The sequence below is a fragment of the Pseudomonas sp. B21-032 genome (assembly GCF_024748965.1).
Classification (GTDB): Bacteria; Pseudomonadota; Gammaproteobacteria; order Pseudomonadales; family Pseudomonadaceae; genus Aquipseudomonas.
The window spans coordinates 1593551-1824236 of record NZ_CP087180.1 but is presented as its reverse complement, the minus strand read 5'-3'; the positions used below and the strand labels follow the sequence as shown (position 1 = coordinate 1824236).

The following is a 230686-nucleotide window of genomic DNA, read 5'->3' as shown; positions in this document are numbered from 1 at the left end:
CCATCTGGCCCCAGGATTTCATCCTGCTCTCGGGCCTGCTGATCGTCGCCGCCTTCGGCCTGTTCTTCATCACCGTTTACGCCGGCCGCGTCTGGTGCGGCTACACCTGCCCGCAAAGCGTGTGGACCTGGATCTTCATGTGGTGCGAGAAAGTCACCGAAGGTGACCGCAACCAGCGCATGAAGCTCGACAAGGCGCCAATGAGCGGCAACAAATTCCTGCGCAAGCTGGCCAAGCACAGCCTGTGGCTGAGCATCGGCTTTGTCACCGGCATGACTTTCGTCGGCTACTTCTCGCCGATCCGCGAGCTGGTGATTGAGTTCTTTACCGGCCAGGCCGACGGCTGGGCCTATTTCTGGGTCGGCTTCTTCACCCTGGCCACCTACGGCAACGCCGGCTGGCTGCGCGAGCAAGTGTGCGTGTACATGTGCCCGTATGCACGCTTCCAGAGCGTGATGTTCGACAAAGACACCCTGATCGTTTCCTACGACCCGCGCCGCGGCGAAACCCGTGGCCCGCGTAAAAAAGACCTGGACTACAAGGCCAAGGGCCTGGGCGACTGCATCGACTGCACCATGTGTGTACAGGTGTGCCCGACCGGCATCGACATCCGTGACGGCCTGCAGATCGAGTGCATCGGCTGCGCCGCCTGCATCGACGCCTGCGACACCATCATGGACAAGATGAACTACCCCAAAGGCCTGATCAGCTACACCACCGAGCACAACCTGTCGGGGCAGAAGACCCACATGGTGCGCCCGCGCCTGATCGGTTATGCCGTGGTGCTGTTGACCATGATCGGCCTGCTCACTACCGCGTTCGTCATGCGTCCGCTGGTCGGTTTCGACGTCAGCAAGGACCGCGTGCTGTACCGCGAGAACGCCCAGGGGCGGATCGAGAACGTCTACAGCCTGAAGGTCATGAACAAGGACCAGCGCGACCACGTCTACGTGCTCGAAGCCGGCGGCCTGCCTGACCTCAAGCTTGAGGGCGCACGGGAAATCCGCGTCGCGGCCGGCGATATCGTCAGCCTGCCGGTACAACTGTCGATGGCGCCGGAGCAACTGCCGTCGACCACCAACGAAGTCATCTTCACCCTCAAGGACGCTGACGACAGCGCCACCCAGGTTGAAGCCAAGAGCCGCTTCATCGGCCCGCAAATTCGATAAGAGACTGAGCCCATGCCTTCTGCAACTGCCGCAAGCCCCTGGTACAAGCACCTCTGGCCGTGGATCATCATCGGTGTATTGGCCACCTCGGTGACCCTCAGCCTGACCATGGTGACCATCGCGGTGAACAACCCGGACAACCTGGTCAACGACAACTACTACGAGGCCGGCAAAGGCATCAACCGCTCGCTGGACCGCGAGCTGCTGGCCCAGACCCTCAACCTCAAGGCCAGCGTGCACCTGGACGCGCTGACCGGTGAAGTCGACCTGCGCCTGACCGGCAACAGCCAGCCGCAAACCCTGGAGCTGAACCTCATTTCGCCGACCCAGCCGGAGAAGGACCGCAAGATCATGCTGACCCGCAGCGACAGCGAAGCCGGCCGCTACCTCGGCCAGCTTGGCGACAAGGTCGAGGGCCGGCGTTTCGTCGAGCTGCTGGGCAGCCAGGACGCGCATGTCTGGCGCCTGTTCGAGGAAGAAGAAGTCGCTCACGACAAGACCCTGGTACTCGGTGACGAGGCGCTGCAAGGGGCTGAACACCTCGAGAAATGAGTCGTTGCTGATCGCGGGTCAAGCCCGCTCCCACAGGTGCAATGAATCCCTGTGGGAGCGGGCTTGACCCGCGATCAGCCCAACACCACACCTTGCGACTGACACCATGACCAGCCCCACGCCCTGCTACCACTGCGCCCTGCCCGTGCCCGCCGGCAGCCACTTCACCGCCGTGGTGCTTGGCCAGCCGCGGGCGTTTTGCTGTCCGGGCTGCCAGGCGGTGGCCGAAGCCATCGTCGCCGGCAACCTGGAAAGCTATTACCAGCACCGCAGTGAAGCCAGCGCCAACCCCGATGCCCTGCCCCAGCAACTGGTCGACGAACTGGCCCTGTACGACCGCGCCGATGTGCAAAAGCCCTTCGTGCGCCACAGCGGCGAGCTGGCCGAAACCACCCTGCTGATCGAAGGCATCAGTTGCGCCGCTTGCGGCTGGCTGATCGAAAAGCACCTGCGCAACCTGCCGGCGGTGGCCGAGGCGCGTTTGAACCTGTCCAACCACCGCCTGCAGGTGAGCTGGGCCGACAGTGCGTTGCCGCTGTCCAAGCTGCTCGCCGAACTGCGCCACATCGGCTACGCCGCCCACCCCTACCAGGCCGACCGCGCCGCCGAACAACTGGCCAGCGAGAACCGCACCGCCCTGCGCCAACTGGGCGTGGCCGGGCTGCTGTGGTTCCAGGCGATGATGGCAACCATGGCCACCTGGCCGGAGTTCAACATCGACCTGAGCCCGGAGCTGCACACCATCCTGCGCTGGGTGGCGATGTTCCTTACCACGCCGATCGTGTTCTACAGCTGCGCACCGTTCTTTCGCGGCGCCGCCCGTGACCTGCGTACCCGCCACCTGACCATGGACGTCTCGGTATCACTGGCCATCGGCCTGGCCTACGGTGCCGGGATCTGGACCGCAATCACCGGCAGCGGCGAGCTGTACTTCGACGCCGTGGGCATGTTCGCCCTGTTCCTGCTCGCCGGACGCTACCTTGAGCGCCGCGCCCGCGAGCGCACTGCCGCCGCCACCGCGCAACTGGTCAACCTGCTGCCGGCCTCGTGCCTGCGCCTGGGCGCGGCCGGGCAGAGCGAGCGGATCCTGCTCAGCGAGCTGCGTCTGAAAGACTGCGTGTTGATCCAGCCAGGCCACGTGATCCCCGCCGACGGGCGCATCGTCAGTGGCCAGTCGAGCATCGACGAGTCGCTGCTTACCGGCGAGTACCTGCCGCAACCACGCAGCGCTGGCGACGCAGTCACCGCCGGCACCCTCAACGTCGAGAGCGCGCTGACCGTCGAGGTCCAGGCTCTGGGCCAGGACACTCGCCTGTCGGCAATCGTGCGCCTGCTGGAGCGGGCACAGTCGGAAAAACCGCGCCTGGCGGAAATCGCCGACCGCGCCTCGCAGTGGTTCTTGTTGTTTACCCTGATCGCCTCGGCCGCCATCGGCCTGCTGTGGTTGCAGATCGACCCGTCGCGGGCGTTCTGGATCGTCCTGGCCATGCTGGTCGCTACCTGCCCCTGCGCCCTGTCGCTGGCCACCCCGACCGCGCTGACCGCCGCCACCGGCACCCTGCACAAGCTCGGCCTGCTGCTGACCCGCGGCCACGTGCTGGAAGGCCTGAACCAGATCGACACGGTAATCTTCGACAAGACCGGCACCCTCACCGAAGGCCGCCTGACCTTGCGCGCAATCCGCCCCTTGCGCGACACCGACGCCGATCGTTGCCTGATGCTCGCCGCCGCCCTCGAAAACCGCTCCGAGCACCCCATCGCCCGCGCCTTTGGTCGCGCCAGCCAGGCTGCCGACGAAGTTCAGGCAATGCCCGGGCTGGGTCTTGAAGGCAAGGTAGGCGAGCACGTGCTGCGCATCGGCGAAGCCGGCTTTGTCTGCGCCCTCAGCGGCGCCCCCACACCGGCGATGCCAGACGAAGCCGGGCAATGGCTGTTGCTCGGTGACCAGCAAGGCCCGCTGGCCTGGTTCGTCCTCGACGACCGCCTGCGCAGCGATGCCGCCGACCTGCTGGCAGCCTGCCGCGCCCGTGGCTGGCAGACCCTGCTGCTGTCTGGCGACAGCTCGCCGATGGTCCACAGCGTGGCCGCCGAACTGCAGATCGACCAGGCCATTGGCAGCCTGCGCCCGGACGACAAGCTGGAGCAACTCAAGGCCCTGCAGCAGCAAGGGCGCAAGGTGTTGATGCTCGGCGACGGGGTCAACGATGTGCCAATCCTGGCGGCGGCCGACATCAGCATCGCCATGGGCTCGGCCACCGACCTGGCCAAGACCAGCGCCGACGCGGTGCTGCTGTCCAACCGCCTGGACGCCCTGGTCCAGGCCTTCAGCCTGGCCCGGCGCACCCGGCGGATCATTATCGAGAACCTGCTGTGGGCCTCGGCGTATAATGGCGTCATGCTGCCGTTTGCCGCACTGGGCTGGATCACGCCAATCTGGGCGGCGGTCGGCATGTCGGTCAGTTCGCTGATCGTGGTCCTCAATGCCCTGCGCCTGACCCGCGTCAGCGGCCTGCCGGCCAGCCATGCGCCAGCCACTGCCACGCATCCCGCGACGGCCTGACCAGGAGCCCCCATGCCCGCGCTTTACATCATGATCCCGGCGGCCCTGCTGATCGTCGCCATCGCCATCTACATCTTCTTCTGGGCGGTGGACAGCGGCCAGTACGACGACCTCGACGGCCCGGCCCACAGCATCCTCTTCGACGACCAGGACCCGCAGCACCAGGCGGCCATGGACGAGGCCGACGGCAAGAAACCCGACGACGGTACCCCGCCCCGTGACTGAACTTCTGCCCCTGCTCAGCTCGGCGTTGATTCTCGGCCTGCTCGGTGGTGGCCATTGCCTGGGCATGTGCGGCGGCCTCATGGGCGCGCTGACCCTGGCCATTCCCAAGGAGCAACGCAGCCGCCGCTTTCGCCTGTTGCTGGCCTACAACCTGGGGCGCATCCTCAGTTATGCCCTGGCCGGCCTGCTGCTCGGCCTGGCCGGCTGGGCGGTGGCCAACAGCCCGGTGGCGACCGCCATGCGCGTACTGGCGGCGCTGCTGCTGATCAGCATGGGCCTGTACCTGGCCGGCTGGTGGAGCGGCCTGACCCGTATCGAGGGCCTGGGCCGGGGCCTGTGGCGGCATATACAGCCGCTGGCCAACCGCCTGCTGCCGGTCTCCAGCCTGCCGCGCGCCCTGCTGCTGGGCGCCCTGTGGGGCTGGCTGCCGTGCGGGCTGGTGTACAGCACCCTGCTCTGGGCCGCGAGCCAGGGCAATGCCGCCGACAGCGCGCTGTTGATGCTGGCCTTCGGCCTGGGCACCTGGCCGGTACTGCTGGCCACCGGCCTTGCCGCCGAACGCACCAGCGCCCTGCTGCGCCAGCGGGGCGTGCGTATCGCCGGCGGCGTGCTGGTGATGCTGTTCGGCCTGTGGACCCTGCCAGGGCCACACCAGCACTGGCTGATGGGCCACTGAAGCGGCGTTGATACAAATCAACACGGGTTTGCCCGGCACTCCCTAGACTCCGGACACCGCTGCTCTTTCTGGGGACTGCCCGCATGCTCGACGTTCTTCGTTGGGACTCCGACCTGATTCGCCGCTACGACCTGGCCGGCCCACGCTACACCTCCTACCCGACCGCGGTGCAACTGCACAGCGAAGTCGGCTCCTTCGACCTGCTGCACGCCCTGCGTGACAGCCGTCGTGCCGTTCGCCCACTGTCGATCTATGTGCACGTGCCGTTCTGCGCCAACATCTGCTACTACTGCGCCTGCAACAAGGTCATCACCAAGGACCGTGGCCGCGCCGCGCCCTACCTGCAGCGCCTGGAGCAGGAAATCCAGCTGATCGCCTGCCACCTGGACCCCAAGCAGACCGTCGAGCAGTTGCACTTTGGCGGCGGCACCCCGACCTTCCTCAGCCACGTCGAGCTGCGCCAGCTGATGGCCCACTTGCGCCAGCATTTCAACCTGCTGGATGACGACTCCGGCGACTACGGCATTGAAATCGACCCGCGCGAGGCCGACTGGTCGACCATGGGCCTGCTCCGTGAGCTCGGCTTCAACCGCGTCAGCCTCGGCGTGCAGGACCTCGACCCGGTTGTGCAGCGGGCGATCAACCGCCTGCAGAGCCTGGAGCAGACCCGGGCAATCATCGAAGCGGCGCGCACCCTGCAATTTCGCTCGATCAACCTCGACCTGATCTACGGCCTGCCCAAGCAGACCCCGGAAGGTTTTGCCCGCACCGTCGAGGAAGTGATCAAGCTGCAGCCCGATCGCCTCTCGGTGTTCAACTATGCGCACCTGCCGGAACGCTTCATGCCCCAGCGGCGCATCGACAGCAACGAGTTGCCGGCCCCGGCGGCAAAACTGGAAATGCTCCACAACACCATCGAGCAACTGACCGCCGCTGGCTACGTGTACATCGGCATGGACCACTTCGCCCTGCCCGATGACGAGCTGGCGATTGCCCAGGAAGAGTCGACCCTGCAGCGCAACTTCCAGGGCTACACCACCCACGGGCATTGCGACCTGATTGGCCTGGGGGTCTCGGCCATCAGCCAGATCGGCGACCTCTATTGCCAGAACAGCAGCGACCTCAACACCTACCAGGACACCTTGTCCACCGCTCAACTGGCGACCAGCCGCGGCTTGATCTGCAGCGAGGATGACCGCCTGCGCCGGGCGGTGATCCAGCAATTGATCTGCCATTTCGAACTGGACTTCGCAACCATCGAGCGGGATTTCACCATTGACTTTCGCGGCTATTTCAACGACCAGTGGCCCGCCCTGCAGGCCATGCACAAGGATGGCCTGATCGAACTAGGCAACGACAGCATCAAGGTGCTGCCCGCCGGACGACTGCTGGTGCGCTCGGTGTGCATGGTCTTCGATGCCTACCTGGACCTGCACAACCGCCAACGTTTCTCCCGGGTTATCTGAGGTTTTTTGTCGCAGTCTTGTCCCGTCTGGCCTCGGCACAATCGTCCAAGCTGGCCGAAACACCCTAGCCTGGGTTACCCTTACGGCTTATGTGTGCTTTCCCACAAGGATTGAAGAAATGTCCGAGCCAGTTAAACTGCGCCCCCATAACCAGGCCCATTGCAAGGATTGCAGCCTGGCGCCTCTGTGCCTGCCCTTGTCATTGAACTTGGAAGACATGGATGCACTGGATGAAATCGTCAAACGCGGGCGTCCGCTGAAAAAAGGCGAGTTTCTGTTCCGCCAGGGCGACAATTTTGGCTCGGTCTATGCGGTGCGCTCCGGCGCCCTGAAAACCTTCAGCCTGAGCGACAGCGGCGAAGAGCAGATCACCGGCTTCCACCTGCCCAGCGAATTGGTCGGCCTGTCCGGCATGGACACCGAGGCCTACCCGGTGTCGGCCCAGGCCCAGGAAACCACCTCGGTGTGCGAGATTCCCTTCGAGCGCCTGGATGAGCTGTCGGTGCAACTGCCACAGCTGCGTCGCCAGCTGATGCGGGTGATGAGCCGGGAAATCCGCGATGACCAGCAAATGATGCTGCTGCTGTCGAAAAAGACCGCTGACGAGCGCATCGCCACCTTCCTGGTCAACCTCTCGGCACGCTTCCGTGCCCGTGGTTACTCGGCCAACCAGTTCCGCCTGAGCATGTCACGCAACGAAATCGGCAACTACCTGGGCCTGGCGGTCGAGACCGTCTCACGGGTGTTCACGCGTTTTCAGCAGAACGGCCTGATCCAGGCTGAAGGCAAGGAAATCCATATCCTTGACCCGATTCAGCTGTGCGCACTGGCCGGTGGCTCGCTGGAAAGCTGACCCTGCGGATAACAGGTATACTGGCGGGCATTCGTTTCTCAGGATACCCGCCCCATGCCCAGCGCCACTTTCGACCTCAAAGCCCTGATCCGCCCAGTACCGGACTTCCCCAAGCCGGGCGTGATCTTTCGCGACATCACCCCGCTGTTCCAGTCGCCGCGGGGCCTGCGCCATGTCGCCGATGCCTTTATCGAACGCTATGTTGAAACCGAGTTCAGCCATATCGGCGCGATGGATGCGCGCGGCTTTCTGATCGGCTCGATCATCGCCCACCAGTTGAACAAACCCCTGATCCTGTTTCGCAAGCAAGGCAAGCTGCCGGCCGACGTGCTCGCCGAGGGCTACCAGACCGAGTACGGCGAAGCCTTCCTCGAAGTGCACGCCGACAGCCTCTGCGAAGGCGACTCGGTACTGATTTTTGATGACCTGATCGCCACCGGTGGCACCCTGCTGGCCGCCACCAAGCTGGTACGGCGCATGGGTGCGCAGGTGTTCGAGGCAGCGGCGATCATCGACCTGCCAGAGCTGGGCGGCTCCCAGCGCCTGAACGACGTGGGTGTGCCGACCTTCTGCCTGACCGAGTTCTCGCTGAGCGAGTATTGACAGCATCGCGGGGCAAGCTCGCTCCCACAGGCTAAGGTTCTGTGGGAGCGGGCTTGCCCCGCGATTAAAGACCCTGGGTTACAGCGAAATCGGTTTGCGCCCGGCGAACGAATGCGCCAGCGTGCCGCCGTCGACCAGCTCCAGCTCACCGCCCAATGGCACACCGTGGGCGATACGGGAAGCGACCAGACCTTTGTCGGCCAGCAACTGGGCGATGTAATGGGCGGTCGCTTCACCTTCCACCGTCGGGTTGGTGGCCAGGATTACCTCGGTGAAACTGCCCTGCTCCTCTATCCGCGCCATCAGTTGCGGAATGCCGATGGCTTCCGGGCCCAGGCCATCAAGCGGCGACAAATGCCCTTTGAGCACGAAGTAGCGGCCACGGTAGCCGGTCTGCTCGACGGCATAGACATCCATCGGTCCTTCTACCACGCACAGCAGCGTGTCGTCCCGGCGCGTGTCGGAACACTGCGGGCACAGCTCCTGCTCGGTCAGGGTCCGGCACTGGCGGCAATGCCCCACCCCTTCCATGGCCTGGTTCAAGGCCTGGGCCAGCCGGGTACCGCCACTGCGATCGCGCTCAAGTAGCTGCAAGGCCATGCGCTGGGCGGTTTTCTGTCCGACGCCAGGCAAGATGCGCAACGCGTCGATCAGCTGTCGGATAAGTGGACTGAAACTCATGGGAAAAGGCCTTGATGCAAGTGAAGGCGGTTTATACCTGCCCGACTGGGCAACGTCAAATCTTACAGACATTAAGACTAGCCGCGTAAGAAGCTAATGTTTCTTTCACGCTAACAGTAATATTGCCTACATCACATAAAGCATACCACCCCCTTTCTAACACTTCCTGCCTCACTCCTTTCTATAAACACCCAATCTTACAATACCCGGCTAAGTTCCCTCCGCCATCACCACCCTTCTTCCTACATCCAGCCGAACAAATAATCCGCATAATTTCCTGGCGCTCAAAAGCAAGTAAATATGTCTATGCAACACCTCATTTTACTTATCAACGCGCAATCTTAATTAATCCAGTTGGAAAAAAAATGAACAAACGCATTTTCGCTCTTGCCCTGTCCTTACCTCTGTTGGCTGGCGTCACCCTCAATGCCCAGGCAACTGATGGCCTGATCGATTTCACCGGCAGCATCTCGGGCACCACTTGCACCATCAACGGCGGCCCTGGCGGCCAGAACTTCACTGTTGCCATGAGCCCGGCGCATACCACCGAATTCACTACTGTCGGCAGTATCGCCCAACCTCGCCCCTTCGAGATCTCCCTGACCAACTGTGTCGCTGGCACCAGCGGCCAAGTGGACATCGAGTTCCTGGGCGGCGCCAATGTGCAGAACGGCCGACTGAACATGGATGCCGGTCCTACCAGCGCAACTGGCGTGCAGTACCAACTGCTCAACCAGGCGGGCATTCCGATCATTATCGGCGGGGTAAGCGGTGGCCAAAACACTGTCCCCGTAGAACTGGTAGATGGCGCTGCGACCCTGCGCTACACCAGCCAGTACTACGCTTCCGCCGCAGCGGTCACCCCGGGTGCCGCCAACTCCCGCGTTCAGTACGTGATCAATCTGCCGTAATGAACCAGCAGGCGCGCCTTGCGCGTCTGCTACCCCCAATCAGGTCGGATATCGCTTTCATGACTCGCTTTTCTTCCTTCCTGCTGGCTGCCCTCGCGCTACTGGCGGCCAGCGCACCCGCGCATGCCAGCGTTGTAATTACCGGCACCCGCATCATCTTTGCGGCACAAGAGCGCGAGGCTACCGTCAACCTCCTCAACAATGGCAAAGACCCCAGCCTGGTTCAGGTCTGGGTAGACGATGGCGATTCCCGAGCAGCACCCGAGACTCTACAGGTCCCCTTTACCGTAACGCCGGCGCTGGCCCGCATCGAACCTGCTCAAGGGCAGAGTATTCGCCTGTTGCACACCGGCAGCCCGATGGCCAGTGATCGAGAGTCAATCTTCTGGTTCAACATGTTAGAAGTCCCCCCAAAAGCCAAAGACAGCAACGTCCTGCAACTGGCCTTTCGTACCCGCATCAAGCTGCTGTACCGCCCACAAGGCCTGCCAGGCAAGCCCGAGGACGCACCCGCCCTGGTAACCTGGCACCGAGCGCCTGGCCAGGACGGCAAGCCGCACACGCTGGTTGGCCGCAACCCAACGGCCTACTTTGTCAATCTCGGGGGAATAAAAGTCGAATTCAACGGCCAGTCGACGTCCTTGGGCACCGGCTATATTGCACCTTATTCGCTCGCACACTTCAGCCCTTCGGCACCTATTAATCCAAGCGCAACCATCAACTTTACCAGCATTAATGATTATGGCGCAGGCCATAACAATAGCGCGCCCCTAAGTGCAGTGACGGCTACTACACCCAGCCCATAGCCTTACTCCTTATCTGACACTCCGGGCGGTCTCGAAGTTTTCGTGCGTGCCCAGGTTTACTATTGGCACTTCTGAAAATGACGATAATGTTATTGCACTTTCGCTCGCATCGAAAAAGCTCAGCTTCGTTAGTAAGCCGATTACCCGTTGGCCTGGCCAGTCTGTTGCTTTGGCAAGTACCGGCCATGGCCGACACACCTTCGTCCGCACTTGTCGAGTTTGAACCGGCGTTTTTGGGCAACGGTAGTACCTCCCCCGTGGACCTCTCGCGCTATCAGCGACGCAACATAACAAGCCCCGGAACCTACAGCGTGGATGTGCTGGTCAACGATAACTGGCACGGGCGCATGAACCTCAGCTTCAAGGCCTGGCCCGGTAAAGAAGAAGCCCTGGCCTGTTTCGACAACGCTTTGCTGGAGCGTCTGGGCCTGGATATCAGCAAGTTCAGCCCGCAGGCGCAACAGCAGCTGCTTGCCGTCGATACCTGCATCCCCCTGGACGGCGCACTTGACGATGCCAGCAGCCGTCTGGATTTTGCCAGCCAACGCCTGTACCTGTCGGTACCGCAAATCGCGGTCAAGCGCAGTGCGCGTGAAACAGTCGACCCGGCGCAATGGGATGAGGGCATAACGGCGGGTTTTCTCAATTACAACCTCAACAACTACAGCACACGGCACCGTAACCAGGATAATTCGCGCCAGACCTACCTGGGCCTGGGCGCCGGGCTCAACATCGGGCCATGGCGCCTGCGTCATGACGGTTCACTGAACTGGAGCGACCAGGGCCAGCAGCGCTATCAGAGCATTGCCAGCTATGCCCAGCGCGATATCACGCCCTGGCGCTCGCAACTGACCCTGGGCGAAAGCTACACCTCGGGCGAGCTGTTCGACTCATTGAGTTTCACCGGCATACGCCTAGCCAGCGACAATCGTATGCTCCCCGCCTCGCAGCGCGGCTATGCCCCGGTAGTCCGCGGGATTGCCAGCAGTAATGCCCGGGTAGTGGTCCGCCAACGCGGTGTGACCCTGCATGAAACCACTGTGGCGCCAGGCGCCTTCGAAATCGATGATTTGTACGCAACCGGCTACGGTGGCGATCTGGAGGTCACGGTAACCGAGGCCGACGGCCGCGAACATAGCTTCTCCGTGCCGTACGCTGCTGTTCCGTTATCCGTGCGCGCCGGTGCCAGCCGCTTCAGCGCAACCCTGGGCACCCTGCGCAATCAGGCACTGGACAGTGACCCGGTATTTGTCGAAGGTACCTGGCAATATGGCCTGAACAACCTGGTCAGCACCTACAGCGGCATGACCCTGGCATCAGGGTATGGCTCGGCCTTGTTCGGTGGCAGCCTGAACACTGAGCTCGGTGCGTTCGGCGCCGACCTCACCCAGGCCCGCACCCATCTGCCCGGGCTCGGCAGCCAGCAAGGCCAGAGCCTGCGCCTGAGCTATGCCAAGACCCTGAGTGAAACCGACACACAAATCGCTCTGGCGACCTATCGCTACTCGACCCGCGGCTTTTATGGCCTGGAAGACGCCCAGTTGAGCCGCCAGTTCCTGCGCGATGCAGGCGATCAGCGCCACCAGCGTCATCGCAACCGCACGACCCTGTCGCTGGCGCAACCGCTGGCCGAGCACTATGGACAGTTGCACCTGAGTGCTTCGGCATCAAGCTATTGGGACCATGCCGGCAGCGACGTCAACTATTCGATCGGCTACAGCAATCACTACAAGACCCTGGGCTATACCCTCAGCAGCACCAGGGAACGTGACCGCTTCGGGCGCGCCGACAACACCTATTACCTGAGCTTGTCCCTGCCCCTGGGCGGCGAACGCGCGCGTAGCCTCAGCAGCAGTTTTTCCAGGGACGGCAGAGGCAACAGCCGGGCCCAGGCCACGCTCACCGGCGCCCTCAGCGCCGATCAGCAGGTCAACTATGGCATCACCGCCAGCCAGGATCGCTCTGATGGCCTGAACAACCATACGCTGAGCAGCAACGTACTGTACCGCGGCTCTGCCGCCGAACTCAGTGCATCGATCAGTCAGGGCCGGCATACCTCACAAGCCTCGCTCGGCCTGCGCGGCGCCATTGTCGCCCACGCCGATGGCATGACCTTGTCACAACCCTTGAGTGAGACCTTCGGGTTGATTCAGGCCAAAGATGCCGATGGCGCTCGGGTGATTTCGGCGTCCGCGCTGAAAGTCGACAGCAGCGGCTACGCGGTCGTCCCGAACCTTACGCCTTACCAACGCAATACGGTTGCCATTGACCCCAAGGGCTTGTCGACCGATGTCGAGCTGCAATCGAGCAGCCAGCAGACCGTGCCGCGCGCCGGCGCCATTGCGTTGCTGGTGTTCCAGACCCGCTCCGGACGTTCGGCCGTCATCCATGCCCGCCAGGCCGATGGCCAGCCGCTGCCGTTTGGCGCCGCAGTACTGGATAGCCAAGGTAACGAGCTGGGCGCGGTGGGCCAGGGTAGCCAATTGTTTGCCCGCGGCCTGCAGGATGCAGGTGAGTTGATCGTGCGCTGGGACAGCGGCCTGGCAGGCAACTGCCGAATTACCTATGCCCTGCCCGCCGCCACGAAAAAAGCCGCGAACGCTGCACCACAGAACATTCACTCCGTTTGCCTCGCCCCCCCAGCCCACCCTTGACCCGCCGAGACCTGCCCATGTTTTGTTCTCTACCCGCGCGCCTCGCCGGCGCTACAGGATTGTTGCTGCTGGCCCACTGCGCAATCAGCACCGCCAGCTGCCAGCATATCGGCGCAGGCCCGTCCCAGGCTTACATCACCGTAGACTCGAGATTGACGGTGTCTGCCGCAGACCCGGTCGGCACGGTGATTTATGACAGCAACACCCGGTTCGCGACACGCATGGCCTACCGTTGCTCAGCCGCCCATGAGCAGCGCGCCGGCTTTACCCAGGGCTTCACTCACATCGGTGAGGGCATTCATCAAACCAACCTGGAGGGTATCGGTATCAGGATCACCGGTTCCGAAGCCGGCGCCAGTCGTTTTTACCGCTGGCCGGTTCCTACTACCAGACATCCTGCCGGCACTACCGACGTCACCCCCTGGTACAGACTGCAGTTGATCAAGACCGGACCGGTAACCAGTGGGGTGCTGTTTTTCCCTCAGACAATCATTAGCCACAGCTTTGAGCCGCATCATATCCCGGCCAATACCGCCAGGCTGACGATGGTGCAAACCCGAGTAGAGGTTGTGTCGGCCGATCCCACCTGCGCCGTCGACCCCGGTTCGAAAACCATCCCCGTTAACCTGCGGGATCATCCAGCAGGGTTCTTCGACGCTGTTGGCAAGGTTACCGCACCCCAGCCACTTGAAATCCGCCTCAACTGTGCCGGCGGCAGTAGCGGCAGCCGCCTCAACGTCAGCTATACCGTCAGCGACGCCAGCAACCCGGGCAACCAGACCTCCATCATCAGCCTGGCCAGTCACGCTACTGCACGTGGCATCGGCATTCGCTTGTTGCGTAGCGACAACACCCCGATCGTGCTGGGCACCCGGCAACCGGGCGGTACGGTCGGAGCAGGCCCGGTAACGCATCGCATCCCCCTGCTCGCGCAGTATGTGCAGACCGCATCCCGGGTAACTCCAGGCTCCGCGCCAGGCCGGGCGACATTTCTGATGAGTTATGACTGAGCAGAAAAAAGCCAGGCAATAGCCTGGCTTTTATTTACGCTGCGACCGCCTCAGAACGGCATCTTGAAGCCTGGCGGCAACTGCATGCCGGCGGTCATGCCGCCCATTTTTTCCTGGCTGTTGGCTTCGACCTTGCGCACCGCGTCGTTGACGGCGGCGGCGATCAGGTCTTCGAGCACTTCCTTGTCTTCCTGCATCAGGCTGTCGTCCAGGCTGATGCGCTTGACGTCGTGACGACCGGTCATCACCACGCTGACCAGACCGGCACCGGATTGGCCAGTCACTTCGGCGTTGGCCAGTTCTTCCTGCATCTTGGCCATTTTTTCCTGCATCTGCTGGGCCTGCTTCATCAGGCCGGCCATGCCACCTTTCATCATGGGGTTCACCTCAACTATTAGCTTACGGGGTGCGGCGAGGGCCGGGCCCGGGCCGCTGCTGTTTTTCCGTTACTCGCCCTGGGCAACCGGGGCGTCGACAGGTTCAATCGTATCGTGGCGGACCATGGCGCCGAACTGCTGGATCATCTGCTGGATCAGCGGATCATCCTCGATCGAGGCCTCGGCCAGGCCCTGGCGCTCGGCGCGTTTGCGGGCTGCGGCCTGGGCGGGGGTTTCCTGCTCCGGGCGAATCAGCTCGATGGTCAATTTGAGCGTACGGCCCAGGTGCTGGTTCAACGCATCGTTCAGGCGCCGCTGTTGCGTGCTGTTAAACAGGGCGCTGTGGGCCGGGTCCAGGTGCAGCAGCCAGTCGTCGCCTTCGGTGCTGATCAGCGTACAGTTGGCGGCGATATTGCCGGTCATCCCGGAAATCGGCAACTGCGGGAACAATTCCAGCCATTTCAGCGCCAGCCCCGTGGCCGGTTGCGCGGCCGGCAAGGGCTCGGCCGGTGGCGCGTCGACTTCGTGGGCATGCTCGATGGCCAGCTCGTCCAGATAACTGTAGCTGGCCGGGTCCATTTCCGGCTCGTAATAATCTTCGTCCAGCGGCGGTTCGTCGTCGCGGTCCATGCCGGCCGGGCTGTAGCCGATACCGTCGTCGGGCGTCGGCATATCCACTGCAGTTGCCTGCTGAACCGGCGCCGGCGGCGCTTCAACGACAAGCGGTTCAGGCTCGACCTCGACCTCGACGGCGACAGGGTCGTTCCAGGGCAGATCGACCACCGGCTCAGGCGCAGAGACCCCGACAGGGGTGGGCTCTGGCTCTGCAACGGGTTCCGGTTCCGGTTCAGCAACCACAGGCACCGGTGCAACCGCCATGGCTGGCGGAGCCTGGGGGGCTACTGCCACCGTGCTTGCAGAATCAGCTGTGGCCTGGCTGATCCCCACCGGCTTTAGCACCGGTTTCGGTGCATCGTCGCTGTCGGCGGGGCGGAACGCCAGCATGCGCAGCAGGACCATTTCAAAGCCGCCACGCGGATCTGGTGCCAATGGCAGGTCGCGACGGCCGATCAGGCCCATCTGGTAATAAAACTGCACATCTTCGGCCGGCAATGCCTGGGCCAAAGCCAGCACCCGGTCACGATCGCCCTGGCCGTTGTCAACTGCCTCAGGCAGCGCCTGGGCAATGGCCACGCGGTGCAGCACATTGAGCATTTCGGCGAGCACGCCGTTCCAGTCCGGCCCCTGCTCGGCCAAATGGCGAACGGCTTCGAGCAAGGCCCGGGCGTCACCTTCGAGCAACGCCTGCAGCACGCCATACACCTGGCCATGATCCAGAGTGCCGAGCATCGCCCGCACATCTGCGGCCAACACCTTGCCTTCACCGAAGGCGATGGCCTGGTCGGTCAGGCTCATGGCGTCGCGCATCGAGCCGTCCGCGGCGCGGCCGAGCAGCCACAGGGCGTCGTCTTCGAAGGGGACGTTTTCGGCCCCGAGCACATGGCTCAGGTGCTCGACGACCCGTTCGGGGGTCATGTTCTTCAGCGAGAACTGCAGGCAGCGCGAGAGGATGGTCGCCGGCAGTTTTTGCGGGTCGGTGGTGGCGAGGATGAACTTGACGTAGGGCGGCGGCTCTTCCAGCGTCTTCAGCAAGGCGTTGAACGAGTGGCTGGAGAGCATGTGCACTTCGTCGATCAGGTAGACCTTGAAGCGCCCGCGGCTCGGTGCGTACTGCACGTTGTCGAGCAGCTCGCGGGTGTCTTCGACCTTGGTGCGACTGGCGGCGTCGATTTCGATCAGGTCGACAAAGCGCCCCTCGTCGATCTCCCGGCACACCGAGCAGGTACCGCAAGGCGTCGAGGTGATGCCGGTTTCGCAGTTAAGGCACTTGGCGATGATCCGCGCAATGGTGGTCTTGCCCACACCGCGGGTACCGGTGAACAGGTAGGCATGGTGCAGGCGCTGGTTGTCCAGCGCGTTGATCAAGGCCTTGAGCACATGGGTCTGGCCGACCATTTCGCGGAACGAGCGCGGACGCCATTTACGTGCAAGAACCTGATAACTCATCGAAAACCGTCGCGACTGCAAGCTGAAGACCGCTAATCGTAGCGGAGCGGGGGCAAAATTGCACCCTGCCGATCTCGGCTAAGCTGTCAGACGAGCCGGCATCAGGGAGGATGCAGCATGTGGCGAATCGTGGGGGCACTGCTGCTGATCAGTTCTGCCAGCTTCGCGCAGCAACCGGTGCTGCGCTTTTCGGTGCCCGAGAGCTGGACCATGGCGCAAGAGCAGCCCCTGGCCTGCCTGGTGCGTAACGATCCGGCCTTGCCGGTACAAGGCATCCTGCAGGCCTTGCTGCGATTGAAAGCGTCCGGGGAGATTGAACGAATGATCGAGCGCTATACACACATCCGTGGACACCCGCCCCAATCAAGCTCCCCGCCGCCCTCATGACCGGTCAGCCACCGGGGGCAGCCGGTATGCCCAGCGCTTCACGGGTCAACCGCAGCAACAGCGCGGCCTCATCCATCGCCTGTTGCAACTGCCGGCCGCGTTCAAGCTGCAAACGTTCGGCCTCGGGCAGGCCGGCCTCGCGTAACCGTTGCGCAGCGCTGAGCTGATTAAAGCGCACATCCAGTTCAAGCCACGCCGAGGCATGCCGCTGATGCAGGTACTCGACCCAGTTCGGTTGCCTGGTCATGAAGCGCGGCAAGCGCGCCTGTACCTGCGCCCCTTGCACATGGGCCAGCGCCGCGTCGAGCTGCGCGGTTGAAAGGGCAAGATCGGTGAGGATCAGATCCCGGGCATCGCCCGGCAACGCAAGCCGCCCGTACAGCTCTTGTTGGTAAAGCAACTGCAACTCGTCTCTGCGCGCAAACAGTTCGGGCTCCAGCAGCACCTGATCGATCACAAAGCGCCGCAACTCCTCACGATTGAAGGAGGCCCGGGCGAAATCCAGCAGTTGTCGCGGCCCGTGCTCCTGCAAGGCATCCAGCAAGGCGCGATGCCCTTGAACCCTGCTTTCCAGATTCTCAAACGCCAGCAACGGATGACCTATGCTCTGTTGCGGATCACCGGCAAAGCGCAACAGGTCTTCGGCCATCGGCCCTTCGACGGCGTAATGCAAGATCCCCGCGACCCGTGTGCGCATCGACTCTGACTGCTCCTGCGCTTCGACGGTCTGGGCCAAGCGCTCCAGGACTGTCATCAAATTGCCGGCCTGGGGCTCGTTGCGCAGTCGCTGCCAATACTCGACAAGCTGGCGGTTGGCAGACGCCGGTCCGGTCCAGAACTGTTGCGCGGCATCTCCAGCCGCAACCCGCACTGGCGTCGGCGGCGCCTGCAAACGGCGCAGTCGACGATACTGCTCGTCGGACAATGCATTGCCTTCCAGCTCGATCATGCGCAAAAAACTGCGTGGTTCTTCAAGGAAGTGTTCGGGCAACTGGCTGATCTGGTTGTCGCTCAGGTCGACCCACTCCAGCCTTGAGCGATCGTGCAGGCTTTCCGGCACGCGGGTGATCTCGGTATTGTTCAAGGTCAGGATACGTAGCTGGGGCAGCCTGCTCACATCGGGCGGGATGCCCAGAGGGTTGCCTTCCAGGTGGAGGCTGTCCAGATTCAAAAGATCACCTATTCGCGCGGCATCGCGGGCATCAAGCACAATCCGGTTGTTGCTCAGGCGCAGGTTCTGCAGGCTCAGGCGATTTTCGATTGCTGGCGGAATCAGGGCCAGCTCATTACCGGAAAGATCCAGATAACGAAGACGGCCAAAGTGGGCGAGAAACTCCGCCGGCACGGTCGCCAGGTTCATGCCTGCCATATCCAGCTCCAGCACATGATGCAGGTCCACCGCCTGCAACCCGGGCAATTCGCCAACCATCAGGCCTCCCAGATCCAGGCGATAACCCAGGGTACGCCCCAGCGGCGTGCGTATGCCCGGCGACTGGTGACGCCAGGCCTGGACCAGGCGCTCGCTGAATTGCTGGCGACCGAGCGCCTGCTCACTGTCCACTGACGCACCTTGCCAGCGCCGCAGCCCGGATTGCAGCCCTTGCAACTCTTCGCGACGGCGCTGCAACAGCGCGCGAGCCTCGGCGGGTCGAGCACGATAGGGCTCAAGGTAAGCGGCGATCTCTTGCGCTGAATAGTCAGGGTAAAGCTCAAGGATTTCTTCTTCAATGGAACGGGGTGACACCGGGAGCCGTGCCCCGCCCCCACTCAGGGCATAGCCCAGGCGACCATCGGCAAAACGCTGAAGCGGCGTCCACCACCGCTCATGTACGCCCCCCAATACGCGTCCAACCATGGCCCGCTGTGCACCGGCCTGTACGCCAAGCTGACGGCGCAAGGCCGGCAGATCTTCTACAACGTCCAGCCCGGCCAGTTCCCACGCCAGCTCAAGCAGGTCGCGAGGCGCAGCTTCAGGCCGTTGACCGTCGATGTACAGGTCGCCTCGGCGGATCAGGGTCGGGCCTTGCACCGCAGGACCTACCCCTTCGATACCGAGTTCCAGCGCCGCAGGCCAGCGCGGGTCCTGCATCAGCATATGCAGCAGCAGCCGGTCACAATCAGTGTTGGCCATTTGCGGCCAGAAAAACCCCTCCAGCGCATGCGCCAGCCGTGTTTCACCCAAGGCTTGCCGCGCCTGCCTGGCCAGCCGCAGGGGCACACGACGGCCATCAGCCATGCGCAAGCGCTCAGCGCTGGTGGCACTGGCTTCGATTTCCTCGACCATGGCCGGCCCCAGACCAGGGAAATCACGCGCTACCAGGGACGATACAGGTGGCCGCTCGGCGGCCAGGCAGTGCTCGGAAAATCGCCGCCAGTTCGCCTTGAGCCACTCCTGAACCTGCCCTTGCGGCACTGGCTCATCCGCCGAAGAAGGCATCAGTTGCAACGCGCGCATCAGCAAACTTTCATCGGCTACGGCTGCAGGGTTTTGCAACTGCTGGCTAAAACGCTGCAGGCGCCGCTGCAGCCGCGCCCGCTCGCAGGCGTCCACAAGAGCCCCGCTGGGTGGACGCCGATGCAGATGCAACTGCCGCAACTGTGCTTCATCGGCACCACTGACGGCGAGTACCGAAGTTACCTCCTCATCGCCGAGATCTTCAACACTGGGGCCCAGGCGACGAAACAGGTACTGACTGCCTTGCCAGCGGTGTGGACTGTCAAAGCGGCTGCGCCAGGCGCCCTTGCCATTGTGTTCCAGCACCGGCGCCCAAGCGCCACTGCGCACGGGATGGCAAATGCGCCAGCTCCCCGTCTCGGCGTCTTGCTCGACGCGATAGAAACTGTCCTCGATGCGCACAACCTGTTGTTCACCGATCTGGTAAATACCTTGCTCGGACGCCGTCCCGGCAATCGTCGAGTCCAGGTCAAGGGCATAGGGCTTCAGGTCAGGCAAGCAAAGACGTAGCGCGCCATTATCCTTTCTCACCAGGGCCAGCGCCTTGAACAGTGCCGAGTTGCGCACCAGCGTTGCCGCCGTGCCGACAACGACTGCCCCGGCCGCCAGCCCGGCCACTTCGCCAACAACATGGGTAAGGCAATTGAACGCCTCATGACGATCACCTTCGGCCCAATCATCCAGCCCGGTAAACACCTCTTTCATCAATTGACTGGCCACCACCCCGAACAGCACCTCACCTAAACCTGGTACCACAAAGGCCGCCAGACCCAGCACATCCAGGCCAATTTCCAACGCCTTGTCCAGCGCGGCCTGGCGTTCGCTGGCATCCAGCGTTGCGGTAGGCACCGCGATGAAACGGGCATCATCCTGAAGCTGCTCCAGGCACTGATTGAACAAGTCCTCGAACAGCGGCTCCGGCCGCAGGATGGCATCCAGCGCCAAGGACGGACTGGACAGCGCCACTCGCTGGCCATTGCGCTGTTCAAACAGCCGGTTTTGCAGCTGCGTATGAAGCGCCGGCCATTGACGACGCAATGCCAAACGCATAAAGAACTGCCGGTAGCTGTCCCGGGACAGCTTGCCGGCCAGGTCCTGCTCGAACTCATCCCAACCGGCGTACTCCTTGAGGGGTGAAAACGGGTCCTGGGGGATGTGCACCAGCAAGCGGACCCAGGACCGCTGAATCGCGGCCAGATGCCCCAGCGGCTGAAAACTGAACTCGAAGACACTGACCCCACGCAGTTCGATCCCCGCCAGCTTCAGCCGTTTGAGCCGTAGCGGCACGCCCTGCTCCTGGATCCCGGTCTTGAGTTCACTGATTTCGAGCACTTGCTTGTACATTGCCGCGCTGATTGCCCCGCGCATCAGCGCCACATGAGCATCGACCTGCAAGGCGTAACGGTCACACTCGCGGAACAGCTCACGGGTCGACTGGGGAATGCCGACAACGCCATCGGGATCGAACACCGAGTCAATGTGTTTTTGATACTGCCCACCCAGATCCAGTTCGCGGCAGAACCTGACGAAACCCAGAACACTGACGCCCTGCACTCGCCTACCGGCATGCCGAAAGGATGACATCCTGACCAGGGCGCTATCACTCTGCTGCTCAGCGGCAGTGAAATTGTGCAAGGCCGCTTGCAGCAATCCCTGCTCGGTGTAATTTCGTTGCCAGAGCCATTTAAGACCGGGGGCTTGCCAGCCACCCATGAGCCGATTGACGCGAATCAAACGATCACCAGTAGGTTTGAGTCTTGAACCAAAGCGTCGACGCAACGCCTCGTCGAATCGCGCCTGGGCAAACACCTGAACCGACTGCAGTGGCGCCAGCAAGCGGGCCCGCGCCGCCCGACTGGCCTCGCAGGCACGCATGCTGACACTCAGCTTTGCCAACAGTGCTGGCGGAGCAGAACGCAACCAGGCAGGTAGCTGCTGGCGAAGGAATTCGAGATTGAGACTGGCGGCGGAAAAATCCGCAGGTGATGTGGCCGCTGATGGTACTTGCTCGGGGGCTGACATGAAGATTCTCCCTGTAGGTCCAAAACCACAGACACTACGGGGCTGTCGAGCAGCCACGGCACTACAGGGTTATCGCACACACGCGCGAAAACCGGCAACGTAGGTTGTTGGGCCAGCGTTTTGGAAAAATCTTCGAGAAGAGGTGATGCAGAGCGCCAACAGGCAAGATGGGTGGCGACCCCACCAGCCACACCCCGGCACACAATGTTCCCGCTGTGGCTGCTTCCTTCCGGATCTGACCGGGTGGCATACAAGCATGCTCGGCAATCAATGCGGGCCTTATGGGGTAAGGGTTTCAGGTTGATGAGGTTGCAAAGTTTCTACCCGTGAAGGCACTCAGTACGGGCGCTCAAAAGCTGGGGTGCGACCAGAATTGTTCCACTCAATTGGTCCACTTTGTTGGTCCACTCTGGTGCTCTCTCATGGCTTACATCGTCCGCCGCCAGTCCGTTTACTACCTCAACCTGCGACTTCCGAAGCACCTCTTCCCGAACCGTCAAACCCTGCGTGTATGTCTGCATCTACGGGAGCGTCAGGCTGCACTATTCCTCGCCAGCTCACTGGCCCAGCAGGTGCATCAGCATCTGAACGAACACCCGCTGGCAGAGCCTCAGGTGCTCCGTGCGTTATGTTTGCAATGGCGGGACGCTGCACCTCTGCCAACCATCAAAGCTGCTCCACGGAAGACGCCAGTGGCTACTGTGAAGCCGAGTAACGACGGCCCTACCCTCGCCACATTGTCCAAGCTCTATATAGAAGAAGGAAAACGTGGTGGTACATGGCGGGTAGGAAGCACTAGTGAAGTCGAGCGTGCCCTCTCCGATCTGTTCGAGTTGATGGGGGACATGCCAGCGACAGTCTTCGAGGTGCAGAAAGCGCGTCTGCTGAAGGAGCGGCTTAGCCGCTGCCCTCAGTACTTCGGCTTACGACCAGAGTTCAAGGGTAAGACCCTGAAGCAGGTGATTGAATCAAGCAGCACGTACAAGACAATTACTGCCGTCACTGTGAACAATCGCCTACGCAAGCTTTCTGCCTTCCTGAATTGGTGCAAGGCGAACGGGTACATCACTGACAACCCACTAGCAGGCATGAAAGTCATGACGGGGTCGGCCAAGGAGGCACGACTGTCGTTTGATCGCCACGACCTGAGCATTCTTCTCGATCTGGATGCACTCAAGGTACAAGCCCGGAAGCACCCGTGGCGGTATTGGTTGCCACTTCTTGGGCGAACCACCGGGGCACGGCTGGAAGAACTCTGCCAATTGCATGTAGACGACTTCATCGAACAACAGGGCATCCAGTGCATCCGCATTGATGACGGCAGCGAAGGCCAGAACCTCAAGAACACCAGCAGTCGCCGTGTACTTCCACTGCACCCTGTCCTGATCGAGCTTGGCCTACTACAGCAGGTTGAATCAGTCCGAGCGACTGGAGTAGATCGTCTGTTCCCTGAACTTGAGCCAGTAAGGGGAAAGCTGGGGCATGCTCCCTCCAAGTGGTTTGGCAGATACAAGACGAAATGCGGCATCTCCGATACCCGCAAAACCTTCCACAGCTTCCGTCATACTTTCATCGATGACCTACGTGATGCTGGCGTCCAAGACTCGCTAATCAAACGGATGGTGGGACATGAAGACAGCTCCGTCACCTTCGGCATCTACGGAAGCAGAACCCCAATTAGAGCAATGGCGGAGGCATTGAGGCATATAAATTAACCTTGGAAAACCTATCAAAAACCTAGGTTAAACCTTGACTCCCACACGACCTTTTCCTGACATTCGCTCTGCAACGCTCAATGTTTACGGGACGGATATGCTGTCTGGACTAAGCAAAAGGCGTTTCCCACCATGAAAAACAGTTTCTGAAAAAATTAGCCACGTCAACCACCGATCTTGACCGGCTGTCGCTAAATGCGTATAATCCGCCGCCTACCCAGTAGGTAGACAGACAGCTTAGAAGCCTCCACCGCGACCACCGACATGGTGCCTTGCAAGGGGGCTTTTTAACGCCTGCGATTTACCAAACCAAATCGGCACAACCCGAGAGGAACTGCCCATGCAATGAACTTGAATAGGAGAACGTACAATGGCATACGAGTGCCCAGCATTTACGGCATCACCCTTCCTTAACGTCGATGGACTGCTGATCAGCCCAACAACCGGCGAAATCTTTGGCTACGATGACAAGCCTTCTGTCTTCAGCGAACGCCCTGACTACCGGCCAGAACTCAGCAAGTGCCGGAGTGCTGACGATCTGAACGCGGTCCTGTCACACGTAGACCGACGCAAGCTGCCACCGCATACGCTGCACTCCCTGATTGATGCTCAGGACCAAACCCATGGTGTATGGCGGCGAACAGGCGTGGACAGTCGTATCACTGTCCCAATGATGAACATCCTGAGCAAACTGCACGAACTGGTTCTTTATCGGAACATGATCATCATGACTCAAGCCGATCTGGCGAAGGCATTGGGTACGACAGCCTCAAACCTGATGAAGAAGCTGAGCACGTTGATCAGTAGCAACATGGTCAGAGTCAGCACTTCAAGAACCGGTGGTATCCGCACAGGCGAGATCAAGCTGACAGTCAATCCACGACTGATCTTCCGAGGTGATGATGCCAAGCGGGATGTGTACATCGAACATTGGTATCGTGACTGGACAACTCTCCACCCTCAATCAGCATCGAGCATGAATAGAAGAGGATGGGATGAGAACACCAATGTCACAGCAGCGATTGCCGCTTGACCCGAAATGCTAGTTGGAGACCTTGCGTATTTTCACATCACTTTTTCAAAAAAACTACGCAAGAAATGCTCTGTAGGCCACGAAAATCAAGGGACTGTGAAAAGTCCTTATACATATAAAAATTCTAACAATCGGTACACAAGGAAGATTTTCTCAGACCGTCAGGTTTGAAGCGTACACACGGTAGAGCTAGGGAGTTGTCAATCAACAACAACTCCAACAAAAGTAAGCTGACGCTTACGGTACAGGTTACAGCCCAATTCAGATTTTACTCAAACCTGCCGGTTTACAAGGGGCAACAATTAACAATTGCCCCAAGATTCAAAGCTACGCTTTTCTCTGGTTGTGCACAGGAACAGCGTAAGCTGTAGATAGTACGGAATAGTAGGTTTTTTTTGGGGGGGGTTGTTGTTCACCCCCTCTACACCGTCAGGTGTCCACGATCCTGACCTACGGTCATGCACAGTGCAATCAGCTGAAAGCTTGCCGCTTTCGGTGCAAACGCCAGCGGAGCTGATCAAGGAGTTTGCTAGACGCTCCGCTGAAGGTGCGCAACCTCTACCGTAGGTAGAAGTACAGAAACACCACCACCAACAAAACAAAAATCACCCTTCCTTGAAGCACGTCAGCATTCAGCTTGTCTGTCTTCATCTGCTGGTGCGTGGCAGCATCGCTCAAGCCCTGAGACTTGTAGTGCATGATCTGGTCGATTTCCCTATCGATCTTCTTGTTTTGACCATCGTTGCTTCGCATTGTGATGCCCCACACGATCAACCAAAGCCCTCCCGTCAGGACGGTCAGGATTAGGTGCAGGATGTGGTTTGTCTTCTTCTTACGGTTGGTCAGTACGAACAGTTTTTCGTTCACGGTCATCTCCATATTTTGCTCGGCAAGATCAGGGCCAAGATGGAATTTATCCGAAATTCAGATATCTGAAAACCGGATATAGGTTTGATAGCTACCCTCACCTAGCTACCGACCATGACCAAAACGATCTATCGACCTGAACACACAGCCCTCTTGAGCTTGCTCAGGAAGCACAGAAAAGCAGCTGGCTTGACCCAAGTGGATTGCTCAAAGGCTCTGAACCGCCCTCAGTCATTCATGAGTGATGTGGAGAACGGGACACGCCGACTGGACATCGTTCAGCTACGAGACTTATGTAAAGTGCTTGGAATCAGCCTTCCAGAGCTTGTACAAGAGCTTGAGAACGCAATCACGACAAGCCATTGAGATCAGGACAACTCATTATGGACGACCGCACCTCAATCACTGCTGACACACTGGAATTGCTTGCACTCAATCAGCAAGCCCTACGTGCAGGCCTTGAAGAGCTGTCGCTTTGGATAAAGCAGCGAGGTTCAACGAACGTGCATGACAACGTACTGAGCATCCTGCACACCCTCGACACCAATGCCGAAGCCATCGCATCAGGAATTGAATCGCTCCGATCTTGAGCCATCCTCACTATCAAAGAAGTAGACCTATCTGGTAGTCCGGTAGCTGCTCACCAAACACTATCGAATATCTATTGCAGACAGTCATATGATTAAATTATCATTTATCTATCTATATTAATGATAAAGGATAGCCAGCCATGAATGCCCACCTTTACCTCCGTGCATCAACCAAAGACCAAGACGCCAATCGTGCAAGAGTCGCCCTAGAGTTGTTCGCTAGAGAGAAGGGATTGAACATCGTTGGTGTATACGCCGAGAACATCAGTGGCACCAAGCTCAACCGTCCTGAGCTGCTCGCTTTGCTCGACACTGCCGAGAGTGGAGACGTGCTATTGGTCGAGTCTGTAGACCGCCTGAGTCGCCTCTCACAAGCTGACTGGGATACTCTTAAGACCACCATCAAGGCCAAGGGGTTGCGTCTGGTTGTAGCTGACCTGCCTACCAGTCACATGCAGGTTGAGGCGAAAGGAATCACTGGTCAAATCATGGATGTGATCAACAACATGCTGATTGACCTGATGGCAACAATGGCACGACTGGATCAAGAGAAACGCGTGGAACGCATTAAGCAGGGGCTGGAAAACAAGAAGGCTGCTGAACCAGATTGGAAGCCAACAGGCAAGGGTAAGAACGCTGCCAAATGGGCAGCAGTTCAATCGCTGATGCGGAAACATCCGACGATGTCTGCTGATCAGATTGCGAAACTGGCTGACTGCGGTATCGCCACTGTGTACAGAATCAAGCGAGAAACGAAAGCGGTCTGACGCTTGCCTGTCACCGCTGTAACATCAGACTCTATGGGGCTACGTAGCCTCAACTTATTTATGGTTCCGCTTGACGATTTCAAGTTGACCCAGCTAGCGTCCTGCTGAGTAGCACTGCGACCCCAACCATTATTTTTTCCAAAACTGAAAGAGCCCTGCCATAGATTGGCATAGTCCATTAATCGAGGCGCTGGGAACTCACCTCGAAATCGCATAATTCTGAGTTACCACCAAGCCTGACCACAAAGCAAGCTCGCACCGCCCCTCCTCCCACTATTACATGCAAGCGGGGGAATCTCCCAGTGCAAACGGACGGAGGGAACTAAAAGACCACTCGTAGTACAAGATAACCCCGCAGCCACTTTAAAACCATAGATGTCATCTGGAAGAACAGAATCTCGTCTATTACTTAAAGATCGCGACCAAAACCCACAGCCCAATGATCCAAACCCACCAAGGTACTCCACTCGACTTTGGCAGTTTAGTCGGGACACTGCCTTGTGGCATTGATTGCCCCACGGAAACATTCGGCGGTTTTGTAGCCGATAGCGACGCAGTGCTCTGAGGCGAGCTTTGTTTCCCCTGCGAGTTTTGAATTTTTTGCAAAATAGCTGCATTCGCCGTCTGAGGCGGGTAATTGCCTGACGCCAAAGGACCGGGAGGAATGACAGTCGACACAAGTGGCTCACGCCCCCGAAGACGTTCAATCACTTCCTGATTTTTACTGAGAGCAGAAACATTTTTGACTGGAGCCTTCGCCGCTAGCCTAAACATTGCCTCAGCTGAAGTAATTTGTTTAATTTGATTTTGACTAGAAATATCTATAGCAATGTGGTTATAGCGATATTTTTTACTCGCATATACAGGCTCGACCAACCCTACAACACTAACCCAATTTCCCACTAAGGATGAGGTCGGGGCGTTCTTCATCTTCGCCAGCGCAGATGGCCAGATACTTAACTTGACTATGCTGCCTTGCCATGGACCGAAGTTTACAAACACATAAGAACGCCCACCTTTCTTCGTAGCTCCATGCTTGACCTCAACCACCTTCCCTACAAGCTCAACCATATTTCCAATATTTTTAACAAAGGCACTGTAATCAGTTGCATTAAGAACAGGATACTGAGAAAAATACGCAGCTGGCGTAACAGGCCGGGTTTTAATTGTAAACTGCTGTTGAGAAATCCCCTTCCTTACCAAAAAATCTGCAAGGCTAGGAACTTGATCAAAACCACCTAAACAAACAGCAGCGAATGCTTTCGCATCGTCCGAATTTACTGGACTGGAAATCAATCTTTGAAAAACTTTAGAAGAAGCCGGATCAGAAAAATCGGAAGCCCTAAAAACAAAAGAATCCCAATCAGACTGACTTTCATCCCATAAGTCGGGCTCCCTTTCCAAGGCTTTCAGAGCAACAACTAAACTTATGAATGAAAAGCGATCAAGGGACGAATTAAAATGAACACCCGTACGACTGGGATGCTGAAAATTTCTATGACCAATTTCAGCTGCACCTAATTGCTTAATTTCAGGAACAAACATTCCGTCATAATCAATTAACTGAACAACCTTACCACCCTGACTAACCATCAGGTTGCCCGGCTGCAAGTCACCATGTGCAATTGCCTGCAACTCCAAATAAGCAGCAAGCTTAATTAGACTTTCACGGAGATCGGACAAAACCTTGCCATTACGAAAGTTATCCGAAACAAACTCACCTAATGTATCTCCAGCAGCCCATGCCATTTTGACAACCGGAAATTTACCACCCTGAACCTGTACTCCCTGCGACTGAAACTCGAAAGGGACGAAGTAGTTCGACGATAAATTTTTCAGCTTGGTACTGACCGCCTTATAGCGAGATTCCAAATCAGGAGACTGCTTATGAAAGCATCGAACAGCATACTTCCCAGCTCCCACTGTAACAGTGTAGGTTAGGGCAAAACCGCCACACATAACCTTTGGAAGGCCGAGACCACTTGTCGAAATGCTCCCATTCTTCAACTCTCCATCCAGCAAGGTAACTCGGGGATGCTGAAGTGCTTCTTGATACTGCTCGAGACTAGGATAAGCCATGTCTACACCTTAGAATCTCAAACGGATCAAAGTGGTGTCATCGAGCTTCATAGTCTTATTTTCTCGAGACTCTTCTACAAATTCAGCGAATTCAAACTCCGAATCTATAGACAGCAGCAGACGCCACTCTTCACGCCCTTCACTAATTGCTTTGTAGCACCAATGACCAATGGCATCCGTCATCAGAAGTATAGTAGTGTTGGAACTTACAACCGAAACCATAACATGTTTAGTATTGAAGAGCGGATCATTGATAAAATCATTATAATCATTTCGCGTACTTAACAACTCCGGACGATCTTCAAACTGCTCAGGAATAGTCAACGGGAAACACTTGGATACCTCCCCACCCTCACAAACAACTACGACAGAATCTCCGATTGCAACAACCTCGACTTCAGAGCGTTCATTGTTATACTCACACGAGAGCAAAGTAGCAAAACTACCTCGCTCAAAAGCCAAAGCCTTTGACCAAGACAACTTTGACGGATCATAAATATTGGCGTACGCTTCCACAGCCTGATAAATGGACGCTGGAGAAACACCCAAACCAGCACATGACATACCGCAAAGTATCGCTGCCCAAGATTTACTATCAAACGACTCAGAAGCACCATCACTAAGGCTAGCCACCTTTCCATTGATACTAAAAAGGTAGCTATCCTCATTCAGATGTTCAGCGTCGCTATCTTTTGCCACAGACGCAGCGAAATCTACGAACATTAAACTCACCGAAGTTGTGAGGCACGAGTCCCAATATCGAAAAACTCAACAATTTCGGCAGCATCCGCGTTAAACACAAACCCACGAGATTCGGAATTTACAGAATACCCTTTCTCTTGCGCAAATTTAACTAGATGCTCTGGAAGGTTACTCGACATACTGAATAGAAGCTTGGCATAGGCGTCTGGCAATCCGCTTTCGGAAGCAGGGAACTTAACAGGGGTTGAGTCATTAGCACTAACATGAATATTTAAAAGAAGTACTTGCCCATCATTAGTCCCTATTTGCCTAAGCATAGTAGCAAGCTCTTCAGGATCACCATCTGTTGACTCACCATCCGTGACATGTAAAACAGTTGGCGGATAGCTATTCGGATGCTGATCGCACCACGCCACCAAAGCTTCAGCAGCACTGGTTAACGCTGCACGCATTGGAGTGCCACCGTTACTCACCGGCTGAAACCATACTGGGAACTTAACGGTCTGCTCTACCAACCCACCAGCTCCATCTGGAACCTTCTTAGTACGATCCTCAATTAGCAGAGGGTTGGCCTCAATTGCTGAGATAGGATGAAGAACTTGGCTGCCCAAAGCCCCAGAAAAACCATTCGAGACACCAGTATGTCCATAACCAAGGACGCCTATGTCAAAATAATCACGCACACCTTCTGATTTAGTGCAGCGAGTGACGAGGTTCATCAACGTCCGGTTCAGGACATCAGCGACAAACTGAGCCTTCGTTCTCTCTCCTGCCATCCTGTCCCCCATGGAACCGGATTGATCCACAAGAAACAAAAAAGCTGTAGGGTCACTACGTTGAATCGAGGCGGTGTATGTCATCTTTTTCCTTCCTTGACATTCAGACTAGCGCCAGCTGCAGGCCGAAACCACAGCACAATGCCACTATCTTGAGACATTCAGTGACAGGGCACAAGTCGCAGAGAGGATCGCATTCCTCAGCCGGATGAAATCATAATGTGAGTAGCCGTAGCAGTCAGGCCAACGCTGGCTCCCATTGCAATCAGACACAGAGCTTGGAGCGAGGGAACTCGACAGGTAAAATCAAAGCACAGTGCACCACTCAGGTGTACCTAAACGCTGTCACACTTCGAGATTTTTGAGCGAGAAATCCTTGTAGAATCAAGGACTTAAAGATAGGTGGCGACCCCACCTGCCACAAACCAACACCACTCCACCAGTTCGCCGCCCTCGCCCAACAGGGACGAGAGTTCATCGCCACCCGCACAAAGGAGGCCTTAGCCTCTCTCCAGAGGCGTGTAGAAGCTGGTGATGCTGTTGCTCAGCAGAAGGTGGTGAATCGTGCAGAAGCACAAGCCAAGGGCCGTCAGTGGCAGATATCACCACAGCCAACAGCGTTCGTATGAGCAACATCAACAGCTACCAAGATGGTATCCGCCCCCATTTCGAATCCTGCCTGTACAACAAGGTGAATACGTTCCAATCGGTCGCTGACTGCCTGAACAAGAAGGGGCTTCGCACACCGCGTGGTCGTGAGTTCAACGCTACAGCAGTCCGCCGTCTGATGCTTTCTCTTGACGTATCGTTCTAAACAATATTCATATATAGCCAAGAGTTATTTATATTTTGCTCAGCTTTCCAGTTGGTTCGATCCTGCTGTGCTTAGCGGTCCGTATAGAATTCTGGCCAAACGCCGCATATTATTTTCTGGCTGAATAATTCAAAAATACTTAAAAGTGAAACTTTGTTTCGGGAAGAAATCGAGTTTATGACTAAAATGCTCCCGCCCTTCCCGCAGAAACTCTGGGCTCTAGCACTGTCACTACGACCCAGCCCTCTTCAAGTGAGTTTACTAAGAGAATGCAGCGTATCGGCCAAACACAAAATCGGCATCTTCCTTGTCACAAGGGGCGGATGCATTGTTACAAAAGGAGTTGGTAGTGTATCTGGCACGCCTGCTCCTAACCCGTCGCAAATAGTAGCAGCCCCCCACCAAGCAGGCAGCCGTGTCCTGCATGCAACAACAACCGGTTGAGTCAGAGAAGGTCGCCAACTAGGGGTTATTTACCGCTTATGACTTTGCCAAGGCACATAATACCTACCCAGCAGACCAGACCTTCAAAGCCCGGGATTTAAGGTCATGGACATTGTGGAGAATATTAATACCAACATTCGAGGCAAGCCATAAATCACAATGAAAGTTCGTACCAGTACGACTCAGGGGCCACAGTATGCAATCACTGAAAAAATGGACTGTGCAATACATTCCACAACCCCACTCGTTATTGATAATCTCTTCTGGCCGGCTACTTCTTATTTACATCATCATCGCCACCACCTATAACCACTTGTGATATAACCTCGTGCGCACTCTCATTTGATAAAAGCGATTCAATTTTCTCCTTCAAAGCTTCACGACTTCTCAGAGAGGACAACCCTCCTTTACTCATACCGAAGCGAGCAGCGGCGATACCCTCCATCACTCCTCTAGTAGTTTTTGGAGAACCGATCCGCTCTCTAATCTCTTTCAAACTCATCTGAGCAAAATTATCGCGATCTACGTCAGAGGTTTGCTTCCTCTTAGAACCGTAACCACCTAAAACATGAGAAACCTCAACCAATGTCTTAGCGCGTAGATGCGAGATAACTTTCTTGTAGTCAGCCACAACAGACGGATCGGCACCGACAAACTCGATGTATCTTAAGTTCTTTTCCAGAACATCAAGTACATCCTTATACCTACCCATCAAGCCACTATCATCAATTTTCTTACTCATTTAAACAAACCTCGCGACAACCTCTTTGCACGCAGCCCTAAGCATAGGAATAGCCCGATTAATATTGTCTGTTCGGTACGCATTCCAGACCGGCCACCCTTGATCCAAAGCTTCTGGAACACCAGTCAAGTTTGTTACCACTTGATTGATGATATCACTCCCCCATTTCCTGCGAAGCGCATTCAATTGCTCCGTATGTATGTTAGTGAGCCCTGAGGCCGCATTCCCTGCTGGCTTGGCCATAAACGGTACAATAGCGGCCATCTTTGTAGTTGGTCGGTAGGCTTTAGGTATTTCAGATGGTGAAATCCCAGCATTTGTACGCAAAAAATCTAGCTTCTGATCGATCTTCACCGTCACCAGATTACGAAAATGAGTCACGCCTCGACTCGACATGGCATCAGGAATAACAGGAATGACGAAGTAATCACTAGCCGCCAGAGCATTTTGACTAACGAGCTTCGTCGCAGGTGGACAGTCAAAGAATATGTAATCATAATTTACATCCGCCCCCACGGAGTCAAGCCACTCAGCAAGCAAGGTTCTCTTATGCCACTCCGAAATTATTGGCGACCCCATTGTGGTAGATGCCATCTCGATTTCGGTGTCATCCAATTCAAATTGCGCAGGCACCAAATCTAATGAAGGATAAAAATCATAAGCAGGGCGTCTAGTGTGAAGAATATTTTTGTGAATAATCTCCGTCCCCGGCATCGCCACCCGCCGATTACAGAACGATTCAAATATTGAGTTACTAGTTGAACGCCCCGTGACAGCCGCCTGCCAAAGTTCCCCGCCCATCATCACAATTGAAAGACTAGATTGGTGATCAACATCAACAACTAGCACCCGCGATGTTTGAGCAAGGTGCGCAGCCAAATGAAATGTTAGCGTAGACTTACCGACGCCACCCTTAAAGTTTATAACCGCAATTTTCTTTGCCATCCGTTGCTCCAAAATTCAATTTAAACCGACTTAAAAACTCACAATAACGCCATTAATTCCACGCAGAGACAAAACAGAAATATCCCGCTACCACATACTACCCAAAACCACGGCGAAAACGATATGACTTTCTATTTAGAATAGAAAAATATCGCTGCAGGGAGGTGTCACTGAGATAAGGGGAGCACAAACCACCCCCAGTCAGGCACAGGGAACCCAAGAAGGCTGTGGTAGCGACAAAAAAGGCGACGAGATAAGATCGTGCGGGTGGTGCACCACTCAGGTGTACCTAAACGCTGTCACACTTCGAGATTTTTGAGCGAGAAATCCTTGTAGAATCAAGGACTTAAAGATAGGTGGCGACCCCACCAGCCACACCCCGGCACACAATGTTCCCGCTGTGGCTGCTTCCTTCCGGATCTGACCAGGTTCACGGGTAATCGTTGCGGGGGGACCGATGGGGTCACCATTACGCATGCTCATCTGGCGACGAGCCGCGCCATTGTACCGGCATCAACTCAAGATACAACCACTAAATTTAAAAAAACCATCACCACTCAATGACTTGGCATTGCTTCACGGGAGCGCAGCACCCGCTTGGTCGGCTATCGGTGACGTTGGCTGGGTGACCCGCAGGTGGATAAAGTGCAGCTTGGCAACCACCGCTTTGCCCAGCACGAACGGATAGAGATCCACCTGGCCCATGCTGCGCGACAGCTCATTGAGCATTGCTGACAGCTCGACCCAGGCATTGATAAAGGCGAGAAACTCCTTTGCCCCGGGGTCGTCCGGGCGATAGAGGTCCTCACGCGTGAACGGCGGGAAGTCCAGTTCCAGGCTGCTGGCATTCATGCCCAGTGCCAGCGCGGTGTCGAGCGCATCGGTCATGTGCAGGTAGTGTGCCCAGGTTTCAGCCCAGTCTTCCCAGGGGTGCATGGTCGCATAGGCACTGACGTGAGCAGCCGCCCAATCACTTGGCGCCCCTTGCTGATAGTGACGTTCCAGCGCCTCGCTGTAGCTTTCGCGCTCGTCACCGAACAGGTCACGAAAGCCGTCGAGCCAATGGCTGTCGGCAATCAGGCGATCCCAATAGTAGTGACCGACTTCATGACGCAGGTGGCCCAGCAGGGTGCGATAGGGTTCGTGCAGTTGCACGCGCACCCGCTCGCGCCAGTCATCATCGGCCTCGCGCACGTCGAGAGTAATCAGGCCATTGGCATGGCCGGTGATGGGCGCGTTGCCCTCAAGATCGACGCCGATGAAATCAAAGGCCAGGCCCGGGCCGTCCTGCGTGCTTTTCGGCTCCACCGGCAAGCCCAGGTGCAACAGCTGCGCGGTCAGCCGGCGCTTGGCGGTTTCCAGCTTGCGCCAGCGCGGGTGGTTTTCAGCAATGCCAAGGTCGGGGATGGTGCGGTTCAGGCGACAGGCCAGGCACAGGTTGTCGGGCTCATGCTCGGCCAGCAGCCAGTTGCAGGCCGCCGGGGTGTCAAGGTTGGCACAGCGACGCAGCGGCCCGGCTTCAGGCTCGCCATCGAGCAGCCAGAGCCCCTCTGCAGGGCCGGGCGACAGGCTGGCGACACGGTTACTGAGCGGCCAGTAGCCCAGTGCCGACTGGCAGGCCAGGCACTGGCTGTTGCGAAAGAACACCGACTGCCCACACCGGCATTGCCAGACCCGATCCGGACGTTGTTGCTGGCTGACGAAGGGCGCCGCGATCCTGGCGCCCAGCTGTTCGAAAAAACGGTACATGGCGATCCCTCCTGGCTGCCTGCCAAGACTAGACCATGGCGAACGCCACCAGTGCCGCCTTTAGACCTCGATACCCTGCCCGGCCAGGAAGCTGACAAAAGCATCTTCATCCAGCACCTTCAGGCCCAGCTCATTGGCCTTGGCCAGCTTCGAGCCGGCGCCGGGGCCGGCGACCACGCAGTGGGTCTTGGCCGAGACCGAGCCCGCAACCTTGGCCCCCAGGCTTTCCAGCTTGTCCTTGGCCACGTCGCGGCTCATGCGCTCCAGCGAACCGGTCAGCACCCAGGTCTGGCCGGCCAGAGGCAAGCCTTCGGCGACTTTCTTCTCGCTCGACCAGTGCATGCCGAAGTCGCGCAGTTGCGCTTCGATAGCCAGGGCCAGGGCGGCATTCTCAGGCACCTGGAAGAACGCGCGCACCGCTTCGGCCGGCTTGGCCGCCAGGGCCTGGCGCAGGTCGATGCCATCGGCGGCGATGATCTTCTCCAGGCTGTCGAGCTTGGCCACCAGCTTCTCGGCACCGGTGGGCCCGACCGAGGGAATATCCAGTTTGGCAATCAGCCCGGCCAAGGTGGTACTCGCAGCGAATTCGGCGCCCAGCTCGCCTTCATCCTGCAATTGCAGGCCGCGCTCAAGCAACTGGGCGATCACTGTGCGGTTGTGTTGGTCTTCGAAAAAGCTGTGGATCTCGTGGGCGACTTCCAGGCCGATATCCGGCAGGTAGGTCAGCACTTGCGGCAACGCCGCCATCACCCGCTGCAACGAACCCAGCGAGCGCGCCAGGACCTTGGCGGTCTCCTCGCCCACGTCCGGGATGCCCAGTGCATAGATGAAACGCGCCAGGCCCGGCTGCTTGCTCGCCTCGATCGCCGCCAGCAAGTTCTTGCTCGACAGTTCGGCAAAGCCCTCGAGGTCGACAATCTGCTCGAACGTCAGCTGGTAGAGGTCGGCTGGCGAACGGATCAGGCCTTCATCCACCAGTTGCTCGACACTCTTCTCGCCCAGGCCTTCGATGTCCATGGCCCGCCGCGATACATAGTGGATGATCGCCTGTTTGAGCTGCGCAGCGCAGGCCAGGCGGCCGACGCAACGGTACACGGCGCCCTCGCTGACGGTCTCTTTGCCCTTGCTGCGTTTGACCAGCTGGGTGCGCTCGACTTGCGAGCCGCACACCGGGCACGCGGTAGGAATGTGCACCGGACGGGCGTCTTCAGGGCGACGCTCGGTGACCACCTGCATGACCTGCGGGATCACATCGCCGGCGCGGCGGATGATCACCGTGTCGCCGATCATCAACCCCAGGCGCGCCACTTCGTCCATGTTGTGCAAGGTGGCATTGGACACCGTCACACCCGCCACCTTGACCGGCTTGAGCCGGGCCACGGGGGTTACCGCGCCAGTACGGCCGACCTGGAACTCGACATCCAGCACTTCGGTCAGCTCTTCCATGGCCGGGAACTTGTGGGCAATCGCCCAGCGTGGTTCACGGGCACGGAAGCCTAGCTCGCGCTGGGAAGCCAGGCTGTTGACCTTGAACACCACGCCGTCGATCTCGTAAGGCAGCTCGTTGCGCCGGGCGCCGATATCGCGGTAGTACTCCAGACACTCGGCAACGCCAGCGGCATGGCGCAGCTCGCGACTGATCGGCATGCCCCAGGCCTTTAGCTGCTCCAGGGTGCCGATATGGGTGTCGGCAATCGGCGCCGAGACCTGGCCGACGCCGTAGCAGCAGAACTCCAGCGGGCGGCTGGCGGTGATTTTCGAATCCAGCTGGCGCAGGCTGCCGGCGGCAGCGTTGCGCGGGTTGGCGAAGGTCTTGCCGCCGGCGTCGATCTGCGCCTGGTTCAAGCGCTCGAAACCGGCCTTGGACATGAACACCTCGCCGCGCACTTCCAGCACCGTCGGCCAGCCCTCACCCTGCAGCTTGAGCGGAATGTTGCGCACGGTGCGCACGTTAACGCTGATGTCTTCGCCGGTGGTGCCATCGCCACGGGTGGCGCCCTGCACCAGTTGCCCGTCGCGGTACAGCAGGCTGACCGCCAGGCCGTCGAGCTTGGGTTCGCAGCTGTAGTCGACGGCGGCGCCATCACCCAGCAGGTCACCGGCCGGCAGGTCCAGGCCCTCGACCACGCGGCGGTCGAATTCGCGCAGGTCGGTTTCTTCAAAGGCGTTGCCCAGGCTGAGCATCGGCACTTCGTGACGCACCTGGCTGAACGCCGAAAGCGCCGAGCCACCGACACGCTGAGTCGGCGAGTCAGCGGTCACCAGCTCCGGGTGTTCGGCTTCCAGGGCCTTGAGTTCATTGAACAGGCGATCGTATTCGGCGTCTGGCACGCTCGGCTCATCGAGCACATAGTAGCGATAGTTGTGCTGGTCGAGCTCGGCGCGCAGTTCAAGGATTCGGGATTCGGCGGTCATGGTGTGTCGTCTCTTGCAAAGCAAAAGAGCAGCCTTGGCTGCTCTTGCGTGTTTCTTATCGCGGGGCAAGCCCGCTCCTACTAGCGCTTCTGGGTCAGCGCGCGGCGCTCGAACTCGACAATGCGCTGGCGGTAGTGCTCGATGGTCTGCGCGGTCATCACGCTGCGCTGGTCATCCTTGAGCTCGCCATTGAGTTCGTGGGCCAGCTTGCGCGCTGCCGCCACCATCACGTCGAAGGCCTGCTTGGGGTGACGCGGGCCTGGCAGGCCGAGGAAGAAGCTCACCGCGCGAGTGCTGAAGTGATCGATGTCGTCGAGGTCGAACACACCGGGCTTGACCGCGTTGGCCATCGAGAAGAGCACTTCGCCATTGCCGGCCATGCTTTCGTGACGGTGGAAGATATCCATTTCACCAAAGCGCAGGCCGCTTTCAAGAATGTTCTGCAGCAATGCCGGGCCCTTGAAGCCGCCTTCATCGCGGGAAATCACGCTGATCACCAGTACTTCTTCAACCGGCGGCAGGTCTTTGTCCGGCGCGGAACCGTAGCCGCTGGTTTTCGGGCTTTCATCCGGGAAGTCGTCGTCGGCATTGCCAAACAGGTCCGGCTCACGCGGTTCGGCGGCCAGGTTCAGGTCGCCCTGCTGAGGCTCGCTGCCGCGCTTGTTGCGCTTGCTCTTGCCGACCTTGGGTTCACGCTCACGCTCACGCCCGGCACTCATCGACGGCAGATCGTGCTCGTCCAGCGCTGGCTCTTTGTGGTTGTCGAGCACGCGCGGCTCACCGATCACTTCAGGGGAGCTGTCATCGTCCGGCAGGTTGGAAAAGCTGCGGTCCAGACGGAATTTCAACTTGCCCTTGCCGCCGCGCATGCGGCGCCAGCCGTCAAAAAGAATACCGGCAATGACAATAATGCCGATGACGATCAGCCACTCGCGCAGACCGATTTCCATGTAATCCCGTGCCTCTGTAAAAAATGCTGAAAAATAAAGGGTTTAAACCCCTTTAAAACGTGGCGCCAACTCTATGTTCTGACAGGCGTTTTACCCACGCAAAAAAATAAGTGACATTAAGCTAGCACGACCAAAGATAACTTTACACCGTCTGTCGCAACTGACAGGGCCATTTACCGCAGGTTCACGCGTTATTGCTTCAAATCAGGCGTCGACCATGGCCATCGCCTCCTCCACATCCACCGCCACCAGCCGTGAACACCCCGGTTCATGCATGGTCACGCCCATCAGTTGATCAGCCATCTCCATGGCAATCTTGTTGTGGGTGATGTAGATGAACTGCACCGTCTGGCTCATCTCTTTCACCAGCCGGGCGTAACGCCCGACGTTGGCATCGTCCAGTGGCGCATCGACTTCATCGAGCATGCAGAACGGTGCCGGGTTCAACTTGAAAATGGCAAATACCAGGGCCAGGGCGGTCAGCGCTTTCTCACCGCCCGAGAGCAGGTGGATGGTGCTGTTCTTCTTGCCCGGTGGCCGCGCCATGATCGTCACCCCTGTATCGAGTAGATCTTCGCCCGTCAGTTCCAGGTAAGCGCTGCCGCCACCGAAAACTTTTGGGAAAAGTGCCTGTAATCCGGCATTTATCTGATCAAAGGTATCTTTGAAGCGGTTGCGGGTTTCCTTGTCGATCTTGCGAATGACGTTCTCGAGGGTGTCCAGGGCTTCGACCAGATCGGCGTCCTGGGCATCCAGGTAGCGCTTGCGTTCGGACTGCTGCTGGTACTCGTCGATGGCCGCCAGGTTGATCGCACCCAGGCGCTGGATACGCGCATCGATGCGTTCGAGCTCCTGTTCGGCTTCCTGCTCGCTGGCCTGCTCGCCCAGGGTCGCCAACACCCCGTCGAGGTCGTAACCGTCGGCGAGCAGTTGCTCCTGCAAGGTCTTGCGCCGCACGCTCAGCCCTTGCCACTCCAGGCGGTGCTGCTCGAGCTGGCCACGCAACAGTTGCGATTGCTGTTCGGCCTGGGTGCGGCGCTTTTCGGCATCACGCAGCTCGCGGTCGGCTTCGTCCATGTGCAGGCGCGCCTGACGCATCTCGTCGTCGACGCTCATGCGTTTTTCCAGCAGCTCTTCAAGCTTGAGGCGCAGCTCTTCGAGCGGTGCCTCGCCCTCCTCCAGGTTCAGGGTCAGCTGTTCGCGTTTTTCGCTCAGGCGCTCGGACTGCAGCTCCAGCCGCTCCAGGGCCTGGCGGGTGGAATCGTGCTGGGCGCGCAGCGACCCCAGGCGCACGGCCAGCTGGTGGCCGTGGTCCTTGTGCTGGCGGGCTTCCTGGCGCACCCGGTCGAGGCGCTCGCGCAGGCTGTCGCGTTGGGCCAGCAACAGTTCGCGCTGTTCGGTGTCCTGGGCCATCAGGTCGAGGGCTTCCTGCAGCTGCAGGCGCGACTCACCGAGGTTTTCGTGCTCGATGCTGCGTTGTTCAAGCAGCTCGGCAAGCTCTTCTTCCAGGCGCCGGCGGCGCAGGCTCAACTGCTCGGCGCGGGCCTTGCCGGCCGAGAGCCTGGCGTTGAGTTCGCTTTGCTGGCGCGCTTGGTCCTGGGCGCTGCGACGCAACTGCTCGCGGCGCTCTTCCAGTTCTTGCTGCTGCTCGCGCAGTTCCTGCAATCTGGTTTCCAGTAGCTCCAGCGCCGCTTCATGCTCTTGCAGCTCTTGGCCCAGGCGCTCCAGTTCCTGGCCACGGGCGAGTACGCCACCCTGGGCGTCGCTGGCGCGGCTGACACGCAAAAAGTGCCGGCCAACCCAGTAGCCGTCACGGCTGATCAGGCTTTGCCCGTCTGCCAGCTGAGCGCGCAAGGCCAGGGCCTGATCGAGGCTCTCCACCGGTTTGACCTGGCCGAGCCAGGGCGCCAGATCGATGCGCCCCTCGACCTTGTCGAGCAGGCTGCCGGGAATACGCACGCCTTCGCCACGGCTGGCGAGCAGGCGCAATTCGCCCTGATCGAAGGCACTGAGGTCCAGGCCATTGAAGTCTTCGACCACTACCGCCTGCAGGTCGGCGCCGAGCACGGTTTCCACCGCCAGCTCCCAACCCGGCTCGACGCGCAGGCCTTCAGCCAGGCGCGGACGCTGCTCCAGGCCCTGCTCGCGCAGCCATTGCGCGGTGCCGGTGCCGGGGTCGAGCGCCGCCTGCTGCAAGGCTTCGAGCGAAGCCAGGCGGCCGCCCAGGCGCTGCAATTCGCCCTGGGCTTGCTGCTGGGCCTGCACCGCCTGCTGCAGTTGTTCGCGCAGGGTTTCTAGCTGCTCGACGACCTGCAGCTCTTCGAGCTGTAGTTCTTCGAGCAGCAATTCACTGCTGGCCACCTGCTCGCCCAGTTCGAGAATCGCGGCGTCTTCCGGATCGGCGCTGAGCTGGTCGCGCTCTTCGCCAAGCTTGCGCTGGCGCTCGGCCAAGCGCTCGAGACTGGTTTCCAGCTGCTGGATGCGCGCCTGCTGCACTTCGGCCTGGCGCCGCGGTTCGGCCGAGCGGGTGTTGAAGCTGTCCCACTGCTCCTGCCAGCCGTGCATGGTGGTTTCGGCGTCTTCCAGGGTGGCGGCGGCCTCTTCGGCGGCGGCCAGGGTCAGCTCCTGCTCGGGTTCGAGCATCTGCAGCTCTTCGCCCAGGGTGGCGAGCAGGGTGCGGTCGTGGCCCAGGTGCGACTCGGTTTCAAGGCGCGCGCGCTCGGCTTCCTTGAAGTCGTCCTGCAACTGGCGCAAGCGCTGCTGGCCGTGCTGGATGCTCTGCTCGACCCGGGCGATATCGCCGCCAACCGAATAGAAACGCCCCTGCACCAGGTTGAAGCGCTCAGACAGCTCGTGATGGCCATCACGCAGGCGCTCGATGCTGGCATCGGCATTGCGCTGCTCGGCCACCAGCGCTTCGAAGGCCACTTCCTGATCGCCAATCACCGCTTCGCGCTGGCCGACCTGATCGTTCAGGGCCTGCCAGCGCAGGGCTGCCAGTTGCGCCTTGAGCTGGCGTTCCTCGGCCTTGTATTCCTTGTACTTTTCGGCCGCCTGGGCTTGGCGATGCAGACGTTCGAGCTGGCGCTCGAGCTCTTCGCGCAGGTCGGTCAGGCGTTCGAGGTTCTCGTGGGTACGGCGGATGCGGTTCTCGGTCTCGCGCCGGCGCTCCTTGTACTTGGAGATGCCCGCCGCTTCTTCGATGAAATTGCGCAGGTCCTCGGGCTTGGCTTCGATCAGCTTGGAGATCATCCCCTGCTCGATGATCGAATAGCTGCGCGGGCCCAGGCCGGTGCCGAGGAAGATATCGGTAATGTCCCGGCGCCGGCATTTGGCGCCATTGAGGTAGTAGGTGTTCTGCCCGTCGCGGGTCACCTTGCGGCGAATGGAGATTTCCGCATACGCCGCGTACTCACCGACCAGGGTACTGTCGGAGTTGTCGAAGACCAGTTCGATGCTGGCCTGGCTCACTGGCTTGCGGCTGGTCGAGCCATTGAAGATGACGTCGGTCATCGACTCGCCACGCAGGTTTTTCGCCGAGCTTTCGCCCATCACCCAGCGCACCGCGTCGATGATGTTGGACTTGCCGCAGCCATTGGGCCCGACCACCGCCGCCATGTTGCTGGGGAAGTTGACCGTGGTCGGGTCGACGAACGACTTGAACCCGGCCAGGCGAATGCACTTTAAGCGCATGCTCAGGCAGTCGCCAGCGCCGCCAGCACCAGCTCGCAGCTGCGCTGGCAGTACTCGGCCAATACCGTGCGGATACGCACCTGGTCTCGGGCCACCACGGCTTCGAGCAGGTTGGCGAACAACACCAGGAAGTCGTTCATGTTGGCCTTGCGCTGGTCCAGCGCCAGGTAATAGGTACGACTCATGGCCGGCTGCAGGTTCTCGACGGTTTCCTGCAGGTACGGATTGTTGGCAAACGGATAGGCGGCGCGCATCACCGCGAAGCTTTCATCGACGAAGGCGCGGATGTCCTGGCGCTCGAACGCGCCGGTCAGGCGCTGCTGGATCTTGAGGAACGGATGCAAATCGCCATCGTTGCGCCAGTTAAGGGCCACGGCGTTGCCGAGCAGGTTGTACAGCTCGCCCATCAGCGTGCACAGGCTGCGCACATTGTGCTCATTGAGCTCGGTCACATGGGCGCCACGGCGCGGCAGGATGGTCACCAGGTGGCGGCGTTCGAGGATCAACAGCGCCTCGCGCACCGAGCCACGGCTGACATTCAATGCCTGGGTGACCTTCTGCTCCTGGATCCGCTCGGCGGGCTTGAGCTCGCCGCGGATGATCCGCTCGGCCAGATAATGGGCAATTTGCTCGGAGAGGCTGTCCGGCGCCTTGAACGTCATGGTTTTCCTTCAAAATCATTGAACTGTGCACAAGCGCCGAATTGTAGCGCACTTGCCCCCGCGCCGCGCAGTGGCCATGCAGCAGAAGTTGGCACGATTGGCGCAAAAGATTCGGATCACGCAGGGCCAACTATGCTCATAACAGAGCACCTGTGAAAGGGCGGAAGCGCCACGAGAAATTTCCTGACCCAAAGGTCAGAAAATTGTTGACCTGAAAATCAAGTCTGCTTACAGTCCGCTCAACAACAATAAGTCGCTTGTGAGGCCTTCCCGTGATCCAGTTTCTACTTAACCAGGAGCTGCGCAGTGAGCATGCCCTGGACCCCAACCTGACCGTGCTCGAGTACCTTCGCGAACACCTGGGCAAGTCCGGTACCAAGGAAGGCTGCGCCAGCGGCGATTGTGGCGCCTGCACCGTGGTGGTCGGCGAGCTGGCCGAGGGCGAGGACGGCGGCGAGCACATTCGCTACCGCAGCCTCAACTCGTGCCTGACTTTTGTCTCCTCGCTGCACGGCAAACAGCTGATCAGCGTCGAAGGGCTCAAGCACCAGGGCAAGCTGCACAGCGTGCAACAGGCCATGGCCGATTGCCACGGCTCGCAATGCGGCTTCTGTACTCCGGGCTTTGTCATGTCGTTGTTCGCCCTGCAAAAGAACAGCGACGCACCCGATCTGCACAAGGCCCAGGAAGCCCTGGCCGGCAACCTCTGCCGCTGCACCGGCTACCGGCCGATCCTCGCCGCCGCCGAGCAATCGTGCTGCCAGGCCCAGCCGGATCAGTTCGACAGCGGCCAAGCGCAGACCATCGCCCGCCTCAAAGCCATCGCCCCAAGCGAAACCGGCGAGCTCAACAGCGGCGACAAGCGCTGCCTGGTGCCGCTGACCGTGGCCGACCTGGCCGAGCTGTACGGTTCGCACCCCGAAGCCCGCTTGCTGGCCGGCGGCACCGACCTGGCGCTGGAAGTTACGCAGTTCCACAAGACCCTGCCGGTGATGATCTATGTCGGCAACGTCGCCGAACTCAAGCGCATCGACACTCAAGCCGAACACCTGGAAATCGGCGCGGCCACGCCATTGACCGACTGCTACGACGCCCTGAGCCGCGAATACCCGGATTTTGGCGAACTGCTGCACCGCTTCGCCTCGCTGCAGATCCGCAACCAGGGCACCCTGGGCGGCAACATCGGCAACGCCTCGCCGATCGGCGACTCGCCACCCCTGCTGATTGCCCTGGATGCGCAGATCGTCCTGCGCAAAGGTGACAACACCCGCACCCTGGCCCTGGAAGACTACTTCATCGACTACCGCATCACTGCGCGCCAGGAAAGCGAGTTCATCGAGAAGATCATCGTGCCACGGGCCCGCGCCGACTGGGCGTTCCGCGCCTACAAGGTGTCCAAGCGCCTGGACGATGACATCTCGGCAGTCTGCGCGGCATTCAACCTGCGTATCGAGAACGGTGTTGTCGGCGCAGCGCGCATCGCCTTCGGCGGCATGGCGGCGATTCCCAAGCGCGCCCGCGCCTGCGAAGCGGCGCTGGTCGGCAAGGCCTGGAACCAGGCCAGCGTCGAGCGCGCCTGCCAGGCCCTGGCCGAAGACTTCACGCCGCTCTCGGATTTCCGGGCGAGCAAGGAATACCGCCTGCTCAGCGCGCAGAACCTGCTGCGCAAGTACTTCATCGAACTGCAAACGCCGCACATCGAAACTCGGGTGACCGCTTATGTCTAACCATCACGTCGCCAAAAGCCAGGCCGAAATGGCAGAACTGTTCAGCCAGGACCTGACCACCGGGGTCGGCCGCAGCCTCAAGCACGACAGTGCCGACAAACATGTGTCGGGCGAAGCGGTGTATATCGATGACCGTCTGGAATTTCCCAACCAGTTGCATGTGTATGCGCGCCTGTCCGACCGCGCCCACGCCCGGGTGCTGAGCATCGACACCAGCCCCTGCTACGCCTTCGAGGGCGTGCGCATCGCCATCACCCATGAAGATGTGCCGGGTCTCAAGGACATCGGCCCGCTGCTGCCCGGCGACCCGCTGCTGGCGATCGACACCGTCGAATTCGTCGGCCAGCCAGTGGTTGCCGTCGCTGCCCGTGACCTGGATACCGCGCGCCGCGCGGCGATGGCCGCGATCATCGAGTACGAAGACCTGGAGCCGGTGCTGGACGTGGTCGAGGCGCTGCGCAAGAAGCACTTCGTGCTCGACAGCCACACCCACCAACGCGGCGATTCGGTCAGCGCCCTGGCCAGCGCCCCGCACCGCCTGCAGGGCAGCCTGCACATCGGCGGCCAGGAGCACTTTTACCTGGAAACCCAAATCTCCTCGGTAATGCCTACCGAAGACGGCGGGATGATCGTCTACTGCTCGACCCAGAACCCCACCGAAGTGCAGAAGCTGGTGGCCGAAGTGCTCGACGTGCCGATGAACAACATCGTCGTCGACATGCGCCGCATGGGCGGCGGTTTCGGCGGCAAGGAAACCCAGGCGGCAAGCCCCGCCTGCCTGTGCGCGGTCATCGCCCACCTCACCGGCCAGCCGACCAAGATGCGCCTGCCGCGGGTCGAGGACATGCTGATGACCGGCAAACGCCACCCGTTCTATATCGAGTACGACGTCGGCTTCGATGACAACGGCCGCCTGCATGGCATCAATTTCGACCTGGCCGGCAACTGCGGTTGCTCGCCGGACCTCTCGGCCTCTATCGTCGACCGTGCGATGTTCCACGCCGACAACGCCTATTACCTCGGCGATGCCACCATCCACGGCCACCGCTGCAAGACCAACACCGCCTCCAACACTGCCTACCGTGGCTTCGGCGGCCCGCAAGGCATGGTCGCCATCGAGGAGGTGATGGACCATATCGCCCGCCACCTGGCCCTCGACCCGCTGGCGGTGCGCAAGGCCAACTACTACGGCAAGACCGAGCGCAACGTCACCCACTACTACCAGACCGTCGAGCACAACATGCTCGAAGAGATCACTGCCGAGCTCGAAGCCAGCAGTGACTACGCCGAGCGCCGCGAATCGATCCGCCGCTTCAACGCCAACAGCCCGATCCTGAAAAAAGGCCTGGCGCTGACCCCGGTAAAATTCGGCATCTCGTTCACCGCCAGCTTCCTCAACCAGGCCGGCGCCCTGGTGCATATTTACACCGATGGCAGCATTCACCTGAACCACGGTGGCACCGAGATGGGCCAGGGCCTGAACACCAAGGTCGCGCAGGTGGTAGCCGAAGTGTTCCAGGTGGACTTCCAGCGTATCCAGATCACCGCGACCAACACCGACAAGGTGCCCAACACCTCGCCGACCGCAGCTTCCAGCGGCGCCGACCTGAACGGCAAGGCAGCGCAGAATGCCGCCGAGATCCTCAAGCAGCGCCTGACCGAATTTGCCGCACGCCAGTACAAGGTCAGTGAAGAGGACGTCGAGTTCCGTAACGGCCATGTGCGCGTGCGCGATGAAATCCTCAGTTTCGAAGCGCTGGTACAACAGGCCTATTTCGCCCAGGTGTCGCTGTCGAGCACCGGTTTCTACAAGACCCCGAAGATCTATTACGACCGCAGCCAGGCCCGCGGCCGGCCGTTCTACTACTTCGCCTTCGGCGCAGCCTGCGCCGAGGTGATCGTCGACACCCTGACCGGCGAGTACAAGATGCTGCGCACCGACATCCTGCACGACGTCGGCGCCTCGCTGAACCCGGCCATCGACATCGGCCAGGTCGAGGGTGGTTTCATCCAGGGCATGGGCTGGCTGACCACCGAAGAGCTGGTGTGGAACGCCAAGGGCAAGCTGATGACCAACGGCCCGGCCAGCTACAAGATCCCGGCGGTAGCGGATATGCCGGTGGATTTGCGGGTGAAACTGGTGGAAAACCGCAAAAACCCGGAAGACACGGTGTTCCATTCCAAGGCCGTGGGCGAGCCGCCGTTCATGCTCGGCATTGCCGCCTGGTGCGCGATCAAGGACGCCGTGGCCAGCCTTGGCGATTACCGCGTGCATCCGCTGATCGATGCGCCAGCGACACCGGAGCGGGTGCTCTGGGGCTGCGAGCAGATGCGCAAGGCGCTGGCGGCGCAGCAGCCTGCTGCCGAGGTTGAGACAGTCGCTCCGTAGGGCGCCAATCGCGGGTCAAGCCCGCTCCCACAGTGGACTACTGTGGGAGCGGGCTTGACCCGCGATGAGGCCAGAACAGGCACCACATAGGTAACTGAACATGCACACCTGGATCAACGCCCTGTCCGACCTGCAGTCCCGCGGCGAGCCCTGCGTACTGGTGACCATCATCGAAGAGCGCGGCTCGACGCCGCGCAACGCCGGCTCGAAGATGGTCGTCAGCGCCGAGCAGTTGTTTGACACCATCGGCGGTGGCCACCTGGAATACAAGTCCATGCATATCGCCCGGCAAATGCTCGCCGAGCGCCGCGAAGCGCCGCACCTGGAGCGCTTCAGCCTCGGCGCCAGCCTCGGCCAGTGCTGCGGCGGTGCCACCGTGCTGCTGTTTGAGCCGATGGGCCAGGTTCAGGCGCAGATTGCCGTCTTCGGCGCAGGCCATGTCGGCCGCGCTCTGGTACCCTTGCTCGCCGCCCTGCCCTGCAAGGTGCGCTGGATCGATTCGCGCGAGCAGGAATTCCCCGAGAGCATTCCCGCCGGGGTCAGCAAGATCGTCAGTGAAGAGCCGGTGGATGAAGTCGATGAGCTGCCCGCTGGCAGCTACTGCATCGTCATGACCCATAACCATCAACTGGATCTGGAACTGACCGCGGCGATCCTCAAGCGCAATGATTTCACCTGGTTCGGCCTGATCGGCTCGAAGACCAAACGCGTCAAGTTCGAGCATCGCCTGCGCGAGCGCGGCTTTGCCGAGGAGCGCCTGCAGCGCATGCGTTGCCCGATGGGCATCGCCGAGGTCAAGGGCAAGCTGCCGATCGAGATCGCCGTGTCGATTGCCGCAGAAATCATTGCCACCTACAACGCAAGCTTTGGCCAGCACAACAACGCTGCCAATGCCGGCCCCATTGCCCAATTGCTGCCGCCCTCACGGCGCAGCCAAGCCATATGACGAGAGCCCTATGAGCGCAACCCGCAAAGCCTACCGTGCCGCCATCCTGCACAGCATCGCCGACCCTGCTGAAGTAGGCGTCGAAGCCTCCTATCAGTATTTCGAAGACGGCCTGCTGGTGATCGACAACGGCAAGATCAGCGCTGTCGGCCATGCCCGCGACCTGCTGCCGAGCCTGGCCGCCGACATCGAGGTCGAGCACCATCAGGACGCCTTGATCACCCCGGGCTTTATCGACACCCATATCCATTTCCCGCAGACCGGCATGATCGGTTCCTACGGCGAGCAGCTACTGGACTGGCTCAACACCTACACCTTCCCCTGCGAAAAGCAGTTCGCCGACAAGGCGCATGCCGACAAAGTCGCGAAAATCTTCGTCGAGGAACTGCTGCGCAACGGCACCACCACCGCCCTGGTGTTCGGCAGCGTGCACCCGGAATCGGTTAATGCCTTCTTCGAAGAAGCCGAGCGCCTGGACCTGCGGATGATCGCCGGCAAGGTGATGATGGACCGCAACGCCCCGGACTACCTGACCGACACCGCCGAATCCGGTTATGTAGAAAGCAAGGCGCTGATCGAGCGCTGGCATGGCAAGGGCCGCCTGCACTACGCAGTGACCCCGCGTTTTGCGCCGACCAGCACCCCGGAGCAACTGGCCCTGGCCGGCCAGCTGCTGGGCGAATACCCCGACCTGTACATGCACACCCACCTGAGCGAGAACCTCAAGGAGATCGACTGGGTCAAGGCGCTGTTCCCGGAGCGCAAGGGCTACCTCGACGTCTACGATCACTACAAGCTGCTCGGCCAGCGCTCGGTGTTCGCCCACGGCGTACACCTGTGCGACGACGAATGTCAGCGCCTGGCCGAAACCGGCTCGGCCGTGGCCTTCTGCCCGACTTCCAACCTGTTCCTCGGCAGCGGCCTGTTCAACCTGCCGCAGGCCGAGAAGTTCAAGGTCAAGGTCGGCCTGGGCACCGACGTCGGCGCCGGCACCAGCTTCTCGCTGCTCAATACCCTGAACGAAGCCTACAAGGTCATGCAGTTGCAGGGCGCGCGCCTGAGCCCGTTCAAGTCACTGTACCTGGCAACCCTGGGCGGCGCCCGGGCGCTGAGCCTGGATGACCGTATCGGCAGCCTGCAGCCGGGCAACGATGCCGACTTCGTGGTCCTCGACTACAAGGCCACGGCGTTGATGGACTACCGCATCCAGCAGTCGAACAGCATCGACGAGACGCTGTTCGTGCTGATGACCCTGGGCGATGACCGCACCGTCAAGCAGACCTTCGCTGCCGGGCGCTGCGTGCATCAGCGCTAAGGCTCGCGGAACAGCCCCTTGTACAGCGCGCCGCCGATCACCGCCCCGATCAGCGGCGCCACCCAGAACAGCCACAGCTGCTGCAACGCCCAGCCACCGACGAAAATCGCCGGGCCCGTGCTGCGCGCCGGGTTCACCGAGGTATTGGTGACCGGTATCGAGATCAGGTGGATCAAGGTCAGCGCAAGGCCGATGGCAATCGGTGCAAAGCCTGCCGGGGCACGGCTGTCGGTGGCGCCCATGATGATCAGGATGAACATCGCGGTCATCACCACTTCACTGGCAAAGCCTGCCGCCAATGAGTAGCCGCCGGGGAATGCTCGGCATAGCCGTTGGACGCCAGCCCCGCCGACAACTCGAAACCGGCCTTGCCGCTGGCAATGAAGTAGATCACCGCCGCACCGAGAATTGCCCCGATCACCTGGGCGATGACGTAGGGCAGCAGGTCTTTGAGTGGAAACCGCCCACCCACCACCAGCCCGACCGACACTGCGGGGTTGAGGTGGCATCCGGAAATATGGCCAATGGCGAAAGCCATGGTCAGCACGGTCAGGCCGAAGGCCATGGCCACTCCGACCAGGCCGATACCAATGGGGAACGAGGCGGCGATCACCGCACTGCCGCAGCCACCCACCACCAGCCAGAACGTACCGATCAGTTCAGCACCCATGCGTTTGCTCAGGGGCATCGACATATACCAGTCCTCAAGTAGTTGAAGTTCTACGCAAAGCGCGCAAGCCCAACTGCTTGATGAAGGTTTGCGGTGGATCAGGTGAGAATCTAGCAGAGGCTGGATAACCTGCCAGTGGCCTGAAACGCATCGCGGGGCAAGCCCCGCGATTTGATGTTACTGGCCTTCAACCCTTGAGCGGTGCAACCCCACCCCGCTTCTTGGTTTGCAGCAGGTGCGAGAACACCGCGTGCAGGTCATCCGAAGCGCTGTCTTCGTCGAGGTTGAGCTTGCTGTCGATGTGGTCCATGTGGTGCATCATCAGGCTCACCGCCTGGTTGACGTCACGGGCCTCGATGGCGTCGATCAGCTGCATGTGCTCGTCGTAGGAGCAGTGCGAGCGGTTGCCGCTTTCGTACTGGGCGATGATCAGCGAGGTTTGCGACACCAGGCTGCGCTGGAAGCTGATCAACGGGGCGTTGCCCGCCGCTTCCGCCAGTTTCAGGTGGAACTCGCCAGACAGGCGAATGCCGGCACCGCGATCGCCACGGGAGAAGCTGTCGCGCTCTTCGCGGACCATCTGGCGCAGTTCGTTGAGTTGCTCGGCGGTGGCGTGCTCAACCGCAAGCTCGGTGATCGCGCGCTCTACCATGCGCCGCGAGAAGAACACCTGGCGGGCCTCTTCGACCGTCGGGCTGGCCACTACCGCGCCGCGGTTGGGCCGCAGCAGCACCACGCTTTCGTGGGCCAGGCGCGACAGCGCGCGACGGATGATGGTGCGGCTGACGCCGAAGATCTCGCCCAGGGCTTCCTCGCTCAACTTGGTACCCGGCGCCAGACGCTGCTCGAGGATGGCCTCGAAAATGTGCGCGTAGACGATATCGTCCTGGGTTCCGCTACGACCGGCCTTGCCGGTACGCACTGGTTTCTTGAGAGGTTGCAGCTGTTCGTTCATGGGCACTCGAGCACGGAGATCCGCCAGTCGGACCCTGACTGTAATACCAGCCAGAGGGGCGATGGCAAGTCCTGGTAAGAAAATTAAACGATTAAGGTATTGGCACATTGTACACAGCCGCAGGGATTTCTGCAGGTGCCGATGGCCTTTATAGCTACGCCTGCAAATTATCTGGCCACAACAACGAAAACATTATTTGCATTCCTTGTATACAAACGCATAATCCATCCGTGCAACTTCCTGACCCAGAAGTCAACAAACGGTCCGGTGGCCTGCCATCCCATCCGCCTCACAGAGCCCCCCAGTGCGTGCGCAGGACTGGTTCTGGAAAACAAGAAAAGACTTGAGGAGTACACGCTGTGGAAAGCCGCAAATCCGACGCCCCTACGCTGGATCTTGCCCCACCGCTCGAAACGAGCTGGCTGGAGCGGATTTTCAAACTCAAGCTACATGGCACCACCGTCAAAACCGAGATGATCGCCGGGTTGACCACCTTCATCACCATGGCCTACATCATTTTCGTCAACCCCAACATCATGGCCGATGCCGGCATCGATCACGGTGCGGCGTTTGTCGCCACCTGCATCGCTGCCGCCCTCGGCTGCCTGTTGATGGGCCTGTACGCCAACTGGCCGGTCGGCCTGGCACCGGGCATGGGCCTGAACGCCTTCTTTACCTACACCGTGGTCGGGACCATGGGCTACACCTGGGAAGCCGCGCTGGGCGCGGTGTTTGTCTCAGGGGTGCTGTTCATGCTGCTGACTTTGTCGCGGGTGCGCGAATGGCTGCTCAACAGCATTCCGGTCAGCCTGCGCCATGCCATGGGTGCCGGCGTCGGATTGTTCCTCGGACTGATCGGTCTTAAAACCGCAGGGATTGTCGTCGACAGCCCGGCGACCCTGATCAAGCTCGGCTCGCTGCAGGAGCCCGGCCCGCTGCTGGCAGCCATCTGCTTTCTGATGATCGCGGTGCTCAGCTACCACCGGGTGTTCGGCGCGATCCTGATCAGCATCATCAGCGTCACCCTCGCCGGCTGGGGCCTGGGCCTGGTCGAGTACGGCGGCTTGTTCTCGCTGCCGCCGAGCCTGGCACCGACCTGGATGGCCATGGATGTTGCCGGGGTGTTCAACGTCAGCATGATCGCGGTGGTGTTTGCCTTCCTCTTCGTGCACATGTTCGACACCGCCGGCACCCTGATGGGCGTGGCCCAGCGGGCCGGCCTGGTAAATGCCGACGGGCGCATCGAGAACCTGTCACGGGCGCTTAAAGCAGACAGCGCCTCGAGCGTGTTCGGCGCGGTGGTTGGTGTACCGCCGGTGACCAGCTATGTAGAGAGCGCGGCAGGTGTCGCCGCCGGCGGCCGTACCGGGCTGACCGCGGTGGTAGTCGGCCTGTTCTTTATCGCCGCCATGTTCTTCGCCCCGCTGGCCGGGATGATTCCTGCCTACGCCACGGCTGGCGCGCTGATCTATGTGGCGATGCTGATGATGGGCAGCATGGCCCACATCAACTGGGATGAAGCCACTGACAGCATCCCGGCGATCGTCACCGCGATCATGATGCCGCTGACCTTCTCGGTCGCCGACGGCATCGCCCTGGGCTTTATCACCTATGTGGTGCTCAAGGCCGGGACCGGACGCTACAAGGAGATCTCGGCCAGCCTGTGGGTGCTGACGGCGATCTTCATTGCCAAGTTCGTGTTCCTGTAAACAAGATTGCGAGACAAGGGCCTCACCTTCGGGTGGGGCTTTTTGTTGTGTGTGAGGGACCTATCGCGGGTCAAGCCCGCTCCTACACCCGCGATGAGGCCGCAGAAAAATCACAGGTAAAAAAAAGCCCGCAGTGTGAGCGGGCAAGGGACCTACGAAGATTCTTCTAGCGACCAACTAGCTTCCACGATAGGTCGAGTAACTGTAAGGCGAGATCAACAGCGGCACGTGGTAGTGATCCTGTTCGGCGCTGATGCCGAAACGCAGTACCACCACGTCAAGAAAAGCAGGCTCGGGCAGTTGTACGCCGCGGGCACGGTAGTAGTCGCCGGCGCTGAACTGCAGCTGGTAAACGCCGCTGCGGTAATCATCGCCTTGCAGCAGCGGTGCGTCGCAACGGCCATCGCTGTTGGTCAGGGTAGTGTTCACCAGTTCCAGCTGCTGGCCTTCGACCCGGTAGAGCTCGACCTTGATCGAGCTGCCAGGGCAGCCATGAGCGGCATCCAGTACATGCGTGGTCAAACGTCCCATTGCTTGCTCGCCTCTGTTCTATCTGTGGGCAAAAAATACCCGCACGCCAGCGTCAGGAAGCCCGACAACGTGCGGCTGTCGGATTATTAAGACATTTTTCTATGAAATTGTACACAATAATTCGGTATTCTTTCCTGGCACGCCGCTCATCTCCTGTAAATAGGCCATCAGTCGCAAAACCACGCCAATAGCCGACGCTTCCGTCATTAGCTGACCGATCAGGCAGGTTTCTTGCAGGGCTCCTTATAGAGGTGGGAGTGGCCAAAAAGGCAAAGAAAAGCGAAAAAACAGGCTTACAAATCGCAAACAAAGTTGTATACAATCATTCCATCGTCGTGGCCGATACCCTACCCGGGTGCCCACGCCCTCCGTATTCACGTACAAGAAGGAAGACTGCAGTGAGCGCTGATTACCCTCGCGACCTGATCGGTTACGGCAACACCCCACCTCATCCGCGCTGGCCGGGGAATGCCCGCATTGCTTTGTCTTTCGTGCTCAACTACGAAGAAGGTGGCGAACGCAACATCCTTCACGGTGACAAAGAGTCCGAAGCCTTCCTCTCGGAAATGGTCGCCGCCCAGCCGCTGCAGGGCGCGCGCAACATGAGCATGGAATCGCTGTACGAGTACGGCAGCCGTGCCGGCGTCTGGCGCCTGCTCAAGCTGTTCAAGGACACCGGCGTACCGCTGACCGTCTTCGCCGTGGCCATGGCCGCCCAGCGTCATCCGGAGGTGATCCGCGCTATGGTCGAAGCCGGTCACGAGATCTGCAGCCACGGCTACCGCTGGATCGACTACCAGAACATGGACGAGGCCCAGGAACGCGAGCACATGCTCGAAGCCATCCGCATCCTCACCGAACTCACCGGTGAACGGCCGCTGGGCTGGTACACCGGCCGTACCGGGCCGAACACCCGGCGCCTGGTGATGGAGGAAGGCGGCTTCCTCTACGACAGCGACACCTACGACGACGACCTGCCTTACTGGGAACGCAACAACCCCACCGACAAGCCGCACCTGGTGATCCCCTACACCCTGGACACCAATGACATGCGCTTCACCCAGGTACAGGGTTTCAATTGCGGCGAGCAGTTCTTCCAGTACCTCAAGGACGCCTTCGATGTGCTCTACGAAGAAGGCGCCGAGGCGCCGAAAATGCTCTCGATCGGCCTACACTGCCGCCTGATCGGTCGCCCGGCGCGCCTGGCTGCGCTCAAGCGCTTCGTCGAGTACGCCAAGAGCCATGACCAGGTCTGGTTCGCCCGGCGCGTGGACATCGCCCGTCACTGGCATGCCACCCACCCTTTCCAAGCCGAGAACGCCTAATGACCGCATTCAAGACCCTGAAGCCTTCGACCCTGGATCGCACAGCGTTTGTCGAAGCCTTCGCCGACATCTACGAACACTCGCCATGGGTTGCCGAAAAGGCCTACGACCTCGGCCAGTTGCACGAAGCCGACCAGATCGAAGCCCTGCACCAGCGCATGAGCGACATCCTCCTGAGCGCCGACCACGCCGCCCAGCTGGCGCTGATCAATGCTCACCCGGACCTCGCCGGCAAGGCCGCGATCCAGGGCGAACTGACCGAATCGAGCACCAATGAACAGGCCGGCGCCGGTATCCACCAGTGCACCGCCGAAGAGTTCGAACGCTTCACCGTGCTCAACGATGCCTACAAAGAAAAGTTCAAGTTCCCGTTCATCATGGCGGTCAAAGGCAGTAACCGGCACCAGATCCTCGCCGCCTTTGAAAAGCGCATCCACAACTCGGTCGAGGCCGAGTTCAAGGAAGCGCTGGCGCAGATCAACCTGATTGCCCTGTTCCGCCTGCTGCAGCTTTAAGGGCGTCGACCGCCGGGCTGGCCCGAGTGCGCGACGCGAGCGTACCCAGGGCCTGACCGGCGCCACAACGGCACCCTCCACAACACAGAATAAAGAGAATCCGCATGCGCACTTTAGTGATTGAGCCCCTGAGCAAAGAAGCCTTCGCCCCTTTCGGTGACGTGATCGAAACCGACGGCAGCGACCACTTCATGATCAACAACGGCTCGACCATGCGCTTCCATCGTCTGGCCACGGTCGAAACCGCACAACCCGACGACAAGGCGATCATCAGCATCTTCCGCGCCGATGCGCAGGACATGCCCCTGACCGTACGCATGCTGGAGCGCCATCCGCAGGGCAGCCAGGCTTTCATTCCGCTGCTCGGCAACCCCTTTCTGATCGTGGTCGCGCCCGTTGGCGATGCACCTGTATCAGGCCTGGTCCGTGCCTTCATCAGTAATGGAAGGCAGGGCATCAATTACCATCGCGGCGTCTGGCACCACCCGGTGCTGACGATCGAAAAGCGGGATGACTTCCTGGTGGTTGATCGCAGTGGCACTGGCAACAACTGCGATGAGCATTTTTTCAATGAGGATGAGCAATTGATCCTCGCCCCCCACCAATAAGAGAAGACCTGAGCGCCCGGCTACAGGGTGCCAGGGTAGAGGTAAAGACTGTGGAAGCACATCTGTTGGAATGGCTGAACCTGAGCGTGCGTTGGGTTCACATGATCACTGGCGTGGCATGGATTGGCGCGTCGTTCTACTTTGTCTGGCTGGAAAACAACCTCAACCGGGCCAACCCGCGCGACGGTCTGTCCGGCGATCTCTGGGCGATTCACGGTGGCGGGATCTACCACCTGGAGAAGTACAAGCTGGCTCCGCCAAAAATGCCGGAGAACCTGCACTGGTTCAAATGGGAAGCCTACTTCACCTGGATGTCGGGTATCGCCCTGCTGTGCCTGGTGTTCTACTGGAACCCGACCCTCTACCTGCTGGCCCCTGGCAGCACCCTGAGCGGTGGTGAAGGGATTGCCATCGGTGTCGGTTCGCTGATCGCCGGCTGGTTCATCTACGACTTCCTCTGCGACTCGCCACTGGGCAAGCGCCCTGGCCTGCTCGGCCTGGTCCTGTTCGTGCTGGTCATTGCCGCCTGCTACGGCTTCAGCCAGGTGTTCAGCGGCCGCGGCGCGTACCTGCACACCGGCGCGATCATCGGCACCATCATGGTCGGCAACGTGTTCCGCATCATCATGCCGGCCCAGCGTCAGCTGGTGGCCGCCATCGAAGCCAACCAGACCCCCGACCCGCTGCTGCCAGCCAAGGGCCTGCTGCGTTCGCGACACAACAACTACTTCACCCTGCCGGTGCTGTTCATCATGATCAGCAACCACTTCCCGAGCACCTATGGCAGCCAGTACAACTGGTTGATCCTGGGCGGTATCGCGGTGGCTGCGGTGTTGGTGCGTCACTACTTCAACACCCGTCATGACAGCAACAAGTACGCCTGGACCCTGCCGGTCGGCGCCCTGGCGATGATCTGCCTGGCTTACGTTACCGGCCCTGCGCCGATGCCGACTGCGCCACAGCAGGCCGCCGCCAAGGTTGAGTACCAGCCGCTGCCGGAAACCGCCCTGGGTGGCAAGACCGCTGCCGAGAAAGCCGCCGAACAAGCTGCCGCCCCTGCCCAGCCAGCCGCCCCTGCTGCTGCCCCGGCCGAGGCCACCGCCAAGCTCGACGATGCCGGTTTCGACAAGATCCACAGCGTCATCCAGGAACGCTGCGCGGTGTGCCATTCGGCCAAGCCGACCAGCCCGCTGTTCAGCGCCGCCCCTGCCGGGGTGATGCTCGATACCCCGCAGCAGATCCAGCAACAGGCCGCGCGCATCCAGGCGCAAGCGGTAGCCACGCAGATCATGCCCCTGGGCAACATCACGCAGATGACCCAGCAGGAACGTGAACTGATTGGCGCCTGGGTCGCCAAGGGAGCACCGACCAACTAAGGCAGCCGCAAGCTGCCAGCTGTAAGCGGCAAGCAAAAAAAAGCTGCAAGCCAAGCGCGACCTCCTGCTTCTTCTTGAAGCTTGGCGCTTGAAGCTTGCAGCTCCAAGAATAAAAACAAAACCGAGGTGTTGCATGTCCGAGTCACGCAAGGCGTACATCCCTGTTGCGCCCCCACGACAGCCACTGCCCCTGTTCCAACTGTTCCTGGTGGGTCTGCAGCATGTGTTGCTGATGTACGGAGGCGCGATTGCCGTGCCGCTGATCATCGGTCAAGCCGCCGGACTTTCTCGTGAAGAAGTCGCTTTCCTGATCAATGCCGACCTGCTGGTCGCTGGTGTCGCCACCATCGTCCAGTCGTTCGGCATTGGTGCTGTCGGCATCCGCATGCCGGTGATGATGGGCGCAAGCTTTGCCGCGGTCGGCAGCATGGTGGCCATGGCCGGCATGCCCGGCGTCGGCCTGCAGGGGATTTTCGGCGCGACCATCGCCGCCGGCTTCTTCGGCATGATCATCGCGCCGTTCATGTCCAAGGTGGTGCGCTTCTTCCCGCCCCTGGTGACCGGCACGGTCATCACCTCGATCGGCCTGTCGCTGTTCCCGGTTGCCGTCAACTGGGCCGGCGGCGGCGCCGATGCCGCACCCTTCGGCTCCCCCGTGTACCTGATCGTCGCCGGCCTGGTGCTGGCCACCATCCTGCTGATCAACCGCTTCATGCGTGGCTTCTGGGTCAATGTCTCGGTGCTGATCGGCATGGGCCTGGGCTACATCATTGCCGGCTCCATCGGCATGGTCGACCTCACCGGCCTGAGCGAAGCGCCCTGGGTCCAGGTCGTCACCCCGCTGCACTTCGGCATGCCGACCTTCAGCCTGGCGCCGATCCTGTCGATGTGCCTGGTGGTGGTGATCATCTTTGTCGAGTCCACCGGCATGTTCCTCGCCCTGGGCAAGGTCACCGACCGTGAAGTCACCCCGGGCATGCTGCGCCGCGGCCTGATGTGCGATGCCGGCGCATCGTTCGTGGCCGGCTTTTTCAACACCTTCACCCACTCCTCGTTCGCCCAGAACATCGGCCTGGTGCAGATGACCGGCGTGCGTTGCCGCTACGTTACGGTAGTTGCCGGAGGTTTTCTGATCCTGCTCAGCCTGCTGCCAAAAGCGGCGTTCCTGATTGCCTCGATTCCGCCAGCAGTACTCGGCGGCGCCTCGATTGCCATGTTCGGCATGGTCGCCGCTACCGGCATCAAGATCCTCCAGGAAGCCGACATCGCCGACCGTCGTAACCAGTTGCTGGTGGCCGTCAGCGTCGGCATGGGCCTGATCCCGGTGGTGCGCCCCGAATTCTTTGCACAGATGCCGCAGTGGATGGAACCGATCACCCATAGCGGCATTGCCATGGCCACCGTCAGCGCGTTGATCCTCAACCTGCTGTTCAACATCCTCGGTGGCGCCGAGCGCGCCGCCCACAACGATACCGCCCACCAGCACTGAGCCTTTGGGCGGCGCTTGCCGCCCGGCGTCACCCGAGCAACATGCAAGGCCGTCGACCCGTGGGAGCGGGTCGGCCGGGGCGCTTCGCGCCAAAAAACCGAAAACCAACAATAACAAAGCCGGGAATCACAACATGAAAGGCATCACCACTTCCCTCCTGCTGGGTAGCAGTCTGCTGGCCACCTTGCCAGCCGCCGCAGGGGACTTGCTGCTCTGGCACACCAACAGCCTCACCTACCTCTACGGCAAGGACTTCCAGGTCAACCCGGCGATCCAGCAGACGCTGACCTTCGAACACGCCAACAAGTGGAAGTACGGCGACACTTTCCTGTTCATCGACAAGATCTTCTACAACGGCGGTACCGACCGCAACAAAGGCAGCAACACCTACTACGGTGAGTTCAGCCCGCGGCTGTCGCTAGGCAAGATCTTCGATCGCAAATTCGAGTTCGGTCCGATCAAGGACGTACTGATCGCCATGACCTACGAGTCGGGCGAAGGCGACAACGAGGCCTACCTGATCGGCCCCGGCTTTGACCTGGCGATTCCCGGCTTCAACTACTTCACCCTCAACATCATGCAGCGCAACACCGAAGGCAGCCGCCCAGGTGATCGTGTCTGGCAGATTACCCCAACCTTTTCCTACACCATCCCCGTGGGCAAGTCCGACGTGCTGATCGATGGCTACATGGACTGGGTGGTGGACAACGATCAAACCCGGCGCGGCACCTACCACGCCAACCTGCAGTTCAACCCGCAGGTCAAATACGACCTGGGCAAGGCCCTGAACCTGGGCGCCAAGCAGTTGTACGTAGGTATCGAATACAGCTACTGGAAAGACAAATACGGTATCGAGAACAGTGGGAAGCTCGACACCAACCAGAGCGTTACCAGCGCCCTGGTTAAGGTTCACTTCTAAAAGCTGACCAAACGCACAGTTTTTGCCACACCTGCTCCAGGACGGAGCACTTGAGGACCGGCGCGCAAGCCAGTAATCTGCGCGCCCCCTCGCTCAGGGCAGGACGGATCCTGTCTGCGTTTGCTGACCGCTCAGTCAATGAATTCGGGCGGTTGGCAAGCGTCACGCCATCCAGCAATACCCTTTTCATCTGTTCAGTCTGACGTCGAGCAGGATTGTTGAGCCAGCCCCAAAAAGTTGGCCCAGCTCTTGCCAAACAGCTGTGGCCAATCGAAAAAAACTGACTCAGAAGACAAGTAATTACCCAAAAGGTGCCACACCAGAGCACCGACACAGAATCAATCAAGGGAGCAACTACGCGATGCGTATTACCAACAGCCTGATCCTCGCCAGCGGCCTGCTGGCGGCCAGCACCGGCGCCAGCGCCGGTGACCTGCTGCAATGGCAGAACAACAGCCTGACCTACCTGTGGGGCAAGAACTTCGCCGTCAACCCGTCGATCCAGCAGACCGTGACCTTCGAGCACGCCGATGCCTGGAAGTACGGCGACAACTTCATCTTCGTCGACAAGATCTTCTACAAAGGCGACAAGGACTTCAACAACGGCCCCAACACCTACTACGGCGAGATCAGCCCGCGCCTGTCGTTCGGCAAGATCTTCGACCAGAAGCTGGCCTTCGGCCCGGTCAAGGACGTGCTGCTGGCCATGACCTACGAGTTTGGCGAAGGTGACACCGAGTCCTACCTGATCGGCCCGGGTTTCGACCTGGACATCCCGGGCTTTGATTACTTCCAGCTGAACTTCTACCAGCGCCACACCGAAGGCAGCCGCGCCGGTGACAACGTCTGGCAGATCACCCCGGTATGGTCCTACACCATTCCCGTGGGCAAGTCCGACATCCTCATCGATGGTTTCATGGACTGGGTCGTCGACAACGATGCCACCAGCCGCCGTGGTACCTACCACGCCAACCTGCACTTCAACCCGCAGGTCAAATACGACCTGGGCAAGGCGCTGAACTGGGGCGAGAAGCAGTTGTATGTCGGTTTCGAATACGACTACTGGAAGAACAAATACGGCATTAAGGACAGCGATGCCTTTGATACCGATCAGAACACGGCCAGCTTCCTGGTCAAAGCGCACTTCTGATCTGCACGAATACAAAGTTGCGCCTTACATGGGCGCAACTTTTATAAGCAAGTCAAACTTCGGAAATCTCTTACATCAACTAAGGCGCTTTCCTACAAGCGAATTCAACCGATACTCGCGCGCCGCAGATTCAGACGCAGATACAAACCAGCAGCCGCAAGCCCCGGTGCAATAACCCCAAAAACCAACAGACTGAATAACACCGCCCGGTGATCGATCAGGCGCAGTACATCTGCCAACAGGATTCCCAGGCAGACCAGCACGCCCAGCCCAGCCACGCCCAGGCAACTGCCCGGCACAGTAGCAAAGCGACGCCTGCGCGCGCAAAGCAAAACCATGACGCACAGGCTGGTCCAGGCCAATGCAGTGGCCATGTACAAGCCCAGGTGAAAGACATCGTAGGTCAATGTTCTGAAGGGCATTCATGGGCTCCTTATTTAGTTATCAGGGGCGATTATCATTAGCGCCTCGTGCGCATCCTTGCGGCATGAAAGAACCATCACTATAAACCACAGACAAACTTCTTCACTGCATTTATTTGACAATTTTTTCTCATTTCAAGCGTTAGTTTGCCGCCCCACTTCCCCTGCAATAACAAGGCAAACGCCATGCACGCTACACGCTCAGCGCCGGTGCGCTATCTACTGCTATTAACGTCGTTGTGGTTGGTTATTTTCTTACTGACAAGAAGCGCCCTGTACTTCACTCACCTGAGTGAAGCCGGGGGGCATTTTTTCTCGATCTTTACCACCGGCCTGGTCTATGACCTGGGCTTTCTGATTTATGCCGCCCTGCCCCTGGCCGTCTACCTGCTGCTGTGCCCGGCGCCGCTATGGCGGTTGCGGGCGCATCGCGGGTTGCTGCGAGTGGTGATGTTCGCCAGCGTATTCATCATGTTGTTCGTCGCCGTTGCCGAATGGCTGTTCTGGGACGAGTTCGGCGTGCGCTTCAACTTTATCGCCGTGGACTACCTGGTGTACTCCGATGAGGTACTGAACAACATCCTCGAGTCCTACCCCATCGGCCTGATTCTCAGCGTACTGGCACTGGTCGCGCTGGTAGTGACCCTGGCAATTGCCAAACCGTTGCGCCAGGCCCTGGATGCGCCTTTGCCCAGTTGGCGTAAACGCCTTGCCAGCCTTGCTGGCCTGGCACTGCTGGTTGGCTGTTGCGCGCTGTTGATCAACCAGGACATGCCTCGCGGCCAGGGTGGCAATGCTTACGCCCGCGAACTGGCAAGCAACGGGCCGTACCAGTTCTTTGCCGCGTTTCGCAACAACGAACTGGACTATTCACAGTTCTACGGCAGCCTCAGCGAAAGCGAATCCACCCAGTTGATCCGCGCCGAACTGCAAGAATCCAATGCACGCTTCGTCGATCAGGAACCCATGGGCATTCGCCGGGAAATTACTGCCTCGGGCAGCCCGCGCACGCCGAATATCGTCCTGGTTACCATCGAGAGCCTGAGCGCCAAGTACCTGGGCAGCAACGGCGATACCCGCAACCTTACCCCCAACCTCGACGCACTGCGCAAGCAGAGCCTGTACTTCAACAACTTCTATGCCACCGGCACGCGCACCGACCGCGGTCTGGAGGCGATCACCCTGTCGATGCCGCCAACGCCCGGGCGTTCGATCGTCAAGCGCATCGGCCGTGAAAGCGGCTTCGCCAGCCTTGGCCAGCAACTGGCCGAAGTCGGCTATGACAGCGTGTTCGTCTACGGCGGGCGCGGCTATTTCGACAACATGAACGCGTTTTTCAGCGGCAACGGCTACCGGGTCGTCGACCAGAGCAGCGTTGCCGAAGCCGACATCAGCTTCAAGAATGCCTGGGGCATGTCCGATGAAGACCTGTACACCCAAGCGCTAAAACTGGCGGACGCCGACCACGACAACCAGGTGCCGTTCTTCCTGCAACTGATGACCACCTCCAACCATCGTCCCTACACCTACCCCGATGGCCGTATCGATATTCCATCAGGCAATGGCCGTGACGGCGCGGTGAAGTACACCGACCATGCCATCGGGCGCTTTTTGCAACAGGCCCGCAGCAAACCCTGGTTCGACAACACCCTGTTCATCTTTGTCGCCGATCACACGGCCGGGAGTGCCGGCAAGGAGGACCTGCCGGTCAGCAACTATCAGATCCCGCTGTTCATCTACGCCCCGAAGCTGATCGAAGCGCGCGAGGAGTCAAAACTGGCCAGCCAGATCGACCTCGCACCGACCCTGCTGGGCCTGTTGAACATGAGCTACACCTCGACCTTCTTCGGTCGCGACCTGATGCTCGATGACCGCCTGCCACCGCGGGTGCTGATCGGCAACTACCAGCACCTGGGCCTGTTCAATGGCCAGGACCTGGCCATCCTCAGCCCGCGTGACGGCTTGCGCCGCCACAACCAGGCGCTGGGTGAAAGCCAGGAAGTGAACAGCAGCACCAGTGACCCGTTGATCCAGCGCGCAATCGCCTACTACCAGGTCGCCAGCTACGGTTTCACCCACCACCTGCTCGACTGGCTGCCCGCAGCCAACGAGCGCACAGCACTGAAGAACTGATCAAACCTCGCGGCATCAGGCTCTGGCAGCACGCCAGAGCTTGCCGATGACCGTCACCACCGCCAGTACCGCGGCGCCGGCAACGATACCGACGCCGGCGTTGAGCAAGGCGCCGGTCAAGGCGCCGCCGCGGCCTGCGCTGAAGGCTTCAATGGCATGGTGCAGCGGCGCCACGCCGTGCACCAGAATCCCGCCACCGACCAGAAACATCGCCGCCGTGCCGATCACCGACAGGCTTTTCATCATGTACGGCGCCGCGCGCAGGATGCCGTTGCCGATCGCCTTGGCGGCGCTGGAAGCCTTCTGGGTCAGCCACAGGCCCAGGTCATCGAGCTTGACGATGCCGGCCACCAGGCCATAAACACCGATGGTCATGACAATGGCGATGCCCGAGAGCACGATGATCTGCTGGGTCAGCGGCGCATGGGCGACCGCGCCCAGGGTGATGGCGATGATCTCGGCCGAAAGGATGAAGTCGGTGCGCACCGCGCCCTTGATCTTGCCTTGCTCGAAGGCCACCAGGTCGACTGCTGGGTCCGCCACCGCCTCGGTCAGCGCCGCATGCTCGGCCTGGTCTTGCTCCTTGCTGTGGAGGAACTTGTGCGCGAGCTTTTCGAACCCTTCAAAGCACAGGAACGCGCCGCCGACCATCAGCAGCGGCGTCACCGCCCAGGGGATGAAGGCGCTGATCAACAGCGCCGCCGGCACCAGGATCAGTTTGTTGAGGAACGAGCCCTTGGCCACCGCCCAGACCACCGGGATTTCCCGCTCGGCGCGCACGCCGGTAACCTGCTGGGCATTGAGCGCCAGGTCGTCGCCCAGCACCCCTGCGGTCTTTTTTGCCGCGACCTTGGTCATTACCGAGACATCGTCGAGTACCGTGGCGATATCGTCGATCAATACCAGAAGACTGCTTCCTGCCATGTTTGCCTGATTCCAGCGGGTTGAGAAGGCCACAGTCTAGCTCAAAGTCGCCACCTTGAGCCGCTTGCGAACCCGGTGCTACCATGCGCAACCGCCCTCCCAGGCCCGGGTGCCGCCAGCGGCCAGACACGAGGAACAGCGTCAACCATGAGCAGCATTCGCGAGCGCAACAAAGAACTGATCCTGCGCGCGGCCAGTGAAGAGTTTGCCGACAAGGGCTTCGCTGCCACCAAGACCAGCGACATCGCGGCCAAGGCCGGCCTGCCCAAGCCCAACGTCTATTACTACTTCAAGTCCAAGGAAAACCTCTACCGCGAGGTCCTGGAAAGCATCATCGAACCGATCATGCAGGCGTCGACACCGTTCAATGCCGACGGCGATCCCAAAGAAGTGCTGAGCGCCTACATCCGCTCCAAGGTGCGCATCTCCCGCGACCTGCCGTTCGCCTCCAAGGTGTTCGCCAGCGAGATCATGCACGGCGCGCCGCACCTGAGCCCGAGCCAGGTCGAGCAGCTCAACGACCAGGCCCGGCACAACATCGAGTGCATCCAGGCGTGGATCGACCGCGGCCAGATCGCCCCGCTCGACCCGCACCACCTGATGTTCAGCATCTGGGCCGCGACCCAGACCTACGCCGACTTCGACTGGCAGATCTCGGTGGTCACCGGCAAGGCCAAGCTCGATGACAGCGATTATGAAGCGGCGGCGCAGACCATTATTCGCTTGGTGCTCAAGGGCTGTGAGCCGGACGCTTGATCGGTAGTGCATCCATCGCGGGTCAAGTCGAGTCGTCGCACCGCCGCTCCCACAGGGTCAGGTGATTGTGGGAGCGGCGGTGCGACGACTCGACTTGACCCGCGATACATTTTAAGCCGCTACACCGGCATCCGCCGTCAACCCCGCCTCTTCGATCGCACTGATCGCGCACTGCTCGTCGATATCCGACGTATCGCCACTGATACCGATCGCTCCCAGCACCACGCCCTGCTGATTACGAATCAGCACCCCGCCCGGCGCCGGCACCACCGGGCTTTGACCCAGGCCATTGAGCGCGGCGAAGAACGCCGGGCGCTGTTGCGCGTCCAGCGCCAGCAGGCGCGAGCCCTTGCCCAGGGCAATGGCGCCCCAGGCCTTGCCCATCGCCACTTGCGGGCGCAGCAGGCTGGCGCCGTCTTCACGCTGCAGGGCCAGCAGGTGACCGCCGCTGTCCAGCACCGCCACGGTCAGCGGCGCGGAGGAGATCTTGCGCCCGGCCACCAGCGCAGCGTTCACCAGGCTGACAGCGACTTTCAGGGTCAAAGCGTTCATGGAAAGGTCCTCTTGTTGTTAGAAGCCCGAGGGCAGGTGTAAAAATCAATAGAACAAATAGAACACAATGGCGAATGTTTTTGTATACAATAATTTCGACGCGATGAACCAATTCTGACGAAACGCCATTTTTAAAGGCTTCCCGACGAAAGCGCCGATCGCCGATGAAAATGGATTGACCAGAGTCGCCTGGCGTGAATACACTCTGATGAAAAGCCATTTGTATACAATTACAAAATCAAAGAGGCACAAAACCATGAGCAAAATGAGAGCAATTGATGCAGCCGTTCTGGTGATGCGCCGCGAAGGTGTGGAAACCGCGTTTGGCATTCCGGGTGCAGCCATCAACCCCCTGTACTCGGCCCTGAAGAAAGTCGGCGGTATCGATCACGTCCTCGCTCGTCACGTTGAAGGCGCCTCGCACATGGCCGAGGGTTACACCCGCACCAAGGCCGGCAACATCGGCGTGTGCATCGGCACCTCCGGCCCTGCCGGCACCGACATGGTCACCGGCCTGTACAGTGCCTCGGCCGACTCCATCCCGATCCTGTGCATCACCGGCCAAGCGCCGCGTGCCCGCATGCACAAGGAAGATTTCCAGGCCGTCGACATCACCAGCATCGTCAAGCCGGTGACCAAGTGGGCGACCACCGTTCTGGAACCCGGCCAGGTGCCGTATGCGTTCCAGAAAGCCTTCTATGAAATGCGCTCCGGCCGCCCAGGCCCGGTGCTGATCGACCTGCCGTTCGACGTGCAGATGGCCGAGATCGAATTCGACATCGATGCCTACCAGCCGCTGCCGGTGCAAAAGCCTGCGGCCAACCGTGTCCAGGTCGAGAAAGCCCTGGCCATGCTCGACACTGCCGAGCGTCCATTGCTGGTTGCCGGTGGCGGCATCATCAACGCCGATGCCTGCGACAAGCTGGTGGAATTCGCCGAGCTGACCGGTATCCCGGTGATCCCGACCCTGATGGGCTGGGGCATCATCCCTGACGATCACCCGCTGATGGTCGGCATGGTCGGCCTGCAGACCTCGCACCGCTACGGCAACGCCACTATGCTCAAGTCCGACGTGGTGCTGGGTATCGGCAACCGTTGGGCCAACCGTCACACCGGTTCCGTTGACGTCTACACCGAAGGCCGCCGCTTCATTCACGTCGACATCGAGCCGACCCAGATTGGCCGCGTGTTCACCCCGGACCTGGGTATCGTTTCCGACGCTGGCGCCGCCCTGGACGTGTTCCTGGAAGTGGCCCGCGAGTGGAAAGCCGCCGGCAAGCTCAAGGACCGCAGCGCCTGGCTCGAAGACTGCCAGCAGCGCAAGTCGAGCCTGCAGCGCAAGACCCACTTCGACAACGTGCCGGTCAAGCCGCAGCGCGTTTACCAGGAAATGAACCAGGTGTTCGGCAAGGACACTTGCTACGTCAGCACCATCGGTCTGTCGCAGATCGCCGGCGCACAGTTCCTCCACGTCTACAAGCCGCGCCACTGGATCAACTGCGGCCAGGCCGGCCCGCTGGGCTGGACCATTCCTGCGGCGCTGGGCGTGGTCAAGGCCGACCCGACTCGCAAGGTCGTGGCACTGTCGGGCGACTATGACTTCCAGTTCATGATCGAAGAGCTGGCAGTGGGCGCGCAGTTCAACCTGCCCTACGTCCACGTGCTGGTGAACAACTCCTACCTGGGCCTGATCCGCCAGGCCCAGCGCGGCTTCGAGATGGATTACTGTGTGCAGCTGGCGTTCGAGAACGTCAACGCGCCGGAACTCAACGGTTATGGCGTCGATCACGTCGCCGTGGTCGAAGGCCTGGGCTGCAAGGCCCTGCGCGTGACCGAGCCTGGCGAGATCGCCCCGGCCCTGCTCAAGGCGCAAAAGCTGGCTGAAGAGTTCCGGGTACCGGTGGTGGTCGAGGTTATCCTCGAGCGCGTGACCAACATTTCCATGGGCACCGAAATCAACGCGGTCAACGAATTCGAAGACCTGGCCCTGGTCGGCAACGACGCGCCAACCGCGATTTCCCTGCTCGACTGATCGCTGCGAAGGCCCTGCTGCCGGGTGCACAGGGCCCCTTTTTGCAAGGAGACAACCATGCCACGTTTCGCCGCCAACCTGTCCATGCTGTTCACCGAGCAGGACTTCCTCGCCCGTTTCAAGGCTGCTGCCGACGCCGGCTTCAGCGGTGTCGAGTACCTGTTCCCGTACGACTTCAGCTCGGCTGAAATCAAGCAGCAGCTCGATGCCCACGGCCTGACCCAGGTGCTGTTCAACCTGCCGGCCGGCGACTGGGCCAAGGGTGATCGCGGCATCGCCTGCGACCCGGCCCGTGTCGAGGAATTCCGCGCCGGTGTCGATCTTGCCATTGCCTACGCCCAGGTACTGGGCAACACCCAGGTCAACTGCCTGGCCGGCATCCGTCCACAAGGCCCGGACTGCGCCACGGTGCGCAAGACCTTCGTCGACAACCTCAAGTTTGCCGCCGACAAGCTGCAGGCCGCCGGGATCAAGCTGGTCATGGAAATGATCAACACCCGCGACATCCCGGGCTTCTACCTGAACACCACCAAACAGGCGCTGGAGATCCAGGCCGAGGTGGCGAGCAGCAACCTGTACCTGCAATACGACATCTACCACATGCAGATCATGGAGGGCGATCTTGCCCGTACCGTGCAGAGCAACCTGGCCAAGATCAACCACATCCAGCTGGCCGACAACCCCGGCCGCAACGAGCCGGGTACTGGCGAGATCAACTATCGCTTCCTCTTCGAACACCTGGACCGCATCGGCTACCAGGGCTGGGTGGGCTGTGAATACAAGCCGCTGACCACTACCGAAGCGGGCCTTGGCTGGCTGAAGACCCATAACGCGATTTAAGGATTCCCTGTAGGAGCGGGCTTGCCCCGCGATAGCGGCGGTACGGCCACTATCGAATCGCGGGGCAAGCCCGCTCCTACAGTGCCCTGCATCCAACAATTACAAGAGGCATTTCTCATGGCTAAAATCGGATTTATCGGCACCGGCATCATGGGCCGCCCAATGGCGCAGAACCTGCAAAAAGCCGGTCACAGCCTGTTCCTCTCGACCCACCACGACGCCGCGCCTGCCGACCTGGTCGCCGCCGGCGCCGTAGCCCTGGCCAACCCGAAAGAAGTGGCCCAGGAAGCTGAATTCATCATCGTCATGGTCCCCGATACCCCGCAGGTTGAAGCGGTGCTGTTCGGCGACAACGGCGTGGCCCAGGGCGTCGGCCCGAACAAGGTGGTGATCGACATGAGCTCGATCTCGCCAACCGCCACCAAAGCCTTCGCCGAGAAGATCAAGGCCACCGGCGCCACCTACCTCGACGCGCCGGTGTCCGGCGGTGAAGTCGGTGCCAAGGCCGCGACCCTGAGCATTATGGTCGGCGGCTGCCCGAACGCCTTCGAACGCGCCCTGCCGCTGTTCCAGGTCATGGGCAAGAACATCACCCGCGTCGGCGGCAGCGGCGACGGCCAGACTGCCAAGGTCGCCAACCAGATCATCGTCGCCCTGAACATCCAGGCGGTGGCCGAAGCGCTGCTGTTCGCCGCCAAGAACGGCGCCGATCCTGCCAAGGTGCGTGAAGCACTGATGGGCGGCTTCGCTTCGTCGAAAATCCTCGAAGTGCACGGCGAGCGCATGATCAAGGGCACCTTCGACCCGGGCTTCCGTATCAGCCTGCACCAGAAAGACCTGAACCTGGCCCTGCAAGGCGCCAAGGAACTGAACATCAACCTGCCCAACACCGCCAACGCCCAGCAAGTGTTCAGCACCTGCGCGGCCATCGGCGGCGCCAACTGGGACCACTCGGCGCTGATCAAGGGTCTGGAACACATGGCCAACTTCTCGATCCGCGGTGAAGAGTAAGAGGCCAGTTGCAAGCTTCAAGCTGCAAGTAAAAGCAGGCCGCGCGTCGATCCGCTTTCTCTTGCGGCTTGGAGCTTGAAGCTTGCCGCTTTCAGCGCCCCTGGGTCGGCCTGCACGGAGGCGGGCCCAGGGGCGTTTTTGATTCTGAAAAACAATAAGATTGGAGCCTGCCATGTCGGTCGATCCGCAACACTTTCTGCGCGAGCTGTTCGCCACGGCCATCGATGCCGCGCATCCCCGCCAGGTCCTTGAAGCCCACCTGCCCAGCGACCGCAGCGGTCGCGTCATCGTCATCGGCGCCGGCAAGGCTGCCGCGGCCATGGCTGAAGTCGTCGAGCGCGCCTGGAAGGGCCCGGTTTCCGGCCTGGTGGTTACCCGCTACGGCCATGGCGCCAGCTGCTCGAAAATCGAAGTGGTCGAAGCCGCCCACCCGGTCCCGGATGCCGCCGGCCTGGCCGTGGCCAAGCGGGTACTGGAAATGGTCAGCAACCTCACGGCTGACGACCGGGTGATTTTCCTGCTCTCCGGCGGTGGCTCGGCGCTGCTGGCGCTGCCTGCCGAAGGCCTGACCCTGGCCGACAAGCAACAGATCAACAAGGCCTTGCTCAAATCCGGCGCCACCATCGGCGAGATGAACTGCGTGCGCAAGCACCTCTCGGCGATCAAGGGCGGGCGCCTGGCCAAGGCCTGCTGGCCGGCCACCGTCTATACCTATGCGATTTCCGATGTACCCGGGGATCTGGCCACGGTCATCGCCTCCGGCCCCACCGTGGCCGACCCGAGCACCTCGGCCGAAGCCCTGGCGATCCTCAAGCGCTACAACATCGAAGCGCCTGCTGCGGTCACCGCCTGGCTCAACAACCCGGCCTCCGAGACCGTCAAGGCTGACGACCCGGCCCTGGCCCGCAGCCACTTCCAGCTGATCGCCCGGCCCCAGCAGTCGCTGGAAGCGGCTGCGGTCAAAGCCCGCCAGGCCGGTTTCAGCCCGCTGATTCTTGGCGACCTCGAAGGCGAATCGCGCGAGGTGGCCAAGGTCCATGCCGGCATCGCCCGGCAGATCGTCCAGCACGGCCAGCCGCTGTCGCCACCCTGCGTGATCCTCTCCGGTGGCGAAACCACCGTGACCGTGCGCGGCAATGGCCGTGGCGGGCGCAACGCCGAGTTTTTGCTGAGCCTGACCGAAAGCCTCAAGGGCCTGCGCGGGGTCTATGCCCTGGCCGGTGACACCGATGGCATCGACGGCTCCGAAGACAACGCCGGCGCACTGATGACCCCGGACAGCTACGCCCGCGCCGCGGCCCTGGGCCTGTCGGCCAGTGACGAGCTGGACAACAACAATGGCTACGGCTACTTCGCCGCGCTCGATGACTTGATCGTTACCGAGCCGACGCGGACCAACGTCAACGATTTTCGCGCCATCCTGATTCTCGAGAGTGCCTGACATGACGCCTGATAAAAAAGTCAAAATCCTTGCCACCCTCGGTCCTGCGATCAAGGGCATCGATGACATCCGCCAACTGGTCGAGGCCGGGGTGAACATCTTTCGCCTGAACTTCAGCCACGGCGAGCACGAAGACCACGCCCTGCGCTACCAGTGGATCCGCGAGGTGGAGAGCCAGCTCAACTACCCGCTGGGCATCCTCATGGACCTGCAGGGGCCTAAACTGCGCGTCGGCCGTTTTGCCGAGGGCAAGGTCCAGCTGCAACGCGGCCAGGCCCTGCGCCTGGACCTGGACAGCACCCCCGGCACACTCGAGCGGGTCAACCTGCCACACCCGGAAATCATCGCTGCGCTGGAGCCGGGCATGGACCTGCTGCTCGACGACGGCAAGCTGCGCCTGCGGGTGACCGCCAAGCACAGCGACGCGATCGAGACCGAAGTGCTCAACGGCGGCGAGCTGTCCGACCGCAAGGGCGTCAACGTGCCGCAAGCGGTACTCGACCTCAGCCCGCTGACCGCCAAGGACCGCCGCGACCTGAGCTTCGGCCTGGAGCTGGGCGTGGACTGGGTGGCACTGTCGTTCGTGCAGCGCCCGGAAGACATCGTCGAAGCGCGCCAGCTGATCGGTGACCGTGCCTACCTGATGGCCAAGATCGAGAAGCCCTCGGCGGTGACCCAACTGCGCGCCATTGCCGAGCTCAGCGACGCGATCATGGTTGCCCGTGGCGACCTGGGCGTGGAAGTGCCGGCCGAAAGCGTGCCGCAGATCCAGAAGAGCATCATCAACACCTGCCGCGAACTGGGTAAACCGGTGGTGGTGGCCACGCAGATGCTCGAATCGATGCGCTTCTCCCCGGCCCCGACCCGCGCCGAAGTCACCGACGTCGCCAACGCCGTGGCCGAAGGCGCCGATGCGGTGATGCTCTCGGCCGAGACCGCTTCGGGCGACTACCCGCTGGAAGCGGTACAGATGATGAGCAAGATCATCCGCCAGGTGGAGAACGGCCCGGACTACCAGGCGCAACTCGACGTCGGCCGGCCGAAAGCCGAGGCCACCGTGTCGGATGCCATCAGCTGCGCGATCCGCCGCATCAGCGGCATCCTGCCGGTGGCGGTGCTGGTCAACTACAGCGAATCGGGGGCTTCGACCCTGCGCGCTGCGCGCGAGCGGCCACGGGCGCCGATCCTCAACCTGACGCCCAACCTGTCCACCGCCCGGCGCCTGAGCGTGGCCTGGGGTGTGCATTCGGTGGTCAACGATCGCCTGCGCCAGGTCGACGAGATCTGCTCCACCGCCCTGGAGATCGCCCAGGCCCAGGGCATGGCCAGCCGCGGCGACACGCTGTTGATCACTGCCGGTGTGCCTTTTGGCAAGCCGGGGTCGACTAACACGCTGCGGATCGAGACCTTGATCTGAGGTAGACCGCTCCCACAGGTTTGTGGGAGCGGGCTTGACCCGCGATGAATGCAACACAAACCCCAGGTGGGACAACCCGGCCCAAAGAGGCTCCCCACTCCACATCAACCCAGACTGCCCCCATGTACACCAAGAATTTCGTCAACCCGTGCCCCGACTGGGCCACTGCCTTGCTCAACGGCTTCAGCCAGGTGCTGCTGCAGCGCAATCCGCTGTGTGGCCTGTGCTGCCTGCTGGCTATCACCCTGACCGCGCCCGACCTGGTCGGCGGCGCGCTGCTCGGGGCCCTCGCCGGGCTACTGACTGCCCAGCGCCGTGGCTACAACCGCACTGACCGCCAGGCCGGCCTGTACAGCTACAACGGCGTGCTGATTGGCCTGCTGATCAGCTATGCCCTGCCCTGGTCGGCGATTCTGCCGCCACTGATCATCGCCGCTGGCGGCCTGAGCAGCATGCTCGTGCACCAGTGGCTCAAGCGCGGCCTCAAGCCACTGCTGCCTGCCTATACCGCGCCGTTCGTGTTGCTCGGCTGGGCCGCCCTGGCCATGGCCGAACCCGCCAGCGCCACCAGCACCAGTGTCGAGGCCAACCCGCTGTTCGCCCTGGCCCGCGGCCTTGGGCAGATCTTCTTGCTCGACCAGCCGCTGGCCGGCGTGCTGATCGCCCTCGGCCTGCTGATCTCCAATCGCTACGCCGCCGTCTGGGCCCTGCTCGGCTCGGCCATCGGCGGCAGCGTGGCGTTGCTCGGTGGCGAGGCCACGGCGGCCTACAACGGCCTGTTCGGTTTCAATGCCGCCCTCGCCGCCCTGGCCTTCAGCCAGGAACGCCAGCGGCCCTGGCTGCCGCTGCTGGCCATCGTCCTGGCAATTGCCCTGCAACCAGCGGTGAGCCTGCTGCCGGTCGCCGGCCTGACCGCGCCGTTCATTCTCGCCTGCTGGCTGCTGCACGCCGGTGGCCGCCTGCTGCGCCTGCCGGCATCCCACAGCCGGCGTCGCTTGCACAGCTGAGGTGCAGCCCCTAGGCTCTGCCCATCTGCCTTTGGAACGAGCCTATGGACACCCCTTCGAGCTGGCGCGAGCGGCTCTACGTCATCGTCTTTCAAACCGACACCACGGCTGGCCGGCGCTTCGACAAGATCCTCCTGCTGATCATTCTCGCCAGCCTGGTAACGGTGATCCTCGACAGCATCGACGAGGTGCACCAGGGTTATGCCGGGTTGCTGGCGGCCGTCGAGTGGGGCTTTACCGCGATCTTTCTGGTCGAGTACCTGGTCCGCTTGTATTGCTCGCCCAAGCCCTTGCGCTACGCCTTCAGTTTTTACGGCCTGGTCGACCTGCTGGCGATCGTCCCGGGGATCATCGCCCTGTACTACAGCGACGCCCAATACCTGCTGATCATCCGCGTCGTACGTATGCTGCGGATCTTTCGCGTGCTCAAGCTCAGCCCCTACCTCAAGCAGGCCCATTACCTGCTCGCGGCGCTGCGCGGCAGCAAGCAGAAGATCATCGTGTTCCTGCTCAGCGTCTCGACCCTGGTCACCGTGTTCGGCACCCTGATGTATGTGGTCGAAGGTCCCGAGCATGGCTTTACCAGCATCCCCAAGGGCATCTACTGGGCGATCGTCACCCTGACCACGGTCGGCTTTGGCGACATCGTGCCCAAGACCCCGCTGGGCCAGGTGTTGTCGTCGATGGTGATGATCACCGGTTACTCGATCATCGCCGTGCCCACCGGGATTTTCACCGCCGAGCTTGCCAACGCCATGCGCGGCGAACAGCTACAGCACGACTGCCCGGTGTGCCGGAAAAACAGCCACGAGCACGGCGCGGCGTTCTGCTCGCGCTGCGGCAATGCGCTGTTTAAAAAAATGGAATAAGCAAAGCACTTTTTAATCTTTTAGCGCCTAAAGCCCAACCGTTATAGTCGCTGGCATAATGCCTTTAACGCTAACTCGAACAAGGAATGCGCAGTGAAAAAACTCTTCAGTGCCTCGCTTCTGGCCGCAAGCCTCGCCTTCGGCTCCGTGGCCCAGGCTGCTCCGGCGCCGCTGCTAAACGTCTCGTACGACGTGATGCGCGACTTCTACAAGGATTACAACGCCGCGTTCCAGAAGCACTGGGAAGCCGAGCACAAAGAGAAGATCACCGTGCAGATGTCGTTCGGTGGCTCGAGCAAGCAGGCCCGTTCGGTAATCGACGGCCTGCCGGCTGACGTCATCACCATGAACATGGCCACCGACATCAATGCCCTGGCCGACAACGGCAAGCTGGTGCCGGACAACTGGGTCACGCGCCTGCCGAACAACAGCGCGCCGTTCACCTCGGCCACTGTGTTCATCGTGCGCAAGGGCAACCCCAAGGCCCTGAAAGACTGGCCCGACCTGCTCAAAGACGGCGTCCAGGTCATTGTGCCAAACCCGAAAACCTCCGGTAACGGCCGCTACACCTACCTCTCGGCCTGGGGCTATGTGCTGAAGAACGGCGGTGACGAGAACAAGGCCAAGGACTTTGTCGGCAAGCTGTTCAAGCAGGCGCCGGTGCTCGATACCGGTGGCCGCGCCGCCACCACCACCTTCATGACCAACCAGATCGGCGACGTGCTGGTGACCTTCGAGAACGAAGCCGAAATGATCGCCCGCGAGTTCGGTCGTGACCAGTTCGAAGTCATCTACCCAAGCGTCTCCGCCGAAGCCGAGCCACCGGTGAGTGTGGTCGACAAGGTGGTCGAGAAGAAAGGCAGCCGCGCCACCGCCGAGGCATACCTGAAATACCTGTGGTCGCCTGAGGCCCAGGAAATCGCCGCCAACAACTACCTGCGTCCGCGTGATCCAGCGGTGCTGGCCAAGTACACGGACCGCTTCCCGAAAGTCGACTTCCTCTCGGTCGAGAAGACCTTCGGTGACTGGCGCACCGTGCAGAAAACCCACTTCAACGATGGCGGGGTTTTCGACCAGATCTACACCGGGCAGTAATGGCCTCATCGCGGGTCAGTCGAGGTGACGCCTCGACTTGACCCGCGATTGCTTCACCCCCTATCGAACTTACCCTCCCATTTGCTGATCAGTTCATTGACTACCCTTTCCGTCATCCACGGCTCAAGGAGTGCCCAGTGACCCGATCTTTACTCACCTTGCTGTTCAGTTGCCTGTTGAGCAGCCAGCTGTTCGCCGCCGAACCTTCGCCCGCCGCACCAACACCGGAACCCGAACCCGTGGTCCAGGGCGGCCTGCTCGGTGCCATTGCCGATGGCCTGGACGATGTCAGCCAGGAACTGGATATCGACAGCCACCTGTTCGACAGCTGGCGCCTGCGCGCCGACCGCGCCGTCAATGAAGTCGATCAACTGGTCAACCGCCACGCCGGTCGCGATGGCCTCGACCTGCTCGGCGATTTCGCCCTGCTGAGCATCACCTGGCTGGTCGCCTTCGCGGTGCTCACCAACCTCGGCCGCCTGCTGGCCCATCGCAGCAGCAACAGCCGCCCGCTGCGCCAACGCCCGCGCCTGCAGAAACTGCTCGGCTACCTGCTGCCCTATACCCTGCCGGCCCTGTCCAGCCTGCCGACCACGCTGTACGTCAGCCACTATCTGGAGCCGTCGGTAGGCCGCGCCCTGGGCCTGAGCCTGGCCTATGCCACCAGCAGCGGTATCTTCTCGACCTCGATCATCCTGTGCCTGATCACCCTGTTCGACACCGGCCACAAGCGCGCGGCGGTGCGCATCATTCGCCAGCTGGCGCCTCGGCCGCTGTTCATGATCGGCTTTCTGGCGGCCTGGAGCGATGCCCTGACCAGCCCGCAGATCGCCCGGCAACTGGGCGGCAACATCACCAGCAGCGTGGCGGTAATCACCGGCCTGCTGGCGACCCTGGCGTTCGCCGTCCTGGTGATTCGCCTGCGCCGCCCGGTGGCGCACCTGATCCGCAACCGCGCGCTCAAGGAGCGCTTGCAGCACCGCGCCGTGCAGGAAACCCTGCGGATCTTTTCCTGGCTCTGGTACCTGCCGATCCTGATGATGATCCTGGTCTCGGCCATCACCCTGATCGGCGCCGGCGAAGAGAGCCAGAAGGCCCTGCAAAACGCTTTGCTGACCACCATTTTGCTGATCGCCACGCTGTTTCTCAGCACCACCTTGCAGCACCTGTTCAAGGCCCACGACATCGAACCCGGGCAACGCCTGCGTCCGTACAAGGAACTGCTGCGCAACCTTGCCCACGCGCTGCTGCGCATCGCCATGGCAGTGGCCTTCATCGAGCTGCTGGGGCGCATCTGGGGCTTTTCGGTGCTCGATTTTGCCCTGCGCAACAGCCTGGGCCGGGCGATCAGTGATTCACTGAGCAGCATCGGCCTGATCCTGCTGGTCACCTGGCTGCTGTGGGTGGTGATCGACACGGCGATCCAGGAAGCCCTCAAGCCCACGGTGGGGCGACGCTCGTCGCGCCAGCCGAGCACCCGGGTGCGGACCATCCTGCCGATGCTGCGCAATGCCATCAAGATCATCCTGGTGGTGATCTGCACCATCACCACCATGGCCAACCTGGGCATCAACGTCGCGCCCTTGCTGGCCGGCGCCGGGGTGGTCGGCCTGGCGATCGGTTTCGGCTCCCAGCAACTGGTGCAGGACGTGATCACCGGGCTGTTCATCCTCATCGAAGACACCATCGCCATCGGCGACTGGGTGGTGCTCGATTCCGGGCATGCCGGCACGGTCGAGAGCCTGACCATCCGCACCTTGCGCCTGCGTGATGGCAAGGGCTTCGTGCACTCGGTACCGTTCGGCCAGATCAAGGCGGTCACCAACCAGTCACGGCAATTCGCCTATGCGTTCTTCTCGGTTCAGTTCAGCTACCAGACCGACGTCGACAGCGCGCTGAAACTGATCCGCGAAGTCGGCCAGTCGATCAGCGAAGACCCGCTGCTGCGCCACAGCCTGCAAGGGCCGCTGCAGGTGTTCGGGGTCGACAGCATGAACCTCAACGGCATCACTTTGACCGCGCAGTTTCGCACCAGCTCCGGCGGGCAATATGCGGTCAATCGCGCCTTCAACGAACGGCTGAAAAAGCGCGTCGACCAGACCGACGACGTGAGCTTTGCGCAATACAATCCGCCACCGCAAAAAGTCGCTGAAGAACCGGCCTGATTGCTTTAACCCCGGCGGCCATCGGTGCTAAAGTCGCGGCCATGAACCGCGCCCCCGCCGACCGCCCGCTGATTGCCTGGACCTTGTACTTCTGTGTCCTGTTCAATCTGTTCGCCTGCGGTATCGGTCACGGGCAGATGATGGGCCTGCAACTCAACGGTATCGGCGGCGCCTATTGCTCGGCCATGGGCAGCGCCGGGCCGACGCTGAAAAGCGATTTCGGCGATCAGACGGTGGCCGGCTGGGACAGCATGCAGACCTGCCCGGTGTGCGCTGCCGCCGTGGTCTGCCTGGGCCTGGTGCTGGTCATCGGCTGGCTGCTGGCGGTTACCCGGGTACGTCGCTATCACCGTGAACTGCGCAGCAAAGCGCCGCCGCGATATTGCTGGCCGGCCGCCAACCCCCGCGCCTCCCCGCTTCTGGCTTGAACCTCCTGGCAGCCGCTTGGGCTGCCCGAAACCGGCCGTTTTTTGCTGTGCCTGCCTGACAGGTGCAGGCGGCCGCTGGCTCAATTTCCAGAGTGTGATTCATGCCCTACTCCTATCGCCTTTACGGTTGCGCGGCGCTGCTGTGCGCGTTGCCCTTCCACGCTGTGGCCGAGGCGCCGCTGACCCTGCCCGACCTGCGTATCAACAGCCGCGCCGACGCCGAAGACGGCGTGCTGCTCGACACCCCGTCGCAAACCGCTTCGCGCCTTGGCCTCACCCCGCGGGAAACCCCGGCTTCGGTGAGCATCGTCAACCGCCAGCAGATCGAGCAACGCGGCGCGCAGACCACCCAGGACGCGCTTAACGGCGTGCCCGGCATGACCGCCGCCTCACCACCGGGTTCGGCAGGCTCGGTGGCTTACCGGGGGTTTTCCGGGGGGCAGATCACCCAGCTGTTCAACGGCATCAGCGTGCAGTACGACTCGGTTGCCGCGCGCCCGGTCGACAGCTGGATCTATGACCGCGTCGAAGCCGTCGGCGGGCCGTCGAGCTTCCTGTTTGGCGCTGGCGCCGTCGGCGGCTCGATCAACTACATCAGCAAACTGGCCAGCCGCGACGAGAACTTCAACGAAGGCAGAATCAAGTACGGCTCCTACGACAGCAGCGAGACCTCGTTCGGCTTCAACCATGCGCTCAACGACGGCGATGGCATCCGCAACTACGCACGCCTGGATTTCAGCCACAGCAAGAGCAACGGCTATGTCGATCGCGAAGAGCGCGATGCCTGGACCGTGGCGTTCTCGCTGCTCACCGACATCAACGACCAGCTGTCCCACACCCTGGCCGTGGAGTACCAGAACGAAACGGTCGACAGCCCTTACTGGGGCAGCCCGGTGCTCAACCCGCTGGGCGGCGAAATGAAGGTCGACGAGAGCCGCCGCTTCGAAAACTACAACGTCGAGGACGGCCGCTACGAGCAGCGCGTGCGCTGGCTGCGCTCGATCACCGAGTACCGCTTCAACGACAACACCTCGCTGCGCAACACCCTCTACCACTACAACACCGAGCGTGATTTTCGTAACCTCGAAACCTACGCCTACAACGCCGACAACAGCCGGGTCAACCGCTCCAACGCGCTGCTGCAGCGCCATGACCAGGAGCTCAACGGCAACCGCTTCGAACTGCTGCACGAGGGTCAGCTGTTCGGCCTCAACAGCCAGTGGTCGGCGGGTCTGGACTACAGCCACAACGTGCAGATGACCTACCCGCGCTCGATCACCGGCATTTTCGACAACGTCGATCCGGACAACTTCGAACCTGGGCATTTCTATGACCTGAACGGCATGGTCCCGGGCTTTCAGAAGAACCGCGAGAACACCGTCGACACCTGGGCGGCGTTCGTCGAGAACCGCCTGCAACTGACCGAGCGCCTGTCGCTGCTCACCGGTTTGCGCTATGACCATATCGACCTCGATGTGCACAACTACCGCACGGTCGATGCCAACAACCCGCTGGACTTCCAGCGCAGCTACGAGCCCACCACCGGGCGCATCGGCCTGGTCTACGAGCTGACCCCGGCGGCCAACGTCTATGTGCAGTACAGCACCGCCGCCGACCCGCCCTCGGGCATGCTCAGCACAGCCAGTTTTGCCACCGTACGCGACTTCGACCTGAGCACCGGCAAGCAGCTGGAAGTGGGCAGCAAGTTCAGCTTCCTCGATGGCCGCGGCGCCGCCACCGTTGCCGCCTACCAGATCGAGCGCAAGAACCTCGCCACCGCCGATGCCGCCAACCCCAGCGTCACCCAGCCGGTGGGCAAGCAGACCTCGCGCGGGGTAGAAGTGGCCGCCTCGCTGCACGTCACACCGAAGCTGTTGGCCGAGGGCAACTTTGCCTACGTCGACGCCCAGTACGACGAGTTCAACGAGAACGTCGGCGGTCGCTCGATCTCGCGCAAGGGCAATACCCCGACCAACATCCCCGAGCGGGTCGCCAACCTGTGGCTGACCTACGACATCGACCCGAGCTGGCAAATCGGTGCCGACAGCCGCTACGTGTCTTCGGTGTATGCCGACGCGGCCAACACCCGCTACGCGCCGGCCTACACGATCTTCGGTGCCTTCGTCGGTTTCAAGGTCGATGACGACACGCGCATCACGGCCCGGGTGCGCAACCTGACCGACGAGGTGTATGCCCGCTGGACCTCCTCGAGCATGCTCTACCTCGGTGCCCCGCGCACCCTGGAGCTGGCCGTGCAGACGCGCTTCTAGGACGCCGCCGATGAAACGTTACCTGTACCTGTGGCACCGCTGGCTGGGCATCGGCTTATGCCTGTTCATGGCCCTGTGGTTCTTCTCGGGGATGGTCATGCTGTATGTCGGCTACCCCAAGCTGACCCCGCGCGAGCACTACGCTCACCTGCCGCAGTTGCGCGTTCAGGATTGCTGCGTCGACCTCGGCACTGCCCTGCGCAGTGCCGATGCCGAGCGCACCCCGGCCAGCATCCGCCTGAGCACGATAGCCGGCACGCCGCGCTACCTGTTCAGCTACCCGGGCCGGGCCAGCGTGGCGGTGGATGCCCGCACGGGCCAGCGCCTGCAGGCGATCGATCGCGAACAGGCCCTGGCCAGTGCGCATCAATACGATCCGCAGGCAACAGCCCGTTATGCCGGGGTGGTGACCGAAGACCTGTGGAGCCACTCGCGCGCCCTCGACGCCGAGCGCCCGCTGCAGCGGGTGCAGCTCGATGATGGCGAACGCACCCTGCTGTACATCTCCGGCCATACCGGCGAAGTGGTGCGCGATGCCAGCGCCCTGGAGCGCGGCTGGAACCTGGTCGGCGCCTGGCTGCACTGGCTGTATCCATTACGCGGCATTGGCGTCGACGGCCTGTGGAGCAACCTGGTGATCAGCCTGTCGCTGGCCGGTACGCTGATGGCGTTGCTTGGCGCGGTGATCGGGATCCTGCGCTGGCGCCTGCGCAAGCCCTACCGCAGTGGCTCGCGTTCGCCCTACCGGGGCTTTGCCCGCTGGCACCATATTGGCGGCTTGCTGTTTGGCGTGCTGGCGATTACCTGGATTTTCAGTGGCTTGATGTCGATGAACCCGTGGCGGCTGTTCAGCAGCTCAATGCCGTTGAGTGTTGCGGCCTATCAAGGCGGGCCGTTGACCGCGGCGGCTTTTCCGCTGTCGGCCTCTGAGGCGCTGGCGCGGTTCGACCAGCAAGGTTTCAAGGCCCGTGAGCTGGAATGGCGCTTGATTGCAGGTGCGGGGTACCTGGTCGGTCATGATGGCGCCGGGCGCACGCGGGTGCTGTCGATGGCCGACGGCCAGGTGCTCGAACGCCTGCCGCGGGAGGTGCTGGAGCGCGCGGCACAAGCGATCCTGCCCCAGGGCCCGATGCACAGCGAGCAAATTGAAGCCTACGACTTCTACTACTACGCCCGGGCCGAGCAAAGCATGCTCGGCCACCTGGAAAAGCGCTTGCCAGTGTTGCGCGTACGCTTTGCAGACCCGCAACAGACCTGGCTGCACCTGGACCTGTACACCGGCGAAGTGCTGGGTGTACTGGACCAGCCACGGCGCGTGTCGCGCTGGTTGTTCTCGTTGCTACACAGCTGGGACTGGCTACCGCTGTTGCAACGGCGGCCATTGTGGGATGCCTGGATGATCGCCTTCAGCCTGGGCGGGCTGGTGCTCAGTGTCAGCGGTGTGGTGCTGGGCTGGCGGCGCTTAGCCAAGTAGGAGCGGGCTTGCCCCGCGATAGCATTCTGTCCGCCACATCGCATCGCGGGGCAAGCCCGCTCCTACTCAAGGGCCCTGAACACCAGCGCCTTCAAGCCACCCGCCGGATCGCTGTCGGGAAACTCCGGCGGGTTGGCCAGGCGTTCGACAAAGCTCAGCTCCGGTGCTTGCTCAGCCATGCCTTCGATGAGAAAGTCCGGGCCAACGGCCGGGTCGTTGACGCAGGCCAGCACCGTGCCGCCGGCGTTCAACAACTCCGGCAGGCGCCGCAGGATCTTGCGGTAGTCCTGGGTCAGTACAAAGCTGCCCTTCTGGAAGCTTGGCGGGTCGATGATGATCAAGTCATAGGGCCCGGACTTGCGCACCTTGCCCCACGACTTGAACAGCTCATGGCCAAGAAAACTCACCTTGCCCAGGTCATGGCCGTTGAGCCGATGGTTATCGCGCCCGCGGCTCAATGCCGAGCGCGCCATGTCCAGGTTAACCACCTGCTCGGCGCCACCGGCAATCGCCGCCAGCGAAAAACCGCAGGTGTAGGCGAACAGGTTGAGCACGCGCTTGCCCGCCGCCTGCTCACGCACCCAGCGCCGACCATAGCGCATGTCGAGGAACAGACCGGTGTTCTGCTTGAGGCCCAGGTCCAGCTGATAGCGCAAGCCGTCCTCATCGATCAACCAGTGCTCACTGGGGGTACCCAGCAGCCACTGCCCGGGGCTGTCCGGCAGGTAGCGGTGCTGAATCAGAATGGCCTGGCCGCGCCAGCCTGCCGCCTGGGCAAGCGTCAGGAGCATCTGCTCCAGGGCCGGCAACTGGCCCTCGGGCGGCTGGCGAAACAGCGACACCAGCAACACCCCCTGCAGCCAGTCCACGGTGATCTGCTCAAGCCCCGGCCAGCAGCGCCCGCGGCCATGGAACAGGCGCCGGGTTTCGCTCGGCGCCGGGTCGAGGGCGGCGAGCAGGTGCTGCTGGAGGGTGTCGATCACAGAGGTCATGGGCAGATTCAATCGGGTAAAGCCGGCTATTCTACCCTGCCAGATCAGGTTCGACCCGCGCCTTCATAAACAGGCACAAGCATCTACACTAGCATTCCACCCCTGTGCTGGAGAACGATCATGAGCGACACTCCGTCCATAGTCCTGGTCCATGGTTTCTGGGGCGGCGCCGCCCACTGGAGCCGGGTCATCCTCGAACTGTCACGCCTGGGCCACCGCAACCTGCATGCGGTGGAGATGCCCTTGACCTCGCTTGCCGATGACGCTGAACGCACGCGCAAAATGGTCGCCTCGATACCCGGCAAGGTGCTGCTGGTCGGCCACTCCTACGGCGGTGCGGTGATTACCCAGATGGGCAACCAGGCCAATGTCGCCGGCCTTGTGTACATCGCCGCCTTCGCACCCGACAGCGGCGAAAGCCCCGGCGCCATCACCGCCAAGAACCCGCCACAAGCGGCAGCCAACCTGCAACCGGATGGCGATGGCTACCTGTGGATCAAACCCGACAAACTGCACGAGAGCTTTTGCCAGGACCTGAGCAAGGATGAAGGGCTGGTGATGAGCGTGACCCAGAAGGCGCCACTGGCCAGCACCTTCGGTGACACCATCGGTGAGCCCGCGTGGAAGCACAAACCCAGCTGGTACCAGCTCTCGACCCAGGACCGGATGATCCACCCGGACAACCAGAAACTCATGGCAGAACGCCTGCAGCCCAAGGAGCTGCTGCCCCTGGAGGCCAGCCATGCCTCGCTGGTGTCCAGGGCCGCCGAAGTGGCCGCCCTGATCGATCGCGCAGCCGTCAGTCTGGCTTGACCGCCGGGGCCTTGAGCGCGGGCTTGAACCACCAGCCTTGCTGCATGCCGGCCGCGGCCAGCAGGATCGCGGCCACACCCAGCCATTGCAGCGGCGCCAGGCGATGGCCAAAGGCGAACCAGTCGACGAAAATCGCTGCGATCGGGTAGATGAACGACAGCGCCCCGGTCAAGGCGGTCGGCAGCTTCTGGATCGCGCCGTACAGCAGCACATACATCACCCCGGTGTGGACGATGCCCAGGGTCACCAGGCTGGCCAGCGCACCGACGTCGCCCGGCAGGCCACTGGTATTGGCCCAGGGCGCCAGCAGGAGGATGCCGGTGCACACCTGGATCAGTGCGATCAGGTGCGGCGGCGTGCCGCTCAGGCGCTTGATGATCAGCGCCGCCACGGCGTACAGAAACGCCGCGCCCAGGGCCAGGGCGATGCCCAGCAGGTAGTCGTTGCCAGTGCCATCCTGGCTGCCATGGGCACTGACGATCGCCAGCATGCCGGCAAAGGAGACCGCTAGCCAGAACAGCTTGGGCGCGGTGATTTTCTCACCGAGAAACAGCGCCGCCAGGCCCACCAGCATGAACGGCTGGACGTTGTATACCGCAGTGCCGATTGCAATCGAGGCGCGTGAGTAGGAGGCAAACAGCAGCACCCAGTTGCCGACGATGGCCACGCCGCTGAGTACCGCCAGGGCGAAGGTGGCCAGGGTCAGGATACCGGGCTTGAGAAAGCCCATGGCCAGGCAGATCAGCAGCAAGGTGCCAGCACCGAACACACAGCGCCAGAACACCACATCCAGTACCGGTTGCCCGGACACCAGCACGAACCAGCCAATGGTCCCGGATATCAACATCGCGGCGACCATCTCGAACGACCCACGGCGGATTGAACTGTCCATCACTCACCTCCTTGACGATGGGCAAATTATGGCAAGGGCAGCGGCGACCGTTCCAGTGGATAAAACAGGCTAGACTGACCTTGTACCTTTACTATCAAGGCAGTTTTCGCATTTTGCCTAACGAGGCCTGTATGACCGACGATATCGACCAACTGTTGATCAAGGCACTGATGGAAGACTCGCGGCGCTCGCTCAAGGCCCTGGCGCAGCTCAGCGGGCTGTCAGCACCGAGCGTCAGCGAACGCCTGCGCCGCCTTGAAGAGCGTGGCGTGCTCAAGGGCTACACGGTAGAGATCGACCCGCGCTGCTTCGGCTACCAGCTACAGGCCATCGTCCGCGTGCGGCCGCTGCCCGGGCAACTGCAGGAAGTGGAGCGGCAGATCATGGCCATCCCCGAGTTCACCGAGTGCGACAAGGTCACCGGCGATGACTGCTTTATCGCGCGCCTGCACGTGCGCTCGATGGAAGAGCTCGATACCGTGCTGGACAAGCTCAACAGCCACGCCGAGACCAACACCGCGATCGTCAAGAAGACCCCGGTGAAACGGCGCTTGCCGCCGATGGCCTGATAACAGCGCAGAAACTACTGCACCGGCTCGCTCGACGGCCTGGCAATCAGGCCCTTCAGTTCACTGGTCATCGCAAACTCCAGATTCAGGCCATTGGGCGGGATCGGCTGCTGGAACCAGCGGTTGTAGATCGACTCGATGCGCCCGCTGCGATAGACATCCGCCAACGCTTCATTGACCAGCGCCAGCAAGCCCTCATCGCCCTTGCGCACCATGCAGCTGTAGATCTCCTTCGATTGCGCCTCGCCCACCACCACCCAGTCGTGCGGATTGCGCGCCTTGGCCCGCTCGCCGTACAGCAGCGCATCATCCATGTAGAACGCCGCCGCGCGCCCGGACTGCAGCATCATGAACGCCTCGCCGTGGTCCTTGGCACTGATCACCGAAGCCCCCAACTGGTGCTCCAGGTTGTAGTTCTTCAGGTACTTCTCGTTGGTGGTGCCGGCGGTGCTGACCACATTCTTGCCCTTGAGGTCATCCAGGCCCTGAATGCCGCTGTCTTTTTTGGTCAGCAACTGGCCTTTGACGAAAATAAAGCCATAGGAGAAATCCACCTGCTTCTGCCGCTCGGCGGTGACCCCGGTGGTGCCGCACTCCAGATCGACCGTGCCGTTCTGCACCAGCGGGATGCGCGTCTGCGAAGTCACCAGGTTGTAGCGCACCTTGAGCGGCGGCACCGCCAGCTTGGCCTGCAGGTGCTTGACGATCTCAGCCGCAAGATCGACCGAATAGCCCATGGGCTTGCCGCTGTGGTCGCCCACATAAGAAAAAGGAATGGACGAGTCGCGATAGCCGAGGGTGATGCTGCCGGATTCGGCGATCTTCTTCAGGCTGCCGCTGAGCGTCGGCGTTTGCGCCAGCAGCGGCTGGGCAAAACACAATGACAGGGCAAGCAGAGCAGGACGGTGCAAACGGGGAATCGACATCGGGACACTCCTTGCGGTTGTTGTTCTTGTTCGGTTCAGGCCGCCCGTGGGGTCAGGCCGTGCAGGTCGATTGACGGCGCGCGACCCGCGATCAGTTCGGCCAACAGCTGGCCACTGGCGCAGGCCAGGGTGAAGCCCAGAGCGCCGTGGCCAAGATTGAGCCACAGGTTGCGATACGCCGTGGCCCCGAGCAACGGTACGCCGCTGGGGGTGGCCGGGCGCATGCCGGCCCATTCGCGGGCCTGGGCGTAGTCGGCGGCATCGGGCAAGGTCGCCCCGGCCAACTGGCGCATGCTCGCCAGCCGTGCCGGATCGAGCGATTCATCAAAGCCGACGATGTCGACCATGGCGGCGACGCGCAGTTGGTCTTCGAGGCGGGCATAGACGATTTTGCGGTCGTAGTCGGTGATGCTTACCTGCGGCGCCCGCTGCCCGGCCTTGATCGGTGCGGTCAGGCTGTAGCCTTTTAGCGGATAGATCGGCAACTGCAGCCCCGGCAGGCCGAGGCTGGCGCTGCGGTGCCCGGCGCACAGCACCAGGCGCTCCACCGGCACGACCTGCTCGCCCAGCTCCAGCGCCTGCACTACCCCACCACTGTGGCGGATGCGCGTCACTGCCTGCCCGAGCATCAGGCGGCATTGCCCCGACGCCTGCAGGCGCTCGACCAGCGCCAGGCAGAAACGATGACAATCGGCGACCTCTTCATCCGCGGTGAACACCCCGCCAATGAACGGCGCATCGGCCAGGGCCGGTTCCAGCGCGCGGATCTCCTGCGCCTCCAGCACCTGCTGGCCCTGCGGGTCGAGCAGGTGCTGGCGGGCATGGGCAAAGGTTGCGCGATTACGAAAGGTCACCAGCTTGCCATTGCGCCGCCAGGCAAAGCCGTCCAGGCCATCGTCCTCGCGCCATTGCTTGAGCGTACCCTGGCTGTGCAAGGCCAGGCGTAGCAGGTGTGCGGCATTGGTGCGATTGACCGAACTGCGACACGCCGCCATGAACGCGCCCATCCAGCGCCACTGCGCCAGGTCCAGGCGCGGGCGTAACTTGAGCGGTGACTCGCTGCGCAGCAGCCAGCCCAGCGCCTGCAACGGCACCCCGGCATCGGCCAGCGGCGCGACATAGCGATAGGACAACTGCCCGCCATTGGCAAAGCTGGTGCCGCCCGCCAGGCCCTCGCGTGCCTCGACCAGATCGACGGCAAAGCCTTCGCGCACCAGCGCGTAGGCCGTTGCCAGACCAATCACGCCGCCGCCGATCACCGTTACCCGCTGTGCCATGTGCTTTCATCCGCCAATTTGAAGGCCTTCAGACTAGGCCCGGTGACAGCCTGACGATAATGAATAAAAATGGGCAGACCATAAACAAAGGTTATGGGCTACCCCATGCGCTTGCGTCATATCGAAGTGTTCCAGGCCATCCGCCAGACCGGCTCCATCAGCGGCGCCGCGCAGTTGCTGCACGTCACCCAGCCGGCGGTGTCGAAAATACTCCAGCACGCCGAAGCGCAGCTGGGTTTCCCGCTGTTCCTGCGGGTGCGCGGCAAGTTGCAGATCACCCCCGAGGCCCTGGCCCTGGAACGCGAAGTCGACAAGGTCAGCGACAGCATTGAAGGGGTGCGGCGCCTGGCCGCCAGCCTGCGCCGGCAACCGGGCATGAGCCTGCGCATCGGGGCGACGCCGGCGCTGGCCCTGGCGCTGTTTGCGCCGGTGATCCGCCAATGGGCCGAGCGCCACCCGCAGTCCGAATGCGAACTGTCGAGCCTGCACAGCCGCGAGCTGGTGCAGCAGTTGCTGATGCGCGAAATCGATGTCGCCCTGACCTTGCGCCACCCCGAACACCCCGGCCTGAATGTCCAGCCCCTGGCCCACGGCAAGCTGGTGGCACTGGCCCCCAAAGGCTACTGGAGCGCAGACAGCCAGGGCTTGGCGCTGGCAGTTGAAGAACTGGCCGATGCGCCCTTGATCGGCCTGAGCAGCAGCGACCCGCTGGCCGCCCAGGTCGGCCAGTACCTGAAGAACCTTGAGCCGGCGCCGCGCACCAGCATCCGGGTGCAGACCTACTCCCTGGCCCGGGCCATGGTCGAATCCGGAGCCGGGCTGGCCTTGATCGATCCGTTCACCGCCCAAGGCTCGGCGCAAACGCTGGTGCGGCCGTTGGATCCGGCCTTGCCGATTACCCTGTACGCCCTGACCCGCGCCAACGAAAGCCAGCCGCACACGCTCGACGACCTCTTGCAACTGTTCAGCGAACGGGCCGAAGAACAGATCGCCCACGTCAGCCGCGCGTCTCGCCTTGAAAAGCGCTGACAAGCAGCCCATCCTTGCGCCCTCACCTTTGCAAGGATCGCAGCATGGTTCGACTTTTCATTGCGTTTGCCGCGCTGTTCGCCAGTGCCACCGTCCTGGCCGTGCCGCCCGTGCACGTCTATCGCGGCACCCAGGGCGACACCGCCATTGAAGTCGCCCTGACCTACGACGCCCAGCACAAGACCCTCGAGGGTTACTGGCTTGATGAACAGCGCCAGTGGCTGATCCCGCTTGAGCGCACGCCCCATGACTATCGCTTGCCGCTGTTGATCAACATCTTCAACAACCCGGAGCTGCCGTCCGCTGCGCTGCTGATTCAGCCGTTTGCCTTCAGCCACGACCGCGAGCTGACCGGCACCCGGGTTGATCTGCGCAACCGCGAACGACAGGCGCTGGCGCTCAAGCGCGTGACCCGCTTCAGCGACCGTCAGGATTCGTCCTGGCAGGGCGAACTGCTGCAACTGCCGCTGGACGGCCGCCGGCTATTTCGCGTGCATGCACACAAGGCCGCCGGCGAGTATGTCGGCACCATCGATCGCATCACTGTCCTCGATCGCACCAGCGGCCAGCCGGTGCAGGTCATCGATAACCTGGCGCTGTTTTTCCAGGGCACTGCGAGCCTGAGTTTTGCCGACTTCAACGCTGACGGTGTGACCGATTTCAAGGCCATCCCGGTCGGGCAATTGGCCAGCGGCGGTGCTGCAGGGCAAAACCCGCAGTACTACGTGTATCAAGCCGACAGCAATCGCTATGAGCTCAAGACCGAGCAACACGCCAGGGAGCGCAACCAATGAACACCTTGGGCAAATGCCTGCTGGGCGCCGGGTTGCTCGGCCTGAGCCTGGGCGCCCAGGCTTACCAGTCCGTTTACCAGGGCACCCTGGGCAAGCAGGCGATCACCCTGGTGATCGAGAAAACCAATGACTACAAGCACGGTTTCTACTTTTACGACCGCTACCGCACGCCGATCCGCCTCAAGCGCTCGGTCAACGCCGGCCGCCAGTTGTTCATGGACGAACTGGACAGCGCCGGTCTGCCCACCGCTCGGCTGAAGTTCTACAACCCCGATGACAACGCCGCCACCAAGCCGATACTCGGCACCTGGACGGCCTACGCCAATGCCCGGCAACTTCCCCTGGAGTTGCGCCTGGTAGCGGACTTCGGTCATCAACAGGTCTGGCCTGCCGGCACTGCGTCACTGCCCCAGGCGGCCTCTACCGAGCGTTTCTATTTCCAGATTCCGCTGGCCGATGACCACGACCGGGTGAAGACCATCGAGGTCATCGACAAGGCCAGCGGCAAGCGCGTGCAAACCCTCGAGGTAGGCCTGCCCGGTTGCTACAGCCAGGGTATCGACAGCGTCAAGGTGCGTCTTGAAGGCGGCAGTACCCAGGTGCTGCTGGAAGCCAACAGCTATTGCCTGGGCAAGGTGTTTGAATGGCGCGAGGCCAAGGGGCAGTTCGAAGCGCTGAACTGAGCATCAGCTCGGGCAGCTGTGCTCGCCGTTGTTCAGGCCCTGCTTGTAGTTGCGGCTGAGCAGGCTGGCCTTGCCGTCGTGCCAGGTCAGGGTCAGTACGTACATCGAGTCGAAATCCTCACCGTCCCAGTCGTCGGTGATCACCCGTTTTTCACCGAGGGCCTTGCCGGCCACGGTGTTGATCAGTTCCGGCAGGTAGCCGTGGGACCAGGCGGTATAGACGGTGGCGTTGCGGTACTTGTCCTGCAGCAGTTCGTCGGCCAGATCGCCGGTATCGTTGGCGCCGAAGTCGATGTTCACCGGCAGGCCGAGCTTGATGGCACTGGGGCTGATGGTCATCAGCGGGCGGATATAGCTGTAGGCGTCGTCGTTGCTGCCCTCTTCGACGTGCCGGGACGGGTTGGCCGCGAACACATAGTCGGCCTTGCCGAACTTCTCCGGCAGCAAGGTGGCCAGGTCCAGGGCACGGTTCAGGCCCTGGCAGTTGAGCTGCCCCAGGCCCTCGCCGGGCTTTTCGGCATGACGCAGGAACACCAGGGTCTGCACACCGTCCACAGGTGCTGCGCGGCTTTCCAGCGCCTCGACGGCCAGCAGGCCGACACCGGCAAGCAGGGCAAGGGACAACGCAGCGTGACGGTGACGCTTGAACAGGGAGGGCAACTTCATAGGGCTCTTCACAGCAAAAAGGGTTGAGGCTGACCCGCCTGTGCCACCCCGCGGCCGAAGCCGCGGGGGGATCCCTGTCTGATGCTCCATCCGTGGAATCGGGCATGCTTCAGAGTGCAAGAATGCCATTTGGTTCGATCCCTGAGCGCTCGGCCCTGAGCCAGAGCTACTGTAGCGCCTTGATGTTGCTGAATTAAGACCGACGGCACTCAATCGTCGCGGGTAAGGACTTCGAGCAGCTCGATCTCGAAAGTCAGGTCGGAGTTGGGCGGGATCTTGCCCATGCTGCGCTCGCCATAGCCCAGGTGCGCCGGCACCAACAGTTTGCGCTTGCCGCCGACCTGCATGCCCATCAGGCCCTGGTCCCAGCCCTTGATCACCCGGCCGGTGCCGATCACGCACTGGAACGGCTTGCCACGGCTGTGGGAGGAATCGAACTCCGTGCCGTCGGCGAGCCAGCCGGTGTACTGGGTGGTGATCAGCGCGCCCTTGACCACGGCCTTGCCGTCGCCTGGCTGGATATCGATGATTTGCAGTTCGCTGCTCATGCTTGACCTCGTTGAAGCGGGATATGCCTTTGGTGGCCAGCGTTTTCGCAGGGTTGGCGAGGTTTTGCAAGGCCAGCGATCAAGCCTGGGCAGTCACCACCACCCTGCCCGGCTCGTGCTGGCGCATCGACCAGCAGACGCCGCCGATCACCAGGACAATCGCCAGGCCCTCCAGCAGGCTCGGGCCGCTCTGACGCCAGATGAAGGCGTAGAGCAAAGCGAACAGGGTCTCGAAGACGATCAACTGGCCGCTCAACGTCACTGGCATGCGCTTGGACGCGGCATTCCACAGCAGCGCCGCCAGCCACGAGCCGAACACCGCGCAACCCAGGCTGTACAGCCAGAACAGCGTCCAGCGCTCAGGCGCCGCCTCGACCTGCAACTGCGCCGGCTGCCACAGCGCCAGCAGCGCCACCAGCACCAGGCTCAACACGCCGGTCATCACCCCGTTGAGCACCGACCATTGATGGCTGTCGAAATGCCCGCACTGCTTGAGGTAACGGCTGTTGTGCACCGCGTACCAGGTCCAGCAGGCCAGCGCGCCGAGGGCATAAAGCACCCCGGCCAGTTTGTCGGCCACCGCTCCCGGCTCGAGGGCAAAGGTCTGCAGGTTGATACAGAGCATGCCGGCCAGGATCAGGCCCAGCGGCAGCAACAACTGGCGCAGCGCCACCCCGCCGCTGTCGTGACGGCCATACAGGGTGATGGTCAGCGGCAGTACGCCGACAATCAACGACGCCGGCGCTACACCCAAGCGCTGGATCGCCGCCACCAGGCAGATGAAGTACAGCAGGTTGCCGATCAGCGCCAGGCGCCCGATCATCCACAGGTCGCCCAGGGTCAGGCGTGCGAGGGCCTTGCGCATGGGAATCGCCAGCACCAGGGTCACCAGGCCGAACAGCACGAAACGCGCGCAGCTGAGCAGCACCGGGCTGAACTCCGGCAACAGCTGCGGCACCATCAATACCAGCCCCCACATCGCACCGGCTACCCCGGCATACGCCACACCCCGTTTCACGTGCCTGCTCCTGTTCAAAGAAGAGCGCAGGCTAACGCCTGGACAGCGCCCGGACAAAAGATCATTCGGCATGCAGGCATTCCCTGCAGGAATACCTTTCACGCTGAAAGCATCGACCTTATGATTCAGACATTCCCCAGACCGGACCGTCACATGAGCCGCTTCAGCCGTCACCTGCCGCCCCTGGACACCCTGATCGCGTTCGAGGCAGTGGTGCGTACCGGCAGCTTTACCCGCGCGGCCAGCGAGCTGTACCTGACCCAGAGCGCGGTGAGCAAACAGATCAAGCTGCTGGAAGAACACCTCGGCGCGCTGCTGTTCGAGCGCCGCGCCCGGGGCATCGCGCTGACGGCGGCCGGCGACGGCTTCAATGCCATCGTCGAGCCCATGCTGGAAAGCCTGCTGGCCAATGTGCTGCGTCTTAAAAGCGGCCACGGCAGCCGCAACGTCAGCGTCATCTGCACCCATGCGGTGGCCCAGTACTGGTTGTTTCCGCGCCTGCTGCGCTTCAACGAACAGCACCCGGAACTGACGGTGAACATTCATGCCAGCAACGAAATCAGCGAAAGCGATATTGGCAATTACGACTTCGGCATTCTCTATGGCCATGGCCACTGGAGCTCGCTCAAGGCCAGCAAGTTGTTCGATGAGGCCATCTACCCGATTGCCAGCGTCAAACGTGCCCTGCCCGCTGTGCAGTCACTGAGTGAGTTGCAAGCCTTGCCGTTGATCCAGCTGGATGCCTCGGCCTGGAACTGCCTGGACTGGCAGGACTGGTTCGGCCATCAGGGCTTGCGTTACCAGGCGCCGGCCAATGCGGTGACCTTCAACCAGGTCAACCTGGTGTTCGATGCGGTGATGCAGGGGATGGGCGTGGGCCTTGGCTGGGAGTTCATGGCCCGCGAGCGGATCGACAACGGCCTGATCCGCCAGGTCTCGGAGTTTGTCGTGCACACCGGGCAAGCCGACTACCTGGTGCACGACAAACAGGCCCCGCGCTCGCCGGCGGCGCAGGTGTTCGAGGACTGGTTGCTGGCGCTTAGCTGAACATGGCTTCGACTTCGGCTGCGGTCATCGTCGGCGTGCCTCGGGCCAGGCAGTAGTACTCAGGTTTCTTGTCGATATACACCTGTAGGTCGAACACCCAGTCGGTGTCACCCTCAAGTACACCCACCGACACCGCGTCGAAATTGCCGGATTTCAGCCGGTACAACAGGTGCGTGCCACAGGCGCCGCAGAACCCCCGCTGGGCCCAGTCGGAGGAGTCATGGAACACCGGCTGGCCGCGGGTGAACTTCACCGGCTGCGCGCAGTGCACCGACAAAAACGGCCCGCCGCCCCACTGCCGGCACATGCCGCAATGGCAGGCGTTGACGCTGGCTTTCTCAAGGCTGACGCTGAGTTTGACGGCGCCGCACAGGCAGCTACCGTGTTTTTCCAGGGACATGATCAAGGCTCCTTGCTGGGAGAAGAGCCGGCAAGTCTAGCAGCTGTCAGGCCGTGACCGGGGTCAGCACCGGCTCGCCGGCAAAAAACGCCTGCAGGTTGCGTAGCACCAGTTGCACGGTGTCGCGCGCCGCTTCCGGCGACTGGCCGGCGACGTGCGGGGTCAGCACTACCGTGGGCAAGGTTTTCAAGGAGTCAGGCACTGCCGGTTCGTCATCGAACACATCCAGCCCGGCACCGGCGATCACGCCGTTTTCCAAGGCATCGACCAGGTCCGCCGTGCTGACGACGCTGGCCCGGGCGATGTTGACCAGAAAGCCCTCTGCCCCCAGCGCTTCAAGCACCGGCTTGTCGATCAACTGGCGAGTAGCGGCGCCGCCCGGGGTGGCGACAATCAGAAAGTCCGATTCCCGGGCCAAGGCCAGGGGGCTGTCGCAATAGTGATAAGCGACGTCGCTACGCGGCGTGCGGTTGTGGTAATTCACCGGCATGTCGAAGCCCTGCGCCGCCCGCTTGGCGATCGCCAGGCCGACCGCGCCGAGGCCGAGAATGCCCAGGCGCTTGCCGCTGACCGACGGGCTGATCACCCGGTTCCACTCGCCACGGCGGGTCGAGGCATCGGCGCGGGGAATATCGCGCACCACCGCCAGCAGCAAGGCCATGGCATGGTCGGCGACCGCCGCGGCATTGGCGCCAGCACCGTTGGTCACGGTAATACCCCGGGCAGCAGCGGCCGCAAGGTCGACCTGCTCGTAACCGGCACCGATCACGCAGATGATTTTCAAGGCGGGCAACGCGGCCATTTCATCGGCGTACAGGCCCAGCGGACCACGAGTCAGCACTGCATCTATCTGGCTGCCATGGCGGGCAATGGCCTCGGCGCGCAAGGCCGGGGTCTGCGCGCGGATCAGGCGAAAGCCGTTGTTTTCCAACAGGGGAAGGTAATCGTCGACCGTTTCTACCAGCACCAGTACCGTCTGTGTCATGCCTTGCTCCCGGGCTATTGGCGAGGGGGCATTATGCGCAGCTCCGGTTACTGGGCGAAAGCCCGGCCCAGACCGCCTGGCACGCCACTGCTGTCGGTTTCCTGCCAGGGGCCGTTGAGGTTGGTCGACCAGCTCCAGCCGTTGTTCCAGCGGTAGTAGGTGCGCTGGCGGTAGAAGGTGTTGGTCTTGCCGTCGAGCACATACACGCCCAGGCGCGGGTCCCAGTGGCTGGCGCCACCGGGCGGAGGCGCAAAGCTCGGTGAGGTACGCTGCACTGGCTTGGGCACCGGGGTCACGGCCGGCTTGCTTGGCACCGCGCCCGGCTTGGGCGCAGGCTTGCTGCCTGGGCCTGGTGGCAGGGTTTCGATTGGCGGCGCGGTGGGTTCGGAGGGCTGGTGAACGGTACATGCACTCAAGCCCACAACCAGGGAAAGAAGGGTCAGGCGTGCGATGCTGTTCATAGTCGGTCTCTTACTGGTCCGGGCTGTCGATGGTCAGGTGCTGCGCAGCGGTCGTGCTGCTGGCCAGCGGAGCACCCTTGCCAACCCATTCGCCCTGGGTCGGCTGGCCAGCGCGAGAGATGCGCGCAACCAGTTGGACTTCAGGGAAGCTCGACAGTTTCATGTTCGGCATCATCGCGTCGCTGTCGCTCAGCTCGACCTCGATCGGCAACTGCGCCACGGTTACCCGCTTGGCCGCCAGCGGCATCGGCGGGCCGGAACTTGCACGGGCAAAGATGAATACAGTGTCATCGGCCTTGACCTTGTCCTTGAGCGCCGCCGCAAGCTCGACCCGAACCTTCAGGCGTGCCGTGCCCTGCTCGGCAACTGCCGGTGCGGCCTTGCCCTCGCCGGCCTTGAGCTTGTCGCTGGCGCGCTCGATACCGCCCTGCAGCGCTGCCCGCGAGGCGTCGCCCTCGGGCAGTTGCGCCAGCAGGCGGTTCCAGTAATCGATGGCTTGCTGGTAGTGCTCAGCCTCGAATGCAGCGATGCCCAGCAGGCCAAGGCTGGTGACTTCGTTGGGGTCGGCCTTGAGCGCTTCGTCGGTGAGGGCCTGCAATTGCCCGCTCCATTGTTTGTTGTTGGCAAAGTACAGCGCCTGCGCCCACTGCCCGAGCAGCTCCGGCTGGCGCCCGGCAACCGCGGCGGCACGCTCGAAGACCTTGGCGGCGTCGGCCGGACGTTCCTGGGCCATGTAGGCACGGCCAAGGAAGTACAAGCCTTCGGCCGAATCCGGCTGGGCCTTGACGGCCAGCTCCAGGCGGCGGGTCATTTCTTCCATGGACTGCGGCGCCTTGGCGAACTGCTGGGTCAGCTCGACCTGCTCGCTGGCACCAAAGTGCAGGTACAGGCCCAGGCCCATCAGCGGCACCAGCACCGCCGCCAGCAGCGGCAAGGGTTTGCCCAGGCGGCCCAGGCGCTGCGGTTCAGCGCCCTCGGTGTCGGCCAGCAGCTCGCGCGCGGCCTCGTCGCGGCCCTTGCCGAACTGCTCGGCATCGAGCACCCCGGCGGCCTGCTGGCTTGCCAGTTCGGCGACGCGCTCCTGATACAGGGCGACGTTGAGGGCGGTACGGTCTTCTTCCTGTTGCGCACGACGGCCGCGCAACACCGGGATCAGCAAAAAGCTCAGGGCCACCAGCAACAGCAGGCCTGCAGCAAGCCAGAAATCAGTCATGGGTCTGTTCTTTGTCCAGCAATTTGGCGAGGCGCTCACGCTCCTCGGACGAAAGGTCGGCGTTGCCTGCTGCCGCCTGGCCACGGCGCTTGCGCACGATCAGCGCGAGCACGGTGAAGCCGCCCAGCAGCAACACGCCAGGGCCAAACCAGAGCAGCCAGGTGCGGGCGCTCAGGGCCGGTTTGTAGCGGACGAAATCACCGTAGCGATCGACCATGAAGTCGATGATCTGCTGATTGCTCTGGCCCTCGCCGAGCATGCGGAAGATCTCCCGGCGCAGGTCGGCGGCAATCGGTGCGTTGGAGTCGGCGATGTCCTGGTTCTGGCACTTGGGGCAGCGCAGTTCCTTGGTCAGCTCGTGATAACGCGCGCGTTCCGCCTCATCGGCAAACTGGTAGGTATCGATCGCCGCCTGGGTTACCCCGGCCAGGCTCAGGCCGAGCACGGCGGCCGCCAGCCAGCGCTTCATGGCTTGGCCTCATCGACCAGGCTCTGGTACTGCGGCGCCAGTTGCTCGCGCCAAACGGTGGCGTCGACCACCCCGACGTGCTTGTAACGGATGACGCCCTTGGCATCGATCAGGAAGGTTTCCGGCGCGCCATAAACACCCAGGTCCAGGCCCAGGCTGCCCTGCTCGTCACGGATGTCGAGCTGGTAGGGGTTGTGGAACTCGGCCAGCCACTTCAGTGCGGCGGCGTTGTCGTCCTTGTAGTTGACGCCGTGGATCACCACGCCCTGCTCGGCCAGCTTGTTCAGGTACGGGTGCTCGACCTTGCACGACGGGCACCAGGTGGCCCAGACGTTGACCAGCGCCGGCTTGCCGAGCAGGTCGGCCTCGGTCAGCGGCTTGCCGTCGACCGATTGCAGGGCAAAGGCCGGGAACGGCTTGCCGATCATCGCCGAGGGCAGTTCGCTCGGGTCGAGGAACAGCCCGCGGTAGAGAAACACCGCCACCAGCAGAAACACCGCCAGCGGCAGCACCATGATCCAACGCTTCATGCAGTAGCTCCAGACATGCCCAGTGCCTCACGCACACGGGTTTTGACCTTGACGCGATAGCGACCATCCAGTGCCGCCAGCAAACCGCCCAGGCCGGTCAGCAGGCCGCCCAGCCAGATCCAGCGCACAAACGGTTTGACGTGCACCCGCACCGCCCAGGCGCCGTTATCCAGCGGCTCGCCGAGGGCGACGTAGAGATCACGGGTGAAACCGGCATCGATGCCGGCTTCGGTCATCATCGACTGCTGCACGGTGTACAGGCGTTTTTCCGGGTGCAGCACGCTGATCTCACGACCGTTTTCGACCACCCGCACGGTGCCCTTGTCGGAGGTGAAGTTCGGCCCCTCAAAATGCTTGGCGCCCTCGAAGATGAACTGGTAACCGGCCAGCTCCACCGACTCGCCCGGCGCCAGGCGCAGGTCGCGTTCGGCGCTGTTGTTGCTCGACAGCACCACGCCCAGGGCGCACACCGCCAGGCCCAGGTGGGCGACGTGCATGCCCCAGTAGCTGCGGTTGAGGCCGCGCAGGCCTTTGAACAAGCCTTTGTGGCGGGTCTTGTCGAGGATGTCGCGGGCCCCGGCCAGGACAATCCACGCAGCCAGGGCAAAGGTGGTCAGCACCTGCCAGTCAAAGTCATCCACCAGCAGGCCGCCGATCGGCGCCAGCACGGCGCTGGCGATCAGCACCGGGGTGAGCATGCCCAGCAGCCATTTGCTCGGGGTGTCTTTCCAGCGCACCAGCACGCCCACCGCCATGACTACCATCAACAGCGCCATCAACGGGATGAACAGCGCATCGAAGTACGGCGGGCCGACCGACAGCTTGGCCCCGGTCAGGGCATCGAGAATCAGCGGGTAAAGGGTGCCGAGCAGGATCATCGACGCCGCCACCACCAGTATCAGATTATTGGCCAGCAGCAGGGTTTCCCGCGACCACAGGGCAAAGCCGACCTGGCTCTTGACCACTGGCGCGCGCAGGGCGAACAGGGTCAGCGAACCGCCGACCACGAACAGCAGGAAGATCAGGATGAAGATGCCGCGCTCAGGGTCGGAGGCAAAGGCATGCACCGAGGTCAGTACCCCGGAACGCACCAGGAAGGTACCCAGCAGACTCAGGGAGAACGCGGCAATGGCCAACAGCACCGTCCAGCTCTTGAACACGCCGCGCTTCTCGGTGACCGCCAGCGAGTGAATCAGCGCGGTGCCGACCAGCCAGGGCATGAACGAGGCGTTCTCGACCGGGTCCCAGAACCACCAGCCGCCCCAGCCCAGCTCGTAATAGGCCCACCAGGAACCGAGGGTGATGCCGATACCGAGGAAGGCCCAGGCGACGATGGTCCACGGCCGCGACCAGCGCGCCCAGGCGGCGTCCAGGCGCCCGCCAAGCAAGGCGGCGATGGCAAAGGCAAAGGCCACCGAGAAGCCCACGTAGCCCATGTACAGCATCGGCGGGTGAACGATCAGGCCGATGTCCTGCAGCAGCGGGTTGAGGTCGGCGCCGTCACTCGGCATCTGCGGCAGCAGGCGCTTGAACGGGTTGGAGGTGATGATCAGGAACGACAGGAAGCCGACGCTGATCATGCCCATCACCGCCAGCACCCGCGCCAGCATCACCTGCGGCAATTGCCGGGAGAAGATCGACACGGCAAAGGTCCAGCCGCCGAGGATCATCGCCCACAGCAGCAGCGAGCCCTCGTGGGCGCCCCACACGGCGCTGAACTTGAAGTACCAGGGCAAGGCGCTGTTGGAGTTGTTGGCCACATAGGCAACCGAGAAGTTGTCGGTCATGAAGGCGTGGGTCAGGCAGGCGAAGGCGAACGCCAGAAAGGCGAACTGGCCCCAGGCGGCCGGGCGCGCCAGGCTCATCCACAGGCTGTCGCCGCGCCAGGCGCCGAGCAGCGGGATGGTGGCCTGGACACAGGCGAAGCAGATCGCCAGGATCATCGCCAGCTGGCCCAGTTCAGGAATGATCAGTGCCGCATTCATGGCTTGGCTCCGGCATCGGTGGCGACCTGGCCGCTTTCCTTGAGGGCCTTGGTGACTTCTGGCGGCATGTATTTCTCGTCGTGTTTGGCCAGCACTTCATCGGCCACTACCACGCCTTCGGCGTTGAGCTTGCCCAGGGCGACGATGCCCTGCCCTTCGCGGAACAGGTCGGGGAGGATGCCGCGGTAGGTGATCGGCACCGACTTGTTGAAGTCGGTGACCACGAAGCGCACGTCCAGCGAGTCGCCGGAGCGTTGCAGCGAGCCTTTCTCGACCATGCCGCCAGCGCGGATGCGGGTGTCCAGCGGCGCTTCGCCGTTGGCGATCTGGGTCGGGGTGTAGAACAGGTTGATGTTCTGTTGCAGGGCACTCAGGGCCAGGCCCACGGCAATGCCAATCCCGGCCAGCAGGCCGAGGATGATGAACAGACGCTTTTTACGCTGCGGATTCACGGTTTGTTCTCCCGGCGCAGACGGCGCGCCTGTTCTTGCAAATAACGGCGCTTGGCGCGCACCGGCGCGGCGACGTTGAGGGCCAGCACCAGCAGGCAGATGCCGTAGGCCGACCAGACGTACAGGCCGTGATGGCCCATGGCGAGAAAATCACTGAAGGAGGCAAAGCTCATCGCGCCATCTCCCGACCCAGGCTGTTCAATACCTCCTCCTTGACCCAGCTGGCGCGCGCCTCGCGCTTGAGCACTTCAAGGCGCATGCGCAACAACAGCACGGCGCCGAAGAAGCAGTAGAAACCCAGCACCGTCAGCAGCAGCGGCAGCCACATCTCGGCGGGCATCGCCGGCTTTTCGGTGAGGGTGAAGGTGGCGCCCTGGTGCAGGGTGTTCCACCACTCCACCGAGTACTTGATGATCGGGATGTTGATCACCCCGACGATGGCCAGCACCGCGCAGGCCTTGGCCGCGCTCTCACGATTGCTGATGGCATGGCTCAGGGCAATGAGACCGAAGTACAGAAAAAGCAGGATCAGCATCGACGTCAGTCGCGCATCCCAGACCCACCAGCTGCCCCAGGTCGGCTTGCCCCAGATGGCGCCGGTGACCAGCGCCACGGCGGTCATCCAGGCGCCGATGGGCGCCGCGCATTGCAGGGCGACGTCGGCGATCTTCATCTTCCACACCAGGCCCACCACCCCGGCCACCGCCAGCATCACGTAGCAGGACTGGGCAAGCATCGCCGCCGGCACGTGGATGTAGATGATCCGGAAGCTGTTACCTTGCTGGTAATCCTGGGGCGCGAAGGCCAGGCCCCAGACCACGCCGATGCCGATCAGCAGGATGGCGGCAATCGCCAGCCACGGCAGCATCCGCCCGCTGATGGAATAGAACCATTTGGGTGAACCCAGTTTGTGAAACCACGTCCAGCTGATTGCGCTGCTTTTCATCACGGTACATCCAGGGTCTTTGCTGGGCTGGGCCCAGACCTCATTATTCGCCGACGCTGATCTTCAGGCCAGCCGCTATTGCAAAGGGTGCCAGAGTTACTGCCAGGGCGGTCAGGCTGCCAAGCCAGAGCAGATAACCGGTCGCCGGCATAGCTTGCAGTGCCGCCTGCAAGGCGCCACTGCCCAGGATCAATACCGGGATATATAACGGCAAAATAAGTAGCGCCAGCAGCAGGCCGCCACGTTTCAAGCCGACTGTCAGGGCCGCACCCACGGCGCCCAACAGGCTCAGTACCGGGGTACCGAGCAAGAGCGATGCCAGCAGTACCGGCAGGCACGCCGCAGGCAAACCTAGCATCAGTGCCAGCAAGGGTGCCAACAATACCAGTGCCAGGCCGGAAAAGGCCCAGTGTGCCAGCACTTTCGCCAGCACCAGAAGAGGCAGGGGGTGCGACGAAAGGACCCACTGTTCGAGCGAGCCATCCTCGAAATCACTGCGGAAAAGCCCGTCCAGCGAGAGCAGAACCGATAAAAGCGCTGCCACCCAGACCAGCCCCGGAGACAAGGTTTGCAACAATTGAGTCTCGGGTCCGACCGCCAACGGGAACAGCGCAACGACGATGGCGAAGAACACCAGCGGGTTGGCAAGCTCGGCGGGACGTCGGCACAACAGGCGCGCTTCACGGCGCAACAACAGCACAAAGACACTCATGCGGCCCACTGCCCCAGGTTCAGTTCACGGTAACCGGACGGCTTGCGCTCCAGCGTGTGGTGGGTGGTCAGCACGACCATGCCGCCCTGCTCGCAATGGGCGGCCAGGTGCGCTTCGAGCTGGGCCACGCCCTGTTTGTCGAGGGCAGTGAACGGTTCGTCGAGAATCCACAGCGGCGGGCTGTCCAGGTACAGCCGGGCCAGGGCCACGCGGCGTTGCTGACCGGCCGACAGGGTATGGCAGGGGACGTCTTCAAAACCCCGCAGGCCGACCGCTTCAAGGGCCGTGCGGATGGCCGCCGGCGCTGCCGGGCGATGCAGGGCGCAGAGCCAGGCGAGGTTCTCTTCGGGGCTGAGGACATCCTTGATGCCGGCGGCGTGGCCGATCCACAGGAGGATCCGCGCCAGTTCGTTGCGCTGTTCGGCCAACGGCTTGCCGCTGACTAGAATCTGCCCGGCGGTCGGGCTCATGAGCCCGGCCATCAGGCGCAACAGGCTGGTCTTGCCGCTGCCGTTGGGGCCGCTGATCTGCAGCATGTCGCCTGCGCCCAGGTGCAATTCGAGGTTTTCGAAGAGCATTCGCCAGTCGCGCTCGCAGGCCAGGCCCACGGCTTGGAGATGAGGGGTCACGGTTTCGCCTTATGCTTGGGATGCCTGTCTCAAGTCGGTCCCGGCCTTGCCGTTATACTGGCAACGACGATGTGGCCCGGCCGCGCTGATCGCCAAAGATCGGGCGGCATTATACATGTGATGTCCTACTGCAAAGAGGGCTATTTCAACAGGTTGCGAGCGGATGACAGGCGAAATCAACAACCTCGGCACACAGATTCCGGCCAGCCCGCAGCTGCGCTCGGCGATGACCGGCGAACTGCTGCGCCTGCTGCAACCGCAGCAGGCCCTGCTGGCCCCGGGCGAAACCGCCAAGGCCGAGGTCTTGGCCCTGCGCCAGGTCGGCCAGGACTTCCAGATGCTGCTCAAGCTGACCCAGGACAACGGCAAGCAAACCAATGTCCAGGCCAGCAGCGCCCTGCCCCTGGCCCAGGGCAGCCAGCTGGCGGTCACCCAGAGCAGCAATGCCAACCTGAGCATTACAGTGCAGCAAGCCATCGCCAGCAGCGTCGCCACCCTGACCCGCATCGACACCCGCGAGCTGCCGGTGGGCACCCTGCTGCAAGGCAAGGTCATTACCAGCCAGGCATTGCCGGCAAACGCCGGCCAATTGGCGCAGTTTCGCTCGCTGGTCACTTTGCTCGGCGGCCCGCAGGCCGGCGCCACCCTGGCCATCGACAGCCCGCGTCCGCTAACGGTGGGCAGCTTGCTCAGTGCCCGGGTGCAGGGCGATCAGTCGCTGAGCTTCGTGCCGCTCAGCGGCCGCCAGGAACAACTGGCAATCAGCCAGCAATTGAGCAGCCAGCAGAGCCGCCAAGCCTCACTGCAGGGTTTGCTCAGCGCCCTGCAGCAGGTGCGCAGCGATAACAATCAGCCCGCCGAGGTACGCATTAACGTCGACAAGTTGCTGGCCAGCCTGCCGGACGTGCGTCAACTCAGCGACCCTAAAGGCCTGGCCCAGGCCCTGAGCAACAGCGGCGTGTTTCTTGAGGCCAAGCTGCTGGCCGGGCTGCCCGCGACACTCGCACCTGACCTCAAGGCGCAGGTGACGCGCCTGGTGGCGCAACTGCTGCCGGGGCTGCCGGGCAACGCCACCTTCAACCCCGCTGCGGCCGCCAGTACCCTGGCCCAGGTCATGCCCGGCATGGTCCGCAGCGCCCTGGGCATGCTCGGCCAGGTCAGCCCGCGACCACAGCCCGGCGGTTTCCCCCTGCCCTCACGGTCATTGCCAAGCCAGGACGGGGAAGGCGACCTCGAGCACCTGTTGCGCCTGGCCGCCTCCGCTATCTCGCGCCTGCAAAGCCATCAGTTGGCAAGCCTTGAGCAGACCGGCACCACCGCCGATGGCAACCTGCAAACCACCTGGCAACTGGAAATCCCCCTGCGCAACGGTCAGGACTTCATGCCGCTGCAAATGAAGCTGCAGCGCGAAGAAACCCCGGAGCAGCAAAGCGACCCGGAACGTGAGCGTCGCGATCCTCTGGAAATGCTCTGGCGCATTGAGCTGGCCTTCGATCTCGATCCACTGGGGCCACTGCAGGTGCAGGCGCAAATCACCCAGGGCAGCCTGTCGAGCCAGCTATGGGCCGAACGGCCGAGCACTGCGCAATTGATCGAAAGCCAGCTTGGCAACTTGCGCGAACGCTTGCTGGCCCGTGGCCTGAACGTTACCGAACTGCACTGCCATCACGGCACACCGCCCCAGGGGCCGCGTACGCACCTGGAACAACGATGGGTGGATGAACAGGCATGAGCGACAAGAACCCACGCCAGGCCATCGCCCTGACTTACGACGGTCAGCAGGCCCCGACCCTCAGCGCCAAGGGCGACGACGAGCTGGCCGAGGCAATCCTGAAGATTGCCCGCGAGCATGAAGTGCCGATCTACGAGAACGCCGAACTGGTGCGCCTGTTGGCGCGTATGGAATTGGGCGATCAGATCCCCGAGGCCCTGTACCTGACCATCGCCGAAATCATCGCTTTTGCCTGGCAGCTCAAGGGCAAGGTGCCGGTGGGGTTTGTCGACGAGGGGCCGCAGGAGCGCGATATCACCCCTACCGACCTGAGATTGCCGGGTACCTGAAAGCATCGCGGGGCAAGCCCGCTCCCACACAAGGTGTAGGAGCGGGCTTGCCCCGCGATTGATTCACTGCAACCCTCAGCTGCGGTGCAACTTGCTCATCAACTCCGCCTCAGCCTGGGTCAAACCACAGGACTGGGTCAGCTCATCGACGCTGGCACCCATGCCCACCAGCCGCGCCGCTTGCGCAAACGACAGGCTGTTGGGGTCACGCTGCTCCAGTTGCAGGAGCTTGTCCGGCAAGGGCGCAACCACCGCGCGCAGCTCGTGCAGGGCTTCGCCCATACGCACGCTGCCGTTCTGGTAGTCGTCCAGGCTTTTGGCCAGGTCCTTGATGCGCTGGTCACGCACGGCATCGCCCTGGGCCTGTTGCGCGGCCAGCTCGCGCTGGCGCTTGCTGTAGTTCAGGAAGAACCACAGGCTGACCGCCCAGAGCAGCGCCAGAAATATGACTGCAACCTCGAGGATCAACTCAGATGTTCTCCAGCTCGGACCACTCTTCCTCGGTCATCATTTTGTCCAGCTCGACCAGAATCAGCAGTTCGTTGTTCTTGTTGCACACGCCCTGGATGAACTTGGCCGATTCTTCGTTGCCGACATTCGGCGCGGTCTCGATTTCCGACTGACGCAGGTAAACCACTTCGGCAACGCTGTCGACCAGAATGCCGACCACTTGCTTGTCGGCTTCGATGATGACGATACGGGTGTTGTCGGTGATCTCGCTGGACAGCAGGCCGAAGCGCTGGCGGGTGTCGATCACGGTGACCACGTTACCGCGCAGGTTGATGATGCCCAGCACGTAGCTCGGGGCACCCGGGACCGGGGCGATCTCGGTGTAGCGCAGGACTTCCTGCACCTGCATCACATTGATGCCGTAGGACTCGTTGTCCAGTTTGAAGGTCACCCACTGCAGGATCGGATCTTCGGAACCTTGTGCAGACGATTTTTTCATTCCCCTATCCCTCAAATTCCGCCATCGGCGGTGTGCTCAGTGTGGTCGCGGCAGATGCGGCCGATTATTTATGGGTGTTGTGCAGTTGCTTGACTGCGCCGCTGGCGATCAACTCGGCCAGCTCGGCGACGTCGAGCAACGCGCACATGTGTTCAATCACGGTGCCGGCCAGCCATGGCCGCTGGCCACGCTGGCTGCGCCACTTGATCTCGTTGGGGTCCAGGCGCAGCGAACGGCTGACCTGATGCACCGCCAGGCCCCATTCGTAGCCCTGGACCGAAATCACGTACTGCAGGCCCTGACGAAAGTCGTCCCGGTAGCGGTCGGGCATGACCCAGCGCGCGGTGTCCAATACCTTGAGGTTGCCGCTCTGGCTCGGCAGGATGCCAAGGAACCAGTCAGGCTGGCCGAACAGTGGTGTCAGTTCATGGCCGGCCAGCGAGTAGATCGAGCCCAGGCACACCAGCGGTACCGCCAGGGTCAGGCCGGCAACATCGAACAGCAGGCATTCGAACGGCTCGGCGGCCCAGGCCGGACGGCCATCGATGGTGGCCGGCGGTACCGGTTGATTGGGCGCCGGCGGCAGGTGCACGTCCACCAGCGGCTCGACCGGTGCAACCTGGGCAACCTCAGGCACTTCGACCACAGGCTCCAGCACAGGCTCGACAACCGCTGGCAAGGTCAGCGGCAATACCGGCCGAGATGGCTCGGCAAACGGCCGTGGTTCGGGTTTTACCGCGGCCTGGGCCGCCACCTGGGCATCACGGGCCTGCTCTTCGCGCACAGCCGCCTGGAATTCGTCGGGCTCAACCGAAACTGGCAGCACTTCGTCGAGTTCTTCGGTGGCCTCCTGCAGCAAGCCATCGAGGTAGCTCTGCAGGGCCATCTGCGGCCGGCTGGCAAGCTGTTGAGGACGATTCATCAGGCCACCTGCAAGGCAAGGTTCTGCGTCAGCAGGTGCTTGAGCAAGGCGCGGTAAGCCACCACGCCGCGGCTTTTGCCGTCGAACTGCGAGGGTGTCAGGCCAGCCCGGCTGGCATCACGCAGGCGCGTGTCGACCGGGATGTAGCCTTGCCAGATATGCTCGGGGTAAGCGTCGCGCAGCACCCGCAAGGTACCCATCGAGGCCTGGGTACGGCGGTCGAACAGGGTCGGCACGATGTGGTAAGGCAAGGCCTGCTTGCGCGAGCGGTTGACCATCGCCAGGGTGCTGACCATGCGCTCCAGGCCCTTGACCGCCAGGTACTCGGTTTGCACCGGGATCACCAACTGCTGGCTGGCCGCCAGGGCGTTGACCATCAGCACGCCGAGCAACGGCGGGCTGTCGATGATGGCGTAGTCGAAATCCTGCCAAAGCTGCGCCAGAGACTTGGCGATCACCAGGCCCAGGCCACTCTGGCCCGGCGACTGGCGCTCAAGCACGGCCAGGGCGGTGCTCGAGGGCAGCAGCGAGATTTTCTCGTCGCTGGTGGGCAACAGCAATTGCCCGGGCAAGCCCTCGGGCACCGTGCCCTTGTGCAGGAACAGGTCGTAGCAACTGTGCTCCAGCGCATCGGGGTTGTGCCCGAAGTAGCTGGTCATCGACCCGTGCGGGTCGAGGTCGACGACAACCACGCGCTTGCCCGCCTCGGCCAGCAGGCCGGCCAGGGCGATGGACGTGGTGGTCTTGCCGACTCCACCTTTTTGATTGGCTACTGCCCAGACTCTCATTGCGTTGCTTCCTCCCGGTACGGCAGCCTGCCCTGCCGGGATCGGTTATAGGGTCGGTGACGGGGAATTGACGCGATTGTCGCCCACCGTCGGTGCTACCGCTGGCGGTGCAGTTTGTGTGCCAGCCCGCTTCATCGCCGCGTCCGGGGTGGCATTGGCGCTGCCAGTGCCAGTCAGGCTGCGGCGTACTTCGAGGTTGCGCGAGATCACCAGCACCACCCGTCGGTTGCGCGCCCGGCCTTCAGCGCTGTCGTTGGCGGCGATCGGCTGGAACTCGCCATAGCCGACCGATGCCATGCGCGCCGGGTTCACCCCTTCCATCGCCAGCAGGCGGACGATACTCGCCGCCCGTGCCGATGACAGCTCCCAGTTGGTCGGGTACTGCGCGGTGCGAATCGGCAGGTCGTCGGTAAAGCCTTCGACGTGCACCGGGTTGGCGAACGGCTTGAGGATCTTCGCCACCTTCTCGATGATGTTGAACGCCACGTCGCTGGGCATGGCGTCGCCGCTGCCGAACAGCAGCGAGGAATTGAGTTCGATCTCGACCCACAGCTCGTTGCCGCGCACGGTCATCTGGTCGGACTTGATCAGGTCGCCGAAGGCGTCGCGCACGTCATCGGTGATGGTCTTGAGCGGGTCGCTGCTGGTTTGCGCCAGGCCCGCATCGACCTGCTCGCTGTCCTTGATCAACGGCTCGGCCGGCTTGACGCTGAGCGGGCGCTCGTCGCCAATGGGGATCGGCTTCATGCTCCGCTCGGGGTCGTTGAACACGCCGATCAGCGCCTGGGAAATGACCTTGTACTTGCCCTCGTTGATCGACGAGATCGAATACATGACCACGAAGAAGGCAAACAGCAAGGTGATGAAGTCGGCGTAGGACACCAGCCAGCGTTCGTGGTTTTCATGCTCTTCGGGTTGTCGACGGCGCGCCATGTGTTACTCCATGAAGCCCTGAAGCTTCAGCTCGATCGAGCGCGGGTTTTCGCCTTCGGCGATCGACAGCAAGCCTTCCAGAAGCATTTCCCGGTAGCGCGACTGACGCAGGGCCAGGGCCTTGAGCTTGTTGGCGATCGGCAGCAGGATCAGGTTGGCACTGGCAACACCGTAAATGGTGGCGACGAAGGCCACGGCAATGCCGTTGCCCAACTGCGACGGGTCAGCAAGATTGCCCATGACGTGAATCAGGCCCATCACCGCACCGATGATACCGATGGTCGGCGCATAGCCGCCCATGCTCTCGAACACCTTGGCGGCCTGCACGTCGCGGCTTTCCTGGGTGTAGAAATCCACCTCGAGAATGCTGCGAATGGCTTCCGGCTCGGCGCCGTCGACCAGCAGCTGCAAACCTTTGCGTGCGTACGGGTCCGGCTCGGCATCGGCGACGCCTTCCAGGCCCAGCAGGCCTTCCTTGCGTGCGGTCAGCGACCAGTTGACGACCCGGTCGATACCGCCAGCCAGGTCGACCCGTGGCGGGAACAGGATCCAGCGCACGATCTGCAGCGCGCGCTTGAAGGCGCTCATCGGCGATTGCAGCAAGGCCGCCGCCAGGGTGCCGCCGAGCACGATCAAGGCCGCCGGGCCATTGAGCAGTGCCGACAGGTGGCCGCCTTCGAGGTAGTTGCCGCCCACAATGGCGACAAAGGCCAGGATGATCCCGATAAGGCTCAAGACATCCATCAGACGCAGGCCTCGACCAGGTGCTTGCCGATCTCGTCCAGGCCATACACGGCGTCTGCCAGGTTGGCTTTGACGATGGCCATGGGCATGCCGTAGATCACGCAGCTGGCTTCATCCTGGGCCCACACGGTGCTGCCGCCCTGCTTGAGCAGGCGTGCACCTTCACGGCCGTCGGCGCCCATGCCGGTGAGCACCACCGACAGCACCTTGTCGCCATAGGACTTGGCCGCCGAACCAAAGGTGATGTCCACGCACGGTTTGTAATTCAGGCGCTCGTCGCCCGGCAGGATCTTCACCGTGCCGCGGCCGTCGACCATCATCTGCTTGCCGCCAGGGGCCAGCAGGGCCAGGCCCGGGCGTAGCATGTCGCCGTCCTCGGCTTCCTTGACGCTGATCTTGCACAGCTTGTCGAGGCGCTCGGCAAACGCCTTGGTAAAGGCCGCCGGCATGTGCTGGATCAGCACGATCGGCGCCGGGAAGTTGGCCGGCAACTGGGTCAGAACCCGCTGCAGGGCAACCGGGCCGCCGGTGGAAGTACCGATGGCAACCAGCTTGTAGGGTTTGCGCTTGGGTGCCGGCGAAGCACTCGATGCTGGCGCAGCCGCTGCGCGCACAGGTGCTGCGGCGCGTGGTGCAGGCGTGCTGCCCAGGCTGCTGACGGCAGGTTGCGCGGCTGGCTGCGGCGCGGGCGCCGGGCTTGCGTAGGCACTGAAACGACGGTTGCTGCGGGAAATGGTATGAACCTTTTCACACAGCAGTTGCTTGACCTTCTCCGGGTTGCGCGAGATGTCTTCGAAGTTCTTCGGCAGGTAGTCGACCGCACCGGCATCCAGCGCATCGAGGGTGACGCGGGCGCCTTCGTGGGTCAGCGAGGAGAACATCAGCACCGGGGTCGGGCAACGCTGCATGATGTGACGCACGGCGGTGATGCCATCCATCATGGGCATTTCGTAGTCCATGGTGATGACATCGGGCTTGAGCGACAGCGCCTGGTCGATCGCTTCCTTGCCATTGGTCGCGGTACCGACGACCTGGATAGTCGGGTCCGCTGAAAGAATTTCCGAGACGCGGCGGCGGAAGAAACCGGAATCATCCACCACCAGGACCTTGACTGCCATAAACACTCCATTAGGGGGCGCGGCATGTGAGCCGCGCCACCAGAATCAAATACGCCGGGCGGCGTAACGCTTGAGCATGCTCGGTACGTCGAGGATCAGCGCAATGCGCCCGTCACCGGTAATGGTGGCGCCCGACATGCCCGGGGTGCCCTGGAGCATCTTGCCCAGCGGCTTGATGACCACTTCTTCCTGGCCCACCAGTTGATCGACGACGAAGCCGATCCGCTGGGTACCCACAGAAAGGATCACCACATGGCCCTCGCGCTGCTCTTCATGAGCGGCCGAGCTGACCAGCCAGCGCTTGAGGTAGAACAGCGGCAAGGCCTTGTCACGCACGATCACCACTTCCTGGCCGTCGACCACGTTGGTGCGCGACAGGTCGAGGTGGAAGATCTCGTTGACGTTGACCAGCGGGAAGGCGAACGCCTGGTTGCCGAGCATGACCATCAGCGTCGGCATGATCGCCAGGGTCAGCGGCACCTTGATGACGATCTTCGAGCCCAGGCCCTTGGTCGAGTAGATGTTGATCGAGCCGTTGAGCTGGGAAATCTTGGTTTTCACCACGTCCATGCCCACGCCACGCCCGGACACGTCGGAAATCTCGGTCTTGGTCGAGAAACCCGGGGCGAAGATCAGGTTGTAGCACTCGGTCTCGCTCAGGCGATCGGCGGCGTCCTTGTCCATCACTCCGCGCTTGACCGCAATGGCACGCAGCACGTCGGCGTCCATGCCCTTGCCGTCATCGGAGATCGACAGCAGGATGTGGTCGCCTTCCTGTTCGGCCGAGAGCACTACCTTGCCGCCGCGGGACTTGCCCGAGGCTTCGCGCTCTTCCGGGGTTTCGACGCCATGGTCGACGGCGTTGCGCACCAAGTGCACCAGCGGGTCGGCCAGGGCCTCGACGAGGTTCTTGTCGAGGTCGGTCTCTTCGCCGACCAGCTCCAGGTTGATTTCTTTCTTCAACTGCCGGGCCAGGTCGCGAACCAGGCGCGGGAAGCGTCCGAAGACCTTCTTGATCGGCTGCATGCGGGTTTTCATCACCGCGGTCTGCAGGTCGGCGGTCACCACGTCGAGGTTCGACACGGCCTTGGACATGGCCTCGTCGCCACTGTTCAGGCCCAGGCGCACCAGGCGGTTACGCACCAGCACCAGCTCGCCGACCATGTTCATGATCTCGTCGAGCCGCGCGGTGTCGACCCGTACGGTGGTTTCGGTTTCGCTGGCAGGGTGCTTTTCGGCAGCCGGAGCGGCCTGGCGTGCAGGTGCAGGCGCCGCAGCCGCTGCTTTGGCCGCAGGGGCTGGCGCAGCAGCTGGCTTGGCGGCAGGTGCTGGCGCAGGCTTGGCCGCCGCTTTCGCAGGTGCTGCGCTGGCAACTGGTGCAGCCGTGGTTACTGCGTCCGGCGCAAACTTGCCCTTGCCGTGCAGTTCGTCGAGCAGCGCTTCGAACTCGTGCTCGGAGATGTGATCGCCAGCCGCGGCAGGCGCGCAGGCTTCCACAGGCGCGGCAGCAGCGCCCGGCAGTGCATCGACGGCAAAAGTACCCTTGCCGTGCAACTGGTCGAGCAGCGCTTCGAATTCATCGTCGGTGATGTCGCCACTGACATCGCCAGCGGCAGCTGCAGCAGCCGGCGCTTCAGCCGCGCCGCCGAGGTTGTCGGCGGCGAACTGGCCCTTGCCGTGCAACTGGTCAAGCAGCGACTCGAACTCGGCGTCGGTGATTTCGTCACCGGCAGGCTCGGCGTCCTGGGCTTGTGCCTCGGCCTTGACTGCATTGAGCGAGTCGAGCAGTTGTTCGAATTCGGTGTCGGTGATGTCCGCCTCGGCCTCGGCCGCCGGCGCTTCAACCACCTCGGGCTCAGCGGCAGGGGCTGGTGCTTCGTCTTCCCCGGCAGGCTCGGCCAGGCGCGACAGCGCCGCCAGCAGCTCTGGGGTCGCCGGGGTGATGTCGCTGCGCTCGCGAACCTGGCCGAACATGCTGTTGACCGTGTCCAGGGCTTCCAGGACCACGTCCATCAGTTCGGAGTCGACGCGTCGGGCACCCTTGCGCAGGATGTCGAACACGTTTTCGGCGATATGGCAGCACTCCACCAGCTCGTTGAGCTGGAGGAAGCCGGCGCCCCCTTTTACAGTGTGAAAACCGCGAAAGATCGCATTGAGCAGGTCGGCATCATCCGGTCGGCTTTCCAGCTCGACCAATTGCTCGGACAGTTGCTCAAGAATTTCGCCGGCTTCTACCAGGAAATCCTGAAGGATTTCTTCATCGGCGCCGAAGCTCATTAAACGTGCTCCCTAAAAACCCAGACTGGACAGCAGATCGTCGACATCGTCCTGACCGGACACAACGTCTTCACGCTTATCGGCATGAATCTGCGGACCTTCACCCCGAGTCGGATGTTTTTCTTGATCTTTTTCAGCGCGCAGCTGCTGGTGGTCATGTTCGATACCGGCAAAACGGTCAACTTGACTTGCCATCAGCACGAGCTTGAGCAGATTGCTTTCTACTTCGGTGACCAGCGCCGTGACGCGTTTGATCACCTGGCCGGTCAGGTCTTGGTAGTCCTGAGCCAGAAGAATGTCATTGAGGTGGCTGGCGACCTTGCGGTTGCCCTCCTCGCTGCGCGTCAGGAAACTGTCGACACGCTTGGCCAGCTCACGGAACTCCGGTGCCGCCACTTCGCGGCGCATGAAGCGCTGCCAGTCGACGCTCAGCGCCTTGGCCTCGTCGCTCAGTTCGTTGAGTACCGGCGTGCTGGCTTCGACCAGGTCCATGGTGCGGTTGGCCGCGCCCTCGGTCAGCTTGACCACGTAGGACAGGCGTTCGGTCGCATCGGTGATCTGCGACACTTCCTCGGCTTGCGGCATGTGCGGGTCGATCTGGAAACTGACGATCGCGCTGTGCAGCTCGCGGGTGAGTTTGCCGACTTCCTGATACAGGCCAAGGTCACGGGTCTGGTTCAGCTGATGGATCAGTTGCACCGCGTCGCCGAACTTGCCTCGTTCAAGGCTGTCGACCAGTTCCCGGGCGTGTTTCTTGAGTGTCGACTCAAACTCGCCCAAGGATGATTGTGTTTGCTCCATAGCGCCCCCGTGGCGTACCTCAGCTATTGACGCGCTCGAAGATCTTTTCGATCTTTTCTTTCAGCACCTGGGCGGTGAACGGCTTGACCACGTAGCCGTTGACCCCGGCCTGGGCGGCTTCGATGATCTGCTCGCGCTTGGCTTCGGCAGTCACCATCAGCACCGGCAGGTGCTTGAGGCGCTCATCGGCACGCACTTTGCGCAGCAGGTCGATACCGGACATGCCAGGCATGTTCCAGTCGGTCACCAGAAAGTCGAAATGACCGCTTTCGAGCATCGGCAGTGCGGTGTTGCCGTCGTCGGCTTCCTGGGTGTTGGTAAAGCCCAGATCACGCAACAGGTTCTTGATGATCCGCCGCATCGTCGAAAAGTCGTCCACGATGAGGATTTTCATGTCTTTGTTCAATTAGACCTCCAAGCAGTCTTTAACGCGTTCAGCGCGGAACGCGCATTCAATCAATTCGGCACTACATTTCACGACTGCATCGAACCTGCGTTCAACGCGCCCGCCATTCCCCCAGGCGACCACGCAAACGTGCCGCGCACTGGCTGTGCAACTGGCTGACACGCGACTCGCTCACCCCCAGGACCTCACCGATCTCCTTGAGGTTGAGCTCTTCGTCGTAGTACAGCGCCAGGACCAGACGCTCGCGTTCCGGCAGGTTGGCGATGGCATCGGCCAGGGCTGCCTGAAAACGCTCGTCTTCCAGATCGCGCGAAGGCTCGAGCTGGGCACTGGCACCGTCCTCGTGCAGGCCTTCATGTTCGCCGTCCTGCAACAGGTCGTCGAAACTGAACAGGCGGCTGCCCAGGGTGTCATTCAAAATCCCGTAATAATCATCGAGACTCAATTGAAGTTCGGCAGCAACCTCGTGATCTTTAGCGTCACGGCCGGTTTTTGCTTCAATTGCACGAATCGCGTCACTGACCATGCGGGTATTGCGGTGTACCGAACGCGGCGCCCAGTCGCCCTTGCGCACTTCATCGAGCATGGCGCCACGGATGCGGATGCCGGCGTAGGTCTCGAAACTGGCCCCCTTGCTGGCGTCATACTTGTTGGCGACTTCGAGCAGGCCGATCATCCCGGCCTGGATCAGGTCCTCCACCTGCACACTGGCCGGCAGACGTGCCAACAAGTGGTAGGCGATGCGCTTGACCAGCGGCGCGTAACGCTCGATCAGTTCGTACTGGGCGTCACGCGAAGCCTTGCTGTACATCCGATAACCACTGGCGTTCATAGCACCGGACCCGCACTCGTCGGTTGCACCAGGCGCTCGACGAAGAACTCCAGGTGCCCCCGTGGGTTGGCAGGCAGCGGCCAGCTATCGACCTTCTGGGCAATGGCCTTGAATGCCAGCGCGCACTTGGAACGCGGGAAGGCTTCATAGACCGCTCGCTGCTTCTGCACCGCCTTGCGCACACATTCGTCGTAAGGCACCGCACCGACGTATTGTAGGGCGACATCGAGGAAGCGATCAGTGACCTTGGTCAACTTGGCGAACAGGTTGCGCCCTTCCTGAGGGCTCTGGGCCATGTTGGCGAGGACGCGGAAGCGGTTCATGCCGTAATCGCGGTTGAGCAGCTTGATCAGCGCGTAGGCGTCAGTGATCGAAGTGGGCTCGTCGCACACCACCAGCAGCACTTCCTGGGCGGCGCGGACAAAACTGACTACCGAGTCACCGATACCTGCAGCGGTGTCGATCACCAGCACGTCGAGGTTGTCGCCGATCTCGCTGAAGGCCTGGATCAGGCCGGCGTGCTGGGCCGGAGCCAGGTGCACCATGCTCTGCGTGCCCGAGGCCGCCGGCACGATGCGCACACCGCCGGGGCCTTGCAGCAGCACGTCGCGCAGTTCGCAACGGCCTTCAATGACATCGGCCAGGGTGCGCTTGGGCGTCAGGCCCAGCAGCACATCAACGTTGGCCAGGCCCAGGTCGGCGTCCAGCAGCATGACCCGACGGCCAAGCTCAGCCAGCGCCAATGACAGGTTCACTGACACGTTAGTCTTGCCAACGCCACCTTTGCCGCCGGTCACGGCGATCACCTGTACGGGATGCATGCTACCCATGTTTGTTCTTTACCTTGTCTTACTTAGACCGAGGCCACATGACTGGGCTGCGCTTTCAACACCTGAAAAATGCCTGGCAGACCATTGATGTAGGTACTTTGCAACGTATTCATATTCCCCTCAGCCCACGCGTTTGCCGGAGCTGTGGTAGAGATCAGCGAACATGTCGGCCATGGCCTCTTCGCTGGGCTCGTCCTGCATCTGCACGCTCACTGCGCGGCTGACCAACTGGTGCCGGCGCGGCAGGTGCAGGTCGTCAGGAATGCGCGGGCCATCGGTAAGATAGGCCACCGGCAGTTCGTGACTGATTGCCAGGCTCAATACTTCGCCGAGGCTGGCGGTTTCATCTAGCTTGGTCAGGATGCAACCGGCCAGGCCGCAGCGCTTGTAGCTGTGGTAGGCGGCGGTCAGCACCTGTTTCTGGCTGGTGGTTGCCAGTACCAGGTAATTCTTGGCCTGAATCCCGCGCCCGGCAAGGGTTTCCAGCTGCATGCGCAGCGCCGGGTCGCTGGCTTGCAGGCCGGCGGTATCGATCAGTACCACGCGCTTGCGCAGCAGCGGGTCGAGGGCCTGGGCCAGCGACTGGCCCGGGTCGACGTGAGTAACCGAAACGTTGAGGATCCGCCCCAGGGTCTTGAGCTGCTCCTGGGCGCCGATACGGAAGCTGTCCATGCTCACCAGGGCCAGGTTCTGCGCGCCGTACTTGAGCACGTAGCGCGCGGCGAGCTTGGCCAGGGTGGTGGTCTTGCCCATGCCGGCCGGACCGACCATGGCAATGACACCGCCTTCTTCGATCGGTTCGATTTCCGGCACCTGGATCATCCGCGCCAGGTGCGCCAGGAGCATGCGCCAGGCGTGACGCGGCTCTTCGATTTCGGTGGTCAGCTCGAGCAGTTCGCGGGCAATCGGCCCGGACAGGCCGATGCGCTGCAGACGGCGCCAGAGGTTGGCCTGCTGCGGCTTGTTGCCCTGCAACTGGCTCCAGGCCAGCGAGCCGAGCTGTACTTCAAGCAGTTCGCGCAGGCCCGAGAGCTCCGAGCGCATCGAGTCGAACAGGCGCGGGTCGATGGGTGCCGCGGCCGGCGCAGCAGGCACGGCCGGCGCTTCGACCTGCGGGTCGACCAGCGGCTCGGAAGCGGTCAGCGGCAAGCCGGCAAACAGCTGGCGATTGCCATCTTCGCTCTCGCTACGGCTGCTCAGCTCGGCCTGGGCGGTGACGATGCGCGACTGGGTCTTGCGCAGCTCGTCTTCGAGCTCGACATTCGGCACCCGTGGCGCCAGGGCGGACAGCTTGTAGTCCAGCGCAGCCGTCAGCTCGACACCGCCAGCAATCCGTCGGTTGCCAATGATGGCGGCATCGGCCCCCAGCTCATCGCGAACCAGCTTCATGGCCTGACGCATATCGGCGGCGAAAAAACGCTTAACTTGCATAACCCACTACCTCAGCCGTTCGGGCCCACTGTGGCGACGATGGTAACTTGCTTGTTGTCAGGTATTTCCTGATACGCCAAAACATGCAAATTCGGTACAGCCAGACGACCGAAGCGCGACAGCATGGCTCGTACCGGTCCTGCGACCAGGAGGATCGCCGGCTGCCCTTGCATCTCCTGACGCTGGGCGGCTTCGATCAACGAACGCTGAAGCTTTTCGGCCATGCTCGGCTCCAGAAGAACACCGTCTTCCTGGCCTTGCCCAGCCCTTTGCAAACTATTGAGCAAAATCTGTTCCAATCTTGGCTCAAGGGTGATCACAGGCAGCTCGGACTCAACGCCGACAATGCTTTGCACGATAGCGCGACACAATCCGACGCGCACCACCGCCACCAGCGCGGCGGTATCTTGACTCTTGCCCGGGTTGTTGGCGATGGCTTCGGCAATGCTGCGAATGTCACGCACCGGAACCTGCTCGGCGAGCAACGCCTGCAGTACTTTGAGCAGGCCCGACAAGGAAATGACGCCCGGCACCAGCTCTTCGGCAAGCTTGGGCGAAGCCTTGGCCAGCACCTGCAGCAGTTGCTGCACTTCTTCGTGGCCGATCAGCTCATGGCAGTGCTTGTGCAGAATCTGGTTGAGGTGGGTGGCGACCACCGTACTGGCGTCCACCACCGTGTAGCCCAGCGACTGCGCCTGGCTGCGCTGGTTGACGTCGATCCACACCGCTTCCAGGCCAAAGGCCGGATCGCGGGCGGCAATGCCGTTGAGGGTACCGAACACCTGCCCGGGGTTGATCGCAAGCTCGCGGTCCGGGTAGATCTCGGCCTCGGCCAGGATCACCCCCATCAGGGTCAGGCGGTAGGCACTGGGTGCCAGGTCGAGGTTGTCGCGAATGTGCACCGTGGGCATGAGAAAACCCAGGTCCTGGGACAGCTTCTTGCGCACGCCCTTGATCCGCGCCAACAACTGGCCGCCTTGGTTGCGATCGACCAGCGGAATCAGCCGGTAGCCGACCTCTAGGCCGATCATGTCGATCGGGGTGACGTCATCCCAGCCCAGCTCCTTGGTTTCCATGGCGCGCTGTGGCGATGGCAGCAGGTCCTGCTGACGCTGCACCTCTTCCAGGGCCTTGAGCTTGGCCTGGTTCTGCTTGCGCCACACCAGGTAGGCGCCGCCGGCGGCCAGCAGGCCGAGGCTCAGGAAGGCGATGTGCGGCATGCCCGGCACCAGGCCCATGACGATCATCAGGCCAGCCGACACCGCCAGGGCCTTGGGTGAATCGAACATCTGGCGGTTGATCTGCTTGCCCATGTCCTCGGAGCCCGAGGCGCGGGTAACCATGATCGCCGCCGCAGTGGACAGCAGCAGCGATGGCAACTGCGCCACCAAACCGTCACCGATGGTCAACAGGGCATATACCTTGCCGGCGTCGGCAAAGGTCATGTTGTGCTGGAACATACCGACGGCCATGCCGCCGATCAGGTTGATGAACAGGATCAACAGGCCGGCAATGGCGTCACCGCGGACAAACTTGCTGGCACCGTCCATCGAACCATAGAACTCGGCCTCGCCGGCCACTTCGGCGCGCCGCGCCTTGGCCTGGGCCTGGTCGATCAGGCCGGCGTTGAGGTCGGCGTCGATGGCCATCTGCTTGCCGGGCATGGCGTCGAGGGTGAAGCGCGCGCTCACTTCGGAAATACGCCCGGCACCTTTGGTGACCACCACGAAGTTGATGATCATCAGGATCGCGAAGACGACGATACCGACCACGTAGTTACCGCCGATCACCACCTCGCCGAAGGCCTGGATCACCTTACCGGCGGCCTCGTGGCCGTCATGGCCGTGGAGCATCACCACCCGCGTGGACGCCACGTTGAGCGCCAGGCGCAACAGCGTCGCCACCAGCAGGATGGTCGGGAACGCGGCGAAGTCCAGCGGGCGCAGGGCGTAGACGCAGACCAGCAGGACCACGATCGACAAGGCGATGTTGAAGGTGAAGAACACGTCGAGCAAAAACGGCGGGATCGGCAACATCATCATTGCCAGCATCACCAGCAGCAACAGCGGCACACCCAGGTTACCCCGGCCTAGACCGACCAGGTTGCTACGGGCACTGTTGATTAACTGAGAGCGATCCACCGGTATTCCTCGTTAGCTCAAGCAAAACTTTGACGCGTTTGAGGCGCGCAGCGCTGCCTTTGCAAGAAGCTTTCCAACTTTGCCAAACGAGGTGGTTTGAGTGGCTCGGGGCTGCTGCGCAGGCAGCGCCGATCAGGAATCGCGACGCAAATCCGGCGGGATCGGCAGATCCTTGAGCGGCTCCGGCGGCTTGCCCTTGCCGGCGCGATACTGGCGGATCTGGTAGACGTAGGCCAACACCTGGGCCACTGCCAGGTACAAACCGGCGGGAATTTCTTCTTCAAGCTCGGTGGAGTAGTAGATCGAACGCGCCAGCGCCGGCGATTCGAGCACCTGGATCTTGTGCTCGTTGGCGATCTCGCGAATTTTCAGGGCGATGAAGTCGGCACCCTTGGCCAGCAGCAGCGGCGCCGCGCCCTTCTCCGGGTCGTACTTGAGCGCCACGGCATAGTGGGTCGGGTTGGTGATGATCACGTCCGCCTCGGGAATCGCCGCCATCATCCGCCGCTGCGAAGCCTCGCGCTGCAGTTGGCGAATGCGTTGCTTGACCTCGGGCTTGCCTTCGGAGTCCTTGTACTCGTCGCGCACCTCTTGCTTGGTCATCAGCAGCTTCTTGTGCGCCTGCCAGAGCTGGATCGGCACGTCCACCGCGGCAATGATCAACAGCCCCGCTGCCATCCACAGCGCACTCCAGCCAACCACCTGGACGCTATGGATGATCGCCTGCTCCAGCGGCTCGTTGGCAATCGCCAGCAGGTCATCGCGATCAGCCGACAACACCGTCAGGGCGACGATCAGAATCATGAAGAACTTGGCCAGCGCCTTGAGCAGCTCGGACAAGGCGTTGACCGAGAACATCCGCTTGATCCCCGATAGCGGGTTCATGCGGCTGAACTTCGGTGCCAGGGAGCTGCTGGAAAACAGGAACCCCCCCAGCGACACCGGGCCGATGATTGCCGCAATCAGCAGCACCAGCAATACCGGCTGAGTCGCGAGCAAGGCCATCTTGCCGGAAGCCATGAGGAAAATGCCCATGGACCGCTCATCGATGAGCACCTCGCGGGACAAGCTGAAATTGATGCGCATCAGCTCCATCAGGGTTTGCGCCAGGCCACCGCCAAACGCCAGCAGCGCTCCAGCGCCCGCCAGGGTCACCGCGACCGTGTTGAGCTCCTTGGAACGGGCAATCTCGCCCTTCTCGCGCGCGTCCTTCTTGCGCTTGTCGGTGGGGTCTTCTGTTTTGTCCTGACCGCTTTCGCTTTCTGCCATGCTCAGCGCGCCCGTGCCAGTTCACGCAGCCACTGCAAGGCTTCGGAAGCCAGTGACTGATAGTGAGGAAGAATATCGGCCAGGGTGATCCAGAAGATCACCATCCCCAGCACCAGGGTCAGCGGAAAGCCGATGGAAAAGATGTTCAACTGCGGCGCCGCCCGGGTCATCACGCCAAAGGCAATGTTGACCACCAGCAACGCGGTCACCGCCGGCAATACCAACAGCATGGCTGCACCCAGCACCCAACCCAGGCGCCCGGCCAGGTCCCAGAAATGATTGACCAGCACACCGCCGCCCACCGGCAAGGTGGTAAAGCTCTCGGTCAGCACCTCGAAGACCACCAGATGGCCGTTGATGGCAAGGAACAGCAAGGTCACCAGCATGGTCAGGAACTGGCTGACCACCGCCACGTTGACACCGTTGGCCGGATCGACCATGGAGGCGAAGGCCATGCCCATCTGGATTGCAACGATCTGCCCGGCGATCACGAAAATCTGGAAGAACAGCTGCAGCGCCATACCAAACACGGCGCCAATGATGATCTGCTCGGCCACCAGCAACATTGCCCTGAGATCCAGCGATTCGACCACCGGCATCGGCGGCAGGCCGGGAACGATGACCACGGTGATTGCCAGAGCGAAATACATGCGGATACGTGTCGGCACCAGGGTGGTACCGAAAATAGGCATGGTCATCAGCACCGCCGTGACGCGAATCAACGGCAGAATGAAACTGGCCACCCAGGCGCCGATCTGCGCGTCGGTCAGCTCAAGCATCGCCGGGTCAACCGATCAGCTGCGGAATGCTGCCGTACAACGACAGAATGTATTCCATGAATTTCTGCACCAGCCACGGGCCAACCACGATCAGCGTCACCAACATCACCAGCAGGCGCGGCAGAAAGCTCAGGGTCTGTTCGTTGATCTGCGTGGCAGCCTGGAACATCGCCACCACCAGGCCCACCAGCAGGCTTGGCACCACCAGGATGGCAACCATCAAGGTGGTCAGCCACAACGCATCGCGAAACAGGTCGACAGCCACTTCAGGGGTCATGGACTTCTTCTCCTCGCGGCGTCAGACGCCGCCGAAACTGCCGGCCAGGGTACCCATGATCAGCGCCCAGCCATCGACCAGGACGAACAGCATGATCTTGAACGGCAACGAGATGATCAGCGGCGACAACATCATCATACCCATGGCCATCAGCACGCTGGCGACCACCAGGTCGATGATCAGGAACGGGATGAAGATCATGAAGCCGATCTGGAACGCGGTCTTGAGCTCCGAGGTGACGAATGCCGGCACCAGGATGGTCAATGGCGCCTGATCGGGGCTGGCGATGTCGGTGCGCTTGGACAGGCGCATGAACAGGTCCAGATCGCTCTCGCGGGTCTGCGCCAGCATGAAGTTCTTCAGCGGTGCCTGGGCCTTGCTGATCGCATCCTGGGCGCTGAGTTTCTCTGCCAGGTACGGCTGCACGGCCTCCTGGTTGATGCGCTCGAACACCGGCGCCATGATGAACAGGGTCAGGAACAGTGCCATGCCGTTGAGGATCTGGTTTGACGGCGTCTGCTGCAGGCCCAGGGCCTGGCGCAGAATGGAAAAGACAATGATGATGCGGGTAAAGCTGGTCATCAGCACGACGAACGCCGGGATGAAACTCAGCGCGGTCATGATCAGCAGGATCTGCAGGCTGACCGAATACTCCTGCTGGCCGTCGGCCCCGCTGGACAGGGTGATCGCCGGGATCGACAGTGGATCAGCCGCCAGGGCCAGCGGCGCCGCCAGCATCAGCAGCAGCGTCAACATCATGCGCAACGCGCCCATCACGACCTTCCCTTCTGATCCTTGCCCATCAGCTCCATCAGCCGCTGGGCGAATTCTGGTGTTGCCTGGCGCGCACTGGCGGGCACTTCAACCGGCTCGGCCATGACATGCAAGGCCTCGATGGTGCCTGGCGAATGGCCGATGAGGATCTGCTCCTTGCCGACCTGGATCAGCAACAGCCGATCACGCGGCCCCAGCGAACGGCTACCGAGGATCTCGATCACCTGGCCACTGCCGGGCGCGGCGTTCTGCACCCGGCGCAGCAGCCAGGCGAGGACGAAGATCAAGCCCAGCACCAGCAGCAGCCCCAGCACCAGCTGGGTCAACTGCCCTGCCGCGCTGCCACTGCTTGCCGGTGCCACTACCGCAGCCGCCGGCTGCGTGGTAGCCAGGGCGACATCCACGTACAGGCCGCAGGCCAGGCCCAGGCCGTTGCGCAGGAGCTTGCTCACTCAGCGCAGCTTCTTGATGCGTTCGCTCGGGCTGATCACGTCCGTCAGGCGGATGCCGAACTTTTCGTTGACCACCACCACTTCGCCGTGCGCAATCAGAGTGCCGTTGACCAGCACGTCCAGCGGCTCGCCGGCCAGGCGGTCGAGCTCGATCACCGAACCCTGGTTGAGTTGCAGCAGGTTGCGGATGTTGATCTCGGTACTGCCGACCTCCATGGAAATGCTCACCGGAATATCCAGGATCACATCCAGGTTCGGACCATCGAGGGTGACCTGTTCGTTGCTGCGCGGCGAGCTGCCGAACTCTTCCATGGCCAGGCGGCTGGACGCCGGTGCGCTGGCGGCGCTATCGGCAGCGAGCAAGGCGTCGATGTGGGACTGGCCGGCATCGCCGGTTTCTTCCAGGGCCGCAGCCCATTCATCGGCCAGGGCCTGGTCCTCCGGGGAGGTGATGTCGTTTTCGTTAGCCATTTTGTCCTCGACGGGCAATCAATTCGGAGTTGGAACCACGAGCGCCTCAGCGGCGCTCGATCGGATCGATAATCTGCAGGGCCAGGGTGCCCTTGTGCGAACCCAGCTTGGCCTTGAACGACGGCACGCCATTGGCCCGCAGGATCAGCTCATCCGGCAGCTCGACCGGAATCACATCGCCCGGCTGCATGTGCAGGATGTCGCGCAGCTTCAGCTGGCGACGGGCAACCGTGGCGCTGAGCGGCACGCTGACGTCCAGCACGTCTTCGCGCAGGGCCTTGATCCAGCGCTCGTCCTGGTCGTCCAGATCGGACTGGAAACCGGCATCGAGCATCTCGCGCACCGGCTCGATCATCGAGTACGGCATGGTCACGTGCAGGTCGCCGCCACCGCCATCGAGCTCGATGTGAAAGGTCGAAACCACCACCGCCTCGCTCGGCCCGACGATGTTGGCCATGGCCGGGTTGACCTCGGAGTTGATGTACTCGAAGTTGACCGGCATGATCGCCTGCCAGGCCTCCTTGAGGTCAACGAAGGCCTGGTCGAGGACCATGCGCACCACGCGCAACTCGGTCGGGGTGAACTCGCGACCTTCGATCTTTGCGTGACGACCGTCGCCACCAAAGAAGTTATCCACCAGCTTGAACACCAGCTTGGCGTCAAGGATGAACAGCGAGGTACCGCGCAACGGCTTGATCTTCACCAGGTTGAGGCTGGTGGGCACGTACAGCGAATGCACGTACTCACCGAACTTCATCACCTGCACGCCGCCGACCGCCACGTCCGCAGAGCGGCGCAGCAGGTTGAACATACTGATGCGGGTATAGCGGGCAAACCGCTCGTTGATCATTTCCAGGGTCGGCATGCGACCGCGGACGATCCGATCCTGGCTGGTCAGGTCATAACTTTTGACACTGCCGGGCTCGGCATTGCTTTCGGTTTGCACCAGACCATCGTCGACGCCATGCAGCAAAGCATCGATTTCATCCTGGGACAGCAGGTCCTGCACGGCCATCTGGGGCTCCTACTGCAATACGAAATTGGTGAACAGCAACTGGTCGATGACCGGCTTGCCGACTTCCTTCTGCGCCACTTCCTGGACACTGGCAGTGGCCTTCTGGCGCAGCATTTCCTGGCCGACCGGGCTGGACAGGGTGTCGAAGCCCTGGCCCGAGAACATCATGACCAGGTTGTTGCGAATCACCGGCATATGCACCTTGAGGGCATCCAGCGCTGCCTGGTCACGCCCCTGCATGGTGATGCTCACCTGCATGTAGCGCTGGCGGCCGTTCTGGTTGAAGTTGACCACGAAGGCCGGTGCCAGCGGCTCGTAGATCGCTGCCGGCTTGAGGTTGGCCAGGGCCGGATCGACCGCAGGCTTATCCTCGGACTTGTGCAGGAAGAACCAGGTGGCGCCGACCGACAGGCCGATGGCAAGCAGCAATGCCAGCACCAACAGCAGGATCAGCTTGAGTTTGCCTGTAGCGGCGGGGTCTTTCTCTGCTTCGCTCTTCGCCATGCCAATAATCCGTCATTCATCGGAGATTTCAGTCACATGGCGAGGGTTGAGCAAGTGTTATGCCAACCTGGAAAAGCAAGGTCGGCTAGCACAAAGAGCACAGCCAATCAGGCGTAATAATCCACCGCACTGGAACCTACAACCGACTGCTGCTCGACCGGCATTGCGCCCGGGGCGATTTCAGCGGACTCAGCGGATTCACCAGCTTCATTACGCCGTGCGGCCACGCCACTGAGTTTCGGCGTGTCCTGGGCGCCCTGCTGCTGGCCACCACGGGACTGGTCAGCGACGTTGACGTCCGGCTGGCCGAGCCCCTGCTGGGCAAACATTTCCTTGAGCCGGTGCACCTGGTTTTCCAGCGCCTCGCGCACCCCGGCGTGACCACTGACAAAGGTCACCTGGGCCTGCTGTTCCGGCGCCAGGTTGACGCGGATGTCCAGGCGCCCGAGCTCGGCCGGCTCAAGCTTGATATCGGCCGATTTCAGGTTCTGGCTGGACAGGTACATGACCCGGTTGACCAGGCCTTCGGTCCAGCCGCCCTGGTTCATCGCCAACGGCTGCTGCAGCGGCGTGGCCACCGGCACGGCATTGGCGGTCTTGGCCGTGGCGGCCTGGGTCAGGTTGCTCAGGCGCTCGGCAAAGTTGTCGACGCGCGTATCGCTGGAGGCGCTCTTGAGGTCCTTGAGGCCATCATCGAGCAGGCCACTGAAGGCTTTTTCACCCGGCTCACCTGATTCGGCATCGGCACCTGGCTTGTCCAGCAGGGCCGCCAGTGTATTGACGGCAGGCTGCGCCGTCGGCGCTTCAGGCTGGGCATTGCCGGCCTTGCCAGCGGCATGGGCAGACGTAGTGCCCTGGGCCTGGGCACTTTGCTCAAGGGCCAGGCGCAAGGCTGGCAGGTCAGACAGCGGATCGGCCTCAGGATCGAATTCGGGCGCTTCGGCTACCGGCTGGGCTGGCGCCGCAGCCACCTGCAATTGTGCTGCCGCCTGAAGCACCGGCGCCACGGCTTCAGCCTGGGCCTGGATCAATTGCGCGCCGGGCTGGGCGTCGGTCACTTGACCCGCCACCAGGCTGGGGTCAAGCAGGGTGGGATCAGCCACCAGCGCCGGATCGACCTCGGTGCTGCCCTGCTCCTCAGGCAAACTATTGCCGCTGTCGGCAACCTTCGACGAATCAGCGGCCGTTTTATTGCCGCTGCCCGGGGCGGTGACGACCTTCTCAGGCACAGGCGCGTCCTTGGTGCCTGCAGTCGTCTCGCGAGACTGCTTGGCATACACATCGGAAAAGCCAGACGCCTTGTCGTTAGAGGCCTGCAGCGATTTATCCGGCGCACCGGCAGTGGCGCGCGACGGCTTCGTCACGGCACTGGCTTGCAACAGGGGGTTGGAGGCGACAGGCATGCAGGAGTCTCCGCTACAGAAGTCGTAATCGTGAATTAGCGAAGACTACGCAAAACTCGCGCCAGGTTTGCCCTCGCGCTCAACCAATCGATACTCGCTGGCGTTCGTCGTGGTAAAGGTCACGAACGGCCGCATACTCGCGATCGATCTGGTTGATCAGGTCTTCGATGCCTTGCAGCGGGCCGTGATTGACGCGGTCTTCGAGCTGCCTGCACAACTCGGCCAACGCTACCGCCCCCATATTGCTGCTACTGCCCTTGAAACTGTGCGCGGCATGCGCCAGCTCGTCGGCGTTCTTCGCCTCATGCAATTGACTGAGGCGTTTTTCGGAATCTTCAAGAAAGGTTTCCAGCAAGTACAGGTAGCCATCTTCCATGACCTCCTGCAAGTCGCTGAGCACCTTGCGATCGATGTGAATGTCGGACACTTGCTCACTCCTTGATCAAGTTGGATTATGCCAGAGCCTCCCAGGCGAACTCCACGCATGCGCGGCGCCCCTCGTCGGCCCATTCGGCACGCCGGCTCAACCGGCGTATGAGGGTCAGACCGCGTCCGCACAACCCTTGTTCGGACACAGGCCTGGCCAGCACTTTACTCACATTGAAGCCCTTGCCGCTATCTTCGACTTCAATCTTCAGACGCCCGCCTTGGCGATCCGGCTCGACTCGAAGGGAGACGCGGATGAAGCCCTCGTTCAACGCCTGCAGGCGCTCGTCGCGCATCTGATAGTAGGCGGCAAAGCCCTGCGCATCGCGCTTTAGCGCCGAGTCCAGCCCCAGCACGCCGTGTTCCAGGGCATTGGAATACAGCTCGGTGAGGACACTGTGCAACGCCCCGCTCTGAGCCCGCAAACCGTGTATTTCCTGCAACAGCTGTAGCAAATAAGGTAATGGATTGAAACGTTTTAGCGTGTCGGCGCGAAACTCGAACTGCAGCGACCAGTCCAGCGGACTGGACTGCCCACTGTCAGAATAGATCACCGGCAGCGGCGACAACAGTTGCGGTTCGACCACCTCGATATCCAGCAGGCTGACATCATCGCGCGAGCGACCACGAAACGCTTCCAGCGCCTGCAGCACCTCCTCGAACAACAGTGCCGGCTGTCGATTGGCACTCAGCACCCGACGCAGGCGCTCGACACCGAACAGCTGGTCATTGTCATCACTGGTATCGACCACGCCGTCAGACAACAGAAACAGGCGCTCGCCCAGAGCCAATGGCAGCACCTGGGTGGCGTCATCAAAGCGCTCCGGCGCCAGGATACCCAAGGGCAAATGACGCGACACCAACGCCACAGGCTCACCCCCACCGGCGGGCAACAGATAGCCGTCGGGCATGCCGCCATTCCAGACCTCGACCACCCGCCGCTGGAAACTCAGGTTGAGCAACAATGCACAACAGAACATGTCCACCGGCAGGATGCGCTTGAGCTTGGCGTTCATCTCGCGCAGGGTTTCGGCCAGGCCGTAACCCTTGGCTGTCATGCCATAGAACACCTCGGCCAGGGGCATCGCCCCCACCGCCGCCGGCAAGCCGTGGCTGGTGAAGTCGCCGAGCAGCACATGCATGTCACCTGCCGGCGTGAAGGCGGCCAACAGCAAGTCGCCATTGAACAGGGCATAAGGTGACTGCAGGTAACGGATGTTCGGCGCACTCAGGCAACCGGCATGGGCCACCTGGTCGAACACCGCCTTGGCGACCCGCTGCTCGTTGAGCAGATGAGTGTGATGGCGGGCAAGCTGGTCACGCTGCTCCAGCACCGTGGCCTGCAGCCGGCGCATACGCTCCATCGCCTTGATTTTGGCGGCCAGGATCACCGGGCTGTAGGGTTTTGCCAGAAAATCGTCGCCACCTGCCTCCAGGCAACGGACCAGCGCCTGTTCTTCGCTAAGCGAAGTGAGAAAGATGATCGGCACCAGCGCTTCACCGGCCAGCGCCTTGATCTGGCGCGCCGCCTCGAAACCATCCATGACCGGCATCAGCGCATCGAGCAGGACCATATGCGGGCGCTGCGCGGCGAACAGCGCCAGCGCCTGCTCGCCATTTTCGGCGGTGAGCACCTGATGCCCCTGTTTGCGCACAAGGGTGGCCAGCAACAAACGATCAGCAGCACCATCCTCGGCGATCAGGATGGTGAGCGTCTCGAAAACACGGGCTGACTGGTTCAACTGATGTCGAACAGCTTGTCGAAGTTGGAAATGGCGAGGATCTTTCGCACATCGGAGCTGGTGTTGACCACACGGATTTCCGAGTCGTCGCCGCCGACGTGGTCACGCAGCAGCAACAGCATGCCCAGGGCCGAACTGTCCAGATAGGTGGCCTCCTTGAGGTCGACGACCACTGAGTCCGGCATGTTCTGCTTGAGCTCGTAAGCCTGGCGAAATTCCAGGTGCTTGCCAAAGTCAAAACGCCCCCTGACCTTGATCGTCAGTTTTTTCCCATCCGGGGATACTTCAGATACAACTGCCATGTCGATGATTCCTTCCATTGCGACGATTGCAGACATCTAGAAGGTTTAGCAGCCCCACCCCCCGGCGGCAAGCGCTGCCGAGCAAAGCACGCTTCAGTAGCGATCATGGCGCGGCAGGCGCTGGGACAGTTCATCGAGCAGTTTTTGTTCGCGCTTGTCTTCCACCATGCGCGCCTCATCGATGTAGCGCTGCACCAGCTTGCGCAAGCCCTCGACCCGGGCATAGGCCTGCTGCCAGGTGCCGCGGGCGTTCTTCAGATTGTTCTGGTGCCAGGCCAGGCTTTGGCGCTGCTGGGTCATGGCAGTTTCCAGCTGGCCGAGAAAGCTCTGGTAGTTGACCAGCCAGCTACCGGACACGCCCTGCCCACCGCGGTTGATCCACTGCAACTGGTAGTCTTCGCGAAAACGGTCAAGTTCGCTGAGCTTGGCCTGGGCCATGTTCACTTGCTGCTGGAATTGCCCCAGGCGCTGGGCGGCCTGGCGCTCGGCGTTTTCCGCCATCTCCACCACCGGCGCCAGACGCGCGGCACGGCTTGGCTGGGCCATGGCCTATCAGCCGCCTGCCGCAGGCAAGGGGGCAAACACGCCAGCCAGGTGCTCGCGGCTTTGCTGCATGCCGACATTGTCGTTCAGGCCCTGGCGCAGGAAGTGCACCAGGCGCGGCTGCAGGGTAATGGCAAGGTCGGTCTCGGCGTCTCCACCGGCGACATAAGCGCCGACGCTGATCAGGTCGCGGCTTTGCGACAGGCGCGACCACAGCTGTTTGAACTGCTGCGCTTCGGTCATCTGCTCGGGGCTGACTACCTGCGGCATGACCCGGCTAATCGAAGCTTCGATATCGATGGCCGGGTAATGCCCCTCCTCGGCCAGGCGCCGGGACAACACGATATGGCCGTCGAGCACGCCCCGCGCCGAGTCGGCAATCGGATCCTGCTGATCGTCGCCCTCGGACAATACGGTATAGAACGCGGTGATCGAGCCACCACCGGCTTCGCCATTACCGGCGCGCTCCACCAGCTTGGGCAGCTTAGCGAACACCGACGGTGGATAGCCCTTGGTCGCTGGCGGCTCACCAATAGCCAAGGCAATTTCCCGCTGGGCCTGGGCGAAACGGGTCAGCGAATCCATTAGCAACAGGACATTCTTGCCCTTGTCGCGAAAGTACTCGGCAATGCGCGTGCAGTACATGGCCGCACGCAAGCGCATCAGCGGCGCATCGTCGGCGGGCGAGGCCACCACCACCGAGCGCTTGAGGCCTTCTTCGCCAAGAATGTGCTCGATGAACTCCTTGACCTCGCGGCCGCGCTCACCGATCAAGCCGACGACGATGATGTCCGCCTCGGTAAAGCGGGTCATCATGCCCAGCAGCACACTCTTGCCCACGCCGGTACCGGCGAACAGGCCCAGGCGCTGACCGCGGCCAACCGTCAACAAACCGTTGATGCTGCGGATGCCGACGTCCAGCGGCTGGCTGATCGGATCGCGGTTGAGCGGGTTGATGGTCGGGCCGTCCATCGGCACCCAGTCTTCGGCTTTCATCCCGCCCTTGCCGTCCAGGGCACGACCGGCGCCGTCAAGCACCCGGCCAAGCATGCTCATGCCCATGGGCAGGCGTCCACTGTCAGCCAATGGCACCACGCGCGCCCCAGGGGCGATGCCGGCAACGCTGCCGACCGGCATGAGGAACACCTTGCCGCCGGCAAAACCCATGACCTCGGCCTCGACCCGCACCGGGTGATAGCTGTCGTCATTGATCACCACGCAGCGGCTACCAACCGCCGCGCGCAGGCCTTCGGCCTCGAGGGTCAGGCCGACCATGCGTAGCAGGCGGCCCTCGACCACCGGCTGAGACGGCAAATTGACGGCGTCGGCATACGCCCCCAGGCGCTTGCCGAAACTGGTTCGTTCAAGGCGCATCAGGGGCATCCAGCTCAACCTGCACATCCGCCGCTGCCGGGTGCAGGCTTTGGTCATGGAGCTGATCGAACAGTTGCGCCATGGCCTTTTCGATACGGGTTTCCATGCTGGCATCGATGCGGCTGTGATCGGTCTCGATGCGACAGCCACCTGGCAGCAGGGCTTCGTCTTCGAGCAGTTTCCAGCGCTCCTCGTGACGCTCGCGCAGGGCTTTGACCTGCTCGAAGTCCTGCGGATTGATATGGATGCGGATGTTCTCGGCCCCCATCGGCAGCAACTTCAGGGCTTCACGCAGTACCTGGCCGATCTGGCTGGAATCGCTGCGCAGCTCGCGGCCGATGACCTCGCGGGCGATGTGCCCGACCAGGTGGACCACGGCCTTTTCGATCTGGCTGTCTTGTTCGGCGATGGGTTCGAGCAGGTGGGTCATCACCTGTTCGAGGCTGGCCAGCTTGGCGCCCAGGGCCTCTTCGGCTTCCTGGCGAACCTTGAGCTGAGTGCTGTGAAAACCCTCGCGCTCGCCGGTGGCAAAGCCTTCGTTGTAGGCTTCCTGGCGAATGCTTTCAAGCTCTTCGAGGGTCAGTGGCTGGACTTCCTCCAGCGGCACTTCTTCGATTTCGTCCTGAACCGCTTCGGGCTCCGGTTCAGGCTCAGGCTCTGGTTCCGGGTCGAAACTGGGCAGCGCCCAGCGGTCGAAGCCCTCGACGTCGTTAGCGCGAATCAGTTCACTCAGGTGCTCGTTGGTTGACATGATTGCACGCACTCGTAAAGCATCGCGGGTCAAGCCCGCTCCCACAGGAGCGCTGTGGGAGCGGGCTTGACCCGCGATAAGGTCTTAGATCATCTCTTCGCCGCCCTTGCCACCGAGCACGATTTCTCCGGCTTCGGCCATACGGCGGGCGATGGTGAGGATTTCCTTTTGCGCCGTCTCGACGTCGCTGACGCGCACCGGGCCCTTGGCCTCGAGGTCGTCGCGCAGCAGCTCGGAGGCACGTTTGGACATGTTCTTGAAGATCTTCTCCTTGACCTTCTCGTCGGCGCCCTTGAGCGACACCACCAGCACGTCGGAAGACACTTCGCGCAGCAGCGCCTGGATACCGCGGTCGTCGACATCGGCCAGGTTGTTGAAGACGAACATCAAGTCTTCGATCTGCTCGGAGAGGTCGCCGTCGATGTCGCGGATCGCGTCCATCAGCTGGCCTTCGACGGAGCTGTCGAGGAAGTTCATGATGTCCGCGGCACGCTTGATACCACCCAGGGTGGTGCGCGCGGCATTGGAGTTGCCCGAGAACTGCTTCTCGAGGATCTGGTTCAGCTCCTTGAGCGCCGCCGGCTGGACGGTATTGAGCGACGAGACGCGCAGGATGATGTCCAGACGCACCTTGTGGTCGAAGTTGCCCAGCACTTCACCGGCCTGGTCCGGGTCCAGGTAAGCCACGACGATGGCCTGGATCTGCGGGTGCTCGTAGCGAATGACATCGGCAACCGCGCGCGGCTCCATCCACTTGAGGCTGTCCAGGCCGCTGGTGTTGCCACCGAGCAGGATGCGGTCGATCAGGCCGTTGGCCTTGTCCTCGCCCAGGGCCTGGGTGAGCATCTTGCGGATATAGCCGTCGGAACCGACGCCAAGGCTGGTCTGGTCGCCGACGATCTCGACAAACTCACTCATCACCTGCTCGACCTGCTCGCGATGGACGTTGCCCATCTGCGCCATGGCCACGCCGACCCGCTGCACTTCCTTGGGGCCCATGTGCCGCAGCACCTGCGCGGCATCGGTTTCACCCAGCGACAGCAGCAGGATCGCAGCCTTGTCGACACGGGTCAGTTTGGCGGTAAGGGCTCGGTTATCACTCATCGGCGTTGATCCACTCTTTCACGACCTGGGCCACGCGACCCGGGTCTTCGGCCACCAGGCTCTTGATTGCGTTGAGCTGTGCGTCATAACCCTCGCTCGGGCTTGGCAGCAGAATGCTTTGCGGACCACCCAGGCTGACGCGGTCGTTGGCCAGCTCGCCATCCAGACCGAGCATGCCGCCCAGTTCCATGTCGCCATCGGCACCGGCGCCTTGCTTGCCATTGCCGGTGATATTGTTAAGTACCGGACGCAGCACGCCGAACACCAGGACGAGGATGAACAGTACGCCCATGACCTGCTTGATGATGTCCCAGAACCACGGCTGCGAGTAGAACGGAATCTCGGCAATTACCTCGCCACGGTCGGCGGCGAACGGCACGTTGATCACGCTGACACTGTCGCCACGGCTGGCATCGAAGCCCACCGCGTCCTGCACCAGGCGGGTAAAGCGCGCCAGGTCTTCGGCAGCCCACGGGGTGCGCGCGGCATCGCCGGTGGCCGGGTCGACCTTGAGCTGGTCATCGACCACTACCGCCACCGACAGGCGGGTCAGGCGACCCTGCTGCTGGCGGGTGTGGCTGATGGAACGGTCAAGCTCGAAGTTCTTGGTCGACTGCTGACGCTTGTCGGCCGGGTACGGTGCAAGCATCGGCTGGCCGGTGGCCGGGTCCATGATCTGCTGGCCGTTGGCATCGAGCAGCGGCTGGCCAGGCTGGATGGCGCTGGCGGCGGTTTGCGTGCCACCGGTGGTTTGCGGCGCCGAGGCCGGGCCTGGCGGCTGGTTGCTCAGCGCTCCAGGCACGCCCTGCGGACCCATGCTGCTGGAGCGCTGTTCGTTGACCGACTGCTCGCTGCGCAGCGCCGGCTGGTCAGGGTTGAACTGCTCGGAGGTGGATTCGACCGCGCTGAAGTCGACGTCAGCCGACACTTCAGCCTTGTAGCGGTCGTTGCCCAGCACCGGCTGGAGAATATTGTGCACCCGCTGGGTGAGCAGGCCTTCCATGCGGCGACTGTAGTCGAACTGCTTGCCGGCCATGGTCAGCTCGGAATTCTCGACCTGATCGGAGAGCAGGTTGCCCTTCTGGTCGACCACGGTGACCTGGGACTTGTTCAGTTCCGGCACGCTGGTCGCCACCAGGTTGACGATGGCCATCACCTGACCGGCTTCCAGGGCGCGGCCCGGGTACAGCTCGACCAGTACCGAAGCACTTGGCTTGCGCTCGTCACGGACGAACACCGAACTCTTCGGGATCGCCAGGTGCACGCGTGCACCCTTGACGTTGTTGAGGCTGGAGATGGTCCGCGCCAGTTCGCCTTCGAGGCCACGACGGTAACGGGTGGCCTCCATGAACTGGCTGGTGCCCAGGCCCTGCTCCTTGTCGAGGATCTCGAAACCGACATTGCCATCGCTCGGCGCCACGCCGGCGGCTGCCAGCTTCAGGCGGGCACGGGAAATATCGTCGGCCTTGACCAGCAAGGCGCCGGAATTGGGTTCGACGTTGTAGGGGATATCGGCAGCGGCCAGGGTCTCCATGACCTGCTTGGTGTCCATGCCGGCCAGGCTGCCGTACAGCGGCCGGTAGTCCGGTTGCTGCGACCACAGCACCACGGCAAAACCGATCGCCACGCTGGCGGCCAGACCGACCAGCAGGCCGACCTGACGCAGCATGGGCATCTGCGAGATGTTTTCCAGGAACGACATGCCGAACAACGGCGGCTTGGGCGCTGCTGCGCTGCTTTTCGCGGGCACGTTATCGACGACTGCTTCGGCCATGACTCAATCTCGCCCTTATACCGGCATCTGCATGATGTCTTGATAGGCCTGCACCAGCTTGTTACGCACCTGGGTCAAGGCCTGGAACGACACAGTGGCTTTTTGCGAAGCGATCATCACGTCGGTCAGGTCAACCCCGCTCTTGCCGATCTCGAAGGCGCTGGCCAGCTGCGAGGAAGCCTGCTGGGTGTCGTTGACCTTGTTGACGGCCTGGCCGAGCATGTCGGCAAAACTGCTGGAGCCGACCTCAGGCGCAGCGGCAGCCTTCGGCATCGACATGGCGTCCATTTGCATGGCCCGCATGTCCAACATCAATCGATTAAATTCAACACCTTGGCTCATGGACTTCTCTCTCCGACGGCCCGCATTTTTTTGACACTCACGCAGCGGATAGGCAGGACATAGCAACAAGAGTGCCAGCTCTGCCCGCGGCCCGAACAAAAACTCTAATTCATTAATGGCTCAGCTGGCGTACAGGCTGGCCTCGACATCCATGCCGGCATCACGCATCTGCGCCAGCTTGTAGCGCAGGGTGCGCGGGCTGATGCCCAGGCGCTCGGCAGCCTCCTTGCGACGGCCGCGCTCGGCGCGCAAGGTGTCGATGATCATCTGGAACTCATGGCGACGCATGTCATCACCCAGACCGCCCGCCGCCTCGGTTTCAATATTCGGCACGACTGCGGCGACCGGCGCTGCAGCGAACATCGGCAGGACCCCGGCGAGACAGAAATCCGCCGCTTCGATCACCCCACCCTGCTGCAGGATCAAGGCACGCTGAATGGCGTTGTCCAGTTCGCGTACGTTGCCCGGCCAGGCATAACCTTGCAGACACGCCTGAGCATCAGGCGAGAGTCGAACCGGGGCATGCTTCATTTTATTGACGTGGCGCGCCAGCAATCGCTCGGCCAGCGGCAGAATATCGGCGCTACGTTCGCGCAGCGGCTTCCACGCCAGCGGGAACACCGACAGGCGATAGAACAAGTCTTCACGAAAACGCCCCGCCGCCACCTCGCCGGCCAGGTCACGGTTGGTGGTGGCGACCACGCGAATGTCCAGGGCAATCGGCTTGCGCCCGCCAACCCGCTCCACCTCACGCTCCTGCAACACCCGCAGCAGCTTGGCCTGCAAGCCCAGGGGCATTTCGGAAATTTCGTCGAGCAGCAAGGTGCCGCCATCGGCCTGTTCAAATTTGCCGGCCTGGGCGGCGATGGCGCCGGTGAACGAGCCTTTCTCATGACCGAACAGGGTGGCTTCGAGCATGTTGTCGGGGATCGCCGCACAGTTGATCGCCACGAACGGCTGCTCGGCGCGCAGGGACTGCTGATGTATGTAGCGCGCCAGCACCTCTTTGCCGGTACCGGACTCGCCCGAGATCAGCACAGTCGAATCGCTGCGCGCAACCCGCGCCGCCAGCTCCAGCAACTGCGCACTGGCAGGCTCGCGCGCCACCGGTCCGTCGCCTTCGCCCGCCGCAGCCACCCCCAGAGCATGGCGTGCCACCAGCTCAAGCAATGCCTTGGGCTCAAATGGCTTGACCAGGTAATCGGCCGCGCCCTGGCGCATGGCCTCGACCGCGCGCTCGACGGCGGCATGCGCAGTCATCAGCAACACCGGCAACTGCGGCTGGCGCGCGCGCAGCAGGGCCAGTAACTGATGGCCGTCCATGCCGGGCATGTTCACGTCACTGACCACCAGGCTGAACGCCTCGCCAGCGACCACTTCCAGTGCTTCTTCGGCCGAACCTACGGCCTGGTAGGCAAAGCCGCCCAGCTCCAGGGTATCGGCCAGTGCCTGCCTCAGGGCGCGGTCATCTTCGACCAGCAGCACCTTGATTGCTTTCATTACTCTGCCTCCACCGACTGCGCGCCGATCAGCGGCAGGCTGATCCGGGCGCAGGTGCCGCGACCGGGTCGCGAACGTAATTGCAAACTGCCTTGGTGGGCCCTTGCCACCGCCTTGACTACCGCCAGACCGAGCCCGGTGCCGGTAGCCTTGGTGGTCAGGAACGGCTCGCCCAGGCGCGCCAGCAAGGCACTGTCGATACCGGCGCCAGCGTCGCTGATGCACAGGTGCAGGATCTGCCCGCGCCGGTATAGGTGAACCTTGAGCCGCGCAGGCTCGCCACTGGCCTGCAGGGCGTTTTCGATCAGGTTGAGCATGGCGCCGACCAGGGTGTCGCGGTTGCACAGCAACTCGCCCAGGTGACTGTCGCACTGCCAGCGCACCGCATGACCCTGAACATGGGTCTGCGCCGCCTGCTGCAGGGCCTGGAACAATGCCTTGGGTGTCAGCCGATCGGTCAGCGGCAACTCGCCGCGGGCGAACACCAGCATGTCGCGCACCTGGTGCTCGAGCTCGTGCAGGCGCTCCTTGAGGTTGCCGGCAAAGCGTTGCTGGGTTTCCACCGGCAAGTTCTGCTCGGCCAGGTGGCTGGCGTAGAGCATGGCCGCCGACAAAGGCGTGCGGATCTGGTGGGCCAGCGACGCAACCATGCGCCCCAGCGACGACAAGCGCTGGTGGCGGGCCAGTTGGTCCTGCAGGTGACGGGTTTCGGTCAGGTCATTGAGCAGTACCAACTGCCCGGGCTCGGCATCCAGCGAGCGGGTGGCAATCGACAGGCGCCGGCCATCACGCAGCGACACTTCATGACCGTCATCCTCGCGCGGAGCAAAGCTGCGAGCGATCACTTCACGCCACAACTCACCCACCAGCGGTTCGCCCAACAGGTCGCTGGCGGCGGGGTTGGCCTCACGCACCCGGCCCAGGCCATCGATAACGATCACCCCGCCCGGCAGCAGGGCCAGCAGGTTCTGCAGGCGGTTGGCCAGGCGCTCCTTCTCGGCAAGCTCGGCCATGCGCTGGGCGCTGACCACCGCCAGCTCGCCCTTGAGCTCGGTAACCCGGGCTTCGAGCAGGCTATAGGACTCACTAAGCTGGCTGGAAACCTGGTCGAACATGGCAAAGGCCTGCTCAAGACCAAGGCGGCTTTCCTGTTCGGCGGCGTTCGGCCCCTTCGGTTCAGGGACACAGGAGATGGTGGCGACCTGGGGCATCATGCTCTCTCGCGTGGCTGACCGTCATAAAACGGTGTGTTGCCAGCGATATAGCAATAGCCGTGCCGGATAGTTTGGGGGCGCTTGCCAGGAAGGCCGTGCGATGGCTGCAAGAGCCGATGGGACGGGCGTTACAGCCCTTTGAAAGATAGGGTTATTAGCCATGATGAGCGCATTGCGCGACTCACCATGGCCACCCAGGCGTCAATCCTCTGCCTGTTCATCCCCTTCACGGCGGCTCATGCCGTACTTGCGCATCTTCTCCACCAGGGTGGTGCGACGAATGCGCAGGCGCTCGGCAGCGCGGGCGACGATGCCGTTGGCATCATCCAGCGCTTGCTGGATCAGGCCCTGCTCCAGGCCACCGAGGTAGTCCTTGAGGTCCAGGCCTTCAGGCGGCAACATCGCGTGGCTGGCGAAGTTCGGTGTATGGCCGTTGATGGCCACGCGCTCTTCGAGGTCCGAGCGCAGGCTGTCGACCAGTTGCTCGTCTTCGTCGTCGACGTAGCGGAATTTCTTCGGCAGCTCCGACACGCCGATCACCCCGTACGGGTGCATGATCGCCATGCGCTCGACCAGGTTGGCCAGCTCGCGGACGTTGCCCGGCCAGCCGTGCCGGCACAGCGACATGATCGCGGCCGAGTTGAAGCGGATCGAACCGCGCTTCTCGTGCTCCATGCGCGAGATCAGCTCGTTCATCAGCAGCGGGATGTCTTCGACGCGCTCGCGCAGCGGGGCCATCTCGATAGGGAAGACGTTGAGGCGGTAGTACAGGTCTTCGCGAAAGGTCCCCACCTCGATCATGCTTTCGAGGTTCTTGTGGGTCGCGGCGATGATGCGTACATCGATGCTCTGGGTCTTGTTGCTACCCACGCGCTCGAAGGTGCGTTCCTGCAGCACGCGCAGCAGCTTGACCTGCATCGGCAACGGCATGTCGCCGATCTCGTCGAGGAACAGGGTGCCGCCGTTGGCCAGCTCGAAACGCCCGGCACGGCTGGTAATCGCCCCGGTAAAGGCACCCTTCTCGTGGCCGAACAGTTCGCTTTCCAGCAGCTCGGCCGGAATCGCCCCGCAGTTGACCGGCACGAACGGCGCTTCGCGGCGCTTGGAGTGGTAGTGCAGGTTACGCGCAACCACCTCCTTGCCGGTGCCCGACTCACCGAGGATCAGCACGCTGGCGTCGGTATCGGCCACTTGCTGCATCATCTGGCGCACGTGCTGGATCGCCCGGCTGGTGCCGACCAGGCTGCGGAACAGATTGGGTTCGCGCTGGCGGCCGCGCTCGCGGGCCTGGTCGTACATCTCGCGATAGACCTGGGCACGGTGCAGCGAATCGAGCAATTTGCTGTAGCTCGGCGGCATTTCGAGGTTGGAGAGTACGCGACGGCGCAGGTCGTCCGGCAGCTCGGCAGAAGAAATTTCGCCCAGAAGCAGAACCGGAAGGAACTCATCCCATCCAGCCACTGTCTTAAGCAAGCCCATCAGACTTGCCGGAGCATTCACGGTCCCGATCAGGACACAGAGCACTTCACGACTGGATGACAACGACTCGACAACCTGCTGCCAGTCATGGCTCGAGCAGGGCAGATTTTCTTCGCCAAGAAAATTCAACACTACCGCCAGATCACGGCGGCGAGCGCTATCGTCATCGATCAGGAGAATTTTGGTTTCACGCCACATGCAATAACAACTTCCCTAGTCATCTCGGCGCCCTTGTAAGGGCAAGCTCGACATCATTCCGACTGAACGGTCAGTGTTCGGACGTCTGAAATTAGAAAACAGCCACTAGTTAAGTCAAAAAACCGTACATAGTCAAATTTATGGCGCACTGCTTTTTGTTTTGCCCAGTTTCAGCTGAACAAATGGTATACCTTTGCCGCGTTTTTGGCTTGTCGGATCTGCGTCATCTCATCGACTATTGATTGACGCTCCCCACTTGCAACTTCAATTAATTCCTTGTAGACGCCCAGCAACTCCTCGAGCTTGCTGCGCAGCGTCAGCTCATCCACCGACGCTTCGGCCAGCACATCGTCCACGCACAGACGGCAACTGACGTCGAGCTCGCTGATCGCCTCCCAGTCACGACTGGCCAGGGCACCCAGCAATGCCTCGCGGGTTTGTTCGATACGTTCGAGCACGACACTCATTGCAATCTCCTAGGCGTCGGCGAGTTGATCGCCGATCGCGTCCCAGCCTTCCTTGACGGTAATCAGCAGGCGCGCCACTTCGTTGAGGATTTCCGGATCGTTCTGCACGTTCGCCTCGACCAGGCGCTTGCTCATGTACGAATACAGGTTATCCAGGTCGGTCAGCGAATCGGCGTGGTTTTCCAGGTCCAGGCCTTCACGCAAACCGCCGACAATACCGATTGCCTTGCCGATCAGGATGCCGCGCTGGGCCACGTCGTTACGCGCCATGGCACCCTTGGCCTGGGCAATGCGATCAAGACCGCCCTGCATCAACATCTGCACCAGACGATGCGGGCTGGCCACGGAGGTCTGGGCCACGCCGTTGACTTTCTGGTACTGCCGAAGGGCCAACATCGGATTCATGTTCTACCTCGTCACCGCAAAAAAGGTTTCATATACCGCTTGTATCGCCTGCGCGTCAAAAAACTTTAGCGCGTACGGCAAAAAGCCCGGAGTCCCCCTAGGGGTACTGCCGGGCTTCTGGCACAACGCCGAATCAGGAGTTTTTCTGCTGCGCCTCGATCGAGGCGAACATCGAGGCGATGTTCTTGCGCTGGGCTTCGAGCTTGCCGACCAGGGTATCCATGGCCACGTAGCGCTTGGTCAGGGATTCGGTCAGCGAAGTGATGCGCCGGTCCAGGGCCAGTTGCTGGTTGTCGAGGTCCTTTTGCAGCTTGTCCAGGCCAGCCTTGCGGGTGTCGAGGATGCCACCTGTCTGCAGGTACGGCTCGACCGCCTTGGTCATGTGCGCGAACACGCCTTCAGTGCCGGTGAACAGCTCCTGCACGTCCGGGCCGAGCTTCTTGTCCTTCATCGCGGCATCGTACTTGGTGGAGTTGAACTCCAGGGTACCGTCCTTTGCCGTGTTAATGCCCAGCTGGCTGAGGGTGGTCAGACGACCACTGCCCGACTCGGTCGCCAGTTGCTTGCGCAAGTCCGACAGCATCGAGCGCGTGGTCGGATCGTTGGTCAGCGGCCCGAGCACAGTCTTGCCATCAGCGTCCTTGGACACCGCCGTCAGGCTGTTGGCCGCCTTGACCAGGGTGTTGTAGGCATCGACAAAGTTCTGCACCGAGGCCTTCAGGCCGGCAGTGTTTTCACCGACCGTTACCTTGATAGGCTTGTCCGTGGCAGTGACCTGCAGCAGCTCCAGGCTCATGCCACTGATTGCGCCGTCGACGGTATTGGACTTGCTGGTAACCTTCAGGCCGTCGATGCTCAGCTCGGCGTCCTGGGCGAGGCCGTCGATGTAGCCGGCACCATCACCGTTCATTTTGGTAGTACCGTTGATCTTCAGCTCGGCGATACCGTCGACTGAAATATCGGTACCCTCACCGGTCTTGGTCGAGCTGAAGACCAGGCGCGAGCCGTCCTTGCCATTGACGATGTTGGCAGTGATGCCCTGCTCGGCCAGCGACGAGTTGATCGAGTCGCGAACCGATTGCAAGGTCGCACCTGCCCCCACCTTCACAGTGTGGACCACGCCATCCTGGGTAATGGTCAGGTCGCCTTCAGGGATCGAAGTGCTGGCCCCGCCGGTAAAGTTCTGGCTGGCCACCTTGGACGCGGTCGCCAGCTTGTCGACCAGAACGGTGTAGGTACCGGGCACCGCCTTGTTGTTCGACGTGGCCTTGACCGTGGTGTCACTGCTGGAGGTCGCGGTGTAGGCACTGAAGGCTGGCGCCTTCGGATCGTTGAGCTTTTTCATCGCTTCCTGGTAAACAGAAAGCGCACTCTTGAGCGACGCTACCCCGGAAAGCATGGCCGTGTTGTTGGCGGTCTGGCGTTTGATCTGGTTCGCCTTGGGACCGGTGTCCGCCTTGACAAGCACATCAACGATCTTGTTGATGTCTACCCCGGAACCCAGACCGACACTCGGTAAAATTGTACTCGCCATTGCTACTCCCTCATGGTTGCGCGCCGCCCTAGCCTTGCCAGACTAGCGAACTTGCCGCTCAGCCGCCAGCATCAGGCCTTGGCGTTGAACAGCAGGCTGTTTACATCGCTCAGACTGTGAGCGATCTTCAACGCCTCTTCCGAAGGAAGTTGGCGGATCAGCTCTCCGGTCTCGCTGGCGATGACTTTAACTATAATTCGGCCGGATTCTTCATCCGTGGAAAATTCAAGGTTACGACGCGATGACGCAAGGAATTTCTCGATATCCTTGACCGCGTTCTTGACCTTCTCAGCTTCGGACAGCCCCTTGTCGGTAGCTTCCTTGACTGGCGTGATGGCTTCAACTGCCGCTACAGGCTTGGCCGCAGGGCGTTCGGTGGTCGGCTCGACCGGCTTCACCGTCGGGTAAGACAGGTTCAGCTTGACGCTCATATCCATGTCACCACCTCTCAATGCAAAAGGCGGAGGAGTGCCGTAGATGCACTCCCCCGCCGACAACTACCGAGTGATTAGCCCAGCAGCTTCAGTACAGCCGACGGCAGTTGGTTGGCCTGGGCCAGAACCGAAGTCGAAGCTTGTTGCAGAGTTTGCTGCTTGGTCATCTGAGCAGTTTCAGCGGCGAAGTCGGTATCTTGTACGCGACCACGAGCAGCTTCAGCGTTCTCGTTGATGTTTTGCAGGTTGTTGATGGTGCTGGTCATACGGTTCTGCACCGCACCCAGGTCAGCACGAGCGGTACCGATCTTCGCCAGAGCGGAGTCGATCGCGCCCATGGCAGCCGAGAAGTTGGTCTGGGCAGTGGTGCTGTCGCTACCGGCGATGGTGATGGCGCTGGTGATACCCAGGTCGCTGGCCAGGAACTTGGCGCTCAGGTCGATGCTGATCTGGTTTTCGCCGCCAGTGTTGGAACCAACCTGGAAGGTCATGGTGCTAGCCGAACCGTCCAGCAGGTTTTTGCCGTTCAGCTGGGTGGACTGGGCGATACGAGTCAGTTCCGCAGACATCTGCTTGAACTCGTTGTCCAGCGAGGTACGGTTAGTCGAATCGTTCGAGTCGTTTCGCGATTGCAGAGCCAGTTCACGCATACGCTGCAGGATGTTGACCTGCTCTTGCATCGCGCCTTCAGCGGTCTGGGCGATCGAGATACCGTCGTTGGCGTTTTTGATTGCCATGGTCTGACCGCGGATCTGCGAGGTCATACGGGTAGAGATCTGCAGGCCGGCGGCGTCGTCTTTGGCGCTGTTGATTTTCAGGCCAGAGGACAGACGGCTCATCGAGGTGCTCAGAGCGTCGGAAGCGCGGTTCAGGTTCTTCTGAACGCCCAGGGAGGTAGTGTTGGTGTTAACGGTTAATGCCATGACGAATTCCTCGTGTTTGGGATACTGCGGCTTCCGGCCCTGGCATCCGCCGGGTGTGGCCTAGAGAACCTTCGTAATAGTTATCGTCGTCTGGCGCGGTTGCTTTAGGGGTTTTTGCAAATTTTTTAATGGCACCCTGCCACCCCAATGAAATCAAGGGTTTGACGCCAAAAAAACACTTACCCATAAATGCTGGAGATAAAAAAAAGCGCCACCGGGCAACCGGCAGCGCTCTATTTTCAGGCTGGCGCAGAAATCAGTCGTTGCGCTCGATAATCGCCGAGCCCCACGAAAGACCTACACCGAAACCGCTCAAGGCAACGCGCTGGTGGCGCGAACCGAGCACGTGCTTCTCAAGCAGCAAGGGAATGCTCGACGACACGGTGTTACCCGTCTCGACCATGTCCTTGACGAATTTGTCCGGGTCATCTTCGAAGCGCCGGGCGACGGCGTCGACAATCGCCGCACTGCCCTGGTGGATACAGAACAGGTCGATGTCAGCCGGTGCCAACTGGCTTTCGCCCAACAGCTCATGCAGGTGCGCCGGCACCTTGAGCAAGGCAAAGTTGAACACCTGGCGACCGTTCATGAAGAACACCCCGTCACTGACCTTCAGGTGCGCAGCGCCGCCGCCATCAGTACCGAACTTGGCCTTGCCCAGCTGCCACTGGGCGCCCTCGCCCATCCAGGTAACAGTCGCGGCATCACCAAACAGCATGGTGGTGTTGCGGTCTTCAGGGTCGACGATCTTCGAGTAAGGGTCAGCGGTGATCAGCAGACCGTTTTTCAGCCCCGCCGCCTCCATGAAGCCTTTCATGGCATACAAGCCGTAGACATAGCCCGAGCAGCCCAGGGAAATATCGAAGGCCGCCACGTGGGTCGGCAGGCCCAGTTTGTCCTGGACGATGGCTGCAGTGTGCGGCAAACCTTCTTCGTCGCCGTTCTGGGTAACGACAATCAGGGCGTCGATGGACTCAGGCACCAGGCTCGGATTGGCAGCGAACAGGGCCTTTACCGCCTCCACACACAGGTCGGAGGTTTCCTGGCCTGCGTCTTTGCGCGGCAGGAAGGTCGAACCGATCTTGCCGAGAATGAATTCCTGGTCCTTGGCGAATTTCGCACCCTGGGCGTAGTTGTCCACACCCTCGACAGGTACGTAACTCGCAATGCTTTTGATGCCAATCATTGTGGCTTCCCGATAGATATGCGGATTTTCACGGGCACTGGAACCTGGTAACCAAGGGCTTGCGAGCCTGCGCGCACCCCGCCCGCCAGTACCGCCCGACGACTCAATAGATTAAAGATGCCCGTTTCGACTGCCAAGTCACTGTTGCACAAAGATTACCCATCACAAATGTCAGCCATTGGCACTTTGTGACTATCAAAGATTGCTAGTTTGGCGGGTGTCGACGCTGCGAAAGGCACCCCGGGAGGCTGGCGACACGGGACGAGCACACCGTCCACCGGGCTGCCGATCGACTCGGGCAACGCGGTGGACGCGGGGTCAGCTGGGGATCAGGCGGGCAACCAGGCGCTGCGCCAACGCTGCAGATGATCCTCGTCGAGCATCCAGCACCGATGAACGGCATCCCTGAGCTCATCACCGCGGCGCTGGGCAGCATCAAGATTGGCCAGGTGCAGGCCAATAGCCTCGATCCAGTGCTCGTAGCTGTTGTGCACACGGGACACGGGCAAGTCGTCCTGCTCCTGGCCGATGTCGCTACAGATCACCGGCACGGCGCATGCGCCGAACTCCAGTTGACGCTGGTTACCTCTGCAAACATTGAACAGGGTCTGCTGCAGCGGCACCAGAGCGAGGTCCAGGTTCAAGCCTGCCAGCTTTTGTGGGTACTGCTGAACTTCGACACCCTCGTGGTACTCGTGTACATAGGGCCGCAGGCTATTGGGGCAGAAGCCGAAGAAAACCCACTCGACATCCGCAGCCAAGGCCTTGATAACGGGCGCGATAACCTCCAGGTCACTTGCCTGCTCGCTGCTGCCAACCCACCCCAGGCGAGGCCGGCCAGCCGTTCGGCGCTGCCCCTTTATATGGCGCCAGGCGTCGATCGACAAGCGCGTCTCGACCACCCGGATATCGCCATGCAGGCCGGCAAACGCCTGTGCCAGCGCCGCCGTCGGCACCACCAGGCGGTCGACGCACCCCAGGGCTTGCTGCAGGCTGTGGAACACATCCTCGCCCAGGCCCTCACGGCGGGCACTGCCCACCGGCAGATCCGGCAGGTAGTCGCTCAGCTCCAGAACCGTAAAGGCACGCGAGAACGCCTGAATCCGCCGCATGACTTCAAGGCGCGGTGCATCCAGCCCACCCTGGAACACCACTACATCCGCTGCCAGGCGCTCCAGCTCGACCAGGGGCGTCAACCCCGGCGACACCCGGCCATCGATGTAACCGGCAGCCTTCAAGCCATTGAATGGACGCACTACCCGCGAATAGCCCAGTTCACCCTGATCAAGCGGATGGACCACCAGCACCGGCATCTCTCGCTGCCCCTGTGGCGGCTGCCAGGTCGACTGCAGGCTGGCGACCTTGAAGCCACCGGCATGGGCCAGCGACAGATGGCGGTTGTAGGCCGGATCATGGGCCAGCACCGGCAACCAGCGCGCATACAGGGCGTCCTCTTCTTCCACACTGGCATCGGCCATTGCCGGCCTGTCGATCAACAGTTGTGCATGAGGCGTCCAGACGTTGAGGTAACCGGCCTGGCGCAGGCGCAAGCACAGATCGACGTCCATCCAGCGCGCCAGTGCAGGCGCCTCGTCAAACCCCCCAGCCTCGACAAACAGGTCGCGGCGTACCATCAGGCATTCACCGCTGAGCGCCGAGTAATTCTGATCGACCGTGAGCCGCTGCATGTAGCCGGAGTCGCTGTGAGCGTAGCCGGCAAATACCCGTCCCACCGGCCCGCGCAAGCCCAGAACCAGCCCAGCGTGGTGAATCCTGCCGTTCATCGACAGCAGCTTGGCGCCCACGGCTGCGACCTCCGGACGCTGGGCGTGATTGAGCAACTGCTGCAACCAGCCCTTGGCAATCGGCGCCGCTGTCGCATCCAGCCACAGCAGGTACTCACCGCGCGCCAGTCGCCCTGCGTCATTGCGCAACAGTGCCGGGCACTGGCCCTGGGCAAAAGACAGCACCCGCAACTGATCGCCACCGATTTGCTCGATCCCCTGCAACCATTGGCGCACTTGCGGTTCGTCACTTCCCGGATCGAGCAACAGGACCTCGTAGCAGGGGTAGTCGGTGTGCTGCAACAGCGCCTCAATGCAGCGCTGGAACTGTTCGAGGGCACCATCGAGCAAAATCACAATGCTCACCATGGGCTGATCGGCATGCCCATAGTCCAGTCGATAGTGGCCAGGCAGGTGCGAATCGACGTGCGCCTGAGCATAGCCCCGGGCCTTGAGATGACGCCCTACCACCTCCCGCTCGCTGGCACAGTCAGCGAAGCGCAACGCTTCGCTGACCAACAGCGGCTCACTGATATGCTCGATACCACTCAAGCCGCGCTGCTCGACCAGGCGCAGCTGGTACTCCAGCTCGAACGCCTGGCCACAGCCGGTATCGAAGCCGCCTTGCGCCAGGAACTCGCTACTTCGCAACAGCCAGTGCGGCGAGACACTGGCCGGCAGGCTCAAAAGCAGATCAAGGTTCAGGTCTGGCCGAAGCGAAATACCCAACGAGCCGTTGCCCATGCGCATGGCTTCGTCAGCGTAGGCGGCAACACAGGCATCGGCTGCATTGACAAGCTCCAGGGCCACCAGCAACAAACCGCCAGGGGTGAACTCGACCCCCGCCTCGACCACCATGAACCAGTCGCAGCCGCTGTCGGCCACGACCCGGTTGATGACCTCGCTACGCTGCGCTGCCTGGCACGGCCGGTGGTGCACCGATAAACCCGGCACGCCTGACGCTGGCGTCGCAGCCCCGAGGGTCACCACCTGCAGGTGGCGATAAAGGCACTGATCGGGAGCAAGGCTCTCAAGGGTACGCATCAACGCCTGATCAGCGTCGTCACTACCCAGCACCAGCACGCCCAGCATCGGCGCGGGGCCGCTGGCCAGGCGCTGCATCAATGCCGCGCGTTGCGGTTCTTCGGGGCAGCGCTGCTCGAGCCAGGCCAGCATGCCTTGCTTGTCCGCCAGTGCCTGCTGTTGCGCTGCCGCCTGGGTTTTTTCAATGAAGACATCCAGCTGCTGCCAGAACGGCTCGGTGACCGCGACGTAACGCTGCAAGGCCCCCTGCACCCCGGCACGGGCAACCTCCAGCGCATCGGTTTCATCCGACAAGGCAAAACCTTGCCTGCCGAAGAAGATACCGTCGAGAAACACCTGATCGACGCTGTGCCCGGCCATGAAGATCACCGGGCAACCGCATAGCACAGCAATGGCACAGGTCATCGACCATTCATAGCTGTACAGCACTTCGGCACTGCGCAGGACCTTGGCCAGTTCAACCAGCGACAGCGGGTTGGCAACACTGAGCAGGCGAATGCCTGCCGGCAGCGAGGCATAGTCCACCTGATCCAGAGGATGCCGGTTCTGATACAGGTAATGCCCCTGGCGAGGCACGCTAGGATCAGGTGCATTGAACAGCGAGATATCGATAATCGGGAAGCACAGCAGGTCGGCGACACTGACCCCCTTCTTGGCGGCGATCCGCGCATCGTAATAGAACAGCAGATCATCCGGCTCTTCCTCCATCGCCCTGCCCGTCAGGAAGCCCTCGACGTTCAACAGGTAGCGTGCGACTACTTTGCCGCTGAGCGGGTTGCCGCTGGTGACTTCCGGATAGACCGTAATGGGCACCTTGCCGCTGGCGATATGGCGATCGGCGGTCGCCTGGTCGAGCAGTGGCGTTTTCAGCTCGGGGTTGACCACCTTGCCGCCGCAAATATAGGCCTCGCGGCCGCTCAGGTTCAACGCGTGGCACAGGTAATGAAGCGTGCAGACTCCTGAAGACGTCTCCCGGTAATCCGGCGCCGCAATATAGTAGGGATGCGCCGGCTTGGTATAGATCAGCTGCAAGCGAGCCATCGCCTGCTCAAGCCTATACCCATCAACGCCCAGGGTATTCGACATCTTCAAACTCCAGAATTGGTTGGAAACCCGACAGCCAAGGACAGGTTGCCCAGGCAACGGCGGTGGCCTGCGAGGCGAACTGTCAATAATCTGCCATCGACCCCCTGCCAGTGCAGGAGCACAAGGCTGTAGACACGGGGGCTTAGCGAATCGCAGGCATAAAAAAGCCGGGCATTGCGCCCGGCTTTGCATATTTCGCGCCAGAGGCCTGTTAAGGCAACCACTCCAGCACGCCGTTGCCACCGGCCACTACTACACGCGAAACGTCAACGCCATGCTCGACATCGACTACAACACGGGTGCTGAAGGCTGCCGGCCAGCGCTGGACCAGCGCTTGGCACTGTTCCCGCACAGGCAATGGCACTGCGATGTTAAGCACTTGCGCCTGGGGTACGCAGATCGCCAGCAAACCGGCTTGTGCAGCCTTCAGGCACAGGTCGACATCGGTACCACCCGCAAGCTGTTCATCCAGCCCGGCACACTGCTCGAACAACGCCTTGCCCACCATCAGGCAGTCGGCCGACACCGCCTGGCAACCTCTTACCGCTTCCAGCCCGGGCAATGTCACTCGCACACGCGAAGCACCCTGCCGGGCATTGCGTACCAGGCCACTGCCGAGCAGCTCGTAACCGGCATGACTGATGACGCCATCGCGATCGAACATCTGGCAACCGACAACACCCACCTCAGGGCGCTGAGCCTGGTTGAGCAGGGATTCGATCCAGGCCGGCGACACCACCTCGCTGCGGCTCGACATCAGCACCAGGTACTGCCCCTGGGCCTGGGCCGCAGCCTGGTTGACCATCTGTGCCCGCACCGACGACTCACAGGCAAACAAGCGCACCCGCGATCCCAGCCCCTGCACCGTGGCAAGGCCTGCGGCTACCGCCTCGGCATTGGCCGCCTCGCAGGTGACGATCACCTCGTAACGGGCATAGCGAGTACGCTGGACCACGCTTGCCAGGCTTACTTTGAGCTGCTCGAGATCGGAATCGGCAACCAGCACAATGCTCACTTGCGGGGTCTGCGGATGACGGAAGTCAACCTGGAAGGTACCGTCGGTACTTTCGTTGACCTGGCCACGGTAACCCAGCACGTTCAAATGACGCTTGAGGGTGGTCAGGGCTTGACCAGCCATCGACTCCGGCGCTTGCTGGCCGATCACCAGGTACTCGTCCAGGTGGGCCATGCCGCTGATACCGCTGGCTTCGACCAGACGCAGGAGCAGATCGAATTCCAGCGCTTGCGCACAGTCTTCACTGTAACCGCCCAGGTCGACAACGGCCTGGCGACGCACCAGCCAATGCCGGGCCATCAGGTCAGGACGACTGCGCAGCAGGTCCAGGTCGCAACCAGGACGTACGACACTGAGCAGGCGCCCGTCGCTGTCGCGCTGGACTTCGTTGGCGCAGATCGCATGGCACGCCTGGGCGCCAGGCAGCTCGACCTGCAAACGCAACAAGCCGCCGGTAGCCAGTACATCGCCCGCCTGCAACATCAACAGCCATTCGCTGGAAAGCTGGCGTACCACCTGGTTCAGGTGCGCAACCATGTTGGCCGGCGTAACCTTGATAAAGTGCAGGGCATCCCGGGCCGTGGTGATGGCCGGCAGTTCGCCGGCCTTGAGCACGACAATCTTGAAGTTGCGCAAACCGCTGGCGACCAGGCTGTCGAAGGTATCCTGCAAACCTGCGTTATCGTCCGCAAGATCGATCACTACAAAGGCTGTCTGCGGCGCCGGGGTTTTCCCCAGGTGGGCAAAAATGCGCTCGCGGGCGGCGCTGTCCGGGGTGGCCGCAGCGATTGCCGCCAGCACCTTGCCCGAAGGCGTGCTCGCCAGCTGCGTCTGCACAGCGGTAGCCGGCAGCAATTGGAGTTGCTCCAGCCAGGTGCCAAGGTCGCGGCGCAGCCCCTGGTCCTGCTCGCCCAGGCCTGCCAGCAGGCGCTGGCAAACCTGCGGGTTGAACACACCCAGTGCAAAGGCCTGCCAGTAGCGGGCCATGAGGCTCTCGGCGGTATCGTTGGGATGCTCGGCAAGCAATGCTTGCTGCCGTACCCAGGTACCTTCCAGCGCCCGGCTGTGAAGCTGTCCGGCGGGCCAGGCATGGACCATGAACTCGCTCGAGCGCAACTGACCGAACACGCTGCCGTTGTAGTACGGCATATCGACAAACTGGGTTGGCTCGAACGTCACTTGTGGTTCGGACGACAGGCTGTCCCAGCGCGAAGTGAACAGCAATGGCGCCTCACAGCGCGAGTGGGTATTGCGCACGAAGGCATTGAGGACTTCGAAGCCCCTGGCACTGGCAAATACCGCTGCCTGCTCGCCATCCCAGTGCTGGAGCTGGCGCACAGCCTGGCTCAGCAACTCTTCGCGAGCCTGCTCGGAAAGACTCCAGGGACGGTATTCGACCATCGCACTGGTGTGCGCCAGCAGCCGCGATGCGCCCTGGGCCAGCAGCCCATAGGAAACCGCCACACACCAGCTATCGAACGACAGGTTCGCCGGCACGCTGCGCACCGCGGTTTTCAACACCTCGGTCCTGATCACTGCCCGCCACGCCTGCAAACCGTACTCGGCATGCACGGCAATACGCCCCAGGGCGTTGCTGGCATGCAACTGAGCCTTGGGTGCAGAGCCGATCTTGTAGTAGTCCACGTCGCCATTACCAGGCTGGTAACCCAGCGAGTAACCTTGAGCCATTACGTAATCGGCGTCATCTTGCAAGGCTTGCACCGCCGCAGCGATGCCATCGGTCAGAAGGAAATCGCACTCCAGGGTCAGCACCGCAAACGCGGTATCGACCTGCTCCAGGGTCTGCAGCACCTGCTCGGACCAGTCACCGACCGACGTTTGCGACGCCGGCGCTGCGAGTGTCTGCAGGTGTGCAAAGCGCGCCTGGTAATAGTGAGCGGCGCGCCCTGAATAGCCAGGCTCGTCCTGACCCAGCAAGACGACGGTGACGTCATCCAGCAGCGCTGCACAACCGATTGCTTGTTCGCCCATAGTGCACCTAGTTCTCATGTTATCTGTCATGGCCAGCATCAAGGCCGGCCACTGTCGTTAATCGGCCAACCAGGCGTTAGCCCAGTGCTGAAGCTTGTCGGGTGTCAGCATGAAGTCGCGCAGCACCACTTCGCGCAGGGCATCGCCCTGGCGATAACTGGCCTGGGGATCGTCCAGATGCATGCGGATCGCTTCCAGCCAGGCCTGCGTCGAGTTGCCTGCCACCCGCGTGCATGGCAGGTAGCCTTGGTAAGCCTTGGTATCGGAACACACCACGGGGAAGCCGCAGGCGCCATACTCGAGCAAGCGCAGGTTGCTCTTGCAGTCGTTGAACAGGTTGGTTTCCAGCGGTGCCAGCGCCAGATCCAGGTTCAGGCTCGCCAGCTTCTGCGGATAGAGCGACATGGCAATGCCGGTGTGGTACTCCTTGACGTAGGGCCTGAGCACCTCCGGGCACATACCAAAGAACACCCAGTCGACCTCGTCGGCAAGCTCGCGGACCACCTCGGCCAGCAGCTCCAGGTCACCTTGATGGCTGGTGCCCCCAGCCCAGCCGACACGCGGCTTGAGGGTGGTTTGTCGATGACTCTTGAGGTCGCTCCACATGTGCATCGCCAGCATGTTCGGCACCACCCGGATATCATGGTGCATGCTTGACAGCGCATCAGCCAGCGGCTGGGTCGACACCACCACGCGGTCGCACAGGGAAATGCCGCGGCTCACCAGTTCGTGCATGTTCTGCGGCATGTTGCGGCTGTGCGCATTCTTTTTCGGCACGTCGATGATGTAGTCGTCGATCTCGTAGATTCGCCGCGCACTGGAAAAGGTTTTGACCCGCTCGATATCCCGAATGGTACTGGCCATGTAACGGCACTGCAGGATGATCGAGTCCGGCTTGCAACGCTCCATTTCGATAGTGTTGGGCGTGGCGTAATCCAGCTGACCCTGGATCCAGCCGGCCCGCTCCAGCTCGGTAAATGGCTGCACCACCCGGTAATGCCCAACCGCCGTGGTGTTGACCGGCAACGCCAGCACATAGGGCAATGGCCGGCTGATGAACGGGTCCCAACCACTACGCAAACCCGGTTCCAGATTGTAGCTAGACAGCTTCAGGCTAAGGTTGCGGTTGTAGGCCGGATCGTTGGCCACCAGGGGCAGCCAGCGCTGGTAGAAGGCGCGTTGATCCCGCTCTATCGCCTTGGTGTCGACAACCTGCTCGACTGGCAGGCGCGCCACCATCGAAAACGGTGTCCAGACCACCAGGTAACCCTGCTCACGCGCACGCAGGCAGAAATCGGCGTCGAGCAACTCAACGCTGAATGCCTGGACATCCAGACCACCCAGCGCATCGAACAGGTCGCGCCGCACCAGCAGGCAATGGGCGCTGACAGCGCTGAGGTTCTGTACCGCAAGCAAGCGGTTCATGTAACCACCGGCATCGACCGGCTGACCGTAGAACGGGCTTCCCGCCAGGCCATGCACACCCAGCAGCAGCCCGGCATTGACCACCATGCCGGCGCTGCTACACATCTTCGGACCGACAATGCCGACTTCCGGACGCTGGCCCTGGCGCATCAATTCGCTCAGCCACTGGCCATCGAACATCAGGCAGCCAGGGTCGACTAGCAACAGATAGCTGCCTCGCGCCTGCTCGGCGGCCTGGTTGATCAGTTGCTGCCCGGCGCTGTCCTCGGACTGGACAATGTGCAACTGATCGCTGCCCAGTTGCCGCATCGCAGCAAGCCAGGACTGCAGATCCTGAGGCTCGTCACCCTTAGTGGCGATCAGTACTTCATAGTTGCGGTAGGCGGTGTGTTCGAAAATCGATTCGACACAGCGCCGAAGCGCCTGCAGGTCTTGCCCGGCCACGATGATGATCGACACCGCGGGCGTATCAGCGTGCTGGTACAGCACTCGGGTCAACATGCTGTTTTCGGCCGATACCAGCTCGGCCTCGATACCCAGGCGCTGCAGGTGCGCCTGCAATACGCGTGGTGCCTGGGCCAGGCAGGCCGGCTCGGACTGCCAGCTGGAATAGCTGTACTGACTTTGCACCAGCAGTTCGGCGACGTGCTCGACCACCTGCAAACCATGGCTTTCAACCATCCGCCAGAGCAGATCTTGCGGCGCCAGGACGTCATAATCAGCCGTGAAGCCGCCCAGCTCCAACAGCCGGGTCCGCTCGAAGGCCAGCATTCGTCCGACGTAGGGGAAGCTGCGCATCAGATCGAGGTTGAAGTCGGGTTTGAAGATCGGCTGGCCAACCTGCAGGTTATCGTCACTGCCCTCATCGGTGTACAGGCACAACCGGTCCGTGTGCAAGGCCAGGCGCTCGGCCATGATCACCAGGGCATGAGGATGCAGGCGATCACCAGCGCGTAGCAGCAACACCCAGTCTGCCGATTCGGCCCTGGCGATCCGCGCATTGAGCTGTTCAAAACCATTGCCACGCAAAGCGCTGTACTCGACACCCGCATCACTCGCAGGCGGCTCTTGAGTGCCAAGCACCCAGACCTGATGCGGCGCATAAGACTGGGCGGCCAGGCTGTCGAGTGTCGACTTCAACGGCATCGCCTCGCCCTGTGGATCGAACACCACAGCAACGATGCGCGGTTGTCGTGGCCATTGCTCGATCCGTTTGGGCAGCAGGCTGATCTGCGCGGGCGACAAAGTGCGGCACTCAAGCCACTCGGCATAGAGCTCGGCAAAGCTCAGGCTGTGGGTACCGACTTGCTGCTGATAGTGGCCCATCTGCCCGGCGTACAAGCGGGTCAGTTCATATTCGTCCCACTCCAGCGTCTCGCCTGGGCGAAAATCCTCAAGCGCCACGTAGCGAATCCAGCCGGTGGCCGGTGGCGCTTCGCCGGTGTTGGCGGCGAGCATCTGCTGCAACCATTCGCTCTCGGTCTTGTGTGCAAGGGTGATGCCGGCCTGATGGCTCAGACGCCCGGCATGGACCCGCTCGATACTGAGCATGTTGGACAGGTAGGCCAGGTGCCCACGGCGCAACAGGCACATGTACAGCGCCATGTCCAGGCGCGCAACGAACCCTGCGCCCTGCTGCACCAACTGCGGCAGGTACTGCTCTACCGCAGCCCGGCGCATGAGCATGTGACTGATGCCGCCAAACAGGTTGGGAACCTTGCTGGTGACCGCATCGAGCATGTCACCGCCGTTGAGGATCGCGCTGCAAGGGGCAATCACGCAGTTGGCCGGCCGCGGCGGCAACAGCGTCTCGTCCGCCGCGCAGATCAGCCGGTGGTTGACCACCATGTTGACCTCGGGGCAATCGGCCATTATCCGCGCCTGTTGCTCGATGCAGTTTTCGATCAACCAGTCGTCGTCACAAAGAAACTTGATGAACTCGCCCCGGGAGTGCTCCAGGCATTGCAGCAGGTTACCGGCAAAGCCCAGGGTCGCGGGGTTGCGCGAATAGCGCAGCTCGCAGCTTGCCTGCGCAACCCTCTCATCGAAAATGGCCTTGATCTCGTCCCCCTGACTGTCGTCGCAAACGATGACCTCGAGGTTGGTGTAGCTCTGGGAGATGGCACTGAGCAGCGCGCGACTGAAGAACTCGGGGTTGAAGGCAGGAATGGCGATGCTGACGAGGGGTTGTTCGATCATAGTGGTAGGCCTGGAGAGGGTTCCGGGTGATGCCGGCAGGGGGCATCACCCGGTGATGTTGCGCAAAGATGTATCAGAGCCGGTTGAACAGGCTCAGCGAGGAGATCTTGGTGAACGCCAATTGCGACGCCTGCAGCATTGTCTGCTGCAGGTTCAGGCGGATCAGCACATCGGCCGGATCGGCGTCGCGGATCGAACTCTGGGTCTTGGTATTGGCCATCTTCAGGCTTTCGTTGGTATCGGCCTGGACGTCCAGGGCGGCACCCCGTGCACCGATCGAGCTGATAGCCTCGGCAACCTTGTTGGCGCCGCTTTCCAGGTTACCGATGGCCGACTGCAAAGCCCCCTGGTATTTCTGCCGCGCCGCCAGGTTGTTGTCGACCGGCAATTCAAGCGCCTTGCGAAACTCCGAGATGGTGTCGAGGATATTCTGGGTCTGATGGGTATCGACCTTGACCGAGAACTGGTCGCCGCTAGCCGGCACTGCCGAGAAGTCGAAGTCGACACCGGCAATATTGGCCTTGGTCGCCGGGGTACCGGTCAGGTTGCCAGTGGCCACCGGGCGCGCATCCGGCCCCATTGGCTGGGCATACACTTCATAGGCCGAGGCACTGGTGAACTTGATGATCGCGCCACCGCCAGGAAAGGCATTGTGGTACGCCGTCTGGTCGGTAATCTTGGCTCCGGTGATCTGCGATGACGAGGTATTGCCGGCGCTGCGCGAGCCACTGACTTCGTCGGGTTTGGAGCTTAGCGAGAAGCTGTGACCGGCGATGACCGCGTCCGGGTTGGCCTTGTCGGCATCCGTCAGGTTGATGTCCAGGCGCATCTCGACACCACGGAAGGTGATGTTGGCCGGCTTTTTCGGGTCGAAGGCGCCTTCACCGGTGGCTTCCAGGGTCACGTCGTTGTTGGCTGCGTCAGTGATCTTGAACTGCGTGCTGCTGGTGAAGGTGATGGTGTACGGCTCGCCACCACGGAAACGATCGTTGTACTGGGTGCTGCCGGAGACCTGGCCATTGGACAGACTGACACGGCCGTCATCCACGGCCGGCGAGGTCAGCTTGGTCTGGCTGCGGCTGGTGTTCAGCGCCTGTTCGAACACACTGTAGCCACTCTCGTTGGTAGCCATAGTGAGCATGTCACCGACCTGCAGGCTCAGGGTGCTCTGGTCGCCCTGGTAGGTGTAGGTACCATCGGCATTACGCACGTAGGGCGGGGTGTCGCCACGGGAGCCGGAGAACAGGTATTTGCCGTTCTCGTCACGGCTGTTCATCAGGCTGTAGAGCTGCTCTTCGAGCTGGGTCAGTTCCTGGGCATCGGCCTTGCGGTCGGCGTCGGTGTAGCCACCGCTGCCGGCGCTGATGGCCAGTTCCTTGACCCGCGCCAGGATGTTGGTAATGCCGTTGAGGGTCGACTCGGAGGTGCCCAGGCTGTTGCGCACGTTGGTGATGTTGCCATCGTACTGGTCGATCAGGTTGCTCTGCTGTTGCAGTTGCAGCAGGCGCGCAGCCCCTACCGGATCATCGGCAGCGGTACGCACACGAATGTTGTCGCTGGCCTGCTGGCCGGTCTTGACCACGTTGGAAAAGTTGCGCTGATAGTTCGCGGAGCTGGTTTCGTAAAACTGGGAAGTAGAAATACGCACGGTCTACCACTCCTTAAAGGGCGTTGATCAGCGTGGAGAAAATTTCCTGCGCCGCTTTGATGATTTGCGACGAGGCCGTGTAGTACTGCTGGTACTTGATCAGGTTGCCGGCTTCTTCGTCGAGCTGTACGCCCGACAGCGAATCGCGTGCGCCCCGGGCCGACTCATGCAGGGCGCCGGTAGAGTCGACGTCCATCTGCGCCTGGGCGGTCTTGCCGCCGACGTTTTCCACCAGCTTGCCATAGGCGTCGGTGAGGCTGATGCCCTTGCCGTTGGCGCCGACTTCAACCGTACCTTTGGTCTGCAGGTCGATCAGCGCCTGACCGTTGCGGTTGTTGTCCGAACCCGAGCCGGTCATGCCGATGGTGTAGTTGTCACCCTGCTTGGGTGCACCCGAGACGCTCATCTCGAAGGTGAACGACTTCTGGTTGCCGCTGGCATCCTTGATCGGCGCGCCGGTGGAATCGACCATCGGCACCGAGAACTGCAGTTTGTTTTCCTGACCGGGAATAATGGTGCCACTACCCAGGGTACCGCCCTTGGCATCGAGCAGCTTGTAGGTCTGCGGGTTGGCCTTTTCGTCACCGAACACCAGCTTGACCGGGGTCGAGTACTTCAGGCCATTCTGCAGATCCAGGCGCTGGGCCGGGTCGTAGATGTCCAGGGTCGAGGTCAGGTTGGGCTGTCCGATGATCCCGGTGCCCTGGTTGCCGGCACCACTGGTAGACGTCAGCGGCGATGCCAGCGCCAGGCGCTTGGGGTCGGTAAGGACGGTGTCCAGGTTGGTCGCGGCATTACGTGTCGGGGTGATCTTGAAGGTGTCACCGGCCTGCAGCGCGCCGCCATTGAGGTTGAGGCTGAAACCGTCGATGACCGGTGCCGGATCGTCATTGAGATCATAGGAACCGACCACGCTGCCCTCCGGCAGCTTCTTGACGCTGTAACCCGTGGCGCTGGTGAAGGTCACCTGATAGTCGCTGGTGCTCAGCTTGCCGGTGTCCTTGATGGTCACATCGAGGTTGCCGGAGCCTGCGCTGTTGCCCGCCTGGGCAATGCTGCGCTGGCTGATCAGTTCGGGGCTGTTGATGTTGTTGAACAGGGCCGCGCCGAACTCGCCGTTCTTGTCGATACCCTGGGCCAGCTGGCTGTTGATCCGGTCGGCCATGACCAGGGCCACGCGCCCCAGCTCGTTCAGCGACGGGTCGAGCACTTCGCTGCGATAGCGCAGCAGGCCGCCGATCTCGCCACCGCGAAGGCTCGAGGTAACGTCCATGGTGGTGCTGCCACGGTTGAGCTGCACGACAAATCGGGTCGGGTCGGTCTTGCTCGGCGCGGTCTCGAGGTTGTTGGTGGTTTTACCCAACACCAGCGGCTGGCCGTTTTCCAGGTAGATATCGAGGTTGCCTTCGCGCTCGACCACCTGGGTACCGACCAGCTCGGAGAGCTGACGTACCGCCTCGTTGCGCTGATCGAGCAGGTCGTTGGGGGTGCCCTGCACCACCGCCACCTTGGAGATCTGATCGTTGTACTGGGCAATGGTTGCCGTCAGCTTGTTGACCTGGTCGGCCATCGAAGCGAGGTTGCCATTGATGTTGCTGTTCTGCTCGTTGAGCTGGCTGGCGATGGTGTTGAAGCGCTTGCTCAGCGATTGCGCGCTGGTCAGCAGCAGCTGACGCGAGGCATCTTCATTGGGCTTGGCAGCAGCGCTCTGCAAGGCACTGAAGAAGCTCTTCAAGGCCCCCGTGATACCCGTGTCGGCGCCCGACAGCATCTGGTCGATCGGCCCGACCTGCTTCAGGTACGAGGCGGCATCGCTGCTCAGCGAGGTGGTGGTACGCAACTGGTTTTCAAGGTAGGCGTTGTACACCCGACGCACATCGGAGAGGGTCGTGCCGGTGCCGATGAACACACCGCCAACCTGCTGCGCGCCGTTGGACCGCTGCACATTCTGCTGGCGCGAATAACCGGCAACATCGGCATTGGCAATGTTGTTACCCGTGGTGTGCAGGCCCGCCTGGTTGGCGTTGAGCCCCGACATCCCGATGTTGATCAAACTCGCCATGGTTCAAACCTTATAGTTTCGTTGTAGTGCCAATCGCTGCGTAGCTTTCGTACGATTTCATCTGTTTGGCGATCTGCGAAATCTTGCTCGCGTAATCCGGGTCGGTTGCGTATCCGGCTTTCTGCAGCTCGCGTACAAACTGTTCCGGTTTATCGGCAGCCTTGACCGCTTCTTTATAGCGCGCGTTGTTCTGTAGCAGGCTGACCAGGTCATGGAAGCTGTCCTGGTAGGAATCGTAGGAACGGAACGCCGCGGTCTCCTTGACGAACTGACCGTCACGGAACTCGCTGGTGATCGCCCGCGCCTGGCCGCCCTGCCAGTTGCCGGTAGCCTTGATGCCAAACAGGTTGTGACTGCTGCTGCCATCGGCCTGGCGCATGACCGATTTGCCCCAACCGGTTTCCAGCGCCGCCTGGGCCACCAGGTAGCGCGGATCGATACCGATGCGCTTGGCAGCCTGCTCGGCCATTGGCAGCATGGTGGCAACGAATTCATCCGACGAGCCGAATGCGCGCTTGGCCGGTGCCAGCGGCGGCTGGGCCACGGCGCGACCATAGATGCGCATCGAACCCGGCGCGGCAAAGCTTTGCGCCGACTGCCAGTCACCCTTGACCACGGCATCGGTCATGGCCGTGGTGCGTTGCGGCAAGGCTGCGGTGTTGGTGGTGGCAGCGACGGCACCGGCGGACGGCACGATGCCGGCCAGCAGGCGATCGGTGAGTTTGCCCGGCAGCGCCAGGCGCCGCGAGTTGAGCGCCGCCATGTCGTTGCGGGTGACGGCGGTTTCTTCGCTGCGCGCAGGCTCGGCAACCTTGCTTGCCCACAACGGCCGCTGCTGGATATCCACGCGCGGGAACGGGCTGTTGTTGCTCGCAGCGCTGGCCTTCTGCTTGGACAGCTGGCGCATCAGTACTTCCTGCAGGCCGATACCGCCGCCCTCGCGGGACATGCTCACCGCCAGCTGCTGGTCGTACATCTGCTGGTACTGCTTGGTGGTCTCGGTGTTGAGCGGGTTGTCCTTGGCCAGTACATCGCTGGCCGAGCGCATCGACTTGAGCATCTCGTTGAGAAACAGCGACTCGAATTCCTGGGCCACCTTGCGCAGGTTGGCATCGCTGTCGCGATCACCAACCTTCAGCGAGTTCAGGCGATTGAGGTCGGTGTAGGCACCACTGTCGGCGGCATTGAAAGCACTTTTAGGCATATCCATGGCCAGCCCCCTCAGATCACGATCAGGTCGGCTTGCAGGGCGCCGGCCTGTTTCAGGGCTTCGAGGATCGCCATCAGGTCACCAGGCGCAGCGCCCACCTGGTTCACCGCACGGACGATTTCATCCAGGGTGGTACCGGGGCCGAACTTGAACATCGGCTTGGCTTCCTGCTCGGCATTGACCCGTGAGCGCGGCACCACGGCAGTCTCGCCATTGGAGAATGGCCCCGGCTGGCTGACGATCGGGTCTTCGGTAATGGTCACGGTCAGGCTGCCGTGGGTGACCGCCGCCGGCGACACCTTGACGTTCTGGCCAATGACGATGGTACCGGTACGCGAGTTGATGATGACCTTGGCCACAGCCTGGCCCGGATCGATCTCAAGGTTCTCGAGAATCGACAGGTAGTCAACCCGCTGGCTCGGATCGAGCGGCGCGGTAACCCGTACCGAACCACCGTCCAGGGCCTGGGCCACACCCGGGCCGAGCAGCTCATTGACCTTGTCGACGATGCGCTTGGCGGTGGTGAAGTCCGGGCGATTGAGGTTCAGGGTCAGGCTGTTGCCCTGGTTGAAACCACTGGGCACGGCGCGCTCGACCGAAGCACCACCGGGGATGCGACCGGCCGACGGCACGTTGACGGTAATCTTCGAGCCGTCGCGGCCTTCGGCATCGAAACCGCCGACCACCAGGTTGCCCTGGGCAATGGCGTAGACGTTGCCATCGATACCCTTGAGCGGAGTCATCAGCAGGCTGCCGCCGCGCAGGCTCTTGGAGTTGCCGATCGAGGAGACGGTGATATCCACCACCTGCCCCGGCTTGGCGAACGCCGGCAGATCGGCATGCACCGACACCGCGGCAACGTTTTTCAGCTGCACGTTGCCCGAGCCTGGCGGCACCTTGATGCCGAACTGCGAGAGCATGTTGTTGAAGGTCTGCAGGGTGAACGGCGTCTGGGTGGTCTGGTCACCCGTGCCGTTGAGCCCCACCACCAGGCCGTAGCCGATCAGCTGGTTGGTGCGCACGCCGGAAATGCTGGCGATGTCCTTCAGACGCTCGGCCTGCACGGCGAACGCTGTAGACAGCAGAATCGTAGCGGCAATCAGCTGCTTGAAGTTGAACATGGTCATCCGAACCTAGAAAGGCCAAAGCGGGCTGATGAAGAACCGGTCAAACCAACCAGGCTGGCTGGCGTCGGCAAACGAGCCGGTACCCGAATAGGTGATGCGCGCATCGGCAACACGGGTAGAAGGCACGGTGTTGTCGGTGGCGATGTCATCGGCACGGATCATCCCGGCGATACGTACCAGCTCATCACCGGTGTTGAGGGTCAGCCACTTCTCGCCGCGCACGGCAATGATGCCGTTGGGCAACACGTCGGCCACGGTGACAGTGATCGAGCCGGTCAGGGTATTGCCCTGAGCCGCCTTGCTGTCGCCCTTGGTTGCACGGTCGCCGCTGTAGCCGGCACTGAGGCTCAGATCGCCATCACCAAATGGATTATTGGTGGTCAAGCCACCGCCAAACAACGAGGTCAGGCCGATATCGGCCTTGCTGTTCTTGGCAATCTGCGAGTTGGCGTTCTTGCTCGCCTGGGTGCGCTCGTTGAGGGTAATGGTGATGATGTCACCCACCCTGAAAGCCTTGCGGTCGCTGTACAGGTTCTGGTCGAAACCGGCCTGGTAGATCGAGCCGTTGTTGGCCGCCGCCGGCAATGGCGTGCGCGGCAATACCGGCGCGTAGTAAGGATCGTTGGGCTTGGGCGTCGGCGCGACGCAGCCGGCCAGCAAGGCGATCCCACTCAGGGCAAGCACGGATAACAAACGACTCATGACTCTGACCTCACGGTGTAACAGGCGCCGTTCAAGCGACCTCGAAGACTTCACTTACAGGTTCTGGGTAACGTACGAGAGCATCTGGTCGGCAGTGGAAATGACCTTGGAGTTCATTTCGTAGGCCCGCTGGGTGGTGATCATGTTGACCAGCTCTTCAACGGTGCTGACGTTGGAGTTTTCCAGGGTTTGCTGCTGCATCACGCCAAAACCGTTGAGGCCCGGGGTACCGATCTGCGGCGCGCCGCTGGCGGCGGTTTCCAGGAACAGGTTGCCGCCCATGGCCTGCAGGCCGGCCGGGTTGATGAAGTCGGCGGTCTGGATGTTGCCGATGATCTGCGCCGCCGGGTTGCCGGCAGTGGTGATCGACACGGTGCCATCCTGGCCAACGGTGAAGGTCTGCGCCTCTGGCGGCACGACAATCGCAGGCTCCAGGGCAAAGCCGTTGGCGGTGACGATCTGGCCGTCGGAGTTCAGGTGGAAGGTACCGTCGCGGGTGTACGAAACCGTGCCGTCCGGCTGCAGGATCTGGAAGAAGCCACGACCGTTGACCGCCATGTCCAGCGGGTTCTCGGTGGTCTGCAGGCTGCCGGTGCTGAAGTTTTTCTGGGTGCCGACAATGCGCACACCGGTACCCACTTGCAGACCCGACGGCAGCTCGCTGTCCTGGGTCGACTGGGCGCCTGGCTGACGCTTGATCTGGTAGAGCAGGTCCTGAAACTCGGCGCGATCACGCTTGAAGCCGGTGGTCGAGACGTTGGCCAGGTTGTTGGAAATGGTCGTCAGGTTGGTGTCCTGGGCGGACAAACCGGTTTTACTGACCCAAAGAGCCGGAAGCATGCTGTTCTCCTCGCGCGCCTGTTTTACGGCGCTACGTCTGTGTAATTAGCCGATCTGCAAAACCCGAGCCATGGCTTCGTCGCCTTCCTTGGCCGTGGTCATCATCTTGATGTGCAGTTCGAATTGACGGGACAGCGCCAGCACCGAAGTCATTTCCTCGACCGCATTGACGTTGCTTGACTCCAGGAAACCGGAAACCACCTGGACGTTGGCGTCGGCAGGTGCGGGCTGGCCGCTCTTGGTGTGGATCATGCCGTCCAGGCCCTTGGTCATGGTCTTGAGGTCCGGATTGACCAGCTTGATGCGGTCGACCTCGGCCATGACCCGCGGGCCTTCGCCCATGGCGCGGATGCTGATGGTGCCATCCTGGCCGATCTCGACCTTCTGCTCTGGCGGCACGGCAATCGGCCCGCCATTGCCCATCACCGGCATGCCGTTGCCGGCGCGCAGCACACCCAGGCCGTCGATGTTGAGGCTGGCGGTGCGCACATAGGCTTCACTGCCATCCGGGGCCTGCACGGCGATGAAGCCGTCACCGCCGATGGCGATGTCCAGGTCACGGCCGGTCTCCTGCATCGAGCCCGGGCTGAAATCGGTGGCCGGGCGCTCGGTCATGGCGTAGGCCCGCGCCGGAAAGCTGTCACCAAACACCGGCATCGAACGCGCCTGCTCCAGGTCGCGCTGAAAACCGCTGGTGGAAATGTTCGCCAGGTTGTTGGCATGGGCCTTTTGCGCCAGCGCATTCTGGCTGGCGCCGGTCATGGCCACGTATAGCATCTTGTCCACAGTCATCCTCCGCTGCGCTGGCGAACACTTGCCGTCCGCCGCTGCTCTGCAGTGCCTGTAGCAAGTTTCAAACCAACTTTTGCAAAAGACCCAAAAGCCCAATAGAACAAGGGTTTCAGCGCTGCGCGAAGACTCGCATGGAGAAAGCGCCGTCGAAATTACGGCGCCGGTTTGCCGCTAGCGGCAAGCTTAGTACTCGCGGCAGGCCGCGTTATTGAAAGGACCGGCAAAACGCTTCCAGCCCTCGCCCGGGGAAAACTGCGCGCACACCAGACGCCCGGTGACCTGGCTTTCCCAGCGATACCAGGGCGCGGCATCGGCCCAGACCTGGCTCATCAACAGCACGGCAAGCAGCGCCAGCAGCCATCGCTGCAACATGATCGATACCCCTGAAATACAAGACCCCTTCCGAGAAAGGGGTCTGTTTATACCAACTACCTTACACCCGCATCAGGCCATCTGGATGATGGTCTGCATGATGGTGCTCTGGGTCGAGATGGTCTTGGCGTTAGCCTGGTAGTTGCTCTGCGCCTTGATCAGCTCGACCAGCTCGTTGGTCAGGTTGACGTTGGACGCCTCCAGCGAGTTGGAAGCGATGGCGCCCAGGGTACCGGTTTTCGGTGCATCGATACCCGGGATACCCGAGGAGTAGGTTTCGGTCCAGCGAGTACCACCCATAGGCTGCAGGCCTTGCTCGTTGGCGAAACTGGCAATCGCGACCTGGCCGATGGCGCGCGACTGCTGGTTGCTGAAGCTTGCGAACATCACGCCGCTGGAGTCGATGCTCAGGCTCGACAGGATACCGGTAGCGTAACCGTCCTGGCTTTGCGACAGGCGCGTGGTCGGGGTGTTGTACGAGGTGGTGTCGGTCATGTCGATGGCGATACCGCCAGCATTGGCAGCCGAACCGTTGGAACCCCAGACCGGTGGCTTGGCACTGGCGTTGGTCACCTCGGCAGGAATCCAGCCGGTCAGCTTGAAGACCTTGTTGACCACTTCGTAGCCCGAGCCCGCAGCGCCGGCAGTCATGCTCTTGACGCTACCGTCGGAGTTGAACACGATGGTGCCTTCCAGCGCCTTTGGCGGCTCTTCGGCAGGGTTCAGCGGGTTGCGGCCATCGATCAGGGTGTACGACTTCCAGGTATTGGTCCCGGTCTTGACGTAGTACTGATCCATGACGTGCTCGTTACCCTGGCTGTCGTAGATCTTGGTGGCGAAGGTCTTGTTCCAGCTGTTTTCGTCGGTCGGACTGAAGGTGGTGGTCGCCGGAATGACCTTGTCCGACGAGTTCAGGTTCAGGCCCTGATCGATCGCGGTGGTGCTCTTTGGCGCCAGCGCCGAGGTATCGATCTTAAGGTCAGTCAGCACGCCATTGATGATCTTGCCGTTTTCATCAACGCCGTAGCCGCGCAGGCGCAGGCCGTCAGCAGTGACGACATAGTTGTCCTTGTTGGTCTGGAAGGCACCGGCACGGGTGTAGCTGAGTGCGCCGTTGTCGCTGAGCACGAAGAAGCCCTGACCCTGGATACCCATGTCCAGCACGTTGCCGGTGTTGGTGATATCGCCATTGGTGAACTGCTGCGATACCGCCGCCAGGCGCACACCGTTACCGATGTTGTTGGTACCGACGCCGAGCTTGTTGGCCGAGTAGACGTCGGCGAATTCTGCGCGCGACGATTTGAAACCGGTGGTGGCGACGTTGGCGATGTTGTTGCCGGTCACGTCCAGTTGCTTGTTGGCTGCATAGAGACCGCTAAGGCCGATATTGAATGACATCTTTCACTCCTTGTGCCGCGTTAGCCGGCTCTATATACCGATGGTTTGGACTTTGGACAGGGCGATACTGCCCAGGCCGGCGAGATTGAGCATCATCTCGCCGCCAGTCTGACTGATGGTGACGCTGCTGACGGTGGCCGGCAGCATGGTGTACATGTCCAGCTGCTTGCCTTCGACGGTGGTCTTGGCGGCAAAGGTGTAGGTACCCGGGTCGACTTTCTCGCCCTTGTCGTTGGTACCGTCCCAGACGAAAGCGGCATTGCCAGCCTTCTGCGCCCCCATGTCGATGGTCTTGACCAGCTTGCCATCCTTGTCGGTAATGGTGACGGTGGCATTGCTGAGCGCCTGCGGGACCACCACCGAACCGTTGAAGCTCTTGGTGGTGTCGACCACGGCCTTGTCGGTCTGGGCGATCACCGAGCGACCGACCAGCGACGAGGCCTGCAGTGCCTGCGAGGACTTGTAGTTGCCGGAAATCGCGGTCACCGACTCGTTCAGCGAGGTGATGCCTTCCAGGCTGCTGAACTGCGCCAGCTGGGCCACGAATTCGCTGTTGTCCTGCGGATCGAGCGGATTCTGGTGCTGCATCTGGGTCACCAGCAACTGCAGGAACGCGTCCTTGCCCAGTGCCTGCTTGTTGGCGCCGGTCTTGCTGTTGGTGGCCGAGGCGATACCGGCGGCGCTATTGGCGCTGGTTTCGCTGTTTTTCTTGCCCGACGCCTTGATGACGTCGTTCAGGCTTACGCCGGCTGTTGGGTCATTAACACTTGCCATTGGCTTAGTCCTTTATCACTGACCCAGGGTCAGGACCTTCTGCATCATGGATTTGGCCGTGTTCATCAGCTCGGCGTTGGTCTGGAACGAGCGGCTGGCGGAGATCATGTCAGCCATCTCTTCCACCACGTTGACGTTCGGGTAGTAGACGTAGCCGTCCTTGTTCGCCGCCGGATGGTTCGGCTCGTAGCGCGCCTCAAGGTTGCTCTGGTCCTCGACCACGCCGAGCACCTGCACGCCCTGGCCGGCAGCGTCCTGGTCCTGAAACAGCGACTGGCTGACGCCGGCCTGGGCCTGCTGGAAGGTGGTGGCGAATACCGGGTGACGGGCGCGGTAGGTCTGGTCGATGCTCGACGAGACGGTCTCGGCGTTGGCGATGTTCGAAGCGACGGTATTCAGACGCGTGGTCTGGGCGCTCATGCCGCTACCGGCAATGTTGAAGACACTGGCGAGGGACATGACTTACTCTCCGCGCAGGGCCGATACCAGCCCTTTGAATTTACTGTTGAGCAGCGTGAAGCTGGCCTGGAAACCCACGGCATTTTCCGCATAGCTCGATTGCTCGAGCTGGGCATCGACGGTGTTCTGGTCGATCGACGGCTGCATCGGCGTGCGGTACTGCAAGGTCTCGTCGCCCATGCTCAGGCCTTCGGCCTCGATGTGCCGGGCGTTGGTACGATCCAGTGCGAAATGGCCCTTGCTGGTCTGCTCGGCCTGCGCCGCCAGCACCGAAGCGAAGTCCATGTCGCGCGCCTTGTAGTTTGGCGTGTCGGCGTTGGCGATGTTGTTGGCCAGCACCTCGGCACGCTGGGCGCGAAAGCCCAATGCCTTTTCGTGGATGCCGAGCGCTTTGTCGAAGCTGATGCTCATGTCGTGGAAACCTTCGAAGGTTTTTCGTTGAGTGTGTCAGAGCAAGAGCCATGCCAAAAAACAAAACCCCGTAAATACGGGGCTTTGAGGAGTTTGCCGCCAGCGGCAATGCCAGAAAAGTGGCAAAAGAGCGGCAAGCGGCAAGCTTCAAGCGGCAAGAAAAAGCCAGGCGGCGCGCGAGCGGCTCTCTTTCTTGCCGCTTGAAGCTTGCCGCTAAAGCCTACTTGGCCTGGTAGATGATCCCCGGGCTGCACTGGACCATCTGGTAGTGATCCGGCAAACCGTTGAGCGCTTCAGAAGCACCCAGGAACAGGTAGCCTCCCGGCTTGAGCGTGCCGTGAATGCGCAGCAGGATGTCCTTCTTGACCTGGGCCGAGAAGTAGATCAGCACGTTGCGACAGAACACGATGTCGAACTTGCCCAGGCTCGCATAACTGTCCAGCAGGTTGAACGAGCGGAACTCGACACGGCTGCGGATCGGCGCCTTGACCGCCCAGCGCCCCGGCCCCTTGACATCAAAGTAGCGCTGCAGGCGCTCCTGGGACAGGCCGCGGGCAATCGCCAGGCTGTCGTACTCGCCGGTCTTGCAGTTGGTCAGCATCGAGCCGGAGAGGTCGGTGGCGACGATCTGCGCCCCCATCTTCAACTGGCCGATGTTGCTGCGCTCGAACTCGTCGATGGCCATGGAGATCGAGTACGGCTCCTGACCCGACGAACAGGCAGCCGACCAGATGCGCAGGCGCTGGCCAGGGTTGGCCTTGATCTGCTCGGGCAAAACCTTGTTCTTCAGCACTTCGAACGGATAGGTGTCGCGAAACCAGAGGGTTTCGTTGGTGGTCATGGCATCGACCACCTGCTCGCGCAAACCGCTGCGCGGCTGGCTCTGGATACGCTGCACCAGTTCGCCCAGGGACTTGATGCCCTGCTGTTCCATCAGCTTGTTGAGACGGCTGGAGACCAGGTATTGCTTATTTTCGCCCAGCAGGATGCCACAGGCTTTTTCCAGGAAGACCCGGAACTGTTCGAAATCCAAATTACCCGTAGACAATGATGCCGCCTCTTAAATCGTATGTACCGCCAGGGGCAAAGGCCCCCGGCCGTTAGTGCGTGGCCTTGATCCGATCAACAACGCGCTGGGCGAGGTCGTCCGGGCGGAATTTGGCCAGGAAGTCATCTGCACCGACCTTCTTGACCATCGCCTGGTTGAACACCCCGGAAAGCGAAGTATGCAGGATGATGTGCAACTTTTGCATGCGCGGGTCGCTGCGAATCTCGGCGGTCAGGGTGTAGCCGTCCATCTCCGGCATCTCGATGTCGGAGATCATCATCAGGAATTCTTCCTCCGGCCGCTTGCCCTCGTCGACCAGCTTGCGCAGGTAGTCGAGCGCCTGGCGACCGTCGTTGAGCGCCACCACTTCGACGCCAACGGTCTGCAGGCAACGGCTGACCTGCTTGCGTGCCACCGACGAGTCATCGACCGTCAGCACTCGCAGCATCACTGCCTTGTCCTGCACTTCGGCATCGACCACGCCGGCGGAGATCGCCTCGGAGGTCGGCGCCACTTCGGCGAGGATCTTCTCCACGTCGATGATCTCGACCATTTTGTTGTCAACCCGGGTCACCGCCGTCAGGTAGTGATCGCGCCCGGTGCCCTTGGGTGGCGGATGGATCTCCTCCCAGTTCATGTTGACGATGCGCTCCACCGAATGCACCAGAAACCCCTGGGTCTTGGTGTTGTACTCGGTGATGATGACGAAACTCTTGCTGGTTTCTTCACTCAGACCGGGCATCCCGGTCGCCATCGCCAGATCGAGGATCGGGATGGTTGCCCCACGAATATTCGCGACACCGCGCACGACGGGGCTGGATTTGGGCATAACGGTCAGGTTCGGACACTGCAGCACTTCCCTTACCTTGAACACGTTGATGCCGTAGAGCTGCTCGCCATTGAGACGGAACAACAGCAGCTCCAGGCGGTTTTGCCCTACCAGTTGCGTGCGCTGGTTCACCGAATCCATTACACCAGCCATGCCAGACTCCTTCACCAAACGCTTCGAGCTTCGTACCCAGTCGGCACGCGCTTTGCTTTTTTTAATCGTATGAACATGAAAACGACATTTTTCCGACGCCTGACCCGCCACCTGCCCGGCTTCCTTGCTGCGCTGTGCCTCGCGGCCCCTGGCGTTCGAACTCTGGCTGACGCTTTCACCTTGCCTGAACAGCTTATCGGTGTCACCCAAGGGTTTCTTGAATTCACCGTAGAAGACTACCTGGCCACCAGCCAGACCGAAGGGCGCTACGAGATCCAGGTCAACAACCTCGACCCGCGCCTGCGCATGCCACTGTGCGACCAGCAACTGGGCGCTTCGCTGGAGAGCCCGGCGCAGCCGCTGGGCCGCGTGACCGTGCGGGTTCGCTGCGACGGCAGCTCACCGTGGACGGTGTTCGTGCCCGCCCAGGTACGTCTTTTTCGCAACGTGGTGACCGTGGTCCGTCCGCTCAAGCGCGACAGCGTCGTCGGCGAACAGGACGTCGCCCTGCGCGAACGCGACGTAGGCATGCTCAACCAGGGTTTTCTCGCCAGCCTCGACCAGGCGGTGGGGCTCAAGGTTATCCGACCAACGGTCATGGATCAGGTCCTCACCCCCCAGCACCTGGAGCAGGCCGAAGTGGTGCGCAAAGGCGACCAGGTGGTGATCACCGCTCGCAGCGGCAGCCTGGCTGTGCGCATGCCAGGCGAAGCGCTGAGCAAGGGCGGCCTGAGCGAGCAGATCCGCGTGCGCAACCTCAACTCCAAGCGGGTGGTCAAGGCCAGGGTGACCGGGCCGGGTCAGGTGGAAGTGGCCATGTAGAGCGCTGAATCAATATCAATGCTGGCGATCAGGAACTGCTTTTCCTAAACTGTGTCCATTGGATGCCCCGGACCGGCCGCGCACGCCTTTGAGCATTTGCGCCTAAAGTTTCTTTCGGGTTGGCCGAAAACAAGGCAAGCGTCCAAACACCCAGAGGTTTTCTGATCATGGTCATCGACTTCAGTCGTTTGAATAACTCCCCGTCGGTTGCCGGCGGCGTGCGCACTGGCAGCAGCCAGGAAAGCACCGCCAGCGCAGCTTCGGCCAAGGCCGGCAGCGTTGCTGAAAGCAGCGCCAGCGGGGAAACCGTACACCTCAGCCACGAGGCCCAGCAGTTGCAAAAGGTCAGCGACAAGCTGCGCGACCAGCCGATTGTCAACAGCGCCCGGGTGGCCGAGTTGAAACAGGCTATCGCCGACGGCAGCTACCAGGTCGACAGCAACCGCGTCGCCAGCAAACTGCTTAATTTCGAAGCCCAGCGCTAGCCCCTGGCGCGCTGACTTCAGGACGCTTGAACCAAAGAGCCAGCCATGCACGACACTACTCTGCTGCAACTGATCGAAAACGATATTGCTCCAGCGCAAGAACTGCTCGAATTGCTGCAGACCGAGAACGTTGCCCTGCACGGCCGCGACATGCCGCTGCTGGAAAACATCCTGGCGCGCAAGCAGTCGCTGGTGATCCTGCTCGATCAGCATGGCCGCCAGCGCAGTGAACTGCTTGCCGGCCTGGGCCTGTCCCAGGACCGCGAAGGTGTCGCCCAACTGGCCAGCAACTCCTCTTTCGGTGACCTGCTGCTGCAACAACTGGATGTGCTTGGCCAACTGCTGGCTGACTGCCAGGCGGTCAACGAGCGCAATGGCCGCTCGATCCAGATCCAGCAGAGCACTACCGCCAACCAGATCAGAATCCTCATGGGCGGCGAAGCACCGTCGCTCTATGACAGCCGCGGGGCCACCTCCCCCCTCGCCAAGCCGCGGGCGTTGAGCCAGGCTTGATTCCCTGTATCAAGGCACGGAACATACTGGCAAAATGCCGTAACTTGCGTGTGACGTTTTTGCCTGGAGAATGATTAACCGTGTTCAATGAAGCAGAAGCTCCGCAGCCTCCGAAGGTGCTCACTACCCCTTTGGAAATTGCCGCCAACTTGCGGTCGCTGCAAGAGAGCCATGACCCGCTGATCATCACTTTCCACGAACGCAGCCAGCGTTTTCAAAGCTATGTGGTCGAGGTCGACCGCGAAGGCAATCGCCTGGCCCTTGATGAAATGATCCCTCGTGACGGCGAACGCTATCTGCAGAATGGCGAACCATTTCGCGTTGAAGGCTTTCATGATGGCGTGCGTATCGCCTGGGAATGCAACACACCGTTGAGCATTGTCGAGGAAGATGGCCATCGCTGCTACCGCGGCACCCTGCCTACCGAAGTCGCCTACCACCAGCGCCGCAATGCCTTTCGTGCAGCGCTGAAGCTGACCCAGCTGGTGGACGTCGTGCTTGACGGCGAAAAACTCAAGGGCAACGGCGCGCTGCGCGGCAAGTTGCTGGATATTTCCGCAACCGGCTGCAAGCTACGCTTTGAAGGCAATGTCGAAGAGCGCCTGCAATTGGGCCAGGTTTACGAGAAGTTCGCCAGCGGTGCACCGCTGGGTTTGTCCCAGGTCGAGGTCGAGTTGCGTCATCTGCATTTCGAAGAGCGCATCAACGCCACCTTCGCCGGCGTGCGCTTTCACAACCTCAACGGGCAGATGCAGCGCAAGGTGGAAACCTTCGTTTACCAGCTGCAGCGTGAAGCGCGGCGCTTCGATAAAGACGACTACTGAGTCGACCCCATCGCGGGGCCCGCTCCCACGGGCCTCGCGATGGCATCACACCTGTGTCGGCTTGACCTCTTCAGTCACAACCTCAGCGTCATCCCCCTCCTGCGCCTCGGTATCTTCAGCCGCCACCGGCGTCTGCATCTGATCCTGCACCACCTGCTCGTCAACCCGTGGGTCCAGCGCTGCCGACAACGGTGAACCTGCCGCCGGCATGGCCACGTGATGCAGCGGCGCATCGTCGACCTGGTGCAAACCGGTCACCGCTTTCGGGCGGATCCGCCAGACCAGCACCAGGGCAAAGAACACAAAGAAGGCATAGAGCATCTGGTTGCCCAGCACCTTCATCAACACCCCGGCCACCAGCGGCCCGATACTCGCGCCCACGCCATAGGTCACCAGCAGCATCGCCGTCAGCGACACCCGCCGCTCGCTCTCGACGTGGTCGTTGGAAAACGCCACCGCCAGCGGATACAGGCAGAACTGCAGCAGCGACACGGCAAAGCCTGCGACAAACAATACCTCCAGCGGCACTGATGGCATGATCGCCAGCGGCAGGGCAACAATCGCCAGGCCCACGGCAACGCTACGAATCAGCAAGGCCCGGTCATAGCGATCGGACAACCAGCCCAGCGGCCACTGCACCAACAGCCCGGCGAAGATGCAGCAGCCCATGAACAGACCGACCTGCTCGGTGCTCAGCCCCTGCTTGGACGCATACAGCGGCGCCAGGCCGTAGAAGGAACCAACGATCAGGCCGGCCCCCAGCACCGTACTCAGCGACTGCGGCACCCGCTTGATAAAGAAGCGCGGCTCCATCGGTGCCGGCCGCAATGGTGCCGGGTGAATCCGTCGGGTGAGTGCCACCGGCACCAGGCACAGGGCAAAGCACATGGCGACCAGCATCAGCAGTTCAAGGCCCAACTGCGGATGCGCCACCAGAATCAACTGGCCGAGCACCAGGCCCAGGTACGAGGCAATCATGTAGCCACTGAACACCGCGCCGCGCTGCTTGGCGTCGGCCTGCTCGTTGAGCCAGCTTTCGATGACCATGTACTGGCACATCATCCCCAGGCCGACGATGACCCGCAGCAGCACCCAGGCCGGCAACCAGCTGACCAGGCCATGGCCGAGCACCGCCGCGCCGACAATGCCGGCGCAGGTAGCATAGGCACGGATATGCCCGACCCGGGCAATCAGCCGGTGGCCGATCTTGCCGCCCAGGGCCAGGCCAAAATAGTTGGCGGCCATCAGCGCACCGACCCAGAGGCTGTCGACATGATCGGCAGCCAGGCGCAAGGCCAGGTAGGTACTCAACAGGCCGGAGCCGATCAACATCATCAGCGCAGCGAAATACAGCGCGCGAAAAGACTTCCAGATCTGTCGCATCAGCGTCCCGAACGGCTCCTTGAGCTGGTGGAAAAACTGCTTGAAAGCATAAGTGAAAATAACCGCCTTGCAGTTGATGCAGATAAAAAAACAGGTGCCAGGGTGTTTACCAACACCGCTGCCACCTGCCTTGAAACTGAGCGATTGCCCCGACAAAAACGCCTCGGCGGTTATGCCTGCGCGGCCAGCACGCGGCGCTCCCACGGGGTGATCTCATCGAAGAAGCTGGTCAGCTCCAGGGTCTTGGTGGCGATGTAGCCTTCGATGAACTCCTTGCCGAACAGTTCCCGCGCAAGCTCGCTACGCTTCAGACGCTCCAGGGCCGCATGCAAGGTACATGGCAGGCTCAAATGATCCGGCACCTCGAATTCGCCCTGGATCGCCGGCGTCGGTTCGAGTTGCTGCTCGATGCCATAAAGCCCCGCGGCGAGACTGGCGGCAATTGCCAGGTAAGGGTTGGTATCGGCGCCTGGCAAGCGGTTTTCGACCCGTCGCGCCACTGGCGAGCTGGCCGGAATGCGCAGGCCGGCGGCGCGGTTGTCTTCGGACCAGCAAGCATTGTTCGGTGATGCATAGGGGTGGCAAAGGCGCTGGTAGGAGTTCACGTTCGGCGCGAACAAGGCGGTGAAGTCGGCCATGCACGCCTGCTGGCCGCCAATGAAGTGATAGAACGCCGGGGTCGGCTTGCCCTCGGCATCGCTGAAGACATTGCCCCCACCCTCCACCGCCACCACGCTCTGGTGAATGTGCATGGAACTGCCCGGCGTATGCGCCAGTGGCTTGGCCATGCACACCACGGTCAGGCCATGCTTGAGCGCGACTTCCTTGAGCAGGTGCTTGAACAACAGGGTCTGGTCGGCCAGCAACAGCGGATCGCCGTGCAGCAGGTTGATCTCGAACTGGCTGACGCCCATTTCGTGCATGAAGGTATCGCGCGGCAGGCCCAGTGCCGCCATGCAGCGATAGACCTCGCTGAAGAACGGTCGCAGGCCGTTGTTGGAACTGACGCTGAACGCCGAATGACCTTCTTCGCGTCGACCATCCTTGCCCAGCGGCGGCAAAAACGGCTGGTTGGGATCGCTGTTGGGGGCGAAGACAAAAAACTCGAGTTCAGTCGCCACCACCGGCGCCAGGCCACGGGCGGCGTAACGGGCAATCACCGCCTTGAGCAGGCCTCGACTGGAGAGCCCGGAGCTTTCACCGCTAAGCTCGAGCGCATCGCAAATCGCCAGGGCCCGTGGCTCGTCGCTCCAGGGCAGGCGATAGATATGCTGCGGGTCGGCGACCAGCGCCAGGTCGCCGTCGTCGCTGCCATAGAAACGCGCCGCCGGGTACCCGCCCATGATGCATTGCAGCAGCACACCGCGGGCCATCTGCAGGCGCCGGCCTTCAACAAAGCCTTCAGCGGTCATCACCTTGCCGCGCGGTACACCATTGAGATCCGGGGTAATGCACTCGATCTCATCAATGCCCGTCAATCGCTCGGCGAGAGAGTTTTGGCCATTGGTCGTCATGACTCTATCCTTGTTGTTTTCGCATGCCGGGAACGGCGACGGCTACAACATAGGCACCGGCCGTTCGAAATTTCAAGCGCCAAACGGACGATGTGATCGTAATTATCTACACGGGCTAACCTGGCAGGGTCAGGCCATTGGCTGGCAGCGGCAGCGCGGTCTTGTAGCGCACCTGCTTCAAGGCAAAACTCGAACGGATGTTGGCCACCCCCGGCAGGCGGGTCAGGTAGTCGAGAAAACGCTCCAGGGCCTGGATGCTGGGCAACAGCACGCGCAGCAGGTAATCCGGGTCACCGGTCATCAGGTAGCACTCCATGACCTCCGGGCGCTCGGCGATTTCTTCTTCGAAGCGATGCAGCGATTGCTCGACCTGTTTCTCCAGGCTGACATGGATGAACACGTTGACATCCAGGCCCAGCACCTCCGGCGCCAGCAAGGTCACCTGCTGGCGAATCACCCCGAGTTCCTCCATGGCTTTGACCCGGTTGAAGCAGGGGGTTGGCGAGAGATTCACCGAGCGCGCCAGCTCGGCGTTGGTGATACGGGCATTTTCCTGGAGGCTGTTGAGAATGCCGATATCCGTACGATCCAGTTTGCGCATGAGAGAAAATCACCTGTTTTTTGTCTTTATAAGGAATGTTTATCCGCAAGCTGAAGCAAAGGCAACGAAGTTGAGAAAAATATTCTTCAGGCGCCGGAATATCATGTAGGACAAGACTGACTCCCTGGTCACAAGCCGGGTGTCAGCAGCGACCGCTTCAAAGCTCAACAAAAACACAAGACAGAGCGAGCGTAAAAAAGCATGAACGAGTACGCCCCCCTGCGTTTGCATGTGCCCGAGCCTACAGGCCGGCCAGGCTGCCAGACTGATTTCTCCTACCTGCGTCTGACCGATGCCGGTCAGGTTCGTAAACCTCCCGTCGATGTAGAAGCCGCCGATACCGCGGACATCTCCTCTAGCCTGATCCGGGTGCTGGATGACAAGGGCAATGCCCTGGGCCCCTGGGCCGAGGACGTCAGCCCCGAAGTCCTGCGCCAGGGCATGCGCACCATGCTCAAGACCCGGCTGTTCGACAGCCGCATGGTGGTTGCCCAGCGGCAGAAGAAGATGTCGTTCTACATGCAGAGCCTGGGTGAAGAAGCCATCGGCAGCGGCCAGGCCATGGCCCTGAACCGCAGCGACATGTGCTTTCCCACCTACCGCCAGCAAAGCATCCTCATGGCCCGCGACGTGTCGCTGGTAGAGATGATCTGCCAGCTGCTGTCCAACGAGCGCGATCCGCTCAAGGGGCGCCAGTTGCCGATCATGTACTCGGTGCGCGAAGCCGGCTTCTTCACCATCAGCGGCAACCTGGCGACCCAGTTCGTCCAGGCGGTCGGCTGGGCCATGGCTTCGGCCATCAAGGGCGATACCAAGATCGCCTCGGCCTGGATCGGTGACGGCGCCACCGCCGAATCGGATTTCCACACCGCCCTGACCTTCGCCCACGTCTACCGCGCGCCGGTGATCCTCAACGTGGTCAACAACCAGTGGGCGATCTCGACCTTCCAGGCCATTGCCGGCGGTGAGTCGACCACCTTCGCCGGTCGTGGTGTAGGTTGTGGCATTGCCTCCTTGCGTGTCGACGGCAACGACTTCATCGCTGTCTACGCCGCTTCACGCTGGGCCGCCGAACGCGCCCGCCGCGGCCTGGGCCCGACGCTGATCGAATGGGTCACCTACCGCGCCGGCCCACACTCGACCTCGGACGATCCGTCCAAGTACCGCCCGGCCGACGACTGGAGTCACTTCCCCCTGGGCGACCCGATCGCCCGCCTCAAACAGCACCTGATCGCCATCGGTCACTGGTCCGAGGAAGAGCACCAGGCGGTCAGCGCCGAGCTCGAAGCCGAGATCATCAAGGCGCAAAAAGAAGCTGAGCAGTACGGCACCCTGGCCGGTGGCCAGATGCCAAGCCCGGCCTCGATGTTCGAGGATGTCTACAAGGAGATGCCGGAGCACCTGCGCCGGCAGCGCCAGGAACTGGGGATCTGACATGAACGATCACAACACTTCAATCCAGTTGGAAACCGCCATGGCGACCACCACCATGACCATGATCCAGGCCCTGCGCTCGGCCATGGACATCATGCTAGAGCGCGATGAAGACGTAGTCGTCTATGGCCAGGACGTCGGCTACTTCGGTGGCGTGTTCCGTTGCACCGAAGGCCTGCAGACCAAGTACGGCAAGTCGCGGGTGTTCGATGCGCCGATCTCCGAAAGCGGCATCGTCGGCACCGCCGTGGGCATGGGTGCCTACGGCCTGCGCCCGGTGGTGGAAATCCAGTTCGCCGACTACTTCTACCCGGCCTCCGACCAGATCGTTTCGGAAATGGCCCGCCTGCGCTATCGCTCGGCCGGCGAGTTCGTCGCCCCGCTGACCCTGCGCATGCCTTGCGGTGGTGGTATCTACGGCGGCCAGACGCACAGCCAGAGCCCCGAGGCGATGTTCACCCAGGTCTGTGGCCTGCGCACCGTGATGCCGTCCAACCCCTATGATGCCAAGGGCCTGCTGATCGCCTCGATCGAAAACGACGACCCGGTGATTTTCCTCGAGCCCAAGCGCCTGTACAACGGCCCGTTCGACGGCCACCACGACCGCCCGGTAACGCCGTGGTCGAAACACCCGGCCAGCGCCGTGCCGGATGGCTACTACACCGTACCGCTGGACAAGGCGGCAATCACCCGCCCGGGCAAGGACGTCACCGTGCTGACCTACGGCACCACCGTCTATGTCTCGCAGGTGGCCGCCGAAGAAACCGGCGTCGACGCCGAAGTCATCGACCTGCGCAGCCTGTGGCCGCTGGACCTGGAAACCATCGTCGAGTCGGTGAAAAAGACCGGCCGCTGTGTGGTGGTGCATGAAGCCACGCGCACCTGCGGTTTTGGCGCCGAGCTGATCGCACTGGTCCAGGAACACTGCTTCCATCACCTCGAAGCCCCGATCGAACGCGTCACCGGCTGGGATACCCCCTACCCGCACGCGCAGGAGTGGGCGTATTTCCCCGGCCCTTCACGAGTGGGCGCGGCATTGAAACGGGTCATGGAGGTCTGAATGGGCACGCACGTCATCAAGATGCCGGATATCGGTGAAGGCATCGCACAGGTTGAACTGGTGGAATGGTTCGTCAAAGTTGGCGACACCGTCACAGAAGATCAGGTCGTGGCCGATGTCATGACCGACAAGGCCACCGTCGAAATACCTTCGCCGGTCAGCGGCAAGGTCTTGGCCCTGGGCGGCCAGCCCGGTGAAGTCATGGCGGTCGGCAGCGAGCTGATCCGCATCGAAGTCGAAGGCGCCGGCAACCACCAGGAAGGCACCAGCCAACCTGCAGCAGCTGCAGCAGCACCGGTGGGAGCGGGCTTGCCCCGCGAAGCAGCTCCAGCGGTTCCTGCCAAGGCCGTGGAAGCTGCCCCCAAACCGGCTGCCCCCGCAGCCTCGGCCCACCAGCCCGCCGCCATCGTCCCGCGCCAAGCCCACGACCGCCCACTGGCCTCGCCTGCCGTGCGCAAGCGCGCGCTGGACGCTGGTATCGAGTTGCGCTACGTACACGGCAGCGGCCCGGCCGGGCGCATCCTGCACGACGACCTCGACGCCTTCCTGGCGCAACCGGCCACCCGCACCCAGAGTGCCCCTGGCGGTTATGCCAAACGCAGCGACAGCGAGCAGATCCCGGTGATCGGCCTGCGCCGCAAGATCGCCCAACGCATGCAGGATGCCAAGCGCCGCGTCGCCCACTTCAGCTACGTCGAGGAAATCGACGTCACCGCCCTTGAAGAGCTGCGCCTGCACTTGAACAAGAAGTGGGGTGACAGCCGTGGCAAGCTGACCCTGCTGCCATTCCTGGTGCGCGCCATGGTCGTTGCCCTGCGCGAGTTCCCGCAGATCAACGCCACCTACGACGATGAAGGCCAGGTCATCACCCGCCACGGCGCAGTGCATGTCGGCATCGCCACCCAGGGCGACAACGGCCTGATGGTGCCGGTGCTGCGCCACGCCGAAGCCGGCAGCCTGTGGAGCAACGCCGGCGAGATCGTGCGCCTGGCCAATGCCGCCCGCGGCAACAAGGCCAGCCGTGAAGAACTGTCAGGCTCAACCATCACCCTGACCAGCCTCGGCGCCCTTGGCGGCATCGTCTCGACGCCGGTGGTCAACACCCCGGAAGTGGCGATTGTCGGGGTCAACCGCATGGTTGAACGGCCGATGGTCATCAATGGCCAGATCGTCATTCGCAAGATGATGAACCTCTCCAGCTCGTTCGATCACCGGGTGGTCGACGGCATGGACGCGGCACTCTTCATCCAGGCCATCCGCGGCCTGCTCGAACAACCTGCCAGCCTGTTTGTGGAGTGACCATGCAACAGACGCTCAACACTACCCTGCTGATCATCGGCGGCGGCCCCGGCGGCTACGTCGCCGCCATTCGCGCCGGCCAGCTGGGCATTCCCACGGTACTGGTCGAAGGCCAGGCCCTGGGTGGCACCTGCCTGAACATCGGCTGCATTCCGTCCAAGGCGCTGATTCACGTCGCCGAGCAGTTCCACCAGACCCAGCAGCACAGCCAGCAGTCGAACCTGGGCATCAAGGTCTCGCCACCGAGCCTGGACATCACCCAGAGCGTGGCCTGGAAAGACGGTATCGTCGATCGCCTGACCAGCGGCGTCGCCGCCCTGCTGAAAAAGCACGGGGTCAAGGTGATCCATGGCTGGGCAAAAATACTCGACGGCAAGCACGTCGAGGTCGACGGCCAGCGCATCCAGTGCGAACACCTGTTGCTGGCCACCGGTTCCAGCAGCGTTGAACTGCCGATGCTGCCATTGGGCGGCCCGATCATCTCCTCCACCGAAGCCCTGGCCCCGAAAACCCTGCCCAAGCACCTGACCGTGGTCGGCGGTGGTTACATCGGCCTGGAGCTGGGCATCGCCTACCGCAAGCTCGGCGTCGAGGTCAGCGTGGTCGAAGCCCGCGAGCGCATCCTGCCGACCTACGACAGCGAACTGACCGCGCCGGTGGCCGAGTCGATCAAGAAGCTGGGGATCAAGCTCTACCTCAAGCACAGCGTCGAAGGCTTCGATGCCGGCCACCAGGCCTTGCAGGTGCGCACGCCCGAAGGCGAACTGCTGCAACTGAGCACCGACCAGGTGCTGGTCGCGGTCGGCCGCAAGCCACGTACCCAGGGCTTCAACCTGGAAAGCCTGGCGCTGAAGATGAACGGCTCGGCGGTGGCCATCGACGAGCAATGCCAGACCAGCATGCTCAACGTCTGGGCCATCGGCGATATCAGCGGTGAACCGATGCTCGCCCACCGGGCCATGGCCCAGGGTGAGATGGTTGCCGAACTCATTGCCGGCAAATCGCGGCGCTTCGAGCCGGCCGCGATTGCCGCGGTGTGCTTCACCGACCCGGAACTGGTGGTCGTCGGCAAGACCCCGGAACAGGTCGAGCAGGAGGGCCTGGACTGCATCGTTACGCAGTTCCCGTTCGCCGCCAACGGCCGGGCCATGACCCTGGAATCGAAAAGCGGCTTCGTGCGCGTGGTCGCCCGTCGTGACAACCACCTGATCCTTGGCTGGCAAGCGGTTGGCGTGGGCGTCTCGGAACTGTCCACAGCCTTCGCCCAGTCACTGGAAATGGGCGCTTGCCTGGAAGATGTGGCCGGTACCATCCACGCTCATCCGACCCTGGGTGAGGCGGTGCAGGAAGCGGCGCTACGCGCCCTGGGTCACGCCCTGCATCTGTAGACACTGAAGCGGCTGAGGCCGATTTGACCCGCTGCCCCGTGCAGCGGGTCCTTTTTCATTCACCGATCTCATCCTTGCCGGCCGCCTTGGCCCGGTACAGCGCCTGGTCCGCGCGGCCCAGCAATTGCGCTTGCCCTTCACCCTCCAGCCATTCGACCACGCCATAACTCATGGTCAGCAATCGCTCGCCCACCGGCGGCGCCTGCTCCAGCGCCTGGCGAATCTGCCGCGCCAGTTGCAATGCCTCTTCGCGCTGGGTGCCCGGCAGCACTGCCACGAACTCATCACCGCCCCAGCGTGCCAGCAAGTCACCGGCACGCAGGCAAACCTTGATCCGCTCAACCGATGCGATCAGCGCCTGGTCACCCTGGGCATGGCCATACTGATCGTTGATCGGCTTGAAGTCGTCGATATCCATGACAATCAGCGCCAGCGGCTGGCGAAACCGCCGTGCCCGCTCGCACTCTTGCTGCAGGACCTTTTCCAGGCGGTAACGGTTGGCCACCAGGGTCAGCGCATCGCGTTCGGCTAGGTCGCGGTTCTCGTCGAGCTGGCGCTGCAGTTGCTGGTTGACCCACGACAGCTCGCGGGTGCGCTCGGCGATCTGCGCTTCCAGCGACAGGTTTTCCAGCTGCAGTTGCTCGACCAGGCGCTTGCCATCGTCGATATTGCGATGAGCGCCGAGCATCCGCGCCACCGAACCATCCGGGTTGCGCTCAATGATGTGACCGCTGTCCTCGATCCACAGGAAGCTGCCATCCTGGCAACGGCAGCGGTACTCGATGCGGTACTGGTCGGAGCGGTCGCTGATGTAGTCCTCGAAATGGCTCATCACCCGCGGGTAGTCCTCGGGGTGGATCACGCCTTCCCAGGTCACTACGGTGTTGTCCAGCGAGTGGCTGGGGTAGCCGAGCATCCGGTACCAGCCGGGGTTGCGGTAGACGTAGCCGGTATTGGCATTCCAGTCCCAGATACCGTCGCTGATCAGGTCCAGCAGGGTGTGCAACTGTTCTTCCCTGAAGTCGCCCAGCGGGGCCTTCAATGGTGGTGTGTCTGACGTTTGAGTCATGGACGATCTCCCTTGTCCAGGCAACTACGCCCCAGCCGGATGTTGGTGCTGCCGGTTTGAAATGACTTGCCGCTGACGGCAAGGGTTTACCTCTTCGGGGCAAAGCATGCGCCGATTCACCAGCCGCCGTACAGCGCCACCCCCTGAATATACTAGCGCGTAAGCCTGTCCGCAGAGCTGGCACAAGACTTGCCATCGATCGAAGGTCAACTTGCATCCATCAAGGAGAGTGATCAGGTGAGTAGCATCAATGCCCTCGGCGTCCACACGCCAGTCATCAACCCGACCCGTGGCGTGGCTGAAGCCGCCGCCGAACAGGCCCAGTTCCGCCCGCCGGTGCCAACCAGCAGTGCCAACCGCCAGCAGCAAAGCCAGGCCAACACCTCCCAGCAAAGTGCCGAAGACGCCCGCGAGGAAGCCTTCGCCAAGCTCAAGGTGCAACTGCAGAACCCCGACGTGGACATGCGCGAGCAAGCCACAATCAGCGCCAGCGAAACCGGCAAGAGCGCTGCCCAGCAATTTCGCGAGTACATGGCCCTGAGCCCGGCAGAGAAGATCAAGCTCAAGCTGCTCAATGAGCTGGGCATCAGCCAGGAAGAGTTCGAAGCCCTGCCGCCGGCGGAAAAGGACAAGATCGAGCGCAAGATTGCCGAGCAGATGAAAAAGCAGACCGAGCTTGAGTCGCTGGCCAGCCTGAACTCCGAACTGCAAGGCCCGGCGATGTCAGCCAAGCTGGTGGCCAACCTGACCGCCACCCAGGGCGGCAGCGATGACGCAAAGGATCAGGACCTGGCGTCAGCCTCGGCCCTGACCCAATCGGCGAAGGCCTGAACCTCGGGGCGCTGCAAGGCGTCCTGACGGCACACCAGGTAGTAGGCAAAACGCGCTGGCCAGGGTTTGTCGAGGGCCAGCTGCAGCTTGCCGCTGGCCAGGTCTTCAGCCGCGTGGGTGTCCTGCACCAGGGCGATGCCCTGGCCTGCAGCCGCGGCACGCAGTAACAGCAGGTCATCCTCGAAACTCGCACCGCGTGCTGCCCGCGGGTCCTCGGCAACGCCATGGGCCTGCAGCCAGAGCATCCAGTCGGCGCGATCGGCATCGTGCAACAACGGGTACTTCAGGCAATCGGCGGGCCGTTTCACGGCCGGCCCTTGGGCCAGCAACTGCGGGCTGGCCACCGGCAGCAAAACCGGCGCCATCAGGCGCACGGACTCCAGCCCCGGATACTGCCCCAGGCCATGGCGCAGGGCGACGTCAATGCGCTCGCGGTGAAAATCCACCAGCTTGGCCGAGGCCTCGACGCGCACTTCGATCTGCGGGTGCAAGGCGTTGAAGCGCCCTAAACGCGGCACCAGCCAGGAGGCGGCAAACGACGGTACGGTGCTGATGGTCAGAGCCTTGCCTGGCGCCAGTTGCTCCAGCAACGCCAGCGACGCCTCGATCTGATCGAATCCCCTGAGCAACCCCGGGTACACCCGCGCACCGGCTTCGCTAAGGTGCACGCCATGGCGACCGCGCACGAACAGCACCACACCCATGCGCTCCTCGAGCAGGCGCACCTGCTGGCTGACCGCCCCAGGCGTAACCCCCATGTGCGCCGCGGCGGCCTTGAGGCTGCCCAGCCGGGCCGCTTCAGTGAAGGCCCGCAATGCCAACAACGGTAGAACTGCGCCCATTTTCACCCTCTCCATGGTTTAGAAAAACTATCGTCAAAGCGCAGGATTGATCGTTTTTCAAGCAGCCCCGGCGCGCCTAGCATAGCCCGTCTCTGATCACTGCTGAAGAGAAAGCCCATGCCGCTAATTCTGTATAGCGATAGCTCACCTAATGGCTTCAAGATCACCATCGCCCTCGAAGAGCTGGGGCTGCCCTACATCCTCAAGCATGTACAGATCGACCATGGCGAGCATCGCCTGCCTGAGTTTCTCGCACTCAACCCTCATGGCCGCATTCCGGTGCTGGTTGATCCCGAGCGCGATATCACTCTGTTTGAGTCAGCGTCGATCCTTTTGTACCTGGCCGACAAGAGCGCACGCCTGCTGCCCAATTCCCCCCGTGAACGCTGGGCGGCCATCACCTGGTTGCAGTTTCACGCGGCGAGCATGGGGCCGATTTTGGGCCAGCGCGTGCATTTCGAACGGTTCGCCGAACAGCCCTGCCCCGAAGCCATCGCCCGCTACCGGCGCCTGAGCGAAGAGCTGTTCAGCACCCTCGACCAGCGCCTGACCGGCCGGCCCTGGCTGGCGGGCAGCAGTTACTCGATCGCCGACATTGCCACCTTCGGCTGGACCCATATCGCCCGGATCATCGACTTTGATTTCAGCCACTACCGACACCTGAGCGCCTGGCATGAACGCGTCAGTCAACGCCCTGCCGTGCAGCGCGGCATCCGCCTGCCCGCCCCCGCGACCGGCCCCTGAAGGACTAAAAGGAATTAACCGATGAACCCAACCCTGAACGGCGCCAGCGCCCACGCCTTCGCCCACCACCCTGGCTATCGACGCATGTTCGCCGCCGACCGCCTGACCCTGGGGATCTTCCTGCCGCTGCGCTTCTATCGCGGCGACATGGCCGTGCTCACTGGCCAGGCCGCGCTGGTCAGCGACATCGACCGCCTGGGCTTCGCCGGCGTCTGGGTGCGCGATGTGCCGCTGTACGATCGGCACTTCGGCGATGCCGGCCAACTGTTCGACCCCTTTGCCTACTTGAGCTACCTGGCCGCGCACACCCGGCGCATCGCCCTGGCCACGGGCAGCGCGATCTTCGCCTTGCGCCACCCGATCGACCTGGCCAAGGCCGCCTGCACCATCGACCAGCTGTCAGGCGGGCGCCTGGTGATGGGCATCGCTTCCGGGGATCGGCCGGTGGAGTTTCCCGCCTACGGTCTGGATCATGCCGAGCGCGGCGAACGCTTTGCCGAGGCCGTGAACTATTTCCGCCAACTGCTGCACAAGGGCGACCACCCGATTGAATCAACCCTCGGCCAAATGAGCGGCGCGCAACTGCTGCCCAAGCCCGTTGGCGGCGCCATCCCGCTGCTGGTCACCGGCAGCTCGCGCCAATCCATGCAGTGGCTGGGCGAACAGGCCGATGGCTGGCTGACCTTTCCTGATGCGACTGAAAACATCCTCGGCCCCCGGCGCCTGGCCGAGAAAATCCGCGCCTGGCGCGACTGCATTCCCGGCGGCGGCTTTCGCCCGCACGTGACCAACGAGTGGATCGATCTGGACGCCAACCCCGATTTTCCGCGCACGGCGATGCAGGGCGGCTACGTGCTGAGGACCGGGCGCAAGGGGCTGATTGATCTGCTCGGGGAATGGCAGGATGCGGGGGTCAATCATGCGGCACTGGGCATTCAGTTTTGCCAGCGCCCGGCGGCGGAGGTGATTCAGGAGCTGGCAGAAGAAGTGCTGCCGTCATTTGCATCCCATGAAGGACCGTTGCCGTTGCGCCAGGATTGGTAGATCCCAGGCCGCAGCTGTTGCTGCGGCCTGACACCAGGCATCATCGAGTGTTGCCAATCACCGCACTCATGTATTGATTCAAATCGCGAAAATCCTGAACTCGCCAAGCGTACGGCGCCACCTTCACACCATTTTCTCGTAACGTCCTGGGGATCAAGTCGCCGTTGGGGCGAAGTATTACCGATGAGACAATTACGCCCGGGTAGTCTTTCAAGCGTTTCTTGAATGCCGAGGTGGTCAGATCAGGGGTGGGCGGGTTGCTTTTATTCGCCAAGGGTCCGGTCCCCTTGATGTCTGCCCCATGGCACATGGCGCATCGTTGCAAAAAGAGCTGTTTGCCATTGGCATTATCCGCCAAGGACGCGGATGCCTGAATCAACGATAGAATCCCGAGCGCAGCGATGATTAGTCTTTTCATTTTCAGGGCTTTATTGACTCTTCATGCAACTGCGCGGTTGCCGCAAAGAAACGCAGCAGTCAGAAGAATGGCCAGAGAGGCGAAAGTGAGATGGTGTCCCAGGGCAGGTTCGAACTGCCAACCTTCCCCTTAGGAGGGGGATGCTCTATCCAATTGAGCTACTGAGACACAGAGCCGGCAACGGGCGTCGCGCGGCAAGGACGGCGTGCATGTTAACCAGCAGGCCGGCATTTGTCATGTCATCCGTGGGGCTTTTTGCCTGTGGGTTTTTCAACGGATCGTGCAATCTGCAATGAGGCAGTCAGCCATCATTGCAGATTGCACGCAAAAGCGCACAAAAAACCAGCCTAAGCCTCTGATTTTAAAGGGTAAATCACGATAAAGAGGCTGGCATGTAGTGTGCATTGTCTAGTTCATGACACGTGGCTCGGGGCCCCGCCCCGCCTTTGCGGAGTATGTCCATGAACAGCACCCTGCTTCTGCTCAATGCCCTGGCCCTGGCTGCCCTGGTTGGCCTGGTCGTGCAACCCGACAGCATCGCCACTGCGGCACAAGCCCATGCGGCACCGGCGATGAAAGCGCAACTGGCCGTGTTCGGCGCACAGGCTGCGCAAGTGCAAAGCGCACCGCTTGCAAGCAGCGAACGGCTGGCGTTCTAGGCTTCAACCCAGGCCAGGCACACCCTGTTCGCGCAACAGCCCAAGCAAGCGCTGCACCGCCTCGTCCAGCGAGCTGGAGTTGTCCAGCACTTGCACCTCGCCTTCTTCTACCCTCACCTGCTGCGCCCGCGCCAGGCGCTGTTCGATGTCTTGCGCAGTTTCCCGGCCGCGATCCAGCAGGCGCTGGCGCAGTACGTGATGGTCGACCCGCAGCAGCACCGGCAACAGGTCGGGATAGCGTTCACGCGCCTGCTGCAGATGCGCGCGCGAGCCATTGACCAAAACCGCGTGCCCTGCAGCCAGCCAGTCATCGATTTGCACCGGTATGCCATAGGCCAGGCCATTGGCCTGCCACTGCAGGGCAAAGGCGCCCTCGGCGCTCAGGCGCTGGAACTCTTCGAGGGAAACACCGACGGCGTCTTCACCCTTGGCCTCGGCCGAGCGGGTGATCACCCGCCGGGCGATGTGCACGTTCAGGCGCTGCAATTCAGCGCGCGCAGCATCGATAAGGGAATCTTTTCCGGCCCCCGAGGGTCCCATCAGGTACACCAGGCGACCCGGGTTCGCTGTACGCCGCGTCGCGCTTGCGTCATGCTGCATAGCCACTATGCTCAATGGTAGGAAAGCACGCGCATTCTAGACGCTTTCCATGGCCTTTTCTGCCTGATGCATGGCGTTGTCGACGAAGGTCTGCAGGCGCGGAAAAAGAGAAAATGAAAACTTTTCAAACCAGTACTCATTTCTGATAATTGGTACTGGCAAAACGCCTTTATCCGGTTCAATATTTGTCACAGAATTGACGCCAAGGAACCGGCGATAATGAGGCATGATTCACGCCTCATTCACAATTCAGGTTGAACATTTTGACGCCGGGATGGTCGTAGTGACATCGTGCGGCCAATTTCGAGAACCGCTTCCCCCTGAACTAAACCGGTCAATTATATGCGCCCAATGAAACAGGCTATTTACTCAAGCCGCACCGCTGACAAATTCGTCGTCCGCCTCCCCGACGGAATGCGTGAGCGCATTGCCGAGGTAGCGCGCAACCACCACCGCAGCATGAACTCGGAAATCATCGCTCGCCTGGAGCAGAGCCTTATTCAGGAAGGTGCGCTGGGTGAAGAACTGAGCATGCGTCTGGACAGCCCGGAACTGTCCCTGCACGAACGCGAACTGCTGCAACGTTTCCGCCAGCTTTCCCATCGCCAGCAAAACGCGCTGGTGTCGTTGATTGCCCATGACGCCGAGATGGCAGCTGACGCTTCCTGATTGCGTGGCTCAATCACTCAAGGCCAATGCCCGTGCATTGGCCTTTTTTATTGCCTGGCTCAAACCCGCCTGCTGCGCGACAGCAACCACAGCAGATAGAAACCACCGAGCAAACCCGTGGTCAGGCCAATGGGCAGGTTGAGATTGAAGGCCAGGCGCTGACTGATCAGGTCGGCCACCAGCAACAACACCGCGCCCATCAACGCGCCAGACAACAGCGGCACTTCTGGTGCAGCGGTCAGACGCCTGGCCAGTTGCGGGGCAGCCAGGGCGACAAAGGCGATGGGGCCCGCTGCCGCCGTGGCAATCGCGGTCAAGCCCACAGCCGCCAATACCATGATCAGCCGCGTACGCTGCGGGGCAATGCCGAGCTGACTGGCGCTGTCATCGCCCATTTCCAACAGGTCGATGTGTCGCGCATGGCCAATCACCACGGGCACGATGGCGATGAAACCCAGTGCTGCTGGCAGCACGTGAGACCAGGTCCGGGTGTTGAGCGAGCCGGCCAGCCAGATTTGCGCCGACATCGCCCGGTCAAGGTCGCCCATCACCAGCAGTACGGTGTTGAGCCCCGAGAGCATCGCCCCCACGCCAATCCCCACCAGCACCAGGCGATAGCCACCAGTGCTGCGCCCGCGCATCGACAGCACGAACACCAGCAAGGCGGTGCCCACCCCCGCCAGCACCGCCGCCAGCGAGGTACCCAGGGGGCCGGCATCAAACAGGATGATCTGCACGATGGCACCGCTGGCAGCGCCGGTGGTAAAGCCGATGATATCCGGTGAGCCGAGGGCGTTGCGCGAGATCGACTGGAAAATTGAACCGGCCATGCCCAGCGCGCCGCCGACCAGCAGCGCCGTCAGTACCCGCGGCAAGCGAACCCGTTGAACGATCCGCTCGGCGGTCGGGTTGCCACCACCTGCGAACAGGCTGTCAAACACCTGACCTGGTGTCAGCGACAACGAACCTACGCCCAGCAACATGATCGCCAGCCCTGCTGCCAGTAGCGCCAACAGCGCACACACCACCGCAACCCGAGGCCGCCAACGCAACGAGTAATTGCCCAGGCGCAGCACCGCACCCGTCATGACCGACTCATCCGGAACCTGCGCACGATGACGATGAAGAACGGCCCGCCGATCAACAGGGCAATGATCCCGGCCGCGACTTCCGCTGGCGCCGCCACGACCCTACCGATCACATCGGCGCCCAGCAGCAGGATCGCCGCCAACAACCCGGCATACGGCAGGATCCAGCGGTAATCAGGCCCCACCAGCCGCCGGGCCAGGTGCGGCGCGAGCAGGCCGACGAAACCAATCGGCCCGGCCGCCGCTGTTGCTGCCCCGGCCAGCAACATCACCGCCAGGCACGCGAGCAGCCAGGTGGCGCGAAGATTGACGCCCAGCGCCCGGCCAAGATCCGCGCCCAGGGCCATGGCATTGAGGTTGCCGACCATGGCGATGGCCAGCGCCAGCCCGACTGCAACGACCACCGCCAGCACACCAAGGGTCTGCAAGCCGCTGCCTTCGACCGAGCCTGCCGACCATTTGCGAAAACTGTCGAATACCTCAAGGGGAGCATTGAGCAGGATGATGCCAGTGATCGACACCAGCATCACCGACAAGCCTGCCCCAGCCAGCACCAGGCGCACCGGATTGGTCCCGGTTTCGTGGGCCTGGCCCAGGACGAACACGGCAACCCCGGCCAGCCCGGCGCCGGCAAAGGCAAAGCCGACATACTCGACAATGCTCACCAGCTTGAACAGGGTGACAGCGATGATCACTGCCAGCGCCGCGCCGGCGTTGATGCCCAGCAGCCCGGGTTCGGCCAGCGGGTTACGCGTCAGCGCCTGCATCAGCGCCCCGGCCACGCCCAGGGCCAGGCCTGCGAGAATCGCCACCAGAGTGCGCGGAACACGCAGTTCGCGAATCACCAGATGCTGATTGTTCTGTGGGTCATACGCCCAGAAGGCATCGGCGATTTCGCCAAGAGCGATGCTGCGCGAACCGATCAGCAAGCTACAGGCGGCGACCAGCGCAAGCACGCCCAGGCCGCACAGCAGCCCCGATGAGCGCATGCGCCGTTGGCGATTGAAAACCATGGCGGGCAACACGGCAGTCGCCATGACTCAGCGCAGGTGCCGGGCGACGGTATCGATCATCTGCCGGCCAGAGTAGTAATCGATACGAAACGAAGTCGGGCCCAGCGCGTAGACCTTTTTCTGCACCACCGCCGGCAGGTTGGCCAGCAGCGGGTCAGCAACAAACGCCTGTACATCGGCATCGGTGCCACCCAGCAGGAACACGCTTTCACCGGTGATCGCAGCCGAAAGGTTTTCGCGGGAGATAAACTCGAAGTCGACGGCGCGAGTGACCTCACCGCTCATGGCCGGCGGCAGGCTCGCGACCTTGATCCCCAGCGCGGTGAACAAGCGGGCCTGCGGGCTGGACGCACGGCCAACAGAATAACTGCCACCAATGTTGTAGCCGACGATACTCACCCCGCCCACGGGCGCTTTGATCGTGGTAGCGGCGCGTGCGGTGTAGTCGTCAAAATCCTTGATCGCCGCCGCTGCCTGGGCCTGCAGCCCCGCCGCCTGACCAAGGCGGGTAGCGATCTGTTGCCAGCTCTGGTTCGAATAATTGACCACGACGGTGGCGATACCCTGGGCCTCAAGCTCGGCCTGGTGCTGGACGACGCTATCGGCGCCAGTGGCAACCAGTACCAGCAGGTCGGGATTGACGCCGATCACAGACTCGATATTGAACACCAGGTTGGGGTACAGCACCTCGACTTTGCGCTGATCCGCAACCGCCGCCCACTGGCTGAAAAAGCCCTTGCTGTCGGTCATCCGGCTCGGCGTGGTGGCCGCGCTGGCAACCAGTGGCGCCTCCATGGCCAGCAAGATGCCGGTGACACTCGGCGAAGTCGAAGCAATGCGCAGCGGTTTGGCGGGCTCGCTGGCGGCACTTGCCGGGCTCGGCCCAACGGCGCTGCAGGCAAGCAGGATCAGCGCCGCAACAGCAAGCATTGGCGCGAAGGTGAGCTTTTTCATCGGCAATCGGTCTTTTGCTACAAGGGCGGCAGGAAGGGTTCGAGAACGGGCACAAGCTCGTCTAAACGTGGATGCGATGCAATCGCATTCCATATTGCAGAATTAATTCTGCACATGCAATACTCGCCGCCGAGCTGCCAGCAAGGAAAGGCTACCCATGACGCATCGCCTGCATGCTGACGCCGTGACGCTGCGTTACGATCAGCGCACCATCTCCAGCGACCTCTCCATCGCCATTCCCGACGGCTCTTTCACGGTGATCGTCGGGCCCAATGCCTGCGGAAAATCCACTCTGCTTCGAGCCTTGTCGCGGCTGCTGGCCCCAGCCCATGGTCGTGTGGTGCTCGACGGCAAAAGCATCACCGCGCTTGCGGCCAAAGAGGTTGCCCGGCGCCTCGGCCTGCTGCCGCAAAGCGCCACGGCCCCGGAAGGCATCACGGTCGCCGACCTGGTGGCTCGCGGGCGCTTCCCCCATCAGTCGTTCTTGCGCCAATGGTCGCCAGCCGATGAGCAGGCGGTCAACGCCGCCATGGCCGCCACCCAGGTCAGCGCGCTGGCCGAGCGGGCGCTGGACGAGCTGTCCGGTGGCCAGCGCCAGCGGGTCTGGATTGCCATGGTGCTGGCGCAGGAAACACCGATCCTGCTGCTCGATGAACCGACCACCTTTCTCGACATCGCCCACCAGATCGAATTGCTCGAACTGCTCAGCGATCTCAATCGCCAGGGCCGAACCATCGTGGCGGTGCTGCACGATCTTAACCAGGCCTGCCGCTATGCCACGCACCTGATCGCCATGCGCGATGGCGCGGTGCTGGCCGAGGGCGCGCCCGGGGCGATTTTCACCGAGGCGCTGGTGCAAGAGGTATTCGGCCTGCCGGCGGTGATCATTGCTGACCCCGTCAGCGGCACGCCGCTGGTGGTGCCCAAGGGTCGCCAGGCTCAACCGCGCTGATCGAAAATCCGCCCGCCGGTGGCCTGGTTGACCAGGCCGGCTTCGCGGTGCAGGGCGTCGCGATCCTCTGCTGACTTGAGCTGGCCAAGGTCAGTGACCGTGGTCATTACGCAGGCGATTTCCTGCTGCGCATCGAACACCGGCGCCGCCTGGCCGGTGACGTTCGAGAGCAGATGGCTGGTCAGCTCGGCCCAACGGCCATTACGCACCTGATCGAGCAGCGCCTTGTTAGGCGGCGTGCCACGAAAATGCGCGGGCTGCTGCTTGCGCGCGGCATCGATCACAGCTTTGGGCAGGAAGGCCTGGAACACCAGACCGCACGCGGTGTTGTCGATCGGCAGGATGTCGCCCAGGGCCAGCGGGTTGATCGAGAAGTAGGCGCTACGGTACCAGCGCACCAGGGTCGGGCCGCGGTCGGTCCAGATCGCCACCCCGCCGCTGGCGGCATGCTGTTGGGCCAGGGTCTTCATGTGCTGGGCGGCAATATCCACCGCATCGACGCGCTTCAAGGCGCTGATGCCGATGTTCAGCGCTGCCGGCCCCAGGTCGTAGAGGCCGCTGGCCGGGTCCTGCTTGGCCAGGCCGTCCTTGACCAGGCTCTGCAGGTATCGATGGGCGGTCGAGCCACCGGTCGCGGTGCGCCTGGCAACCTCCCCCAGCGCCAACTCACTCTCGGCATTGGCCAGTACCTGGAGAAAACGCACCGCAATCGACACCGACTGAATAGTGCCGGAGCGCTTTTCCGGGGCTGCTTGCGCCTCTTCGTCCAGGGCGGTCATCTCGTTGCTCAATTCTTCGCTCTCCTCGCCGGCGCGCACGGTCGCGCTTGTTGGCGGCCATGATACCGATTCCCTGAACCCGCACCTATTGCCATTTTGTGGAATGAATTCTTTATTGAGGAACGCAATAGCACCGTGCTACCCTCGAACGGGAAAGAGGATCATTCTCATTTGGGGGCATCTTGAAGGCACATCCACATCGCACACTGCGCCAAGGCTTTAGTGTGTTCACACTCTCGACATTGCTGGCTTCGCCCTACGCATTCGGGCAACCCGAGGTTAATGGCGGCAAGCCAGGCATTGTTTTCGAGCCGATCATCGTCACCGGTGAAAAGCTCGAACGCGAACTCAAGGACACCGCCTCCTCCGTGTCGATCAAGACCGCCAAGGAGATCGACAAGGAAAAGACCGGCAGCGCCTCGGTGGCCGAAGTACTCAATGATGTGCCCAACGTGATCTACACCGACTCGGTCGGCGCGCCCATCATCCGCGGCCAGGACACCCAGGGCCCGAACAACGGCCAGAACGTGTTCTGGGGCGGCACCGTGCCACGGGCGACAATCAACCTTGACGGCCATTACCTGAATTACAACGAGATGTTCTTCGGCGCCACCTCGGTCTGGGATATCGACAGCATCGAAGTGTTCCGCGGCCCGCAGACCACCTCGCAAGGGGCCAACGCGATTGCCGGTGCGATCATCGTCAACACCAAGGATCCGACCTTCACTCCCGAAGCTGCCTACCAGACCGAGGTCGGCAGTTATGACGCCAAGCGCAGCTCGGTGGCTGTTTCCGGCCCGTTGATGGGCAACGAACTGGCCGGCCGCCTGGCGGTGGACTACTCGGCGCGCGACACTTTCATCGATTACGACAACCCGAAGTTCCAGCGCGGCAAGGCCGACCAGAACTTCCGCGCCGTCACCGCCCGGGCCAAGCTGCTGTGGGTGCCCGAGTCGCTGCCGGGCCTTGAGGCCAAGTACACCTTCGCGCACAACGACAGCAACCGTCCAAGCCAGGAGGCCGCCTCGGCGCCCTTGCACAAGCTCGACCACGACACCACCACCATGCCCAGCTGGGAGCAGGACACCAACACCAGCGTGGTGGATGTCAGCTACGACTTCGACAACGGCATCAAACTGTTCAACCAGGCGCAATACTCGCTGTCCAACGTGCAGCGGTTCACCGGCATCGCCGGCGAAGGCGACGCCGATATCAAGCAGAAAAACGCCTCCAACGAATCGCGCATCACCTTCGGCGACGCATTGGATACTCTAAGCGGCATGGGTGGCATCTACTACGCCCACACCAAGACCGACGAAACCCTGAACCTGCGCGGGCTCTCGGCCTTCGATGACACCAAGGAGAACCTCGGCATCTTCGGCGAACTCAGCTACCGCCTGAGTGAGCGCTGGACCCTGAGCACCGGCCTGCGCTTTCAGCAGGATCACATCGAGCGCCAGGGCAATTCGGTGCTGGCACCGACGGCACTGGACTACGAGAAAACCTTCTCCGCCCTGCTGCCCAAGGTCTCGCTGGCTTACGCAGCGACGCCGGACTGGACCGTCGGCGCCCTGGTCAGCCGCGGTTACAATCCCGGTGGCGTGTCGCTCAATCTGACCACCCGGCAATGGGCGTACTTCAAGGAAGAGTCGATCTGGAACTATGAGCTGTTCAGCCGCGCCAACCTGCTCGACGACCGCCTGATCCTCAGCAGCAACCTGTTCTACATGGACTTCAAGGACGCTCAGTACAACATCCCGGTGGTGATTTCCCCGGGTGTCGCCCAGTCCTACACCATCAACGCCGAAAAGGCCCACGCCTATGGCCTGGAGCTGAGCGCCGACTACCGTGTGCTCGACAACCTGACCCTCAAGGCCAGTGCCGGCGCCTTGCGTACACGCATCGACAAGATCTCCAGCAACGCCGACTACCAGGCCAACGAGTTTGCCCGCTCCCCCGGTTACACCCTGAGCGTTGGCCCGAGCTGGGACATCACCGACAAACTCAACCTCAACGTCCAGGTCCGTCACCTGGATGGCTATTACTCCGACACCGCCAACACCTCGTCCTACTCGGTGAAGCCCTACACCCTCACCGATGCGCGGATGAGTTACCAGTTCAACAAGCAGGTGCAGCTGTACGGCTACGTGAAGAACGTGTTCGACGACCGCTCGCCCACCTATATGCAGCAGAACCGCGGCATCGGCGGCACCGAGGCGAGCATGACCCTGCCGCGCATGGTCGGCGTCGGCGTCAAGGGCGCGTTCTGAGTCCATCAAAAGACCACAAGGAGAATTGCAAGGATGAGTACCCCAAAGCGCCTACACATTGGCCTGTCACTGGCACCGACCTGGTTGAGCGGCGATGGCTGGCGGCGCGAGAACAGCAACATAGAAGGTATTTTCACCGCCGAGTTTGCGATTGATCTGGCCAAGCGCGCAGAAGCTGCACACCTGGACTTCGTCTTTCGCCCCGATGTTCATGCCCTGGTGCCGGAAATGCTCGAAAACGGTTCGGGCTTCGCCAGCCTCGACCCGAGCATCCTGCTCGCCGCAGTTGCCCAGCACACCTCGAAGATCGGCCTGGTTTCGACCGTATCGACCACCTTCCTGCCGCCCTATGTAGTCGCCCGCCAGTTGCAGTCTTTGAACTGGATCAGCAAGGGCCGGGTCGGCTGGAACATCGTCACCGCGCTGCAAGGCCACGAGAATTTCGGCCTGACGGCAATGCCCAGTGCCGATGAGCGTTACCAGCGGGCAGCGGAGTTCACCCGGGTGGTTCATCAGCTGTGGGACAGCTTCCCCAGCGACGCCCTGAAACTGGATCGCAGCACGGGCCGTTACGCCGACGCCTCACAGGTTCGCCCGATCGACCACGACGGCGCTCACCTGAAGGTCAAGGGTCCACTCAACCTGCCGGTGTACGCCAACACCCGAATCCCGCTGGTGCAAGCCGGCGCGTCCGATTCGGGCCGTGACTTTGCCGCGTCGGTGGCCGACCTGGTATTCGCCCCCACGCCGGATATCGACGCTGCGCTCGAGCTGCGTCACGACCTGTCCCGCCGCGCTGAAAAACACGGCCGCGATCCGGCCGACATTCGCCTGCTGCCCGGCCTGAGCCTGTACCTGGCCGAGACCCGCGAACAGGCCCGCGAGCTGTTCATGTGCACCCACGCGCGCATCGACAAGCCGCGCAAGTTTGCCTCGATCAAGGAGATGACCGGGCTCGACCTCAACCAATGGCCAGAAGACCGCCCGATCACCGCCGCTGACCTGCCTGCGCCCGTGAGCAATCCTGGCAGCCGTACCCACACCAACCTGTTGCGACGCCTGATCGAACGTGAATCGCTGCGGGTCAGTGAGTTACTGTTGCGCCCAGAGGTGATCTCGGCTGCACACTGGCAGGTGATCGGTACGGTGGACGATGCCGTTGAGAGTATTGTCGAATGGGCTGCATCCGGTGCCATCGATGGCTTCATCGCGGCGCCCGGTGGCTCGCTGGAATCGGTGCACCTGTTCCTTGAACAGGTGATGCCACGCCTGGTGCAGGCCGGGTTGTTCCGCGAGTGCTACAGCGGCTCGACCTTTATCGAGCACCTCACCGAGCAATAAACGCCAGGCAAAAAAAACACCCCTCGCGAGGGGTGTTTTTTTGTCGGATGCTCAATCAGAGCAGGAAGATGGTGGCCAGGCCCAGGAAGATGAAGAAGCCACCACTGTCGGTCACCGCCGTGATCATCACGCTGGAGCCCATTGCCGGATCGCGGCCCAGGCGCACCAGGGTCATCGGGATCAACACCCCCATCAGCGCCGCCAGCAACAAGTTGAGGGTCATGGCACCGGTCATGACCACGCCGAGCGACCAGCTGTCATACAGCAGGTAGGCGACCACACCAATCACTCCGCCCCAGATCAGGCCGTTGATCAGCGACACCGCCAGCTCCTTGCGCATCAACCGCGAGGTGTTGCCGGGGCTGACCTGGTCGAGGGCCATGGCGCGCACGATCATGGTGATGGTCTGGTTGCCGGAGTTGCCGCCGATACCGGCAACGATCGGCATCAGCGCCGCCAGTGCCACCAGTTTTTCGATCGAGCCTTCGAACAGGCCGATCACCCGCGAGGCGACGAAGGCAGTGATCAGGTTGATTGCCAGCCACGCCCAGCGGTTGCGCAGCGAGCGCCAGACCGAGGCGAAGATGTCTTCTTCTTCGCGCAGACCGGCCATGCTCAGCACTTCGCTTTCGCTTTCTTCACGAATCAGGTCGACCATTTCATCGATGGTCAGACGGCCGATCAGGCGATCGCTCTTGTCCACCACCGGCGCGGAAATCAAGTCGTAACGCTCGAACGCCTGAGCGGCATCGTAGGCGTCTTCATCCGGATGGAAGCTCACCGGATCGCTGGCCATGACCTCGGCGACTTTCTTCTCCGGGTCGTTGACCAGCAAGCGCTTGATCGGCAGCACGCCCTTGAGGATGCCGTCGTAATCGACCACGAACAGTTTGTCGGTGTGGCCTGGCAGCTCCTTGAGCCGGCGCAGGTAGCGCAATACCACTTCGAGGCTGACGTCTTCGCGGATGGTGACCATCTCGAAGTCCATCAATGCACCGACCTGGTCCTCGTCGTAGCTCAGGGCCGAACGCACGCGTTCGCGCTGCTGGGCATCGAGGCTTTCCATCAGCTCGTGGACAACGTCACGGGGCAGCTCGGGCGCCAGGTCAGCCAGTTCGTCGGCGTCCATTTCCTTGGCAGCGGCGAGCAGCTCGTGATCGTCCATGTCGGCGATCAGGGTCTCGCGGACCGAGTCGGACACTTCGAGGAGGATGTCACCGTCGCGCTCGGCCTTGACCAGTTGCCAGACGGTCAGACGATCGTCCAGCGGCAAGGCTTCGAGAATGTAGGCAACGTCGGCGGAGTGCAGGTCGTCGAGCTTGCGTTGCAGCTCGACCAGGTTCTGGCGGTGAACGAGGTTTTCTACCAGGTCATGGTGATGACCTTCCTGACGGTGGGTCAGGTCTTCGACCACGCGTTGACGCTGCAGCAGTTCGACCACCTGGGCCAGGCGATCCTGCAGGCTTTCTTGCGTCTTTTTTACTTCTACTTCAGTCATAGGCGAACTCCACTCCCAGCAGCGGAGCACGCCGGGAGATCAATCAGTCAATTCTTGATTGGCAAAACTTGCTATTGAGTAACTACTGGGTAAGTCCATGGTGGTATTCCACAAGCCCCGGCGGGGCTGACGGGCGCAATCATACACCGCTTGAGCTGTGAGGGTGCTGAAAAAATCGCGGCTAGAACAATCGTTTGCGAGACATACTTGTGACAACGTATGCAGGCAACAGTGCGACGGCGGTAGCGCGAAAAAAAACACATCGGGATCGGCATAAAATAGCGCGGGGCTGGCACGGCAACGATGACAGTCTATTCATCACGCCTTACCGGAAGATGAATGCCGGAAAGCAAAAAGCCCGCCTTGATAGGCGGGCTTTCTGTTGTATGGTGCACTCAGGAGGATTCGAACCTCCGACCGCTCGGTTCGTAGCCGAGTACTCTATCCAGCTGAGCTATGAGTGCAGGTTGGCGCTTGATGGACCAGACCACCTCTGGTTACAGCTAAAGCAACTTTCAAACTGAAAACTGCTTCGGTGTATGGTGCACTCAGGAGGATTCGAACCTCCGACCGCTCGGTTCGTAGCCGAGTACTCTATCCAGCTGAGCTATGAGTGCAGGGTTGGCGCTTGATGGACCAGATCACCTCTGGTTGCAGCTGAAGCAGCATTCAAGTTGAAAACCGCTTCGTCGTATGGTGCACTCAGGAGGATTCGAACCTCCGACCGCTCGGTTCGTAGCCGAGTACTCTATCCAGCTGAGCTATGAGTGCATTTGTTACCGCGCATTATAGGCCGCTAAATCATTTTGCCAACCACTTTTTCGTTTAATTTCAACGACTTAGGCGATTCAGGCAGATTACAGCGTCCTACATGAATAATGGCGGAGAAGGGGGGATTCGAACCCCCGATACCCTTGTGAGGTATACTCCCTTAGCAGGGGAGCGCCTTCGGCCACTCGGCCACCTCTCCGCAACACGGGGCGTATAATAACCAGACCCTTCCCCGTTTGCAAACTCTTTTTTGAAAAAAACTCGATAAAAATTAATGGGTTGGTTCTTCGTCCTTCTCTTTCTTGATCCGCAGGTAGATTTCCTCACGGTGGACGGCCACTTCTTTAGGGGCGTTGACCCCTATCCGCACTTGGTTTCCTTTGACGCCGAGCACGGTCACGGTGATTTCGCCGTCGCCAATGATCAGGCTCTCGGCGCACCGACGAGTCAGAATCAACATAGCTTTCTCCTCACGCAATTCAGTTCAGGGATAACAGTCTGCAAAAAAAAGGGCTTCAGCCTACAACCCGTGACGGCTGCTGACCTACGCCTAAGTATTGACTAGCGCGAGCAAAAGCACAGATTTCTCACGCCAGCCAGAAACACGAAGGGCGCGGCATGGCCGCGCCCCCAGAGGCAGCCGCCTTACTCGCCCTGTCGGGCAGGGGCGTCGAGCTCGAAGGCGGTGTGCAGGGCGCGCACTGCCAGCTCCAGGTACTTCTCTTCTATTACCACCGAGACCTTGATCTCGGAGGTGGAGATCATCTGGATGTTGATGCTCTCCTTGGCCAGCGCTTCGAACATGCGGCTGGCAACACCGGCGTGGGAACGCATGCCGACGCCGACGATCGAGACCTTGGCGATGTTGGTGTCACCTACCACTTCGCGAGCGTTGAGCTCGGCGGCGGTCTTGTCCAGGACCTTGTGGGCCTTGTCGTAGTCGTTGCGATGCACGGTGAAGGTGAAGTCGGTGGTGTTATCGTGCGAAACGTTCTGCACGATCATGTCGACTTCGATGTTCGCGGCACTGATAGGGCCGAGGATCTTGAAAGCAACGCCCGGGGTATCCGGTACGCCACGGATGGTCAGCTTGGCTTCATCGCGATTGAAGGCGATGCCGGAAATGATCGGCTGTTCCATGGATTCCTCTTCATCAATGGTAATGAGGGTACCCGGACCCTCCTGGAAGCTGTGCAGCACGCGCAGCGGGACGTTGTACTTGCCGGCGAACTCGACGGCGCGGATCTGCAGCACCTTGGAACCGAGGCTGGCCATTTCCAGCATCTCTTCGAAGGTGATCTTGTCCAGGCGCTGGGCCTGGGCCACAACGCGCGGGTCGGTGGTGTAGACACCATCGACATCGGTGTAGATCTGGCACTCGTCCGCCTTGAGCGCTGCCGCCAGGGCCACGCCGGTGGTGTCGGAGCCACCACGACCGAGGGTGGTGATGTTGCCGTGCTCGTCGACACCCTGGAAACCTGCAACCACCACCACGCGGCCGGCCTTGAGGTCGCCACGAATCTTCTGGTCGTCGATCTGCAGGATGCGCGCCTTGTTGTGCGCGCTGTCGGTGAGGATCCGCACCTGGTTACCGGTGTAGGACACCGCCGGAATACCACGTTTGATCAGGGCCATGGCCAGCAAGGCGATAGTCACCTGCTCGCCAGTGGAGACGATCACATCCAGTTCACGCGGAACCGGCTGATCGCTTATCTTCTTGGCCAGGTCGATCAAGCGATTGGTTTCGCCGCTCATCGCCGACAGTACTACCACCAGGTCATCGCCGGCTTCGCGGAACTTCTTGACCTTGTCGGCAACCTGCTCGATTCGCTCGACTGTGCCGACCGAGGTACCGCCAAATTTCTGTACGATCAACGCCATTTCAAAGCCGCCTCAGCCCATGAAGGGCACCCAATAAACATTCAAACGACGCCATGGCCCGCCACTGGACGGCGGGCCGATGTACGCCTTAAACGCCCTGCTCCACGAATGGCACGGTCAGGGCCAGCGCGCTGTCCAGCGCGGCGGTGTCTACGCCACCACCTTGCGCCATGTCCGGACGACCACCGCCCTTGCCACCCACCGCGGCAGCGGCTTGCTTCATCAAATCACCGGCTTTGAGTTGGCCAGTCAGGTCTTTGGTCACACCGGCAACCAGTACGACCTTTTCCTCATGGACACTGCCGAGCAGGATCACTGCGCGGCCGAGTTTGTTCTTCAGTTGATCGACCAGCGCCAGCAGCGCCTTGCCATCCTGGCCATCCAGACGCGCGGCCAGGACTTTCACGCCCTTGACCTCGACGGCTGCACTGGACAGGTCGTCGCCAGCAGCGCTGGCGGCCTTGGCTTGCAGTTGCTCCAGCTGTTTTTCCAGCTGGCGGTTGCGCTCCAGCACTGCCGAGAGCTTATCGATCAGGTTTTCGCGGCTGCCCTTGACCAGTTGCGCGGCTTCCTTGAGCTGCTCTTCGGCAGCGTTCAGGTACGCCAGTGCGGCAGCGCCGGTGACCGCTTCGATCCGGCGTACGCCGGAGGCCACGCCACCTTCGCTGATGATCTTGAGCAGGCCGATATCACCGGTACGCTTGGCGTGGATACCGCCGCACAGCTCGACGGAGAAATCGCCGCCCATGCTCAGCACCCGCACGCTGTCGCCGTACTTCTCGCCGAACAGCGCCATGGCGCCCTTCTGCTTGGCGGTTTCGATATCGGTCTCTTCGGTTTTCACCTCGGAGTTCTTGCGCACTTCGCGGTTGACGATGTCTTCCAGGGCCTTGAGCTGCTCTGGCTTGACCGCCTCGAAGTGACTGAAGTCGAAGCGCAGGCGCTGGCTATCGACCAGCGAGCCCTTCTGTTGTACGTGATCGCCCAGCACTTGGCGCAGCGCAGCGTGCAGCAGGTGGGTGGCGGAGTGGTTCAGCGAGGTGGCGTGCTGGACGTCGGCATCGACCCGGGTCTGCACCTGGGTGCCGACAGTCAGGGTGCCGCTGGCCACCACACCGTGGTGCAGGAAGGCGCCGCCAGTCTTGGTGGTGTCGCGCACGTCAAAGCGCACGTTGTCGGCCTGCAGGTAGCCGGTGTCGCCCACCTGGCCACCGGACTCGGCGTAGAACGGCGTGCGGTCGAGGATAACCACGCCCTCCTCGCCTTCGCCCAGCTGCTCGACAACCTTGCCGTCCTTATAAAGAGCAACGATGCTGGCGCTGCCTTCGGTGGCGTTGTAGCCGGTGAACTCGGTGGCCACGTCGACCTTGACCAGGGTGTTGTAGTCCAGGCCGAAGGCGCTCGCGGAGCGGGCACGCTCACGCTGGGCTTCCATCTCGCGCTCGAAGCCTGCTTCGTCGATAGTCAGCTCGCGTTCGCGGGCGATGTCGGCGGTCAGGTCCATCGGGAAGCCATAGGTGTCGTACAGTTTGAACACCACGTCACCCGGCACCACGGTGCCCTTGAGCTCGGCCAGGTCCTGCTCGAGGATCTTCAGGCCCTGCTCCAGGGTCTTGGCGAACTGCTCTTCTTCAGCCTTGAGCACGCGCTCGATGTTGGCCTGCTGCTGCTTGAGCTCGGGGAAGGCTTCGCCCATCTCGGCGACCAGGGCGGCGACGATCTTGTAGAAGAAGCTGCCGGTGGCGCCCAACTTGTTACCGTGGCGGCAGGCGCGACGGATGATGCGGCGCAGGACGTAGCCGCGGCCTTCGTTGGACGGCAGCACGCCGTCGGCAATCAGGAAGCTGCAAGAACGGATGTGGTCGGAGACCACCTTGAGCGACGACTGCTCGGCATTGGCGCAGCCGATGGCGGCGGCCGAAGCGCTGAGCAGGTTGCGGAACAGGTCGATCTCGTAGTTCGAGTGCACATGCTGCATGACCGCACTGATGCGTTCCAGGCCCATGCCGGTGTCTACCGACGGTGCTGGCAGCGGGTGCAGCACGCCATCGGCAGTGCGGTTGAACTGCATGAAAACGTTGTTCCAGATCTCGATGTAACGGTCGCCATCTTCTTCCGGCGAGCCGGGCGGGCCGCCCCAGATGTCGGCGCCGTGATCATAGAAGATCTCGGTGCACGGGCCGCACGGGCCGGTATCGCCCATGGTCCAGAAGTTGTCGGAGGCGTAGGGCGCGCCCTTGTTGTCGCCAATGCGCACCATGCGCTCGGCCGGTACGCCGATCTCTTTGGTCCAGATGTCGTATGCCTCGTCGTCGCTGGCATAGACGGTGACCCAGAGTTTCTCTTCCGGCAGGTTCAGCACCTTGGTCAGGAAGGTCCAGGCGTAGGTGATCGCGTCCTTCTTGAAGTAATCACCGAAGCTGAAGTTGCCCAGCATTTCGAAGAAGGTGTGGTGACGGGCGGTGTAGCCGACGTTTTCCAGGTCGCTGTTCTTGCCACCGGCGCGCACGCATTTCTGGCTGCTGGTCGCGCGGGTGTAGGCGCGCTTTTCCTGGCCAAGGAAGCAGTCCTTGAACTGGTTCATCCCCGCGTTGGTGAACAGCAGGGTCGGGTCGTTGCCCGGAATCAAGGAGCTGGAGGCAACTCGGGTGTGTCCCTGCTCTTCGAAGAAGCGAAGGAAGGCTTCACGGATTTCTGCGCTTTTCATAGGTTCTTCCACGGAAACGGCGGCCTTAAGGCAAATGCTTGCGTCAAATTGACGAAACGACGGCAAAGGGCCGCATTATATCGGGCCTTAGGCTCGGGTGCAGTGTGTTTATGCTATAGAAACCGTCAATTGGACGGCCTGCAGCGACAACGTCAGCGAAAAACCGCTCGCTGGCACCCTGCCCGGCCTCTCAGGGCCTGTTGTGATCTGGTGACACGGTATTACTGGGGCCGTATAAAACAATTGGCAAGGTTTCCCTGATGAAATGTCGTTCATCCGGAAAAAACCGTTAGCAGCCTATACGTTTACCTGACATCTGTGCTAATAATTCCCCGCCGCCGATACCGGTGGCAACGTTCTCAGGGCGGGGTGCAATTCCCCACCGGCGGTAATTGCGCGCAATGCGCATAGCCCGCGAGCGCTTGCAGGCCAGCCTGCAAGGTCAGCAGACCCGGTGTGATTCCGGGGCCGACGGTCATAGTCCGGATAAAGAGAGAACGGGATAGGCGCAGCCGCGCCTGTCGCTTTGCACCTGCACGGCGAAATCCCCTTCGATCCAGCGCCCTGTTTCTCATACAAACAGGAGTCCGTTTCAATGCAACCTACCGCAATCGATAGCAAGAACCCTTCCCACGAGCGCATCGCCTTCATCCAGGCTTGCTGGCACAAAGACATTGTCGACCAGGCGCGCAAGGCATTCGTCGAGGAAATGGGTAAACAAGGCTATCAGCCCAGCGACATCGACTTCTTCGAAGTCGGCGGCGCTTTCGAGATCCCCCTGCACGCCAAGCTGCTGGCCCGTGGCGGCCGCTACGCTGGCATCGTTGCTGCCGGTCTGGTGGTCGATGGCGGCCTGTACCGCCACGAGTTCGTCGCCCAGTCGGTGATCAGCGGCCTGATGCAGGTGCAACTGGAAACCGAAGTGCCGGTGTTCTCGGTAGTGCTGACCCCGCACCACTTCCATGCCGGCGACGAGCACCAGAACTTCTACTTCGAACACTTCCTGGTCAAGGGCGTGGAAGCGGCGAAAACTTGCGCCGATACCTTGCAGAAGTTGCGTGCGTTACGCCGTAACGAAGTAGCGCAAAAACGCGCAATCTAGTCCTGCATCACCAGCGCCGGCCGCACCGCTGCGGCCGGTTCCCGCCCCCGTGGCACCGCTCAGCGATGGGCCTGGCAGCCTCCCCGCCTTGCGCACAGATGCATAAATATGTAGTGCCGGGGCATGTTCAAACCTCCATAGCCTGACGTTTTCCCAACGCCAATGGAGTGGAGCATGTACAACCTAAGCAACCCAAATCCGACTTACTACCTTACCGGGCGCGGCTCGGGCTATGCCCACTTCCAGTATGAAGACGACCCGTATCCTGGTGCGGTCCGTGAAGTGATCCTGCAGCATGAGGACAGCAATGTCACCGTCACCTCGGAACACTTCAAGCACTCGATAACCAGCGCTCCTCACACAAGCCAGGTGGATATACAGGTCCGGTCACCTGCTGAAAATATTGAAATTTCAACCCTGGACTGCAACCTGTACGCTGTCATCGGCAAGACTAGGTTTGTCCTGGCGATGAACGACGATCAAGTACTGGTCCTGCGCACTCAAAACACTGGCAGCAGGATCTGGATCACTGAAGACGTACATCACCAAGTCATTATCAATGCCGGTAATGGCAACAACCATATTGAAACAGGCAGCGGCGACAGCAAAATCTACGTCGGGGCCGGCAACAATCGTATTGTCCTGGGCACAGGGCTTACCTACATCGAAGCGGGCTCAGGGGAAAACCGTATCGACGGCAACATCCTGCTGGGCAGCGCAGGCAGTGAAGTCTTCTACGCCCGCAACTTGCCCGGCGACAGCCGCTTCAGCCAACCGGTAAGTCCTGAACATGCGGCCCTGGGCAATAACAGTATCCGCCCACAAGGGGACTCACGCTTTCAACGCCTGATCGCCGACCACTTAGACCTGCTGCGCAAAACCAGCGCGGGAAGACAGCTGCTGTCGGCGCTGGACAACAGGTCCTCGATCACGGCGGACGAAATCCTGAACCATTTACCCTCGGGCTATGAGCCCGACATGGATTTCGATGACGATGTCGGCGATCACTTCGTTACACCGAACGGCGATCCGGGCATTGCCGACGCTGGCGGAAAACTGCACTTCAACCCTGCAGGGCCAGCTTCCGACGACCTGCCCCTGCTCGATTTCTACCGTTGTCTGTGCAATGCCTGGAACTCCCTCACCGGCTCGGTTTTCCCAGGCACCTCAATAGTCACCACACGGGCCGGCAACCAACAGAAGGTAGCCAATTCGCAACTGCAGGCCGTCGGCATTATTACCAGCCATAGGCCTTACGATTTCGGCTTGTCTGCCAATGCCCCCGCCCTGAGTACCAATCCAGCGCCTTTTACTGAAAACGCCTTGCGCCTGGAGCTGGGCCTGGCTCCGCGAATTCACTTTTAAGTTCAGACGTGCCCAACTCAAGCAAGGCCCTGATCTGACGCGGGCACGATCAAAATCCCCGCCCGTAGGCCGTTCTTGACTTTCGGGTTGGGGAAGATGATGCGCGCGCCCTGCTCTTCGACAATCCAGCGGGTATCGGCGATGTCCTCGGCCAGCAGATAGCCGGGTTCGAGCTCCGAAAAGTTCTCGACATCGGCCGGCAGGTTCAGGCGAAAATGCTCGCTGTGCTTGATGATCTCGCGCGCCACGCTGAACAGTTTCAATCCATCCAGGGCCTCCGGCGCCTCGGGTTCGGTGCCATCGATAATCTGTTTGAGGCGGGTTTCCAGGCGATCGACGTTGACCGCGCCGTTCTCTCCGAACGGCCGCGCCTTGCCCAGTTCCAGGGTAAAGGCTTCGGCCCCCAGTTGCTCATAGGTGTAGGCCGTGAAGGTGATCGACACCTTGCTCTGCAGCAGCACCGCCTCCATGCCAGCCGCGCACAGGCGCGCCAGTTCGCGGCGCGAATGCTGGCGGCCTTCCTTGTACGGATAGAGCGCGAACTGCTCGATCTTCGAACCGCGAATGGCGGTGTGCAGGTCGTAATGCAGACGGGTGCGATCAGGCACACTGAAGAAAGTCGCCGCCAGGCGCTCCAGCTCGCAGGCGCGCAGGGCTTCGGGGCCGCTGGTCTGATCGTGGCGACCATTGAACAGGCGGTTGACGTCTTGCTCGATATAACGCTCGCCGCGGCGGATCGCATCAGGGTTACCGAACAGGAACAGAATACGCGCCCGCGGCTTGAGATCGCCGCGGGCAATGTCGTGCAGCAACCGGTCAAGCAGCTCGATCGGTGCGGTTTCGTTGCCATGGATACCCGCCGACAGCAGCAGGTCCAGGCCATTGTCAAGGGCATCGGGCGGGCGCACTTCGAGGGCGCCCTCGCCGAGCCAGCGCATGCGTACGCCTTCGACAGTCAGCTGGGTCTTCTCTGCCGGTTCACGACCGGCCAGGGTCAGTTCAAGCAGTTTGCCGAGGGCGAGCATGGGCTATTCCTTAGTGATGGTGGCCGCAATCGGGACCATGGACGTGATCATCATCGTCGCCGGCATCGGCCGGTTCCATTTCCAGCTGCAGGCTCACCAGGTTGGTGGCCAGCGGGCGCAGCAGCAGGTTGGCGTACTCGGTGTCGTCTTCTTCAACGTCGACGCCGATCAGCAGCTGACCACGGCCATCCTGCTGAATCCATACCTCCTTGCCTTGCCAGACCACCGCAAAGCGGGTGCAGGAAGTTTCCAGCTGGGTACCATCTTCATCTTCAAGGATCAGCTGCAGGGCGTCGGACATAGTCGAATTCTCTCTCAAGGTTGGAGTTGGAACGGATAGACCGAACCCAGTTTGAGGATCTGGGTCAGTTCATCCAGTGCCGTACGACATTCCAGCAACAACTGCGGATCGGCCAGGTCGGTTTCGCTCAGGCGATCGCGGTAGTGCTTGTCGACCCATTGGGTCAAGGTGTCGTACAGCGGTGCGGTCATGATAACGCCTGGATTGACCGCCGCCAGTTCCGTTTCATTCAATGCCACACGCAAGCGCAGGCACGCTGGCCCGCCACCGTTCTGCATGCTTTGCTTGAGGTCGAAGACCTTGACCTCGCCGACCGGCCCGTTCGAGCTGGTCAAGGACGACAGATAGGCCCAGACCCGCTCGTTGTTACGGCACTCTTCCGGCACGATCAGCAGCATCGAACCATCGGCGCGAGACAGCAACTGGCTGTTGAACAGGTACGAACGCACCGCGTCCTCTACCGTTACAGCCGAGCGCGGTACGCAGATCGCCTTGAAGTTGCCGCCTCGTTTAGCCAGTTTAGCCTGCAGTTGGCCAAGCATCGCCTCGGTCTCGAGGAAGGCGTCCTCGTGGTAGAACAGCACTTCGCCGTTACCTACCGCGATCACGTCGTTGTGGAACACGCCCTGGTCGATCACCGCCGGGTTCTGCTGGGCGAAGACCACACCCTCCTCGCTCAGGCCGTGCAGGCGTGCGACGGCTTGCGACGCCTCAAGCGTCTGGCGTGCCGGGTACTTCTGTGGCGCCGGGTAGCGGGTGTCGAAGGCGCTGCGGCCATAGACGAAGAACTCGACACCGGCCTCGCCGTAGCTGCGGCAGAAACGTGTGTGGTTGGCCGCGCCTTCGTCACCGAACTGCGCTACCGCCGGCAAAGCGGCGTGGTGGGCAAAGTGCTTGTTATCGGCAAACATGGCGCCGAGCACGCGGCTGGTGGTCGGGTGCTCGATGCTGCGGTGGTACTTGCAGTTGAGGTTGGCGGCGGTGAAGTGCACGCGACCGTCCGCAGTGTCGGCACTGGGGCTGACAGTGGCGGCGTTGGCCACCCACATGCTCGAGGCCGAGCAGCTGGCGACCAGCAACGGCATGGCCTCTTTGGCGGCACGCTCGATCACTTGTGCGTCGGTTCCAGTGAAACCCAGGCGGCGTAGTGCTGCCACGTCCGGGCGCTCCTGCGGGGCCAGTACGCCCTGCTGGAAGCCCATCTCCATCAACGCCTTCATCTTCGCCAGGCCCTGACGCGCCGCTTCACGCGGATTGGATGCCTGCTGGCTGTTGCTTTGCGAAGCAACGTTACCGTACGACAGCCCGCCGTAGTTGTGCGTCGGTCCGACCAGACCATCAAAATTCACTTCAAACGATTTCATCGGCAAGGCTCCGTGGACCTTTTGTTATAGGGAGACGCCGGGCGTCAGTGTCGCAGGCAGGGTCAGGCTGGCGGTCTCCAGCGAGGCTACCGGGTAAGCGCAATAGTCAGCCGCGTAATAGGCACTGGCGCGGTGGTTGCCGCTGGCGCCCACGCCACCGAATGGCGCGCTGCTGGCGGCGCCGGTCAGTTGCTTGTTCCAGTTGACGATGCCGGCGCGGCTTTGCAGCCAGAAGTACTGATAGCGCGCGTGGGAATCGGACAACAGGCCGGCGGCCAGGCCGTACTGGGTGTTGTTGGCCTCGGCGATGGCCGCATCGAAATCACTGTAGCGAATCACCTGCAGCAGCGGGCCGAAGAACTCTTCGTCCAGGCGCTCGGCGACTGCGCTGACATCGATGATGCCCGGGGTCAGCAAGGCAGCGGTGGCTTGCGGCTGGGTCATTGGCAGCAGCGACACGCCGCCGTTGCCGAGCAGGTGCGCCTGGGCATCGAGCAGTGCCTTGGCCGCGCCCAGGGAAATCACCGAGCCCATGAACGGCGCCGGCTGCTGGTCGAAGGCACCGACCGTAATGTTCTTGCTCACTTCGACCAGGCGTTTGAGCAGCGCATCGCCCCAGGCGCCTTGCGGCACCAGCAGGCGGCGCGCGCAGGTGCAGCGCTGGCCGGCGGAAATGAACGCCGACTGGATGATGGTGTACACCGCAGCGTCAAGGTCCTTGACCTCGTCGACCACCAGCGGGTTGTTGCCGCCCATCTCCAGGGCCAGGATCTTGTCCGGGCGCCCGGCGAACTGCTGGTGCAGCAGGTTGCCAGTGCGGCTGGAGCCGGTGAAGAACAAGCCGTCGATGCCCGGGTTGGCAGCCAGGGCCACGCCGGTTTCGCGGGCGCCCTGGACCAGGTTGAGCACGCCTGCCGGCAGGCCGGCGTCGATCCAGCACTTGACCGTCAGCTCGGCGACTTTCGGAGTCAGCTCGCTGGGCTTGAACACCACGGTATTACCGGCCAGCAGCGCCGGGACAATATGCCCGTTGGGCAGGTGGCCGGGGAAGTTGTACGGGCCGAACACTGCAACCACACCGTGAGGCTTATGGCGCAGCACGGCGGTGGCATCGGCCAGCGGGCCGCTCTTTTCACCGGTGCGTTCGCGGTAGCTCTGTACCGAAATCGCTACCTTGTTGACCATGCTGGTCACTTCGGTGGCGGCTTCCCACAGCGGCTTGCCGGTTTCTTCACCGATGCAGCGCGCCAGCTCGTCGGCATTGGCCTTGAGCGCCGCGGCAAAGGCTTCAAGCACGCTGATGCGCGCTTCCAGCGACTGCAGCGCCCAGCCGGCAAAGGCTTGGCGCGCGGCCTTGACCGCACTGTCGACCTGCCCGGCGTTGGCGCCCTGGCCTTGCCAGACAACCTGCTGGCTGACCGGGTTAAGTGATTGCAGTGCTTCGCCCTGACCTGCCTGCCAACTGCCGGCGATAAAGTGAGTCGTCATTATTTGGCCTCCCGGGCAGCAGACAGTGGTACCGCACGCACCTGGTCACCAGCGCTCAGGCGCAGGCGTTTGGCGGTCTGAGGATCGACCACCAGGGTGCCGGCAGCAAGGCGCGCCGGTGCGGCAGTAATGCGGCAGTCTTCACGCTTGCGGTTGTGGATGATGAAGGGGGTGGCATCGTCGCCTGGAGTGCCAACAGCCAGCACCAGTGCCTGGCTGTCGTGCACCGCACGAATCTTGGCGGTCTCGCACTCCACCGCAGGGCCTGCGTCAAAGATATCGACATAGCCCTGGTAGCTGAAACCTTCGCTCTTGAGCATCGCCAGCGCAGGCTCTGTGTCGGTGTGCACCCGGCCAATGACGTTGCGCGCCGCTTCCGAGAGGAAGCAGGTGTACAGCGGAAACTTGGGCATCAGCTCGGCAATGAAGGCCTTGTTGCCGACACCGGTCAGGTAGTCGGCCTGGCTGAATTCCATCTTGAAGAAGTGCCGGCCCAGGCTTTCCCAGAACGGCGAACGACCCTGCTCGTCGGACATACCGCGCATTTCGGCAATGATCTTGTTGCCGAACAGCTCCGGGAACTCGGCGATAAACAGCAACCGCGCCTTGGCCAGCAGGCGGCCATTGAGGCCACTGCGGTGATCGGCGCGCAGGAACAGCGAGCACAGTTCGGAGTTGCCGGTCAGGTCGTTGGCCAGGAACAGGGTGGGTATTTCCCGGTAGATGTTCAGCTCCTGGGAAGCGCTGACGGTCAGGCCGACCCGGTAGTTGTACCAGGGCTCACGCAGGCCGACCGCGCCGGCGATGGCAGAGATACCCACCACCACGCCTTCGTCGTTTTCCAGCACGAACAGGTAGTCGGCATCGCCGCGCTCGGCTTCGCCACGGAAGGTTTTCTCGGCCCAGCCGACCCGGTGCGACAGGCGCTGTTCATTGGCCGGCAAGGTGGTCAGGCCGGTGCCGGTGCTGCGCGCCAGCTCGATCAGCGCGGGTAAATCGCTGCTGCGTACGGGACGAACGATCATGCTATCTCCTCGGGCGGCGGCCTTTGGCCTGCCGCAAAACTCGACCTGGGTGCTCGGTTATCGAACCGCAGGGATCAAACCGCGACCAGACGCACGCTGGCGCCTTCGCCGACGCCCAGGGCTTCGGCGGCTTCAAGACTGAGGCTGACCGGCTTGCCGGGGGCCCAGTCGAGCTCCAGCAGCACTGCGCGGTAGTCCTGCAACTGGCCATTGCTGACCAGGTACGGGCGCCCGCCCTTGCTGGCAGAGTCGTCCAGCTTGACCGGCATCACCCGGCTCTGGGCAATCGAGCGGATCCCGGAAACCCGCGCATGCAGGGTCGGGCCGCCGTCGAAAATGTCGATGTAGTGATCGGTCTCGAAGCCTTCGCGCATCAGGATGTCGAAGGTGATCTGCGCCCGCGGATGCACCTGGCCCATGGCCTCCTGCGCGGCGTCCGGCAGCAGAGGCACGTAGATCGGGTAATGGGGCATCAGCTCGGCCAGGAAGGTCCGGCTCTTGAGGCCGCACAGGCGCTCGGCCTCGGCGTAGTTGAGGTCGAAGAAGTTGCGCCCGATGGCGTCCCAGAACGGCGAATCACCATGCTCGTCGCTGTAGCCGACAATCTCGGTCACCACCGATTCGGCAAAGCGCTCCGGGTGGGCGGCCATGAACAGCAGGCGGCCACGGGAGTTGAGCTCGGCCCAGCCGCTGCCGACCAGTTCCGGCAGTACGTAGAAGCTGGTCAGCAGGCTGTTGCCGGTCAGGTCGTGGCACTGCGAGAGGACGTGGATCTTGTTGTGGATCTTCAGCTCGCGCGACGCATGCACGAAGGTCTCGTTGCGAAAGCTGTAGAACGGCTCGGAATAGCCGGCCGAGGCAACGATGGCCGAGCAGCCGACCAGCTTGCCGCTGCTGCTGTCTTCGAGAACAAAGAAGTAGCTCTCTTCACCGTTGAAGCTGACTTCAGCGGCGAAGGAGGTTTCCGAAGCGGCAATCTTGTCGCTCAGGCGACCGGCATCATCCGGCAAGGACGTGACACCAATGGGGCTGTCTGCGGCAAGACGCTGCACTTCGCCCAGATCAGCCATTTGCGCGGGGCGCATCACCAGCATGGTGTCACTCCTTTCGGGTATACAGGCCGACATCCGCCGGCTCAGATAAAAACAGCAGGCGCCCGCAGGCACCTGCTCTGGAATTCGGTATCACCGGCCCCGCAGGGCCGATGACAGGACTGCAGGCGTGAATCAGGCCTGAGTCAGTTTTGCCGCGGCACGCTCGAAACGATCCAGGCCTTCGTCGATGTCGGCATCTTCGACCACCAGGCTCGGGGCGAAACGCACGACATCCGGGCCGGCTTGCAGGACCATCAGGCCTTCTTTCTCGGCGGCGTTGAAGACGTCCTTGGCCTTGCCCTTCCAGGCTTCAGACAACACGCAACCGATCAGCAGGCCAACGCCACGTACCTGGGTGAACAGGCCGTACTTCTCGCCGATCTGCTCCAGGCGCGCCTTGAACTTCTGGTGCTTGGCCTTGACGCCGGCCAGCACTTCAGGGGTGTTGACCACATCCAGCACGGCGTTGGCCACCGCACAAGCCAGCGGGTTGCCGCCGTAGGTGGTGCCGTGGGTGCCGACGGCCAGGTGCTTGGCCAGGTCTTCGGTGGTCAGCATGGCGCCGATCGGGAAACCGCCGCCCAGGCTCTTGGCGCTGGAGAGGATGTCCGGGGTCACGCCGTAGTGCTGGTAGGCGAACAGCGAGCCAGTACGGCCAACGCCGGTCTGCACTTCGTCGAAGATCAGCAGCGCGTTGTGCTTGTCGCACAGCTCGCGGGCGCCTTGCAGGTAGGCAACGTCAGCCGGGACCACGCCGCTTTCACCCTGAATCGGCTCGATGACCACAGCACAGGTCTTGTCGGAGATCTGTGCCTTGAGCGCTTCCAGGTCGTTGTACGGCACATGGCTGATGCCGGTGATTTTCGGCCCGAAACCGTCGGAGTACTTCGGCTGGCCGCCGACGCTGACGGTGAACAGGGTACGACCGTGGAAGCTGTTAACGGTGGCGATGATTTCGTGCTTCTCGGGGCCGAAACGGTCGTGGGCGACACGACGGGCCAGCTTGAATGCGGCCTCGTTGGCTTCGGCACCGGAGTTGCAGAAGAACGCACGGTCGGCAAAGGTCGCGTCGACCAGCTTGTGCGCCAGGCGCAGGGCCGGCTCGTTGGTGAACACGTTGGACACGTGCCACAGTTTGTTGGCCTGCTCGGTCAGGGCGCCAACCAGCGCCGGATGGGCATGGCCAAGCACGTTTACGGCGATGCCGCCGGCGAAATCGATCAGCTCGCGGCCCGCCTGATCCCACACGCGGGAGCCCGCTCCACGGACGGGAATGAAAGCCGCCGGTGCATAGTTGGGGACCATCACTTGATCGAAATCGGCGCGTTGCACCGGAGCTTGCGGAGCGGACATCGGAGTCTCCTGAAGAGGAACGCCTGCCTGGAACTGGCGAGCGATGAGGGGATTGTAAGGACAGATCGGCGCCTGACCTTGCCGCCAAGCGACAACTTCTTATAGCGCCCAACCCTGTTTTACCAAGGCTTACGGCAATGCGACAAATAGGGTCGCAAAGGCGCAGTTTAAACGCTGCGGGGAATACGCGGGAGATTCTGTATGAGCGGTTCGATCGCGGCGACCCGACTTGCCCCGCGATCAAAAATCAGCCGCGCTCGGCGGGTACCGAAGACAGTTCGAACGGGCTGCTGCTTCGTCGCTGGTTACGATCTTCGCGCGGCGTGGCACCGAAGAAGTTGCGATAGGCGCTGGAGAAATGCGGCCCGGAAGAAAACCCGCAAGAGAGGCCGATCTGGATGATCGACTTGCTGGTCTGCATCAGCATCTGCCGGGCCTTGTTCAGCCGCAGCTCCAGGTAATACTGGCTCGGCACGCGATTGAGGTACTGCTTGAAGATCCGCTCCAGCTGGCGGCGCGAGACGCACACATGCTGTGCGATCTCGTCGGTGGTCAGCGGCTCTTCAATGTTGGCTTCCATCAGCAGCACGGCCTGGGTCAGCTTCGGGTGGCTGGAGCCCAGGCGGTTCTGCAGCGGAATGCGCTGGCGCTCGCCGCCCTCGCGAATCCGCTCGACCACCAGTTCTTCCGACACCGCACCGGCAAGCTCGGCACCGTGATCGCGGGCCAGCACCGCCAGCAACAGGTCGATCACCGACATGCCGCCGCACGCTGTCAGGCGGTCGCGGTCCCAGTCGAACAGGTGGCTGGTGGCGATGACCTTGGGGAAACGCTCGGCGAAATCATCCTGCCAGCGCCAGTGCACTGCGGCCCGGTAACCATCGAGCAGGCCCAGTTGCGCCAACGGATAGACCCCCGCCGACAAGCCGCCGACCACGCAACCGGCACGCACCAGTTGCTTGAGTGCGCTGGCCAGGCTCGAGGCCACGGCCTGCGGCGGCTCGTCCGCCAGCAGGAACAGCTTCTGACAGCCTTCGAGCTTGCCCGCCCACGGCTCGCCCGGCAGGCGCCAGGCACCCTCGCCAGGCGCTTCGGCCTGCAGGAAGGACAACTCGTAGACCACTTCCGGATGAACCTTCTGTGCTACCCGCAACACCTCCTCGGCCAGCGCCAGGGTCAGGGCTTTGGTGCTGGGCCAGATGAGAAAACCGATTCGCTGGGTGGTCATGGGATGCGGTCCGAAACCTGAGAGAGGTCAAGAAGTTAGAGCCTGGTCAGGCTGCGCTTGATACGCAGCATGACCCATTTTGGTGCAAAGCGGCAATCTTACTTCAAGCTGCCCGAGAGGAACTGCTGCAGACGTTCCGACTGCGGATTGACCAGCACTTCGCGCGGGTTGCCGCTCTCTTCCACCAGGCCCTTGTGCAGGAACACCAGCTGGTTCGACACCTCACGGGCAAAGCCCATTTCGTGGGTGACCACGACCATGGTCCGGCCTTCCTGTGCCAGCGACTGCATGACCTTGAGCACGTCGCCAACCAGCTCCGGGTCGAGCGCCGAGGTCGGCTCGTCGAACAGCATCACTTCCGGCTCCATGGCCAGCGCCCGGGCAATCGCCACGCGCTGCTGCTCACCACCGGACATATGCCCAGGATAGGCGTCCTTGCGGTGGGCGACGCCGACTTTGGCCAGGTAGTGCTCGGCTTTTTCCAGGGCGTCTTTCTTCGACATGCCGAGCACGTGCACCGGCGCTTCGATGATGTTTTCCAGCGCGGTCATGTGCGACCACAGGTTGAAGTGCTGGAACACCATCGACAGGCGCGAACGCATGCGCTGCAACTGCTTGGGATCGGCGGCCTTGAGCGCGCCATCCTTGTTGGCTACCAGCTTCAACTCTTCGTTGTTGAGCAGGATCTTGCCCGCGTGCGGCTGCTCGAGCAGGTTGATGCAGCGCAGGAAGGTACTTTTGCCCGAACCGCTGGAGCCGATGATGCTGATCACGTCGCCGGCCTTGGCCGCCAGGGACACGCCCTTGAGCACTTCGTGACTGCCGTAGCGTTTATGCAGGTCTTGGATTTCGAGTTTGTACATGCTGTCGATTCTCACAAAGCAGTCAGTCTTGAGCTAACGCTCAGGGCGAAAAAGTGGGCGCAGGCCGTCAGTGCTTGCGCGGCGCCAGGTAGCCCAGCCAGCGGCGCTCAGCCAGCTTGAACAGGCGCACCAGAATAAAGGTCAGGCACAGGTAGAACACGCCGGCCGTGATGTAGGCCTCGAACGGCAGGTAGTACTGGGCGTTGACCGTGCGCGCCGCACCAGTGATGTCGATCAGGGTGACGATCGACGCCAGGCTGGTGGTCTGCAGCATCATGATCACTTCGTTGCTGTACTGCGGCAGCGCCCGGCGCAGGGCCGATGGCAGGAGGATGCGGCGGTACATCTTGACCCGCGACATGCCCATGGCCTTGGCCGCCTCGATCTCGCCATGGGGCGTGGCCTTGAGGCTACCGGCGATAATCTCGGCGGTATAGGCGCTGGTGTTGATGGCAAAGGCCAGGCAGGCACAGAAGGTTGCACTGGACAGCCACGGCCAGAGGAAGCTTTCACGCACCGCTTCGAACTGGGCCAGGCCGTAGTAGATCAGAAACAGCTGCACCAGCATCGGCGTGCCGCGGATCACGTAGGTATAGAGCCAGGCGCTCATGTTCACCAAAGGCTGCTTGGAGACCCGCATCAGGCCCAGCGGGATCGCCGCCAGCAAACCGAACAGCAGCGACAGCGCCAGCAGCTTGAGGGTGGTCAGCAGGCCGCTCAGGTACAGCGGCAGCGCTTCCCAGATGACGTTGTAGTCGAAAATCATAGATCAGCCGCCTTTACGCCAACCGAGTAGCGCTTCTCGAGGTAACGCAGGGCCAGCAGCGAAACACTGGTGATCACCAGGTACAGCGCCGCTACCGCCAGGAAGAAGGTGAAAGGTTCGCGGGTGGCATCGGCCGCCTGCTTGGCCTTGAACATCATGTCCTGCAGGCCCACTACCGAAATCAGTGCGGTTGCCTTGGTCAGGACCAGCCAGTTGTTGGTGAAGCCGGGGATCGCCAGGCGAATCATCTGCGGCACCAGCACCCGGAAGAACACCTGCAGGCTGCTCATGCCATAGGCCATGCCGGCTTCGGCCTGCCCCTTGGGAATGGCCATGAACGCCCCGCGGAAGGTTTCCGACAGATAGGCACCAAAGATGAAGCCCAAGGTGCCGATACCCGCCATCAGCGGATTGAGGTCGATGTAGTCGTCAAAGCCCAGTAGCGGCGCGACGCGATTGAGCAGATCCTGGCCGCCGTAGAAAATCAGCAGGATCAGAACCAGATCGGGAATCCCGCGGATCACGGTGGAATACAGATCGCCGAGCCAGGCCAGCCAGCGCACTGGCGACAAACGCAGCGCCACACCGATCAGACCGAGCACGATGGCCAGGGCCATGGACGACAAGGCGAGCTGTAGCGTCAGCCACGCTCCGTCGAGGATGACTGCCCCGTAGCCTTTCAACATGATGAGGTCCTCGACCTTAGGGATGAAAAAATGGTGCAAACCTCAGAGTCTCTGCTGCTTGCACCATTGAACAGGTGAAACGTCGACGATTTACTTGGCGTCTGGGCCGTAGATGTCGAAGTTGAAGTACTTGTCCTGAATCTGCTTGTACTTGCCGTTGGCACGGATGGCCGCGATGGCAGCGTTGATGCGATCCAGGTTGGCCTTGTCGCCTTTGCGCACGGCAATGCCGATGCCGTCACCGAAGTACTTGGCGTCGGTGAACGATGGGCCAACGAAGGCGAAGCCTTTACCGGCATCAGTCTTCAGGAAACCGTCTTCCAACAGCGTAGCATCGGCGACGGTGCCATCCAGACGGCCAGCGGCGACGTCCAGGTAGATTTCGTTCTGGGTGCCGTAAGGAACGATGGTGGCGCCTTGCGCACCGAACACTTCCTTGGCGAAGCGATCGTGGATCGAGCCGCGCTGCACGCCGATCTTCTTGCCCTTGAGCTCAGTCAGGCCTTCGCTGACCGCAGTACCTTCCTTCATCACCAGGCGTGCCGGGGTCAGGTAGTACTTGCCGGTGAAGTCCACGGACTTCTTGCGATCGTCGGTGATCGACATGGACGACAGGATGGCGTCGATCTTGCGCACTTTCAGCGCCGGGATCAGGCCGTCGAACTCTTGCTCGACCCAGGTGCACTTGGCCTTCATTTCTTCGCACAGGGCATTACCGATGTCGTAGTCGAAGCCGGCGATGCTGCCATCAGGCTGCTTGAAAGCGAACGGTGGGTAGGCGGCCTCGATCCCGATTTTCAACGGTTTCTCATCAGCCAGCGCTGCCAGGGAAAACACGGACAGCGCCAGGGCGCCAAGCAGTGCGAGTTTCTTCATCTGGAACTCCATCGGTAAAGGGCAATACGAGGCAGGGTTGAGAACTGCCCGATATGCGAATGGGTACAACGCGAGCTGCGCAGGGTCGGCATTGAAGCAGACGCGACGAGCGAGTGATCGGCATTTTAACGACAGCTCCGAAGCCGATATTTCTTCAATGCGACAACTAGTTACAGAAGCGCAGGAACGCGGGGGCGCAGATATTGACAGCTTTCACGGAATATGCAAAAGCAAAAGACAAATAACCAATCAATGAAGCAATAAGCGGGCCTATTATTGGCAAAGCCTTCTAATCCGGCAAGCGCAGCGTTTCAGCAGGCGAAAACGGGTGGCTGAAATGCCCTGAAAACGTACGGTGGCGTTTCGCAATGCCCCGCTTTTGTGCGAAAGCGGTGACAGAAGGGTTACCGATGATTGTCGAAGTAACAGAAAGCACAAAGCCCCGCCGGAGTAACCCGGCAGGGCTTTGCGTGGACCCGATCGCTGTGTAGGAGCGGGCTTGCCCCGCGATACCTTTAGGCCGAAGCCTTGCTCATGTCCTTGTGGGTATCGATCAGGTGCTGCACCACACCCGGATCAGCCAGGGTCGAGATATCACCCAGGCCGTCATACTCGGCCGTGGCGATCTTGCGCAGGATGCGGCGCATGATCTTGCCCGAGCGGGTTTTCGGCAGGCCGGGCGCCCACTGGATGACATCCGGCGAGGCAATCGGGCCGATTTCCTTGCGCACCCAGTTCTTCAGCTCCAGGCGCAGTTGCTCGGTTGGCTCGACGCCACCATTGAGGGTGACGTAGACATAGATGCCCTGCCCCTTGATGTCGTGCGGCACGCCAACCACTGCGGCCTCGGCGACTTTCGGGTGGGCGACCATGGCACTTTCGATCTCGGCGGTGCCCATGCGGTGGCCGGAGACGTTGAGCACGTCATCGACGCGGCCGGTGATCCAGTAGTAGCCATCTTCGTCGCGACGGGCACCGTCACCCGTGAAGTACATGCCGCGGAAAGTCTTGAAGTAGGTGTCGACGAAGCGGTCGTGGTCACCGTACAGCGAGCGCGACTGGCCCGGCCAGGAATCGAGGATCACCAGGTTGCCTTCGGCGGCGCCTTCGATCAGGTTGCCAAGGTTATCCACAAGGGCCGGCACCACACCAAAGAACGGACGGGTCGCCGAACCCGGCTTGAGCGCGGTAGCGCCTGGCAGCGGGCTGATCAGCACGCCGCCGGTTTCGGTCTGCCACCAGGTGTCGACGATCGGGCAACGCTCCTTGCCGACGGTGTGGTAGTACCAGTTCCAGGCTTCCGGGTTGATCGGCTCGCCCACCGAGCCCAGCAGGCGCAGGCTGGAACCATCGGCACCGGCGACGGCAGCCTGACCTTCAGCCATCATCGCGCGGATAGCGGTCGGTGCGGTGTAGAGGATGTTGACCTTGTGCTTGTCGATAATCTTCGACACGCGGGTGATGTCCGGATAGTTCGGCACGCCTTCGAACAGCACGGTGGTCGCGCCGTTGGCCAGCGGGCCGTAGACGATGTAGCTGTGGCCGGTGACCCAGCCGACGTCGGCGGTGCACCAGTAGACTTCGCCCGGACGGTAGTCGAACACCCGTTCATGGGTCAGCGCGGCGTAAACCATGTAGCCGCCGGTGGTGTGCAGCACGCCCTTGGGCTTGCCGGTGGAACCAGAGGTGTAGAGGATGAACAGCGCTTCTTCGGCGCCCATTTCTTTCGGCGCGCAGTGGCTGGAAGCAACCTTCATCAGGTCTTCGTACCAGATGTCGCGGTGCTGGTGCCAGGCGATGTCGCCACCGGTGCGCTTGCAGACGATGATCTTCTGCACGCTGCTGGTTTCGGGGTTAGTCAGGGCCAGGTCGACGTTGGCTTTGAGTGCGGTGCGACGACCGCCACGCAGGCCTTCGTCGGCGGTGATGACGATCTTCGACTTGCAGTCGATGATGCGCCCGGCCAGTGCCTCGGGCGAGAAGCCGCCGAACACCACCGAGTGGATCGCACCGATGCGGGCGCACGCCAGCATGGCGACCACGGCCTCGGGGATCATCGGCATATAGATGGTGACCACGTCACCGCGGTGCACATCCTGGCCACGCAGGGCGTTGGCGAACTTGCACACTTGCTCGTGCAGCTCACGGTAGGTGATGTTGCGGTGCTCGGAAGGGTCGTCGCCTTCCCAGATGATCGCGACTTGATCGCCGCGCTCGGCCAGATGGCGGTCCAGGCAGTTGTAGGAAACGTTCAGAGTGCCGTCAGCAAACCATTTGATATCGACATGGTGGTCGTCGAAGGAGGTCTGCTTGACCTTGGTGAAAGGCTTGATCCAGTCGAGGCGCTGAGCCTGCTCGCGCCAGAAGCCGTCCGGGTTGATCACCGACTGCTGGTACATGGCCTTGTAGGTCGCCTCGTCGGTCAACGTCTTGGCCGCAACCTCGGGACGAACGGGATACAGGGGAGCCGCACTCATCTTTGTTACCTCGGTGTAATAGTTGTTTTTGTATGACCTCGTTGTAACTGTACCAGACTGCGCCGGCCATTCGACGTTGGTAGTAACGCCCTGGTCTTTTCTCCCTGCGACAAACCGCGAAGGCTCAAGGCCGGGTCTGCACGGCGAAAAAATAAAATTACCCGGCAGTCTGCCAGGCGATTGTTACAGTTTCTGCCAACAGTGTTTATCAAAACCGTGGCTGTTTAAGCGCAGGCCGCACTCCTAGAATTCACCTCGCCAGCAACGGCACCACGATTAACTTTCTTGTAGCCCCCCACGAAGGGAAGTTAATCGGCAAATAATCGTGATAGTTGATCCTGCTGTACACGCGGCGCCACACGCGCTGCGTGCCCCCTTACGACCTTAGACAGGTAAAAATGAAGATGAAAGCTTTACTGGTATTGGCACTGGGTAGTCTTTGCAGCGTGGCGATGGCCGACGAAGTTGCAAATGGCGGCGCCGAGCAGATTCCGGTTGAACAGTACAGTTACTCGCAACATCTGGACATCGCCAAGGTCATTTCCATGAGCGAAGTGCCGAATGTCTGCGAAGTGGTCCCGGCGCGCATGACCTACGAAGATTCCCAGGGCAAGCGCCACATTCTCGAGTACCGGGTGATGGGTAACGGGTGCTCGAACGGTTGATCCAACGGGTTGACCGCCTGCAGCGCCTCGGTTGGCATTCAACGAGGCGCGCTGCACTATTTGGACAGTACACCTGCAACTAATAACCTGCCTGCATTACCCATACTTTATTAACGCCAGATTAATTAATCCGTTTTGCCGACTGCATGTTCACGCAACTTGTTGGCAATAGTGGTATGGGAAACTCCCAAGCGTTTACCCAGCGCCCGACTGCTGGGAAATTCGCTCATCAAGCGCTCCAGTACTGCCTTCTCGAAACGCCCGACTATTTGCCCCAGGTCGCCCTCAAGGGAAAACTCGCCCAAGGGTTGCCGGCCGCCGTAGTCCGGCAGGCGAATATGTTCAGTCTTGACCACCCCGCCGTCACATAGCGACACGGCCTGAAACAGCACGTTCTCCAGTTGCCGCACGTTGCCCGACCAGTGGTACTGGCTCAAACGCTCCATGGCCGCTGGCGCAAGCTTGGGCAGCGGGCAACCGATCTGCCGGCTGGCCTGGTCAAGGAAGTGCTCGACCAGCGGCGGCAAGCCGTCCAGGCATTCGCGCAGCGGCGGAATATGCAGCGACAGCACGTTGAGGCGGTGGTAAAGGTCCTGGCGGAACTCGCCACGGGCGCACAACTCGGACAGATCGACCTGGGTGGCACAGATGACCCGCACATCCAGGTACACCTCTTCATCACTGCCTACCCGACGAAAGCAGCCGTCCTGCAGAAAACGCAGCAGTTTTACCTGCAGGCGAGGACTCATCTCACCGACGCCATCGAGGAACAGCGTGCCGCCTGCCGTCAGTTCCAGCAGCCCCAGCTTGCCCTCGGCCCGCGCGCCTTCAAACGCCCCCGGGCCGTAACCGAACAGTTCGGTCTCGGCCATGGACTCGGGCAAGCCGGCGCAGTTGAGCGCCATCAACGGCGCCTGGCCACGGGGGCTGGCCAAGTGACAGGCACGGGCCAGCAACTCCTTGCCGGTGCCGGTCTCGCCTTCGATCAGCAATGGTGCATCCAGCGGCGCCATGCGCCGCGCTTCGCGCACCACCGCAGCCATCACCCGCGAACTCTGGAAGATGCTGTCGAAGCCACGCAGCTCCTGCTTGCGCACGTTATAGATGCGCTCGCCAATGCGGTCAGCGCGGTGCAGGGTCAATACCGCACCGGCCAGGGCCTCGCTGTCGTCGTGCTCGGACTGCAGCGGCGCAATATCAGCGAGGAACACATCGCCCTTGACCTTGACCCGCAGGCCGTTGATGCGCGACTTGTTCGCCCGCACCAGCTCCGGCAGGTCGAAATCCTCGGCATAGCGCGACAGCGGAATGCCCGGCACCTCGTCGACACGCACCCCGAGCAACTGCGCCGCAGCGCGGTTGGCAGCCACAATGGAGCCACCCATGTCGATCGACAGCACCGGGAAATCCAGGGCGCCAAGCAAGGCATTGAGCTCCATGTGCCGACGCTCGCTGGGCATCAGGCCGACGCGCTTGACCCCGAACACCCCGGCGATCGATTCGAATTTCGGCCGCAGGGCCTGGAACTGCAGGTTGATCAGGTTCGGGCAGTGCAGATAGATGGCATTGCCATGCTCGCCACCGACCTCACCGCGGGCGACGTTGATGCCGTACTCCACCAGCAGGTTGAGAATGTCGCGCAGGATGCCGATGCGGTTCTGGCAATGCACTTTAATACGCATGAAATGTCCTACAAGAAGGTCTGGTAAGCGCCACGGCAAGCAAGTTTTTGCAGCGACCGAAGAATAGTCGTAAAGATTATGTGACAGATGGCCGCAGTTTCAAGGATTAAAGCACCCGTTTTTTCGGGATTCCGGCTATTTCGTAAAGTTATCGTTACAAAATCCGAGGCAGTTCGAGCGCGAAGCTGCCGTCAGGACGCTGCAAACCGGACCAATGCGGGTTATCACTAGGGCAATGGCTTGAACACATAACAAGAATGGCCCTCAGCAGGAGAGCAGCATGAAACAGACGCAATACGTGGCTCGCGAGCCCGATGCGCAGGGTTTTATCGACTACCCGCAGCAGGAACACGCGGTGTGGAACACCCTGATTACCCGTCAATTGAAGGTGATCGAAGGCCGCGCGTGCCAGGAATACCTGGACGGCATCGAACAGCTGGGCCTGCCTCACGACCGTATCCCGCAGCTGGGTGAGATCAACAAGGTGCTGGGCGCCACCACCGGCTGGCAAGTTGCCCGGGTACCTGCCCTGATCCCCTTCCAGACTTTTTTCGAACTGCTGGCCAGCAAGCGCTTTCCGGTAGCCACCTTCATTCGTACCGAAGAAGAACTCGACTACCTGCAAGAGCCGGACATTTTCCACGAGATCTTCGGCCACTGTCCGCTGCTAACCAACCCCTGGTTCGCCGAATTCACCCACACCTATGGCAAGCTCGGCCTGCAGGCCACCAAGGAAGAGCGCGTGTACCTCGCCCGCCTCTACTGGATGACCATCGAGTTTGGCCTGGTCGACACCCCGCAAGGCCGCAAGATCTACGGCGGCGGCATTCTTTCGTCGCCGAAAGAGACCGTCTACAGCCTGTCCGACGAGCCCGAGCACCAGGCGTTCGACCCGCTGGAAGCCATGCGCACGCCGTACCGCATTGATATCCTGCAGCCGCTGTACTTTGCCCTGCCCAACCTCAAGCGCCTGTTCGACCTGGCCCACGAAGACATCATGGGCATGGTCCACACCGCAATGAAGATGGGCCTGCACGCACCGAAATTTCCACCCAAGGTCGCCGCCTGAGCGACCTTGCAAACCAATAACAAACCACTTGCGGAAAACCTTATGAACGCCTTGAACCAAGCCCACTGCGAAGCCTGCCGTGCCGATGCTCCACAGGTCAGCGACGAAGAACTGCCGGTACTGATCAAGCAGATCCCGGATTGGAACATCGAAGTCCGTGACGGCATCATGCAGTTGGAAAAAGTTTTCCTGTTCAAGAATTTCAAGCACGCCCTGGCCTTCACCAACGCGGTTGGTGAAATCTCTGAAGCCGAAGGCCATCACCCAGGCCTGCTGACCGAATGGGGCAAAGTCACCGTGACCTGGTGGAGCCACTCGATCAAGGGCCTGCACCGTAACGACTTCATCATGGCCGCGCGCACCGACGAGGTCGCCAGCACCGCCGAAGGCCGCAAGTAATGCACTTCGGCGCCATCGGGCGCGTACCCGGCGATCCGATCCTCGGACTGATGGAGGCGTATGCCAAGGACAGCAACCCGAACAAGTTCGACCTCGGTGTCGGCGTGTTCAAGGATGCCCAGGGCCTGACGCCGATTCCGGCCGCGGTCAAACAGGCTGAACAGCGCCTGCTTGAGCAGCAGACCAGCAAGAGCTACGTCGGCGGCCATGGCGATGCGGCCTTTGGTCGGCTGATCGGCGAACTGGTACTGGGCAGTGACTCGTCGCTGCTCAGCCAGCAGCGCGCCGGCGCTACCCAGACCCCGGGCGGCACCGGTGCCCTGCGCCTGGCGGCGGAGTTCATCGAACACTGTCTGCCGGGCCGCGGTATCTGGCTGAGCGATCCGACCTGGCCAATTCACGAAACCATCTTCGCCGGCGCCGGCCTCAAGGTCAGCCACTATCCCTATGTCGGCACCGACAACCGTCTGAACGTCGCCGGGATGCTGGCCGCCCTGGACGTTGCGCCCAAGGGCGACGTAGTGTTGCTGCACGCCTGCTGCCACAACCCGACCGGATTCGACCTGAGCCAGGACGACTGGCGCGCCGTGCTCGAGGTGGTGCGCCGCCGTGAGTTGCTGCCGTTGATCGACTTCGCCTACCAGGGCTTTGGCGATGGTCTGGAAGAAGACGCCTGGGCGGTACGGCTGTTCGCCGCCGAACTGCCTGAGCTGCTGATTACCAGTTCCTGCTCGAAGAACTTCGGCCTCTATCGCGACCGCACCGGCGCTCTGCTGGTGTGCAGCCACGATGCCGACAAGCTGCTGGATGTGCGTAGTCAACTGGCATTGCTGGCGCGCAACCTGTGGTCGACACCACCGGATCATGGCGCGGCGGTAGTGGCGCAGATTCTTGGCGACGCCGACCTCAAGCGCCTGTGGGTCGAAGAAGTCGAGGCCATGCGCCAGCGCATTGCCGAGCTGCGGGTCGGTCTGGTCGAGGCCCTGGCGCCCCACGGCCTGAGCGAACGTTTCGCGCACATCGCCGAGCAACGCGGGATGTTCTCCTACACCGGCTTGTCACCGGAGCAGGTCAAGCAACTGCGTGAGCGCCACAGCGTGTACATGGTTGGCACTGGCCGGGCGAACATCGCCGGCGCCGATGCGGCACGCCTTGAAGCACTGGCTGCCGCCATCGCCGACGTCTGTCGTTAAAAGCATCGCGGGGCAAGCCCGCTCCCACAATGGATCTGCCTATACCGGACCCGTGGGAGCTGGCCTTGCCAGCGATGGGCTACAAAGAAGCCCCGAAGAACGCTCGATCTTCAACGCCAATCGGCAGGAAAATTCATACTGTCATTCAGACTCCTGTATCCTGCACAGGCTTTCACAAGCCCATGCGCGCCTTGCGCAGCCTTTCCACACACTTGCGAGGAACGACGAGATGCATGAAATCCCGAATCTTCCCTTCCCAAGCCTGAACCCAGAAGAGCAGACTCCTGCCACTCACAGCGCCGAACCAGCCCAGGCTGAATACGACGGCGACGAAACTTCCAGCGCCGACCAGGAATAACTCGCGCAACGATCAGACTGTGTGAAAACGGCTGATGCAGGGACCACCCCGTCAACACGTTTTCACACCGTCAAGAATTCCCCTCTACGAAGCCCGCACATGCCCGACTCACCGCGCCCCCTTGCGGTCACCCTGCAAGTCGTTTCCATCGTCCTGTTTACCTTTATCGGCTACCTGAACATCGGCATTCCCCTGGCCGTTTTGCCTGGTTATGTGCACAACGACCTGGGTTTCGGTGCCGTGGTCGCGGGCCTGGTGATCAGCGTGCAGTACCTGGCCACCCTGCTCAGCCGCCCCTACGCCAGCCGCATCATCGATAACCTGGGCAGCAAGCGCGCGGTGCTCTATGGCCTGGCCGGCTGCGGCTTGAGCGGCGTGTTCATGCTGCTTTCGGCGTGGCTGCAACATGCGCCCTGGCTGAGCCTGGTCAGCCTGCTGGTCGGGCGCCTGGTGCTGGGCAGCGCCGAAAGCCTTGTCGGCTCGGGCTCCATTGGCTGGGGCATTGGCCGGGTCGGCGCGCAACACACCGCCAAGGTGATTTCCTGGAACGGCATCGCCAGTTATGGCGCGCTGGCCATCGGCGCGCCGCTGGGCGTGGAACTGGTGCAGCGCTTCGGCCTGTGGAGCATGGGCGCCAGCATTCTACTGCTGTGCGTACTGGGTTTGGCGCTGGCCTGGCCGAAAACCGCCGCTCCGGTAGTGGCGGGTGAACGCCTGCCGTTCCTGCACGTGCTCGGGCGGATATTCGGCCATGGTTCAGGGCTGGCCCTGGGCTCGATCGGCTTTGGCACCATCGCCACCTTCGTCACCCTGTACTATGCCAGCCACAACTGGGACAACGCGGCCCTGTGCCTGAGCCTGTTCGGCGCCTGCTTCATTGGCGCGCGACTGCTGTTTGGCAATCTGATCAATCGCATGGGCGGGTACCGGGTGGCGATCGCCTGCCTGTCGGTAGAAACCCTCGGCCTGCTGTTGCTCTGGCAGGCGCCAAGCGCCGAGCTGGCCCTGGCCGGTGCGGCGTTGAGCGGCTTTGGTTTTTCGCTGGTGTTTCCAGCCCTGGGGGTCGAAGCGGTGAACCTGGTGTCCGCCTCCAACCGCGGCGCGGCCGTGGGCGCCTATTCGCTGTTCATCGACCTGTCGCTGGGCATCACCGGCCCGTTGGCCGGGGCGATTGCCGCCGGGTTCGGCTTCGCTTCGATCTTTGTCTTTGCCGCCGGCGCGTCGTTCTGCGGCCTGCTATTGAGCCTGTATCTGTACCGCCAGGCCCGCCTGCAACCGCCGCGGCATTTGCCTCAGTAATCGATCTTGCCGCGCCCGGCCTTGATGGCGCCGCGCTTGCTCTTGGTGTCCAGGCGCCGGGTTTTCGAGCCCAGGGTCGGCCGGGTCGGGCGCCGCGCCTTTTCCACCTTGATCGCCGAGAGAATCAGTTCGCGCAGGCGCTCCAGGGCATCGGCGCGGTTCTGCTCCTGGGTCCGATACTGCTGGGCCTTGATGATGATCACCCCGTCACGGGTAATGCGGCTGTCGCTCAGTGCCAGCAGGCGCTCCTTGTAGAACGGCGGCAATGTCGAAGCCTGGGTGTCGAAACGCAGGTGCACGGCACTGGAGACCTTGTTGACGTTCTGCCCGCCGGCGCCCTGGGCGCGGATGGCAGTCAACTCGATCTCGTCGTCCGGGATCTGCACCGCGTTGGATAACTGCAACATCACACATCCTTTGATCAAAACATTCAGGCCGACTCAGGTATTCGGCAGCGCCCCCGCTCGGGCTCTTGCGCCCCCAGGCACAGCACCTGGGCTACACGCTGTACGCAGCCCTGGTCCACCGGGGACAACTGGCGAAACAAAATCAGCAGCTCGTTTTCGACTTCACTCAAGCGTTGCACAGGCGAAGCGTTACTTTCCGTGTTGAATGCGCAGGTTTTATGCTCCGACATGATCACCCTTCCCTAGCGAGACTGAATGCATCGACGTTACGAGCAATTCCCTGCGGACCCACCAGGACCGTTCCGAGCGTTTCGTAGGAAAATTGGGATAATAGCTATGCGCCACTACCCTTCGCGTCGTGCATGGCCCCGACAATTCTATGCACAACTTCTTGGTCAGCGATAGCCAATGATCGGTACTGAGCCAGCAATCGCTGTTCCGGTTCATTCAACGAAGCGCCGTCATCGATCGTGCGCACGCCGGTGATCACGTAGCGCACATCGACACCAACCCCGGCGACCGCCGCAAGATACGCCGCGTCCGGGTTGCGCTCGCCTTTTTCATAGCTGCCCTGGGTATTGCGGTTGACCCCGCCAAGCTGGGCGAAATCATCCTGGCGAAGGCCCAGGCGGTTACGCTCCTGACGCAATCGTTCACCGCTTTCTGCCGATTTCGGTGCAGTTGTTGCACAATTTTTCAATCAAAACCCCTTTACACGAACATTTTTTTGGGCATAATCGGCATCCGAACAACACAGACAGCCTTGTCGAGCACTATGCCCCCGCTGTTTACTCCTGGGCAAGGCCAAGCAAAGCACATAAAACCAAACATTCGCACGTTCTATCGTCTAGCCAAAACGTGTGAAAAATCGTCACGGATGACACAGCATCAGGGCTCGCCCTGGTAACTGGTACAGCAGGCATGCCTAGCGCGCCTGACGAGCCATCCGCTGCCGGCCCCACCCTAAGACCAACTACGGCGCGGAGGTTCATTCATTTTCAAAGGACCGAATAATGAACACCAAGCCTTTGTGCACCCTGACCGCACTGCTGACCTTTGTCAGTGCTGGCGCCCATGCCAGCAGTACCGACGTCAATATCAGCGGCACCATCACTCCCGCCGCTTGCACGCCGTCGCTCTCTAGTAATGGCCAGGTCGACTTCGGCAACATCAGCATGCCCGATCTCACTCCGCAGCCCGGCATCCCCGACCACTCGGTCCTGGCGCCGCGCAGCCTGACCTTCAGCGTCATCTGTGACCGTGCCACCCGCATTGCCCTGGTAGCCACCGGCAACCGTCGCGACAGCAGCTCGATCCCCCTGCCCAAAGCCTTCGGCCTGGGTACCACCACGAGTGGCCAGGCCATCGGTTTCTACAGCGCAACCTGGCCCGACAACGGCGCGACCCTCGACAACCTGCCGGCCGACACCCTGTACTCCGAAGACAGTGGCAGCACCTGGGTGAAAGTCCCGGGCAGCGGCTTCGAGCACCTGGGCGACAAGCCCGAGTCACGCCTGGGCTTTGCCCTGCGCGGGCAGACCAGCCCCAGCGCAGCCGAGGTCCTCAACCTGCGCCTGGATGTCGCCGGCTGGCTGCGCAATGACATGACCCACGTCGATGAGGCACTGCTCGACGGGCACATGACCATCGAATTGCAGTACCTCTAGCGAACAACTGAACGCCCACGCGTAACGGTCCTTCACCGACCGCTAAAAAGAACCCGGCGAACGCCCAGGTCTTTCCCTGCCACCAGCGACAGGGAACGGACTGCTGCGCTCGAAAAACGGGTCGTCTGCAACACCCACCACCAACACTTAAAAGGAAAACCGCTGTGAAAAAGTCCGTACTGTCCCTTGCTGTGCTGATCACCCTGGCCACTGCCAACGCCATGGCCGCCACGACCGACCTCACCGTAACCGGCACCATCACCCCTGCCGCGTGCACGCCGACCTTGAGCAACGGCGGCCTGGTTGAATATGGTTCGCTGGCCCTGACCGAGCTTGAAGAAACCTCGGTTGGTTACAGCCTGCCAGCCAAATCCCTGAGCTTCTCAATCGAATGCAGCGCCCCAGCGACATTCGCGCTGATCGCAAATGACAACCGTCGCGACAGCAGCGGGATCGACCCATGGCTTTTCGGGCTGGGCAAACATCAGGATCAGTCGATAGGTTCGTACGCCATGACCTGGCAATACGAGAGCACTGTGGTCGACGGCACACAAGGCGAAAACCTGGGATCCCCGGATGGCGGCAACAACTGGACCAGCATTGTCGACGGCATCCTTCATGACGCGGGGCGATCACCCAATCACCTCGTAGGCTTCTCTTCTGGCCCACACCTGGGCCCGACGCCCGCAACCAGCGTCAACGTAACCATGGATGTCAGTGGAACGATCAACAAGAACCTGACCATGAACGGTGCGATGGAGCTCGACGGCAGCGCAACCATCGAAGTCGTCTACCTCTGACAAGCGGGCCGTCAGCCTGCGCCAACACCCAACAGGAATTTGCCGTGAAAACCTCCGTACTGACCCTTGCTATATTCATTGGCGTAGTGAGCGCCAACACCTTCGCCGCGACCACCGACTTGACTGTCACCGGCACCATCACTCCAGCCGCCTGTTCGCCAACCCTGGGCAATGGTGGCGTGATCGACTACGGCGCGGTATCCCTGACCGATCTGGAGGGCGATTCGACCAATTACACGCTGCCGGTCAAGACCCTGAGCCTTGCAATCGACTGCGACGCCGCAACCACTTTTGCCCTGATGACCCGCGACAATCGCCTCGACACCCTAGACCCACGGGACTACACCTTCGGACTGGGGATGCACCAGGACCAGAGCATCGGCTCATACATGATGACCTGGGAGTTTGAAAACACTTTGGTCGATGGTGAACAAGGGTTCAATTTCTATTCGAACGATGGCGGCCAGTCCTGGAACGGCCTGGGAGACGACCGTGGAAACCTGTTCAATGCCAGTCGAGTGCCGTTGAGTCGAACCGGATTCAACTCAAAAATAAGTCATCGCCTTGAACCTATCAGGAACGTCAACGTGATGATGGACGTCCGAGGTTTCATCAAAAAAAGCCTGGTGGTAAACGGCAGCATCCCCATCGACGGCAGCGCGACCATCGAAGTCGTCTACCTCTGACCGCTGCCCCCAAGGGGCGCGAACAGGGACCCCTCGCACCCCGGCCATGACCCACGGCCGGCGCACTCCCCCACCATGAGGCTGCCGGATGCAGCTTGAGGGGAGCTGCGCCCGACGCCGCACAAGAACCTTACAACCATGACTATTGCGTGCAAATCCTTTGCCGGCAGCCTGCTGCCTGCGATTTTCATCTGCACCCCACCCCTGATGCAGGCACACGCCGACGGTATGGTGCCCAGAACCTCGGTGGTGATCGTTGAGGAAGCCCGCGCCAACGGCAGCGACTTTGTGGTCACCAACACCGATCCGCATGCCGCCCTGCTGGCGGTATTCATTGAAAACCCGAGCGAAGACACCGACAACCTGCTGGTGGTCCAGCCCACGGTGGCGCGGGTCGAAGCCGGCAAAGAACAACAGGTGATCTTCCACTATGTAGGCAAGGAGCCGCTGCAGACCCAACGCCTGCGCCGGGTGATCTTCGAAGGTATCCGCGAAACCGCCCCGGGCGATCCCGGGGCCATGCGAGTCAACTTCGGCGTGCGCCAGAACCTGCCGGTGATCCTCCATCCCAAGGGCCTGGCACGCAACAGTGAACCGTGGAAAGGCCTGACCTGGCGCATCGACGGCAAGCAACTGCGGGTGGAGAACAACACCCCCTACGTGGTGCGCCTGGCCCAAGAGCTGAAACTGTTGCCCGGCCAACACGCCCTGGACCTTGGCCGCACTTACCTGCTGGCCAATCAAACCATCACCCTCGACTTGCCTGATGCCGCCGCTGCGGCCAACACCGTGCGCTTTCAGCCGGCCACGGTCTATGGCTTTGCGGTCGATCCATACGAGGCGCGCATCCTGTGAAGGTCATCGTCAATGCCATTGGCAAACCGCGACCACGCGAGCAATTGATATTGGGCCTGTGCCTGACCCTGCTGGGACTTGAGACCTTCAAACCGGCACGAGCCGCCAATGAAGCCGCAGCGCCCGGGCACAGCGTGTTCGACCAGGAGGTCCTGCGCCAGCGCGGTATCGATCCCAGGCTTGCTGCCCTGTTTGGCAGGCAAACCCGCTTCCCGCCAGGGCGTCAGCAGATCAGCCTGAGCGTCAACGGCCGCGACAGGGGCACTACCCAGGCGCGCTTCGGCGAGGATGGCAGCCTGTGCGTCGATAATCCCTTGCTGGCCTTCGCCGGGCTGCGCCAACCCGCCGAGTGGTCCACCACCCTGGATGCCCAGGAGCAGCCTGCCGATCCCGACTGCCTGGCCCTGGGCACGGCCTTCCCCCAGGCTCAGATCGAACTGCAGCCCGGTCAGCACCAGGTGCGACTGTTCGTACCGGACCAGGCGCTGCTGGACGAGCGACAATTGTCCGACGACTACAGCCAGGGCGGCATTGCCGGGCTGTTGAACTACGACATTTTCAGCTCGTTCAACCGCTACGACGGCCAGTCCAGCCGTTATGCCGCAGCCAATACCGAGCTGGGCCTGAACCTGGACAACTGGATCCTGCGCAGCCGCCAGGTGCACAGCCGCTTCGATGGCAAGATGCGCAGCGAAATGCTCGACACCTATGTGCAACGCAGCTTCGCCCAGCACCGCAGCCTGTTCCAGGCCGGCGAGATCAGCCTGGTCAACCCGGTGCTCAACGGCGCGCAGATCATGGGCGCGCAGCTCACGCCGGAGTATGGCCTGCTGTCGCAGCTGGACAACGCCAGCGTGCAGGGCATCGCCAACAGCCAGGCGCGGGTCGAGGTGCATCAGAACGGCGCCTTGCTGTACAGCACTGTGGTACAGCCCGGGCCCTTCACCCTCACCAACATCCCGCGCATCACGTCGCGTTCCGACCTGGAAGTGACGGTGATCGAAACCAATGGCGAGCAACGGCGCTTTCGCGTACCGGCCAGCCTCGCCGCCAGCGCCCGCCCGCAAAGCGGCTACAGCATCGGCGCCGGCGTGGTGCGCAGCCATGGCCATGGCAGCGACGACCCGGCGGTGGTGAGCCTGGGCCAAAGCGGCGCGCTGGGCAATACCTCGGTCATCAGCAGCGGCCTGATCCTCGCCCAGGGCTATCGCAGCCTTGGCGCCAGCCTCGGCACCGCGCTCACGCCGCAGCTCAGCACCGAGGTGTTTGCCATCGGCACGCAAGCCAGCAGCCTCGACCAGCAGGGCGCGCAACTGGGCGGCCAGCTCAACTGGCAAATGCACGAGCAATGGAGCAGCCTGGTGGCCGCCAACCACCGCAGCCGCGGCTACCGCGAACTGCTCGACAGCACCTACCGCGACAATGATCAGTTCGCCTCCAGCTACCGCGACCAGTTCAGCACCAGCCTGCGCTGGGCCAGCCGCGCCCTGGGCAGCCTCAACCTGGGGTACACGCAAAGCACCTACTACGAGCACGACAGCACGCAACGGCTGTTTTTGTCCTGGGGCAACAGCTACGGCGGCGTCACATTCTCGGCGACGGTGGAAAAAGCCCTGGGCAGCAGCGACGGCTACAACGACGACGCCGTGTATTTCAGCGCCAGCATCCCCCTGGATGGTCGCCGGCGTCTGCGCAGCAGCGTGCGCCATAACGACAGCAGTACCACCAGCACCGTGGCTTACAACGAGCAGGTCAGTGACAGCCTTGGCTATCGCCTGGGCGCAGAACATCGTTCCGGCGATTCCAGCACCCTGGCCAGCGCCGGCCTTTCGGCATTACCTCGCTACACCCAGCTGGACCTGAACTACAGCGGCGACGGCGACAACAGCAACTACAACCTCGGCCTGCGCGGCGGCATAGCCGTGCATGGGGCCGGGATCACCCCCTCGCCCTACCCGATCCGCGATACCTTCGCGATCCTCTCGGTCACCGACACCCCCGGAGTCAAGGCCAGCACCCCGAGCGGCCCGGTGTGGACCGATCATGCCGGCAACGCGGTGGTGGCCTCGCTCACCGCCTATGGCAAAAGCCCGGTCGAGGTCGACACCCAGAGCCTGCCGACCCACATCAACGTCGACCAGGGGGCCGGCGTGCTGCGCGCCACTCGCGGCGCGGTGCCGCGCCTGAGTTTCCGCGCCTGGAGTGTCCGTCGGCTGCTGCTGACCCTGCTCGACAGCAGCGGCCAGCCATTGCCCAGCGGCGCGTCGGTGTTCGACGACCGTGGGCGCTTCATCAACCTGGTGCAACCGGGCGGGCTGGTGTTCATCGACAACAGCGCCGACATCGGCCACCTGATCATCAGCGACCACCAGGCCCGCGAATGCCGCGTCACCCTCGACCCGGATACCGGCGCCCGCAGCGACAGCTACTACACCCAGGCCCAACGCACCTGCAGTTGACCCCCCTTCGCGACGACATGACGCCAGACGGCAGCTACACCTTGTGTCGTCCTTCCATACACCGCTTTGGTGAGGATGCGTCAAATCATGAACACCCGGTACAAACCCCAGCTTGCAATGCTCCTTCTCTTCGGCCTGCCGCTGACAGCCTTCGCCAATGAATGCCGATTACAGATCACGCCGACGCCGCTGGACTATGGCACCCTCGACCGCAGCCGCCTGCAGCCCGGCAGCCCAGGCCTGGCACTGCCGGAGAAATCCGCGCAGTTGGCCCTGAGCTGCAGCGAAAGCACCGACCTGAGTGTGTTCTATACAGCCAATGCCCTGGACGGCGAGCGCTTCGAACTCGCCGCTGGCGGGCACTACCGAGTACGTGCCGCCGATGCCATGGTCGACGGCGAACGCGTTGACCTGGCCCGGATCGAACAAACCGGCGCCGTGCCGGGCCCGGCCAGCGCCTCGCTGGGCTGGCAGCCGCGTAGCGGCATGGTCCCGGTCCGGGCCGGCAAAGCCGTGCAAGGCC

The 230686-nt window shown here is 61.8% G+C and carries 213 protein-coding genes, 5 tRNA genes, 1 other RNA gene, 1 pseudogene and 1 riboswitch (2 of these 221 cut by a window edge); of the genes and pseudogenes, 83 read left to right on the top strand and 137 right to left on the bottom strand.

Annotation, left to right across the window (positions count from 1 at the left end; genetic code table 11):
• The 8 genes from ccoG to LOY54_RS08400 all read left to right on the top strand — a co-directional run.
• Positions 1 to 1169, top strand: the 3' portion of a protein-coding gene (gene ccoG / locus LOY54_RS08435) for a cytochrome c oxidase accessory protein CcoG (protein ID WP_045200470.1). Its footprint begins 247 nt before the window's first position; only the last 1169 of its 1416 coding nucleotides appear in the window; its start codon lies beyond the left edge, outside the window; the stop codon is at positions 1167 to 1169.
• 12 nt (positions 1170 to 1181) lie between these two features.
• On the top strand, positions 1182 to 1721 hold the full coding sequence (locus LOY54_RS08430; protein ID WP_045200468.1) for a FixH family protein: 540 nt from the start codon (positions 1182 to 1184) through the stop codon (positions 1719 to 1721).
• A gap of 106 nt (positions 1722 to 1827) precedes the next feature.
• Positions 1828 to 4281 (top strand): heavy metal translocating P-type ATPase, encoded by a 2454-nt coding sequence (locus LOY54_RS08425; protein WP_258610143.1) that lies wholly within the window; start codon positions 1828 to 1830, stop codon positions 4279 to 4281.
• Between the two features lie 12 nt (positions 4282 to 4293).
• Positions 4294 to 4506, top strand: a complete 213-nt coding sequence (gene ccoS, locus LOY54_RS08420; RefSeq protein WP_010225999.1) for a cbb3-type cytochrome oxidase assembly protein CcoS — start codon at positions 4294 to 4296, stop codon at positions 4504 to 4506.
• Positions 4499 to 5182 carry a sulfite exporter TauE/SafE family protein gene (locus LOY54_RS08415; RefSeq protein ID WP_093385427.1) on the top strand — a complete coding sequence of 228 codons (684 nt, stop codon included), beginning with the start codon at positions 4499 to 4501 and terminating at the stop codon, positions 5180 to 5182. Before ccoS ends, LOY54_RS08415 begins: the two co-directional genes overlap by 8 nt.
• Positions 5183 to 5265: 83 nt before the next feature.
• Complete coding sequence (hemN, locus tag LOY54_RS08410; RefSeq protein ID WP_093385431.1) at positions 5266 to 6648, top strand: oxygen-independent coproporphyrinogen III oxidase; 1383 nt, start codon at positions 5266 to 5268, stop codon at positions 6646 to 6648.
• A gap of 118 nt (positions 6649 to 6766) precedes the next feature.
• Positions 6767 to 7501, top strand: a complete 735-nt coding sequence (gene fnrA, locus LOY54_RS08405; protein WP_010226003.1) for a Crp/Fnr family transcriptional regulator FnrA — start codon at positions 6767 to 6769, stop codon at positions 7499 to 7501.
• Positions 7502 to 7555: 54 nt separating this feature from the next.
• Positions 7556 to 8104, top strand: coding sequence for an adenine phosphoribosyltransferase (locus LOY54_RS08400; RefSeq protein WP_258610142.1), 549 nt, complete (start codon positions 7556 to 7558; stop codon positions 8102 to 8104).
• A gap of 78 nt (positions 8105 to 8182) precedes the next feature.
• Here the strand turns inward: LOY54_RS08400 and recR are convergent, their stop codons facing one another.
• On the bottom strand, positions 8183 to 8785 hold the full coding sequence (gene recR / locus LOY54_RS08395) for a recombination mediator RecR (RefSeq protein ID WP_045200459.1): 603 nt from the start codon (positions 8783 to 8785) through the stop codon (positions 8183 to 8185).
• 365 nt (positions 8786 to 9150) lie between these two features.
• Between recR and LOY54_RS08390 the strand changes: the two genes are divergently transcribed.
• The 4 genes from LOY54_RS08390 to LOY54_RS08375 all read left to right on the top strand — a co-directional run bounded on the left by LOY54_RS08390 (position 9151) and on the right by LOY54_RS08375 (position 14166).
• A complete protein-coding gene (locus tag LOY54_RS08390; RefSeq protein ID WP_258610141.1) occupies positions 9151 to 9696 on the top strand; it encodes a fimbrial protein in 546 nt (181 codons plus the stop codon).
• 59 nt (positions 9697 to 9755) lie between these two features.
• Positions 9756 to 10502, top strand: a complete 747-nt coding sequence (locus LOY54_RS08385; RefSeq protein ID WP_045200572.1) for a fimbria/pilus periplasmic chaperone — start codon at positions 9756 to 9758, stop codon at positions 10500 to 10502.
• A 185-nt stretch (positions 10503 to 10687) separates the two neighbouring features.
• Positions 10688 to 13156, top strand: coding sequence for a fimbria/pilus outer membrane usher protein (locus tag LOY54_RS08380; RefSeq protein WP_258610140.1), 2469 nt, complete (start codon positions 10688 to 10690; stop codon positions 13154 to 13156).
• A 17-nt stretch (positions 13157 to 13173) separates the two neighbouring features.
• Positions 13174 to 14166, top strand: coding sequence for a fimbrial protein (locus LOY54_RS08375; RefSeq protein ID WP_258610139.1), 993 nt, complete (start codon positions 13174 to 13176; stop codon positions 14164 to 14166).
• A 50-nt stretch (positions 14167 to 14216) separates the two neighbouring features.
• Here the strand turns inward: LOY54_RS08375 and LOY54_RS08370 are convergent, their stop codons facing one another.
• Both LOY54_RS08370 and dnaX read right to left on the bottom strand, forming a co-directional pair.
• Positions 14217 to 14543 (bottom strand): YbaB/EbfC family nucleoid-associated protein, encoded by a 327-nt coding sequence (locus LOY54_RS08370; protein ID WP_010226011.1) that lies wholly within the window; start codon positions 14541 to 14543, stop codon positions 14217 to 14219.
• 69 nt (positions 14544 to 14612) lie between these two features.
• A complete protein-coding gene (gene dnaX, locus LOY54_RS08365) occupies positions 14613 to 16610 on the bottom strand; it encodes a DNA polymerase III subunit gamma/tau (RefSeq protein WP_258610138.1) in 1998 nt (665 codons plus the stop codon).
• A gap of 117 nt (positions 16611 to 16727) precedes the next feature.
• On the opposite strand from dnaX, the gene LOY54_RS27595 reads away from it, so the two are divergent.
• Positions 16728 to 16997 carry a hypothetical protein gene (locus tag LOY54_RS27595; protein WP_408980565.1) on the top strand — a complete coding sequence of 90 codons (270 nt, stop codon included), beginning with the start codon at positions 16728 to 16730 and terminating at the stop codon, positions 16995 to 16997.
• 4 nt (positions 16998 to 17001) lie between these two features.
• On the opposite strand, the gene LOY54_RS08355 is transcribed toward LOY54_RS27595, so the two are convergent.
• Entirely contained in the window at positions 17002 to 21327 is a 4326-nt protein-coding gene (locus LOY54_RS08355; protein ID WP_258610137.1) for a dermonecrotic toxin domain-containing protein, read from the bottom strand.
• Positions 21328 to 21896: 569 nt separating this feature from the next.
• On the opposite strand from LOY54_RS08355, the gene LOY54_RS08350 reads away from it, so the two are divergent.
• Together LOY54_RS08350 and LOY54_RS08345 are read left to right on the top strand one after the other, a co-directional pair.
• On the top strand, positions 21897 to 23189 hold the full coding sequence (locus LOY54_RS08350; protein ID WP_258610136.1) for a site-specific integrase: 1293 nt from the start codon (positions 21897 to 21899) through the stop codon (positions 23187 to 23189).
• A 370-nt stretch (positions 23190 to 23559) separates the two neighbouring features.
• Positions 23560 to 24222 (top strand): replication/maintenance protein RepL, encoded by a 663-nt coding sequence (locus LOY54_RS08345; RefSeq protein WP_258610135.1) that lies wholly within the window; start codon positions 23560 to 23562, stop codon positions 24220 to 24222.
• A gap of 558 nt (positions 24223 to 24780) precedes the next feature.
• Here the strand turns inward: LOY54_RS08345 and LOY54_RS08340 are convergent.
• Positions 24781 to 25095 carry a hypothetical protein gene (locus LOY54_RS08340; protein ID WP_258610703.1) on the bottom strand — a complete coding sequence of 105 codons (315 nt, stop codon included), beginning with the start codon at positions 25093 to 25095 and terminating at the stop codon, positions 24781 to 24783.
• Positions 25096 to 25203: 108 nt separating this feature from the next.
• Here LOY54_RS08340 and LOY54_RS08335 point away from each other — a divergent pair, with 108 nt between their 5' ends.
• From LOY54_RS08335 to LOY54_RS08325, 3 genes are all read left to right on the top strand, one after another.
• Positions 25204 to 25455, top strand: coding sequence for a helix-turn-helix transcriptional regulator (locus LOY54_RS08335; protein WP_258610134.1), 252 nt, complete (start codon positions 25204 to 25206; stop codon positions 25453 to 25455).
• A gap of 17 nt (positions 25456 to 25472) precedes the next feature.
• Positions 25473 to 25679 carry a hypothetical protein gene (locus LOY54_RS08330; protein ID WP_258610133.1) on the top strand — a complete coding sequence of 69 codons (207 nt, stop codon included), beginning with the start codon at positions 25473 to 25475 and terminating at the stop codon, positions 25677 to 25679.
• A 140-nt stretch (positions 25680 to 25819) separates the two neighbouring features.
• Positions 25820 to 26446 (top strand): recombinase family protein, encoded by a 627-nt coding sequence (locus tag LOY54_RS08325; RefSeq protein WP_258610132.1) that lies wholly within the window; start codon positions 25820 to 25822, stop codon positions 26444 to 26446.
• Between the two features lie 405 nt (positions 26447 to 26851).
• Here LOY54_RS08325 and LOY54_RS08320 read toward each other — a convergent pair whose 3' ends face one another.
• The 3 genes from LOY54_RS08320 to LOY54_RS08310 are packed head-to-tail and all read right to left on the bottom strand — an operon-like array spanning position 26852 to position 30087.
• A complete protein-coding gene (locus tag LOY54_RS08320) occupies positions 26852 to 28525 on the bottom strand; it encodes a protein kinase family protein (RefSeq protein WP_258610131.1) in 1674 nt (557 codons plus the stop codon).
• Between the two features lie 9 nt (positions 28526 to 28534).
• Positions 28535 to 29248, bottom strand: coding sequence for a hypothetical protein (locus tag LOY54_RS08315; protein WP_258610130.1), 714 nt, complete (start codon positions 29246 to 29248; stop codon positions 28535 to 28537).
• 5 nt (positions 29249 to 29253) lie between these two features.
• Entirely contained in the window at positions 29254 to 30087 is an 834-nt protein-coding gene (locus LOY54_RS08310) for a vWA domain-containing protein (protein ID WP_258610129.1), read from the bottom strand.
• A gap of 541 nt (positions 30088 to 30628) precedes the next feature.
• Here LOY54_RS08310 and LOY54_RS08305 point away from each other — a divergent pair.
• The gene (locus LOY54_RS08305; RefSeq protein WP_258610128.1) at positions 30629 to 30817 is read left to right on the top strand and encodes a recombinase family protein; all 189 of its coding nucleotides are present in this window, start codon (positions 30629 to 30631) and stop codon (positions 30815 to 30817) included.
• 715 nt (positions 30818 to 31532) lie between these two features.
• On the opposite strand, the gene LOY54_RS08300 is transcribed toward LOY54_RS08305, so the two are convergent.
• From LOY54_RS08300 to LOY54_RS08265, 8 genes are all read right to left on the bottom strand, one after another.
• On the bottom strand, positions 31533 to 32003 hold the full coding sequence (locus LOY54_RS08300; protein WP_258610127.1) for a hypothetical protein: 471 nt from the start codon (positions 32001 to 32003) through the stop codon (positions 31533 to 31535).
• A complete protein-coding gene (locus LOY54_RS08295) occupies positions 32004 to 32948 on the bottom strand; it encodes a ParA family protein (protein WP_258610126.1) in 945 nt (314 codons plus the stop codon).
• Positions 32949 to 33311: 363 nt separating this feature from the next.
• Positions 33312 to 33408: signal recognition particle sRNA small type (gene ffs, locus LOY54_RS08290), an RNA gene on the bottom strand.
• A gap of 116 nt (positions 33409 to 33524) precedes the next feature.
• Complete coding sequence (locus tag LOY54_RS08285) at positions 33525 to 34697, bottom strand: putative zinc-binding metallopeptidase (protein WP_258610125.1); 1173 nt, start codon at positions 34695 to 34697, stop codon at positions 33525 to 33527.
• A 60-nt stretch (positions 34698 to 34757) separates the two neighbouring features.
• Entirely contained in the window at positions 34758 to 37112 is a 2355-nt protein-coding gene (ligA, locus tag LOY54_RS08280) for an NAD-dependent DNA ligase LigA (RefSeq protein ID WP_258610124.1), read from the bottom strand.
• A gap of 80 nt (positions 37113 to 37192) precedes the next feature.
• Positions 37193 to 38062: a cell division protein ZipA gene (zipA, locus tag LOY54_RS08275; protein ID WP_045200443.1), complete on the bottom strand. Its 870-nt coding sequence runs from the start codon at positions 38060 to 38062 to the stop codon at positions 37193 to 37195.
• 204 nt (positions 38063 to 38266) lie between these two features.
• Entirely contained in the window at positions 38267 to 41755 is a 3489-nt protein-coding gene (gene smc, locus LOY54_RS08270) for a chromosome segregation protein SMC (protein ID WP_258610123.1), read from the bottom strand.
• A gap of 2 nt (positions 41756 to 41757) precedes the next feature.
• The gene (locus tag LOY54_RS08265) at positions 41758 to 42417 is read right to left on the bottom strand and encodes a GntR family transcriptional regulator (RefSeq protein ID WP_045200438.1); all 660 of its coding nucleotides are present in this window, start codon (positions 42415 to 42417) and stop codon (positions 41758 to 41760) included.
• A 272-nt stretch (positions 42418 to 42689) separates the two neighbouring features.
• Here LOY54_RS08265 and xdhA point away from each other — a divergent pair, with 272 nt between their 5' ends.
• The 4 genes from xdhA to guaD all read left to right on the top strand — a co-directional run bounded on the left by xdhA (position 42690) and on the right by guaD (position 48794).
• Positions 42690 to 44144 (top strand): xanthine dehydrogenase small subunit, encoded by a 1455-nt coding sequence (xdhA, locus tag LOY54_RS08260; protein ID WP_093385476.1) that lies wholly within the window; start codon positions 42690 to 42692, stop codon positions 44142 to 44144.
• Positions 44137 to 46533 (top strand): xanthine dehydrogenase molybdopterin binding subunit, encoded by a 2397-nt coding sequence (gene xdhB / locus LOY54_RS08255; protein WP_195883397.1) that lies wholly within the window; start codon positions 44137 to 44139, stop codon positions 46531 to 46533. Before xdhA ends, xdhB begins: the two co-directional genes overlap by 8 nt.
• A gap of 100 nt (positions 46534 to 46633) precedes the next feature.
• Positions 46634 to 47479: a xanthine dehydrogenase accessory protein XdhC gene (gene xdhC / locus LOY54_RS08250; protein WP_258610122.1), complete on the top strand. Its 846-nt coding sequence runs from the start codon at positions 46634 to 46636 to the stop codon at positions 47477 to 47479.
• 10 nt (positions 47480 to 47489) lie between these two features.
• Positions 47490 to 48794 (top strand): guanine deaminase, encoded by a 1305-nt coding sequence (gene guaD, locus LOY54_RS08245; RefSeq protein ID WP_045200430.1) that lies wholly within the window; start codon positions 47490 to 47492, stop codon positions 48792 to 48794.
• Here guaD and aqpZ read toward each other — a convergent pair.
• A pseudogene (aqpZ, locus tag LOY54_RS08240) lies at positions 48791 to 49482 on the bottom strand (aquaporin Z). The gene guaD and the pseudogene aqpZ sit on opposite strands and share 4 nt — an antisense overlap.
• Before the next feature lie 169 nt (positions 49483 to 49651).
• Complete coding sequence (locus LOY54_RS08235; RefSeq protein WP_036994364.1) at positions 49652 to 50419, bottom strand: GntR family transcriptional regulator; 768 nt, start codon at positions 50417 to 50419, stop codon at positions 49652 to 49654.
• A gap of 359 nt (positions 50420 to 50778) precedes the next feature.
• On the opposite strand from LOY54_RS08235, the gene LOY54_RS08230 reads away from it, so the two are divergent.
• Complete coding sequence (locus LOY54_RS08230; RefSeq protein WP_408980564.1) at positions 50779 to 52128, top strand: NCS2 family permease; 1350 nt, start codon at positions 50779 to 50781, stop codon at positions 52126 to 52128.
• Between the two features lie 177 nt (positions 52129 to 52305).
• On the opposite strand, the gene uraH is transcribed toward LOY54_RS08230, so the two are convergent.
• Positions 52306 to 52659 (bottom strand): hydroxyisourate hydrolase, encoded by a 354-nt coding sequence (uraH, locus tag LOY54_RS08225; RefSeq protein ID WP_010225132.1) that lies wholly within the window; start codon positions 52657 to 52659, stop codon positions 52306 to 52308.
• Between the two features lie 398 nt (positions 52660 to 53057).
• Between uraH and puuE the strand changes: the two genes are divergently transcribed.
• The 7 genes from puuE to LOY54_RS08190 all read left to right on the top strand — a co-directional run bounded on the left by puuE (position 53058) and on the right by LOY54_RS08190 (position 60041).
• Positions 53058 to 53984: an allantoinase PuuE gene (puuE, locus tag LOY54_RS08220; RefSeq protein ID WP_258610121.1), complete on the top strand. Its 927-nt coding sequence runs from the start codon at positions 53058 to 53060 to the stop codon at positions 53982 to 53984.
• The gene (gene uraD, locus LOY54_RS08215; protein ID WP_123568128.1) at positions 53984 to 54499 is read left to right on the top strand and encodes a 2-oxo-4-hydroxy-4-carboxy-5-ureidoimidazoline decarboxylase; all 516 of its coding nucleotides are present in this window, start codon (positions 53984 to 53986) and stop codon (positions 54497 to 54499) included. Before puuE ends, uraD begins: the two co-directional genes overlap by 1 nt.
• A 104-nt stretch (positions 54500 to 54603) precedes the next feature.
• On the top strand, positions 54604 to 55107 hold the full coding sequence (locus tag LOY54_RS08210) for an ureidoglycolate lyase (RefSeq protein WP_045200421.1): 504 nt from the start codon (positions 54604 to 54606) through the stop codon (positions 55105 to 55107).
• Between the two features lie 50 nt (positions 55108 to 55157).
• A complete protein-coding gene (locus LOY54_RS08205; protein WP_045200420.1) occupies positions 55158 to 56483 on the top strand; it encodes a urate hydroxylase PuuD in 1326 nt (441 codons plus the stop codon).
• 133 nt (positions 56484 to 56616) lie between these two features.
• The gene (locus tag LOY54_RS08200) at positions 56617 to 57972 is read left to right on the top strand and encodes a nucleobase:cation symporter-2 family protein (RefSeq protein ID WP_045200418.1); all 1356 of its coding nucleotides are present in this window, start codon (positions 56617 to 56619) and stop codon (positions 57970 to 57972) included.
• Positions 57973 to 58105: 133 nt separating this feature from the next.
• Positions 58106 to 58891 (top strand): outer membrane protein OmpK, encoded by a 786-nt coding sequence (locus LOY54_RS08195; protein WP_045200416.1) that lies wholly within the window; start codon positions 58106 to 58108, stop codon positions 58889 to 58891.
• 361 nt (positions 58892 to 59252) lie between these two features.
• Complete coding sequence (locus tag LOY54_RS08190; protein ID WP_258610120.1) at positions 59253 to 60041, top strand: outer membrane protein OmpK; 789 nt, start codon at positions 59253 to 59255, stop codon at positions 60039 to 60041.
• 104 nt (positions 60042 to 60145) lie between these two features.
• On the opposite strand, the gene LOY54_RS08185 is transcribed toward LOY54_RS08190, so the two are convergent.
• The gene (locus tag LOY54_RS08185; protein WP_213602029.1) at positions 60146 to 60463 is read right to left on the bottom strand and encodes a hypothetical protein; all 318 of its coding nucleotides are present in this window, start codon (positions 60461 to 60463) and stop codon (positions 60146 to 60148) included.
• 186 nt (positions 60464 to 60649) lie between these two features.
• On the opposite strand from LOY54_RS08185, the gene LOY54_RS08180 reads away from it, so the two are divergent.
• Entirely contained in the window at positions 60650 to 62596 is a 1947-nt protein-coding gene (locus tag LOY54_RS08180; protein WP_258610119.1) for an LTA synthase family protein, read from the top strand.
• 15 nt (positions 62597 to 62611) lie between these two features.
• Here the strand turns inward: LOY54_RS08180 and LOY54_RS08175 are convergent, their stop codons facing one another.
• Complete coding sequence (locus LOY54_RS08175; protein ID WP_258610118.1) at positions 62612 to 63520, bottom strand: DUF808 domain-containing protein; 909 nt, start codon at positions 63518 to 63520, stop codon at positions 62612 to 62614.
• Between the two features lie 147 nt (positions 63521 to 63667).
• Here LOY54_RS08175 and LOY54_RS08170 point away from each other — a divergent pair, with 147 nt between their 5' ends.
• Positions 63668 to 64276: a TetR/AcrR family transcriptional regulator gene (locus LOY54_RS08170; RefSeq protein ID WP_010225109.1), complete on the top strand. Its 609-nt coding sequence runs from the start codon at positions 63668 to 63670 to the stop codon at positions 64274 to 64276.
• A gap of 111 nt (positions 64277 to 64387) precedes the next feature.
• On the opposite strand, the gene LOY54_RS08165 is transcribed toward LOY54_RS08170, so the two are convergent.
• Positions 64388 to 64828 (bottom strand): heme-binding protein, encoded by a 441-nt coding sequence (locus LOY54_RS08165; protein ID WP_045200407.1) that lies wholly within the window; start codon positions 64826 to 64828, stop codon positions 64388 to 64390.
• A gap of 256 nt (positions 64829 to 65084) precedes the next feature.
• On the opposite strand from LOY54_RS08165, the gene gcl reads away from it, so the two are divergent.
• The 12 genes from gcl to LOY54_RS08105 all read left to right on the top strand — a co-directional run bounded on the left by gcl (position 65085) and on the right by LOY54_RS08105 (position 80877).
• Complete coding sequence (gcl, locus tag LOY54_RS08160) at positions 65085 to 66860, top strand: glyoxylate carboligase (RefSeq protein WP_045200404.1); 1776 nt, start codon at positions 65085 to 65087, stop codon at positions 66858 to 66860.
• Between the two features lie 57 nt (positions 66861 to 66917).
• A complete protein-coding gene (gene hyi / locus LOY54_RS08155) occupies positions 66918 to 67700 on the top strand; it encodes a hydroxypyruvate isomerase (protein ID WP_093385501.1) in 783 nt (260 codons plus the stop codon).
• Positions 67701 to 67817: 117 nt separating this feature from the next.
• A complete protein-coding gene (locus LOY54_RS08150) occupies positions 67818 to 68711 on the top strand; it encodes a 2-hydroxy-3-oxopropionate reductase (RefSeq protein ID WP_045200397.1) in 894 nt (297 codons plus the stop codon).
• Between the two features lie 172 nt (positions 68712 to 68883).
• Positions 68884 to 70152 (top strand): glycerate kinase, encoded by a 1269-nt coding sequence (locus LOY54_RS08145; RefSeq protein ID WP_045200395.1) that lies wholly within the window; start codon positions 68884 to 68886, stop codon positions 70150 to 70152.
• 1 nt (position 70153) lies between these two features.
• Positions 70154 to 71569, top strand: a complete 1416-nt coding sequence (gene pyk, locus LOY54_RS08140; RefSeq protein ID WP_045200392.1) for a pyruvate kinase — start codon at positions 70154 to 70156, stop codon at positions 71567 to 71569.
• Between the two features lie 122 nt (positions 71570 to 71691).
• Entirely contained in the window at positions 71692 to 72576 is an 885-nt protein-coding gene (locus tag LOY54_RS08135; RefSeq protein WP_258610117.1) for an urea transporter, read from the top strand.
• A gap of 44 nt (positions 72577 to 72620) precedes the next feature.
• Positions 72621 to 73445 (top strand): ion transporter, encoded by an 825-nt coding sequence (locus tag LOY54_RS08130; protein WP_258610116.1) that lies wholly within the window; start codon positions 72621 to 72623, stop codon positions 73443 to 73445.
• 93 nt (positions 73446 to 73538) lie between these two features.
• On the top strand, positions 73539 to 74540 hold the full coding sequence (locus LOY54_RS08125; protein WP_258610115.1) for a sulfate ABC transporter substrate-binding protein: 1002 nt from the start codon (positions 73539 to 73541) through the stop codon (positions 74538 to 74540).
• Positions 74541 to 74677: 137 nt separating this feature from the next.
• Positions 74678 to 76705, top strand: a complete 2028-nt coding sequence (locus LOY54_RS08120; protein WP_258610114.1) for a mechanosensitive ion channel family protein — start codon at positions 74678 to 74680, stop codon at positions 76703 to 76705.
• A gap of 41 nt (positions 76706 to 76746) precedes the next feature.
• Positions 76747 to 77133: a DUF2946 domain-containing protein gene (locus LOY54_RS08115; RefSeq protein ID WP_093385520.1), complete on the top strand. Its 387-nt coding sequence runs from the start codon at positions 76747 to 76749 to the stop codon at positions 77131 to 77133.
• 101 nt (positions 77134 to 77234) lie between these two features.
• Positions 77235 to 79403 carry a TonB-dependent siderophore receptor gene (locus tag LOY54_RS08110; protein ID WP_258610113.1) on the top strand — a complete coding sequence of 723 codons (2169 nt, stop codon included), beginning with the start codon at positions 77235 to 77237 and terminating at the stop codon, positions 79401 to 79403.
• Positions 79404 to 79413: 10 nt separating this feature from the next.
• Positions 79414 to 80877, top strand: a complete 1464-nt coding sequence (locus tag LOY54_RS08105) for a PepSY domain-containing protein (RefSeq protein WP_258610112.1) — start codon at positions 79414 to 79416, stop codon at positions 80875 to 80877.
• Positions 80878 to 80939: 62 nt separating this feature from the next.
• Here LOY54_RS08105 and LOY54_RS08100 read toward each other — a convergent pair whose 3' ends face one another.
• Positions 80940 to 81869, bottom strand: a complete 930-nt coding sequence (locus LOY54_RS08100) for a class I SAM-dependent methyltransferase (protein WP_258610111.1) — start codon at positions 81867 to 81869, stop codon at positions 80940 to 80942.
• 120 nt (positions 81870 to 81989) lie between these two features.
• Here LOY54_RS08100 and LOY54_RS08095 point away from each other — a divergent pair, with 120 nt between their 5' ends.
• Positions 81990 to 82682: an alpha/beta hydrolase gene (locus LOY54_RS08095; protein ID WP_258610110.1), complete on the top strand. Its 693-nt coding sequence runs from the start codon at positions 81990 to 81992 to the stop codon at positions 82680 to 82682.
• Here the strand turns inward: LOY54_RS08095 and LOY54_RS08090 are convergent.
• Positions 82669 to 83574, bottom strand: a complete 906-nt coding sequence (locus LOY54_RS08090; RefSeq protein ID WP_093385546.1) for a DMT family transporter — start codon at positions 83572 to 83574, stop codon at positions 82669 to 82671. The genes LOY54_RS08095 and LOY54_RS08090 overlap by 14 nt on opposite strands.
• Positions 83575 to 83705: 131 nt before the next feature.
• Between LOY54_RS08090 and LOY54_RS08085 the strand changes: the two genes are divergently transcribed.
• Positions 83706 to 84143, top strand: coding sequence for an Lrp/AsnC family transcriptional regulator (locus LOY54_RS08085; RefSeq protein ID WP_045200368.1), 438 nt, complete (start codon positions 83706 to 83708; stop codon positions 84141 to 84143).
• Between the two features lie 14 nt (positions 84144 to 84157).
• Here the strand turns inward: LOY54_RS08085 and LOY54_RS08080 are convergent, their stop codons facing one another.
• Together LOY54_RS08080 and LOY54_RS08075 are read right to left on the bottom strand one after the other, a co-directional pair.
• On the bottom strand, positions 84158 to 85069 hold the full coding sequence (locus LOY54_RS08080; RefSeq protein ID WP_258610109.1) for a transporter substrate-binding domain-containing protein: 912 nt from the start codon (positions 85067 to 85069) through the stop codon (positions 84158 to 84160).
• 35 nt (positions 85070 to 85104) lie between these two features.
• Entirely contained in the window at positions 85105 to 86346 is a 1242-nt protein-coding gene (locus tag LOY54_RS08075) for a D-amino acid dehydrogenase (RefSeq protein ID WP_258610108.1), read from the bottom strand.
• Positions 86347 to 86451: 105 nt separating this feature from the next.
• Here LOY54_RS08075 and LOY54_RS08070 point away from each other — a divergent pair, with 105 nt between their 5' ends.
• Genes LOY54_RS08070 through LOY54_RS08060 form a run of 3 tightly spaced genes read left to right on the top strand, consistent with a single transcriptional unit; the run spans position 86452 to position 88852 of the window.
• Entirely contained in the window at positions 86452 to 87375 is a 924-nt protein-coding gene (locus LOY54_RS08070; protein ID WP_258610107.1) for a LysR family transcriptional regulator, read from the top strand.
• Between the two features lie 44 nt (positions 87376 to 87419).
• Positions 87420 to 88169 (top strand): hypothetical protein, encoded by a 750-nt coding sequence (locus LOY54_RS08065; protein ID WP_258610106.1) that lies wholly within the window; start codon positions 87420 to 87422, stop codon positions 88167 to 88169.
• Positions 88166 to 88852, top strand: coding sequence for a hypothetical protein (locus tag LOY54_RS08060; protein ID WP_258610105.1), 687 nt, complete (start codon positions 88166 to 88168; stop codon positions 88850 to 88852). Before LOY54_RS08065 ends, LOY54_RS08060 begins: the two co-directional genes overlap by 4 nt.
• Positions 88853 to 88855: 3 nt before the next feature.
• Here the strand turns inward: LOY54_RS08060 and LOY54_RS08055 are convergent, their stop codons facing one another.
• From LOY54_RS08055 to LOY54_RS08045, 3 genes are all read right to left on the bottom strand, one after another.
• Positions 88856 to 89518, bottom strand: coding sequence for a hypothetical protein (locus LOY54_RS08055; protein WP_045200362.1), 663 nt, complete (start codon positions 89516 to 89518; stop codon positions 88856 to 88858).
• 209 nt (positions 89519 to 89727) lie between these two features.
• Positions 89728 to 90066: an FKBP-type peptidyl-prolyl cis-trans isomerase gene (locus LOY54_RS08050; RefSeq protein ID WP_195883382.1), complete on the bottom strand. Its 339-nt coding sequence runs from the start codon at positions 90064 to 90066 to the stop codon at positions 89728 to 89730.
• A 79-nt stretch (positions 90067 to 90145) separates the two neighbouring features.
• Positions 90146 to 91084 carry a DMT family transporter gene (locus LOY54_RS08045; RefSeq protein ID WP_258610104.1) on the bottom strand — a complete coding sequence of 313 codons (939 nt, stop codon included), beginning with the start codon at positions 91082 to 91084 and terminating at the stop codon, positions 90146 to 90148.
• A gap of 153 nt (positions 91085 to 91237) precedes the next feature.
• Here LOY54_RS08045 and LOY54_RS08040 point away from each other — a divergent pair, with 153 nt between their 5' ends.
• Entirely contained in the window at positions 91238 to 92131 is an 894-nt protein-coding gene (locus tag LOY54_RS08040; protein ID WP_258610103.1) for a LysR substrate-binding domain-containing protein, read from the top strand.
• Here the strand turns inward: LOY54_RS08040 and LOY54_RS08035 are convergent.
• Genes LOY54_RS08035 through ccmA form a run of 12 tightly spaced genes read right to left on the bottom strand, consistent with a single transcriptional unit; the run spans position 92124 to position 100913 of the window.
• Positions 92124 to 92531 (bottom strand): GFA family protein, encoded by a 408-nt coding sequence (locus LOY54_RS08035; RefSeq protein WP_045200354.1) that lies wholly within the window; start codon positions 92529 to 92531, stop codon positions 92124 to 92126. The genes LOY54_RS08040 and LOY54_RS08035 overlap by 8 nt on opposite strands.
• A gap of 46 nt (positions 92532 to 92577) precedes the next feature.
• Positions 92578 to 93516: a 2-hydroxyacid dehydrogenase gene (locus tag LOY54_RS08030; RefSeq protein ID WP_258610102.1), complete on the bottom strand. Its 939-nt coding sequence runs from the start codon at positions 93514 to 93516 to the stop codon at positions 92578 to 92580.
• Between the two features lie 47 nt (positions 93517 to 93563).
• Positions 93564 to 93977, bottom strand: a complete 414-nt coding sequence (locus LOY54_RS08025; RefSeq protein ID WP_045200350.1) for a lipoprotein — start codon at positions 93975 to 93977, stop codon at positions 93564 to 93566.
• 10 nt (positions 93978 to 93987) lie between these two features.
• Positions 93988 to 95190 (bottom strand): c-type cytochrome biogenesis protein CcmI, encoded by a 1203-nt coding sequence (gene ccmI, locus LOY54_RS08020; RefSeq protein WP_195883377.1) that lies wholly within the window; start codon positions 95188 to 95190, stop codon positions 93988 to 93990.
• The gene (locus LOY54_RS08015; RefSeq protein ID WP_045200346.1) at positions 95183 to 95659 is read right to left on the bottom strand and encodes a cytochrome c-type biogenesis protein; all 477 of its coding nucleotides are present in this window, start codon (positions 95657 to 95659) and stop codon (positions 95183 to 95185) included. Before LOY54_RS08015 ends, ccmI begins: the two co-directional genes overlap by 8 nt.
• Positions 95656 to 96189 (bottom strand): DsbE family thiol:disulfide interchange protein, encoded by a 534-nt coding sequence (locus LOY54_RS08010; RefSeq protein ID WP_045200344.1) that lies wholly within the window; start codon positions 96187 to 96189, stop codon positions 95656 to 95658. Before LOY54_RS08010 ends, LOY54_RS08015 begins: the two co-directional genes overlap by 4 nt.
• Positions 96186 to 98159 (bottom strand): heme lyase CcmF/NrfE family subunit, encoded by a 1974-nt coding sequence (locus LOY54_RS08005; RefSeq protein WP_176794336.1) that lies wholly within the window; start codon positions 98157 to 98159, stop codon positions 96186 to 96188. The genes LOY54_RS08010 and LOY54_RS08005 overlap by 4 nt, the downstream gene beginning before the upstream one ends.
• A gap of 11 nt (positions 98160 to 98170) precedes the next feature.
• On the bottom strand, positions 98171 to 98626 hold the full coding sequence (gene ccmE / locus LOY54_RS08000; protein WP_045200340.1) for a cytochrome c maturation protein CcmE: 456 nt from the start codon (positions 98624 to 98626) through the stop codon (positions 98171 to 98173).
• On the bottom strand, positions 98623 to 98799 hold the full coding sequence (gene ccmD / locus LOY54_RS07995; protein WP_038996352.1) for a heme exporter protein CcmD: 177 nt from the start codon (positions 98797 to 98799) through the stop codon (positions 98623 to 98625). Before ccmD ends, ccmE begins: the two co-directional genes overlap by 4 nt.
• Positions 98796 to 99572: a heme ABC transporter permease gene (locus LOY54_RS07990; RefSeq protein WP_038996353.1), complete on the bottom strand. Its 777-nt coding sequence runs from the start codon at positions 99570 to 99572 to the stop codon at positions 98796 to 98798. Before LOY54_RS07990 ends, ccmD begins: the two co-directional genes overlap by 4 nt.
• A 43-nt stretch (positions 99573 to 99615) precedes the next feature.
• The gene (gene ccmB / locus LOY54_RS07985) at positions 99616 to 100284 is read right to left on the bottom strand and encodes a heme exporter protein CcmB (protein WP_026001415.1); all 669 of its coding nucleotides are present in this window, start codon (positions 100282 to 100284) and stop codon (positions 99616 to 99618) included.
• On the bottom strand, positions 100281 to 100913 hold the full coding sequence (gene ccmA, locus LOY54_RS07980; protein ID WP_045200338.1) for a cytochrome c biogenesis heme-transporting ATPase CcmA: 633 nt from the start codon (positions 100911 to 100913) through the stop codon (positions 100281 to 100283). The genes ccmB and ccmA overlap by 4 nt, the downstream gene beginning before the upstream one ends.
• A 163-nt stretch (positions 100914 to 101076) precedes the next feature.
• On the opposite strand from ccmA, the gene LOY54_RS07975 reads away from it, so the two are divergent.
• Together LOY54_RS07975 and LOY54_RS07970 are read left to right on the top strand one after the other, a co-directional pair.
• The gene (locus LOY54_RS07975; protein WP_258610101.1) at positions 101077 to 102645 is read left to right on the top strand and encodes a flagellar hook-length control protein FliK; all 1569 of its coding nucleotides are present in this window, start codon (positions 101077 to 101079) and stop codon (positions 102643 to 102645) included.
• Complete coding sequence (locus LOY54_RS07970; protein ID WP_045200334.1) at positions 102642 to 102974, top strand: EscU/YscU/HrcU family type III secretion system export apparatus switch protein; 333 nt, start codon at positions 102642 to 102644, stop codon at positions 102972 to 102974. Before LOY54_RS07975 ends, LOY54_RS07970 begins: the two co-directional genes overlap by 4 nt.
• A gap of 75 nt (positions 102975 to 103049) precedes the next feature.
• Here the strand turns inward: LOY54_RS07970 and LOY54_RS07965 are convergent, their stop codons facing one another.
• From LOY54_RS07965 to LOY54_RS07680, 58 genes are all read right to left on the bottom strand, one after another.
• Positions 103050 to 103442 carry a DUF2802 domain-containing protein gene (locus LOY54_RS07965; protein ID WP_038996358.1) on the bottom strand — a complete coding sequence of 131 codons (393 nt, stop codon included), beginning with the start codon at positions 103440 to 103442 and terminating at the stop codon, positions 103050 to 103052.
• Position 103443: 1 nt separating this feature from the next.
• A complete protein-coding gene (locus tag LOY54_RS07960) occupies positions 103444 to 103923 on the bottom strand; it encodes a chemotaxis protein CheW (RefSeq protein ID WP_010225041.1) in 480 nt (159 codons plus the stop codon).
• Positions 103924 to 103987: 64 nt separating this feature from the next.
• Positions 103988 to 104845 carry a CheW domain-containing protein gene (locus LOY54_RS07955; protein WP_045200332.1) on the bottom strand — a complete coding sequence of 286 codons (858 nt, stop codon included), beginning with the start codon at positions 104843 to 104845 and terminating at the stop codon, positions 103988 to 103990.
• Positions 104845 to 105633 carry a ParA family protein gene (locus tag LOY54_RS07950; RefSeq protein WP_045200330.1) on the bottom strand — a complete coding sequence of 263 codons (789 nt, stop codon included), beginning with the start codon at positions 105631 to 105633 and terminating at the stop codon, positions 104845 to 104847. The genes LOY54_RS07955 and LOY54_RS07950 overlap by 1 nt, the downstream gene beginning before the upstream one ends.
• A 45-nt stretch (positions 105634 to 105678) precedes the next feature.
• On the bottom strand, positions 105679 to 106566 hold the full coding sequence (gene motD, locus LOY54_RS07945) for a flagellar motor protein MotD (protein ID WP_045200328.1): 888 nt from the start codon (positions 106564 to 106566) through the stop codon (positions 105679 to 105681).
• A 3-nt stretch (positions 106567 to 106569) separates the two neighbouring features.
• Positions 106570 to 107310 carry a flagellar motor protein gene (locus LOY54_RS07940; protein ID WP_045200326.1) on the bottom strand — a complete coding sequence of 247 codons (741 nt, stop codon included), beginning with the start codon at positions 107308 to 107310 and terminating at the stop codon, positions 106570 to 106572.
• Entirely contained in the window at positions 107310 to 108428 is a 1119-nt protein-coding gene (locus LOY54_RS07935) for a chemotaxis response regulator protein-glutamate methylesterase (protein WP_045200324.1), read from the bottom strand. Before LOY54_RS07935 ends, LOY54_RS07940 begins: the two co-directional genes overlap by 1 nt.
• 45 nt (positions 108429 to 108473) lie before the next feature.
• Positions 108474 to 110705, bottom strand: a complete 2232-nt coding sequence (locus LOY54_RS07930; protein WP_258610100.1) for a chemotaxis protein CheA — start codon at positions 110703 to 110705, stop codon at positions 108474 to 108476.
• A gap of 12 nt (positions 110706 to 110717) precedes the next feature.
• Complete coding sequence (locus LOY54_RS07925; RefSeq protein ID WP_045200319.1) at positions 110718 to 111506, bottom strand: protein phosphatase CheZ; 789 nt, start codon at positions 111504 to 111506, stop codon at positions 110718 to 110720.
• A gap of 19 nt (positions 111507 to 111525) precedes the next feature.
• The gene (locus LOY54_RS07920; RefSeq protein ID WP_036990294.1) at positions 111526 to 111900 is read right to left on the bottom strand and encodes a chemotaxis response regulator CheY; all 375 of its coding nucleotides are present in this window, start codon (positions 111898 to 111900) and stop codon (positions 111526 to 111528) included.
• A 103-nt stretch (positions 111901 to 112003) separates the two neighbouring features.
• Positions 112004 to 112744, bottom strand: a complete 741-nt coding sequence (gene fliA, locus LOY54_RS07915; RefSeq protein ID WP_010225024.1) for an RNA polymerase sigma factor FliA — start codon at positions 112742 to 112744, stop codon at positions 112004 to 112006.
• On the bottom strand, positions 112741 to 113574 hold the full coding sequence (gene fleN / locus LOY54_RS07910) for a flagellar synthesis regulator FleN (RefSeq protein ID WP_016393812.1): 834 nt from the start codon (positions 113572 to 113574) through the stop codon (positions 112741 to 112743). Before fleN ends, fliA begins: the two co-directional genes overlap by 4 nt.
• A 120-nt stretch (positions 113575 to 113694) precedes the next feature.
• Entirely contained in the window at positions 113695 to 115005 is a 1311-nt protein-coding gene (gene flhF / locus LOY54_RS07905; protein WP_213602055.1) for a flagellar biosynthesis protein FlhF, read from the bottom strand.
• Positions 115006 to 115016: 11 nt separating this feature from the next.
• The gene (gene flhA / locus LOY54_RS07900; RefSeq protein ID WP_045200310.1) at positions 115017 to 117146 is read right to left on the bottom strand and encodes a flagellar biosynthesis protein FlhA; all 2130 of its coding nucleotides are present in this window, start codon (positions 117144 to 117146) and stop codon (positions 115017 to 115019) included.
• Positions 117147 to 117278: 132 nt separating this feature from the next.
• Positions 117279 to 118415 carry a flagellar biosynthesis protein FlhB gene (gene flhB, locus LOY54_RS07895; protein WP_045200308.1) on the bottom strand — a complete coding sequence of 379 codons (1137 nt, stop codon included), beginning with the start codon at positions 118413 to 118415 and terminating at the stop codon, positions 117279 to 117281.
• A gap of 2 nt (positions 118416 to 118417) precedes the next feature.
• On the bottom strand, positions 118418 to 119194 hold the full coding sequence (gene fliR, locus LOY54_RS07890) for a flagellar biosynthetic protein FliR (protein WP_045200306.1): 777 nt from the start codon (positions 119192 to 119194) through the stop codon (positions 118418 to 118420).
• A 7-nt stretch (positions 119195 to 119201) separates the two neighbouring features.
• Positions 119202 to 119471: a flagellar biosynthesis protein FliQ gene (fliQ, locus tag LOY54_RS07885; protein ID WP_045200304.1), complete on the bottom strand. Its 270-nt coding sequence runs from the start codon at positions 119469 to 119471 to the stop codon at positions 119202 to 119204.
• A gap of 21 nt (positions 119472 to 119492) precedes the next feature.
• The gene (fliP, locus tag LOY54_RS07880; RefSeq protein ID WP_258610099.1) at positions 119493 to 120245 is read right to left on the bottom strand and encodes a flagellar type III secretion system pore protein FliP; all 753 of its coding nucleotides are present in this window, start codon (positions 120243 to 120245) and stop codon (positions 119493 to 119495) included.
• Complete coding sequence (gene fliO / locus LOY54_RS07875; RefSeq protein WP_123568043.1) at positions 120245 to 120697, bottom strand: flagellar biosynthetic protein FliO; 453 nt, start codon at positions 120695 to 120697, stop codon at positions 120245 to 120247. Before fliO ends, fliP begins: the two co-directional genes overlap by 1 nt.
• Positions 120698 to 121168, bottom strand: a complete 471-nt coding sequence (gene fliN / locus LOY54_RS07870) for a flagellar motor switch protein FliN (RefSeq protein ID WP_258610098.1) — start codon at positions 121166 to 121168, stop codon at positions 120698 to 120700.
• A gap of 46 nt (positions 121169 to 121214) precedes the next feature.
• The gene (fliM, locus tag LOY54_RS07865) at positions 121215 to 122183 is read right to left on the bottom strand and encodes a flagellar motor switch protein FliM (RefSeq protein WP_045200301.1); all 969 of its coding nucleotides are present in this window, start codon (positions 122181 to 122183) and stop codon (positions 121215 to 121217) included.
• Positions 122184 to 122192: 9 nt separating this feature from the next.
• Positions 122193 to 122687 carry a flagellar basal body-associated protein FliL gene (fliL, locus tag LOY54_RS07860; protein ID WP_045200300.1) on the bottom strand — a complete coding sequence of 165 codons (495 nt, stop codon included), beginning with the start codon at positions 122685 to 122687 and terminating at the stop codon, positions 122193 to 122195.
• 107 nt (positions 122688 to 122794) lie between these two features.
• On the bottom strand, positions 122795 to 124090 hold the full coding sequence (locus LOY54_RS07855) for a flagellar hook-length control protein FliK (protein WP_258610097.1): 1296 nt from the start codon (positions 124088 to 124090) through the stop codon (positions 122795 to 122797).
• A gap of 79 nt (positions 124091 to 124169) precedes the next feature.
• Positions 124170 to 124517 (bottom strand): Hpt domain-containing protein, encoded by a 348-nt coding sequence (locus LOY54_RS07850; protein WP_045200296.1) that lies wholly within the window; start codon positions 124515 to 124517, stop codon positions 124170 to 124172.
• Positions 124518 to 124542: 25 nt separating this feature from the next.
• Positions 124543 to 126258: a fused response regulator/phosphatase gene (locus tag LOY54_RS07845; protein WP_258610096.1), complete on the bottom strand. Its 1716-nt coding sequence runs from the start codon at positions 126256 to 126258 to the stop codon at positions 124543 to 124545.
• Positions 126255 to 126560, bottom strand: coding sequence for an STAS domain-containing protein (locus LOY54_RS07840; RefSeq protein WP_045200292.1), 306 nt, complete (start codon positions 126558 to 126560; stop codon positions 126255 to 126257). Before LOY54_RS07840 ends, LOY54_RS07845 begins: the two co-directional genes overlap by 4 nt.
• 93 nt (positions 126561 to 126653) lie before the next feature.
• Complete coding sequence (fliJ, locus tag LOY54_RS07835; protein ID WP_045200290.1) at positions 126654 to 127106, bottom strand: flagellar export protein FliJ; 453 nt, start codon at positions 127104 to 127106, stop codon at positions 126654 to 126656.
• Between the two features lie 6 nt (positions 127107 to 127112).
• Positions 127113 to 128477 (bottom strand): flagellar protein export ATPase FliI, encoded by a 1365-nt coding sequence (fliI, locus tag LOY54_RS07830; RefSeq protein WP_093385605.1) that lies wholly within the window; start codon positions 128475 to 128477, stop codon positions 127113 to 127115.
• Complete coding sequence (gene fliH / locus LOY54_RS07825) at positions 128467 to 129228, bottom strand: flagellar assembly protein FliH (RefSeq protein ID WP_258610095.1); 762 nt, start codon at positions 129226 to 129228, stop codon at positions 128467 to 128469. The genes fliI and fliH overlap by 11 nt, the downstream gene beginning before the upstream one ends.
• Positions 129229 to 129312: 84 nt before the next feature.
• Positions 129313 to 130332, bottom strand: coding sequence for a flagellar motor switch protein FliG (gene fliG, locus LOY54_RS07820; RefSeq protein ID WP_045189054.1), 1020 nt, complete (start codon positions 130330 to 130332; stop codon positions 129313 to 129315).
• Entirely contained in the window at positions 130325 to 132106 is a 1782-nt protein-coding gene (gene fliF / locus LOY54_RS07815) for a flagellar basal-body MS-ring/collar protein FliF (RefSeq protein WP_045200285.1), read from the bottom strand. Before fliF ends, fliG begins: the two co-directional genes overlap by 8 nt.
• A 15-nt stretch (positions 132107 to 132121) precedes the next feature.
• Complete coding sequence (gene fliE, locus LOY54_RS07810; protein ID WP_045200283.1) at positions 132122 to 132448, bottom strand: flagellar hook-basal body complex protein FliE; 327 nt, start codon at positions 132446 to 132448, stop codon at positions 132122 to 132124.
• Positions 132449 to 132568: 120 nt separating this feature from the next.
• Positions 132569 to 133948 (bottom strand): sigma-54 dependent transcriptional regulator, encoded by a 1380-nt coding sequence (locus tag LOY54_RS07805; protein ID WP_045200281.1) that lies wholly within the window; start codon positions 133946 to 133948, stop codon positions 132569 to 132571.
• Positions 133948 to 135159, bottom strand: coding sequence for a PAS domain-containing sensor histidine kinase (locus tag LOY54_RS07800; protein ID WP_258610094.1), 1212 nt, complete (start codon positions 135157 to 135159; stop codon positions 133948 to 133950). Before LOY54_RS07800 ends, LOY54_RS07805 begins: the two co-directional genes overlap by 1 nt.
• A 204-nt stretch (positions 135160 to 135363) precedes the next feature.
• The gene (gene fleQ / locus LOY54_RS07795) at positions 135364 to 136839 is read right to left on the bottom strand and encodes a transcriptional regulator FleQ (protein WP_038996385.1); all 1476 of its coding nucleotides are present in this window, start codon (positions 136837 to 136839) and stop codon (positions 135364 to 135366) included.
• A gap of 170 nt (positions 136840 to 137009) precedes the next feature.
• Positions 137010 to 137306: a flagellar protein FliT gene (locus tag LOY54_RS07790; protein WP_045200277.1), complete on the bottom strand. Its 297-nt coding sequence runs from the start codon at positions 137304 to 137306 to the stop codon at positions 137010 to 137012.
• Between the two features lie 9 nt (positions 137307 to 137315).
• Positions 137316 to 137711 carry a flagellar export chaperone FliS gene (fliS, locus tag LOY54_RS07785; protein WP_045200275.1) on the bottom strand — a complete coding sequence of 132 codons (396 nt, stop codon included), beginning with the start codon at positions 137709 to 137711 and terminating at the stop codon, positions 137316 to 137318.
• Between the two features lie 133 nt (positions 137712 to 137844).
• Entirely contained in the window at positions 137845 to 139245 is a 1401-nt protein-coding gene (fliD, locus tag LOY54_RS07780) for a flagellar filament capping protein FliD (RefSeq protein WP_258610093.1), read from the bottom strand.
• Between the two features lie 71 nt (positions 139246 to 139316).
• Positions 139317 to 139682, bottom strand: coding sequence for a flagellar protein FlaG (locus tag LOY54_RS07775; protein ID WP_093385619.1), 366 nt, complete (start codon positions 139680 to 139682; stop codon positions 139317 to 139319).
• A gap of 71 nt (positions 139683 to 139753) precedes the next feature.
• Entirely contained in the window at positions 139754 to 140602 is an 849-nt protein-coding gene (locus tag LOY54_RS07770; RefSeq protein ID WP_045200267.1) for a flagellin domain-containing protein, read from the bottom strand.
• Positions 140603 to 140858: 256 nt separating this feature from the next.
• On the bottom strand, positions 140859 to 141788 hold the full coding sequence (locus tag LOY54_RS07765; protein ID WP_093385623.1) for a ketoacyl-ACP synthase III: 930 nt from the start codon (positions 141786 to 141788) through the stop codon (positions 140859 to 140861).
• Between the two features lie 329 nt (positions 141789 to 142117).
• Positions 142118 to 145702 (bottom strand): glycosyltransferase family 2 protein, encoded by a 3585-nt coding sequence (locus tag LOY54_RS07760; protein ID WP_258610092.1) that lies wholly within the window; start codon positions 145700 to 145702, stop codon positions 142118 to 142120.
• A gap of 211 nt (positions 145703 to 145913) precedes the next feature.
• Entirely contained in the window at positions 145914 to 148709 is a 2796-nt protein-coding gene (locus tag LOY54_RS07755) for a glycosyltransferase (protein WP_258610091.1), read from the bottom strand.
• 57 nt (positions 148710 to 148766) lie between these two features.
• Positions 148767 to 152333 carry a glycosyltransferase gene (locus LOY54_RS07750; protein ID WP_258610090.1) on the bottom strand — a complete coding sequence of 1189 codons (3567 nt, stop codon included), beginning with the start codon at positions 152331 to 152333 and terminating at the stop codon, positions 148767 to 148769.
• A 73-nt stretch (positions 152334 to 152406) separates the two neighbouring features.
• Entirely contained in the window at positions 152407 to 153981 is a 1575-nt protein-coding gene (locus tag LOY54_RS07745; RefSeq protein WP_093385639.1) for a flagellar hook-associated protein 3, read from the bottom strand.
• Positions 153982 to 153994: 13 nt separating this feature from the next.
• Entirely contained in the window at positions 153995 to 156043 is a 2049-nt protein-coding gene (gene flgK / locus LOY54_RS07740) for a flagellar hook-associated protein FlgK (protein WP_045200252.1), read from the bottom strand.
• A 10-nt stretch (positions 156044 to 156053) separates the two neighbouring features.
• Positions 156054 to 157253 carry a flagellar assembly peptidoglycan hydrolase FlgJ gene (gene flgJ, locus LOY54_RS07735; protein ID WP_045200250.1) on the bottom strand — a complete coding sequence of 400 codons (1200 nt, stop codon included), beginning with the start codon at positions 157251 to 157253 and terminating at the stop codon, positions 156054 to 156056.
• Between the two features lie 11 nt (positions 157254 to 157264).
• On the bottom strand, positions 157265 to 158374 hold the full coding sequence (locus LOY54_RS07730) for a flagellar basal body P-ring protein FlgI (RefSeq protein ID WP_010224970.1): 1110 nt from the start codon (positions 158372 to 158374) through the stop codon (positions 157265 to 157267).
• 12 nt (positions 158375 to 158386) lie between these two features.
• Positions 158387 to 159082: a flagellar basal body L-ring protein FlgH gene (gene flgH, locus LOY54_RS07725; protein ID WP_045200248.1), complete on the bottom strand. Its 696-nt coding sequence runs from the start codon at positions 159080 to 159082 to the stop codon at positions 158387 to 158389.
• 54 nt (positions 159083 to 159136) lie between these two features.
• Positions 159137 to 159922, bottom strand: coding sequence for a flagellar basal-body rod protein FlgG (flgG, locus tag LOY54_RS07720; protein ID WP_045200246.1), 786 nt, complete (start codon positions 159920 to 159922; stop codon positions 159137 to 159139).
• A 45-nt stretch (positions 159923 to 159967) separates the two neighbouring features.
• Positions 159968 to 160708: a flagellar basal body rod protein FlgF gene (locus tag LOY54_RS07715; RefSeq protein ID WP_045200237.1), complete on the bottom strand. Its 741-nt coding sequence runs from the start codon at positions 160706 to 160708 to the stop codon at positions 159968 to 159970.
• A 189-nt stretch (positions 160709 to 160897) separates the two neighbouring features.
• Complete coding sequence (locus LOY54_RS07710) at positions 160898 to 161086, bottom strand: hypothetical protein (RefSeq protein ID WP_408980611.1); 189 nt, start codon at positions 161084 to 161086, stop codon at positions 160898 to 160900.
• A 72-nt stretch (positions 161087 to 161158) separates the two neighbouring features.
• The gene (gene flgE / locus LOY54_RS07705) at positions 161159 to 162484 is read right to left on the bottom strand and encodes a flagellar hook protein FlgE (protein WP_045200234.1); all 1326 of its coding nucleotides are present in this window, start codon (positions 162482 to 162484) and stop codon (positions 161159 to 161161) included.
• Positions 162485 to 162514: 30 nt separating this feature from the next.
• Positions 162515 to 163258, bottom strand: coding sequence for a flagellar hook assembly protein FlgD (gene flgD, locus LOY54_RS07700; protein ID WP_045200232.1), 744 nt, complete (start codon positions 163256 to 163258; stop codon positions 162515 to 162517).
• 15 nt (positions 163259 to 163273) lie between these two features.
• A complete protein-coding gene (gene flgC / locus LOY54_RS07695; RefSeq protein WP_045200230.1) occupies positions 163274 to 163717 on the bottom strand; it encodes a flagellar basal body rod protein FlgC in 444 nt (147 codons plus the stop codon).
• A gap of 3 nt (positions 163718 to 163720) precedes the next feature.
• Entirely contained in the window at positions 163721 to 164128 is a 408-nt protein-coding gene (gene flgB / locus LOY54_RS07690; protein ID WP_038996408.1) for a flagellar basal body rod protein FlgB, read from the bottom strand.
• Positions 164129 to 164348: 220 nt separating this feature from the next.
• Positions 164349 to 165176, bottom strand: coding sequence for a protein-glutamate O-methyltransferase CheR (gene cheR / locus LOY54_RS07685; protein ID WP_038996410.1), 828 nt, complete (start codon positions 165174 to 165176; stop codon positions 164349 to 164351).
• Positions 165177 to 165228: 52 nt separating this feature from the next.
• Positions 165229 to 166158: a chemotaxis protein CheV gene (locus LOY54_RS07680; protein ID WP_010224956.1), complete on the bottom strand. Its 930-nt coding sequence runs from the start codon at positions 166156 to 166158 to the stop codon at positions 165229 to 165231.
• Between the two features lie 69 nt (positions 166159 to 166227).
• Here LOY54_RS07680 and flgA point away from each other — a divergent pair, with 69 nt between their 5' ends.
• From flgA to LOY54_RS07660, 4 genes are all read left to right on the top strand, one after another.
• Positions 166228 to 166980 (top strand): flagellar basal body P-ring formation chaperone FlgA, encoded by a 753-nt coding sequence (gene flgA / locus LOY54_RS07675; protein ID WP_045200223.1) that lies wholly within the window; start codon positions 166228 to 166230, stop codon positions 166978 to 166980.
• A gap of 167 nt (positions 166981 to 167147) precedes the next feature.
• Positions 167148 to 167465 carry a flagellar biosynthesis anti-sigma factor FlgM gene (flgM, locus tag LOY54_RS07670; protein ID WP_045200221.1) on the top strand — a complete coding sequence of 106 codons (318 nt, stop codon included), beginning with the start codon at positions 167148 to 167150 and terminating at the stop codon, positions 167463 to 167465.
• Positions 167466 to 167510: 45 nt separating this feature from the next.
• Positions 167511 to 167978, top strand: a complete 468-nt coding sequence (locus LOY54_RS07665) for a flagella synthesis protein FlgN (protein WP_045200219.1) — start codon at positions 167511 to 167513, stop codon at positions 167976 to 167978.
• 80 nt (positions 167979 to 168058) lie between these two features.
• Entirely contained in the window at positions 168059 to 168802 is a 744-nt protein-coding gene (locus LOY54_RS07660; RefSeq protein WP_045200217.1) for a flagellar brake protein, read from the top strand.
• Positions 168803 to 168847: 45 nt separating this feature from the next.
• On the opposite strand, the gene LOY54_RS07655 is transcribed toward LOY54_RS07660, so the two are convergent.
• From LOY54_RS07655 to bkdR, 3 genes are all read right to left on the bottom strand, one after another.
• Positions 168848 to 170185, bottom strand: coding sequence for an MFS transporter (locus tag LOY54_RS07655; protein WP_258610089.1), 1338 nt, complete (start codon positions 170183 to 170185; stop codon positions 168848 to 168850).
• 170 nt (positions 170186 to 170355) lie between these two features.
• Positions 170356 to 171597 (bottom strand): glutamine synthetase family protein, encoded by a 1242-nt coding sequence (locus LOY54_RS07650; protein WP_258610699.1) that lies wholly within the window; start codon positions 171595 to 171597, stop codon positions 170356 to 170358.
• 217 nt (positions 171598 to 171814) lie between these two features.
• A complete protein-coding gene (gene bkdR / locus LOY54_RS07645) occupies positions 171815 to 172300 on the bottom strand; it encodes a Bkd operon transcriptional regulator BkdR (RefSeq protein ID WP_045189126.1) in 486 nt (161 codons plus the stop codon).
• 201 nt (positions 172301 to 172501) lie between these two features.
• Between bkdR and LOY54_RS07640 the strand changes: the two genes are divergently transcribed.
• Genes LOY54_RS07640 through lpdA form a run of 4 tightly spaced genes read left to right on the top strand, consistent with a single transcriptional unit; the run spans position 172502 to position 177481 of the window.
• Positions 172502 to 173734 carry a 3-methyl-2-oxobutanoate dehydrogenase (2-methylpropanoyl-transferring) subunit alpha gene (locus LOY54_RS07640; RefSeq protein WP_045200210.1) on the top strand — a complete coding sequence of 411 codons (1233 nt, stop codon included), beginning with the start codon at positions 172502 to 172504 and terminating at the stop codon, positions 173732 to 173734.
• Position 173735: 1 nt separating this feature from the next.
• The gene (locus LOY54_RS07635) at positions 173736 to 174794 is read left to right on the top strand and encodes an alpha-ketoacid dehydrogenase subunit beta (protein WP_258610088.1); all 1059 of its coding nucleotides are present in this window, start codon (positions 173736 to 173738) and stop codon (positions 174792 to 174794) included.
• Positions 174795 to 176093 (top strand): dihydrolipoamide acetyltransferase family protein, encoded by a 1299-nt coding sequence (locus tag LOY54_RS07630; protein ID WP_258610087.1) that lies wholly within the window; start codon positions 174795 to 174797, stop codon positions 176091 to 176093.
• Positions 176094 to 176095: 2 nt separating this feature from the next.
• A complete protein-coding gene (gene lpdA / locus LOY54_RS07625) occupies positions 176096 to 177481 on the top strand; it encodes a dihydrolipoyl dehydrogenase (RefSeq protein ID WP_093385671.1) in 1386 nt (461 codons plus the stop codon).
• 55 nt (positions 177482 to 177536) lie between these two features.
• Here lpdA and LOY54_RS07620 read toward each other — a convergent pair whose 3' ends face one another.
• A complete protein-coding gene (locus LOY54_RS07620; protein WP_258610086.1) occupies positions 177537 to 178550 on the bottom strand; it encodes a diguanylate cyclase domain-containing protein in 1014 nt (337 codons plus the stop codon).
• Between the two features lie 237 nt (positions 178551 to 178787).
• Here LOY54_RS07620 and LOY54_RS07615 point away from each other — a divergent pair, with 237 nt between their 5' ends.
• A complete protein-coding gene (locus LOY54_RS07615; RefSeq protein WP_176794287.1) occupies positions 178788 to 179381 on the top strand; it encodes a hypothetical protein in 594 nt (197 codons plus the stop codon).
• Here LOY54_RS07615 and LOY54_RS07610 read toward each other — a convergent pair.
• Positions 179333 to 180223: a LysR substrate-binding domain-containing protein gene (locus LOY54_RS07610; protein ID WP_258610085.1), complete on the bottom strand. Its 891-nt coding sequence runs from the start codon at positions 180221 to 180223 to the stop codon at positions 179333 to 179335. The genes LOY54_RS07615 and LOY54_RS07610 overlap by 49 nt on opposite strands.
• Positions 180224 to 180340: 117 nt before the next feature.
• On the opposite strand from LOY54_RS07610, the gene LOY54_RS07605 reads away from it, so the two are divergent.
• Positions 180341 to 180967, top strand: a complete 627-nt coding sequence (locus LOY54_RS07605; RefSeq protein WP_258610084.1) for a glutathione S-transferase family protein — start codon at positions 180341 to 180343, stop codon at positions 180965 to 180967.
• A 21-nt stretch (positions 180968 to 180988) separates the two neighbouring features.
• Positions 180989 to 182011 (top strand): LLM class oxidoreductase, encoded by a 1023-nt coding sequence (locus LOY54_RS07600; protein ID WP_045200198.1) that lies wholly within the window; start codon positions 180989 to 180991, stop codon positions 182009 to 182011.
• A gap of 40 nt (positions 182012 to 182051) precedes the next feature.
• On the opposite strand, the gene LOY54_RS07595 is transcribed toward LOY54_RS07600, so the two are convergent.
• Together LOY54_RS07595 and LOY54_RS07590 are read right to left on the bottom strand one after the other, a co-directional pair.
• Positions 182052 to 182429 carry a cytochrome c gene (locus tag LOY54_RS07595; protein WP_195883359.1) on the bottom strand — a complete coding sequence of 126 codons (378 nt, stop codon included), beginning with the start codon at positions 182427 to 182429 and terminating at the stop codon, positions 182052 to 182054.
• A 91-nt stretch (positions 182430 to 182520) separates the two neighbouring features.
• Positions 182521 to 182597: transfer RNA gene (locus LOY54_RS07590), tRNA-Arg, on the bottom strand.
• 293 nt (positions 182598 to 182890) lie between these two features.
• Between LOY54_RS07590 and LOY54_RS07585 the strand changes: the two genes are divergently transcribed.
• The gene (locus LOY54_RS07585) at positions 182891 to 183088 is read left to right on the top strand and encodes a hypothetical protein (RefSeq protein ID WP_258610083.1); all 198 of its coding nucleotides are present in this window, start codon (positions 182891 to 182893) and stop codon (positions 183086 to 183088) included.
• Positions 183089 to 183091: 3 nt separating this feature from the next.
• Here LOY54_RS07585 and phnN read toward each other — a convergent pair whose 3' ends face one another.
• Together phnN and LOY54_RS07575 are read right to left on the bottom strand one after the other, a co-directional pair.
• Positions 183092 to 183688 carry a phosphonate metabolism protein/1,5-bisphosphokinase (PRPP-forming) PhnN gene (phnN, locus tag LOY54_RS07580; RefSeq protein WP_093385699.1) on the bottom strand — a complete coding sequence of 199 codons (597 nt, stop codon included), beginning with the start codon at positions 183686 to 183688 and terminating at the stop codon, positions 183092 to 183094.
• Positions 183689 to 183724: 36 nt separating this feature from the next.
• Positions 183725 to 183916 carry a hypothetical protein gene (locus LOY54_RS07575; RefSeq protein ID WP_082075482.1) on the bottom strand — a complete coding sequence of 64 codons (192 nt, stop codon included), beginning with the start codon at positions 183914 to 183916 and terminating at the stop codon, positions 183725 to 183727.
• Between the two features lie 114 nt (positions 183917 to 184030).
• Here LOY54_RS07575 and LOY54_RS07570 point away from each other — a divergent pair, with 114 nt between their 5' ends.
• Positions 184031 to 184357, top strand: coding sequence for an Arc family DNA-binding protein (locus LOY54_RS07570; RefSeq protein WP_010226671.1), 327 nt, complete (start codon positions 184031 to 184033; stop codon positions 184355 to 184357).
• A gap of 59 nt (positions 184358 to 184416) precedes the next feature.
• On the opposite strand, the gene LOY54_RS07565 is transcribed toward LOY54_RS07570, so the two are convergent.
• The 3 genes from LOY54_RS07565 to fepB are packed head-to-tail and all read right to left on the bottom strand — an operon-like array spanning position 184417 to position 187412.
• On the bottom strand, positions 184417 to 185445 hold the full coding sequence (locus LOY54_RS07565) for an iron chelate uptake ABC transporter family permease subunit (protein WP_093385704.1): 1029 nt from the start codon (positions 185443 to 185445) through the stop codon (positions 184417 to 184419).
• On the bottom strand, positions 185442 to 186482 hold the full coding sequence (locus tag LOY54_RS07560) for an iron ABC transporter permease (RefSeq protein WP_045200187.1): 1041 nt from the start codon (positions 186480 to 186482) through the stop codon (positions 185442 to 185444). The genes LOY54_RS07565 and LOY54_RS07560 overlap by 4 nt, the downstream gene beginning before the upstream one ends.
• A 3-nt stretch (positions 186483 to 186485) precedes the next feature.
• The gene (gene fepB, locus LOY54_RS07555) at positions 186486 to 187412 is read right to left on the bottom strand and encodes a Fe2+-enterobactin ABC transporter substrate-binding protein (protein ID WP_408980561.1); all 927 of its coding nucleotides are present in this window, start codon (positions 187410 to 187412) and stop codon (positions 186486 to 186488) included.
• A 157-nt stretch (positions 187413 to 187569) separates the two neighbouring features.
• Between fepB and LOY54_RS07550 the strand changes: the two genes are divergently transcribed.
• Positions 187570 to 188364 carry an ABC transporter ATP-binding protein gene (locus LOY54_RS07550; RefSeq protein WP_045200183.1) on the top strand — a complete coding sequence of 265 codons (795 nt, stop codon included), beginning with the start codon at positions 187570 to 187572 and terminating at the stop codon, positions 188362 to 188364.
• Here LOY54_RS07550 and LOY54_RS07545 read toward each other — a convergent pair.
• Positions 188352 to 189143: an IclR family transcriptional regulator gene (locus LOY54_RS07545; protein WP_258610698.1), complete on the bottom strand. Its 792-nt coding sequence runs from the start codon at positions 189141 to 189143 to the stop codon at positions 188352 to 188354. The two genes, LOY54_RS07550 and LOY54_RS07545, sit on opposite strands and share 13 nt — an antisense overlap.
• 182 nt (positions 189144 to 189325) lie before the next feature.
• Here LOY54_RS07545 and LOY54_RS07540 point away from each other — a divergent pair, with 182 nt between their 5' ends.
• The gene (locus LOY54_RS07540; RefSeq protein ID WP_093385709.1) at positions 189326 to 191413 is read left to right on the top strand and encodes a TonB-dependent receptor; all 2088 of its coding nucleotides are present in this window, start codon (positions 189326 to 189328) and stop codon (positions 191411 to 191413) included.
• Between the two features lie 33 nt (positions 191414 to 191446).
• Complete coding sequence (locus tag LOY54_RS07535; RefSeq protein WP_258610081.1) at positions 191447 to 192754, top strand: NtaA/DmoA family FMN-dependent monooxygenase; 1308 nt, start codon at positions 191447 to 191449, stop codon at positions 192752 to 192754.
• Between the two features lie 55 nt (positions 192755 to 192809).
• On the opposite strand, the gene mgtE is transcribed toward LOY54_RS07535, so the two are convergent.
• The 8 genes from mgtE to alaS all read right to left on the bottom strand — a co-directional run bounded on the left by mgtE (position 192810) and on the right by alaS (position 199611).
• Complete coding sequence (mgtE, locus tag LOY54_RS07530) at positions 192810 to 194252, bottom strand: magnesium transporter (RefSeq protein WP_045200179.1); 1443 nt, start codon at positions 194250 to 194252, stop codon at positions 192810 to 192812.
• A 387-nt stretch (positions 194253 to 194639) separates the two neighbouring features.
• A tRNA-Arg gene (locus LOY54_RS07525) sits at positions 194640 to 194716 on the bottom strand.
• 76 nt (positions 194717 to 194792) lie between these two features.
• Positions 194793 to 194869 (bottom strand) — tRNA-Arg (locus LOY54_RS07520).
• A gap of 77 nt (positions 194870 to 194946) precedes the next feature.
• Positions 194947 to 195023 (bottom strand) — tRNA-Arg (locus LOY54_RS07515).
• Between the two features lie 108 nt (positions 195024 to 195131).
• Positions 195132 to 195222 (bottom strand) — tRNA-Ser (locus tag LOY54_RS07510).
• Positions 195223 to 195294: 72 nt separating this feature from the next.
• Complete coding sequence (gene csrA, locus LOY54_RS07505) at positions 195295 to 195483, bottom strand: carbon storage regulator CsrA (protein ID WP_010226667.1); 189 nt, start codon at positions 195481 to 195483, stop codon at positions 195295 to 195297.
• A gap of 185 nt (positions 195484 to 195668) precedes the next feature.
• Positions 195669 to 196904 carry an aspartate kinase gene (locus LOY54_RS07500; RefSeq protein WP_010226665.1) on the bottom strand — a complete coding sequence of 412 codons (1236 nt, stop codon included), beginning with the start codon at positions 196902 to 196904 and terminating at the stop codon, positions 195669 to 195671.
• Positions 196905 to 196992: 88 nt separating this feature from the next.
• Positions 196993 to 199611 carry an alanine--tRNA ligase gene (alaS, locus tag LOY54_RS07495; protein ID WP_258610080.1) on the bottom strand — a complete coding sequence of 873 codons (2619 nt, stop codon included), beginning with the start codon at positions 199609 to 199611 and terminating at the stop codon, positions 196993 to 196995.
• A gap of 351 nt (positions 199612 to 199962) precedes the next feature.
• Positions 199963 to 200114: riboswitch (FMN riboswitch) on the top strand.
• Positions 200115 to 200206: 92 nt separating this feature from the next.
• Between alaS and LOY54_RS07490 the strand changes: the two genes are divergently transcribed.
• Both LOY54_RS07490 and LOY54_RS07485 read left to right on the top strand, forming a co-directional pair.
• The gene (locus LOY54_RS07490; protein ID WP_045200175.1) at positions 200207 to 200713 is read left to right on the top strand and encodes a 6,7-dimethyl-8-ribityllumazine synthase; all 507 of its coding nucleotides are present in this window, start codon (positions 200207 to 200209) and stop codon (positions 200711 to 200713) included.
• A 174-nt stretch (positions 200714 to 200887) separates the two neighbouring features.
• Positions 200888 to 202078 (top strand): M91 family zinc metallopeptidase, encoded by a 1191-nt coding sequence (locus LOY54_RS07485; RefSeq protein ID WP_258610079.1) that lies wholly within the window; start codon positions 200888 to 200890, stop codon positions 202076 to 202078.
• A gap of 17 nt (positions 202079 to 202095) precedes the next feature.
• On the opposite strand, the gene astE is transcribed toward LOY54_RS07485, so the two are convergent.
• From astE to acs, 13 genes are all read right to left on the bottom strand, one after another.
• Positions 202096 to 203103, bottom strand: a complete 1008-nt coding sequence (gene astE, locus LOY54_RS07480) for a succinylglutamate desuccinylase (protein ID WP_258610078.1) — start codon at positions 203101 to 203103, stop codon at positions 202096 to 202098.
• A 10-nt stretch (positions 203104 to 203113) separates the two neighbouring features.
• The gene (locus tag LOY54_RS07475; RefSeq protein WP_045200170.1) at positions 203114 to 203404 is read right to left on the bottom strand and encodes a topoisomerase II; all 291 of its coding nucleotides are present in this window, start codon (positions 203402 to 203404) and stop codon (positions 203114 to 203116) included.
• Between the two features lie 14 nt (positions 203405 to 203418).
• A complete protein-coding gene (gene astB / locus LOY54_RS07470) occupies positions 203419 to 204768 on the bottom strand; it encodes an N-succinylarginine dihydrolase (RefSeq protein ID WP_258610077.1) in 1350 nt (449 codons plus the stop codon).
• Positions 204769 to 204792: 24 nt separating this feature from the next.
• Positions 204793 to 206259, bottom strand: coding sequence for a succinylglutamate-semialdehyde dehydrogenase (gene astD, locus LOY54_RS07465; RefSeq protein ID WP_176794339.1), 1467 nt, complete (start codon positions 206257 to 206259; stop codon positions 204793 to 204795).
• Positions 206256 to 207281 (bottom strand): arginine N-succinyltransferase, encoded by a 1026-nt coding sequence (gene astA / locus LOY54_RS07460; RefSeq protein ID WP_093385737.1) that lies wholly within the window; start codon positions 207279 to 207281, stop codon positions 206256 to 206258. The genes astD and astA overlap by 4 nt, the downstream gene beginning before the upstream one ends.
• Before the next feature lie 74 nt (positions 207282 to 207355).
• A complete protein-coding gene (gene aruF, locus LOY54_RS07455; protein ID WP_045200162.1) occupies positions 207356 to 208375 on the bottom strand; it encodes an arginine/ornithine succinyltransferase subunit alpha in 1020 nt (339 codons plus the stop codon).
• A gap of 132 nt (positions 208376 to 208507) precedes the next feature.
• Entirely contained in the window at positions 208508 to 209728 is a 1221-nt protein-coding gene (locus tag LOY54_RS07450) for an aspartate aminotransferase family protein (RefSeq protein ID WP_045200160.1), read from the bottom strand.
• Between the two features lie 247 nt (positions 209729 to 209975).
• Positions 209976 to 210956 carry a transcriptional regulator ArgR gene (gene argR, locus LOY54_RS07445; RefSeq protein WP_010226652.1) on the bottom strand — a complete coding sequence of 327 codons (981 nt, stop codon included), beginning with the start codon at positions 210954 to 210956 and terminating at the stop codon, positions 209976 to 209978.
• A gap of 98 nt (positions 210957 to 211054) precedes the next feature.
• A complete protein-coding gene (locus LOY54_RS07440; RefSeq protein WP_045200156.1) occupies positions 211055 to 211819 on the bottom strand; it encodes an ABC transporter ATP-binding protein in 765 nt (254 codons plus the stop codon).
• A gap of 67 nt (positions 211820 to 211886) precedes the next feature.
• Positions 211887 to 212585: an ABC transporter permease gene (locus LOY54_RS07435; protein ID WP_045200154.1), complete on the bottom strand. Its 699-nt coding sequence runs from the start codon at positions 212583 to 212585 to the stop codon at positions 211887 to 211889.
• On the bottom strand, positions 212582 to 213271 hold the full coding sequence (locus LOY54_RS07430) for an ABC transporter permease (protein WP_045200553.1): 690 nt from the start codon (positions 213269 to 213271) through the stop codon (positions 212582 to 212584). Before LOY54_RS07430 ends, LOY54_RS07435 begins: the two co-directional genes overlap by 4 nt.
• Before the next feature lie 90 nt (positions 213272 to 213361).
• Positions 213362 to 214147, bottom strand: coding sequence for an ABC transporter substrate-binding protein (locus LOY54_RS07425; protein ID WP_045200152.1), 786 nt, complete (start codon positions 214145 to 214147; stop codon positions 213362 to 213364).
• Positions 214148 to 214662: 515 nt separating this feature from the next.
• Positions 214663 to 216624 carry an acetate--CoA ligase gene (acs, locus tag LOY54_RS07420; RefSeq protein WP_045200150.1) on the bottom strand — a complete coding sequence of 654 codons (1962 nt, stop codon included), beginning with the start codon at positions 216622 to 216624 and terminating at the stop codon, positions 214663 to 214665.
• A gap of 404 nt (positions 216625 to 217028) precedes the next feature.
• On the opposite strand from acs, the gene LOY54_RS07415 reads away from it, so the two are divergent.
• Positions 217029 to 217289 carry a DUF2790 domain-containing protein gene (locus tag LOY54_RS07415; protein WP_045200148.1) on the top strand — a complete coding sequence of 87 codons (261 nt, stop codon included), beginning with the start codon at positions 217029 to 217031 and terminating at the stop codon, positions 217287 to 217289.
• 125 nt (positions 217290 to 217414) lie between these two features.
• Here LOY54_RS07415 and LOY54_RS07410 read toward each other — a convergent pair whose 3' ends face one another.
• Positions 217415 to 218971: a sigma-54-dependent transcriptional regulator gene (locus LOY54_RS07410; RefSeq protein WP_258610076.1), complete on the bottom strand. Its 1557-nt coding sequence runs from the start codon at positions 218969 to 218971 to the stop codon at positions 217415 to 217417.
• Positions 218972 to 219251: 280 nt separating this feature from the next.
• Between LOY54_RS07410 and phhA the strand changes: the two genes are divergently transcribed.
• The 5 genes from phhA (at position 219252) to LOY54_RS07385 (ending at position 223289) form a co-directional block, all read left to right on the top strand.
• A complete protein-coding gene (gene phhA / locus LOY54_RS07405) occupies positions 219252 to 220040 on the top strand; it encodes a phenylalanine 4-monooxygenase (protein ID WP_038613490.1) in 789 nt (262 codons plus the stop codon).
• A gap of 42 nt (positions 220041 to 220082) precedes the next feature.
• On the top strand, positions 220083 to 220439 hold the full coding sequence (locus tag LOY54_RS07400) for a 4a-hydroxytetrahydrobiopterin dehydratase (protein ID WP_036994257.1): 357 nt from the start codon (positions 220083 to 220085) through the stop codon (positions 220437 to 220439).
• On the top strand, positions 220439 to 221632 hold the full coding sequence (locus LOY54_RS07395; RefSeq protein WP_258610075.1) for an amino acid aminotransferase: 1194 nt from the start codon (positions 220439 to 220441) through the stop codon (positions 221630 to 221632). The genes LOY54_RS07400 and LOY54_RS07395 overlap by 1 nt, the downstream gene beginning before the upstream one ends.
• 229 nt (positions 221633 to 221861) lie before the next feature.
• The gene (locus LOY54_RS07390) at positions 221862 to 221990 is read left to right on the top strand and encodes a hypothetical protein (RefSeq protein ID WP_256326754.1); all 129 of its coding nucleotides are present in this window, start codon (positions 221862 to 221864) and stop codon (positions 221988 to 221990) included.
• Positions 221991 to 222089: 99 nt separating this feature from the next.
• The gene (locus LOY54_RS07385) at positions 222090 to 223289 is read left to right on the top strand and encodes an MFS transporter (protein WP_258610074.1); all 1200 of its coding nucleotides are present in this window, start codon (positions 222090 to 222092) and stop codon (positions 223287 to 223289) included.
• On the opposite strand, the gene arfB is transcribed toward LOY54_RS07385, so the two are convergent.
• The 3 genes from arfB to LOY54_RS07370 all read right to left on the bottom strand — a co-directional run bounded on the left by arfB (position 223283) and on the right by LOY54_RS07370 (position 224396).
• Positions 223283 to 223696 (bottom strand): alternative ribosome rescue aminoacyl-tRNA hydrolase ArfB, encoded by a 414-nt coding sequence (gene arfB, locus LOY54_RS07380; RefSeq protein ID WP_195883346.1) that lies wholly within the window; start codon positions 223694 to 223696, stop codon positions 223283 to 223285. The two genes, LOY54_RS07385 and arfB, sit on opposite strands and share 7 nt — an antisense overlap.
• A 23-nt stretch (positions 223697 to 223719) precedes the next feature.
• Positions 223720 to 223926 carry a hypothetical protein gene (locus LOY54_RS07375; RefSeq protein WP_258610073.1) on the bottom strand — a complete coding sequence of 69 codons (207 nt, stop codon included), beginning with the start codon at positions 223924 to 223926 and terminating at the stop codon, positions 223720 to 223722.
• A gap of 104 nt (positions 223927 to 224030) precedes the next feature.
• On the bottom strand, positions 224031 to 224396 hold the full coding sequence (locus tag LOY54_RS07370; RefSeq protein ID WP_258610072.1) for a helix-turn-helix domain-containing protein: 366 nt from the start codon (positions 224394 to 224396) through the stop codon (positions 224031 to 224033).
• 313 nt (positions 224397 to 224709) lie between these two features.
• Here LOY54_RS07370 and LOY54_RS07365 point away from each other — a divergent pair, with 313 nt between their 5' ends.
• The 6 genes from LOY54_RS07365 to LOY54_RS07340 form a co-directional block, all read left to right on the top strand.
• Positions 224710 to 225363, top strand: coding sequence for a DUF1120 domain-containing protein (locus LOY54_RS07365; protein ID WP_258610071.1), 654 nt, complete (start codon positions 224710 to 224712; stop codon positions 225361 to 225363).
• 164 nt (positions 225364 to 225527) lie between these two features.
• Positions 225528 to 226163, top strand: coding sequence for a DUF1120 domain-containing protein (locus LOY54_RS07360; protein ID WP_258610070.1), 636 nt, complete (start codon positions 225528 to 225530; stop codon positions 226161 to 226163).
• Between the two features lie 44 nt (positions 226164 to 226207).
• Positions 226208 to 226849: a DUF1120 domain-containing protein gene (locus LOY54_RS07355; protein ID WP_258610069.1), complete on the top strand. Its 642-nt coding sequence runs from the start codon at positions 226208 to 226210 to the stop codon at positions 226847 to 226849.
• A gap of 138 nt (positions 226850 to 226987) precedes the next feature.
• Positions 226988 to 227704, top strand: a complete 717-nt coding sequence (locus tag LOY54_RS07350) for a fimbria/pilus chaperone family protein (protein ID WP_258610068.1) — start codon at positions 226988 to 226990, stop codon at positions 227702 to 227704.
• The gene (locus LOY54_RS07345; protein ID WP_258610067.1) at positions 227701 to 230163 is read left to right on the top strand and encodes a fimbria/pilus outer membrane usher protein; all 2463 of its coding nucleotides are present in this window, start codon (positions 227701 to 227703) and stop codon (positions 230161 to 230163) included. The genes LOY54_RS07350 and LOY54_RS07345 overlap by 4 nt, the downstream gene beginning before the upstream one ends.
• Before the next feature lie 87 nt (positions 230164 to 230250).
• Positions 230251 to 230686, top strand: partial view of a DUF1120 domain-containing protein gene (locus LOY54_RS07340; RefSeq protein ID WP_258610066.1) — the beginning only. The gene runs 692 nt beyond the window's last position; only the first 436 of its 1128 coding nucleotides appear in the window; its start codon is at positions 230251 to 230253; the stop codon falls past the right edge of the window.

Coding starts and splice junctions, on each gene's coding strand:
- LOY54_RS08430 (WP_045200468.1), top strand. CDS start 1,182: ATGCCTTCTGCAACTGCCGCAAGCCCCTGGTACAAGCACCTCTGGCCG.
- LOY54_RS08425 (WP_258610143.1), top strand. CDS start 1,828: ATGACCAGCCCCACGCCCTGCTACCACTGCGCCCTGCCCGTGCCCGCC.
- ccoS (WP_010225999.1), top strand. CDS start 4,294: ATGCCCGCGCTTTACATCATGATCCCGGCGGCCCTGCTGATCGTCGCC.
- hemN (WP_093385431.1), top strand. CDS start 5,266: ATGCTCGACGTTCTTCGTTGGGACTCCGACCTGATTCGCCGCTACGAC.
- fnrA (WP_010226003.1), top strand. CDS start 6,767: ATGTCCGAGCCAGTTAAACTGCGCCCCCATAACCAGGCCCATTGCAAG.
- LOY54_RS08400 (WP_258610142.1), top strand. CDS start 7,556: ATGCCCAGCGCCACTTTCGACCTCAAAGCCCTGATCCGCCCAGTACCG.
- recR (WP_045200459.1), bottom strand. CDS start 8,785: ATGAGTTTCAGTCCACTTATCCGACAGCTGATCGACGCGTTGCGCATC.
- LOY54_RS08390 (WP_258610141.1), top strand. CDS start 9,151: ATGAACAAACGCATTTTCGCTCTTGCCCTGTCCTTACCTCTGTTGGCT.
- LOY54_RS08385 (WP_045200572.1), top strand. CDS start 9,756: ATGACTCGCTTTTCTTCCTTCCTGCTGGCTGCCCTCGCGCTACTGGCG.
- LOY54_RS08380 (WP_258610140.1), top strand. CDS start 10,688: ATGGCCGACACACCTTCGTCCGCACTTGTCGAGTTTGAACCGGCGTTT.
- LOY54_RS08375 (WP_258610139.1), top strand. CDS start 13,174: ATGTTTTGTTCTCTACCCGCGCGCCTCGCCGGCGCTACAGGATTGTTG.
- LOY54_RS08370 (WP_010226011.1), bottom strand. CDS start 14,543: ATGATGAAAGGTGGCATGGCCGGCCTGATGAAGCAGGCCCAGCAGATG.
- dnaX (WP_258610138.1), bottom strand. CDS start 16,610: ATGAGTTATCAGGTTCTTGCACGTAAATGGCGTCCGCGCTCGTTCCGC.
- LOY54_RS27595 (WP_408980565.1), top strand. CDS start 16,728: ATGTGGCGAATCGTGGGGGCACTGCTGCTGATCAGTTCTGCCAGCTTC.
- LOY54_RS08355 (WP_258610137.1), bottom strand. CDS start 21,327: ATGCGTGCCTGCGAGGCCAGTCGGGCGGCGCGGGCCCGCTTGCTGGCG.
- LOY54_RS08350 (WP_258610136.1), top strand. CDS start 21,897: ATGGCTTACATCGTCCGCCGCCAGTCCGTTTACTACCTCAACCTGCGA.
- LOY54_RS08345 (WP_258610135.1), top strand. CDS start 23,560: ATGGCATACGAGTGCCCAGCATTTACGGCATCACCCTTCCTTAACGTC.
- LOY54_RS08340 (WP_258610703.1), bottom strand. CDS start 25,095: ATGACCGTGAACGAAAAACTGTTCGTACTGACCAACCGTAAGAAGAAG.
- LOY54_RS08335 (WP_258610134.1), top strand. CDS start 25,204: ATGACCAAAACGATCTATCGACCTGAACACACAGCCCTCTTGAGCTTG.
- LOY54_RS08330 (WP_258610133.1), top strand. CDS start 25,473: ATGGACGACCGCACCTCAATCACTGCTGACACACTGGAATTGCTTGCA.
- LOY54_RS08325 (WP_258610132.1), top strand. CDS start 25,820: ATGAATGCCCACCTTTACCTCCGTGCATCAACCAAAGACCAAGACGCC.
- LOY54_RS08320 (WP_258610131.1), bottom strand. CDS start 28,525: ATGGCTTATCCTAGTCTCGAGCAGTATCAAGAAGCACTTCAGCATCCC.
- LOY54_RS08315 (WP_258610130.1), bottom strand. CDS start 29,248: ATGTTCGTAGATTTCGCTGCGTCTGTGGCAAAAGATAGCGACGCTGAA.
- LOY54_RS08310 (WP_258610129.1), bottom strand. CDS start 30,087: ATGACATACACCGCCTCGATTCAACGTAGTGACCCTACAGCTTTTTTG.
- LOY54_RS08305 (WP_258610128.1), top strand. CDS start 30,629: ATGAGCAACATCAACAGCTACCAAGATGGTATCCGCCCCCATTTCGAA.
- LOY54_RS08300 (WP_258610127.1), bottom strand. CDS start 32,003: ATGAGTAAGAAAATTGATGATAGTGGCTTGATGGGTAGGTATAAGGAT.
- LOY54_RS08295 (WP_258610126.1), bottom strand. CDS start 32,948: ATGGCAAAGAAAATTGCGGTTATAAACTTTAAGGGTGGCGTCGGTAAG.
- LOY54_RS08285 (WP_258610125.1), bottom strand. CDS start 34,697: ATGTACCGTTTTTTCGAACAGCTGGGCGCCAGGATCGCGGCGCCCTTC.
- ligA (WP_258610124.1), bottom strand. CDS start 37,112: ATGACCGCCGAATCCCGAATCCTTGAACTGCGCGCCGAGCTCGACCAG.
- zipA (WP_045200443.1), bottom strand. CDS start 38,062: ATGGAAATCGGTCTGCGCGAGTGGCTGATCGTCATCGGCATTATTGTC.
- smc (WP_258610123.1), bottom strand. CDS start 41,755: ATGCGCTTAAAGTGCATTCGCCTGGCCGGGTTCAAGTCGTTCGTCGAC.
- LOY54_RS08265 (WP_045200438.1), bottom strand. CDS start 42,417: ATGACGTTCAAGGCGCCGGACAGCCTCTCCGAGCAAATTGCCCATTAT.
- xdhB (WP_195883397.1), top strand. CDS start 44,137: ATGTCTAACCATCACGTCGCCAAAAGCCAGGCCGAAATGGCAGAACTG.
- xdhC (WP_258610122.1), top strand. CDS start 46,634: ATGCACACCTGGATCAACGCCCTGTCCGACCTGCAGTCCCGCGGCGAG.
- guaD (WP_045200430.1), top strand. CDS start 47,490: ATGAGCGCAACCCGCAAAGCCTACCGTGCCGCCATCCTGCACAGCATC.
- LOY54_RS08235 (WP_036994364.1), bottom strand. CDS start 50,419: ATGAACGAACAGCTGCAACCTCTCAAGAAACCAGTGCGTACCGGCAAG.
- uraH (WP_010225132.1), bottom strand. CDS start 52,659: ATGGGACGTTTGACCACGCATGTACTGGATGCCGCTCATGGCTGCCCT.
- uraD (WP_123568128.1), top strand. CDS start 53,984: ATGACCGCATTCAAGACCCTGAAGCCTTCGACCCTGGATCGCACAGCG.
- LOY54_RS08210 (WP_045200421.1), top strand. CDS start 54,604: ATGCGCACTTTAGTGATTGAGCCCCTGAGCAAAGAAGCCTTCGCCCCT.
- LOY54_RS08200 (WP_045200418.1), top strand. CDS start 56,617: ATGTCCGAGTCACGCAAGGCGTACATCCCTGTTGCGCCCCCACGACAG.
- LOY54_RS08195 (WP_045200416.1), top strand. CDS start 58,106: ATGAAAGGCATCACCACTTCCCTCCTGCTGGGTAGCAGTCTGCTGGCC.
- LOY54_RS08190 (WP_258610120.1), top strand. CDS start 59,253: ATGCGTATTACCAACAGCCTGATCCTCGCCAGCGGCCTGCTGGCGGCC.
- LOY54_RS08185 (WP_213602029.1), bottom strand. CDS start 60,463: ATGCCCTTCAGAACATTGACCTACGATGTCTTTCACCTGGGCTTGTAC.
- LOY54_RS08180 (WP_258610119.1), top strand. CDS start 60,650: ATGCACGCTACACGCTCAGCGCCGGTGCGCTATCTACTGCTATTAACG.
- LOY54_RS08175 (WP_258610118.1), bottom strand. CDS start 63,520: ATGGCAGGAAGCAGTCTTCTGGTATTGATCGACGATATCGCCACGGTA.
- LOY54_RS08170 (WP_010225109.1), top strand. CDS start 63,668: ATGAGCAGCATTCGCGAGCGCAACAAAGAACTGATCCTGCGCGCGGCC.
- LOY54_RS08165 (WP_045200407.1), bottom strand. CDS start 64,828: ATGAACGCTTTGACCCTGAAAGTCGCTGTCAGCCTGGTGAACGCTGCG.
- gcl (WP_045200404.1), top strand. CDS start 65,085: ATGAGCAAAATGAGAGCAATTGATGCAGCCGTTCTGGTGATGCGCCGC.
- hyi (WP_093385501.1), top strand. CDS start 66,918: ATGCCACGTTTCGCCGCCAACCTGTCCATGCTGTTCACCGAGCAGGAC.
- LOY54_RS08150 (WP_045200397.1), top strand. CDS start 67,818: ATGGCTAAAATCGGATTTATCGGCACCGGCATCATGGGCCGCCCAATG.
- LOY54_RS08145 (WP_045200395.1), top strand. CDS start 68,884: ATGTCGGTCGATCCGCAACACTTTCTGCGCGAGCTGTTCGCCACGGCC.
- pyk (WP_045200392.1), top strand. CDS start 70,154: ATGACGCCTGATAAAAAAGTCAAAATCCTTGCCACCCTCGGTCCTGCG.
- LOY54_RS08135 (WP_258610117.1), top strand. CDS start 71,692: ATGTACACCAAGAATTTCGTCAACCCGTGCCCCGACTGGGCCACTGCC.
- LOY54_RS08130 (WP_258610116.1), top strand. CDS start 72,621: ATGGACACCCCTTCGAGCTGGCGCGAGCGGCTCTACGTCATCGTCTTT.
- LOY54_RS08115 (WP_093385520.1), top strand. CDS start 76,747: ATGAACCGCGCCCCCGCCGACCGCCCGCTGATTGCCTGGACCTTGTAC.
- LOY54_RS08110 (WP_258610113.1), top strand. CDS start 77,235: ATGCCCTACTCCTATCGCCTTTACGGTTGCGCGGCGCTGCTGTGCGCG.
- LOY54_RS08105 (WP_258610112.1), top strand. CDS start 79,414: ATGAAACGTTACCTGTACCTGTGGCACCGCTGGCTGGGCATCGGCTTA.
- LOY54_RS08100 (WP_258610111.1), bottom strand. CDS start 81,869: ATGACCTCTGTGATCGACACCCTCCAGCAGCACCTGCTCGCCGCCCTC.
- LOY54_RS08095 (WP_258610110.1), top strand. CDS start 81,990: ATGAGCGACACTCCGTCCATAGTCCTGGTCCATGGTTTCTGGGGCGGC.
- LOY54_RS08090 (WP_093385546.1), bottom strand. CDS start 83,574: ATGGACAGTTCAATCCGCCGTGGGTCGTTCGAGATGGTCGCCGCGATG.
- LOY54_RS08085 (WP_045200368.1), top strand. CDS start 83,706: ATGACCGACGATATCGACCAACTGTTGATCAAGGCACTGATGGAAGAC.
- LOY54_RS08080 (WP_258610109.1), bottom strand. CDS start 85,069: ATGTCGATTCCCCGTTTGCACCGTCCTGCTCTGCTTGCCCTGTCATTG.
- LOY54_RS08075 (WP_258610108.1), bottom strand. CDS start 86,346: ATGGCACAGCGGGTAACGGTGATCGGCGGCGGCGTGATTGGTCTGGCA.
- LOY54_RS08070 (WP_258610107.1), top strand. CDS start 86,452: ATGCGCTTGCGTCATATCGAAGTGTTCCAGGCCATCCGCCAGACCGGC.
- LOY54_RS08065 (WP_258610106.1), top strand. CDS start 87,420: ATGGTTCGACTTTTCATTGCGTTTGCCGCGCTGTTCGCCAGTGCCACC.
- LOY54_RS08060 (WP_258610105.1), top strand. CDS start 88,166: ATGAACACCTTGGGCAAATGCCTGCTGGGCGCCGGGTTGCTCGGCCTG.
- LOY54_RS08055 (WP_045200362.1), bottom strand. CDS start 89,518: ATGAAGTTGCCCTCCCTGTTCAAGCGTCACCGTCACGCTGCGTTGTCC.
- LOY54_RS08050 (WP_195883382.1), bottom strand. CDS start 90,066: ATGAGCAGCGAACTGCAAATCATCGATATCCAGCCAGGCGACGGCAAG.
- LOY54_RS08040 (WP_258610103.1), top strand. CDS start 91,238: ATGAGCCGCTTCAGCCGTCACCTGCCGCCCCTGGACACCCTGATCGCG.
- LOY54_RS08035 (WP_045200354.1), bottom strand. CDS start 92,531: ATGTCCCTGGAAAAACACGGTAGCTGCCTGTGCGGCGCCGTCAAACTC.
- LOY54_RS08030 (WP_258610102.1), bottom strand. CDS start 93,516: ATGACACAGACGGTACTGGTGCTGGTAGAAACGGTCGACGATTACCTT.
- LOY54_RS08025 (WP_045200350.1), bottom strand. CDS start 93,977: ATGAACAGCATCGCACGCCTGACCCTTCTTTCCCTGGTTGTGGGCTTG.
- ccmI (WP_195883377.1), bottom strand. CDS start 95,190: ATGACTGATTTCTGGCTTGCTGCAGGCCTGCTGTTGCTGGTGGCCCTG.
- LOY54_RS08015 (WP_045200346.1), bottom strand. CDS start 95,659: ATGAAGCGCTGGCTGGCGGCCGCCGTGCTCGGCCTGAGCCTGGCCGGG.
- LOY54_RS08010 (WP_045200344.1), bottom strand. CDS start 96,189: ATGAAGCGTTGGATCATGGTGCTGCCGCTGGCGGTGTTTCTGCTGGTG.
- ccmD (WP_038996352.1), bottom strand. CDS start 98,799: ATGAGCTTTGCCTCCTTCAGTGATTTTCTCGCCATGGGCCATCACGGC.
- LOY54_RS07990 (WP_038996353.1), bottom strand. CDS start 99,572: ATGAAAAGCAGCGCAATCAGCTGGACGTGGTTTCACAAACTGGGTTCA.
- ccmB (WP_026001415.1), bottom strand. CDS start 100,284: ATGAGTGTCTTTGTGCTGTTGTTGCGCCGTGAAGCGCGCCTGTTGTGC.
- LOY54_RS07975 (WP_258610101.1), top strand. CDS start 101,077: ATGACAGGCGAAATCAACAACCTCGGCACACAGATTCCGGCCAGCCCG.
- LOY54_RS07970 (WP_045200334.1), top strand. CDS start 102,642: ATGAGCGACAAGAACCCACGCCAGGCCATCGCCCTGACTTACGACGGT.
- LOY54_RS07960 (WP_010225041.1), bottom strand. CDS start 103,923: ATGAAAAAATCGTCTGCACAAGGTTCCGAAGATCCGATCCTGCAGTGG.
- LOY54_RS07955 (WP_045200332.1), bottom strand. CDS start 104,845: ATGAATCGTCCTCAACAGCTTGCCAGCCGGCCGCAGATGGCCCTGCAG.
- LOY54_RS07950 (WP_045200330.1), bottom strand. CDS start 105,633: ATGAGAGTCTGGGCAGTAGCCAATCAAAAAGGTGGAGTCGGCAAGACC.
- motD (WP_045200328.1), bottom strand. CDS start 106,566: ATGGCGCGCCGTCGACAACCCGAAGAGCATGAAAACCACGAACGCTGG.
- LOY54_RS07940 (WP_045200326.1), bottom strand. CDS start 107,310: ATGGATGTCTTGAGCCTTATCGGGATCATCCTGGCCTTTGTCGCCATT.
- LOY54_RS07935 (WP_045200324.1), bottom strand. CDS start 108,428: ATGGCAGTCAAGGTCCTGGTGGTGGATGATTCCGGTTTCTTCCGCCGC.
- LOY54_RS07930 (WP_258610100.1), bottom strand. CDS start 110,705: ATGAGCTTCGGCGCCGATGAAGAAATCCTTCAGGATTTCCTGGTAGAA.
- LOY54_RS07925 (WP_045200319.1), bottom strand. CDS start 111,506: ATGGAGCAAACACAATCATCCTTGGGCGAGTTTGAGTCGACACTCAAG.
- LOY54_RS07920 (WP_036990294.1), bottom strand. CDS start 111,900: ATGAAAATCCTCATCGTGGACGACTTTTCGACGATGCGGCGGATCATC.
- fliA (WP_010225024.1), bottom strand. CDS start 112,744: ATGAACGCCAGTGGTTATCGGATGTACAGCAAGGCTTCGCGTGACGCC.
- fleN (WP_016393812.1), bottom strand. CDS start 113,574: ATGGGTAGCATGCATCCCGTACAGGTGATCGCCGTGACCGGCGGCAAA.
- flhF (WP_213602055.1), bottom strand. CDS start 115,005: ATGCAAGTTAAGCGTTTTTTCGCCGCCGATATGCGTCAGGCCATGAAG.
- flhB (WP_045200308.1), bottom strand. CDS start 118,415: ATGGCAGAAAGCGAAAGCGGTCAGGACAAAACAGAAGACCCCACCGAC.
- fliR (WP_045200306.1), bottom strand. CDS start 119,194: ATGCTTGAGCTGACCGACGCGCAGATCGGCGCCTGGGTGGCCAGTTTC.
- fliQ (WP_045200304.1), bottom strand. CDS start 119,471: ATGACCCCTGAAGTGGCTGTCGACCTGTTTCGCGATGCGTTGTGGCTG.
- fliP (WP_258610099.1), bottom strand. CDS start 120,245: ATGGGCGCGTTGCGCATGATGTTGACGCTGCTGCTGATGCTGGCGGCG.
- fliN (WP_258610098.1), bottom strand. CDS start 121,168: ATGGCTAACGAAAACGACATCACCTCCCCGGAGGACCAGGCCCTGGCC.
- fliM (WP_045200301.1), bottom strand. CDS start 122,183: ATGGCCGTGCAGGACCTGCTGTCCCAGGATGAAATCGATGCTTTGCTG.
- fliL (WP_045200300.1), bottom strand. CDS start 122,687: ATGGCGAAGAGCGAAGCAGAGAAAGACCCCGCCGCTACAGGCAAACTC.
- LOY54_RS07855 (WP_258610097.1), bottom strand. CDS start 124,090: ATGCCTGTCGCCTCCAACCCCCTGTTGCAAGCCAGTGCCGTGACGAAG.
- LOY54_RS07840 (WP_045200292.1), bottom strand. CDS start 126,560: ATGGCAGTTGTATCTGAAGTATCCCCGGATGGGAAAAAACTGACGATC.
- fliJ (WP_045200290.1), bottom strand. CDS start 127,106: ATGGCCCAGCCAAGCCGTGCCGCGCGTCTGGCGCCGGTGGTGGAGATG.
- fliI (WP_093385605.1), bottom strand. CDS start 128,477: ATGCGCCTTGAACGAACCAGTTTCGGCAAGCGCCTGGGGGCGTATGCC.
- fliH (WP_258610095.1), bottom strand. CDS start 129,228: ATGTCAACCAACGAGCACCTGAGTGAACTGATTCGCGCTAACGACGTC.
- fliG (WP_045189054.1), bottom strand. CDS start 130,332: ATGAGTGATAACCGAGCCCTTACCGCCAAACTGACCCGTGTCGACAAG.
- fliF (WP_045200285.1), bottom strand. CDS start 132,106: ATGGCCGAAGCAGTCGTCGATAACGTGCCCGCGAAAAGCAGCGCAGCA.
- fliE (WP_045200283.1), bottom strand. CDS start 132,448: ATGAGCCAAGGTGTTGAATTTAATCGATTGATGTTGGACATGCGGGCC.
- LOY54_RS07805 (WP_045200281.1), bottom strand. CDS start 133,948: ATGAAAGCAATCAAGGTGCTGCTGGTCGAAGATGACCGCGCCCTGAGG.
- LOY54_RS07800 (WP_258610094.1), bottom strand. CDS start 135,159: ATGCCCCAGGTCGCCACCATCTCCTGTGTCCCTGAACCGAAGGGGCCG.
- fleQ (WP_038996385.1), bottom strand. CDS start 136,839: ATGTGGCGTGAAACCAAAATTCTCCTGATCGATGACGATAGCGCTCGC.
- LOY54_RS07790 (WP_045200277.1), bottom strand. CDS start 137,306: ATGAGTGTCGTGCTCGAACGTATCGAACAAACCCGCGAGGCATTGCTG.
- fliS (WP_045200275.1), bottom strand. CDS start 137,711: ATGAATCCGATGTTGGCCCTTCGGCAGTACCAGAAAGTCAACGGCGTG.
- fliD (WP_258610093.1), bottom strand. CDS start 139,245: ATGGCGAGTACAATTTTACCGAGTGTCGGTCTGGGTTCCGGGGTAGAC.
- LOY54_RS07775 (WP_093385619.1), bottom strand. CDS start 139,682: ATGGATATGAGCGTCAAGCTGAACCTGTCTTACCCGACGGTGAAGCCG.
- LOY54_RS07770 (WP_045200267.1), bottom strand. CDS start 140,602: ATGGCATTAACCGTTAACACCAACACTACCTCCCTGGGCGTTCAGAAG.
- LOY54_RS07765 (WP_093385623.1), bottom strand. CDS start 141,788: ATGATTGGCATCAAAAGCATTGCGAGTTACGTACCTGTCGAGGGTGTG.
- LOY54_RS07760 (WP_258610092.1), bottom strand. CDS start 145,702: ATGTCGAATACCCTGGGCGTTGATGGGTATAGGCTTGAGCAGGCGATG.
- LOY54_RS07755 (WP_258610091.1), bottom strand. CDS start 148,709: ATGGGCGAACAAGCAATCGGTTGTGCAGCGCTGCTGGATGACGTCACC.
- LOY54_RS07750 (WP_258610090.1), bottom strand. CDS start 152,333: ATGATCGAACAACCCCTCGTCAGCATCGCCATTCCTGCCTTCAACCCC.
- flgK (WP_045200252.1), bottom strand. CDS start 156,043: ATGGCGAGTTTGATCAACATCGGGATGTCGGGGCTCAACGCCAACCAG.
- flgJ (WP_045200250.1), bottom strand. CDS start 157,253: ATGGATATGCCTAAAAGTGCTTTCAATGCCGCCGACAGTGGTGCCTAC.
- LOY54_RS07730 (WP_010224970.1), bottom strand. CDS start 158,374: ATGTTCAACTTCAAGCAGCTGATTGCCGCTACGATTCTGCTGTCTACA.
- flgH (WP_045200248.1), bottom strand. CDS start 159,082: ATGAGTCGTTTGTTATCCGTGCTTGCCCTGAGTGGGATCGCCTTGCTG.
- flgG (WP_045200246.1), bottom strand. CDS start 159,922: ATGCTTCCGGCTCTTTGGGTCAGTAAAACCGGTTTGTCCGCCCAGGAC.
- LOY54_RS07710 (WP_408980611.1), bottom strand. CDS start 161,086: ATGTTGCAGCGATGGCTGCTGGCGCTGCTTGCCGTGCTGTTGATGAGC.
- flgE (WP_045200234.1), bottom strand. CDS start 162,484: ATGTCATTCAATATCGGCCTTAGCGGTCTCTATGCAGCCAACAAGCAA.
- flgD (WP_045200232.1), bottom strand. CDS start 163,258: ATGGCAAGTGTTAATGACCCAACAGCCGGCGTAAGCCTGAACGACGTC.
- flgC (WP_045200230.1), bottom strand. CDS start 163,717: ATGTCCCTCGCCAGTGTCTTCAACATTGCCGGTAGCGGCATGAGCGCC.
- flgB (WP_038996408.1), bottom strand. CDS start 164,128: ATGAGCATCAGCTTCGACAAAGCGCTCGGCATCCACGAAAAGGCATTG.
- LOY54_RS07680 (WP_010224956.1), bottom strand. CDS start 166,158: ATGGCTGGTGTAATGGATTCGGTGAACCAGCGCACGCAACTGGTAGGG.
- flgA (WP_045200223.1), top strand. CDS start 166,228: ATGAACATGAAAACGACATTTTTCCGACGCCTGACCCGCCACCTGCCC.
- flgM (WP_045200221.1), top strand. CDS start 167,148: ATGGTCATCGACTTCAGTCGTTTGAATAACTCCCCGTCGGTTGCCGGC.
- LOY54_RS07665 (WP_045200219.1), top strand. CDS start 167,511: ATGCACGACACTACTCTGCTGCAACTGATCGAAAACGATATTGCTCCA.
- LOY54_RS07655 (WP_258610089.1), bottom strand. CDS start 170,185: ATGCGACAGATCTGGAAGTCTTTTCGCGCGCTGTATTTCGCTGCGCTG.
- LOY54_RS07650 (WP_258610699.1), bottom strand. CDS start 171,597: ATGACCGCTGAAGGCTTTGTTGAAGGCCGGCGCCTGCAGATGGCCCGC.
- bkdR (WP_045189126.1), bottom strand. CDS start 172,300: ATGCGCAAACTGGATCGTACGGATATCGGCATTCTCAACAGCCTCCAG.
- LOY54_RS07640 (WP_045200210.1), top strand. CDS start 172,502: ATGAACGAGTACGCCCCCCTGCGTTTGCATGTGCCCGAGCCTACAGGC.
- LOY54_RS07635 (WP_258610088.1), top strand. CDS start 173,736: ATGAACGATCACAACACTTCAATCCAGTTGGAAACCGCCATGGCGACC.
- LOY54_RS07630 (WP_258610087.1), top strand. CDS start 174,795: ATGGGCACGCACGTCATCAAGATGCCGGATATCGGTGAAGGCATCGCA.
- lpdA (WP_093385671.1), top strand. CDS start 176,096: ATGCAACAGACGCTCAACACTACCCTGCTGATCATCGGCGGCGGCCCC.
- LOY54_RS07620 (WP_258610086.1), bottom strand. CDS start 178,550: ATGACTCAAACGTCAGACACACCACCATTGAAGGCCCCGCTGGGCGAC.
- LOY54_RS07610 (WP_258610085.1), bottom strand. CDS start 180,223: ATGGGCGCAGTTCTACCGTTGTTGGCATTGCGGGCCTTCACTGAAGCG.
- LOY54_RS07605 (WP_258610084.1), top strand. CDS start 180,341: ATGCCGCTAATTCTGTATAGCGATAGCTCACCTAATGGCTTCAAGATC.
- LOY54_RS07600 (WP_045200198.1), top strand. CDS start 180,989: ATGAACCCAACCCTGAACGGCGCCAGCGCCCACGCCTTCGCCCACCAC.
- LOY54_RS07595 (WP_195883359.1), bottom strand. CDS start 182,429: ATGAAAAGACTAATCATCGCTGCGCTCGGGATTCTATCGTTGATTCAG.
- LOY54_RS07585 (WP_258610083.1), top strand. CDS start 182,891: ATGAACAGCACCCTGCTTCTGCTCAATGCCCTGGCCCTGGCTGCCCTG.
- phnN (WP_093385699.1), bottom strand. CDS start 183,688: ATGCAGCATGACGCAAGCGCGACGCGGCGTACAGCGAACCCGGGTCGC.
- LOY54_RS07575 (WP_082075482.1), bottom strand. CDS start 183,916: ATGCCTCATTATCGCCGGTTCCTTGGCGTCAATTCTGTGACAAATATT.
- LOY54_RS07570 (WP_010226671.1), top strand. CDS start 184,031: ATGCGCCCAATGAAACAGGCTATTTACTCAAGCCGCACCGCTGACAAA.
- LOY54_RS07565 (WP_093385704.1), bottom strand. CDS start 185,445: ATGACGGGTGCGGTGCTGCGCCTGGGCAATTACTCGTTGCGTTGGCGG.
- LOY54_RS07560 (WP_045200187.1), bottom strand. CDS start 186,482: ATGGCGACTGCCGTGTTGCCCGCCATGGTTTTCAATCGCCAACGGCGC.
- fepB (WP_408980561.1), bottom strand. CDS start 187,412: ATGAAAAAGCTCACCTTCGCGCCAATGCTTGCTGTTGCGGCGCTGATC.
- LOY54_RS07550 (WP_045200183.1), top strand. CDS start 187,570: ATGACGCATCGCCTGCATGCTGACGCCGTGACGCTGCGTTACGATCAG.
- LOY54_RS07545 (WP_258610698.1), bottom strand. CDS start 189,143: ATGACCGCCCTGGACGAAGAGGCGCAAGCAGCCCCGGAAAAGCGCTCC.
- LOY54_RS07535 (WP_258610081.1), top strand. CDS start 191,447: ATGAGTACCCCAAAGCGCCTACACATTGGCCTGTCACTGGCACCGACC.
- mgtE (WP_045200179.1), bottom strand. CDS start 194,252: ATGACTGAAGTAGAAGTAAAAAAGACGCAAGAAAGCCTGCAGGATCGC.
- csrA (WP_010226667.1), bottom strand. CDS start 195,483: ATGTTGATTCTGACTCGTCGGTGCGCCGAGAGCCTGATCATTGGCGAC.
- LOY54_RS07500 (WP_010226665.1), bottom strand. CDS start 196,904: ATGGCGTTGATCGTACAGAAATTTGGCGGTACCTCGGTCGGCACAGTC.
- alaS (WP_258610080.1), bottom strand. CDS start 199,611: ATGAAAAGCGCAGAAATCCGTGAAGCCTTCCTTCGCTTCTTCGAAGAG.
- LOY54_RS07490 (WP_045200175.1), top strand. CDS start 200,207: ATGCAACCTACCGCAATCGATAGCAAGAACCCTTCCCACGAGCGCATC.
- LOY54_RS07485 (WP_258610079.1), top strand. CDS start 200,888: ATGTACAACCTAAGCAACCCAAATCCGACTTACTACCTTACCGGGCGC.
- astE (WP_258610078.1), bottom strand. CDS start 203,103: ATGCTCGCCCTCGGCAAACTGCTTGAACTGACCCTGGCCGGTCGTGAA.
- LOY54_RS07475 (WP_045200170.1), bottom strand. CDS start 203,404: ATGTCCGACGCCCTGCAGCTGATCCTTGAAGATGAAGATGGTACCCAG.
- astB (WP_258610077.1), bottom strand. CDS start 204,768: ATGAAATCGTTTGAAGTGAATTTTGATGGTCTGGTCGGACCGACGCAC.
- astA (WP_093385737.1), bottom strand. CDS start 207,281: ATGATCGTTCGTCCCGTACGCAGCAGCGATTTACCCGCGCTGATCGAG.
- aruF (WP_045200162.1), bottom strand. CDS start 208,375: ATGCTGGTGATGCGCCCCGCGCAAATGGCTGATCTGGGCGAAGTGCAG.
- LOY54_RS07450 (WP_045200160.1), bottom strand. CDS start 209,728: ATGTCCGCTCCGCAAGCTCCGGTGCAACGCGCCGATTTCGATCAAGTG.
- argR (WP_010226652.1), bottom strand. CDS start 210,956: ATGACCACCCAGCGAATCGGTTTTCTCATCTGGCCCAGCACCAAAGCC.
- LOY54_RS07440 (WP_045200156.1), bottom strand. CDS start 211,819: ATGTACAAACTCGAAATCCAAGACCTGCATAAACGCTACGGCAGTCAC.
- LOY54_RS07435 (WP_045200154.1), bottom strand. CDS start 212,585: ATGATTTTCGACTACAACGTCATCTGGGAAGCGCTGCCGCTGTACCTG.
- LOY54_RS07430 (WP_045200553.1), bottom strand. CDS start 213,271: ATGTTGAAAGGCTACGGGGCAGTCATCCTCGACGGAGCGTGGCTGACG.
- LOY54_RS07425 (WP_045200152.1), bottom strand. CDS start 214,147: ATGAAGAAACTCGCACTGCTTGGCGCCCTGGCGCTGTCCGTGTTTTCC.
- acs (WP_045200150.1), bottom strand. CDS start 216,624: ATGAGTGCGGCTCCCCTGTATCCCGTTCGTCCCGAGGTTGCGGCCAAG.
- LOY54_RS07415 (WP_045200148.1), top strand. CDS start 217,029: ATGAAAGCTTTACTGGTATTGGCACTGGGTAGTCTTTGCAGCGTGGCG.
- LOY54_RS07410 (WP_258610076.1), bottom strand. CDS start 218,971: ATGCGTATTAAAGTGCATTGCCAGAACCGCATCGGCATCCTGCGCGAC.
- phhA (WP_038613490.1), top strand. CDS start 219,252: ATGAAACAGACGCAATACGTGGCTCGCGAGCCCGATGCGCAGGGTTTT.
- LOY54_RS07400 (WP_036994257.1), top strand. CDS start 220,083: ATGAACGCCTTGAACCAAGCCCACTGCGAAGCCTGCCGTGCCGATGCT.
- LOY54_RS07395 (WP_258610075.1), top strand. CDS start 220,439: ATGCACTTCGGCGCCATCGGGCGCGTACCCGGCGATCCGATCCTCGGA.
- LOY54_RS07390 (WP_256326754.1), top strand. CDS start 221,862: ATGCATGAAATCCCGAATCTTCCCTTCCCAAGCCTGAACCCAGAAGAG.
- LOY54_RS07385 (WP_258610074.1), top strand. CDS start 222,090: ATGCCCGACTCACCGCGCCCCCTTGCGGTCACCCTGCAAGTCGTTTCC.
- arfB (WP_195883346.1), bottom strand. CDS start 223,696: ATGTTGCAGTTATCCAACGCGGTGCAGATCCCGGACGACGAGATCGAG.
- LOY54_RS07375 (WP_258610073.1), bottom strand. CDS start 223,926: ATGTCGGAGCATAAAACCTGCGCATTCAACACGGAAAGTAACGCTTCG.
- LOY54_RS07365 (WP_258610071.1), top strand. CDS start 224,710: ATGAACACCAAGCCTTTGTGCACCCTGACCGCACTGCTGACCTTTGTC.
- LOY54_RS07350 (WP_258610068.1), top strand. CDS start 226,988: ATGACTATTGCGTGCAAATCCTTTGCCGGCAGCCTGCTGCCTGCGATT.